Source organism: Lentibacillus populi (assembly GCA_014642895.1).
GTDB classification, from domain to species: Bacteria; Bacillota; Bacilli; order Bacillales; family Amphibacillaceae; genus Lentibacillus_C; species Lentibacillus_C populi.
Genome location: BMJD01000004.1, coordinates 1 through 195,766 on the forward strand (window position 1 = coordinate 1; position 195,766 = coordinate 195,766).

The 195,766-nt window shown below is 40.3% G+C and carries 207 protein-coding genes, 1 other RNA gene, 2 pseudogenes and 1 riboswitch; of the genes and pseudogenes, 36 read left to right on the plus strand and 174 right to left on the minus strand.

Translation table 11 applies throughout. The features are described from left to right. The first annotated feature begins 815 nt into the window (after nucleotides 1–815). Nucleotides 816–1,859, plus strand: coding sequence for a C40 family peptidase (locus IEX12_RS04060; RefSeq protein WP_088050410.1), 1,044 nt, complete (start codon nucleotides 816–818; stop codon nucleotides 1,857–1,859). A gap of 103 nt (nucleotides 1,860–1,962) precedes the next feature. Further along, the gene (locus IEX12_RS04065; protein WP_088050411.1) at nucleotides 1,963–2,325 is read left to right on the plus strand and encodes a DUF2512 family protein; all 363 of its coding nucleotides are present in this window, start codon (nucleotides 1,963–1,965) and stop codon (nucleotides 2,323–2,325) included. A gap of 120 nt (nucleotides 2,326–2,445) precedes the next feature. Here IEX12_RS04065 and IEX12_RS04070 read toward each other — a convergent pair whose 3' ends face one another. Next, on the minus strand, nucleotides 2,446–3,036 hold the full coding sequence (locus IEX12_RS04070) for an HD domain-containing protein (protein WP_088050412.1): 591 nt from the start codon (nucleotides 3,034–3,036) through the stop codon (nucleotides 2,446–2,448). Then, on the minus strand, nucleotides 3,036–4,706 hold the full coding sequence (locus IEX12_RS04075) for a formate--tetrahydrofolate ligase (protein WP_102415173.1): 1,671 nt from the start codon (nucleotides 4,704–4,706) through the stop codon (nucleotides 3,036–3,038). The genes IEX12_RS04070 and IEX12_RS04075 overlap by 1 nt, the downstream gene beginning before the upstream one ends. Before the next feature lie 522 nt (nucleotides 4,707–5,228). On the opposite strand from IEX12_RS04075, the gene IEX12_RS04080 reads away from it, so the two are divergent. Then, nucleotides 5,229–5,429, plus strand: coding sequence for a cold-shock protein (locus tag IEX12_RS04080; RefSeq protein ID WP_088050414.1), 201 nt, complete (start codon nucleotides 5,229–5,231; stop codon nucleotides 5,427–5,429). Between the two features lie 69 nt (nucleotides 5,430–5,498). On the opposite strand, the gene IEX12_RS04085 is transcribed toward IEX12_RS04080, so the two are convergent. Continuing rightward, nucleotides 5,499–6,008: an isoprenylcysteine carboxyl methyltransferase family protein gene (locus tag IEX12_RS04085; RefSeq protein WP_188724724.1), complete on the minus strand. Its 510-nt coding sequence runs from the start codon at nucleotides 6,006–6,008 to the stop codon at nucleotides 5,499–5,501. Continuing rightward, on the minus strand, nucleotides 6,005–7,093 hold the full coding sequence (locus IEX12_RS04090; RefSeq protein ID WP_102415171.1) for a type III polyketide synthase: 1,089 nt from the start codon (nucleotides 7,091–7,093) through the stop codon (nucleotides 6,005–6,007). Before IEX12_RS04090 ends, IEX12_RS04085 begins: the two co-directional genes overlap by 4 nt. 209 nt (nucleotides 7,094–7,302) lie before the next feature. On the opposite strand from IEX12_RS04090, the gene IEX12_RS04095 reads away from it, so the two are divergent. From IEX12_RS04095 to IEX12_RS04110, 4 genes are all read left to right on the plus strand, one after another. After that, a complete protein-coding gene (locus IEX12_RS04095; RefSeq protein WP_088050417.1) occupies nucleotides 7,303–7,449 on the plus strand; it encodes a cytochrome c oxidase subunit 2A in 147 nt (48 codons plus the stop codon). 33 nt (nucleotides 7,450–7,482) lie between these two features. Continuing rightward, nucleotides 7,483–7,986, plus strand: a complete 504-nt coding sequence (locus tag IEX12_RS04100; RefSeq protein ID WP_088050418.1) for a cupredoxin domain-containing protein — start codon at nucleotides 7,483–7,485, stop codon at nucleotides 7,984–7,986. Continuing rightward, complete coding sequence (locus IEX12_RS04105; RefSeq protein WP_102415170.1) at nucleotides 7,986–9,644, plus strand: b(o/a)3-type cytochrome-c oxidase subunit 1; 1,659 nt, start codon at nucleotides 7,986–7,988, stop codon at nucleotides 9,642–9,644. The genes IEX12_RS04100 and IEX12_RS04105 overlap by 1 nt, the downstream gene beginning before the upstream one ends. A 387-nt stretch (nucleotides 9,645–10,031) precedes the next feature. Continuing rightward, complete coding sequence (locus IEX12_RS04110) at nucleotides 10,032–11,069, plus strand: multicopper oxidase domain-containing protein (RefSeq protein ID WP_102415169.1); 1,038 nt, start codon at nucleotides 10,032–10,034, stop codon at nucleotides 11,067–11,069. 143 nt (nucleotides 11,070–11,212) lie between these two features. Here the strand turns inward: IEX12_RS04110 and IEX12_RS04115 are convergent, their stop codons facing one another. The 8 genes from IEX12_RS04115 to IEX12_RS04150 form a co-directional block, all read right to left on the minus strand. Then, nucleotides 11,213–12,715 (minus strand): carboxypeptidase M32, encoded by a 1,503-nt coding sequence (locus IEX12_RS04115; protein WP_188724725.1) that lies wholly within the window; start codon nucleotides 12,713–12,715, stop codon nucleotides 11,213–11,215. Then, nucleotides 12,716–13,858 (minus strand): THUMP domain-containing class I SAM-dependent RNA methyltransferase, encoded by a 1,143-nt coding sequence (locus IEX12_RS04120; protein ID WP_188724726.1) that lies wholly within the window; start codon nucleotides 13,856–13,858, stop codon nucleotides 12,716–12,718. A 161-nt stretch (nucleotides 13,859–14,019) separates the two neighbouring features. Then, an RNA gene (gene rnpB, locus IEX12_RS04125) (RNase P RNA component class B) lies at nucleotides 14,020–14,399 on the minus strand. A gap of 63 nt (nucleotides 14,400–14,462) precedes the next feature. Continuing rightward, complete coding sequence (gpsB, locus tag IEX12_RS04130; RefSeq protein WP_088050423.1) at nucleotides 14,463–14,765, minus strand: cell division regulator GpsB; 303 nt, start codon at nucleotides 14,763–14,765, stop codon at nucleotides 14,463–14,465. Between the two features lie 404 nt (nucleotides 14,766–15,169). Further along, nucleotides 15,170–15,574, minus strand: coding sequence for a cytidine deaminase (locus tag IEX12_RS04135; protein ID WP_088050424.1), 405 nt, complete (start codon nucleotides 15,572–15,574; stop codon nucleotides 15,170–15,172). A gap of 68 nt (nucleotides 15,575–15,642) precedes the next feature. Then, on the minus strand, nucleotides 15,643–15,996 hold the full coding sequence (locus tag IEX12_RS04140) for a DUF1798 family protein (protein ID WP_088050425.1): 354 nt from the start codon (nucleotides 15,994–15,996) through the stop codon (nucleotides 15,643–15,645). Nucleotides 15,997–16,105: 109 nt separating this feature from the next. Further along, nucleotides 16,106–16,312, minus strand: a complete 207-nt coding sequence (locus tag IEX12_RS04145; protein ID WP_188724727.1) for a hypothetical protein — start codon at nucleotides 16,310–16,312, stop codon at nucleotides 16,106–16,108. Between the two features lie 434 nt (nucleotides 16,313–16,746). Continuing rightward, the gene (locus IEX12_RS04150; protein WP_102415166.1) at nucleotides 16,747–17,706 is read right to left on the minus strand and encodes a DUF2515 family protein; all 960 of its coding nucleotides are present in this window, start codon (nucleotides 17,704–17,706) and stop codon (nucleotides 16,747–16,749) included. Nucleotides 17,707–17,839: 133 nt separating this feature from the next. Here IEX12_RS04150 and recU point away from each other — a divergent pair, with 133 nt between their 5' ends. Next, on the plus strand, nucleotides 17,840–18,430 hold the full coding sequence (gene recU, locus IEX12_RS04155; RefSeq protein WP_102415165.1) for a Holliday junction resolvase RecU: 591 nt from the start codon (nucleotides 17,840–17,842) through the stop codon (nucleotides 18,428–18,430). Nucleotides 18,431–18,447: 17 nt separating this feature from the next. Then, a complete protein-coding gene (locus tag IEX12_RS04160) occupies nucleotides 18,448–21,219 on the plus strand; it encodes a PBP1A family penicillin-binding protein (RefSeq protein ID WP_102415164.1) in 2,772 nt (923 codons plus the stop codon). 167 nt (nucleotides 21,220–21,386) lie between these two features. On the opposite strand, the gene nth is transcribed toward IEX12_RS04160, so the two are convergent. From nth to IEX12_RS04240, 16 genes are all read right to left on the minus strand, one after another. After that, nucleotides 21,387–22,037 (minus strand): endonuclease III, encoded by a 651-nt coding sequence (gene nth / locus IEX12_RS04165; RefSeq protein ID WP_088050430.1) that lies wholly within the window; start codon nucleotides 22,035–22,037, stop codon nucleotides 21,387–21,389. Nucleotides 22,038–22,039: 2 nt separating this feature from the next. Further along, nucleotides 22,040–22,720, minus strand: coding sequence for a DnaD domain-containing protein (locus IEX12_RS04170; protein ID WP_188724728.1), 681 nt, complete (start codon nucleotides 22,718–22,720; stop codon nucleotides 22,040–22,042). Nucleotides 22,721–22,980: 260 nt separating this feature from the next. Further along, nucleotides 22,981–24,273, minus strand: coding sequence for an asparagine--tRNA ligase (gene asnS / locus IEX12_RS04175; RefSeq protein ID WP_088050431.1), 1,293 nt, complete (start codon nucleotides 24,271–24,273; stop codon nucleotides 22,981–22,983). Nucleotides 24,274–24,369: 96 nt separating this feature from the next. Beyond that, the gene (locus tag IEX12_RS04180) at nucleotides 24,370–25,557 is read right to left on the minus strand and encodes a pyridoxal phosphate-dependent aminotransferase (protein WP_088050432.1); all 1,188 of its coding nucleotides are present in this window, start codon (nucleotides 25,555–25,557) and stop codon (nucleotides 24,370–24,372) included. 14 nt (nucleotides 25,558–25,571) lie between these two features. After that, entirely contained in the window at nucleotides 25,572–26,105 is a 534-nt protein-coding gene (locus IEX12_RS04185) for a cell wall elongation regulator TseB-like domain-containing protein (protein WP_140392718.1), read from the minus strand. Further along, nucleotides 26,068–26,271: a DUF4264 family protein gene (locus IEX12_RS04190; protein ID WP_250889563.1), complete on the minus strand. Its 204-nt coding sequence runs from the start codon at nucleotides 26,269–26,271 to the stop codon at nucleotides 26,068–26,070. Before IEX12_RS04190 ends, IEX12_RS04185 begins: the two co-directional genes overlap by 38 nt. A gap of 181 nt (nucleotides 26,272–26,452) precedes the next feature. After that, entirely contained in the window at nucleotides 26,453–29,254 is a 2,802-nt protein-coding gene (gene dinG / locus IEX12_RS04195) for an ATP-dependent DNA helicase DinG (protein WP_088050434.1), read from the minus strand. A gap of 342 nt (nucleotides 29,255–29,596) precedes the next feature. After that, a complete protein-coding gene (gene panD, locus IEX12_RS04200; RefSeq protein WP_088050435.1) occupies nucleotides 29,597–29,980 on the minus strand; it encodes an aspartate 1-decarboxylase in 384 nt (127 codons plus the stop codon). An 11-nt stretch (nucleotides 29,981–29,991) separates the two neighbouring features. After that, nucleotides 29,992–30,864 carry a pantoate--beta-alanine ligase gene (panC, locus tag IEX12_RS04205; RefSeq protein WP_088050436.1) on the minus strand — a complete coding sequence of 291 codons (873 nt, stop codon included), beginning with the start codon at nucleotides 30,862–30,864 and terminating at the stop codon, nucleotides 29,992–29,994. A gap of 16 nt (nucleotides 30,865–30,880) precedes the next feature. Further along, nucleotides 30,881–31,708: a 3-methyl-2-oxobutanoate hydroxymethyltransferase gene (gene panB, locus IEX12_RS04210; RefSeq protein WP_088050437.1), complete on the minus strand. Its 828-nt coding sequence runs from the start codon at nucleotides 31,706–31,708 to the stop codon at nucleotides 30,881–30,883. Beyond that, complete coding sequence (locus tag IEX12_RS04215; RefSeq protein ID WP_088050438.1) at nucleotides 31,692–32,702, minus strand: biotin--[acetyl-CoA-carboxylase] ligase; 1,011 nt, start codon at nucleotides 32,700–32,702, stop codon at nucleotides 31,692–31,694. The genes panB and IEX12_RS04215 overlap by 17 nt, the downstream gene beginning before the upstream one ends. After that, nucleotides 32,678–33,880: a CCA tRNA nucleotidyltransferase gene (locus IEX12_RS04220; RefSeq protein WP_088050439.1), complete on the minus strand. Its 1,203-nt coding sequence runs from the start codon at nucleotides 33,878–33,880 to the stop codon at nucleotides 32,678–32,680. Before IEX12_RS04220 ends, IEX12_RS04215 begins: the two co-directional genes overlap by 25 nt. Nucleotides 33,881–34,219: 339 nt before the next feature. Further along, nucleotides 34,220–35,338, minus strand: coding sequence for an N-acetyl-alpha-D-glucosaminyl L-malate synthase BshA (gene bshA, locus IEX12_RS04225; RefSeq protein ID WP_088050440.1), 1,119 nt, complete (start codon nucleotides 35,336–35,338; stop codon nucleotides 34,220–34,222). 530 nt (nucleotides 35,339–35,868) lie between these two features. Beyond that, nucleotides 35,869–36,276, minus strand: coding sequence for a methylglyoxal synthase (gene mgsA / locus IEX12_RS04230; RefSeq protein WP_088050441.1), 408 nt, complete (start codon nucleotides 36,274–36,276; stop codon nucleotides 35,869–35,871). Nucleotides 36,277–36,285: 9 nt separating this feature from the next. Then, the gene (gene dapB, locus IEX12_RS04235; protein ID WP_088050442.1) at nucleotides 36,286–37,083 is read right to left on the minus strand and encodes a 4-hydroxy-tetrahydrodipicolinate reductase; all 798 of its coding nucleotides are present in this window, start codon (nucleotides 37,081–37,083) and stop codon (nucleotides 36,286–36,288) included. A 31-nt stretch (nucleotides 37,084–37,114) separates the two neighbouring features. Then, a complete protein-coding gene (locus tag IEX12_RS04240; protein WP_088050443.1) occupies nucleotides 37,115–37,459 on the minus strand; it encodes a nucleotide pyrophosphohydrolase in 345 nt (114 codons plus the stop codon). 233 nt (nucleotides 37,460–37,692) lie between these two features. Here IEX12_RS04240 and IEX12_RS04245 point away from each other — a divergent pair, with 233 nt between their 5' ends. Beyond that, nucleotides 37,693–38,565 carry a YitT family protein gene (locus IEX12_RS04245; RefSeq protein WP_088050444.1) on the plus strand — a complete coding sequence of 291 codons (873 nt, stop codon included), beginning with the start codon at nucleotides 37,693–37,695 and terminating at the stop codon, nucleotides 38,563–38,565. A 59-nt stretch (nucleotides 38,566–38,624) separates the two neighbouring features. Here the strand turns inward: IEX12_RS04245 and IEX12_RS04250 are convergent, their stop codons facing one another. The 35 genes from IEX12_RS04250 to prsW form a co-directional block, all read right to left on the minus strand. Further along, nucleotides 38,625–39,311 (minus strand): zinc metallopeptidase, encoded by a 687-nt coding sequence (locus IEX12_RS04250; RefSeq protein WP_088050445.1) that lies wholly within the window; start codon nucleotides 39,309–39,311, stop codon nucleotides 38,625–38,627. Nucleotides 39,312–39,379: 68 nt separating this feature from the next. After that, nucleotides 39,380–39,643 carry a sporulation protein YpjB gene (locus IEX12_RS04255; protein ID WP_088050446.1) on the minus strand — a complete coding sequence of 88 codons (264 nt, stop codon included), beginning with the start codon at nucleotides 39,641–39,643 and terminating at the stop codon, nucleotides 39,380–39,382. Nucleotides 39,644–39,715: 72 nt separating this feature from the next. Further along, a complete protein-coding gene (gene lhaT, locus IEX12_RS04260; protein WP_088050447.1) occupies nucleotides 39,716–40,297 on the minus strand; it encodes a lipoprotein heptaprenylglyceryl N-acetyltransferase LhaT in 582 nt (193 codons plus the stop codon). Between the two features lie 91 nt (nucleotides 40,298–40,388). Continuing rightward, nucleotides 40,389–41,165, minus strand: a complete 777-nt coding sequence (locus tag IEX12_RS04265; protein ID WP_088050448.1) for a menaquinol-cytochrome c reductase cytochrome b/c subunit — start codon at nucleotides 41,163–41,165, stop codon at nucleotides 40,389–40,391. Nucleotides 41,166–41,185: 20 nt separating this feature from the next. Continuing rightward, nucleotides 41,186–41,860 carry a menaquinol-cytochrome c reductase cytochrome b subunit gene (gene qcrB, locus IEX12_RS04270; RefSeq protein ID WP_088050449.1) on the minus strand — a complete coding sequence of 225 codons (675 nt, stop codon included), beginning with the start codon at nucleotides 41,858–41,860 and terminating at the stop codon, nucleotides 41,186–41,188. 6 nt (nucleotides 41,861–41,866) lie between these two features. Beyond that, nucleotides 41,867–42,379, minus strand: a complete 513-nt coding sequence (locus tag IEX12_RS04275) for a QcrA and Rieske domain-containing protein (RefSeq protein WP_088050450.1) — start codon at nucleotides 42,377–42,379, stop codon at nucleotides 41,867–41,869. A 144-nt stretch (nucleotides 42,380–42,523) separates the two neighbouring features. Next, a complete protein-coding gene (locus IEX12_RS04280; protein WP_088050451.1) occupies nucleotides 42,524–42,985 on the minus strand; it encodes a YpiF family protein in 462 nt (153 codons plus the stop codon). Nucleotides 42,986–43,137: 152 nt separating this feature from the next. Next, nucleotides 43,138–43,713 (minus strand): ReoY family proteolytic degradation factor, encoded by a 576-nt coding sequence (locus IEX12_RS04285; protein ID WP_188724729.1) that lies wholly within the window; start codon nucleotides 43,711–43,713, stop codon nucleotides 43,138–43,140. Between the two features lie 23 nt (nucleotides 43,714–43,736). Continuing rightward, a complete protein-coding gene (locus tag IEX12_RS04290) occupies nucleotides 43,737–44,999 on the minus strand; it encodes a tetratricopeptide repeat protein (protein ID WP_102415162.1) in 1,263 nt (420 codons plus the stop codon). A gap of 443 nt (nucleotides 45,000–45,442) precedes the next feature. Beyond that, nucleotides 45,443–46,735 carry a 3-phosphoshikimate 1-carboxyvinyltransferase gene (aroA, locus tag IEX12_RS04295; RefSeq protein WP_155554711.1) on the minus strand — a complete coding sequence of 431 codons (1,293 nt, stop codon included), beginning with the start codon at nucleotides 46,733–46,735 and terminating at the stop codon, nucleotides 45,443–45,445. Between the two features lie 49 nt (nucleotides 46,736–46,784). Beyond that, the gene (locus tag IEX12_RS04300) at nucleotides 46,785–47,888 is read right to left on the minus strand and encodes a prephenate dehydrogenase (protein ID WP_088050456.1); all 1,104 of its coding nucleotides are present in this window, start codon (nucleotides 47,886–47,888) and stop codon (nucleotides 46,785–46,787) included. Between the two features lie 9 nt (nucleotides 47,889–47,897). Continuing rightward, nucleotides 47,898–48,980, minus strand: a complete 1,083-nt coding sequence (gene hisC, locus IEX12_RS04305) for a histidinol-phosphate transaminase (protein WP_155554710.1) — start codon at nucleotides 48,978–48,980, stop codon at nucleotides 47,898–47,900. A 260-nt stretch (nucleotides 48,981–49,240) separates the two neighbouring features. Next, entirely contained in the window at nucleotides 49,241–49,621 is a 381-nt protein-coding gene (gene aroH / locus IEX12_RS04310) for a chorismate mutase (protein ID WP_102415158.1), read from the minus strand. Further along, the gene (gene aroB / locus IEX12_RS04315) at nucleotides 49,618–50,694 is read right to left on the minus strand and encodes a 3-dehydroquinate synthase (protein ID WP_188724730.1); all 1,077 of its coding nucleotides are present in this window, start codon (nucleotides 50,692–50,694) and stop codon (nucleotides 49,618–49,620) included. The genes aroH and aroB overlap by 4 nt, the downstream gene beginning before the upstream one ends. Further along, nucleotides 50,694–51,860 carry a chorismate synthase gene (gene aroC / locus IEX12_RS04320; RefSeq protein WP_188724731.1) on the minus strand — a complete coding sequence of 389 codons (1,167 nt, stop codon included), beginning with the start codon at nucleotides 51,858–51,860 and terminating at the stop codon, nucleotides 50,694–50,696. The genes aroB and aroC overlap by 1 nt, the downstream gene beginning before the upstream one ends. A gap of 222 nt (nucleotides 51,861–52,082) precedes the next feature. Then, entirely contained in the window at nucleotides 52,083–52,856 is a 774-nt protein-coding gene (locus tag IEX12_RS04325; protein ID WP_102415157.1) for a CheR family methyltransferase, read from the minus strand. A 112-nt stretch (nucleotides 52,857–52,968) separates the two neighbouring features. Further along, nucleotides 52,969–53,415 carry a nucleoside-diphosphate kinase gene (ndk, locus tag IEX12_RS04330; RefSeq protein ID WP_088050462.1) on the minus strand — a complete coding sequence of 149 codons (447 nt, stop codon included), beginning with the start codon at nucleotides 53,413–53,415 and terminating at the stop codon, nucleotides 52,969–52,971. Nucleotides 53,416–53,567: 152 nt separating this feature from the next. Further along, nucleotides 53,568–54,539, minus strand: a complete 972-nt coding sequence (hepT, locus tag IEX12_RS04335) for a heptaprenyl diphosphate synthase component II (protein WP_102415156.1) — start codon at nucleotides 54,537–54,539, stop codon at nucleotides 53,568–53,570. Between the two features lie 24 nt (nucleotides 54,540–54,563). Next, complete coding sequence (locus IEX12_RS04340; protein ID WP_123057243.1) at nucleotides 54,564–55,283, minus strand: demethylmenaquinone methyltransferase; 720 nt, start codon at nucleotides 55,281–55,283, stop codon at nucleotides 54,564–54,566. A gap of 3 nt (nucleotides 55,284–55,286) precedes the next feature. Beyond that, the gene (locus IEX12_RS04345; protein ID WP_088050465.1) at nucleotides 55,287–56,084 is read right to left on the minus strand and encodes a heptaprenyl diphosphate synthase component 1; all 798 of its coding nucleotides are present in this window, start codon (nucleotides 56,082–56,084) and stop codon (nucleotides 55,287–55,289) included. 209 nt (nucleotides 56,085–56,293) lie between these two features. Further along, entirely contained in the window at nucleotides 56,294–56,512 is a 219-nt protein-coding gene (mtrB, locus tag IEX12_RS04350) for a trp RNA-binding attenuation protein MtrB (RefSeq protein ID WP_088050466.1), read from the minus strand. A 196-nt stretch (nucleotides 56,513–56,708) separates the two neighbouring features. Next, on the minus strand, nucleotides 56,709–56,981 hold the full coding sequence (hbs, locus tag IEX12_RS04355; RefSeq protein WP_088050467.1) for a non-specific DNA-binding protein Hbs: 273 nt from the start codon (nucleotides 56,979–56,981) through the stop codon (nucleotides 56,709–56,711). A 372-nt stretch (nucleotides 56,982–57,353) separates the two neighbouring features. Beyond that, entirely contained in the window at nucleotides 57,354–58,832 is a 1,479-nt protein-coding gene (gene spoIVA / locus IEX12_RS04360; protein WP_088050469.1) for a stage IV sporulation protein A, read from the minus strand. A gap of 274 nt (nucleotides 58,833–59,106) precedes the next feature. After that, entirely contained in the window at nucleotides 59,107–59,838 is a 732-nt protein-coding gene (locus IEX12_RS04365; protein ID WP_088050470.1) for a YphF family lipoprotein, read from the minus strand. 24 nt (nucleotides 59,839–59,862) lie between these two features. Then, the gene (locus IEX12_RS04370; protein WP_088050471.1) at nucleotides 59,863–60,057 is read right to left on the minus strand and encodes a DUF2768 domain-containing protein; all 195 of its coding nucleotides are present in this window, start codon (nucleotides 60,055–60,057) and stop codon (nucleotides 59,863–59,865) included. Nucleotides 60,058–60,332: 275 nt separating this feature from the next. Further along, a complete protein-coding gene (locus IEX12_RS04375; RefSeq protein WP_088050472.1) occupies nucleotides 60,333–60,593 on the minus strand; it encodes a stage VI sporulation protein F in 261 nt (86 codons plus the stop codon). Between the two features lie 111 nt (nucleotides 60,594–60,704). Further along, a complete protein-coding gene (locus IEX12_RS04380) occupies nucleotides 60,705–61,739 on the minus strand; it encodes an NAD(P)H-dependent glycerol-3-phosphate dehydrogenase (protein ID WP_102415155.1) in 1,035 nt (344 codons plus the stop codon). 13 nt (nucleotides 61,740–61,752) lie between these two features. Further along, nucleotides 61,753–63,063 (minus strand): ribosome biogenesis GTPase Der, encoded by a 1,311-nt coding sequence (der, locus tag IEX12_RS04385; protein WP_155554708.1) that lies wholly within the window; start codon nucleotides 63,061–63,063, stop codon nucleotides 61,753–61,755. 124 nt (nucleotides 63,064–63,187) lie between these two features. Then, nucleotides 63,188–63,814, minus strand: coding sequence for a YphA family membrane protein (locus IEX12_RS04390; RefSeq protein WP_155554707.1), 627 nt, complete (start codon nucleotides 63,812–63,814; stop codon nucleotides 63,188–63,190). Between the two features lie 83 nt (nucleotides 63,815–63,897). Continuing rightward, nucleotides 63,898–65,034 carry a 30S ribosomal protein S1 gene (gene rpsA / locus IEX12_RS04395; protein ID WP_155554706.1) on the minus strand — a complete coding sequence of 379 codons (1,137 nt, stop codon included), beginning with the start codon at nucleotides 65,032–65,034 and terminating at the stop codon, nucleotides 63,898–63,900. Between the two features lie 156 nt (nucleotides 65,035–65,190). Beyond that, the gene (cmk, locus tag IEX12_RS04400) at nucleotides 65,191–65,865 is read right to left on the minus strand and encodes a (d)CMP kinase (RefSeq protein WP_155554705.1); all 675 of its coding nucleotides are present in this window, start codon (nucleotides 65,863–65,865) and stop codon (nucleotides 65,191–65,193) included. 505 nt (nucleotides 65,866–66,370) lie between these two features. After that, complete coding sequence (locus tag IEX12_RS04405) at nucleotides 66,371–67,030, minus strand: flagellar brake protein (protein WP_188724732.1); 660 nt, start codon at nucleotides 67,028–67,030, stop codon at nucleotides 66,371–66,373. 91 nt (nucleotides 67,031–67,121) lie between these two features. After that, nucleotides 67,122–68,465 (minus strand): germination protein YpeB, encoded by a 1,344-nt coding sequence (ypeB, locus tag IEX12_RS04410; RefSeq protein WP_155554703.1) that lies wholly within the window; start codon nucleotides 68,463–68,465, stop codon nucleotides 67,122–67,124. A gap of 15 nt (nucleotides 68,466–68,480) precedes the next feature. Continuing rightward, nucleotides 68,481–69,302: a spore cortex-lytic enzyme gene (sleB, locus tag IEX12_RS04415; protein ID WP_088050481.1), complete on the minus strand. Its 822-nt coding sequence runs from the start codon at nucleotides 69,300–69,302 to the stop codon at nucleotides 68,481–68,483. Between the two features lie 151 nt (nucleotides 69,303–69,453). Continuing rightward, on the minus strand, nucleotides 69,454–70,128 hold the full coding sequence (gene prsW / locus IEX12_RS04420; protein WP_088050482.1) for a glutamic-type intramembrane protease PrsW: 675 nt from the start codon (nucleotides 70,126–70,128) through the stop codon (nucleotides 69,454–69,456). A gap of 159 nt (nucleotides 70,129–70,287) precedes the next feature. On the opposite strand from prsW, the gene IEX12_RS04425 reads away from it, so the two are divergent. After that, on the plus strand, nucleotides 70,288–71,259 hold the full coding sequence (locus tag IEX12_RS04425; RefSeq protein WP_088050483.1) for an asparaginase: 972 nt from the start codon (nucleotides 70,288–70,290) through the stop codon (nucleotides 71,257–71,259). Between the two features lie 66 nt (nucleotides 71,260–71,325). Here the strand turns inward: IEX12_RS04425 and IEX12_RS04430 are convergent, their stop codons facing one another. From IEX12_RS04430 to IEX12_RS04445, 4 genes are all read right to left on the minus strand, one after another. Next, nucleotides 71,326–72,318: a YpdA family putative bacillithiol disulfide reductase gene (locus tag IEX12_RS04430; protein WP_155554702.1), complete on the minus strand. Its 993-nt coding sequence runs from the start codon at nucleotides 72,316–72,318 to the stop codon at nucleotides 71,326–71,328. A gap of 127 nt (nucleotides 72,319–72,445) precedes the next feature. After that, nucleotides 72,446–73,729: a Glu/Leu/Phe/Val family dehydrogenase gene (locus IEX12_RS04435; protein WP_088050485.1), complete on the minus strand. Its 1,284-nt coding sequence runs from the start codon at nucleotides 73,727–73,729 to the stop codon at nucleotides 72,446–72,448. A 268-nt stretch (nucleotides 73,730–73,997) separates the two neighbouring features. Beyond that, the gene (locus IEX12_RS04440; protein ID WP_102415147.1) at nucleotides 73,998–74,576 is read right to left on the minus strand and encodes a genetic competence negative regulator; all 579 of its coding nucleotides are present in this window, start codon (nucleotides 74,574–74,576) and stop codon (nucleotides 73,998–74,000) included. Between the two features lie 217 nt (nucleotides 74,577–74,793). Beyond that, on the minus strand, nucleotides 74,794–75,429 hold the full coding sequence (locus tag IEX12_RS04445; protein ID WP_140392719.1) for a metallophosphoesterase: 636 nt from the start codon (nucleotides 75,427–75,429) through the stop codon (nucleotides 74,794–74,796). Between the two features lie 255 nt (nucleotides 75,430–75,684). Between IEX12_RS04445 and IEX12_RS04450 the strand changes: the two genes are divergently transcribed. The 3 genes from IEX12_RS04450 to IEX12_RS04460 are packed head-to-tail and all read left to right on the plus strand — an operon-like array spanning nucleotide 75,685 to nucleotide 76,781. Further along, the gene (locus IEX12_RS04450) at nucleotides 75,685–75,912 is read left to right on the plus strand and encodes a spore coat associated protein CotJA (protein WP_088050489.1); all 228 of its coding nucleotides are present in this window, start codon (nucleotides 75,685–75,687) and stop codon (nucleotides 75,910–75,912) included. Continuing rightward, a complete protein-coding gene (locus IEX12_RS04455) occupies nucleotides 75,905–76,168 on the plus strand; it encodes a spore coat protein CotJB (RefSeq protein WP_088050490.1) in 264 nt (87 codons plus the stop codon). Before IEX12_RS04450 ends, IEX12_RS04455 begins: the two co-directional genes overlap by 8 nt. A 43-nt stretch (nucleotides 76,169–76,211) precedes the next feature. Continuing rightward, nucleotides 76,212–76,781, plus strand: a complete 570-nt coding sequence (locus tag IEX12_RS04460) for a manganese catalase family protein (protein ID WP_088050491.1) — start codon at nucleotides 76,212–76,214, stop codon at nucleotides 76,779–76,781. A 44-nt stretch (nucleotides 76,782–76,825) separates the two neighbouring features. On the opposite strand, the gene IEX12_RS04465 is transcribed toward IEX12_RS04460, so the two are convergent. The 4 genes from IEX12_RS04465 to IEX12_RS04480 are packed head-to-tail and all read right to left on the minus strand — an operon-like array spanning nucleotide 76,826 to nucleotide 80,373. Further along, nucleotides 76,826–77,158, minus strand: coding sequence for a hypothetical protein (locus tag IEX12_RS04465; RefSeq protein ID WP_155554368.1), 333 nt, complete (start codon nucleotides 77,156–77,158; stop codon nucleotides 76,826–76,828). Nucleotides 77,159–77,160: 2 nt separating this feature from the next. Beyond that, nucleotides 77,161–77,739: a CPBP family intramembrane glutamic endopeptidase gene (locus IEX12_RS04470; protein ID WP_286170918.1), complete on the minus strand. Its 579-nt coding sequence runs from the start codon at nucleotides 77,737–77,739 to the stop codon at nucleotides 77,161–77,163. Next, nucleotides 77,723–79,276 carry a RecQ family ATP-dependent DNA helicase gene (locus IEX12_RS04475; RefSeq protein ID WP_088050494.1) on the minus strand — a complete coding sequence of 518 codons (1,554 nt, stop codon included), beginning with the start codon at nucleotides 79,274–79,276 and terminating at the stop codon, nucleotides 77,723–77,725. The genes IEX12_RS04470 and IEX12_RS04475 overlap by 17 nt, the downstream gene beginning before the upstream one ends. Further along, nucleotides 79,273–80,373, minus strand: coding sequence for a YpbB family protein (locus IEX12_RS04480; protein WP_188724733.1), 1,101 nt, complete (start codon nucleotides 80,371–80,373; stop codon nucleotides 79,273–79,275). Before IEX12_RS04480 ends, IEX12_RS04475 begins: the two co-directional genes overlap by 4 nt. Nucleotides 80,374–80,501: 128 nt before the next feature. Here IEX12_RS04480 and IEX12_RS04485 point away from each other — a divergent pair, with 128 nt between their 5' ends. Further along, on the plus strand, nucleotides 80,502–80,756 hold the full coding sequence (locus IEX12_RS04485) for a ferredoxin (protein WP_188724734.1): 255 nt from the start codon (nucleotides 80,502–80,504) through the stop codon (nucleotides 80,754–80,756). 357 nt (nucleotides 80,757–81,113) lie between these two features. Here the strand turns inward: IEX12_RS04485 and IEX12_RS04490 are convergent, their stop codons facing one another. The 16 genes and pseudogenes from IEX12_RS04490 to IEX12_RS04565 form a co-directional block, all read right to left on the minus strand. After that, nucleotides 81,114–82,091: a hypothetical protein gene (locus tag IEX12_RS04490; protein ID WP_188724735.1), complete on the minus strand. Its 978-nt coding sequence runs from the start codon at nucleotides 82,089–82,091 to the stop codon at nucleotides 81,114–81,116. Then, entirely contained in the window at nucleotides 82,088–82,621 is a 534-nt protein-coding gene (locus IEX12_RS04495; RefSeq protein WP_088050498.1) for an RNA polymerase sigma factor SigX, read from the minus strand. Before IEX12_RS04495 ends, IEX12_RS04490 begins: the two co-directional genes overlap by 4 nt. Nucleotides 82,622–82,837: 216 nt before the next feature. After that, nucleotides 82,838–83,335 carry an ECF transporter S component gene (locus IEX12_RS04500; RefSeq protein ID WP_088050499.1) on the minus strand — a complete coding sequence of 166 codons (498 nt, stop codon included), beginning with the start codon at nucleotides 83,333–83,335 and terminating at the stop codon, nucleotides 82,838–82,840. 5 nt (nucleotides 83,336–83,340) lie between these two features. Continuing rightward, nucleotides 83,341–83,787, minus strand: coding sequence for a DUF4430 domain-containing protein (locus tag IEX12_RS04505; protein WP_088050500.1), 447 nt, complete (start codon nucleotides 83,785–83,787; stop codon nucleotides 83,341–83,343). Between the two features lie 137 nt (nucleotides 83,788–83,924). Next, a riboswitch (cobalamin riboswitch) is annotated at nucleotides 83,925–84,103 on the minus strand. Nucleotides 84,104–84,159: 56 nt separating this feature from the next. Continuing rightward, entirely contained in the window at nucleotides 84,160–85,926 is a 1,767-nt protein-coding gene (locus tag IEX12_RS04510) for an ATP-binding protein (protein ID WP_088050501.1), read from the minus strand. Further along, entirely contained in the window at nucleotides 85,926–86,642 is a 717-nt protein-coding gene (locus IEX12_RS04515; RefSeq protein WP_088050502.1) for a response regulator transcription factor, read from the minus strand. The genes IEX12_RS04510 and IEX12_RS04515 overlap by 1 nt, the downstream gene beginning before the upstream one ends. 125 nt (nucleotides 86,643–86,767) lie before the next feature. Next, nucleotides 86,768–87,955, minus strand: coding sequence for a c-type cytochrome biogenesis protein CcsB (gene ccsB / locus IEX12_RS04520; protein WP_088050503.1), 1,188 nt, complete (start codon nucleotides 87,953–87,955; stop codon nucleotides 86,768–86,770). Between the two features lie 54 nt (nucleotides 87,956–88,009). After that, nucleotides 88,010–89,989, minus strand: a complete 1,980-nt coding sequence (resB, locus tag IEX12_RS04525; RefSeq protein ID WP_188724753.1) for a cytochrome c biogenesis protein ResB — start codon at nucleotides 89,987–89,989, stop codon at nucleotides 88,010–88,012. 29 nt (nucleotides 89,990–90,018) lie between these two features. Beyond that, a complete protein-coding gene (gene resA, locus IEX12_RS04530; protein WP_088050504.1) occupies nucleotides 90,019–90,591 on the minus strand; it encodes a thiol-disulfide oxidoreductase ResA in 573 nt (190 codons plus the stop codon). A gap of 54 nt (nucleotides 90,592–90,645) precedes the next feature. Next, the gene (locus IEX12_RS04535; protein WP_088050505.1) at nucleotides 90,646–91,386 is read right to left on the minus strand and encodes a pseudouridine synthase; all 741 of its coding nucleotides are present in this window, start codon (nucleotides 91,384–91,386) and stop codon (nucleotides 90,646–90,648) included. A 198-nt stretch (nucleotides 91,387–91,584) separates the two neighbouring features. Then, nucleotides 91,585–92,115 (minus strand): spore maturation protein, encoded by a 531-nt coding sequence (locus tag IEX12_RS04540; RefSeq protein WP_088050506.1) that lies wholly within the window; start codon nucleotides 92,113–92,115, stop codon nucleotides 91,585–91,587. Between the two features lies 1 nt (nucleotide 92,116). Beyond that, nucleotides 92,117–92,701 carry a nucleoside recognition domain-containing protein gene (locus IEX12_RS04545; RefSeq protein ID WP_088050507.1) on the minus strand — a complete coding sequence of 195 codons (585 nt, stop codon included), beginning with the start codon at nucleotides 92,699–92,701 and terminating at the stop codon, nucleotides 92,117–92,119. A 1-nt stretch (nucleotide 92,702) separates the two neighbouring features. Beyond that, nucleotides 92,703–93,809: a D-alanyl-D-alanine carboxypeptidase family protein gene (locus IEX12_RS04550; protein WP_188724736.1), complete on the minus strand. Its 1,107-nt coding sequence runs from the start codon at nucleotides 93,807–93,809 to the stop codon at nucleotides 92,703–92,705. A gap of 127 nt (nucleotides 93,810–93,936) precedes the next feature. Continuing rightward, nucleotides 93,937–94,814: pseudogene (locus tag IEX12_RS04555) on the minus strand (superoxide dismutase). Between the two features lie 91 nt (nucleotides 94,815–94,905). Continuing rightward, nucleotides 94,906–95,502, minus strand: coding sequence for an SMC-Scp complex subunit ScpB (gene scpB / locus IEX12_RS04560; RefSeq protein ID WP_088050509.1), 597 nt, complete (start codon nucleotides 95,500–95,502; stop codon nucleotides 94,906–94,908). Continuing rightward, nucleotides 95,499–96,239: a segregation/condensation protein A gene (locus tag IEX12_RS04565; RefSeq protein WP_188724737.1), complete on the minus strand. Its 741-nt coding sequence runs from the start codon at nucleotides 96,237–96,239 to the stop codon at nucleotides 95,499–95,501. Before IEX12_RS04565 ends, scpB begins: the two co-directional genes overlap by 4 nt. Before the next feature lie 282 nt (nucleotides 96,240–96,521). On the opposite strand from IEX12_RS04565, the gene IEX12_RS04570 reads away from it, so the two are divergent. Next, nucleotides 96,522–96,605 (plus strand): YjcZ family sporulation protein, encoded by an 84-nt coding sequence (locus tag IEX12_RS04570; RefSeq protein WP_064503397.1) that lies wholly within the window; start codon nucleotides 96,522–96,524, stop codon nucleotides 96,603–96,605. A 162-nt stretch (nucleotides 96,606–96,767) separates the two neighbouring features. On the opposite strand, the gene IEX12_RS04575 is transcribed toward IEX12_RS04570, so the two are convergent. The 22 genes from IEX12_RS04575 to IEX12_RS04680 form a co-directional block, all read right to left on the minus strand. Further along, entirely contained in the window at nucleotides 96,768–97,139 is a 372-nt protein-coding gene (locus tag IEX12_RS04575) for a GNAT family N-acetyltransferase (RefSeq protein WP_088050511.1), read from the minus strand. A gap of 311 nt (nucleotides 97,140–97,450) precedes the next feature. Further along, entirely contained in the window at nucleotides 97,451–97,912 is a 462-nt protein-coding gene (locus tag IEX12_RS04580; protein WP_088050512.1) for a M50 family metallopeptidase, read from the minus strand. A gap of 42 nt (nucleotides 97,913–97,954) precedes the next feature. Then, a complete protein-coding gene (locus tag IEX12_RS04585; protein WP_088050513.1) occupies nucleotides 97,955–98,392 on the minus strand; it encodes a peptidylprolyl isomerase in 438 nt (145 codons plus the stop codon). A 461-nt stretch (nucleotides 98,393–98,853) separates the two neighbouring features. Then, on the minus strand, nucleotides 98,854–100,158 hold the full coding sequence (lysA, locus tag IEX12_RS04590; RefSeq protein ID WP_102415136.1) for a diaminopimelate decarboxylase: 1,305 nt from the start codon (nucleotides 100,156–100,158) through the stop codon (nucleotides 98,854–98,856). 279 nt (nucleotides 100,159–100,437) lie between these two features. Continuing rightward, nucleotides 100,438–101,934 carry a spore germination protein gene (locus IEX12_RS04595; protein WP_088050515.1) on the minus strand — a complete coding sequence of 499 codons (1,497 nt, stop codon included), beginning with the start codon at nucleotides 101,932–101,934 and terminating at the stop codon, nucleotides 100,438–100,440. Between the two features lie 29 nt (nucleotides 101,935–101,963). Continuing rightward, complete coding sequence (locus tag IEX12_RS04600) at nucleotides 101,964–102,392, minus strand: stage V sporulation protein AB (RefSeq protein WP_088050516.1); 429 nt, start codon at nucleotides 102,390–102,392, stop codon at nucleotides 101,964–101,966. Then, nucleotides 102,379–102,987: a stage V sporulation protein AA gene (locus IEX12_RS04605; protein WP_088050517.1), complete on the minus strand. Its 609-nt coding sequence runs from the start codon at nucleotides 102,985–102,987 to the stop codon at nucleotides 102,379–102,381. Before IEX12_RS04605 ends, IEX12_RS04600 begins: the two co-directional genes overlap by 14 nt. 89 nt (nucleotides 102,988–103,076) lie before the next feature. After that, nucleotides 103,077–103,829 (minus strand): RNA polymerase sporulation sigma factor SigF, encoded by a 753-nt coding sequence (gene sigF, locus IEX12_RS04610; RefSeq protein WP_088050518.1) that lies wholly within the window; start codon nucleotides 103,827–103,829, stop codon nucleotides 103,077–103,079. Between the two features lie 12 nt (nucleotides 103,830–103,841). Further along, on the minus strand, nucleotides 103,842–104,282 hold the full coding sequence (spoIIAB, locus tag IEX12_RS04615) for an anti-sigma F factor (RefSeq protein WP_088050519.1): 441 nt from the start codon (nucleotides 104,280–104,282) through the stop codon (nucleotides 103,842–103,844). After that, nucleotides 104,279–104,632: an anti-sigma F factor antagonist gene (gene spoIIAA / locus IEX12_RS04620; RefSeq protein WP_088050520.1), complete on the minus strand. Its 354-nt coding sequence runs from the start codon at nucleotides 104,630–104,632 to the stop codon at nucleotides 104,279–104,281. The genes spoIIAB and spoIIAA overlap by 4 nt, the downstream gene beginning before the upstream one ends. A gap of 163 nt (nucleotides 104,633–104,795) precedes the next feature. Next, nucleotides 104,796–105,980, minus strand: a complete 1,185-nt coding sequence (locus IEX12_RS04625) for a D-alanyl-D-alanine carboxypeptidase family protein (protein WP_102415135.1) — start codon at nucleotides 105,978–105,980, stop codon at nucleotides 104,796–104,798. Between the two features lie 190 nt (nucleotides 105,981–106,170). Further along, nucleotides 106,171–107,481: a pyrimidine-nucleoside phosphorylase gene (locus tag IEX12_RS04630; protein ID WP_088050522.1), complete on the minus strand. Its 1,311-nt coding sequence runs from the start codon at nucleotides 107,479–107,481 to the stop codon at nucleotides 106,171–106,173. After that, on the minus strand, nucleotides 107,478–108,317 hold the full coding sequence (locus tag IEX12_RS04635) for a purine-nucleoside phosphorylase (RefSeq protein WP_088050523.1): 840 nt from the start codon (nucleotides 108,315–108,317) through the stop codon (nucleotides 107,478–107,480). Before IEX12_RS04635 ends, IEX12_RS04630 begins: the two co-directional genes overlap by 4 nt. Nucleotides 108,318–108,402: 85 nt before the next feature. Next, nucleotides 108,403–109,578 (minus strand): phosphopentomutase, encoded by a 1,176-nt coding sequence (gene deoB, locus IEX12_RS04640; RefSeq protein WP_102415133.1) that lies wholly within the window; start codon nucleotides 109,576–109,578, stop codon nucleotides 108,403–108,405. A 112-nt stretch (nucleotides 109,579–109,690) separates the two neighbouring features. Continuing rightward, nucleotides 109,691–109,885 (minus strand): hypothetical protein, encoded by a 195-nt coding sequence (locus IEX12_RS04645; RefSeq protein ID WP_088050525.1) that lies wholly within the window; start codon nucleotides 109,883–109,885, stop codon nucleotides 109,691–109,693. A 104-nt stretch (nucleotides 109,886–109,989) separates the two neighbouring features. Next, the gene (xerD, locus tag IEX12_RS04650) at nucleotides 109,990–110,880 is read right to left on the minus strand and encodes a site-specific tyrosine recombinase XerD (protein WP_088050526.1); all 891 of its coding nucleotides are present in this window, start codon (nucleotides 110,878–110,880) and stop codon (nucleotides 109,990–109,992) included. Nucleotides 110,881–110,885: 5 nt separating this feature from the next. Further along, complete coding sequence (locus IEX12_RS04655) at nucleotides 110,886–111,083, minus strand: DUF4227 family protein (RefSeq protein ID WP_088050998.1); 198 nt, start codon at nucleotides 111,081–111,083, stop codon at nucleotides 110,886–110,888. Nucleotides 111,084–111,449: 366 nt separating this feature from the next. Beyond that, the gene (locus tag IEX12_RS04660; RefSeq protein WP_088050527.1) at nucleotides 111,450–112,130 is read right to left on the minus strand and encodes a DUF421 domain-containing protein; all 681 of its coding nucleotides are present in this window, start codon (nucleotides 112,128–112,130) and stop codon (nucleotides 111,450–111,452) included. Between the two features lie 252 nt (nucleotides 112,131–112,382). Continuing rightward, complete coding sequence (fur, locus tag IEX12_RS04665) at nucleotides 112,383–112,838, minus strand: ferric iron uptake transcriptional regulator (protein WP_088050999.1); 456 nt, start codon at nucleotides 112,836–112,838, stop codon at nucleotides 112,383–112,385. Nucleotides 112,839–112,956: 118 nt separating this feature from the next. Further along, nucleotides 112,957–113,595, minus strand: coding sequence for a stage II sporulation protein M (spoIIM, locus tag IEX12_RS04670; RefSeq protein ID WP_088050528.1), 639 nt, complete (start codon nucleotides 113,593–113,595; stop codon nucleotides 112,957–112,959). A gap of 172 nt (nucleotides 113,596–113,767) precedes the next feature. After that, on the minus strand, nucleotides 113,768–114,940 hold the full coding sequence (locus IEX12_RS04675; RefSeq protein ID WP_088050529.1) for an endonuclease Q family protein: 1,173 nt from the start codon (nucleotides 114,938–114,940) through the stop codon (nucleotides 113,768–113,770). Nucleotides 114,941–114,943: 3 nt separating this feature from the next. Beyond that, the gene (locus IEX12_RS04680; protein ID WP_188724739.1) at nucleotides 114,944–115,489 is read right to left on the minus strand and encodes an NUDIX hydrolase; all 546 of its coding nucleotides are present in this window, start codon (nucleotides 115,487–115,489) and stop codon (nucleotides 114,944–114,946) included. Between the two features lie 112 nt (nucleotides 115,490–115,601). On the opposite strand from IEX12_RS04680, the gene IEX12_RS04685 reads away from it, so the two are divergent. Then, nucleotides 115,602–116,522 (plus strand): aldo/keto reductase, encoded by a 921-nt coding sequence (locus IEX12_RS04685; protein WP_188724740.1) that lies wholly within the window; start codon nucleotides 115,602–115,604, stop codon nucleotides 116,520–116,522. 136 nt (nucleotides 116,523–116,658) lie between these two features. Here the strand turns inward: IEX12_RS04685 and IEX12_RS04690 are convergent, their stop codons facing one another. The 10 genes from IEX12_RS04690 to IEX12_RS04730 all read right to left on the minus strand — a co-directional run bounded on the left by IEX12_RS04690 (nucleotide 116,659) and on the right by IEX12_RS04730 (nucleotide 122,502). After that, nucleotides 116,659–117,006 carry a DinB family protein gene (locus tag IEX12_RS04690; protein ID WP_308777368.1) on the minus strand — a complete coding sequence of 116 codons (348 nt, stop codon included), beginning with the start codon at nucleotides 117,004–117,006 and terminating at the stop codon, nucleotides 116,659–116,661. Between the two features lie 192 nt (nucleotides 117,007–117,198). Next, the gene (locus tag IEX12_RS04695) at nucleotides 117,199–117,696 is read right to left on the minus strand and encodes a GNAT family N-acetyltransferase (protein WP_188724741.1); all 498 of its coding nucleotides are present in this window, start codon (nucleotides 117,694–117,696) and stop codon (nucleotides 117,199–117,201) included. Nucleotides 117,697–117,765: 69 nt separating this feature from the next. Beyond that, on the minus strand, nucleotides 117,766–118,746 hold the full coding sequence (locus tag IEX12_RS04700; protein WP_102415132.1) for a CPBP family intramembrane glutamic endopeptidase: 981 nt from the start codon (nucleotides 118,744–118,746) through the stop codon (nucleotides 117,766–117,768). Nucleotides 118,747–118,857: 111 nt separating this feature from the next. After that, nucleotides 118,858–119,355: an alpha/beta fold hydrolase gene (locus tag IEX12_RS23300; RefSeq protein ID WP_230856026.1), complete on the minus strand. Its 498-nt coding sequence runs from the start codon at nucleotides 119,353–119,355 to the stop codon at nucleotides 118,858–118,860. Between the two features lie 200 nt (nucleotides 119,356–119,555). Then, nucleotides 119,556–119,828: an alpha/beta fold hydrolase gene (locus IEX12_RS23305; protein WP_230856027.1), complete on the minus strand. Its 273-nt coding sequence runs from the start codon at nucleotides 119,826–119,828 to the stop codon at nucleotides 119,556–119,558. 23 nt (nucleotides 119,829–119,851) lie between these two features. Next, complete coding sequence (locus tag IEX12_RS04710; protein ID WP_088050534.1) at nucleotides 119,852–120,043, minus strand: hypothetical protein; 192 nt, start codon at nucleotides 120,041–120,043, stop codon at nucleotides 119,852–119,854. Between the two features lie 39 nt (nucleotides 120,044–120,082). Then, nucleotides 120,083–120,631: a Rossmann-fold NAD(P)-binding domain-containing protein gene (locus IEX12_RS04715; RefSeq protein WP_088050535.1), complete on the minus strand. Its 549-nt coding sequence runs from the start codon at nucleotides 120,629–120,631 to the stop codon at nucleotides 120,083–120,085. Nucleotides 120,632–120,654: 23 nt separating this feature from the next. Continuing rightward, nucleotides 120,655–121,182, minus strand: coding sequence for a GrpB family protein (locus IEX12_RS04720; protein WP_088050536.1), 528 nt, complete (start codon nucleotides 121,180–121,182; stop codon nucleotides 120,655–120,657). Nucleotides 121,183–121,227: 45 nt separating this feature from the next. Continuing rightward, the gene (locus IEX12_RS04725) at nucleotides 121,228–122,043 is read right to left on the minus strand and encodes a GNAT family N-acetyltransferase (RefSeq protein ID WP_088050537.1); all 816 of its coding nucleotides are present in this window, start codon (nucleotides 122,041–122,043) and stop codon (nucleotides 121,228–121,230) included. 282 nt (nucleotides 122,044–122,325) lie between these two features. Next, entirely contained in the window at nucleotides 122,326–122,502 is a 177-nt protein-coding gene (locus IEX12_RS04730; protein WP_155554373.1) for a hypothetical protein, read from the minus strand. Between the two features lie 87 nt (nucleotides 122,503–122,589). On the opposite strand from IEX12_RS04730, the gene IEX12_RS04735 reads away from it, so the two are divergent. After that, nucleotides 122,590–122,949, plus strand: coding sequence for a CidA/LrgA family protein (locus tag IEX12_RS04735; protein WP_230856028.1), 360 nt, complete (start codon nucleotides 122,590–122,592; stop codon nucleotides 122,947–122,949). Next, nucleotides 122,946–123,641 carry an LrgB family protein gene (locus IEX12_RS04740; protein ID WP_088050538.1) on the plus strand — a complete coding sequence of 232 codons (696 nt, stop codon included), beginning with the start codon at nucleotides 122,946–122,948 and terminating at the stop codon, nucleotides 123,639–123,641. Before IEX12_RS04735 ends, IEX12_RS04740 begins: the two co-directional genes overlap by 4 nt. 325 nt (nucleotides 123,642–123,966) lie before the next feature. On the opposite strand, the gene IEX12_RS04745 is transcribed toward IEX12_RS04740, so the two are convergent. From IEX12_RS04745 to IEX12_RS04755, 3 genes are all read right to left on the minus strand, one after another. Further along, nucleotides 123,967–124,557: a histidine phosphatase family protein gene (locus tag IEX12_RS04745; RefSeq protein ID WP_088050539.1), complete on the minus strand. Its 591-nt coding sequence runs from the start codon at nucleotides 124,555–124,557 to the stop codon at nucleotides 123,967–123,969. A 213-nt stretch (nucleotides 124,558–124,770) separates the two neighbouring features. Next, complete coding sequence (locus IEX12_RS04750) at nucleotides 124,771–125,559, minus strand: LysM peptidoglycan-binding and 3D domain-containing protein (protein ID WP_102415131.1); 789 nt, start codon at nucleotides 125,557–125,559, stop codon at nucleotides 124,771–124,773. Between the two features lie 799 nt (nucleotides 125,560–126,358). Then, the gene (locus tag IEX12_RS04755; protein ID WP_088050541.1) at nucleotides 126,359–126,730 is read right to left on the minus strand and encodes a YxeA family protein; all 372 of its coding nucleotides are present in this window, start codon (nucleotides 126,728–126,730) and stop codon (nucleotides 126,359–126,361) included. A gap of 352 nt (nucleotides 126,731–127,082) precedes the next feature. On the opposite strand from IEX12_RS04755, the gene IEX12_RS04760 reads away from it, so the two are divergent. Beyond that, nucleotides 127,083–127,238, plus strand: a complete 156-nt coding sequence (locus tag IEX12_RS04760) for a hypothetical protein (protein WP_155554374.1) — start codon at nucleotides 127,083–127,085, stop codon at nucleotides 127,236–127,238. Nucleotides 127,239–127,351: 113 nt separating this feature from the next. Here the strand turns inward: IEX12_RS04760 and IEX12_RS04765 are convergent, their stop codons facing one another. Next, entirely contained in the window at nucleotides 127,352–127,816 is a 465-nt protein-coding gene (locus tag IEX12_RS04765; protein ID WP_088050542.1) for a hypothetical protein, read from the minus strand. Nucleotides 127,817–128,221: 405 nt separating this feature from the next. On the opposite strand from IEX12_RS04765, the gene IEX12_RS04770 reads away from it, so the two are divergent. The 3 genes from IEX12_RS04770 to IEX12_RS04780 all read left to right on the plus strand — a co-directional run bounded on the left by IEX12_RS04770 (nucleotide 128,222) and on the right by IEX12_RS04780 (nucleotide 130,505). Continuing rightward, nucleotides 128,222–128,950: an ABC transporter ATP-binding protein gene (locus IEX12_RS04770; RefSeq protein WP_088050543.1), complete on the plus strand. Its 729-nt coding sequence runs from the start codon at nucleotides 128,222–128,224 to the stop codon at nucleotides 128,948–128,950. Beyond that, the gene (locus tag IEX12_RS04775) at nucleotides 128,947–129,714 is read left to right on the plus strand and encodes an ABC transporter permease (protein ID WP_088050544.1); all 768 of its coding nucleotides are present in this window, start codon (nucleotides 128,947–128,949) and stop codon (nucleotides 129,712–129,714) included. Before IEX12_RS04770 ends, IEX12_RS04775 begins: the two co-directional genes overlap by 4 nt. A gap of 257 nt (nucleotides 129,715–129,971) precedes the next feature. Further along, nucleotides 129,972–130,505, plus strand: coding sequence for a hypothetical protein (locus IEX12_RS04780; RefSeq protein ID WP_188724742.1), 534 nt, complete (start codon nucleotides 129,972–129,974; stop codon nucleotides 130,503–130,505). Nucleotides 130,506–130,768: 263 nt separating this feature from the next. On the opposite strand, the gene IEX12_RS04785 is transcribed toward IEX12_RS04780, so the two are convergent. Then, nucleotides 130,769–132,913, minus strand: coding sequence for a heavy metal translocating P-type ATPase (locus IEX12_RS04785; protein ID WP_188724743.1), 2,145 nt, complete (start codon nucleotides 132,911–132,913; stop codon nucleotides 130,769–130,771). Nucleotides 132,914–133,120: 207 nt separating this feature from the next. Then, nucleotides 133,121–133,330: a copper chaperone CopZ gene (gene copZ, locus IEX12_RS04790; RefSeq protein ID WP_088050546.1), complete on the minus strand. Its 210-nt coding sequence runs from the start codon at nucleotides 133,328–133,330 to the stop codon at nucleotides 133,121–133,123. Between the two features lie 210 nt (nucleotides 133,331–133,540). Between copZ and spoIIP the strand changes: the two genes are divergently transcribed. From spoIIP to IEX12_RS04805, 3 genes are all read left to right on the plus strand, one after another. Further along, a complete protein-coding gene (spoIIP, locus tag IEX12_RS04795) occupies nucleotides 133,541–134,683 on the plus strand; it encodes a stage II sporulation protein P (protein ID WP_088050547.1) in 1,143 nt (380 codons plus the stop codon). A gap of 253 nt (nucleotides 134,684–134,936) precedes the next feature. Further along, nucleotides 134,937–135,083 (plus strand): hypothetical protein, encoded by a 147-nt coding sequence (locus IEX12_RS04800; RefSeq protein ID WP_155554376.1) that lies wholly within the window; start codon nucleotides 134,937–134,939, stop codon nucleotides 135,081–135,083. A gap of 42 nt (nucleotides 135,084–135,125) precedes the next feature. Beyond that, on the plus strand, nucleotides 135,126–135,659 hold the full coding sequence (locus IEX12_RS04805) for a hypothetical protein (protein ID WP_188724744.1): 534 nt from the start codon (nucleotides 135,126–135,128) through the stop codon (nucleotides 135,657–135,659). A gap of 39 nt (nucleotides 135,660–135,698) precedes the next feature. Here the strand turns inward: IEX12_RS04805 and IEX12_RS04810 are convergent, their stop codons facing one another. The 8 genes from IEX12_RS04810 to IEX12_RS04840 form a co-directional block, all read right to left on the minus strand. Continuing rightward, nucleotides 135,699–136,475, minus strand: coding sequence for a class I SAM-dependent methyltransferase (locus IEX12_RS04810; protein ID WP_088051002.1), 777 nt, complete (start codon nucleotides 136,473–136,475; stop codon nucleotides 135,699–135,701). A gap of 27 nt (nucleotides 136,476–136,502) precedes the next feature. Beyond that, the gene (locus IEX12_RS23760) at nucleotides 136,503–136,688 is read right to left on the minus strand and encodes a calcium-binding protein (protein ID WP_088050548.1); all 186 of its coding nucleotides are present in this window, start codon (nucleotides 136,686–136,688) and stop codon (nucleotides 136,503–136,505) included. Between the two features lie 27 nt (nucleotides 136,689–136,715). After that, nucleotides 136,716–137,477, minus strand: coding sequence for an RQC-minor-1 family DNA-binding protein (locus IEX12_RS04820; protein ID WP_088050549.1), 762 nt, complete (start codon nucleotides 137,475–137,477; stop codon nucleotides 136,716–136,718). Nucleotides 137,478–137,680: 203 nt separating this feature from the next. After that, nucleotides 137,681–138,874, minus strand: a complete 1,194-nt coding sequence (locus IEX12_RS04825) for a hydroxymethylglutaryl-CoA synthase (RefSeq protein ID WP_155554377.1) — start codon at nucleotides 138,872–138,874, stop codon at nucleotides 137,681–137,683. A 206-nt stretch (nucleotides 138,875–139,080) separates the two neighbouring features. Next, complete coding sequence (locus IEX12_RS04830; RefSeq protein WP_102415128.1) at nucleotides 139,081–139,821, minus strand: Fic family protein; 741 nt, start codon at nucleotides 139,819–139,821, stop codon at nucleotides 139,081–139,083. Nucleotides 139,822–140,493: 672 nt separating this feature from the next. Beyond that, nucleotides 140,494–140,985, minus strand: coding sequence for a hypothetical protein (locus IEX12_RS04835; RefSeq protein ID WP_088050552.1), 492 nt, complete (start codon nucleotides 140,983–140,985; stop codon nucleotides 140,494–140,496). Nucleotides 140,986–141,125: 140 nt separating this feature from the next. Further along, complete coding sequence (locus tag IEX12_RS23765; protein WP_371871272.1) at nucleotides 141,126–141,206, minus strand: putative holin-like toxin; 81 nt, start codon at nucleotides 141,204–141,206, stop codon at nucleotides 141,126–141,128. 290 nt (nucleotides 141,207–141,496) lie between these two features. After that, nucleotides 141,497–141,919, minus strand: coding sequence for a helix-turn-helix domain-containing protein (locus tag IEX12_RS04840; RefSeq protein WP_088050553.1), 423 nt, complete (start codon nucleotides 141,917–141,919; stop codon nucleotides 141,497–141,499). 492 nt (nucleotides 141,920–142,411) lie between these two features. Here IEX12_RS04840 and IEX12_RS23770 point away from each other — a divergent pair, with 492 nt between their 5' ends. Continuing rightward, nucleotides 142,412–142,495, plus strand: coding sequence for a putative holin-like toxin (locus tag IEX12_RS23770; RefSeq protein WP_371871273.1), 84 nt, complete (start codon nucleotides 142,412–142,414; stop codon nucleotides 142,493–142,495). A gap of 381 nt (nucleotides 142,496–142,876) precedes the next feature. On the opposite strand, the gene sspO is transcribed toward IEX12_RS23770, so the two are convergent. Both sspO and IEX12_RS04850 read right to left on the minus strand, forming a co-directional pair. Next, nucleotides 142,877–143,038 carry a small acid-soluble spore protein SspO gene (gene sspO, locus IEX12_RS04845; protein WP_088050554.1) on the minus strand — a complete coding sequence of 54 codons (162 nt, stop codon included), beginning with the start codon at nucleotides 143,036–143,038 and terminating at the stop codon, nucleotides 142,877–142,879. A gap of 271 nt (nucleotides 143,039–143,309) precedes the next feature. Further along, complete coding sequence (locus tag IEX12_RS04850; protein WP_230856031.1) at nucleotides 143,310–143,528, minus strand: hypothetical protein; 219 nt, start codon at nucleotides 143,526–143,528, stop codon at nucleotides 143,310–143,312. 119 nt (nucleotides 143,529–143,647) lie between these two features. Here IEX12_RS04850 and IEX12_RS04855 point away from each other — a divergent pair, with 119 nt between their 5' ends. Beyond that, the gene (locus IEX12_RS04855) at nucleotides 143,648–143,821 is read left to right on the plus strand and encodes a hypothetical protein (protein WP_155554380.1); all 174 of its coding nucleotides are present in this window, start codon (nucleotides 143,648–143,650) and stop codon (nucleotides 143,819–143,821) included. Nucleotides 143,822–143,914: 93 nt separating this feature from the next. Here IEX12_RS04855 and IEX12_RS04860 read toward each other — a convergent pair whose 3' ends face one another. From IEX12_RS04860 to IEX12_RS04880, 5 genes are all read right to left on the minus strand, one after another. Continuing rightward, nucleotides 143,915–144,490 (minus strand): DUF6036 family nucleotidyltransferase, encoded by a 576-nt coding sequence (locus IEX12_RS04860; RefSeq protein ID WP_088050555.1) that lies wholly within the window; start codon nucleotides 144,488–144,490, stop codon nucleotides 143,915–143,917. Nucleotides 144,491–144,497: 7 nt separating this feature from the next. Further along, on the minus strand, nucleotides 144,498–144,701 hold the full coding sequence (locus IEX12_RS04865) for a PDZ domain-containing protein (RefSeq protein ID WP_088050556.1): 204 nt from the start codon (nucleotides 144,699–144,701) through the stop codon (nucleotides 144,498–144,500). An 89-nt stretch (nucleotides 144,702–144,790) separates the two neighbouring features. After that, the gene (locus tag IEX12_RS04870) at nucleotides 144,791–145,594 is read right to left on the minus strand and encodes an SDR family NAD(P)-dependent oxidoreductase (protein WP_371871268.1); all 804 of its coding nucleotides are present in this window, start codon (nucleotides 145,592–145,594) and stop codon (nucleotides 144,791–144,793) included. A 3-nt stretch (nucleotides 145,595–145,597) separates the two neighbouring features. After that, on the minus strand, nucleotides 145,598–146,560 hold the full coding sequence (locus tag IEX12_RS04875; RefSeq protein ID WP_088050557.1) for an MBL fold metallo-hydrolase: 963 nt from the start codon (nucleotides 146,558–146,560) through the stop codon (nucleotides 145,598–145,600). A 79-nt stretch (nucleotides 146,561–146,639) separates the two neighbouring features. Next, the gene (locus IEX12_RS04880) at nucleotides 146,640–148,259 is read right to left on the minus strand and encodes a M20/M25/M40 family metallo-hydrolase (protein WP_088050558.1); all 1,620 of its coding nucleotides are present in this window, start codon (nucleotides 148,257–148,259) and stop codon (nucleotides 146,640–146,642) included. Nucleotides 148,260–148,327: 68 nt separating this feature from the next. On the opposite strand from IEX12_RS04880, the gene IEX12_RS04885 reads away from it, so the two are divergent. The 4 genes from IEX12_RS04885 to IEX12_RS04900 are packed head-to-tail and all read left to right on the plus strand — an operon-like array spanning nucleotide 148,328 to nucleotide 152,424. Further along, on the plus strand, nucleotides 148,328–149,068 hold the full coding sequence (locus tag IEX12_RS04885; protein WP_088050559.1) for a glycerophosphodiester phosphodiesterase: 741 nt from the start codon (nucleotides 148,328–148,330) through the stop codon (nucleotides 149,066–149,068). Between the two features lie 17 nt (nucleotides 149,069–149,085). Then, nucleotides 149,086–150,102: an NADPH dehydrogenase NamA gene (namA, locus tag IEX12_RS04890; RefSeq protein ID WP_088050560.1), complete on the plus strand. Its 1,017-nt coding sequence runs from the start codon at nucleotides 149,086–149,088 to the stop codon at nucleotides 150,100–150,102. A gap of 12 nt (nucleotides 150,103–150,114) precedes the next feature. Then, nucleotides 150,115–151,053 carry a ribonuclease Z gene (gene rnz / locus IEX12_RS04895; RefSeq protein WP_102415126.1) on the plus strand — a complete coding sequence of 313 codons (939 nt, stop codon included), beginning with the start codon at nucleotides 150,115–150,117 and terminating at the stop codon, nucleotides 151,051–151,053. Then, complete coding sequence (locus IEX12_RS04900; protein WP_188724745.1) at nucleotides 151,054–152,424, plus strand: aldehyde dehydrogenase; 1,371 nt, start codon at nucleotides 151,054–151,056, stop codon at nucleotides 152,422–152,424. Nucleotides 152,425–152,509: 85 nt separating this feature from the next. Here IEX12_RS04900 and IEX12_RS04905 read toward each other — a convergent pair whose 3' ends face one another. The 13 genes and pseudogenes from IEX12_RS04905 to mce form a co-directional block, all read right to left on the minus strand. Beyond that, on the minus strand, nucleotides 152,510–153,358 hold the full coding sequence (locus IEX12_RS04905; RefSeq protein ID WP_155554385.1) for a gluzincin family metallopeptidase: 849 nt from the start codon (nucleotides 153,356–153,358) through the stop codon (nucleotides 152,510–152,512). 114 nt (nucleotides 153,359–153,472) lie between these two features. Next, nucleotides 153,473–153,940 (minus strand): annotated as a pseudogene (locus IEX12_RS04910) (helix-hairpin-helix domain-containing protein). Nucleotides 153,941–154,083: 143 nt separating this feature from the next. Then, on the minus strand, nucleotides 154,084–155,457 hold the full coding sequence (gene argH / locus IEX12_RS04915; protein ID WP_155554386.1) for an argininosuccinate lyase: 1,374 nt from the start codon (nucleotides 155,455–155,457) through the stop codon (nucleotides 154,084–154,086). Between the two features lie 65 nt (nucleotides 155,458–155,522). Then, entirely contained in the window at nucleotides 155,523–156,734 is a 1,212-nt protein-coding gene (locus IEX12_RS04920; protein WP_155554387.1) for an argininosuccinate synthase, read from the minus strand. A gap of 158 nt (nucleotides 156,735–156,892) precedes the next feature. Beyond that, nucleotides 156,893–157,861 (minus strand): ornithine carbamoyltransferase, encoded by a 969-nt coding sequence (gene argF, locus IEX12_RS04925; RefSeq protein WP_088050567.1) that lies wholly within the window; start codon nucleotides 157,859–157,861, stop codon nucleotides 156,893–156,895. Between the two features lie 19 nt (nucleotides 157,862–157,880). After that, nucleotides 157,881–161,051 (minus strand): carbamoyl-phosphate synthase (glutamine-hydrolyzing) large subunit, encoded by a 3,171-nt coding sequence (gene carB / locus IEX12_RS04930; protein WP_102415120.1) that lies wholly within the window; start codon nucleotides 161,049–161,051, stop codon nucleotides 157,881–157,883. 18 nt (nucleotides 161,052–161,069) lie between these two features. After that, nucleotides 161,070–162,212 (minus strand): acetylornithine transaminase, encoded by a 1,143-nt coding sequence (gene argD, locus IEX12_RS04935; protein WP_102416321.1) that lies wholly within the window; start codon nucleotides 162,210–162,212, stop codon nucleotides 161,070–161,072. Nucleotides 162,213–162,246: 34 nt separating this feature from the next. Continuing rightward, on the minus strand, nucleotides 162,247–163,062 hold the full coding sequence (gene argB, locus IEX12_RS04940) for an acetylglutamate kinase (protein ID WP_088050569.1): 816 nt from the start codon (nucleotides 163,060–163,062) through the stop codon (nucleotides 162,247–162,249). 13 nt (nucleotides 163,063–163,075) lie between these two features. Further along, nucleotides 163,076–164,299, minus strand: a complete 1,224-nt coding sequence (gene argJ / locus IEX12_RS04945) for a bifunctional glutamate N-acetyltransferase/amino-acid acetyltransferase ArgJ (protein ID WP_188724746.1) — start codon at nucleotides 164,297–164,299, stop codon at nucleotides 163,076–163,078. A 12-nt stretch (nucleotides 164,300–164,311) separates the two neighbouring features. Next, on the minus strand, nucleotides 164,312–165,352 hold the full coding sequence (argC, locus tag IEX12_RS04950) for an N-acetyl-gamma-glutamyl-phosphate reductase (protein WP_188724747.1): 1,041 nt from the start codon (nucleotides 165,350–165,352) through the stop codon (nucleotides 164,312–164,314). Nucleotides 165,353–165,744: 392 nt separating this feature from the next. Further along, nucleotides 165,745–166,992, minus strand: a complete 1,248-nt coding sequence (locus tag IEX12_RS04955) for a DNA polymerase IV (protein WP_102415119.1) — start codon at nucleotides 166,990–166,992, stop codon at nucleotides 165,745–165,747. 220 nt (nucleotides 166,993–167,212) lie between these two features. After that, entirely contained in the window at nucleotides 167,213–168,337 is a 1,125-nt protein-coding gene (locus tag IEX12_RS04960; protein ID WP_088051006.1) for a M20/M25/M40 family metallo-hydrolase, read from the minus strand. A 113-nt stretch (nucleotides 168,338–168,450) separates the two neighbouring features. Beyond that, complete coding sequence (gene mce, locus IEX12_RS04965; RefSeq protein ID WP_088050573.1) at nucleotides 168,451–169,005, minus strand: methylmalonyl-CoA epimerase; 555 nt, start codon at nucleotides 169,003–169,005, stop codon at nucleotides 168,451–168,453. Between the two features lie 122 nt (nucleotides 169,006–169,127). Between mce and prli42 the strand changes: the two genes are divergently transcribed. Then, a complete protein-coding gene (gene prli42, locus IEX12_RS23310) occupies nucleotides 169,128–169,274 on the plus strand; it encodes a stressosome-associated protein Prli42 (protein WP_088050574.1) in 147 nt (48 codons plus the stop codon). A gap of 24 nt (nucleotides 169,275–169,298) precedes the next feature. Here prli42 and IEX12_RS04975 read toward each other — a convergent pair whose 3' ends face one another. From IEX12_RS04975 to IEX12_RS05020, 10 genes are all read right to left on the minus strand, one after another. After that, on the minus strand, nucleotides 169,299–170,288 hold the full coding sequence (locus tag IEX12_RS04975; protein ID WP_188724748.1) for an aromatic acid exporter family protein: 990 nt from the start codon (nucleotides 170,286–170,288) through the stop codon (nucleotides 169,299–169,301). A gap of 121 nt (nucleotides 170,289–170,409) precedes the next feature. After that, nucleotides 170,410–170,841: a BrxA/BrxB family bacilliredoxin gene (locus IEX12_RS04980; RefSeq protein WP_088050575.1), complete on the minus strand. Its 432-nt coding sequence runs from the start codon at nucleotides 170,839–170,841 to the stop codon at nucleotides 170,410–170,412. Between the two features lie 105 nt (nucleotides 170,842–170,946). Further along, entirely contained in the window at nucleotides 170,947–172,215 is a 1,269-nt protein-coding gene (locus tag IEX12_RS04985; protein WP_088050576.1) for a dihydrolipoamide acetyltransferase family protein, read from the minus strand. 102 nt (nucleotides 172,216–172,317) lie between these two features. Then, on the minus strand, nucleotides 172,318–173,301 hold the full coding sequence (locus IEX12_RS04990; RefSeq protein ID WP_088050577.1) for an alpha-ketoacid dehydrogenase subunit beta: 984 nt from the start codon (nucleotides 173,299–173,301) through the stop codon (nucleotides 172,318–172,320). A 17-nt stretch (nucleotides 173,302–173,318) separates the two neighbouring features. Continuing rightward, on the minus strand, nucleotides 173,319–174,314 hold the full coding sequence (locus IEX12_RS04995) for a thiamine pyrophosphate-dependent dehydrogenase E1 component subunit alpha (protein ID WP_088050578.1): 996 nt from the start codon (nucleotides 174,312–174,314) through the stop codon (nucleotides 173,319–173,321). A gap of 167 nt (nucleotides 174,315–174,481) precedes the next feature. After that, complete coding sequence (gene lpdA / locus IEX12_RS05000) at nucleotides 174,482–175,903, minus strand: dihydrolipoyl dehydrogenase (protein ID WP_088050579.1); 1,422 nt, start codon at nucleotides 175,901–175,903, stop codon at nucleotides 174,482–174,484. Between the two features lie 5 nt (nucleotides 175,904–175,908). Continuing rightward, nucleotides 175,909–177,009 carry a butyrate kinase gene (buk, locus tag IEX12_RS05005; RefSeq protein WP_088050580.1) on the minus strand — a complete coding sequence of 367 codons (1,101 nt, stop codon included), beginning with the start codon at nucleotides 177,007–177,009 and terminating at the stop codon, nucleotides 175,909–175,911. A gap of 15 nt (nucleotides 177,010–177,024) precedes the next feature. Continuing rightward, on the minus strand, nucleotides 177,025–178,119 hold the full coding sequence (bcd, locus tag IEX12_RS05010) for a branched-chain amino acid dehydrogenase (RefSeq protein WP_088050581.1): 1,095 nt from the start codon (nucleotides 178,117–178,119) through the stop codon (nucleotides 177,025–177,027). A 506-nt stretch (nucleotides 178,120–178,625) separates the two neighbouring features. Continuing rightward, nucleotides 178,626–179,528, minus strand: coding sequence for a phosphate butyryltransferase (gene yqiS / locus IEX12_RS05015; RefSeq protein ID WP_188724749.1), 903 nt, complete (start codon nucleotides 179,526–179,528; stop codon nucleotides 178,626–178,628). Between the two features lie 109 nt (nucleotides 179,529–179,637). Further along, complete coding sequence (locus IEX12_RS05020; protein WP_188724750.1) at nucleotides 179,638–181,713, minus strand: sigma-54 interaction domain-containing protein; 2,076 nt, start codon at nucleotides 181,711–181,713, stop codon at nucleotides 179,638–179,640. 145 nt (nucleotides 181,714–181,858) lie between these two features. Here IEX12_RS05020 and IEX12_RS05025 point away from each other — a divergent pair, with 145 nt between their 5' ends. Next, nucleotides 181,859–182,098, plus strand: coding sequence for a DUF2627 domain-containing protein (locus tag IEX12_RS05025; RefSeq protein WP_102415115.1), 240 nt, complete (start codon nucleotides 181,859–181,861; stop codon nucleotides 182,096–182,098). A 641-nt stretch (nucleotides 182,099–182,739) separates the two neighbouring features. Continuing rightward, the gene (locus IEX12_RS05030) at nucleotides 182,740–184,086 is read left to right on the plus strand and encodes an aspartate kinase (RefSeq protein ID WP_088050585.1); all 1,347 of its coding nucleotides are present in this window, start codon (nucleotides 182,740–182,742) and stop codon (nucleotides 184,084–184,086) included. Between the two features lie 84 nt (nucleotides 184,087–184,170). Here IEX12_RS05030 and spo0A read toward each other — a convergent pair whose 3' ends face one another. The 11 genes from spo0A to nusB form a co-directional block, all read right to left on the minus strand. Further along, nucleotides 184,171–184,950, minus strand: coding sequence for a sporulation transcription factor Spo0A (spo0A, locus tag IEX12_RS05035; protein ID WP_088050586.1), 780 nt, complete (start codon nucleotides 184,948–184,950; stop codon nucleotides 184,171–184,173). 384 nt (nucleotides 184,951–185,334) lie between these two features. Continuing rightward, nucleotides 185,335–186,615, minus strand: coding sequence for a SpoIVB peptidase (spoIVB, locus tag IEX12_RS05040; RefSeq protein WP_102415112.1), 1,281 nt, complete (start codon nucleotides 186,613–186,615; stop codon nucleotides 185,335–185,337). A 411-nt stretch (nucleotides 186,616–187,026) separates the two neighbouring features. Continuing rightward, nucleotides 187,027–188,760, minus strand: a complete 1,734-nt coding sequence (gene recN / locus IEX12_RS05045) for a DNA repair protein RecN (RefSeq protein ID WP_088050588.1) — start codon at nucleotides 188,758–188,760, stop codon at nucleotides 187,027–187,029. Nucleotides 188,761–188,808: 48 nt separating this feature from the next. Next, complete coding sequence (gene ahrC, locus IEX12_RS05050) at nucleotides 188,809–189,258, minus strand: transcriptional regulator AhrC/ArgR (protein WP_088050589.1); 450 nt, start codon at nucleotides 189,256–189,258, stop codon at nucleotides 188,809–188,811. A 69-nt stretch (nucleotides 189,259–189,327) separates the two neighbouring features. Beyond that, a complete protein-coding gene (locus IEX12_RS05055; RefSeq protein ID WP_088050590.1) occupies nucleotides 189,328–190,155 on the minus strand; it encodes a TlyA family RNA methyltransferase in 828 nt (275 codons plus the stop codon). Between the two features lie 11 nt (nucleotides 190,156–190,166). Beyond that, on the minus strand, nucleotides 190,167–190,763 hold the full coding sequence (locus tag IEX12_RS05060; RefSeq protein ID WP_088050591.1) for a hypothetical protein: 597 nt from the start codon (nucleotides 190,761–190,763) through the stop codon (nucleotides 190,167–190,169). A gap of 906 nt (nucleotides 190,764–191,669) precedes the next feature. Beyond that, complete coding sequence (locus IEX12_RS05065) at nucleotides 191,670–192,554, minus strand: polyprenyl synthetase family protein (RefSeq protein ID WP_230856033.1); 885 nt, start codon at nucleotides 192,552–192,554, stop codon at nucleotides 191,670–191,672. 2 nt (nucleotides 192,555–192,556) lie between these two features. Next, nucleotides 192,557–192,790 (minus strand): exodeoxyribonuclease VII small subunit, encoded by a 234-nt coding sequence (xseB, locus tag IEX12_RS05070; protein ID WP_088050592.1) that lies wholly within the window; start codon nucleotides 192,788–192,790, stop codon nucleotides 192,557–192,559. Next, a complete protein-coding gene (gene xseA / locus IEX12_RS05075; protein WP_188724751.1) occupies nucleotides 192,777–194,132 on the minus strand; it encodes an exodeoxyribonuclease VII large subunit in 1,356 nt (451 codons plus the stop codon). Before xseA ends, xseB begins: the two co-directional genes overlap by 14 nt. After that, nucleotides 194,129–194,983 carry a bifunctional methylenetetrahydrofolate dehydrogenase/methenyltetrahydrofolate cyclohydrolase FolD gene (gene folD / locus IEX12_RS05080; protein ID WP_088050594.1) on the minus strand — a complete coding sequence of 285 codons (855 nt, stop codon included), beginning with the start codon at nucleotides 194,981–194,983 and terminating at the stop codon, nucleotides 194,129–194,131. Before folD ends, xseA begins: the two co-directional genes overlap by 4 nt. 83 nt (nucleotides 194,984–195,066) lie before the next feature. After that, the gene (gene nusB / locus IEX12_RS05085; protein WP_088050595.1) at nucleotides 195,067–195,450 is read right to left on the minus strand and encodes a transcription antitermination factor NusB; all 384 of its coding nucleotides are present in this window, start codon (nucleotides 195,448–195,450) and stop codon (nucleotides 195,067–195,069) included. Between the two features lie 113 nt (nucleotides 195,451–195,563). Between nusB and IEX12_RS05090 the strand changes: the two genes are divergently transcribed. Further along, on the plus strand, nucleotides 195,564–195,740 hold the full coding sequence (locus IEX12_RS05090) for a hypothetical protein (protein WP_159457774.1): 177 nt from the start codon (nucleotides 195,564–195,566) through the stop codon (nucleotides 195,738–195,740). Nucleotides 195,741–195,766: the final 26 nt, after the last annotated feature.

Below are 195,766 nucleotides of genomic sequence, written 5' to 3' on the forward strand. Positions count from 1 at the left end.
AAAGCCCGTAGATAATTTAACCCCTTCAAAAAATTGAATGATGAAGGGTCTAGCTTTGTATTGGCTTTTCTCGATAAGTGTTTTCATACAAAAGTATATAAATTTAGGCTCTATTCTGCTCTCAGCAGAGTAAGCCACGTCCGGCTCCAGCGCCCAGCGGCTAGTGTGCAACACCCGCCTCCGTACGATAAGTCAACATCGGTTCGGGTAGGAAGGAAGGCCGACTAAGAACGGCCTTTGCGGCCAACGTCGGCATACCCTATGAAGGGGCATGTTTCCTTTATCTCCTGCGTAGGAATGTTCGGTTAAAACCGCTGCTTTGCGCAGCAACACCGAACCACCCTGCTTGGCAGGGCGCAGTCCATACGCCGCTAAACGGCGCTTGCGCCTTTGTTCTGGATAAAACCGAATCATTCTTTCATTCATTGTAACATAAACGTAATCTCCTGTAGATCATAAACCATTAATTTCGGCATAAAACTGTGTAGAGGATGTTCAAAATCCCGGTAAAAATGACGTTTCGAGATTTCTATTAGCATTTAAGGTTTTTTACTCAAATCGTCCACGTCAATAGACAACAGGTACGTCCTGTGCAAGCCCGATCCTTGCCGAATACCACTTCTTTTTTGCGTGCGATGCATACTTTGGAGTGCTTTCCCCTGGTGCTCTCATAAAGCCACCTCCAAGTTGGACGCACAAGACGTACTGGCAGCGGTGTTGCAACAGGATGCCTCCAGACGTTAACCGACCTCGTTCCTGTTTATCCTCCTTTTGAACACCATTAGAAGAACAAAAAAGGGAAAGGAGCTCGTTGCATGATAAATATACTGCCAGAGCAAGTTGTCAAACAATCCGTGCTATACAGCTTTGTATTAAGTCAGCCGCTCGCTGTTTATGTTGATGCATATCCTGTCCTGCAAAACAAACTTCTATTGGAAGCAGAAACTCTTTCCTACGGCGAACATGGAGAAACAGTTCGTGTATTACAGCAAAAACTGAATAAATTATCCTATTATGACGATCAAACGGATGGTGATTTTGGTATCCTGACAGAACATGCATTAAAAAAATTTCAACAGGATAATAATGTTGTCGTAACAGGCCAGGCAGACATTCAAACGATATATAGATTAATTGAAGCGGAAAAGGCAATGTATCTAGAGCAAATAAAGGACTTATCTGATTCTATTTATCCTGGATTGCATAGCAAAGATGTTAAAGTAGTTCAACAAGCATTGCATTATTTTGGATATTATGAAGGGGAAATTGACGGCATTTACGGACCGATGACAAACAGGGCACTTGAAACCGCTGAAGACGAACTTGGAATTGAGCTTACGAATGAAGTTACACAACAAAAGCTCTCAGCATTATACAAAAAGGCTGATGCAGAAGGAAGCAGCCGCCAGGAAAAAGTAGTCGAACAAGAGTCACAGCCAGAGGAACAAAACCAGGTAGCAGATAACCAGAAAAGTAAAGTTATGAATTTGGAAGTGACAGGAAACAATAACGCTGAAATCGCACAAGCCGCTACCCAATACGTTGGCACCCCCTATGTATGGGGAGGAGAATCGCCAGGTGGATTTGATTGCAGCGGATTCATTCAATATGTATATCAAACCCATGATATTACTACACCAAGAACGGTTAGTGATATCTGGAATTTTGCCTCACCTGTTGACAGCCCCTCAGTTGGTGATCTGGTCTTTTTTGAAACCTATAAACCAGGTCCGTCACACATGGGAATCTATTTGGGTGACGGAAAATTTATCCACGCCGGGGAATCACGTGGGGTCGAAATAAGCGAAATGAACAATTCCTATTGGGAAGCAAAATATTTGGGAGCAAAACGGATTTAAACACGTAATGTAACATGGTCTTTTGAACAAATCCACTCATTTTGTAATAATCTCGTCAATATGGTGAATACTAGGCGTAATCATATTTAAAGGTGGGATAAAAATGAGTGGATTTATCGTAAAATTAATTGTCTGTCCGGTAGGCATTATACTTGCTTCATGGATTTTTCCCAATGTTGATTTTGCTTATTGGTATCAGCCAATTATCATTGGTGTCGTTTTGGCAGTTATCGGCTATTTTATGGAAGTATGGATGTTACGTGAGAACACAAATTGGTTAAGCACGGCAATTGATTTTATTGTCGCGTCACTAGTAGTTTATTTCGGAGCGATGCTTTTTGTCGATACAAACGTTACCTTCTGGGGAGCGGTCCTAACTGGTCTTCTCATCGGAATAACGGAAATATTTCAGCATTATTGGCTGTTGCAAACCGGAAGAGCACAGAAAGAACCTGTTGGTGATTAAGATTAATACAAGATAAAAACAAGTCGGGCAGGGTGGTTCCTTGCCCGACTTGTTTTAAAAAGGCCGCCAAAAAGATTGATTTTCGATTAAGTGATTTTGAGTACCTAAACCGGCTATTTTTCACCACTCCTTGAAAAATCGGGCCAAATATTCCTCCATGAAGAGGTGTCGTTCAGCTGCGATCCGCTTTGCTGTTTTTGTATGCATCCCAGCTTTTAATTTCAACAATTTATCATAAAAATGCTGGATCGATGTCTTATCCCTATTCGTATCATGATAAATCAACTGCCCTCTGACCCCTCCATAGGCAAAGGTTCTGGCTATGCCAATCGCACCAATAGCATCAAGCCTGTCTGCATCCTGAACTATTTTTCCTTCGATTGTTTCCGGTATCTGCCCTTTGCTGAAAGAAACATCCTTCATTGCCGTTTTTATTTGTTTTAACCATTCATCTGTAATGTCAATTGATTGTAAAAATAAATCTGTCTCTTTTAATGCTTTTTCAGGATCGGCAAAAAGTTTATGATCGCCGACGTCATGGAGCCATGCTGCTGCCTCACAAATGAACGTATCCGCATTTTCTTCCTTTGCAATCAAGCGCGCCATTCGTGCAACACGTTTCATATGAAAAAAATCATGGCCAGTTGCATCGTCCTGGAAAAGCGGGAGACAATAATTTTGTATTTTTAGTAACTGTTCCCCTTTTTCCATTAAAATAATCCTGCAATCTTGCCATCAGCTGTAACATCCATATTTAATGCGGCTGGATGCTTGGGCAATCCAGGCATTGTCATCATCTCCCCCGTCAGAACAACGATAAATCCTGCACCAATGGAAGCACGCAATTCTCTGATTGTTATGGTGAATCCTGAAGGCCTTCCTAGTAATGCCGGGTTATCGGATAATGAATATTGTGTTTTGGCCATGCAGACAGGCAGATTACCCCAGCCTTGCTGCTGATAAAATTGCAGTTGTTTTTTTGCTTTCGCAGCAAATTCGATATCGACTGCACCGTAAACCTTTTGAGCTATTTTCCGTATTTTGGTTTCCAACGGCTCGTCTAATTCATACACTCGATTAAAATGACGTTCTTTTGTGTTCGCTTTTTGAACAACCTTTTCTGCTAATTCAATACCACCTTCTCCCCCGTGTGCCCATACATCGGTTAGGGCGACATCAATTCCTTTTTCCCTGCACCATGAATGAATAAAATTTGTTTCCTTTTCGGTATCTGTCGGAAACTTATTAATTGCCACAACATATGGCAAGCCAAAGTGTTCAATTGTTTCGATATGCTTTTCAAGATTAGCCATGCCTTGTTTCAAAGCTTCCACATTTTCCGTCGTCAACTGGTCTTTCTCAACACCGCCATGCATTTTTAATGCTCGGACGGTTGCAACAATGACAACTGCACTTGGTTCAAAGTTACCGGCCCGTGTTTTAATGTCCAAAAATTTCTCGGCACCCAAATCAGCGCCAAATCCCGCTTCGGTTATAACATAGTCGCCTAATTTCGCAGCTGTTTTTGTTGCTAAAATGCTATTACAGCCGTGAGCAATATTGGCAAATGGGCCACCGTGAATGATTGCCGGCGTGTTTTCCACCGTTTGCACCAAATTTGGTTTGATTGCCTCCTTCAGCAGTAACGCAAGCGCACCTTCTATTTTCAAATCCTTAACGGTTACTGGTTTTTCCTTAAACGTATAGCCGATAACAATCCGAGCCAACCGTTCTTTTAAGTCGTCCAGTCCAGTTGCAAGGCAGAGAATTGCCATTATTTCCGAGGCAACGGTAATGGTAAACCCATCTTCTCTTGGAACCCCTTGTTTAGGACCGCCCAATCCGACAACAATTTGCCTTAACACACGATCATTCATATCCAGCACTCGTTTCCATTCAATTCTTCGGGGGTCAATCTGCAACTTGTTTCCCCGTTGAATATGATTGTCAATCATAGCCGATAATGCATTATTCGCACTTGTTATGGCGTGCAAATCACCGGTAAAATGTAAGTTTATATCTTCCATCGGGAGTACCTGTGAATAACCGCCGCCAGCTGCTCCCCCTTTCATCCCCATTACGGGTCCCAGGGAAGGCTCACGTAACGCAATAATCGCTTTCTCCCCAATTTTATGCAGTGCTTGTCCCAGCCCAACTGTAACCGTTGATTTTCCTTCGCCAGCCGGGGTTGGATTAATCGATGTAACTAAAATAACCTTTCCGTCTGGTACGCTATTCAATTTCTTCAGCAGCCTATCGGACAATTTTGCTTTCGTATGTCCGTAAGGCTCCCAGTCATCTTCCGTTAAATCAAGACTTTCAGCTATTTCTCTGATTGGTTTCAGTTTCGCTTCCTGAGCAATTTCAATATCTGTTTTCATCCTGATTACTCCCTTCCCCATCCTTTATTTATGAAGACGCCTTCATTATAACGTGAATGGCGGTAAAAATATAGCTATAAGTAGGGGTTCAAAAATCATTGAATTGCGTCTTGAAAGTCAAGGCGGCGCGATTGAAAGCACCAAGGAAAACTTCTCATAATTCACATTGCAAGCGGGAAAGGTGCAATATTAGCCAAAAAAACGGAGAAGCAAGCAAGTGCCTGAGTTGGCCGCCTATCATTTTCTGAGCTTCCTGAACATCCCCTAAAAGATCTGAAAAAATAGTGAATTTTTAAGGCTAATTCTTGACGAGGCAATTAAAATAAGCTATTATTTACACAAGCAAAGAAGATGTATGGAATCATGAACGGCAGGCAGCTTCTATAGAAGTGGATGTAACTTATGATCCTACGCTTCTATATGGGTTGCCTTTTTTCTATCATCCTGCTTTGTATTATCACCACGTTTTAGAGGATGTGTATGCATGCTTTTGCGTGAAAGTTTTAGGGAGGATTTAATACAATGGAAAACGGAGTAGTAAAATGGTTCAACGCGGAAAAGGGTTATGGATTCATTCAAATCGAGGATGGAAACGATGTATTTGTACATTATTCCGCAATTCAAGAAGAAGGTTTCAAAACACTTGAAGAAGGACAAGAAGTGTCGTTTGAAATTGTTGAAGGTGAACGTGGCCCGCAAGCAGCTAATGTAGTAAAAAAATAATTTAACGAATATACTAAAGCGGTAATCACACTGGATTACCGCCTTTTGCGTTTTATTAAGGTTGTATTCTCACGTCGCTTTTGTCAATGCCCTCTCTTCGTTTGGTATCCGTAATTTTAACAGCCCAAGGTGCAGGAGCGGGAACAGGATTGCGGTAAAATAAGCACCGACTAAAAGCGGAATGACAAACAGTTCCACTAACACAATCAAGTAATTTGGATGCTTCATATATTTATAAGGCCCCTTCTTAATAAGTGATACACCAGGCAGTACAATTATTTTTGTATTCCAAAACCTGCCTAACGTATGGATGCACCAAAACCTGCCTAGCTGGGCAGCGATAAAGATCGTGACCAAAAAGTAATTTAATTGCCGCTCTGCAGTATCATTTGCTGAGGCCTCAAAAATGACAGCAAGAAAAAACAACACGTGGAGCATAATGAACCATTTGTAATGTTTTTTGCCTTTCTCAATTCCCCCTCGCGCCTTCATCCATTTCTCATTACTTTTTGCGATAAACAGCTCTGCCAACCGCTGACAGATTATTACACCAATTAATAAGCCCATCCATGTCGTCATTTGTTCCACTCCAATAATAATAGTTCTGAACTAAACCCCGGTCCCAATGCAGATACTATACTCTGCTCTTTTTCCTTGACCGTTTCTTTCATCCATTCAAGTAACACATAAATCACCGTGGCCGAGGACATATTTCCGTGGTTTCGTAACACTTGATACGAATGCTCCAGTTTTTCCGCAGTAATACGTAATGTCTCCTCCATCGCCTGTAACACTTTCTTTCCACCTGGGTGAACGATAAACGAGTGAATCGATTTTTCTGTTAAATTAACGTTTTGCAAAAATGTATTGATATGGTCTTTCCAAAGTGTCCGGACAAGATTGGGGATACTTTTGGAAAAGACAACTTCCAGCCCATTGTTGGTAATATCCCAGCCCATCACAGGGAGACTGTTTTTCTTTGTAAACGAACTTGTACGTTTTATTTTAGGTAAGACTTTTGTTCGGTAAAAACGATAGGAAGAATGATTGCCACACATCAATACAGCACCGGTTCCATCACCAAATAATGCACTGCCAACCAGATTGCTCTTTTTATGATCATCTTTTTGAAATGTTAAACTGCATAATTCCGCGCATACAACCAGTACTGTTTTGTCAGGGTGTCCCTCGAGAAAATCATATGCCCGGGATAACCCGATTGCTCCCCCCGCACAACCAAGACCCCACAATGGCATTCGCCTCACATCTTCCCGAAACGGGCGTTTATTGAACAAGTGCGCATCAATTGATGGTGTGGCAATACCAGTGCTTGAAACAAAGATAATCATGTCGATTGCTTCATATGGAACAGCTTTGTTCAAAAATTGCTGATTTAGAAGACAATGATCAATCGCCTCAAGTGCATATTGACAGGCGTACATTTGATATAAATTATTTTTTTCCTGAAATGTATGGCTTTCTTTAAACCAATCTTTCGCTACCGCAAATTGCCGTTTCGTTATTGCAGCATGATCAAAAACCGGCAGTAGTCTTGCTAACTGTTTTTCTGTGTATGGGAATAACTCACCTACCAGTCCCTTTATCTCCTGTTGGGTGATTTCGTAGTTGGGAATACCGACACCTGCTGAACAAATGTATGTCATATAATCACCTTTTTAAAGATAGTCTGTGTTATTTGATGATATTTATGACAAATCCGCTCCATGACCATAAGGAATTGAATTTTTTTCTAGCAAAGGATGTCAAAATTGTGACTTTTGGTTTATTTGTGAGGTTTGTCACAGTTTACCTATTCAGATTAAGTAGAATGAAAACAAAAGACAGCTATTATTGCTGAAAAGGAGGGAATGAGATGGCCGGTTTGCCAAAGAAAACAGATGAATCGAGTACACAAAAGAAAAATCCAGAGTTAAAAGGTACCTTTATATCTGTCATGTTGCTAGGTGTGTTTATTATTGTTAGTTGGGCAGGTGTGTATGCATTATTTATGTCCAGATAAGTTTTGAACACACATTTGAAAGGAGTATCAATTATGCATTTACACAAATATGAAAAGATCTGGTTATTATTTGGAATTGGTTCATTAATTGTCTTTTTAGTCGTAATTGGAGTCGGTGCTTTTTATAAAGGAACACATCCGCAAAGCCATATGATGACGATTGATCCCGAAAACATCGAAGCAAATGAAGCCTTCCAGCCGGATAACCTCGGACTGACAAAGGTTGATGATAAGCAATACATTGTGAATGTTGCTGCTTCCGCGTTTAATTATGATTTGGGAAAAAATGATGATGGGTCACTGGTTAAGAAGTTAAGTATCCCCAAAGGTTCTACTGTTTTATTTCAAGTAACCTCAAAAGATGTTGTTCACGGTTTCTCATTAGCTGGAACAAATGTCAATATGATGGTCGAACCTGGTTATATAAGCAGCTATGAAACGATCTTGGAGGAGCCCGGAGAATACACCTTATTATGCAATGAGTATTGTGGGACAGGGCACCATCTTATGGGAGCGATTGTGGAGGTGACAGAATAATGTTAAGTGAAACATTACAATTAACGAAAGCGAATAAAAAACTTTCGCTGGCTTTTATTGCTGTAGCATTTATTTCTTTATTAATCGGTGGTTTGATGGGACTTCTGCAAACACTAGTCAGATCCGGCACCTTGACCCTTCCGTGGGGAATCGATTACTATCAGATATTAACCGTTCACGGGGTTATTCTCGGTTTAGTCCTGACAACGTACTTTATTATTGGGTTTCAATATGCATTAATGGGTAAAACAGTTGGAATGACCGTAAAGGAACGGAAAATTGCCTGGCTTGGCTTTTGGGTGATGCTTGTCGGGACAATTATGACTGCAACAACTATTTTATTAGGAAAAGCGAATGTACTTTATACCTTTTATGCACCACTTAAGGCACATCCCGTTTTTTACATTGGTTTGGCGCTGGTCATTATCGGCAGCTGGTTCGCCTGCTTTGTTAATTTTCATCAGTTGTATCGATGGAAAAAAGCGCATAAAGGGGTAAAATCGCCACTATTAGCATTTATGGTTGTGGCAAACATGATACTATGGTTAATCGCAACGCTTGGTGTTGCTGCTACCGTACTTGTCCAATTCATTCCATGGTCATTAGGCTATGCAGAGACAATTAACGTACTAGTCAGCCGGACTTTATTCTGGTATTTTGGCCATCCATTAGTCTATTTTTGGCTGCTGCCGGCATACATGGCATGGTATGCGATTATCCCGAAAATTATCGGTGGTAAAATATTTAGTGATTCACTTGCCCGTTTAGCGTTTGTTTTATTTATCATGTTCTCGATTCCGGTTGGATTTCACCATCAGCTAACAGAACCGGGAATTGATCCAACATGGAAATTCATTCAAGTTGTACTAACATTTATGGTCATCATCCCATCATTATTAACGGCGTTTTCGTTGTTTGCCACATTTGAAATAACCGGAAGAAAAAAAGGGTTTGGCGGCTTGTTCGGCTGGTTTAAACACTTGCCATGGAAGGATGTACGCTTTTTCGCACCGATGATCGGTATGCTGGCCTTTATCCCGGCAGGAACTGGCGGGATCATTAATGCGTCCCACCAGCTAAACGCTGTTGTCCACAACACTATCTGGGTTACCGGACATTTTCACTTAACGGTAGCTACAACGGTTATCTTGACGTTTTTTGGTATCTCCTACTGGCTTATCCCGGTTTTGACCGGTCGTAAGCTGACGGCGAAGATAAACAGACTGGGGATTATCCAAACGATCATTTGGACTGTTGGAATGTTCTTTATGTCCGGATCCATGCACATTGCTGGACTGCTTGGCGCACCAAGGCGCTCTGCTTATTCCACATATAGTGGTACAGAGCAGGCATCGGACTGGATTGGTTATCAGATTGGTCAGGCAATTGGTGGTACTATTTTATTTATAGGTATCTTATTAATGGTATACATCTTTCTTAATCTCACCTTTTTCGCGCCAAAAGGTACAGAGGAATTTCCGATTGCTGAAGAGGAAAAAGATGCAGAGCCAACACCTAAATTCCTGGAGAACTGGAAGCTTTGGATTGGCTTAACAGTAGTACTCATTCTTTTCGCTTATACCATTCCATTTATGGATATTATCCAGCATTCGCCACCAGGGTCACCACCATTTGATTGGCCAATTGGAAATTCTTAAAATAGGAACTGCTTTAAACCCGAGACGCATTGGTTAGAACCAATGCGTCCTTTCATGTTTTATAGCTTGTTAACTCTCTCAATTTATTGTGAATTAAATCACAAATATAGCGAAAGATAACATATTTTATTCCCTTCAATCACCCCCACTATTATTACTATATCAAGGTTATTAACCATACTAATCACATTAATTATCAGTCAAATATTGTTCACATACGCACAATACATCTGTGATCTGGATCACGCTTGTCAACTGTCTTTATCAACTAAACTGAAAGTGAGGATAAGATAAACCATTCAGTCATTCGGTAGAACAACTTAAGTCTTTTATGACTGGATGGAAAAGCTCTACTTATCCATCAAAACATTTATGGGGTGAGTAATCATGTTTAAAAAGCTTGGGTTTCGTGCAATTGTCGGACTAAGTTCATTAGTACTACTGCTAGCTGCTTGTGCAAATGAAACAAATGAAACCAAACCAGAAGTATCTCCCGATCTTGAAAAAGCTACTGAAACCGTGAACGCAAAAACACCAAATGTTATCAAGCAACACGCGGATCTTAATGAAAAACCAATCCCTTTGGAAATGGAACGAGATGGATCAGATGTATACGTGAAGATGACAGCCCAAATTTCCGACATTGAAATTGACGAAGGAAACGTTTATAAAGCATGGACATTTAACGGTCAGGCGCCGGGTCCGCTAGTTGTAGTAAATGAGGGTGATACGATCCATTTTACATTGGAAAATCATGATCCGGCAATCCCACATAGCATGGATTTCCATGCGGTACACACAGCTCCAAGTAAAAATTTTACCGATGTTGCACCAAATGAAGAAGGAACATTCTCTTACCAGGCATCCAATCCTGGAGTATTTATGTATCACTGCGGGACAGACCCTGTTCTCTCTCACATCGCAAATGGAATGCACGGGGTGATTATTGTCAAGCCAGCTGATGGATACCCGACAGATCAGGAAGTGGATAAAGAATATGTTGTTATTCAAAACGAATGGTATAAATACAATGATCTGGATGATATGACAAATGGTGTACCATCTCACGTCGTATTTTCCACAAAGGCACTGCATCAAGGCCAGCCAAATACAAATGGTACAGTTGGAGCAGTTATCCATTCACCGCTTGAGGCCAAGGAAGGTGACAAAGTACGGATCTACGTAAATAATGTTGGACCAAATGAAGTAAGCAGTTTCCATGTGATCGGAACTATGTTTGATGATGTATACATCGATGGTAACCCGGCAAACCACTATAAAGGAATGCAAACGATCATGCTGCCAGCTAGTGGAGGAGCAGTCGTCGAGTTCACTTTAAAAGAAGCTGGCGACTATAAATTTGTTACACATCAATTCAATCATGCTACAAAAGGTGCTGCCGGATTAATCAAAGTAACAAAATAACCAATATACACCCTAAATAAAGCGAAACTTCCTTCAGTAGGAGTGATCCCCTTCCTGCCCTACCTTTACGTTTTTTGTTTTACTCACGCTTAGAGGTAGTGGGTATTCCTGTAAAAAACAGGAGAGCAGCGCTCCCCTGTTTTTTACAGGTTATAGATATCGGTATATTTATTGGTCAGGTAAGCAACCAAATAATCCGGATTTAACGATTCATTTGTTACTTCATTAATAATTTCTAATGGTTTTTTCATTTTTCCGTATTGATGGATGTTTTTTGTAAGCCATTGTCTAATTTGGGCAAAATCGCCATTTGCTATTACACTATCAAGATTCAGATCTTTTGCCATTGCATGCTGGAACTGTGCCGCATACATGTAACCGAGTGCATAGGATGGAAAATAGCCGAAATCGCCGCCGGCCCAGTGAATATCCTGTAATACACCTTCCCGATCAGTTGGCGGTTTTATCCCAAGATAATCCACCATCTTTTCATTCCACAGATGTGGCAAATCGGCAACCATAATATCACCATTAATCAATGCCTTTTCCAGTTCATAACGGATCATGATGTGGAGTGGATAGGTTAATTCATCTGCTTCGATCCGGATGAATGATGCTTTCACCTCATTAACTGCACGGTAGAAATCATCAAGTATTACGGTATCGAAATGGCTTGGTGCATACGATTTAAACAGCTGATAATGGGTTTGCCAGAAAGCTTTGCTGCGTCCGACAAAATTTTCCCAAAATAACGATTGTGATTCATGGATGCCCATTGAAGTTCCGGCTGCAAGTGGTGTTCCAGCAAGCTTCCCGCTGATATTCTGCTCGTAAAGGGCATGTCCCCCTTCATGGATGGTGCCAAACACAGCCATTCGGAAATCTTCCTCATCGTACCTCGTTGTAACCCGGACATCGTTCTGATTTATTCCAATTGCAAATGGATGAATCGTTTCATCAAGCCTGCCAGAAGCAAAATCATACCCCATCTGCTTTAAAACGTCTAATGTAAATGCCCGTTGATCCTGCTTCGGAAAGTGTCCGGTTAATACAGAAGGATCCGGTTTTGTACTGCTTTGATTGATTTGTTCAAGTAAGGACGTTAATGATTTTCTGAGCTTGGGAAATACATCATCCAAAGTCTTTGTCGTAACCCCTGGCTCATATTCATGTAAAAGGGCATCATAGATGTTATCTTCATATCCCCAATAGTTCGCAAATTTTTTATTGTAATCAACTAATTTTTCCAAATATGGCTGAAACATTAAGAAGTCAGCTTTCTCTCTTGCCTCCTGCCAAACAGCCTCTGATTTTGCTTGCAGCATGACATACGCTTTGAATTCGTCGTGCGGAATTTTTTTATTGCGTTCGTACGTTTCTTCACAATCCTCTACTGTTTTCGCGATTACCTCGTCCCCCGTTTTGTCTTTTAACATATCAATAAAATATTTCATTTTCTCCGAGGTTTCCAATTGATGCAGTTTTTCGGACAGGAAGCCAACAACCTCTGCCCGCTGTTCTATACCTTTTTTCGGGATTTTTGTCCGCATATCCCATTGCGTCAGTGCGATTGCTTCCCGATAAGCATTCTGTTCCTTCAATAATTCCCGAAAATCCTTTTCCAATAGCGTTGTATTATTTTCCATTTAAATCTCTCCCCTCTGTCTCTTTCCAAAGTACTGGTAATAATCAGTACGAATGAATCCATTAAAAAGTTTTCGCTTTTTCGTTGCTTTTTGTCCATAATGCTTTTCAAAATCTTGAAATGCAGTAAGAATGTACACACTCCAGCTTGGATGGTCTTTCATGATATTCCCCAGGTCTTTGTACATCGTTGCAATGGTCTTATGGTCCCCTATTCGCTCACCATATGGCGGATTACCAATGATATAACCATTTTGTTTGCGGATAAATAAATCTTTCACTTGCATTTGTTTCCACTGGATTAAATCGCCAAGTCCTGCCTCTGTTGCATTATCCATTGCGATTTTTACCATCTTATGGTCGATATCTGTGCCAATGATATCAAGCTGCTGATCATAATTTGCCAAATCCTCCGCCTCTTCAAACGCCTGCTCCCAAACGGAACCTTTTATGAATCCCCAATTTTCCGAGGCAAACTCCCGGTTAAATCCAGGTGCAATATTTTGCCCAATCAGTGCTGCCTCAATCGGGATCGTACCGGAACCGCAAAATGGGTCAATAAATGTATCATCTGGTTTCCAATTCGTTAGCAGGACAAGTGCTGCAGCCATTGTTTCTTTTAATGGTGCTTCCCCTTGACCAACCCGATATCCGCGTTTATGGAGCCCTGTCCCGGACGTATCAATGGTCAGTTGGGCAGTATCCTTATGTAGTGCAACCTCCACCTTGTAAAGTGCACCTGTTTCCGGCATTTTTGTCGCTAGTCCATATTTCAGTTTCAATCGTTCAGCAATTGCCTTTTTTACAATAGCTTGACAGTCTGGGACACTATGTAATATTGATTTTACCGATTTGCCAGATACGGGAAATTGCCCATCTTCACTTATAAAATCTTCCCAAGGCAGTGCTTTCGTCTGTTCAAATAGCTCATCAAATGTTTTCACGGTAAATTCGTCAACAAGCAAGCGAACCCGATCGGCTGAACGAAGCCATAAATTACAACGTGAGATTGCTGAAACTGGTGCTCGAAAGCGTACTTTACCGTTTTCAACCTCTGCATCATAACCAAGTTCTTTTACTTCATTTGCAACGACAGATTCCAATCCCATTGCCGCTGTCGCGATTATTTTTACATGGTGTACCATACCTTCACTCGTTTCCTTTATGTAGATTACTTTTAGTTTACCATTCTGTTACGAAAAGTAAAAAGAAAACCAGACAACAAATCTTAAAACACAAAAAACCTTTCTACTCGGCAAGTAATATGCCAATAGAAAGGTTTGGTTTCGTTTTCGACCATTGAATACTCGATAAGCCATGTTCTGTTCCATTGTACTCCATCGGTGGTCAGCCTTGTACTTTGGTCGTAATCATCTATCTACAAGCGAATAGCTTGTCCCTTTTTCGGTTCATTTCCCTACTAAAGGATGCCCCTACCATTATTTGGGTTGCTCACTCGCGGGGTTTACCTCGTTCCACTCCAGGCGTTTCCACCTGGACTACGTCACTGTGGCACCTTCAAGGAGCGTATTCCATATCATTTTAGACTATAGGAATTTCTCCTGCCGTTAACCAATGAAGGCTACCTTGACTTATGATTTCGTCAAGCACGAACACTACAAACGTCTCAGTTTGTGTGAGCATGGACTTTCCTCTGCATGTGACATGCAGCGATTACACAAGTATTCAATTCTCATCTGTAAACAGTATACCACATTTTTCGTGCTGTTTCACTGTTAAAAAAAGTACTTATTGAGAGTCGGCGACATTTTTGCCAAATACTGCTTTTTCCAGGTTCGATAAACGTTTTAAAATGTCATAATTAACCTGATGATTCGGTGCTTGTGTCCGTGTTCTGGTTTGATCAGAATGTTTTCTTAATCGCTCATTTTCTTGTTCAAGCCGTTCGATTTCCTGTTGAAATGCTTCATAGTCTTGTATGATTGTATCTAGGAATTCATCTACTTCTTCCTGGTTATAACCGCGCATAGCTGTTTTGAAATTCTTCTCGAGAATTTCTTTTCCACTGAGTTGAATGCGATTCACGTTCATTGTTATCATCACCTCATATTCTGCACAAAGTTCATCTATATTTTTTCAAATAAACAAGCTAATGTCAATTTTAATTGTATTAATCTTTTTTGTATATATGCCATTTTAAATAAGAAAAGCGGAAGCGCCCGTTTAGCAACGTACAAACTGGAGCACTCCGCAATGAGATAAAGGAAACATGCCCCTGCAACAGGGGTATGCCGACGTTGGCCGCAAAGGCCGTTCTTAGTCGGCCTTCCTTCCTACCCGAACCGATGTTGACTTATCGTAGTGTAGGAGCGTGAAGTTTGCTAGTTGCTGGGCGCTGGAGCTAGACATGGCCAACTCTGACGTAAGCAGAATAGAGCCTAAATTTTTATACTCTCTTTACTTTTAAAAAAGAAGCTGGATAACAACAGCTCCTTTTAATTTGACCTTGCCATATCATCTGACTGGAACGAAAAAGGTAATAGTTCTTCAACAGTGACTGTTTTTGTATTGTTGTCCAGGTTTGCCAAATGGACATGCATTGATTTGTCGAAAAACTCACTCATTACCTGACGACATGATCCGCATGGTGGGACTGGCCTTTCCGTATTCGCTGCAACAGCCATTTCTTTAAAGTCTGTTTCTCCATCTGAAATTGCTTTAAAGATAGCAACCCGTTCCGCACAGCAGGTAACCGGGAATGCTGCATTTTCAATATTGCATCCAGTATACACTTTCCCTGTACCGGTTAGCAAAGCTGCACCAACCGGAAAGTTTGAATAAGGAACATACGCTTTTTCTGTCATTTTTTTTGCCTCATTGATTAAACCCTCTTTGTTCATTCCGCTTTCCCCTTTCACTCCAAGTGGAAAGTAATTATACGAAACAATGCAGTGAATGTAAAGCGCTTTTAATCCGTTATTTCCCTTTGTAATTGATCGAGGACGTAATGGATGGAATGATTCAATTCCATATAGCGCTTCCGTTTTACATCGATATAAAAACTGTGCATTAAAAGCAGTTCCAAGTTTTCCCGTGTTGACTGTACTTGCTGTGGGTGGACATTTGCTTTCCTTTGTTTGATCGCTGTTAGTGCGTTCTCTTCCCAATCTTCCACAAGTTTATATATTGGTGAAGTAGTTTCTTTTACATATGAAAAGAATTCCTTATCTCTTTTATCTTTTGGAGGATCATTATGTTCATACTGTTCCTTCAATTGATCTAAATATTTTTTTAATGTTTCGGTTTGTTCCTTTAGTTCCATTATCGAAAAACCGCCCTTTTGATAAAGTCTCTTTTACTTTATCATGAATAGAGGGCGGTTTGCACGACTTTCACCTGCTTATTGGTCGGCCAATAGATCCGAAAAGAGTTCATTTTACATGGTTTATATTTGCTTGTATTTTGTTAATCTTTTTTTGCTGAGAATAGAATGCATCAACGATTTCATTATCCACTTGCATCGTTAATTTTTGATCAACCCATCTTAACTGATCTGATATTTGCTGCAATGAATTTGCGAATGTTTGCCTATCCATTCCATTATTCGAATATGATAGCCTTCGAGCCGCGATTGTCACCTTCCTCACCCCTTCGCTCGTTATTATGTTTACATATTTAATTCGGTAAAAATGAAATAGTCCCTTCCCATTCGACAAAACTAGAAAAAAACAGTTAAAACTAGTGCCAAGACTTATTTTTTCTCTAAAATTAGACAAGCTAATAACAAAGGCGTAAGCGAACCGATGTTGACTTATCGTACGAAGGCGGGTGTGTCCACTAGCCGCTGGGCGCTGAAGCCGGACGCGGCCTATTCTGATTCAAGCTGAATAGAGCTGGAATTTTACGCTTTTTATCCTAAGAAAAAGGAGGCATGCAGAATGAAGAAACAGGAAAATAAACGCAAGACCGATGAAAAGCAACAAAAAGATCAACGTGGGTATGGAAACAAAAAATTAGACGGCCCTAATCGGCCATCGACTTAACTACAAAATCGGCTTCAAGGCCGATTTTTTTAATTTGATTTCCCCATGATGGCATTTTTAATACGGCAGTAGGCAAATAACATTTTTCTCTTATGATAGAAGGACGAACCGACGTCGTTAAGCTCCAGATCACCTGGCAATTCTTCCAGCCATTTATTCTTCATGCCCCCCAATACATACCAATCATTACGAATAGTATCTTGATGGGAGATTATTGGATAAGCAACACGCAGCAATGGGCTTTTAGGTACGCGTATATTCAGAAAACGCTCATAATCGCGACGGGAACCAGTATGTTCAATGTTGCGGGCAAAATCCAGCAGCTTCCCATAGACGTCCGGATGGAAAATCATCGTGGCAAGTCGTTTTCCTAAATTGACCCGCTTCGTCAGGTTCGTAAAATCGTGCACAAACGAACCATATAATACAGTCGATCTTGTCGGTAACAGGACGGCATTCATGAATAAAAAATCCTGCAAGAGGTATGGAAGTCTTAAAAATACTCGATACTTGAAATAAGTCTGTTTAATGACGGGAAGCTGAATGACGTTTTGCTCATTAATGATCAAAGCAATCATTAACCTATCATCATCGTGATTTTGCCAAAAATGGTACCATTCATTGGCCATAAACCTGGAAACACGTAATTCCGGCAACAAATGAAACAATGGGGTTTTCTGTTGTTTGGAAAGTTGATAAAGCAATAATTGCGGATAGGCGTCAGAAAAAATTAACCAGTTTGCCCGTTCATAGGTCATGAACAAGCGCTCCCGTTTCTCCTTGCCAAGAAGTGTTTGGAAAGCCGGCAGGCGAAGATCCGTCATATTCCACCCAGCGTTTCGGGAAACGATACTGGCAATAAATGACCATTTTATTTCTGGAAACCGGAGATAAAAGTTTTGGTATGCTTTTGTTCGGGTAATGTTATCAAGATTATGCTCTTTTGTCGTCTTTATTATATAATAAAGATAATCGTGTTTTGTCTGCATGATGCTCCCACTCCTAAGCAGGTTCCATTATTCTATTGCTTAGGTTCCGTTTTTGCGGATTGGATTATGCATTAACAGTTATCAAGCGCCAGTTTTTCTGTTATGATACTGTAATATGCAAGGGGGAATGGGTATGAATTATCCGAATGGAAAAAAACATCATAGCCTGCAAAGGAAAGGTGAAGCCGAAACAAAAGACAGCTTTAGTAATCGGGGGATGACACTGGAAGAAGATATTAATATAACAAATGTATATTATTTAGAGAGTGATATAGCCGTTATTCATAAAAAACCAACTCCTGTACAAATCGTTAACGTTCATTATCCAAGGCGGAGTGCAGCGGTTATTACGGAAGGGTATTTTAAGCAAGCATCAACAACAGATTATAATGGTCTGTATCGGGGAAAATATGTCGATTTTGAGGCAAAGGAAACAAAGCATACATCACGATTTCCACTTGCAAATATTCACGATCACCAGATCAGACATATGCAATCGATTGTAAACCATGGTGGCATTTGTTTTATACTGATCCGGTTTGCTGTTTTGGATGAAACTTATTATGTGCCTGCTGAGAAGCTTTTTCCGTATTGGCATGATAAATTAACCGGTGGACGCAAATCAGTCCCCTATCAAACCATCAAACAAAACGGATACTCTATCCCCTTTCACTTTCAAAAAAGAGTGGATTACTTGCGGGTGATTGATAAGCTTTATTTTTAGAGACGGAGGAATGAGCTATGGCAGAAAATAGCCAATCTCGTGTAGCAAGAAGAAAACAAAAGAAAGCAAAGAAAAAACCATTATGGAAACGAATATTACTTTATACCGGGATCGCTATTTTAGCGATGGTAATTGGAGTAGGCGCAATGTTCACCTATTTTATTGCCACGGCACCAAAATTGGATGCAGCCAAATTACAGGATCCATTTTCTTCAAAGATTTATGACATGGACGGCGAGTTATTTGCCGATCTAGGTGCGGAGCAGCGGACAAAAGTGAATTATGATGATTTGCCGAAAGTTCTGATTGATGCGGTTACTGCAACGGAGGATTCCCGCTTCTTTCAGCATCATGGGGTTGATCCCGTACGTGTCGGCGGCGCTATCGTCGCAAATATAAAACACGGATTTGGTTCTGAAGGAGCAAGCACCATTACCCAGCAGGTTGTCGAACAAGCCTTTTTGTCACATGAGAAAAAAATCAGTCTGAAAGTACAGGAAATGTGGCTTGCCCTGCAATTGGAGCGGGATTATTCCAAGGAAGAGATACTGGAAATGTATTTGAATAAAGTGTATTACGGCAGTGGTGCATATGGTGTAGCAAAAGCAGCACAGATTTATTTCGGAAAAACTGATTTAAAAGAATTAACACTGCCGGAAGCGGCGATTTTAGCTGGATTACCACAGCGTCCGTCTGCTTATAACCCGTATCAAAGCCCGGATTTAACGAAGGGACGGATGGATACAGTTCTAAAACTGATGGTCAAGCATGGAAAAATAACGCAAAAACAGGCGGATGAAGCGCGAAAAGTTGACATTCCGTCATTATTAACTGATTCCCATCCAGACTCTACTCCATACGAAGCCTTTTTGCAAAAAGTGCGAAAAGAAGTGGAAAAGAAAATTGATGGTGCAGATATATACACGGATGGATTAAAAATATACACAACAATCGATAAGGACATACAAGAACATGTAGAATTTTTATTATCCGATGAAGAAGATAATCCAATCCAATACCCGGAGAAGGTAGAAGATCCGAAAACGAAGAAAATGGTCGATATGCAGGCCGGCATGGTTGTATTGGACTCGAAAAACGGGGCAATACGAGCAATTGGCGGTGCGCGCGGCGGACTTGAAAATGATGGATTCAATTATGCGATTGGTACAAACAGACAAGCAGGTTCAACCATGAAACCAATCCTAGCTTATGGCCCAGCTATCGAATATGAAAAATGGTCTACTTACCATCAAATGAATGATGACAAACCGTATCAAATTCCGGGATCAGATAAAAAAGTTGGAAACTGGAATGGCCAATATCAGGGCTGGATGTCAATACGAAAAGCATTAGAAGAGTCGTTAAACGTTCCAGCAATGAAAACTGTTGAGGAAGTCGGACAGGGCAATGCACAGAAATTTGCCGAGGGATTAGGCATTAAATTTGATAAAGATATGATCGGTACCGATACAATAGGCGGTGGCGAATTAGGCGTTTCTCCACTTGAGCTAGCAGGAGCCTATCGTGCCTTTGCTAATGAAGGTATCTCAAGTGAACCGTATTCCGTGACAAAGGTAGAATACCCTGATGGACGGACAGTAGATTTAAAACCAAAACAAAAACCAGTAATGTCGGATTATACAGCCTATATGATGTCAGATATGCTGAAAACAGCAATTACAAGTGGTACCGGTAAATTGGCTGATGTCCCAGGGCTACCGGTTGTCGGTAAAACTGGAACAACAAACCGACCAGGAGTAGAAGGAAGCCCGGATTCATGGTTTAGTGGTTATACCACCAATTACACCATATCCGTATGGACGGGTTACAACAATAATGATATTGGTTTATCCGGTGACAACACCAAGATACCGCATGCGTTGTTTAAAAACACGATGTCACATATCTCTGACGGTATCGAAACGGCAGATTTCAAGAAACCAGATTCAGTTGTTGAAGTTGGGGTTGAAAAAGGATCAAATCCGGCCAAATTGCCTAGTGCATACACTCCGGATTCGAATATTGTAACCGAGTTATTCGTAAAAGGAACCGAGCCCACAAAAACTTCGGAGAAATACGATAAGCTTGATCCAGTTAGTGGTTTGACGGCAGAATATGATAAAGATAAAAACAAAATTAATGTAAAATGGGACTATGACAAGGATCAAGATGTTTCCTTCCAGGTAAGTGCCAGTGTTGACGGCGGCCAGATGCAGGAGCTCTCGACTACAGGTGATACATCAATGGAAATCTCAAGTGTTGAACCAGGTAGTGAGTATACGATTCAAGTTGTTGCAATCAGTAATGAAAACGAAGAAACGAGTGAAGCCAAATCAACAACAGTGACGGTTCCTGGAGAAGGTGAAGATGATGAAGATAACGAGGAAAATCAAGGGGAAATGGAGCCTGTCAGTGGATTGAAAGCGACCTATAAGAATAACACGATTGATGTATCGTGGAAGTATAATGGGCCTGCAGCTGTATTTGAAGTAACCGTAAGTGGCGACGGGTCACAGCAGCAAACAGTGAATTCGAATGGCATTAAAATTGACAATGCCCAGCCGGGTAGGACGTATACTATTTCGGTTACACCAGTCGGAAAAAATGGCGATACACAAGGTGCCCGAGGTGAACCGCAAAGTACAACCATTACCATTCCTGGTGAAGAAGCACCACCAGGAGATGATGGCGACGGAAACGAAGACGGTAATAATGGTGAGCAAGGTGGTGGTCAAGACGGTAGTGAAAACGAGCAAGGTGAGGAAGAAGGTGGTGAACCAGAAGGATGAGCAGATTTTTTATCAAGGAAAGAGGCAGCCTCGTTAGAGAGCTGCCTCTTTCCTATTTGGTGGTTATTCAAAAAGTTTTCACGGCGCGAAACTGCCCCGACTCGACTGCCTGCCTGTTTCTATGCCAACTAGTTGAAAACACTATTTTATACACCTGTAACATCACATTATAACCGTTTTCTCATCCGCTTCTGTCCTTCTCTGCATATATTCAATAACGGACATTCCGGACAATTTGGATTCTTCGCCTTACAATGATACCGGCCAAAAAATATCAAGAGGTGATGGGTTTCACTCCACTCTTCCTTTGGAACCTTTTTCATCAACGTTTCTTCTACTTCCAGCACCGAATCCTTCCAACGACATATGGCCAGACGCTTTGAGACCCTTTCTACATGTGTGTCTACAGCAATAGCTGGTTCGTGAAATGCCACCGAAGCAACAACATTTGCCGTTTTTCGGCCAACTCCAGCCAGTTTCATCAGTTCTTCCTTCGATTTTGGTACTTCTCCACCATAGTCATCAATCAACATTTGACATAATTTGCGGATATTTTTTGCCTTATTTCGGTATAGGCCAATGGAGCGGATGTCCTGCTGTAATTCCTCCAACGAAACAGCTAAATAATCTTCAGGCGTTTTATATTTTTTAAACAGGTCTTCTGTGACTTTATTAACCAATACGTCGGTGCACTGTGCAGATAATAATACGGCAATTACTAACTCAAACGGATTAGCATGGTTTAACTCGCATTTTGCCTCAGGAAACATTGCACGCATTACATCCAAACAATGCTGAACCTGTTTTTTAGTCAGCATCTTTACTCGTCCCCCTCTAACCAATTATAGTAAAATGATGTGTCTCGTTTTTGTGTTGGAACTGGTTGTTTCGATGTCTGTTTTTGATGGAATGATTTGGTTGCTTCCCTTGCCTGTTCTACCGTATGAATCCCTTTCTTTTTCCAGTCTCGTAAAATTCGATCAATGTATTTAAAGTTAAGTTTCCCCATTAGAACGGATTCCCGTAGTGCAGCTTTAATCAAGGACGGATATAATTTATCCTCATCCAGCCAGACATTTATCGTTTCTATTTCGAATGGCGAAAGCGGCCTGCCAAATTCCTGTTCAAACAAAATAAAAATCGTCCCCTCTTCCTGCCCATTTTCCGGTTTATTTGTTGAAAATATTTTCTCCCAAAGCGGATCTAATGAATAGACTTCACTCCAAATACCTTGTTCATTTTTTGTTTGTTCGATTGCCAAAAACCCTTTTTGCATAAGTTTACGCAACACATTTGAGCATTCCTGTTCATTGATGGTCAAGAAAGAAGCAAGCTCAGCTGGTGTGGGAAATTCATTCTCATCGAAAATAAATCGATAAATTTGTAATAGCAGCATGACCTCTGTTTCGTTAAGGCCAAGTGCTTTATAATTCGTTAATAGCCTTGTCGGAATCTGCAGCTGATTTAATAAAATTTGTTGAATTTGAATTGATTTGCTCATGATAATGCACCTCATCAATAAGTATAGCATGAAAAATATAAAATCCCTCGCTTTAGACAAGGGATTTTAAAAGAAAAGCGGAGATGCCCGATTAAGGAAGACTAACTAATACCGGGACGACAATTGCCAATGTTGGCATGATCTGCATCATGCTGCTCCGAGTATATGCTGGACATAGCCTTTCCAGATAAATAATTAATATGGTTGGCATTAAATATCTACTTTACAAGAGTTTACATAATAAAATTATTGGTACCTAATTAAGGGTATAACCTGTTAAGCAAACGTGGAAATGGAATCGTTTCGCGTACATGCTCTACTCCGGATAACCACGCAACTGTCCGCTCCAGTCCAAGGCCAAATCCGGAATGTGGGACACTTCCATATTTACGAAGCTCTAAATACCACTGGTACGCTTCTCCTGTAAGATTGTGTTCCTTGTATCGCTGTTCCATAAGCGCTAAATCATCAATTCGTTGTGAACCACCGATGATCTCACCATATCCTTCTGGAGCAATCAAGTCCGCACATAAGACGACATCCTCCCGATTCGGATCCGGCTTCATGTAAAATGCTTTAATGTCTTTCGGATAGTTTGTGATGAACACAGGTTTAGTAAAACTTTCGGCAATTGCTGTTTCATGTGGTGCACCGAAGTCCTCCCCCCATTCAATATCGGTAAATCCCTTCTTCTTTAAAAGTTCGATAGCATCATCGTAGGAAATCCTTGGGAATGGTGCCTTAATTGCTTTCAATTTTGTTGTATCACGTTCCAACACGGCTAGTTCGAGCTGGCAATTGGCAAGAACCGCTTGGACAACAAAGCTTACATATTGTTCCTGAATTTCCAGACTTTCATCATGATCAACAAATGCCATTTCCGGTTCAATCATCCAAAATTCAATCAAATGCCGTCTTGTTTTCGATTTCTCCGCACGAAACGTTGGTCCGAATGAAAATACTTTGCCAAAAGCCATTGCAGCTGCTTCTAGATATAACTGGCCACTTTGCGATAAATATGCTTCCTCATCGAAGTATTTTGTATGGAACAATTCGGTTGTTCCTTCGGCAGATGAACCGGTTAAAATCGGCGGATCAATTTTTACATAGCCATTTTGGTTAAAAAATTGATAAGTTGCCCGAATTATTTCATTGCGGATTTTCATAACTGCATGCTGTCGTTTGGAACGAAGCCACAGGTGCCGGTGATCCATTAAAAATTCGGTTCCGTGTTCTTTCGGTGTGATCGGATAGTCAACCGCTTCATGAATGACCTCGATTTGCTTCACCTGCATTTCATACCCAAATGGTGATCGCTTATCTTCCACAATCGTCCCGGTTATGTACATCGATGTTTCCTGTGTCATGTTTTTGGCAAGCCCGAAATCATCTTCACTAACATCGTTCTTCACAACGACCCCTTGCATGAACCCTGTTCCATCACGAAGCTGTAAAAAGGCAATTTTCCCGCTGGAACGTTTATTTGCAAGCCATGCGCCAATTGTTACCGTTTGTCCTTCATACTTTGGTACTTGTGCTATCGTTGTTTTCAAAAAAATTCCCTCCATGACCTTTGATTGGTAGTTGCCCAAAAGCTCCACTAACCGGATGCCGCGCTTTTGTGCTTGTAAACAAAATAAAGCCTGTAATCATATATTTTTTCTACTGCGGACAAAACGGTCGATCCGCTTTGCAGCTTCTGTTAATAATCCAATTGATGTTGCATAAGATAAGCGTACATTTTCAGCTGCTCCAAAGCCAGATCCGGGAACAAGGGCAACCTTTTCTTCTTCCAGTATTGCCGTTACCCACTCATCGACATTCGTAAATCCATTCATTTTAACAGCCTGTTGTACATTGGGGAACAAATAAAAAGCTCCTTTTGGCTTTATACAGGTGATTCCAGGTATAGCAATTAACAAATTGTATAATGTATCAAGTCGCTTTTTAAAAGCTTGTTTCATTTCATTCGTTGCATCATTATTTGCTTTATAGGCAGCCAGTGCTGCGAATTGTGCAATTGACGTCGGGTTTGATGTAGAATGGGATGCCAGGTTTGTCATCGCTTTAATAATTTTTTCATTTCCCGCAGCATAGCCAATTCGCCAGCCTGTCATCGCATGTGATTTTGACACACCATTAATGACAATGGTTTGCGCTTTTAATGTATCCGAAAGTTGTGCGATCGAAATATGTTCGTCGTTCGTATAAATCAGTTTTTCATAAATTTCATCTGAAACGATGGTGATATTGTGTTTTAAACAAACTTCACCGAGCGCAGCCAGTTCTGCTTCATTGTACATCATACCTGTTGGATTGCTTGGCGAATTAATGATTACTGCCTTTGTTTTTACCGTTATTGCCGATTCCAATTGCTCCGCGGTCAATTTAAACTGATTGTCCTCCATTGTTTTCGCAACAACAGGGTTTCCGCCAGCCAATTTAATTTGTTCCGGGTAACTTACCCAATATGGCGCAGGAACAATCACTTCATCCCCTGGGTTTAAAAGCACTTGAAATAACGTATACAACGCATGTTTGGCTCCGGTTGTCACGATAATTTCTTCGCTTTTATAAGATAGCTGATTATCATTTTTAAATTTCCCTGCAATCGCTTCTTTAAGCGCCGGTATTCCTCCAGATGGGGTATATTTGGTCAAACCATCACGCATCGCCTTTTCGGCAGCATCGATAATATAGGAAGGAGTATTAAAATCTGGTTCCCCCGCCCCCAAACCAATTACATCATAGCCTTGTTCCTTCAATTCTTTTGCTTTTGCTGTAATCGCAAGTGTTGATGATGGTGTTAATGTTTTTACTCTGTTCGCTAAATCCAAAGCCACTCACCTTCCTAATTAAACATACTTTTTAAACGGAACTGTTGATATCGTTTCCCATCATAAATGGATAAATAATCAATAATTTGGTAACCTGAACTATTTCTGTAAGTAACTTCCCATAACGGGTTTTGATCGACCATTGCCGTTGTAACTTTAATTAATTCGCATTTATGACATTGGTTTTTCCATTCATCAATAATTGACTGTTTACTTATTATTTTCTTTGCGTCCACAATCGTTATTTTTTCTGTATCATTTTTAACCGGCATGAAAGCTATTTTTTTCTTTTGCTCCTTTGTATTGCCAATTAAAATAAAATAAGCTTCTTCACCTTGAAATCTCGATATTTCTTTAACTTCGGTCAGTTCGGTATTTTTCAGTACTGTTTCTTTTGCTTCATTGAAACCGTTCGTTTTACTTTCCTGAATAGCATGATATAAAAACGCCATATAGATAAAACAAGCAAGGAGGACAAGACATAAACCTGCCAAAACCCACTTTAGCCAACTAGGCACAATAGATGGTGAATACTGCCTGATTCTCATCTGATTCATCCCATGCCATTCCGTACATTGGATATTCCTTTTTTAGTGTTCGATTTAACAAATCGACAATTTTGTACAAGTCTTTGAAATACTCGACTTTTACAATTGATAACGTCTCGATATTATTCACTATTTTCCCCTCCAAAAAAGCTTCTTGTTTTATCATTTTTTGCTACACATAGTACACTGCGCTTCGTTAAAACTAATGGTACAGTTGAAGATAAATATTAAGGATTACCTTATATAGTATAACAAGCCTTTCGTTTGTTTTGTATTTATTTCAACAAAAAATTTCCCGGCCCATACCAAATTTTTGCTGATGTATCATTCGGTGCATCAGCATCTTTTTAAAACCACTGTTCAGCCTTTTCGATTAATTTTTGTGTCGAGTCGAATGTTATTGGTACATCCGGAATTGATTCAGTAAAATATTTGCCGTAGCGTGCCTTTATTATACGGGCGTCGCAAACAAACACAACTCCTCTGTCACTTGCTGAGCGAATCAGACGACCAAACCCTTGTTTAAACCGAATAACCGCATTTGGTAAGGAAAGCTCCATAAACGCATTTTTACCTTCATGTTTTAAAAAATTTGCTTTCGCCTCATATATCGGATGATCTGGTGGTTCAAATGGCAAACGAACAATAACCAGACAGGATAAATCTTCTCCTGGAATATCGACACCCTCCCAAAATGAACTTGTTCCTAAAAGAATTGATTGTTCATAATGAATAAAGTTTTTCTTTAATCTAGACCGGCTTCCGCTTGATATTCCCTGGGCGATTAGCATATACCTTGATAAATCCATGGTTTCCTTCAGCACCCCATACGATTTATGCAACATGTCATAGGAAGTAAAAAGGACAAGCATCCTTCCCTTGGTAATTTCCGCCAATGATAAAATTGCCTCACATGTGGCGTAAATAAAATCAGTTATATTCCCATATTTAACGTCCGGAAAATCATTTGGAACCATTAGCTGAACCTGGTTTTGATAGGTAAAAGGTGAATTTATTTTTTTCGTTATCAACCGGTCAGCAGATAGTCCTAATCTGTTTTGAATAAATGAAAAGGAGCGTTTCATTGTTAAAGTGGCACTTGTTAAGATAACACTTTGCTTTTCTTCAAAAAAGTCACTTGCTAATAGGTTTGCCATATTGATTGGTTCACTGTATAAATAAACAGCATTTTTTGCCCCACTTGCTTCGATTTCAATCCATTTTACATGATTTTCCTCATCCTCCAATAAGAATAATTGCTCAAGATGGTCAATGAATCGCTGCAGTTTTTCAATCGTAACCTCGATTTCATCTTTGTCATTTTTTTCAAGCTGTTCCTGTTTTACTAAATATTGTTCCAACTGAGCCAACATATGGATTAAATCGCGAAAATAAAATATCAGTCTTGTTGCCATTTCTTTAATCGTATTCCACTTTTTTGGATGTTCCTGTCCGCTTTTAATCCGATACTGCGTTCTACCGATATCACTAAATGATTTTTCATTTTTTTGTTGGTCTGTAACATACTGAAAAAGATAACGGAACAAATCATCGACTTCATACTTTACCCGCTCAAAAATGTCATTCCAGTTATCTATGAGTGTTTCATTTGGATTAAATGAGTAAGATGAAATCAATTTACCCAACCAGTTCGTTTCGTCGATTGTACCAATATGGTTCAAACTGTAATGAATGCTTGCATAATCCAGCCTTAACCCATAATGTTTTGAGGCGGTCTCTTCCAGGTGATGTGCCTCATCGATAATCGCCTTTTCATACGATGGAAGAAACTGATAGTCGTTGAATATATCCGTGCACAGTAATGCATGATTCGTAATCACAATGTCTGCCTTTTGGGCTTGTCGTTTGGCATGCTGATAAAACGATTTCTGGAACCATGGTGAAGCTGGATCGGGATACCCTTCTGTATCAACAGAGACTCGTTTAAAAAATAAGTAGCCACTTGATGGCAGCTGAATTTCATCAATATCTCCGGTTTCTGTTTCGGTTAGCCAAACGAGGATCATGGCCTTTGTCAGTGTAAAATCATAGTTTTCGGTTTGTCCGGATGAAAGCTCGTGTTCAAACTTTTCCAGACTTATGTAATGTTGTTTCCCTTTTAATAATGCAGCTTTGAAGGGAAATGGGATCAGATGATGAACGAATGGGATTTCTTCATCAAGTAACTGTGATTGCAATGGAGTTGTGTAGGTGCTAATCACGATCCGCTGCTTTTCTTTAACAGCTTGATAAATTGCGGGAATCAAGTACGCTAATGACTTTCCGGTTCCCGTTTCGGCTTCAATTAATGCATGCTGTCCCGATTGGAATGCGTCATATATATGTTCTGACATTTCCCTCTGTCCAGTTCTTTTTTCATAATGACTCATTTGCTGCTGCATGGAACCGTTTGTTTCATAAATATGGTCCAAATAATCCCCATAGGAAAAATCAACTTTGGGTTTATTTCGTTTATATTCCCGTATTTCTTTAAATGCTAACCCGCGATACGAGGCAATATCATCGTTATTTTCTATTGTGAATGCCAGTTCCTTCAGTCGGTCATCTAATAACTGATATAAATCTGACTTAAGCATTTTTTCCAGTTTTAATAGCTGTTCGATCGTTTCATATGGTAATGATTCAAGCTTTTGTTTTAATTTCAAAAATAATTTTGCCGTTACGTATGCATCTGATAATGCACGGTGCGGGTCGTCATGATGGATGTTTACGTAATCAGCAATTTGCGCCAGCTTAAAACTTGGTGCCTGCGGATAAAGAATTCGCGAAAGTTCGACTGTATCAAGTACTGGATTTGTTAGTTTCCTCTTGTTTTGCTTCGCGAGTTCTTGATTTAAAAATCCCAAATCAAACGGAACATTGTGAGCAATCAAATAACTATCATGAAACAGCGCAGTAATTTCGTCCGCTTTTTCCCTGAAGGTTGGGGCATCAGCAACATCCTGATCAGCTATACCTGTTAGATTCGTAATAAAAGGCGAAATTTCCTTCTCAGGATTTAATAACGTCGAAAATTCATTGCTTATTTCATTACGTTCAATTGTTACAATCCCGACTTCAATGATTTTATCGTTATTTGCCGGTGAATGTCCTGTCGTTTCCAGGTCGATAACGACAAATTTATCCATACTGCCACACCTTCTATCCCTGTACTGCCTATAAAATGTTTGTTAAAGTGCGTGTTCAAAAAGTCGCCGAATGAGAAGCAAGAAGGTCGAGGCGGCGTAACTTTGAGCACCGGAATGTACACAAAAAGGTACATGAGGAGCGGAAAAGCAAGCGGGCGACACGATTCGCAGCTTATCATTTGGTGACTTTTTGAACATCCTCTTAAAAAATTAAATTTGACAAATGAGTACTAAGCAACTATAGAGTTACTACTTAACATATTAGCTGATAACTTTAGACATCCTCTAAAGTAAAACTCTTATCAACGTATTCTGATAAGAGTCAGCAAGGATCACGGTTTCCTAATTTTCGGATAACGGGGGTTCTTGGTCAATCAGTCTGATAATTTCATTATTTTCATTCATAATTGCAACTTTCGGTTTAAATGAAGGTAACTCTTCATCCGACAAAATTGCATACGAAACAATTATTACTGTATCACCCGGTTGAACGAGACGGGCAGCCGCGCCGTTTAAACAAATAACCCCAGTACCGTGCTCACCTGGTATAACATAGGTTTCCATTCGAGCACCGTTGTTATTATTTACAATTTGGACCTTTTCGTGTGGTAAAATACCAACGTTATCTAGAATCTGCTGATCAATTGTAATGCTTCCAACATAATTAAGATTTGCTTCAGTAACCCGAGCACGATGAATTTTTGCTTTCATCATAGTACGAAACATAATTCTTCCCCCTACCTAATTTGACTACCTATACAGCCTCTTTCATCAAATACTAGGTTATCGATTAAACGAGCCTTCTCAAATTGAACAGCTATAGCTAAAATAACTTGCCGATCAATTACAGAAACAGGCTCTAATGCCGGATAACTCCATAATTCGACATAGTCCATTTTCCCATTCAATTGGGAAGCAATTTGCTCTTTAACCTCTTTTACAATGATAGCAGGATTTTTTTCACCGTCAACAACTAATTGTCTGCCATGTTGCAATGCCTTATACAGGGATACTGCTTCCTTGCGTTCTTTCTCATCAAGGTTAACATTCCGGCTGCTTTTCGCCAGTCCATCACTTTCCCTGACCGTTGGTACAGCAATTAATTGAACCGGAAAATTCAAATTATCGACAAGTGCTGAGACAACCGAAAATTGCTGGGCGTCCTTCATGCCGAAATATGCTTTTGTCGGCTGAATTAGATGAAATAATTTCGCTAATACAGTAAGAACACCTTCGAAATGCCCCGGGCGTGTTCGTCCGCACAATACATTCGCCCGTTCTTCAATCGTCAGGGAAATAAGCATTTTTGCCGGATACATTTCCGCTGCACTGGGAATAAAAACGAGATCCACACCAGCATCAGCGGCAAGCGCTAAATCATTGGCTTCATTCCTTGGATACCGCTCATAATCCTCGTTTGGGCCAAATTGTAATGGATTAACAAATATACTCGTAATAACGAGATCGTTTTCCCGTCTTGCTTGTTCCATTAACGCAACGTGCCCCTCATGAAAAAACCCCATAGTCGGCACGAAGCCAATTGTTTTACTTTCGCGGATAAATGCAAATGATTTTTTCTGCATTTCCGCTGCCGAACGAATGACTTCCATTTCTATTCCACCTGCTTTATCCCTTAGGTAAAAATTCTTTATTTTTTATTTTGAAGCTATACTGTTCAGTAGGAAACTGCTGTTGTTTCACATCCTCACGATATGCTCGAATAGCCTGTTTTATAGTTTTATTACTATCGGCGTACGATTTGACGAATTTAGGCAACCGGTCAACACCATATTGAATTATATCATGATAAACCAATACCTGACCATCACAATGTGGACCTGCACCAATTCCAATCGTTGGGATGCCAAGCTTTCCGGTAACGATTTCCGCAAGCTCCATTGGAACACATTCAAGCACAACCGCAATCGCCCCATGCTCCTCTAAATTTCTGGCGTCCTCTAATAATTTAACCCCTGTTTCTTGATCTTTACCTTGAACTTTAAATCCCCCTAAAACATTTACCGATTGTGGTGTCAATCCAATGTGGGCAACAACCGGAATCCCTGCATCCGTAAGCCGTTTTGTCAGCAGTAAAATTTCCGGGGAGGCACCTTCAATTTTAATTGCCTGGGCATTTGTTTCCTGGAAAATATTCTGTGCATTTCGTAATGAATCCTCTAGTGAAATATGATAGGACATGAATGGCATATCAACAACAACAAATGTTTTATCAGCACCGCGTTTTACGGCTTTGGCGTGATGAATCATGTCCGCTACTGTTACTTGGACCGTTGAATCATAGCCAAGCATCACCATTCCGAGCGAATCCCCGACTAGTATCATGTCAATACCTGCTTCTTGTGCTAGTTTTGCTCCAGGATAATCGTAGGCTGTTATCATTGACATTTTTTCGTTCGCTTGTTTCATCTTTTGTAAATCAATTCGTGTCAGCATTGTTCTCTCCCCCTTGTTTAAACCAATCAATTTCAGCCGAATAGATTTTTTTCATTTCTCCGTCACTTGCTTTTGTCAGTAATGCACCATCCTCGGCAATTCCCATAAATCTTGCCCGCCAGGTTTCCCTCATCGTTTTAATCCGGATTGTTTCACCAATTTTAAACCCGTAGCTTTCCCATTTATGTTTAACTTCAAGAAAGCCATTTTTTAGATAATGATCATATGCCTGTTCAAATGTCAAAAGAATTCGTTGAATAAGCTTCTGTGTATCCCATGTTCTGCCTGTTTCAATAGCTAGCGATGTTGCTTTATGGCGTATATCTGCCGGTAGTTCTTGTTCAGACTGATTAACATTGATACCAATACCAATTACGACATATTGAATTGTGTCCTGTTCCGCTTGCATCTCAGTAAGAATCCCAGCTATTTTTTTGCCGTTTAATAAAATATCGTTTGGCCATTTAATTTTTGGCGCAGTATGAGTCTCTTCTGTCAAAACGTCAGCCAATACCGTAGCTGTTAAAAGCGTGAACTGTGGCGCAAGATACGGTAAGGTTGCCGGTCTTAGTATCAGACTCATCCAAATCCCCTTATTTTTGGGTGAGTTCCACGTATGATCCATTCTGCCTTTTCCAGCTGTCTGCTCATCGGCAACAACGATTGTCCCGTGATCTGCATTGTCTCTGGCCAATTGATGGGCGATATGCTGTGTTGATGTAGTTACTTGTTTATGTACAATGGTTTTGCCTAGCCATTCGGTGTTTAAGCCCCATTGAATGGTGTTTTCACTAAGCTTGTTCGGGAATTTCAATATCCTGTACCCTTTCTTGGACTTCCCCTCAATTTGATAACCGTCTTTTTCTAATTCCTTCATATGCTTCCAAATTGCCGCTCTTGATATCGACAGTTTTTCTGACAATAATTGCCCCGAAATATAACATTCCCCGCTGTCTGCCAATAATTTAATTAATTTGTTTCGGGTGGATTCCATTTTATCCACTCCTTTAATTCAGTTTTATTATTTTTTAACTTTCCATTCACCACTGCTTTTTCCAGCCTGGACAAATAATTTTTTATCCATGGACCTTTTTTCAATTCCGGAAAAAGCTGAATTAAATCATTTCCATCAATGTCCAATTCCCTTATGGAGTGAATTGCCAAATCCTCCGTCATTTGCTGAAGATCGTCAAGCGTTACCAAAAACCTAGCAAACAGATTTTCCCCTAAGCGAATAAATCCTGGAAAAATTGACGTATTAAGACGATAGACTAACCACCGATCCAACCCAAATTGTTGATAATGAAAGAGGGCATTTGCTAACTGCTCTGCTTCCTGCTTTATTTTGTTGGAGCACTTCCAGCTTTTCGCCCACCTGTCAACCTTTACGTCTGGTTCGGTAAAATGAAACAGTGCGATAACCTCACCAAACGATTGCAATGGTTTAATGGGATTTGGCAAGTTTTTTATCATATATGGATATTCTATCATAACCGGGAGTTGTTTATATATTTCCGTGCTTTTCAGATAATCCAATCCCTTGTTGACGAACGCGCCGCTGAACAGTTTCGTAACCTCTGTTGTTATCCGCTCCACTGCCAATCCATTGATTTGTGGCCTTTGCCTGATCATGTTGGACAATGTTTCTTGTTCAATCGTGAAGCCCAATTGACTGGCAAACCGTAACGCTCGAATAATCCGCAGTGGATCCTCGCTAAAACGTTCATTGCCATTTCCAACCGTACGAATGAGTCTTCGTTCCAAATCCTTTTTACCGGCAAATCGATCAATGACGTGTCCATGCAGATCCATTGCAAGCGCATTAATCGTAAAATCACGGCGCTTTAAGTCCTGATCAATCGTTTGAATAAATTCGACATCATCTGGATGCCGGCTATCACTGTATTCCCCGTCCAAACGGAATGTCGTTACCTCATAAGATTCATGTTGATGGCGGACAATAACGGTTCCGTGTTTGATCCCAACAGGAATGACTTTTTCAAAAAGCTCCTGCACTTCATGCGGCTGTGCAGACGTAGCAATATCAACATCACCAATCGGACGGTCAAGCAGCATATCACGTACACAGCCGCCAACAAAAAACGCCTGGTAACCATGATCCACCAATTTCTTCAATATTGGTTTTGCTAGCTCAAACGGATTCTTTTCCATAACATCACCATTTTTCATCGTCTAGGAAATTATAAAATTTTGCGGCTGTGGATAACTTAATAACCGGATAAGCCACGTCCGGCTCCAGCGCCCAGCGGCTAGTGTGCAACACCCGCCTCCGTACGATAAGTCAACATCGGTTCGGGTAAGAAGGAAGGCCGACTAAAAACGGACTTTGCGTCCAACGTCGGCCTACCCCTTTTTTAGTGGCATGTTTCCTTTATCTCCTACGGTAGGAATGTTCGGTTAAAACCGCCGCTTTGCGCGGCAACACCGAACCACCCTGCTTGGCAGGGCGCAGCACATACGCCGCTAAACGGGCGCTTGCGCCTTTGTTCTTTATAAAACACGATTATATAACGCCGTATATGCTGCAACAATTTTGTCGGAATGAAACTCGGTTCTCGCACGTTTTAGTGCATTAAGGGAAAATTTCTCAAGCATTTCCTCATCCTGCAATAACCGGATCGCATATGATGCTGCTTGTTCCACATCGCCCAGTTCAACAATATAACCTGTTTCATTATGTTTGATTACTTCAGGAACACCACCGACGTTTGTCCCAATTCCAGGTACTTCACACGACATCGCCTCAAGCAGCACGAGTCCAAAGCTTTCCTTTTCGGATAATAACAATTTTAAGTCAGATATGGACAATAATTCGCTAACATTCTTTTGTTTTCCCAAAAATAAAACGTGATCATCCAAATGTAACTTGACCACTAATTGACGTGCCTCTGAATATTCAGGACCATCCCCAACCAAGAGTAATTTTGCCTTTACATGTTTCGTTACGATAGCAAACGTTTGAATGACATCCTGGACCCGTTTCACTTTGCGAAAATTGGAGATATGAATGATTACTTTTTCATCCGGCTTTATCCCATATTGCCGTTTAACTGTTGTGCGTTCGCGTTTATGGTATTCTTTTTCATTGACAAAATTATAAATGACTGAAATGTCTTTGTTGATACCAAGCATATCAGCAGTTTGCTTAACCAGACTATGGGAAACGGCGGTAACAGCGTCCGATTGTTCGATTCCATGCTTAATCATTTTTTTGAATGTTCGATCAATCCCTAAAACGGTGATATCTGTCCCATGCAATGTTGTGACAATCTTCACATCACGATTGGCAATTTGCTTCGCCAGTATCGCGCAAATGGCATGCGGCATGGCGTAATGGACATGTAATATATCCAGCTCCTCCTGATCAATAACCTCTGCCATTTTACTTGCCAGGGCAAGATCATACGGTGGATATTGAAATACAGGGTAATGATTAAGTTCAACTTCATGATAAAATAGCTTCGGGTGGATGTGATCAAGCCGAAAAGGCAGACTTGATGTAATAAAATGAATCTCATTCCCTTGCTCTGCAAGAAGGATACCCAATTCCGTTGCAATGACACCGGAGCCACCGACTGTTGGATAACACGTAATTCCTATTTTCTTCATGATTCCCGATCCTTTTTCTCAGTATAATTTTGAATATAAATGAGGCCTATTCTACTCACCGCAGTGCAGACCACGTCCGGCTCCAGCGCTAAAGCTGTAGTGGACTTCCCTCACCTCCGTACGATAAGTCAACATCGGTTCGGGTAGGAAGGGAGGCCGACTAAAAGCGGGCTTTGCGCCCAACTCACGTCTACCCCTTTTTTAGTGGCATGTTTCCTTTATCTCCTACGGCAGGAATGTTCGGTTAAGACCGCTGCTCCCGGCAGCAACACCGAACCACCCTGCTTGGCAGGGCGCGAGTCCTCTAGTCGCTAACCGGGCGCTTACGCCTTTGTTCTTGTCTAGGAAATTATAAAATTTGGTGGCTGTGGATAACTTAATAACCGGATAAGCCACGTCCGGCTCCAGCGCCCAGCGGCTAGTATGCTTCCTTCACCTTCGTACGATAAGTCAACATCGACTCCCTTTGGTCGTCGTGTTTCCTTTATCTCCTACGGCTCAGTCCAGCATATACGCCGCTAACCGGGCGCTTACGCCTTTGTTCTTTTAACGATTTCCCGCCACTGAAAATCGCCGCGTTCCAGTGCCCGAACAGTGATTTCAGCTGCTGCCAGATTGGTTGCTAATGGGATTAAATGAACATCACATAAACGCATCAAAGCACTGACATCTGGTTCATGCGGCTGTGCAGTTAACGGATCCCGGAAAAAAATCACCATATCCATTTCGTTGTTGGCAATCATCGCACCAATCTGTTGATCACCACCGAGCGGGCCCGATTGAAACCGGTGAATTCGCAAATCGGTTGCTTCATTGATTAATTTGCCAGTCGTACCAGTTGCATATAAGTTGTGCTTTTGTAAAACATGTTTGTATGCAATGCTAAAACTAATAATATCTTGTTTCTTTTTGTCATGGGCAATTAATGCGATATTCATCCCTTTCACCTACTCTAATATGTTTTCCAGTCCATATACTAATTCATCCAGGTTCATGACTTGATTAACCGCAAATTTGATACCGGCCATAAATGAACCGCGGTTATAGGAATCATGTTTAATTGTCAAGGTTTGTCCAGAACCGCCAAACATAACTTCCTGGTGTGCGACAAGTCCTGGTAACCGGACACTGTGGATACGCATTCCATCCATTTCCGCACCTCTTGCACCAGAAATTGTTTCCGTTTCCTCAGGATGTCCTTGCTGTTTAGCTCTGCGGGTTTCCGCAATCAGCTGTGCTGTTTTAATTGCCGAACCGGATGGCGCATCCAGTTTCTGATCATGATGCTTTTCGATAATTTCTACATCAGGGAAATGTTTTGCCGCCATTTTGGCAAATTGCATCATTAATACTGCACCAACAGCAAAATTTGGCGCGATGAGACATCCTGTTTTCACTTCCTGAGCGATTTGGGTTAATACTTCAATTTGCTCATTCGAAAGGCCCGATGTACCGACGACCGGCCGGATGTTATGATTCAATGCTTGCTTCGTATGTTCAAATGCAGCACCAGGAACAGTCAAATCAATGAATACATCTGCTTGTACCTGACCGAAGCATGCTACTGCATCTTCAAAAATTGGTACATCCAAATTGGGTAATCCTTCGACATCCTTCATCTGACTGCCGCCATTTATCCGATCAACACACGCAACCAGATTAAACGAAGCTTCATTTTCCACCATGTGGATTGCTTCTGATCCCATTTTGCCTCTTGGTCCTGCTATGATTATTTTTATGGTCATGTATTCAACCTCCTGTAAATTTTCTAGAACGTCACTGCCTGTCCTTTCTCGTCCACCGATCCTTATCCCGTGTTTCGATTTTGCTGATCGACCTTTCGAAAGCTTCTGAAAGGTCGATGTCAAGTGAGTTTGCAAAACAAGATAAGACAAACAAAATATCGCCAAGCTCTTCTTCTACTGTATTTTCCTGTTCACTAAGCTTCTTCGGCTTCTCCCCATAATAATGATTTACTTCCCGTGCCATCTCTCCCACTTCCTCGGTCAGACGAGCCATTAAACTTAATGGAGAAAAATAGCCTTCTTTAAATTGTGATATGTAAGAGTCGACACGTTTTTGTATTTCTTTCGTGCTATATATTGGTCCTTCATTAGCCATCGTTATTCTCCTCTTATTTATTAATCTTCTTTCATGTTAGCGGAAAACGTACTGGTTTGACAAATTATTTATTTCCCCTTTAGGAATTTTAAGGCTTTAAACACCATTTCGATGGTGTTATTGACTATAAGTTCGCGTTCACAAGGCACCGCTTATCATTTGGTGACTTGTTGAACATCCTCTATAATAGAAAAAGTGTATTGATTGGTTTTTTAAGATAGGAGGTTTTCATGATGGTCTTCGGTTTAAAAATAAAAAATATCTTTTTTATTCTAATTGGTTCCGCTATTTTCTCGTTTGGAATTGTCCACTTTAATATGCAGAATAACCTTAGTGAAGGCGGATTTACTGGGATAACATTACTTTTCTATTTTTTATGGAACTGGGATCCGGCCATAACGAATTTAGTTCTTAACGTACCAGTGTTTTTCGTCGGATGGAAATTTCTTGGGAGGACTACCTTTTTATACACGATTATCGGAACGGTTGCAGTATCATTATTCCTAAGTATTTTTCAAATTCACCCGTTCTCCATTAAATTACAATCCGATATGACATTAGCTGCATTGTTTGCCGGGGTTTTCATCGGGATTGGTCTGGGAATTATTTTCCGGTATGGTGGGACGACTGGCGGAGTTGATATTATTGCCAGGATTGTTCACCGGTATGCTGGATGGAGTATGGGGAAGACAATGTTCATGTTTGACTTCACGGTGATTACAACGTCCGTCCTTGTCTATTTGGATCTTGTCGAAGGGATGTATACACTTGTTGCCGTATATATTGGTGCAAGGGTAATTGACTTTATCCAGGAAGGTGCTTATGCAGCACGGGGAGCAACAATCATATCTGGCCACAGCGAAGAAATTGCGAAAAAAATTATTACCGATATGGATCGAGGCGTTACCGCTTTGGCAGGTAGAGGCAGTTTCACCGGGGAATCACGGGACGTGCTCTATTGCGTTGTTGGACGAAATGAGATTGTCCGGTTAAAAGGGATCATTGAGAGCGTTGATCCGCATGCATTTGTAGCAGTCAGTTCGGTGCATGATGTTGTTGGCGAGGGATTCACACTGGACGAGAATAAAAATCCGATTAATAATTAAATTTACTAAGATATGTTTGTTGAACATAAAAATGGATGACAGATACCTGTCATCCATTTTTAATCTTGACTTGCTGTATACATCAGAATAAACCGGATTAATTCCGCAACTGCAGTTAATGCAGCAGCCACATAGGTTAATGCAGCAGCACTTAAAACTTTTTTCGTTTCACGCTCTTCAGTATTTCGGATTATCCCTGTTGATACTAACTGCTCCATCGCCCTGCTTGATGCATTATATTCGACCGGCAATGTAATGACTTGAAACAGCACAGCAGCTGAGAAAAAGATAATTCCGAATAGAAATAAGTTTGACATGCTAAAAATAATCCCGGCAATAATTAAAAAGAACGATGCATTTGAACCGAAACTAGCTATAGGTGCCAGTGCACTTCTAAATCGTAAAAATGCATATTCTTCTGCGTCCTGGATGGCATGCCCCACTTCATGTGCAGCAATTGCTGACGAAGCCATTGATTGGCCATGAAAATTGCCACTGGAAAGTCTTACTACCTTTTTCCTTGGGTCATAGTGGTCGGAAAGAAATCCTCTTGTTTCCTGTACTTGTACATCGTAAATACCGTTATCATGCAAAATCTTTTGGGCCACCTGAGCACCCGTCATCTGTGAGGATGTTGGTTTTTTTGCATATTTTTTATATGTGCCTTTTACTCTTGATTGCGCCCACAACGGGATGATCATTAACAACGCAATATAAATAATATATCCACCAAATCCAGCGAACATTTGCATTCCTCCATCTAATTATAAAAAATCTATCTTAAGGTCAATTTTAGTCAAAAACAGCCCAAAAGTCAACTGTCAGGTCCTTTTTTTGTCCGCTTTTTTTCTTCCCCCTTATACTTGCGAAAACTGACATAGGATAAGGTTATCGCAATTAAACCGCCGACAATGGCAATGATCCAATAAAATAATGTCATATCATTGGTTGTCTTTACATCCGTTATATTCGTGCTGATGGTTGCTTGCATTGCAGCAGTGATGTTCGGTAAAAAAGCCAAAACCCCTATGATCAAGCCAATAAAAAGCGCTGTATAAACAACTCTCAGATGCTTCATAGAGATCCCCCCGCATACATCTTCTAACAATAATGTATGTGGCTGATTACGGATTTATAACGGACAAATTCATTATCTTGTTGTACTATTCTTCCCTTTAACCGTAAGTAAATACGCAATCATAATCGATAAAACACTAAGCCAAAATGTAAAGTAACCGATTTCTTTCATGTAAATTGTTAATGAACCATACATTGGCATCATTCCAAAAACGTAATCAATGATATCATTATGCAGGGTCCAAACAGCGGCAACTGCAATATGCCGTAATCTGATTTTATAAAATGGGGCATAAAGCAAACCCTGTATTGCCATAGCACCATGTGAGGCGATCAGCATATACCCCTGCCAGCTTAAACTTCCATCGATATATAATGTTAACAGGTTCATCACGACAGCCCATATTCCGTATTTAAATAGTGTGATGATTGCCAGTGCTTCGATATAAGGTGCGTTTTTCCTGATTAAGAAGAAAAAAAGGACGATTGTAAAAAATAAACTTGCTGTTGGACTATCCGGAACGAAAATCAGAAATATTGGTGGCGTTATGGCTAGCTGCTGCTTATACCAGATATATCCGTAAATTGTACCAAGAAAATTGATAATAAATAAAAAAAGAATAAACTTTCTGTCCTGTAATATGTATTTTACCATTATTTGCGATCCTTTCTATCCATACAAGAATGGAAAAAGACACCTTCACCATTCGATATGGCAAAGGTGTCTAGGACAATGTCTTGATTATTTACTTTGCTTGCTCGTTAACTGAAACGATAAAATCTGCTAATTGTTGCAATTCTTCATCGGATCCCTTGAATATACCTGGAGGCATATCGCCAGTACCTTCTTGCGCAATTTTCTTGATTTCATCAGCAGAATGATCAATCCCCACTAAGGAAGGTGCAGAAGCGCCACCTTGCAAATCATCCCCATGGCAAGACGTACAGTTGTCTTGGAACACTGCATAGCCTGGGTCATCTTTATCAATATCTACTTGAACGGTTGGTTCCGGTTTATTTGCTTCGGCACGGGCTTCCCAGTCAACATGTGAAGATGATTCATATGTCAACCAAACGACAGATGCTACGCCAAGCAGCATCATACCGACAGCAATCGGACGCTGATGTGGTCTTCTCCCAGGTCCACGATCCAAAAATGGTGCCAATAGTAAGCCGCCGAACGCAAGACCCGGAATGACAATAATACCAAATAGAACATATGGTCCGCTCGCGAAATCATATTTTAACAATTCATACAAGAATAAGAAATACCAATCTGGTAATGGTATATAACCCGCATTTGTCGGATCTGCCATTCCTTCCAGTGGTGAAGGATGTGCAACTGTTAAACAGAGAAATCCAACCAGGAATACAGCACCAACCAGCCATTCTTTTAATAAAAAGTTGGGCCAAAAAGCTTCTGTTCTTCCAGGATATTCTGAATAATCTTTCGGAATATTTGGTTTCGTGTCAGCCGAAATTCGCGAATCGCCAACAAATTTCATTCCTTTACCCTTATGCACAGCTTTCCCCTCCTTTTATTTTATAGTGGTCCGGAAATTCCTTGTTTACGTATTAATAAAAAGTGAACAGCCATTAAGGCAAATAGCGCCCCTGGTAAGAAAAATACGTGAATGGCAAAGAATCGCGTTAGCGTCTGAGCACCTACAATACTTACATCACCGGCTAATAGCGTTTTTATCCAATCACCAATAAATGGCACTTGTCCGGCAATATCAAGTCCAACCTGTGTTGCAAAATATGCTTTATTATCCCATGGGAGTAAATATCCCGTGAATCCAAGGCCGAGCATACAGAAGAATAATAATACCCCAACCATCCAGTTAAGTTCACGTGGTTTTTTATACGCGCCTTGGAAGAACACGCGCAATGTATGTAAAAAAAGCATTACAATTACAACACTTGCGCCCCAGTGATGCATACCTCTTACTATCTGCCCATGAGCCACTTCTGTTTGTAAGTAATAAACAGATTTCCATGCATTTTCAATATCCGGAACATAATACATGGTTAGAAACATTCCGGAAAGTATTTGTATTACTGTAACGAAAAATGTTAAGCCCCCAAAACAATATACAAAAGCTGAAAAATGGTGTGCAGGGTTAACGTGTTCCGGTACTTCGTGATCCGCAATATCGCGCCATAAAGGCGTAATATCTACGCGTTCATCAATCCAATCATACATTTTCTGCAGCATATTCTATTACGCCTCCCCTTGTGGTTTTGCTTCGCCAAGGAACAACATTCCATCTTTTATTTTCGTTTCATAAACGTCAAGTGGAGCATTTGGTGGTGTGTGTGGAACATTTACCCCATCCTTCGTATAACGCCCTCCGTGGCATGGGCAATAAAACTGATCCGGAAATTCTTCACTGCCTTCCCACGAAACAAAACAGCCAAGGTGCTTACATATTGGGGAAAGTGCGACAACATCACCATTATCATCTTTATATACCCAAGCCGCTTTGTCGACTTTAGATTCATACCATGCATCAACCTGATCAATTTTCCAGTCGACACGCTGTGGTTCATTAGTAAGATCATCGACAGCTATTTTAACATTTACTAACTCACCTGCTGCTGATGGCTGCAAAACTGGATCAACTGCCATCCGTAACATTGGCACAAGCATACCAGCTGCCATAAATCCACCCACACCTGTTAACGTATAATTAAGAAATTGCCGACGGGATACTTGTTGCTTCTTTTCACTCATGATTTTCCCCCCTCTATTCATTTTACTCGGGACTTTATTAATCAGATTACTAGGACATTACCATGATAGCGCAAACTGTTTGTCCGGTCAATATATATTCCCTATTGTAACAAAAGTTTCGCAATATGCTCTCCAAACGATTTTCTATGACCAATAGGATTTGATTAATTCACTAATCTGATTCACCTGATCGTTAACAAAAGTACGCATTTCTTGTGAATGGATATCACCCGTTTTGATGCCAGGCAGCCAGATTAGCGTTCCATCCAGCAGTTGTTCATGCTTCTTCCATTTAGCGTCAAAGGTGACAAAGAATACATGCTTGAATGGCTGTGCTGTAATTTCCTTAACCCACAAATTCAGCCGTTTTACTTCAGCATCTTTTATTTCCGATGGTAAGTAATAATAATTCGGAACTAATAACACTCTCCCGGTTAACTCCTTTTCTATTTCTTTCGTAAAAATAGTTAATACTTCTCCTTGAAATGCACCAATATCAATACTTGCATCCTGTGACAGCTGAAATGGAATCAGTGGAATAATAACGGTATCAACATATTCCTTTGCCTGTATGTATTGCTGTAAATCCTGTTTGACCCACTGCATAGTAAAATCAGCCTTTCTCTTTATTCTTTTACAAAAGGATAAAAAATATAAGTGCGTGTTCAAAAAGTCGCCGCTTATCATTTGGTGACTTTTTAAACATCCTAAAATGTTGTTCTTCTAAATCTTATCCTAAACAGGTAAAAAAAATCAACCTATTGCTTCAACAGCTTAGGTTGATTCTTATTAGCGGACTCCAAATTATGTAACTTTTGCACCAGTTCTGCGAATTTTTGCTGATCTTTCTCATCCAGAGCCTGGTCAATTTCCTTTTGGAGCATGCTTCGCCGGTAATCATAAACCGTTTTATCCAGCAGCTGTTTCGCTAGCTCCTGATCCTTTTTCGTAATAAAGTAGTCTTCCGGTACAAAAGGATTATCTTCTAAAACGGCAACATAAAGCGCATTTTGGTTGGAATTGCGAAAATTCAACTGAATAAATAAAGGTTCCTGTTGATTTAAGCGAATATCATGAAATGATTTTTCCGCGTCGGTTGTGACTAATTGACTTTTGTAAAACCGGAATGGCACCTCGTTGGAGCAGTGGCTGCTCATAATGATTGCCCGCGGACAAAACCTGGCACCCCTTATAAAGTGAACATTTGTCAATATGTCGTCATGATTGATTAAATAATTAAGAATCCAAACACTTTCACGCTTTTTTAATTGATAATGATTTAAAAACCACTTAATAAAACTCTTTTTATCGTTTACGGAAACAGGAGTTTGCATTGTCTACCTCCTTTAATAGCCATTTATGAATCTGTTGCTTCGCTTAGGCGATTGTAAAATTCTTCAACCTCATAATCTTCTGGTTGCTGATGCAAATATGTTTGAAAAATTGGCAGTGCTTCTGCTACCCTCCCTTCTTCCGTTAAAAAGTAAGCAAACTCTTTTAAAAATTCACTGTCTTTATTAAGGCTATTATATGCTTCCCGGTAATGATTTAATGCATCTTTATACGATTCTGTTTGATTGTATGCTCTTGCCAATTCCCACTCGTATAATGGGTCTTCAGCACCAGTTTTTTTAATCTCTTCCAGCAGTTCAATAATTTTCGCATCATCATTTTTTGTTTTGAACATTTCAATGAGAAAAAGAACCGCTTCCTTGTAGTCCGGATCTAGCGCAATTGCTTGTTGAACCCATTTTTCACTTTCTTTGTCATCATTTAACTGATGGGCCAATGATCCTGCATAAAAGAACAGTTCCTTATTAAATTCGTTAGCCTGCAAGCCCTTTTTGGCCGTTTTATAAGCACTTTCGGGCATCCCCTCTTCTTCATAAACCTTGGCCAGCTGATAATATACAGTGTGGTAATATGGGTCAATCTCAATTACTTGCTCCCATGCTTTAATCGAAATGTCTTTTCTTCCAGCCTGGTATGCAGTAAGCCCATATTTAAATAATGTATCCGAATCCTCATTATCGACATCCTGATAAATGGCCAGGGCTTCCTCATATTCTCCAATTCCGGCATAACATTCAGCTAAACGTTCAGGAATCGACACATTCGCCATTTCATTTGTTAGACCGATTACTTTTTCATAATACGTCATTGCTTTTTTATAATCTCCTGTTGAAAACAGTAATTCACCTAATGCGAAATTGATAATAGGCTCTGTCGGATTCAATTGCTTTGCGGATAGCAATTTCTGTTCCGCTACTTCAAATAAACCTTGGGCCTGATACAAATCTGCCAGTTGAATTAATGCTTCCAGGTAAGATTCGTCATCCTCCTGTATATCATTCAGCAGGTTAATGGCTGCTTCATCATTTTCAAGCTCGGTATAAATATCGGCAAGCATGACTTTAATTTCACTTTCCTTTGGGTATTGCTGTAATAACTCCTGCAAGATATTGCTCGCTTCCTGGAGAAACCCCCATTGGATAAAGAGTTCCGCAATAGTAAAACGTTCTTCCTCATCAGCCACTGGCAAATAATCTTCCAATAGGGCAATTGCTTCATTGCTTTTTTTATTTTCCATTAAATGAACGGCTTTCATTATCGTTTCCAAACTGGTACATCCTTTCCGGCAACAAACTGATTACAGTAAAAGAGGATGGTCAAAAAGTTGCCAAACGGTAAGTGGTGCATTCCGAAGTTGACTCACTTCCAAATTTAGCAGTTGTTTGAACACGCCTGTCACATAAATTTTATCATAGATTGAAAAAGAATCCACATAAGCGGATTCTTTCTTATAAGATAAGAAAAGTATATAAATTTAGGCTTTATTCTGCTCTCAGCAGAGTAGGCTACGTCCGGCTCCAGCGCCCAGCGACTAGTGGACTTCCCTCGCCTCCGTACGATAAGTCAACATCGGTTCGCATAAGGAGGAAGGCCGACTAAGTACGGGCTTTGCGCCCAACATCGGCATACCCCTTTTGCAGGGGCATGTTTCCTTTATCTCCTACGGCTCAGTCCAGTCCATACATCCCTAAACGGGCGCTTGCGCCTTTGTTAACGATGTAAAGCTTTTTCCAAATCGGTAAAAAAACCGGGGTAGGAAACCGCAATACTGGAGTCATCGTCCAAAATTACATGGTCTGTTGCGATCAGTGAGGCGATCGCCGCCATCATGGCAATTCGATGGTCATGAAACGAGCGTACATTTCCCCCATGTAATGTTGTTTTACCATGAATGACCATACCATCCTTCGTTGCTTCGATATCAGCCCCGAGGAGGCTTAACACTTCCATAACAGCCGCAATCCGGTCTGTCTCCTTATACCGTAATTCCTCGGCATCACGGATAATAGTCGTTCCCTCAGCCTGTGTTGCCAATAAAGCAATAATCGGAATCTCGTCAATTAACCGCGGAATAAGGTCCCCTTCAATAATGATGCTATTTAATTTACTATAGGCAATGGTAACATCACCAATTGTTTCCCCACCAGTAATTTGTTCGTTACGAATTTCTACCGCTCCACCCATTCGCTGCAAAACATCCAATATGCCTGTCCGTGTTTCATTAAGCCCAACATTTTTTATTGTCAATTCACTTCCTGGTACAATCGAGGCTGCAGCAAAAAAGAAGGAAGCAGAAGATATATCGCCAGGTACGTAAATATCGGTTGCTTGCAATTTCTGGTTGCCAGTGATGGAAATGACACCACCATGCTGCTTAACATCTGCCCCGAAAGCTTGCAGCATATTCTCCGTATGGTCTCTTGTCCTCGTTTGTTCGATAACTTCCGTTGTTCCTTCAGCTAACAGTCCTGCTAACAATACTGCTGATTTTACCTGCGCACTTTTAACAGGAAGTGTATAGCTTATTCCTTTCAGTCTTCCTCCTCTAATTGCTAACGGCAGGTAATTACCGTTTTCACGTCCGTCAAATACAGTCCCCATCTGTTTTGCCGGTATTAGTACCCGATCCATTGGCCTTTTTGTCAGTGAAGGATCCCCATAGACAGTTGTAAAAAATGGTAATCCGGATAGGAGTCCAATCATGAGCCGGGCGGTTGTACCAGAGTTACCAAAATATAACGGCTCAACCGGCTCGCTTAAGGAATCCATCCCTCTTCCACGGATGATAAGCGTTGTATTGGTTTTTTCGATTGTCACACCAAGCGCTTGAAATATCGCAACGGTCCTGAGACAGTCTTCACCATCGAGGAAATTACGGACGGTCGTCACTCCGCTTGAGATTGCTCCGAAAATTACTGAACGATGTGAAATCGATTTATCACCAGGCACTTCCACTACACCTGATAAAGGTTTGTGACTTGGTTCTAGTTCTTTGACACCCATTCATCCAACACTTCCTTCTTTTATCAATCGTAAATGTTCTGTCTTCCGTTTATTCATCAATGATGACATCATATCCCTTTTTCTGTAAAATGCGGCAACCATCCAGACGGCCTGTTTCGGTTGGAAAACTAAGCCGTAAGACACCGGTCATACTATCTCTTATTTCTAATATCTCAATATTCTTGATACTGATACTTTTTGCCGCAAGGGTTTGGACAACAGATGCAATGGCGCCAGACTGATCTGGAATATCAACATACAGATCATGAAAGGATGGAATGGCCCCTTTATCTTCCTTCCCAAGGCCATCCCGATATTCCTTTGCCTGCTGCAAATAGCTGACCATTTGCTTCGTTTCATTTTGTTCGAGCAGCAGTTTCAGTTCCGTCATTTCTGTTATCCATTCACCTAATAACTTGGACATTTTATTACGGTTATGATAAAAAATATCCTGCCACATTTCCGGATTACTGGATGCTATTCTAGTAATATCACGAAATCCTCCGGCAGCAAGCTTTGGAATAAACGTATGCGTGTGTTCCCATTTTTTCGCCTGGTGAACGAGTGATGACGCAATCAAATGCGGAAAATGGGATATTACTCCAGTCATTTCATCATGTTCATTTGGATTCAACATAATAAAATTACTTTTTGTCGCTTTTAATAGATTTTTAAGCTTTTCGACATGGGTATTGGTACTATTAACCAGCGGGGTTAATACATATATGGCATTTTCAAACAAATGAACCTTGGCAGCCATAATCCCTTTTTTATGTGACCCTGCCATCGGGTGCCCGCCGATAAAAATGATCTTGTCATTCGTTAATTGCCTTGCAGCCATCATGATTGAGCTTTTCACTGAACAAACATCCGTCATGATAATTGGATGATCAAGCGAAACAGCGTCTATTTGCTGCATAATCGTTATTGTCTCAGAAATAGGTGTCCCCAGGATGACAACATCAACTTGTTTTACCGCATCGGTAATAGATGTACAAGCTTCATCGATTATTCCATTCATACAGGCAAATTCAATCGTTTTGTCATCTGTATCATAGCCAATGATATGACAATTATTCGATTGTGCAATTACTTTCGCCAGGGAACCGCCGATTAGTCCAAGCCCAATAACTAGTACTCTTTGTTTTGCCATTAAATCCCCTCAATGTAAAAATTCTTTTAGTATTGCTTGCAGCTCTTTCATATCCTGTTGATTACCAATCGTTATCCGGGCGGCATTCGGGCAGCCTATCGCTTCACCAGGTCTGACGATAAACCCGCGTGTAAGCAAGTAATCAAACAGTTCATTTCCTGATACGGGAAGCTTGACTAACAAAAAATTTGTCTGCGAATCGTCATATGACAGACCTTGCTCATCTAAAAATTGTTGAAATTCCTTTTTTATTATCCGGTTCTTTTCAGCCGTTTCCCTTATAAACTCCTGATCCCGAACGGCGAGCGTGGCAGCCTTTTGAGCAAGGGATGATGTATTAAATGGTCCCCTGACAATATTCAGCTTGGCTGTCAGACTTTCGTTTCCGATTCCATAGCCAACACGCAATCCCGCTAGTCCGTATGCTTTTGAAAATGTCCGCAGCACGAATAGATTCGGGTATTCATTTATACCGTCAATTGCATTATATTTAAGTTCAGGATCGACATATTCATAATAGGCTTCATCAAGAATAACAAGAACATCCCGCGGACAACGATCCATAAACATGTAAAAATCGTTTTTTGGAATTAAACTGCCGGTCGGATTGTTCGGCGAGCATAGCCATACGATCCTTGTTTGTTCATTGATTGCCTCAAGCATCTTAGCAAGATCATGATACCCATTTACGGTTGGAACTTCCTTCACATCTGCTCCTTCGACCAGTGAATGATGTTTATATTGCGGGAAGGTTGGTGTTGCCATCACGGTGTTTACACCAGGATACAAAAATGTCCGGCAGATAATCTGGATAAGTTCGTCTGATCCACTTCCGAAAACAAGCTGATCCTCATAGACAGCTAATGTTGCTGCCAATTTTTTTCGCAGCTCCGTGGCATGCCCATCCGGATAAAGTTCCAATTGACCGAGCATGTGGGGTAATTCCTTGTTTAGTTTATCGGAAAAACCGAATGGATTTTCATTCGAAGCTAATTTTACAATTTTTGTTAGTCCAAATTCAGCTTTGACCTCTTCCATTTGCTTTCCTTGTTTATACGGTGCCATTTCATTTAATATATGTTTACCGTTCATCCGTATCGTTACCTGCCTTTCGTATTAAGTAAAGAATGTATAAACTTATAGGCATTATTTCAGCTTGGGTCAAAGTAGGCCGCGTCCGGCTCCAGCGCCCAGCGACTAGTGAACAACACCCGCCTCCGTACGATAAGTCAACATCGGTTCGGGTAAGAAGGATGGCCGACTAAGTACGGGCTTTGCGCCCAACGTCGGCATACCCCTATGAAGGGGCATGTTTCCTTTATCTCCTACGGCTCAGTCCAGTTCATACGCCGCTAAAACGGGCGCTTACGCCTTTGTTCTAAGTCAGGCCTTAATTGTTTAGCCTCGTGATGAAAAACATGTTGGACGTTTTGCTGGTGAATGGTTGTGTTTGTCACCATCATCACTCTGATGCATCGGGCGAGACTGCCGGGAACATCAATTTCCTTCATACACATAACAGGCACATAAACAAAGCCTGGTATTTGCCTGAGTGATTTAGCTGGAAAGGCGGCATTTAAATCATTTGTTACGGATATAAAAACGTGTGAGATCGACTCAGCATCAATGTTGTTTCGATTGATCATTTCTTCGATCAGCTCTTTTGTATTTTCCAAAATTTCAAGTTCATCATTCTCTTGAACCGTTGTGGCTCCTCTTACTCCACGTATCATTCAATCACCAGCTCCCTTAAAAAAGTATCCAGCAATAATGCAAGATCCTGATCAGGGACCTCGACATCCTGTATCTGGCCGATTTGTTTTACCAATACCATATGAACCTTGTTATGGACTGATTTTTTATCCGATTTCATTTTTCTTAGCAATAGATCCGGATTCAGGCGCTTCAGTGTTAAGGGATAATGGTTTTGTTCGAGCCAATTATATAATTCATCATATGGCAGATTAATAGAAAATAACTTCTCGCTTACCCTTAATGCAAATAACATGCCAATTGCCACTGCTTCCCCGTGTGTCAGTTTGCCATACCCTAATTCGGCTTCTAGCGCATGGCCCAATGTATGACCGAGGTTTAGGTGTTTTCTTATACCTGATTCTCTTTCATCTGCTTCGACAATTTCCGCTTTAATTGCCATTCCACTTTGCAAATGGCTGACAAGCTGATCGTTCGTTAATGCAGCAAGGCTTGTTCCTAACAAATCATGAAAAAAGGATTCATCTCTAATTAATGCCTCTTTCATTAATTCGGCATAGCCTGAACGTACTTCACGGGCTGCCAGCGTCGTTAATGTTGCAGTATCATAAATAACTGCTTTTGGCGGATAAAAACTGCCAATCAAATTTTTCCCTAATTCATGATTGATTGCTACCTTCCCGCCAACACTACTATCATGGGCAAGAATCGTTGTCGGCATCTGGATATAATCCACCCCGCGCATAAAAGTAGCTGCAACAAAACCAGCAATATCACCAACAACGCCACCACCCAATGCAATAATCAAGGATTGTCTATCCAGTCCGTATGATAAGGCATCGGTAAGTAATTGGTAGTACGTATCTACACTTTTCGTTTGTTCCCCATGCGGAATAATCGAATGAGCAACTTGCTGATCTTGTGAGAAATTTTGCAAGCAATCATCCAAATATAACTTGGCAACCACATCATCGGTAATGATGAAATATGATGAATAATTTTTCGGTAGTAATTCGGTAATAGAAAAGCGAATATCTTCTTCTGTATAGATAAAATAAGGATGTGTACTTGTTTGCACAAACAGTTTTTCCACTAGAAACACCTTATTTCTTCACGATAATCCGCCACAGCCTTTTGCAGTTTGGAAAATTGATCGTTTGGAAATTGCTCTAAAAGGGTTCGGGCCAACTCAAAGGCTACAACATGCTCCATTACGACCGATGCAGCTGGTACGGCACAGGAATCCGACCGCTCAATACTTGCATGAAACGGTTCTTTTGTCTCAATATCAACGCTTTGTAACGGCTTATACAATGTCGGAATTGGCTTCATTACTCCTCTGACGACAATCGGCATTCCTGTCGTCATACCGCCTTCAAAACCACCAAGACGATTCGTTTTACGATAATAGCCACCTAGTTCATTCCAGGCAATTTCATCATGTACCTCGCTCCCGTTTTTTCGGGCAGCTTCAAACCCGATCCCAAACTCGACCCCTTTAAAGGCGTTTATACTTGCCACACTTCCAGCAATTCTACCATCAAGCTTACGATCATAATGAACATATGATCCGACACCGGCAGGCATTCCCTCCACGTAGACCTCACAAACCCCGCCAATAGAATCGCCATCCTTTTTGGCCTGGTCAATTGCCTCCATCATTTGCTTCTCCACCGTTTTGTCAAGTGTACGTACAGGTGAAGCTTCCTGCATGTCAAATCGTTCTTTCATAGTTAGGGAAGGATTATCCTTGGCTCTGATCCCAGCTATTTCCTTCACATAGCCAACGACCTCAATCCCGAGCTGTTTTAATAGTGTTTTGGCAACGGCTCCTGCAGCAACACGTGCAGCCGTTTCTCTGGCTGACGAGCGCTCCAGGACATTGCGCATATCCCTGTGTCCATATTTCAATGCCCCATTCAGATCAGCATGGCCTGGTCGTGGCCTTGATACAGCACGTCTGATTTTTTGATCATCTGCAATCGGGTCATCCCCCATTATGTCTGTCCAGTGTTTAAAATCATCATTATGTATTACTAAAGCTATCGGCGAACCTAACGTATACCCATGACGGACACCACTCGTAATGTCTGCCAGATCCTTTTCAATTTGCATACGTTTACCACGGCCATGTCCTTTTTGTCTGCGCAGCAAGGAAGCATTAATATCCTCTTTTACTAATGGCATGTTGGAAGGAATACCTTCGATGATTGTCGTTAATTGTTTTCCATGTGATTCTCCTGCAGTTAAGTAGCGCACGTAACATCCTCCATCCAAGCAATTTTGTATTACTATACCATATCACATCCCTAATGTGACATTATTTTAATGAAAAATTTTTAAAGTGAAGTAAATAATAATTTCTAATTATAAGACTAATTTTTTATTTATGCAACGTTTTTCGTATTAAATATAACTTCAACATTAAGCCTCGTAAATCTCATAAAAAATACTCTTGATATGACTGCAAGAGTATTCGTATTATACCTTTTGATAAAAAAATGTCTCCATTAACGTTAAACCGTATTTCTGCGGGCTAAAAATTTGTTCCGTACTGCCAACGAACAGCACCCCTTTTTCAACTAACGCATCACTGAATTTACGATAGATGATCTCCTTTGCCTGATCAGTAAAATAAATTAAAACGTTTCGACAGACGATCAGATCCATATTTTGCGGGTAACGATCCGCTAGCAAATTATGTTTTTTAAATGTCACATATCGTTTCAATTGTTTATCAATAGAATATAATCCATGACTCTCTTTAAAATATTTTTTCTTTAAATTGCCTGGCAAATCCTTTAATGCCTGCTCTGTGTATACGCCTTGTTCCGCCTTTTCCAGTACCAATTCATCGATATCTGTTGCAAAGATTTGCACATGCAGATCCGGGAAATGTTCGCTAGCCATTAAAGCAATACTATATGGTTCTTCGCCTGTTGAACAAGCTGCACTCCAGATGGATAATGTTTGCTTTTCTTTTCGAAACACCGGAATAATCTTTTTCTGAAGAATATCCCACCGCTTCGGATTTCGATAAAATTCGGAAACATTAATCGTTAATCGGTCAACAAATTCCTGCAATAACTGTTCATCCTTATTAAGTGCTTGTAAATACTGTTTAAAGTCTTGATAACCGCGTTTGTTTCGGAGTGATGTAAGGCGTCGTTTCATTTGTGTTTCCTTGTATAGTGCTATATCAATCCCAAGCTTTTGCTTCATCTGCGAAACAAAGTACAGGTATTCCTCATCCATTTATACTTTACTCCTTTTATAGTGCGTGTTCAAAAAGTCGCCGCTTATCATTTGGTGACTTTTTGAACATCCTCTTATAGGAAAACCCCCGTCCATGACGGAGGTTTTTGACTTAGTATACCCAAGCGCTATCCTGTTTTGAATAGGATAAAACATCACTTTCGTTAAAAAACAGGCCAATTTCCCGTTCAGCACTTTCTGGTGAATCTGATCCGTGGATAACATTTTTGCCAACCGTAACACCAAAGTCACCGCGAATGGTTCCTGGTGCAGCTTCTGAAGGATTTGTTTTACCCATCATTTCGCGTGCTGTCGCAATAACATTTTCTCCTTCCCAAACCATTGCAAAAACAGGACCGGAAGTTATAAAACTTACCAATTCACCAAAGAAAGGGCGTTCCTTGTGTTCGCCATAATGATTTTCAGCTAAATCATTTGAAATGTTCATTAACTTGGCACCAGCCAGCTGAAATCCCTTTTGTTCAAATCGTTTCACAATCTCCCCGATTAGATTACGTTGAACACCATCCGGTTTTACCATTAAAAATGTTTTCTCCATTTTTCCACCTCTTCAAGTATGTATAGTTAATTCAGCCCGTAAATAATGCGTGGGCAAAAAGCTGCCAACTATAGCGTCAGATGCTTGGCATTTGGTAACTTTTTGGACAGCCTCTAAAATAGTAACAAATTCCGGCAAAAATGACAACGTTATCAGGAACGCCTTTTCCCGATATATTTTGCAATATCCTTTAACATATGCTTTGCTTTATTGTTCGGCAGCTGTTCAACAATTTTTAATGCCTTTTCCAAATAATGATCACTTAGCTCATAGGAACACTGAATGGCGTCCGTTTCCTTCAATTTAGCCAATAAGTCATGCATATGTGTTTCTGAAAGTATATCCGGATTGCTAAAGGCATTTTTCAATAATCTGCAGAATTCCCTGTCTTTCATGGCAAGCAGTACGGGCAAGGTAATGTTACCCTGTAATAAATCATTCCCGACTGGCTTGCCAAGTTCTGAAGCTGATGCCGTAAAGTCAAATATATCGTCAATTATTTGATAAGACATGCCAATGTAATAGCCGTACTTATACAATTTATCCGCAAGTGCTTCTGGTACATCCGCAGCGATTGCTCCTAATTTGCAGCTTGTTGCGATCAATAATGCTGTTTTTCGTTTAATTCTGCGCAAGTAATCCCGCAGGTGCTGATTCCAATCATATTTGTCCTTAATTTGTTCAATTTCCCCGATGCACACTTCGACAATTGTCTTTGATAAAACATGATGTGCTTTTGGTTTTCTTAACATCGTAATACTTTCTAATGACCTTGCCAATATGTAATCACCGGCATACATGGCAACACGATTATCGTACAGTTGTCTGATTGTTGGCTTGCCTCTCCGTAATTCTGCATCATCGATAACATCATCATGGACAAGTGTTGCCATATGAATTAATTCCAGTGAAACAGCAACTGTCTTCATCCGCTCGAGATCATAGTTACCAAACTGACCGGATAGCAGGACAAATACAGGGCGAATTCTTTTACCGCCAGCCTTGAGCAATTGTGTAGCTGCATTTCTTAAAACGGGATGTTCAGCCTGAATAACGTTGCTCAACGCTACTTCAATACAATCCAAATCTTTTTTTAAATATCCGTAAGTTTTAGCTATTTTCATGCATGTCACCTTTAATGTTTCGTACTATTGTTTTGTCGCCTGTTTATACCCCATATGCATAGCTGCTACACCGCCAGTATAGCTTTTTACCTGGACATGGGAAAACCCTGCATGTTCAAACATCTGCTTCAGCTGTTTTTTTCCGGGAAAGCCTTTAGCGGATTCGTGAAGCCATGCGTATTCCTTATAGCTCCTCGCAAAAAGCCTGCCAAAGAATGGCATGATAAAACGGAAATAAAAATAATAGGCCTGTCTGAAGCCAAACATCGTTGGCTGGGATGTTTCCAGGCATACGACTTTACCATGCGGCTTAACCACACGGTACATTTCCTTTAAAACAGTCATATAATCAGGAACGTTACGTAATCCAAACCCAATTGTTACATAATCAAAGGAATTATCTTCAAAAGGTAAATCCATTGCATTTCCGTGCACAAAGCTAAGCTGTTTCATCGGGAATGTATGCTTCTGCTTTTCCCTAGCAACTGTGAGCATGTTTTCACTAAAGTCAAGCCCGATAACACTACCCTCCTGTCCAACCTTTTTCGCAAGCGAAATTGACCAGTCACCAGTTCCACAGCAAACATCAAGTGCATGCGCTCCCCTGTTAACTTCCATTTGATTCATGACATCCTTTCGCCACGCCTTATGCCTTTGAAAGGAAATGATAGAATTCATGGTATCGTAATTGTTAGATATTTTTTCAAAAACGTGATGAACGCGTGCTTCTTTCGACTGTTGCATCATTTACCCTTCTTCCACATGTATTGTGTCCATAGTGGGATCCCCATTAATCCTGTTTATGATATGCATTTTTAAATCACGATAATAATCCGGAAGCTCCATGGCAGATTTTTCTATTGTTCCTAATAATTTATTTATTATTGAATCAACGTTTTTTATAAGTGCTGCATAACCTTCTGAATCGTTTTGATGAGACCAGATATCCAATAACGGGGAATAGCCCTTAACATAAAATTGCTGTTTTTCATGGATTAACCTGTTTACTAACAGCCATTCCTCTATCAAATTTTTTACAGCAACCTCCTTTACGAACTTCGCTGTATGTACAAATAATAATGATTCTACTTTCCGGACTATTTGCAGAAAAACTTCCAGGGATTCTGCTTCCAGGTAATATAGTTTCATTTTATATTCATTAATTTCTTTGATTGCGGATGCAAGTACATGAATCATGTCAAAGTCACCAGCCTCCGCAAGCAGTGCATAATAGAGACCGCTATAGTAGTCACCGGCCAAAACGGTTAATTGTTTTTCTTGTTTTTGTTGTTTTCCCTCATCAGAGTTCGATGTTTTTACTACTAAATCATGGGTATCCAGTGCAATCTGAACGAGCATGGTGGTAATAATATAATCCCTTTTTTTGGATTCGGTTAGTGTGGTATGGTTCATGACCGATAATAGAACAAATAGCTTCTCTTCATCAATAATGGGCTTTTTAATGTATTTGTCTAGATATGTATGTTGAATTTTATCCTTAATCAATTCTTTTATATGTGCAAATTCCATACCTGTTGTGTTCAAATGTCATCACCTAAGCCCTTTCTCCATGATTCCCCGAGTCTATCTCCTGCATCTATTGAACTTTCCATCAGACATTATAGCATAATTCCCAGGCAATTCATAAGGTGAAACTTCATCAGTAAAAGTTTTCCTTCCTTTTTTCGAATATTAGGCTGATGGCGGGATCGTTATCGACTACAATTGGTGAAAAGTTGCGGAACAACGAATTGCTACTTGTTGTCAAGTTGACCATGACTTGTTTGGATGATAGCCTTGCCGCGAATCTTGACAGCCGATGTATGCTCCGTAAATTGTGCAATCATAACCTCATCTTTGTCAAGCTTTTCTGCATGATGAAACCGTGTGTCCGACCCTCTTGTCAATCCGATTACGTTAACGCCATCTTCCAATGCCTTTATAACAAAAAAATCAGTTTTTGCATTATCCATACAAACCCTCCCTATTCCTTCTACATCATACAATACTATACTGGAAGAATACAAAGAAGTAAAACCGCAGGAAGGCGCTCCGAGGCTAACCAGGATGATGTATGCTCCGTTATCATTTTATACATTATTATAATTCACGCGAAAATAGAAAAAGAGTGCGCTTGAACGCACTCTTTTTCCGCCCTATGTAGTTCGATTATTTTACTGTATCTTTTAGGGCTTTTCCCGGTTTAAATGCAGGAACTTTACTTGCTGGAATTTCGATTTCCTCACCAGTTTGCGGATTACGGCCTTTACGGGCTGAACGCTCCCGTACTTCAAAGTTCCCGAATCCAATCAACTGTACTTTTTCACCTTTTTTAAGTGAATCCATGACAGATTCAAAAACTGCGTCAACAGCTTTTGTAGCATCCTTCTTCGATAGTTCGCTTTTTTCAGCAACCGCATTGACTAAGTCTGTTTTATTCATGACATTCACCTCCTCCCAAAGTTTCAATCGACATTGGTACAAATAAATAATTCTTGTTTCATTTGTTAACCAATTTGCCTTCTTTTATACTCTAATGTCATCTTTTTCATGATGACAAAGCTTATAATAACTGAGTTTGCAACAAAATTCAACATTAAAACCGCATTTTTTGGCCAATACCAGGATTTTGTCGCAATTATTTCAGCTTTTTACCAATTTATAGTGATCCCTCCTTATCCAACTGGATTTCGTTCTATTATATCTATACGACGTAAATTCAGTATTTCCTGCTGTTTTATAAAAAAAGATTTTAAAAATGTGGTTCTTAAGTACGTGTTTAAAAACCAAAAAAAAATAGCAGCTCTATTGCTGCTATAAAATGATTGCGATTAATCCTCCTGAACCTTCATTAATAATCCGTTCCAGTGTGTCTTTTAATTTATATCGGGCATTTTCCGGCATCATGGCGATTTTGGCCTGGATGCCTTCTCGTACAATTGAACTGAGCGAGCGGCCGAAGATGTCCGATTCCCAGATGGATAACGGATCCTCTTCAAAGTCCTGCATCAAATATCTTACAAGTTCCTCACTTTGTTTTTCGGTTCCAATGATCGGGGAGAACTCTGATTCTACCTCGACCTTAATCATGTGTATGGAAGGCGCAACTGCCTTTAGCCGAACACCAAACCTGGATCCTTGACGAATAATTTCGGGTTCATCCAGCACCATATCTTCCAGGCTCGGTGCGGCAATCCCGTATCCGGTCTGCTTCACCATTTGCAGTGCTCCCGAGACTTGATCATATTCACGTTTTGCATGTGCGAAGTCCTGCATTAATTCGAGCAAGTGATCCTTCCCGCGGATTTCCTCGCCAACAATTTCTTTTAAGATCTGATCATATAAATGGTCAGGCGCATGCAAGTCTATTTCGGCAACGCCATCGCCCATTTCCATTCCAGCAATATTTGCCCGGTCAATATAGTCGTAATCTGTAAAGTGTCCTACTATGTTATCAACGTCTCTTAATCGTTTAATGTCCTTGACTGTTGTTTGGATTGCATCCTGGTAATTCTCTCTGAGCCAATGATTTTCTCTTAATACCATAACCCAGCTAGGAAGATTTACATTGACCTCCAATACCGGGAATTCATATAAGGCTTCACGTAATACGTTATGAACATCATGCTCCGTCATCGATTCAATACTCATTGCCAGTACTGGAATATCATACTTCTCCGCCAGTTCCTGACGCAGCAGCTCCGTCTCCTGACTGGATGGCCTGACCGAGTTCACAACCATGATGAACGGTTTTCCTACTTCTTTTAATTCATCTACTACCTTTGCCTCAGCGTTCACATAATCACTGCGAGGGATTTCACCAATTGTTCCATCTGTGGTAACGACAACGCCTATCGTAGAATGTTCCTGAATTACTTTTCTTGTTCCTATTTCGGCAGCATCATGGAATGGGATTGGCTCCTCATACCATGGAGTGTGAATCATTCGCGGCCCATTTTCATCTTCAAACCCTTTCGCCCCTTCGACTGCATATCCTACACAATCTACCAGTCTAACGTTTACGTCCAGTCCTTCGTCAACATGAACAGACACAGCCTTATTTGGTACAAATTTGGGCTCAGTCGTCATGATGGTTTTCCCGGCAGCACTTTGCGGCAATTCATCGAGCGCCCGGCTGCGGTCACTTTCATCTTCAATATCCGGCAAAACAACCAGTTCCATAAACTTTTTAATAAAGGTTGATTTGCCTGTTCGAACTGCTCCAACGATGCCTAAGTAAATATCTCCATTCGTCCGTTTCGAAATATCTTTAAAAATATCAACTCTTTCCAAACGATCCCCTCCCGATCTCCATTACCATTTACTAATGAACAAACTACGAATAATTGACATTACAAGTCTATGATGTTGTCCTATCAAAATATGACTTAAAAGTGTGTAAAAGCGTAAAATAATATTACGTCCACACGCTTGGATTGTTTTGTAATAAGAAAGGACCGAGATCATGGAGTTTTGAAACACACCTCATCGTGATTCATTCAGCAATAATAAACGGTAACAAATAAATTCCCTTGCAACAATATATGTTACAAGGGAATATATATGCTTATTTATTAACATGTAAAAAAACAGGCTCTCCGTCATGTACTGTATATGGAAGGGAGTATACAGGTACGAACGGCGTGTTTTCCGCCAATAGATACCGGATATCGTCTCCTTCCTTATAATCATGTTTACCCTCGGTTAAGGCTTCATATAAATCCATCCGGTAATCAACATATATTTTTCCTTCTGTATCCATGATAATCGGCAGGTTTTTTTGCGAGTACGGGCTTTCAACAACTGGCTCACTGTCAAAACCTAACTTTTTATAGTTCAATTTATATATCCCATTCGCAATTTGATCCCCGTATGGAGGATATAAATGTTCATTACGGTAAATGTCCAATTGTACACTTACCTTCCGGATGGTTTCAGTTATGCGTAAATCGATCAATTTGACCCGGGGATTATCCTCTGGTGTTATTAGTGTGTATTGGTAAACACCGCCATTTTCATATGCATTCCCAGGTATTTCGGTTAAAAGATGCTTTTCCTTCAAAGCAGTGAAATCAACCAGATATTTTTGAAAAATCGGTGTGTCCTGCTCTTTTGTTTTGATTGGAACTAAACCGTTTGTTTTTTCACGATATTCATTTACAGATTTTTGGACTAATTCCAACTGATCTTCATTTGGCACCTGGTTTTTTGCAAGCTCGTTATCCGGGTATAAACAGCCACTTAAAAAAAGGCTTACCGCGAACAAAACACCAAATGCACGTATATATGTATACTTCATTGACATATCCTCCTAAGCCCTCTATCAGGTCGGCCCGCTAAAGACAATATAAAATATAATAATACTACCTAAAATGAAACAAAGATAGGCTAATACCGATACGACTCCAGCAAAAAAGCCTCTTAGCTTGTACCTGCTTAAAAGGATCAGACCGATTGCCATGAAAAGCAGGATGATACCAGCAAAGGATATCCACATTTTTATCAAGCCTACTGACATGTACTCACTCCTAAAATGCAAAACGCTTTTTATATCCTGACAACGTATTATACCATAGAGTCACTATCCATAGCACGAAAAGACCTTTAATACAATTAACGCATTAAAGGTTCTCCACAAATATGGATTGATTTTAAAAGATTCCTGAGATGAAGGGGGCTGACTTCATCTCAGATTGACTAAATAATACCCACAACACCTCTATCCATGAATGCTTGTGCGATTTATTTTATGCAAGTTTTTCTGTCTTTGTATCCTCACTTGCCCAGTTCACGTTATTTTTTGAATAATTGATTTAACGATTGCATATCTGCTGGCATTTTATTCTTTGTAATGGATTGTACAATTTTATTTTCTTTTTCTTTTGACAATGGTTTATTCGCCATTTTCGCCAACCTTCGCACCAGATTTCTGACTGTTTTTTCATCCGAAAAATCTGCATTTTTTACCGAATCAGCTACCTTATATACTTCGTTTGGATCAATATTTGCTTTTTGGTTTATTTTATCGAATAGATTCTTTTGAAAATTGCTCACTTGCTCGCCTCCTTGCAATGTTAATTCATCATATTATATGCAAAGAGGCGGTGAAAGTGAGTGTGCAAAAGACCCGTAAACATTACAAAGAGGATGTTCAAAAACGGATTATTAAGCATATCGATTACTCAGCAATACGGCGAGATCATCCATTTCCTCCCGTTTAGTCCGGTTCATTAATTGGTCAACAACATCTTTTGGTTTTGCTTCTTCAAACAATATTTTATAAATACCATTCGTTATCGGCATTTCAATCTCCTGTTTGGCGGCAAATTGGTGTGCTGCCCTTGTCGTTCTGACACCTTCAACAACCATACCCATTTGATCCAGCACTTGATCAAGCTTATTTCCCTTGCCTAACAGATTCCCGGCACGCCAATTTCTGCTGTGGACACTTGTACAGGTTACGATCAAGTCACCTACGCCCGGTAATCCCAAGAAGGTAAGTGGGTTAGCCCCGAGTGATGTCCCAAGCCGGGCAATTTCCGCCAAACCTCTGGTTATCAGCGCTGCCTTGGCGTTATCGCCATATCCTAGCCCATCAGAAATTCCCGCACCAAGCGCGATGATATTTTTTAGTGCGCCGCCAAGTTCAACGCCGATAACATCTGGACTGGTATATACGCGGAAGAACTCGTTAATAAATAAATCCTGGGTAATTTTGGCATTTTTCTCATTTAATGATGAAACGGTCACCGTTGTGGGCTGCCGTTTACCGACCTCTTCCGCATGACTTGGACCGGATAGTACAACGATATCTTCATACGCATATTTTTCCATTTCTTCAGCAATCATTTCCGATACCCGCTTTAACGATTCAGGCTCAATCCCTTTAGACGCATGAATCAGTGTTATTTTCTCCTCAAGAATTGTGTCCAGCCTAGCACATACGTCACGTATTGCTTTTGTTGGAACAACCAGGACAATTGCTGAAACACCCTGAATTGCCCTTGCTAAATCATCATATGCGTTAATCTTTTCCGGGATCATAATTTCCAGATATTTTTCATTTTTATGGGTACTATTGATTGCCTCAGCCTGTTCTTTGCGGTGGGTCCACAATCGCACATCGTGCCCGTTATCCGCCAGTACAATACTTAATGCAGTTCCCCAGCTGCCAGCACCTAATACTGCGACTTTTGCCAAAATAACTCTCCTCCTATTGCCTTTTCCTAGCAAAAATTTTTATCGGTGTACCAACAAAGCCAAATGCATCTCTAATTTTATTTTCCAAAAAACGTTTGTACGAAAAATGCATTAATTCCGGATCATTAACAAAAACGACAAAACTGGGTGGTTTAGCTGCTACCTGAGTTGTGTAAAGGATCTTCAGCCGCCGTCCTTTAATGGTTGGCGTCGGGTTCATTGCCAGTGCGTCCATGATCACATCATTTAACACATTTGTTGGTACTCGTTTCGCATGATTTTCGCTTGCCAAATCAATTGCAGGCAGCAATGTGTGTAAACGCTTTTTCGTTTTTGCCGAGAGAAATACGATGGGAGCATAATCCAGAAATTGAAAATGGGCTCTAATCTTCGTTTCAAATTCCTTCATTGCTTTTTCGTTTGCCACCACAGTATCCCATTTGTTAACAACGATTACAATAGCTCGACCTGCATCATGGGCATAGCCGGCAATTTTTTTGTCCTGCTCACGAATACCTGTTTCTGCATCAATTAGTACCAAAACAACATCAGACCGTTCGATAGCTTTTAACGCCCTTAGTACACTATATTTCTCAGTCGTTTCATAGACCTTTCCACGTTTCCGCATCCCTGCAGTATCAATAATGACATAATCCTGCTTGTCTTTACGTAATTTTGTATCGATTGCATCTCGTGTCGTTCCTTCGATTTCACTTACTATGACACGTTCTTCGTTCAAAATGGCGTTAACTAATGAGGATTTTCCGACGTTTGGCCTGCCGATTAAGCTGAAATAAATCGTGTCTTCTTCCGCTTCAGCTGATTCTTGTTCCGGAAATAGATCGACAACCGCATCCAATAAGTCGCCCAGTCCAAGTCCATGTGTACCAGAAATAGGGTATGGCTCCCCAAACCCCAGGGAATAAAACTCGTAAATCTTCTCCCGCATTTCCGGATTGTCAATTTTGTTTACAGCAAGTACGACCGGTTTATTGGATTTAAATAATAGCTTGGCTACCTCTTCATCGGCAGCAGTTATCCCTTCCCGCCCATTAACTAAAAAAATGATCACGTCTGCCTCATCAATGGCAACCTCAGCCTGCTGACGCATTTTTAACAGCAGCGGTTCATCACCAATCTCAATTCCGCCAGTGTCAATGATATTAAATGTTGATGTCAACCATTCTCCTTCAGCATAGATTCGATCCCTTGTAATACCTGGGATATCTTCTACTATCGATATTCTTTCACCAACTAAACGGTTGAAAATAGTTGATTTTCCAACATTTGGCCTTCCTACAATTGCAACTACAGATTTCCTCATGAAAGGAACATCCTTTCTACACTTTCTTCTGCGGCAGGTAATTTCCGGTTAGCTGCTGCAGCTTTTTTAATTCTAGCAAAAGAAGCTGATTATAACAATATTTTTCCGTATCTGTACAATCACGTTACCCATTCATTGTTTTGCGTGTTTTGTTTTTAACAGGCTGTAATGGTTGCCCAATGTTTTGGGAAAACGTATATATTGCCAGTTTTCCCTTATGCAGTATTTCGAGAATCGTTTGCAGCATAATGAATGTTAAAATCATATCGAAAAACGCCTTATCCCCGATGACCTCCTGTATCGTATAGCTTGTCAAAATAAAGCTATGGTATATCTCTCCGCATGTGATACCAATTAACCCAATTGCCAATCTTTTTTCAAATTGTTTTGTCAAGATCGTAATGATGATAGTAAGGGTAAGCGGAATTAGGATAACCCGGGGCAAAAACATCCATATTGGCGTAATTTGCTCCCAAAATAAAATAGCTGTATAGCCTAAACAGATCGTAAACGAAGAAAACAGCAAATAAAACGATTGAGCAACCGAATGAAAAAATAATAATCCAGCCAAAAGGACGATAAACGAGAGCAAAACATGATAGTCGCCGATTTTCAACGTAGTATTGGAACAGTTGATTAATAACAGGATGATACAAGCAAAATAGGTTCTTTTTGTTCCCTTTTTCATAAAAAATGTAACGATTATCCACAACATCCAAGCAAACCATAAAAACAACAACCCATTAGTCAATAAACTCACCACCATTAGCATTATAGCTAATGGAAAGCTATCCTAAACAAAGAAGTTCCTCCATTATTGGAGGAACTTCTTCCTTAATTATCTTTATACTTATCAAGTTTATGACCAATAACATCACCGAGCTGGAAGCTGGATTGTTCGTCATCTTTTTCATATTGTTTATAATTGTCTGCAGCTTGCTCATGCTCCAATTCCTTAATGCTAAGTGATATGCGTTCTTCGTCTTCGTTCACACCCAGGACCTTTACTTTAACTGTTTGACCCTCTTCCAGTACTTCCTGCGGTGTTCCAATGTGCCGAGTAGCAATTTGTGAAATATGAACCAATCCTTCGACACCCGGTAATACCTCAACAAAAGCACCAAAGGTTACAAGCCGTTTTACCGTTCCTTCAAGGACATCACCTTTCGAGACACGCTCATTAATATTTTCCCAAGGTCCGGGCAGTGTTTTTTTACGTGACAGGGAAATTCGCTCATTATCACGATCAACTGCCAATACTTCCACTTTAATTGTTTCACCCTCTGAAACAACATCTGATGCTTTATTGACATGTTCATGGGCCAGCTGGGAAATATGGACAAGCCCATCAATTCCGCCAAGGTCAACGAAAACGCCAAAATTGGTTATACGTTGAACCGTACCTTCCAGTATTTGACCTTCTTCCAAAGACTGTAATAATTGCTGCTTTCGTGAAGCTGTTTCCTCCTCGATGACGGCACGATGGGATAAGATAACCCGATTTTGTTCTTTGTCCAGATCCACGATTTTGACAGTTAATTGCTTATGAAGATAATCTGAAAAGTCTTCCACGTAATAGGTTTCCACTAGTGATGCCGGGATAAACCCTCTTACCCCTACATCAACAACTAGTCCACCTTTTACAACTTCTTTAACCTCTGTTTCTAAAATATCACCGTTCTGGAAGCTTGCTTCAAGGTGGTCCCACGCAACATCAGCATCAACAGCTCGTTTAGATAAAATAACTTCATCATCTTCTAACTTTTTAACCTTTAGTGTAATTTCATCGCCTTCTTTTACAACATCACCTGTTGTTTCAACATGCAGGTTTGATAATTCACTAATTGGTACGATTCCTTCTGTTTTATATCCGATGTCAACCAAAACCTGTTTATCTTCTACCTTTACAACGGTCCCGGTTACCACATCACCAATCGCAACCTCAGTTCGTTCCTGATTCATTTCAGTCATCACAATGCCTCCTTAAGATACACAACCATACAAAAATATTCTTCTTTCTAACTTCCAACAGTTACAATTATTTGTCAAGTAAAGCAGACTGATGGTATTCCTTCAATGTCCTGATTTCGGACATAAATATAAAGGCTCATGTTCCCTCACCCTTTATCAATTTTTCGCCTTGGCAACTTCACGCAAAATAAGATCGGCAACTTCACTAATGGATAATGCTGTTGTATCTATTTCAACAGCGTCAGCGGCTTTAATTAACGGGGAGGCCTCCCGTTTTGAGTCAATTAGGTCCCGTTGTTCAATTTCTTTTTTTAAATCGTCCAAACTGGTTGTAAAGCCTTTTTTTATGTTTTCTTCATATCGGCGTTTTGCTCGTTCTTCTACAGTTGCCAGGAGAAATATCTTCACTTCCGCATTTGGAAGTACGTGCGTACCAATATCCCTTCCATCCATAACAACACCCCGTTTTGCAGCCAGATTTTGCTGTCTTTTCACCAACTCTTTCCGAATGCCTGGATGTTTTGCAATATGTGAAACATGATTGGTAACCTCCAATGAGCGAATTTCTCGTGTGACATCATCCCCGTTAACCAAAACCTTTTGCCCTTCTTCTCCTTGGATGAGATCTATTTCAGTATGTACTAATAAATTGGCAAGACGCCTTTCATCATCCAATTGTATGTTTTCTTCCAGTGCTTTAAGTGTTAAAGCACGATACATCGCACCTGTATCAATATAAATGTAAGAAAGCTCACGGGCAACGATCTTCGCTACAGTACTCTTCCCTGCTGCAGCTGGTCCGTCAATTGCTACTTTGATTTGCTTCTCCATTGGTGTCATTCCCCTCATTTTCCCGGTAATACTAATTAAAGAGCGTGTTCAAAAAGGAGGATAAAAAGGACCGAGGTCGGCTAATGTCGCAACGTCCTGTTGCAACGCCGACACTAGCACGTCCTGTGCGTCGAAGTTCGAGGCGGCGTAGCTCCCGGCACCGGGCTTGTACAGGAGGTACTGACTTCTGCTGTTGGCGATTGTCGTGGGCGGTTTTAGCAGAAGATCCTTATCCCAGAGTACATGAGGAGCGGAAAAGCAAGCCAACGAGCTTCCACAGGATGTGGTGACTTCGACGTTTGACACAGGACGTGTCGGTACTTAGTCGAAGATCACCTATCTCGAAGTGTCATTTTTACCGGACTTTTTGAACATCCTCTTAAAAAACCTGGCAACAGCCAAATTTTATTGTAAAACACTATAAAAATAATAACATAATGTGAGCAAAAGCGGAAGTGCCCGGGTAGCGGCAATATCAGTTAGTCAACATATATGAAATTTCTGTTTACAGTAATTCCTTTTTCCTTAATTCCCGTTGTCTTTCGAAGCAGAAACGGATGATCTGCTGACAGCTCTGTTTAGTTATGCCCGTAAATTTTAACGAAGCAGTTTGCACCGTATTTTCTAAAAATAGCATCCGGACTACTTCGGATTGAGCATTTATGTATTGATAATCTCCGGATTCCATGGGTAAAACAAACCATAAGTCAAGACCTTCCCCTTCTGTTAATGTGACACCTTTAGGCAAAACGATTGATAATCCTCCACCACTAATGTCGTTTGTAACAGTCGTAAATGGTGTGGATGAAGTTTCCAAACTGTGAACAGACACATCAATTGCAGCTACAATCCTCACAAACTCCCTGCGTTGGATTCGATTAATGTGCTGTTTTTCCGGCATAGGAATGGCAAGTGCCGGAACGTTTAGTTTTACCTGTGCAACAATTTCAGAAGGGAATGAATAGACGGATTGATCACTGCCAACATACGTTACAGTAAATGGTTTATGTTTCGGGATAAGAGCTGACTTATTTGTCTTATTATCAATAGGATAATCAATAAATAGGTAATGTTCATTTTTTTCGATAACTTTACATCTGAACTCCCAGTTTGTTTCCTCATCCGGGTCTTTTGTCTCTAAAACAAGCAATGTTCCAATTTTCATACAGTAATAACCCCCGTGCAAACGATTTAAAATCATACTATATACCTATTATTACAGAAAAATCAAAAAAGGGAAAGGCATTTGCCGTTCCCTAAAAATTTCCTGCATATTTTAATTCGGTTCCACCTAGTTTTTCCACCTTTTCTTCTTTGCCATCCATTGCGTTAATAAAGATACGATAGGTTTCATTACCAAGAACACCGAGGAATTCATACGTTAAAACCTCTTCACCAACATCATTATCAATTACCGCCAAATGTTTTTCGTTAATTTTTACATCCGGATTTACTTTTTTCGTTGCTTCATTCTCCGTTATTTCTGGTTCGGGTATATCTCTTTCCATGTGGTTCATATAATATTCTCTTGCCGTAAACCCTAATATATCCCCATTGTCCAGTCCTACCTTTACCTGAACAGTGTCCGAATAAACCCGGACGCCATCATCATTGTAAAGAAAAGAATAGACACCAATATTATCGTATTGACTGCTTTGGAAGAGCTTCATATTGTCAAAGTTATATTTTTTCAAGTGTTCCTGTGCCTTTTTCATTCCTTCATTCAAGCTTATTTTTTGTTCTCCTACCGGCCGGTCCACCATTAGTGAAATTGGTTTCCCACCTTGTTTGGCCATATCCATATAGGCGTTTTTATCCCCATTACGATAAGAAATACTGTATATAGGTATATCTGCCCCTTTACCACTTTCGGTTATTTTTAAATTGTCCTGATTTGTTACGTTGAATAAATTTTTACTTCGTTTTAATGCATCTTGTTTGGAAATTTTATCCCCTGTTAAAAATTTGTATTTATGTTCTTCGGAGGATTTACCGGTTGGAGCGGCATTCAGGTTGCTTTCCGGAAATCCCTCCACTTTTTTCTCAACCGTTTTTAACCCGTCAATTATCGTATTGTCAGACTGTGCTTCATCAGATGCCAGTGCAAGCTGGACATCCATCCAGCGTAAATTGTTGTCTAATACAACGTGTTGTACCTGCCTTAATTCCTTCGTTATATCACCCGATTGTTTATAAAGTGTTTCCAATGTTTTTGTCTCTTTATCTGATAAAGGCTCTTTCTCCAAATCCCGGACTGCCGCTTTGTACGTGAAATCACCAATATCAGAAAGAAATTCTTCCGTTTTGTTAAACGGGAGCAAGGATAGTGGCAACTGTCCGACATCAGATAAAGCATCAGAGGTAATTCGCCATATCTCGACTAGTTGTGGTGATAACGTTTGTCTGGAGTTCATCGCCAATGCTGTACCAATCTTGTCATTTAACAAATCCATATGATAGGAAAGTTCATGAAATGATCGTTGATACGTGTTTTCCGCCTGAATAAGGATTGCATTTTTTTCACGATGCTCCTGATATCCCCATATTCCAACGCCTATAAGTCCGATTGTCAATACGGTAATTAAAATCCATCGTATCATTTCTATCACACCTTTCTATTTGCAAAATATATGTTTACCTATTTGTTTAATTTGTGGTCTTGACCAAATCCAGGCAGATGTAGCTGTATTTGGATTAAAATAATATAGCGCATTACCAGTCGGATCCCATCCATTTATTGCATCAAGAACAGCTTTTTTGGACGTTTCATTTGGTGTTAGCCATATTTGCCCATCAGCTACAGCGGTGAACGCTCTAGGCTCAAAAATGACACCGGAAACCGTATTTGGGAATGTTGGGCTTTCAACCCGGTTTAAAATAACAGCAGCAACCGCGACCTGCCCAATATATGGTTCCCCCCGTGATTCTCCGTGTACCGCATTCGCCATTAAATCAATATCATTTTGTGAAAAACCTTGGGGTACATTTACTGCCGTCGGTGTTGGATTATTATTAGCAGTGTTCGTTTGATTTGTATTTGGTTTGGTCTGCTTGTTTTGACCGCCCTTGCCGTAATGCGTAAAATCTTTTCCTTGCCGGATTTGTTGATGTACGTATTGCTTATCATACTTGCTTGCTTTAACAAGTTTTTGCTTCGTTGTCTGTCCGGCAATCCCGTCAACCTTCATTCCAAACTCATATTGGAAATTTCGTAGTGCCCAATATGTCCCCCAGCCGAAAACACCGTCAATTTTTCCGTTATAGAAGCCTAGATATTGCAGCCTCGCCTGAAGTTCAATAACATCATCACCAGATGCACCTTGCTGAATTACCTGATTACTAAAAGCATGTACTGTTTCAGGATTTTGTGATGATTGAAGTCCGATTGAGAAAAAACATATAATAATAAATAAAAGGGACATCTTTTTACAGGTCATACCTTTTCCTCCTACTCTTGCATGATTGATACCTATTTTTTGATTAAATGTCCTTTTTATTCATTTATCTTGAAGAGGTTATTTTAGGAGATTGCAGGAGACTTTAAGCAGTTTAAAAAAAGCCCTCTGCGGAGAATCATCGAGAGAGAGCTCAAGCACGTTGTTTTTCCTGCTGTAAGGGGGTCTTGATTGCCCGGTTAGCTAATTTCACTTTACGTAAACTATAAATCCACAATACAATCATAAATGGAACAAGTAAAAATAGCCAATCCGTCGTAATAGCTTTTAAAATATAATTGTACGTTCCATGTATAAGAAATGGAACACAAAACGCCAAGCTGATATTTCGTTTCCTGTGATGCTGATTCATTTTGGCTTTCCCAAAATAATAGCCCATACTAACGCCAAATAAGGCATGGGAAGAAACAGGAAACAATGCCCTGGAAAAAGCATAACTAATGCCGTTTGTAAGCAAATAGAATAAATTTTCTACTGTTGCAAAACCAAGACTAATCGCAACAGCGTATACAATTCCATCATAATGGGCATCAAATTCGGTGTGATGATAAATCGTATAAATAAAGATAAACCATTTAAAAAATTCTTCGATTAGTCCACTCAAAATAAAGGAATGAACAACATTGCTTGTGCCGATCCCCTCGGCTTGGAACGCATATTGAATAAACATAATTGGGAAAACAAGCAATGCGCCATAAAGAAAAACTTTAAGAATCAAACTTAGTGGCTCTGTAAACCGATCTTTTAAATAAAAAAAAGCCATTAATGCAAATGCTGGTGCAATCCCCGCCGAAAGTATGGCAAACATGACGAAATACCTCTTTCCAATGATGGTACTGTTATCGTATCATTAAGTAGCGGGATTGAAAACAGGAAAAATATTTCGGGGGGTACAAATAAGAAGCTACTTGGATAAGGCCTCGAAAACTGTCAGTTATATCAATATGAAAATTGGTTGGTGATTTTCTTGAAAAAAATATTAATCATTCATACAGGTGGTACCATCTCCATGCTGGAAAATAAAGAAACCGGTGAAGTTATTACGACTAACGATCATCCCTTAACAGATTTAGCCGATCATTATAAGACTTTGGCCAATGTGGATGAAATCATTGCATTTAAACTACCCTCGCCGCAAATTACACCGAAGCATATGCTGGAGCTGGCACGGTTAATTGACCGAAACAGTTCGACTTATGATGGTATTGTTGTGACACATGGGACAGACACGTTAGAAGAAACAGCCTATTTTCTTGATCTTGTTGTCCAAACAGAAAAACCCATTATTCTAACCGGAGCGATGCGGTCCAGTAATGAAATTGGTTCAGACGGACTTTATAATTTGATCAGCTCTATCCGGGTGGCGATTGAAGGTAATGCGGCAGGAAAAGGTGTGTTAGTCGTCATGAATGATGAAATCCATACCGCAAACAATGTTACCAAAACATCAACAAGCAATGTAGCGACATTTCAAAGCCCGCAATATGGACCGATTGGAATTATTACCAAGGATTCGATCATTTTTCATCATACGATTATAGCAAGGGAAACTTACCCTGTCAGCAAGATAACGAAGAATGTCTTTTTATTAAAAGCCTATGCAGGTATGGATGGCCAATTAATCGAGGCTGTTCGAAAGACAAAACCGGATGGAGTTGTACTGGAAGGACTCGGCCAGGGAAATTTACCAAAAAACACCATTCCATCGATTAAAACAATGATTGCTAAGCAAATCCCCGTAATCCTTGTTTCGAGATGTTATCAAGGTATAGTTCAGCCGACTTACGGATATGAGGGTGGTGGGAAGCAATTAAAAGAAATGGGCGTTATTTTGGCAAATGGTCTAAATGGTCCAAAAGCACGAATTAAATTACTAATTGCATTGGAACAAGCCCATCATGATTATGATTCCTTAAAAGAATATTTTGTGAGGGTTTGAAAAATGGGATGGTTGTATGCTGCAGCCATCCCGATTCTTCTTGGCAGAGTGCAGCCCATACATGGCTTAACGGGCGCTCCCGCCTTTGTTCTTTGCGATTGAATTAGCAATTAATTTCCCGTGATCACGGCCATTTTCGATAAAAATGATATTATTATTATAGCCTGAAGCGATAACGCCAGCGACATAAATTCCCGGGATATTCGTTTCCATAGTCTCCTCATTGAAATAAGGCCGGCCATCTTCTTCATCAACCAGTATGCCCGTATCGTTCAGAAATTGGTGATCGGGCCGATAGCCGGTCATCGCAAATACAAAATCATTCTTAATCTGTTTTTCTTCACCATTTACCGAATAATAAACCGCATCATCTGTAATCTCGGTAACGTCCGCATTAAACTCCATCGTTACAATATTTTTACGAATCAATGAGTCAAATTCCGGTAATATCCATGGTTTGATACTTTTCGAATAAGTACTGCCCCGGTACAATACGGTAATACGAGCACCCGCTTTGTGAAGTTCCAAAGTAGCGTCAACGGCTGAGTTTTTCCCGCCGATGATAACAACATCTTTATTGAAGTATGGGTGACCTTCTTTAAAATAATGCATTACCTTCGCCTTTTCTTCCCCAGGTACATGCAGCCAATTCGGATGATCATAATAACCGGTAGCAATAATAACATTTTCCACTTGATAATCCAGTGATTCCCCATCTGTTTTTTCCGATTTCAAGAAAAATGTGTCCTGCCGTTTTTCAATTTTTACTATTTTTTCATATGGATTGATCCGCAGACTTTCCCGCTGTGCAACCGTCCGATAATAAGTTAAAGCTTCCAATCTTACCGGTTTTTGCTTTTCTGTGATAAATAGCCTATCCCCTATTTCCAATCGTTCACTTGTACTAAAAAATGTTTGGTGGGTAGGGAAATTGTAAATCGTATTGACAATATTTTCTTTTTCGATGATAAGCGGTGTAATGCCTTGCCTTTGTAATTCAATTGCGGCTGACAGCCCGCATGGGCCTCCACCGATAATAATCGTATGTTCTGTTTGCATCGTTCGCACTTCCTTTTCAAACCTTATAAAAAAGAAAAACTCTTACCATACAACTATACATGATAAGAGTTTTCCCGTCATTCAATTTGGTTGTTCCAATCTGACCTCTGGCCTCCGACTTCAGCTATCACACCCAGCCACGGAATCTTGCTGCTTCTGCCATTTTTCTAACACCAATCATATATGCTGCAAGGCGCATATCAACGCGTCTTGTCTGGGCAGTATTGTATATGGCATTAAACGACTTGACCATAATCGTTTCCAGCTTCTCTTCAATTTCTTCTTCAGCCCAGTAGTATCCTTGATTATTTTGTACCCATTCAAAATAGGAAACGGTCACACCACCGGCGGATGATAACACATCTGGGACAAGCAAAATACCACGTTCCGTCAGAATTTTTGTCGCCTCTAATGTAGTAGGTCCATTTGCTGCTTCTACTACAATACTCGCCTTAATATTATGGGCGTTTTCTTCTGTTATTTGATTCTCAACCGCAGCTGGTACGAGAATATCACAATCCAATTCAAGCAATTCTTTATTGGAAATCGTATTATTGAAAAGTTTGGTAACGGTACCGAAACTATCCCTTCGATCCAATAAATAGTCGATATCAAGTCCATCAGGATCATGAAGCGCACCATAGGCATCGGAAATACCTACTACTTTGGCACCTGCATCATGTAAAAATTTAGATAAAAAGCTTCCAGCGTTACCAAAACCTTGAACAACTACCCTTGCCCCTTTTACATTGATTCCCTTTTTCTTCGCGGCCTCATTAATGACAATTGTAACACCTTTAGCAGTTGCAGATTCTCTCCCGTGCGAGCCACCAAGCACGATCGGTTTACCCGTAATAAAACCTGGATTATTAAATTCATCAATACGACTGTATTCATCCATCATCCACGCCATAATTTGTGAATTTGTAAACACATCTGGTGCTGGAATGTCTTTATTCGGTCCAACAATTTGACTGATGGCCCGAACGTATCCACGGCTTAATCCTTCAAGCTCTCGGAACGACATTTCACGTGGATCACAAATGATTCCACCTTTACCCCCACCATATGGCAAATCAACAATACCTGCTTTTAAACTCATCCAAATCGACAGCGCTTTAACTTCTGTTTCTGTAACATCAGGATGAAAGCGAACGCCACCTTTAGTCGGGCCTACTGCATCATTATGTTGAGCGCGATAACCAGTGAAGATTTTGATTGAACCATCATCCATTCTGACCGGAATTCTAACCGTCAGCATGCGCATCGGCTCTTTTAGTAATTCAAATACTTCATCAGGGTAACCCAACTTATCCAACGCATTTTTTACAACAGTTCGTGTTGAACTTAATACATCCAGTTTTTGACTATCTTTTTCCTCGGTAGAATCTGCTGCTTTATCGGCTACCATGAATTTACCTCCTAGAATATCCATAAATATTTTATATAATAGCTGTACTCAGAGATTAGTATACACTTTCATAATAAATATGCAATAAAATACCTTCATTTTCTTCAAAAGAAAATGGAAGCGGTTTCCCCGTCCTGATCCGCGTTAAATTTTTAATGGTCAAACGCTTATTTTAAACTTTTTTCATTCGATAAACCAAAAGCAGGCTACACCTTTTTCCGATTATCTAACCGGATGGAGCACTTGAACAATAACAAAACTAACGGGATCAATAGAATATGTTAATAATTCGTTTTACTGCATCCGTATCCATAATAACCTTTCCATATTCCTTTAGTCGTGTTGACGTAATGATACTTGGTGATGAAAATTCAAGAATAATAGCGATGACTTGTTCTTTATTATTACCATTTAAATCGGCGTCTTCCAGCAGCATATAATACCGGTCATCCATGTGATAAACTTTGCCTCCATCAATCGAAATTGTCCGTAAGTAAGATGCCACCTGTATAATATCCTCGAACTCATCAAAAGAAAATATTAATTCTTTGCTTTCATCCAAGGTAACTTTCATTTCGACAAAATCCTCATCCCAATTTATAGTTTCATTTTTTTGTGTTACGATTACATGCATGCCCTGTGCCTGCATCAAATGAACTTGTACAAGCAGTACTCCTCCTAATTCAAAACCTAATTCGGAGCTAGCTTCATACATCATATCACTGAATAAATTTCTGACACCAGTTGCATCTTTCCATAGATCTTCTCTTGTGAAACCTCGTTCAATCAAATCATCAAATGTTAAAAAGATAGTAAATTGACTATCGGATACTCGTTCTATTCGCATTTCGTATCCTCCTTTACTAAAAGCGTATAGCCTAATTTGGATCTCAACTTTCATTCATTTTTATCTGCTTACTACAGCATATGCACATTATGCAATTGGTTGAACTATTTGAAAAGAACCCATTATTTCCTGCTGTCCGGGAACTGGATAACTATACAACCAGGTCAGCTGCGTCCAGCAGCTGGTGTCCAACACTCCGCCTCCATCCCGGTTCAGCTTAGCACTTCAATGTTATAACATGACATTCCGCCTTTGTCCCGAGGCGAAATGGTAATCCGGTATAACCATAGCCTTCACTCACGAGTACATTTGTTTTATCATATCTTTCAAGCCCACCTTTTTGATATAATCCAAACCCGAAAATACGAATTTGCCCACCGTGGGTATGTCCTGCCAGAACAAGGTTTATATTTTTCTGATCTTCTGTTGTTAATTCATAAAACGCCTTTGGTGCGTGGGTTATTAATATGTAGTATTCCCCTGCGCTATTTTCCATGGCTAAATCAAGACGCGCCTCCTTGTAATAACAGCAATCAAGACCTAACACACTGATTGATCCGTTATTTTCAGTCGTAATATTATGATGTGCATTAGCTAGAACTTCACACAGTAATTTATATATCGCCTCTGGGTCCGCTTCATAATCATTATTCCCCCATACAAAATAAATCGGGGCATGAAGAAACTTTAACCTTTTTATATTTTCTTTTGTCCGGTTTAATGGGACCCCTTTTTCCGTAAGTGTCCCCTCCGATAACAACCATATCCATTTTATCCGTAATTGATTGTAACGTGGTCTTCCGAACGACCCGCCGGTGAATATCGGAAATGAAAAATATCCGAAAGCCGTCAAAACCGCGTGGTAACTCCGGATCATTTATTGTTTCATATTCTACCGTATCATGGTGTGCCTGATAAACCATATAAAAAAGGAAAAGCAATAACAAAACGGTACCTATAATAAAATAAGCCATGAACATGCTCCCTTTCCATTTTGTATAGTGATCATACCATATTTTTATATTTATGTTTATCATGGAATAGGACAAAGTATGATAATCATACATATGGAAGAGTAAACAATTGCCTATTTGAAAGGAGGATTTTGATGTTTACACAGTATAAATACTGGAAGCCCTATATAAGCCCACTTGATCCATGTCCACCGATGCGAGTAAAAAGTTATAACACCCCTCCACAAGTCTATATTACCTTCCAGCCAAAAGGGTTGGACCAGTATGGTACAGCAAGAGAAGCTTTATATTGCGGTACGTTATGGCCTGCCTTGTTCAGTCCTTATCCAGATCCGCATAAAAGGGGTGATCAGGATGAGTAAACAGCTTCCACCTGAATATTATCAGTTACTCGAAGAAATTCAAGCCGTTGATTTCGTTTTGGTTGAGTTGAATCATTACCTGAATACCCATCCGGACGATTATGATGCAATCGAACAATTCAATAACAATGTAAAGCGTAGTAAAGAATTAAAGGTTCAGTTTGAGAAAAAGTTTGGTCCATTAATGGGCTTTGGAAGAAGTTATTCAAATTACCCGTGGGACTGGGACGACACCCCATGGCCATGGCAGGTATAAGTTAACGTTTTTGTATTTTCTAACTGATAGGAGGAAATCATTTGTGTGGTATTACGAAAAAAAGCTGCAATATCCGGTAAAAGTAAGTGAATGTAATCCCCGGCTAGCAAAATTTTTAATCGAACAATATGGCGGTGCCGATGGCGAGCTTGCTGCAGCATTGCGTTATCTGAACCAACGATACTCTATTCCTGATAAAGTGATTGCCGTCTTAAATGATATTGGTACGGAAGAATTAGCACACTTGGAAATGATTGCAACAATGGTATATAAATTAACCAAAGACGCATCAGCCGAACAAATGAAGGAGGCCGGTTTAGGCGCACATTACGCAGACCATGACAAAGCATTGTTTTTCCATAATGCAGCAGGAGCGCCATTTACAGCAACCTATTTTCAAGCAAAAGGGGATCCAATTACGGATTTATATGAAGATATAGCAGCGGAAGAAAAAGCGCGGGCAACCTATCAATGGATTATCAACATGTCAGATGACCCGGATTTAAATGACGGACTAAAATTTTTACGGGAACGGGAAATTGTGCATTCTATGCGATTCCGGGAGGCAGTTGAAATACTGAAAGAGGAACGTGATAAGAAGGTTTATTTTTAAATAAATGTGCCACATGGCTTGTGGCACATTTTTCACGGGAAAATTCAGTTTCCGAACAGGTTGAATAGCTCCTCTCCCCACACAAAGTAAAGACCAGTTAAGACTGCCAGAATAAGAAGCAATACAACCAATAGCCTAACAAACGGGCCACTGATTTTAATATGTGCAGCCTGGTTATTTTTACTGTGTACTTCTTTTCGCGGCGGCAAATTTAAAACATCAATTTCCCGGTCTTCTGTTTTACCTATTTGCTCCATATCCGCTTGTCTATTCAGATCGGTTTCTTCTGCGGGTAATTCCTCATCCTGAATCTGGTCAACTAATTTTCTTAATTCTGCAGCCTGATCTTCATTTTTTTCATTCATTTGGTTTACCATTTTTAACACCTCTTTTTCGAGAGCCGGATGATAAGTCCCGATAAAAAATCAACGATAAAATGTGCCGTCATTGTCGTCAGTAAATTCCCGGTACGTTCAAATAAAAACCCCAGATAAAAACTTACGAAAAGAACAGAAAGTAATAAAACCGGTTTTTTTAAATAGCGGATATGAACAAGTGCAAAAATCGTACTAGCTGTTACATACCCAAAGGCTGTTTGTAATACACCTCTAAACAGCAATTCCTCTGCAAAAGCAATGACCAGTACCACGATAAAAATGCTGCCAACCGATCTATTTTTGAAAATTTTATCATTTATCCCGCCATCATCATAATAATGCTCCGGCAAAACAGCCATTAAAATAACATCAACCGTAACAATGATCAATCCCGGGATAACGCCGTACACTAATAGCTCATGTCCATCCAGACGAAAATACTGAAACCACTGTGCCATGTTGTTAAATAGAATAAAGCTTAAAACCAAACTGAGGATAAATAAGAATAACTGGGATAGCATCAATTGTTTGGTTAATTCACGATCAGACATTCGCTTGATCAATTCACGTTGGCTTACCATTGTCATCTCCTGCAATTAATAAATTCCGTAATTTCTCCTGCCATGATAAATTGATTCGTTTAACATGCGGTACATGTGCCGGTTCCAATATTGAAAGGGAAAATCCGCAATTACTGCAGCATTTATCTGCCGGCCTTTTAAACGAGTCCTGAAAATGTTGATACAGATATTCTCGTAAGCAGTTCTCTTCCTCGGCCCAGCCAATCATTTCGGCTAGTTTTCGATCCTTAAATAAAACACGTTCCTCAATATAGTCACGAATTGCAGCAAATCCTTGCCGCCAGCGTTCACGATGGTAAACAATCTGATTTTTTACTATCATACCATGTTTTTCGAGCTGATTGTGCAAAAATCGCCATTGAATTTCACTAAGCTGAAACATTTCCGCAAGTTCCAATGAATTGCCGTTGAGAGCTTGTCCATTTTCATAAAGTTGTTTTAATTGCTGAAAAACAAAGGACAATTGATTGATCGAAGGAAGCTCCTTCTTAATTAAACCTTTAGGTAGGAATGCATCCGTTTCCGTATAAAGAAGCAGGGCTAAACTTGGATTACCATCCCTTCCTGCCCTGCCTACCTCCTGAATATAGGATTCCAGCTGTGACGGTAGATGAAAATGGACGATGAGCCGGATATTGCTTTTATTAATTCCCATGCCAAATGCACTGGTACAGCAAATAATATCTAATTGGCCATTCATAAATTGCTGCTGGACAGCGATTCGATCCATTTGGTCCATTCCACCATGGTAAAAGGCAATACGCTGGTCCGGGAGTTTTCCTTGCAGAAGATTGGCTGTTACCTCCGCTGACTGCCGGCTGGAAAAGTAAATGAGTGCCGGGAAAGTATACCGGCTAAACAATTTTACCAGCAGCTTTATTTTTTCCTGATCATCGTTGATTTGCTTGACAGAAAAAATAATATTTTCCCGATCAATTGGAAATATATGTTTCACCATATTTGGCCGTTCCAGATAATGCACAATATCATTCTGGACATCTTTTGTCGCGGTAGCACTTAACGCCATGATCGCCGGATTGTTGAATTTCCGGATAATCGTACTCAGCTTTAAATAATCTGGGCGAAATTCATGTCCCCATTGTGAAATACAGTGTGCCTCATCAATAACAAACAGACAAACATTGATATTCTCTAAAAGCATGATGAGCTCTTCTTGCTGTAATAGCTCCGGTGAAACATAAATCAGATCATAGTCATAGAGCTTGCGATAAACTTGCCTTCGCTCGTTCGGATCCATAAAACTGTTTAATGCAACAACCGATTTAAACTGATTTGCCCTTAGCTGGTTAACCTGGTCAATCATTAAAGATATTAGTGGTGACACGACAATCGTTGTTCCGGTTAAAAGTTTAGCGGGCAGCTGATAGCATAATGATTTGCCCGATCCTGTCGGCAAAACACCTAAGACGTCATTCCCTTTCATCACTTCTTCGATAATTTCCTTTTGACCGATCCGAAATTCCGAATAACCAAAATGCTGTTGCAAACTTTTTTCCAATGTATACTGTTCTATCATGATTTCACCTTTTTTGTTTTTATCGTTGCTAACACGAGGCGGATTTGAAAATAGCTGATTTCATCGGCCACTGCATCTTTTAATTGCTTCAGCGAGTAAGTTTTTGTCCGTTCAATAGCTTCTATTATTTCATTGTACTGTTCATCCGTAACAAACGATGATACGGGAAATGTCGAATCAACTAAGGCAATTTCAACGATATGATCATATATCGTATTACGCTTAAGCTTGCGCATTGCAGCTATCGTCTCGACCGAATAATGACGCTGCAGCAGATGATGCGTATGCTTGGCTGATTCAGTTATAAAAGATCGCTGTTCTGCATCTTGAATGATAGCATGTAAGAGCTGGTAATCAGTTGGTTTAGATTGGATAACGCTTAACATACGATGAATAATACACGTCCATACGAGCTTGATGTCCATCGACGGGATTTGATAGCGATAAGCCAACTGCTGCATGCTTTTTCCATAGGACCTGTATCCTGTAAGCCGATCAACAAATATACTTGCTTCCTTATCCGGTAGCATGCTTAATAATGTATGTAATTCATCATGCAAATAATGCAAATAAGTAGTTTCATTCCATTTTAACGTTTTGTAAAAGCTTTTCACCCAGACTTGTACAGTTTTTTTATCGACAATTGGAATAAAAGAATAGTTTTGCATGCTGCTGTTCGTTAAGATCTGAACCAATAGTAATAACCGTTCGGAAAAGACAGGTGCCAGTGCATGATAGCTTAACCCGTTGAAATGGTTCAAAGCTAATCTGGATTCGTGTTCCAGGAGCCATCGATCCCCTTGACTCGTCAGTTGAAAACAGGATGATTCATCAACCGAAATCAAGGCCTTTTGTTCGAGGTGGCGGATCAATTCATGAAATGTATTTTTTCGTAATGATTTATCAATCCCATAAAATAGCGCTAAATCGTAAAGATGTGTGTCCTGAACGGTTTGAATCGACTTTTTTCCTGTTAAAATATGAAATATCGCTGCAGTTGTTCGTCTCGCTTTAATCTGCTCACAGCATTTTAGAATAAGCCCTTCAATAAGCAATTTCCAGTCCCCTTTATAAATAGAAATGTTATCTCGCTTCAACAGGGCGCACCCTCCCACTGAATGAAGTTTCACTTTATGTGAAGATCGGTTCCCTTTATTGAAATGAAGGGAAAACCGGTTTACAATAAATGAGAATGGTCTGCCGCTAAGATCTAGGAGGAAGATGGATGCCGAAATATACAATTGTCGATAAAGAAACTTGCATTGCGTGTGGTGCTTGCGGTGTTTCAGCGCCTGATATATATGACTACGATGATGAAGGGTTAGCCTTCGTTGTAATAGACGATAATGAAGGTACCACCGAAGTCCCCGAAGTGTTGGAGGAAGATATGTACGATGCCTATGAAGGATGCCCGACCGATTCCATTAAAATTGCTGACAAACCATTTTTAGGCGATCCGTTAAAATATGAAGAACCATAATCCAACCAGGCTGTCTCCTGGTTTATTCAGATGAGAACAGCCTGGTTATATGCGACTGCATTTACCGCGACCAACGCGTTTCTCCCCAAGGTGTTACGGATAATCTGACGAGCAAAATCTTGATGAGCGTTCCCTAATGATAATGCCAAGCAGCTCTAAGCGTAGTCATTCTCACCCTTATTTATTATATTTCTGCGAAAGTGACTATAGATGAGGTTCCTGATCCATTAAAATCCTATTCCCGATCAGATTTCATCCCATTTACAACTATCATAATTTGCTTTGGAGAGAAAGTCAAAAAATAGTATTCTGTCATTTTGTTCATTTCTGTACATATTTTTAACACGAGATGACCTTTTAACGATCTATCGTAATCGGATTGACAGCTTTTGGAACCTTTATCGGCTTGGAAAGATCATAATCGCCTATTTGGTTTACCTTCGTATTGTGAAATGTTACGGATGCATATCCGAAACTTTTCGCTGTCATCAATATAGCGTCAATCATCGTTATACCTTCCTGTGTATTGGGCAGTGCTGCATTATTGGACAACGTAATTTCCAGCTGGTTTTCAGTTGATACGGAAAACTGAATTTCTGTTGGGATGGTGCGGTAAACATGTGATGCTTCCCGATTTTGTTTCATTTCATTTAACGCAGCAGCAATCGATGTCTGGGTGTCCAGAACGATGGGAATCAAAAAACCTCTATCTGCACCAGGAGCACGGAATAAGTAATAGCTTGCTTTATCCGTTACAGGTTGTGCTGCAGTTTGAAACGTTTCAGCATCAATCCCCCATTTTTGCTCCTGTAAATAATCCTTGACCACATCCAGGCCAATACCTTCCTGTGTTTCAGGCAAAACTAGAGCTAATGGGATCACATTATTGCCAATCGTTGCTTGAATGGTACCATACATGATCGACTTTTCACCTTTATTCTGGAGCACATGACTTTCAAGAGGCTTATCGCTTAGTGTCTTTGGACTGCCTTGTTCTGTTGCAAACTCCTCCGCAACCATGCCTGATTCATCCCCATGTTGTCCGCTCTCTACGGAAGTTGCTTGATCAGATGCCTCATTGTATGAACTTTTTTCTTCTGTAGGCGAACTGCTGTAAAGGGCAAACGGAACGATCACAAGGATAATAATAGTGGTTAGCAGTGAAACGAAAACAGGAATATGGCGTGTATTCCTTTTACGCTTCGGTGAATCCTTTTCAGCTGGCTTCTGGGAGATGCGTGCCAACAATTCGTCTTTATCCGTTGTATCGCTTATGTATGGCAGCTGTTTGAGTAAATCCTGCAAATGCTGGTCGTCCTTTTTGGATGATTTCATGATGCATCTCCCCCTTTCTGATCTTCTGTCAGATATTTTCGTAAAACATTCAACCCTCTATGTTGGGTTGTTCTCACTTTGCTGATACTGAATCCTAATATATCTGCGGTATCTTGAATAGAAAACTGATTTATGTACCGTAATAATAAAACACTCCTTTGATCAATCGTACATTTATCGAGACACCGATAGATCGCTTGCATTTCATCGTTAAGCACGACTAATTCATCGGGCAATGGCTCCTCATCCTCAAGTAAATGCCCCTGTCCATACCAGTCAAAAAACTCAGAGATACGGTTTCGCTTCCGTTTTTGTGAGCGAAAATAATCAATCGTTGTATGGCGGGCAATGGCGAATATCCAGGTTTTTTCACTGCTGTCCCCCTTGAATGTACCGAGGGATTTTAAAATTTTAAGATAAACCTCCTGAATCAGATCCTCTGCTGTTTCTTTGTTTTTCACCATATAAAATATAAATTGATACAAATCCTGATGATACCTATCATACAGTTCGTCAAAAACGACCTTCATCGAGATCCCCCGTTCACCCATATAGTCGTCTGCGCTCGTTAAAATGTTACGTTTTTCTAAAGTATAATAAAAAAAATATTAGAAAACTAGGCATTCGCCAAGCTTTTGGGCGAATGCCTTAGTTGCACTTATGCAGGATAAGAAAGTTTTTTCTTATCTGCCAAAATACCAACCCAAATCTTGTGTCAGGTTAGCTATTTTGTATTATAGATCATCTTATAATCGTTTTGTAATATAGCCTTTAAAAAAGTGAGCTAGTATCGGATAAAGCATGATCATAAACACGGCATTGCCAATCGCGTGATAGGTGTCGAATGGCAATCCTGCCAAGTAATACGGAATGAACTTTCCAGTAATAGGATAGTTTGTCAATGAAATAACAAACCCATAAAAATAACCACAAAATATAGAAAAGACCACGATTACTAATAATGGAATTTTATATGGAAGCTTCCCTAAAATCCCACTGAGCAACCCGATAATTGCCCACGACACAACCTGCCAAATCGTCCAAATACCCATACCAAGCATCATATTGGACAGAAACGTGGTCAACACTGCTAAAAAAATTGCAGCAACAGGACCAAGAAATAAACCGCAGATAATAACAAGCGATGTCACAGGTTGAACATTGGGGAGAAACGCAAACGCGTATCTTCCTGCGACTGCAAGTGCTGCAAGTAATGCGAGCAACGTTAATTTATACGTATTCACTTATCTCATTCCCATGCTTGCAAGTCAAAGGATACGTTATCGCCAGGCGATAATTTAATATCTTTCACACCTTTTGAAGCCATTTCACCGTTAACAAAAACCATCCATGCCTTTTGTTCATCCTTCTTCGGTGCAACCCCTTCGATTGACGTAATAAATCCCCCATCGTAATCGGTCTCAATCGCAAAGTTGTCCTCCATTACATCAATCAATACCGCCCCATCTTCAATTGGTATCTTTTTTTCATCGATGTATTCTGTTTCTTTATCCTTTGAAATCGTAATGGTAACCATTTCTTCATTTTTTTCGGTTGCTGCTTGATCCCCGCTTTGCTGTTCTGTTTGCTTATCATTAGTTGCAGCTTTTTCACTGCTTTCTTCCCCCGTACCGCATCCACCTAATACACTACCAATTACAACGAATGATACTAGATATAAAAGCCATTTCTTCATAGTCTCCAACCTCCTGTGTATTCTTTAATCAATGTAAAAAGCTAACCCTGATAAGAGTTAGCTGATAAGACAATCGAAACACGAAAAAATATAGTACATGGAATCGGTCGTCTCAATCACTTATACCCCCGAAGCATTGAAACAAATCAAAATTGGCAGGTCTACTGACTTGTGATGATAACCTACTTTAAGGCCTTCCCATATACTTGATACAGTGGATATCCTTATTTCGTACATCACTTACAGTTGCGAGGACAGTTCCGGTTCTTCACCGGATTCCCTTTTAAGCTTGTGCACCAATTTCGATAAAATGTATTCAGTTGTCTTTCCCTGTAAAATGATAGCATAAAATGGTTATGTTGAACATCTTTACTAATCATTAAAATCTGCTGGAACCTTAAAAATAAACGTGGTTCCCTGATTTAATTTACTTTGGACAGAAATCGTACCATGATGAGCGTCAATAATATTCTTGGCAATTGCCAACCCTAATCCGGTTCCTTTTTTCTTGGCATTCCTTTCCCTTGATTTATCTGCTTTATAAAAACGTTCAAAAATAAATGGCAGATCATCTTCTGGTATACCACTTCCGCTATCTTCAATCATTACATGCAGTTCCGCAGTCGTTGACTCCACCGTTACATTTACATAGCCATTAAGACCCGTATGGCGAATTGCATTATCAATCAAATTGGTAAATACCTGTTCAATTCGATCCGGATCACAATTGACAACCGGTTTTGTTATTTTCTTCGTCAAGTTTAATGTAATATCATTATCATCCGCGATACCTTTAAATTTTTTCAGGATCCGATCAATAAACGGTTCCACTTCAACAGTTTCTAGATTCAGTTGAATATGGCCTGCCTCCATTCGGGCAAGATCCAGCAATTCATTGACAAGCCTGCCCATTCGGAGTGTTTCTTCATGAATAATTTGCGCGAGATCATTCTTTTCTTCAGGGCTCTCGGCAACATTGTCCACTATTGCTTCACTATACCCTTGTAACAAGGAAATCGGTGTACGTAATTCGTGTGATACGTTGGCAATAAAATCCTTCCGTAATTTATCCAGCCGGCGCTCTTCCGTCATATCACGGATGACTGCAACAGCTCCACGTACATATGTCTGATCGTACAAAGGGGTCATGATCATTACCCAATTTCGCCCCTGTAGGCTGATTTCCTTCAAGGCCTCTTTTTCACCATGAATAACTTCTTGAAGGATCTGATTCAATTCATTCGGCAGCTTTCGATTTTCTTCATTTACCGGGAGACTATTTTCAAAATACCAATCCTGGATAAATCGTTCTGCAGGTGGATTGGTGACAATCATATCGCCATTCCGGTTCATTGTGATAACGCCATCCGCCATCGAAGTTACAATTCCGGATAGCTGCTCTTTCTCTTGTCGTAATGCATTAATATGAAACTTTAACTGCCTTCCCATTCGGTTAAAGGCCATCGCCAGCTCCCCAATTTCGTCGTGGGTTAAGATTGGTACTTTTGTATTGAACTCACCCCTTGTCAAGTCAAAAGCGGCTTCCCGCATTTTTATCAATGGGGAGGTGATTCTTGTCGATAGGAAAAAGGCAAAAATGGTTGTTAAAATAATTGCAATGCCTGCCGCCAGAAAGATGATTTTTGTTGTCTCTGCTTTTGTTTGGTCAACAACATCCAATGATTGATAAACAAAGACGGCTTCATCATTTGACACAGGTATACCGACAATCATAATTTCTACATCTGTTCCAGGGATGATGGTTTGTTTCCTTATTTTTTCCTGGTTTGTTAGGACACCGGATAAATCCTTGTCATTATTAATCCATTTTTCGGTCAGCTTGGATAAATTGTCATTGTTACTAGGGGAAACCCATAGTCCATCATCCTGATAAACAATAGCCACCCTGCTTGATGGGTCTTTGATTCGGTCTGTTGTTTCATAAAGTAAATCATCGTTATTGTATTGCTCAATCATATAGGAAACTTTGGTTGCTGTTTGCATTAAATCCTTTTCCGCTTCATGGATATGAAAGTTTTCAAAAAACTCCAGCAGTAAAATCGTCAGAATAAACAATACAAAGGAAACTAGCAATAATATTGTTACTGCTAGTTTCCCTACAACGCTACGCCAAAACATTATGCATCATCTACCTCAAATTTATAGCCAACGCCCCAAACCGTTACAATCATTTTCGCAGCTTCTTTTGATACATTATTCAGTTTCTCACGTAATCGTTTTACATGTGTGTCAACAGTACGTAAATCACCAAAGAATTCATACTGCCATACTTCTTTCAGCAAATGTTCCCGGTTAAATACTTTATCAGGTTTATTGGCCAGGAAGCATAACAGCTCATATTCTTTCGGTGTTAAACTGACATCTTTCCCATCGGCGGTGACACGATGTGCGTCTTTATCAATCGTTAGATGTGGGAATACGAGCAAATTTTTCGGAACGGAGTCATCCTCTTTCACCACTGCAGCGGAAACGCGGCGCAGCAGCGCTTTTACCCGTAAAACTACTTCCCTTGGACTAAATGGTTTAACAATATAATCGTCTGTTCCGACCTCAAACCCCTGCACACGGTTTGCTTCTTCCCCTTTTGCTGTCAACATAATGACAGGTGTCGTTTTTTCCTTGCGAAGTTCCTGGCAAACCTCGATCCCATCCATCTCAGGCATCATAATATCAAGCAAAATAACATCATAATTATTATTTAAGGCTAGCTGTAAGGCAGCCTTTCCGTTGTCTGCTTCTTCTACAACAAAATCTTCACGTTCCAGATACATGCGAATCAATCGTCTGATCCGATCCTCATCATCTACAACTAAAATTTTTGCATTTGTTTCCATGAAATTCACTCCCCACCTATACCTATTTAAAGTATAAATGAACGAGCGCAAAAAGTATAAGAAAACGCTGAACCATTTTTACAACTCATTCAGAAACATTACGTTATTTCCCGTAATTTGTAAACCTACGCATACGAATGCAGACCGGCTAAAATCAGGTTTACGGCAATCAGATTAAACATAATGATCGCAAAGCCGCCCACTGCCAGCCAAGCCGATTTTTCCCCATGCCAGCCTCGGGAAAGGCGCAAATGTAAGAACGCTGCATAGAAGAACCATGTTACAAGCGCCCATACTTCTTTTGGATCCCATCCCCAAAAGCGCCCCCAGGCTTCTTGCGCCCAAATAGAAGCAAAAATCAAGCCACCCAAGGTAAAGAGCGGAAAGCCAATTGCGACGGCTCGATAAGACACTTCATCCAGTAAATCTGGGCTAACTTTTTTGAGTAATGGCTGTATGGTAGCACCGACTCTTTTTCTGCTAATCAAACGGAAAATGAGATAGATAATCAGTCCTGTAAACACAGACCAGATAACCGAATTAAATTTACGTCCCGCATCTGCCCCATGCATCCAGGAAGGTGCTGCAAACCATGGCTTCATAACATCCTGTGTTAATAATTTACTATCATGAGGTCCCACGATTGCAGGCATTTGATAATCGGTTGTTGTTTCATTTCCTTGTTCAATATATTGGAACTCAGCATGATAATCCATGGCCTTGAATATACCACCTGATACACTAAATCCAATAAAAATGAACAGCCCGAATAAAATAACTTCGAGCCAAAATGTACGTTTACTTGCCGTTGATTGATCAATTTGGCGAATCAGATAGATCAAACCGGCTACAAAACTGATCGACAAGATGGCCTGTGCTATTGATACAGTGGTTACATGAATGTATAACCAATGGCTTTGCAACGATGATATCAATGGCGAAATCTCCGTCGGAAACATACTTGCATAGGCAATGAGAATCAATGCAATCGGCAAAGCGAATAATCCCAAAATGCTTAACCGATAAATAAAGTAAATGATAATAAACGCCAAGACAACTCCCATACCAAAAAATGTTACAAACTCAAACATATTACTGACGGGAGCGTGTCCACTGGCGAGCCATCTTGTCACAAAATAAACAAGCTGTGCCGCAAATCCGACCAAGGTCAGGGTGATTCCGATTATCCCTGACACCCCTTGATTCCGCTTTTTCTTGTCGTCCTTAATCGTTGCTCCGAAGAAAATGGTAGCAATCAAATATAGGAAAAATGCGGTATATAACGCTGAGCTGCTAATCTTTAAATAATCCATAAAAATCCTCCTTTATACCTGAAATGCGCTGACCCGCTGCACTTTTCTAATCCATCAATCTTCCAATTCCTGTTGATCAACCACCATATTAATATTGGTTCCTTCAATGGCTTTTTCAATATCTTTCTTGATCCCAAACCAGTTCTTGTTTGTGTGGGCAGCCACAAGCAATCCGTTATCTTTCGGATGAATCCAAATTCTTCTATGATGCCAATACATACCTTGAACTACACCAATCATAAAGATGATTGCTCCAAGAATAAAAAATGGAAGGGTGTAATCTTTTTTCACCTGAATTCCACTAACATCATGAAGTTCATAGCCGGCCAGTCCAAGCCTGTATTGATTCCCTTTTGTCATCGGGTCATTTTTACCTATACCAACAAAGCTCTTCTCTGCTTTGTCACTGTCGGGTGGATAAACCGACAATTCGAAAGCCGGATTTCTCGGATATTTGGATTTTGAAATTGCTTGCCCATCTTCCTCAGCATAATCAGGATAATACTCATCAATGACTACCCTTGTTCCGTTATTAAGTTCATATTCTGATTTTGGTTCGTTTAAATCAATTTTAAACGTGCCAAGCTCACCCTTAAGCTTGTAATCCTCAATATCCAGCTGATATTGAGAATCCTCTCCAGCTGCTGAAATGCTGCCGTCCAATCCGACAAAACTTGTTTCAGACTTATCGCTATCTGGTGGAGAAACGAAAAACACAAATGCTGGATTTCGCGGTTTATCACTATGCGATTCCGGTTTGCCGCCTTCTAAATAATAATCGGGATAGTATTCTTCAACTTGCACACGAAAACCATTATCAAGCTTGTACACTTCTTTTTGATCGTTCAAATCAATCGTAAAAGTCCCAAGCGTTTTATCATTTTCCTCATCAGTTGTATGCAGCTTAAACGTCAAATTTTTATATTCTTCATCTTTAGCATCGGATCTTAAAATGTTAAAAGCCATACTGGTAAATTCATTCTGCTGATAACCCGATTGATATAAGGTATATTTGTCAAATTTTAGTGGCTGATTCAGCCGGATTTCGCCCTCTGTTACTTTTTCCAGATCCGGTTCTTCGCCTGGAATCGAATCACCCTTCTTTTTATAAATAACTGCATTTGTTTGATAGTTTTTTGCGACCGCCCCTTGTTTTTCGAGGGCATCCTTAAATTTTCCACCAGCTTCTTCCGGGTCCCATGTTTCAAGAATGAAATCTTTGTTTTCGATATAGTACTCCCCATCTGTGGAAGGAATAACAATACGCTGTCCTTCTCGAACCCATACATAATCATCCGAAAAAAGAAGTGGTGTCATCCGTAATATAGCGGCTAATAGGATAATGATTAGACCAATATGATTCACATAAGGTCCCCACCGTGAAAATCTTCCTTTTTCTGCTAAAATATGTCCATTTTCATCACGAACTTTATAGCGTTGTTTTTTCAGTCTAGCGATAACTTTTTCCTTTTCTTCCTGTGTTACATTTTCTGTTTTACTATAAAGCCGCTGCCTATTTAAAAATGTTTCGTGACGTTTGGCCTTTTGTCGTTTTAATGCCTTATAAAGTGGTACGAAGCGGTCAAGACTGCAAATAACTAACGAAATACCAATAAGTGCGATCAAAAGCATGTACCACCAAGAGCTGTATAAATGGTGAAAGCCAAGCTGATAGTAGATCTTTCCGAATATACCATATGTTCCTTCATAATAGACGGCAGGGTCACGCGAAACAGCATCGGGCGGTATGTATTGTTCTTGTGGAAAAATAGTTCCGATAGCTGAGGCAACAAGAGCCAGCACAATCAGCCATACGCCTACCTTGACAGAAGAGAAAAAGCTCCATATTTTATCAATAATAGACTTGTTATATGTCTGTGATCTGCGGGCACTTCCGTCATAACGCATATTTAATAATTTCTGTTTATCATTACCGTCAATATGCTGATTTCCTTCAATCGGCTTGCCGCATGCTTCACAAAGAACTGTGCCTTCCGGGTTGACGTGGCCACACTCACATTTTACTTTATCAATACTCATCCATATCCCTCACATTAAAACGATTATTTGGGTGCAATTTGCTGCAGGTAACCTTCCAGCTTATCCAAAGTCAATGCCCCTTCAACAATTTCCACAACCTCACCGTCCGGATTGATGAAAAATGTACTCGGAATCGGGCCAACACCATATTGATCCATAACTTGACTTTTTGTGTCATGGAGTACCGGGAATGTTAAATCATATTTGTCAATAAATCTGTCGATAACAAGCTGTGTAGCATCTAAGCTGACAGCAACAATTTCAATCCCTTTATCCTTATACGCTGGATACAACTTTTCCATGTAAGGCATTTCCGCTTCACAAGGTTTGCAATAGGTTGCCCAAAAATTCAGCATGACACCTTTTCCTTTAAGATCACTAAGTTTGATCGATTCCAGCTCATTGTTGGCATTTACTTGTTCCAATGTAAAGTCCGGGGCTTGATCACCTGTATCAATTTTTGTCTCGTCCTTCGATAAATTCGATACCAATGCATAAACGACGGCAACTAATAATATCGCTAATATGATCGATCTGAATATTAAACGGTTTCTCTTCTTCTTTTTTTTATTCGGCCCGATCTTCCTCTCGGTCATCTCGCTCACTCCCTACGCCATTATATCATGTAAGCAGATTGGTAAATTTGACTATTATTCAACAATTTTGCTTGCCTGTTGACGCATCATCTTTACCTCATGCGGGGTTAAAGGCCTTGATTCACCAGGTTTAAGCCCTTTTAATGTCAATACCCCGTAGCGTTCCCGTTTTAATTTCGTAACCGGATAGCCCAGTTGCTCCATCATACGCCGGATATGACGGTTTTTCCCTTCTTGTAATGTGATCTCGATAATGGCTGTATTCGTATCTTTATCGGTAGATAAAAATTTGTATCCTACTGCTTTTAATATGTCCCTGTCCACTTTTATCCCTTTTCGCAACTTATTTAACTCCGGTTTGCTTGGGATACCTTTTACCTTCGCAACATAAACCTTCTCAATACCATAACGCGGATGCATTAAATGATTGGCAAATTCCCCGTCATTTGTCAGTAAAATAATACCCGACGAATCATAGTCGAGCCTGCCAATTGGGAAAATCCGTTCTTGGATCCCCGGGAAAAAGTCGGTCACTACCTTCCTATTCTTGTCATCTTTCACACTTGATATAACGCCTCGTGGTTTATAAAGCATATAATATACAAGTGCCTCCTGTTGTAATGGCACCCCGTTTACTTCAATTTCATCAGCTGTGGATACTTTTGTTCCCAGTTCAGTCGTAATGCTGCCATTTACTTTTACCTTGCCGTCTGTAATTAACTGTTCTGCTTTTCGTCTGGATGTTACCCCACTTTTCGCAATCACTTTTTGCAGTCGTTCGAATTTGTTTGTCATGTATATCACCATGTTTCCCTTATATTTTAATTGTAAATACGGATGAATTTCCGGTCGTTTGGCGCTTTTACGGCGTCCAGCCCCAGCGATTAGCTGGCAACACTTACCCTACGATAAGTCAACTGGCGCGTTTCTGCTTTTGTTTTTTCCAACAACATAATAATAGCGTTAACTCTAAGTTAACGCTACTGTAAAAGCTTATCCAAATACAATGGTAACGATTATGATGGAGGCAATTATACCAATTAAATCGGCAATAAGTCCAACCTTTAAGGCGTATCTCATTTTTTTAATACCAACAGCACCGAAGTAGATGGTTAATATATATAATGTTGTATCTGTACTGCCTTGCATGGTCGAGGCCAGTCGTCCAATGAAGGAATCGGGTCCGTGGGTATCAATCAGTTCCGTTGTTACGCCCAATGCAGCGGTCCCTGAAATTGGCCTTACGAGAGCGAGCGGCACAATATCCGGCGGGACACCAAAAAAGCCTAAAACCGGCGATATAAGTCCGATAAAGGCATCTAACGCACCCGATGCCCGTAAAATAGCAATCGAAACAATCATCCCTACTAAAAAAGGAAGCAAAGAAAATGCCATCTTAACACCTTCCTTTCCTCCTTCAACAAACAGTTCATATGCAGGAACACGCTTCCATGTCGCTACGATAAGTACAAGCATAATAAAACATGGAATGAGCCATGTACTAATTAGTGTAATGACAGCCAAGCTATCCCCTCCTAATACTTCGGTAGTAAAAAATTCGATCAACCACTACGGCAGCTAGCGTTGAAATGATTGTTGCAATTATCGTAGTTCCAACAATTTCCGTTGGTGATGCGGAGTCATAATGCATTCGTATCGCGATCACGGTCGTCGGGATTAGAGTCAAACTTGAAGTATTCAATGCCAAGAAAGTAATCATCGACCGTGATGCGGTATCTGTTCCACTTAACTCTTTCATCTGTTCCATTGCTTTGATACCCATTGGTGTGGCAGCATTCCCCAAGCCAAATACATTTGCTGTAAAATTGGACAAAATATACCCCATTGCCGGATGATCTTTTGGTATTTCGGGGAATAGTCTGACAACAACCGGTCGAAACAGTTTTGCAAGTATTTGTAAAATGCCTGCTTTCTCGGCAATCTTCATAATTCCAAGCCAAAATACCAATATACTGATTAACCCGATCGATATCGTCACAGCTTCATCCGCACTTTCAAACAGTGCCTTATTCACGTCTTCCATCGTCCCGTTAAACATGGCATAAAGGATACCGACGATTGCCATAGCTGCCCAAATTATATTTACCATATTAATACAACCCTACCATTCGCTGTAATATTGATGCTGTTTCGGTAAACAAATTATCCTTTGTTCTATGCTGAGTCCCGCTAAAAATGGGTACTTCGCTTATTGGTGTCTCATCAAGGTAAAAAATTGTCTTGCCGATGATAGCTTGATCTCTCTGGCTGCCCTGTTCTAAAAGAAACGTTTTTTTGCTGATTTTTTCCAGCTCCTGGTCGTCTAAAGGATATGTCACATTACGATTAATAAAACCGCTAGTGATTTTTTCGTCTCCATTTATCTGATACGTTTTTTCCCCTTTTTTCAATATGGACGTCATGTTAAATGTATCAAAGGCCCATTCATACATACCGATATGATCCTGCCAGTCATCGGGAGCATTCAAGGTAACGGCAATCAGATCCATGTCCTTTTTATGTGCAGTAGACACCAGTGTTCTTCCAGCTTTTTTTGTAAAACCGGTTTTTCCCCCAGTACAATAATCATAATACGAGGTTAATAGTTTATTTTTATTTCTCCAGGCATATTCCCGTGTACTGGCTTTATAGGTAGTGGTTCCGGTTATCTTCTTAAACAGATCATTTGTCATCGCATAGCGCATTAACAGTGCCATATCATAGGCAGTGGAATAGTGGCTTTCTGAATCCAGCCCATGCGGATTATCGAACTCTGTATTGGTCATTCCCAGCCATCGTGCTTTCTCGTTCATTAAATAACTAAAGCCCTCCACACTGCCGCCAACATGTTCTGCAATCGCAACTGCCGCATCGTTACCGGAACGAAGCATTAATCCATAAACCAGATCTTTCAGTTTCATCTTTTCTCCCTGTTCAAGGTAGATGGAGGAACCACCTGCATAGACTGCCCGCTTTGATACTGTTGCCATCTCATCCATCTTGCCGGATTCAATTGCTATAATAGCAGTCATAATTTTGGTAATACTTGCTATCGACCGCTTGTCATGGGCATTTTTTTCATAAAGGACACGGCCTGTCGATTGTTCTATTAAAACAGCATTATTGGCTGATGTGTCAGGTTTAGCTTGTCCGATTGCCGGATATAGAAAAACACTGAACAACAGACAAAAAATAATCGTAACGAATACAAAACGCATGATGGAGTCCTCCTCCAGAGTTTATGTCTGTATATTTTATGCCGGACAGCTTTCGATATGAATAAAATGTTGGTGCTTTTTGGTTAATCAAAATACAGCAGAACCCCATCACGCTTCATTTATAATGTCAAAACAGTGGCCATTTAACTTTTTTCCCTTCCATGTATCTTTTATTAACATCATCCCAATTAACAACGTTCCACCAATTGTCGATATATTCATTTTTATTTGTTTTATATTGTAAATAGTAGGCATGTTCCCACATATCTAATACTAGTAAAGGAATAATATCCGCAATTTGAAAAAGCTGATGCTTTTCAAATGTTTGTAAAACGAGCCTCCCGCTTCTTGGATTCCATGCCAGTATTGCCCAGCCGACCCCCTCAACGGATGCAGCTGCCTTTGTAAATATGTCTTTAAAAGCTCCCCACGATCCAAAATCTTTCGTTATACGCTTTGCGATTTCACCAACAGGCTTTTTACCCGATTCCGGAGTCATGTTAAACCAGAAAATCGTATGCAGGTTATGCCCGGAGCCATGGAATGCCTGTTCCCTTAACCAATGTTTGATCAGATTATCCTCCTTCTTTGTTTTGCTTTATACAATTCTTTCTCTGCTTTATTTAATCCATCAACATAGGATTGGTGATGCTCATCATGGTGAAGACGCATAATTTCTTGATTAATATATGGTTCCAGCGCATCATATGCATAAGGAAGCGGCGGAAGTCTATGCTTTCCGTATGGAACAGCTCTTTCCAGCCCATGATTTGTTTCTGCTCTCATTTCGGAAAGCATTCGTTCCCCCTCATCTCGTAGTGAAATCAACTCCTGCTCCCCAAGATCTGCCATAGAGGAAAGACCTTTTTTCACCTTGTCTTGCCATGCCTCCAGTTCCTTGATCCGATAACTGGAAATTCCCTCTTGTGAAGCAGATAACGCCCTTTTTGTATCTTCTCCCCATTGCCAAAGACTTTTCAAATAAGACTGTTTACGATTATTCATAAAATCACCTCCATGTATCGTATGCCTATCTGAATCAGAAGTGTGTAAAAAAATTAACAAAACCCTTGCAGTAAAATAGTATGCAAGGGTTCTAGTCAGCCATGTTGTTATCCATTTGTGTATGAAACTTTTCAAAAAATAAATCGGCTTCGTGCTCGATATCTTCCTGATCAACATTTTCAGGTAATGGTGGTAATTCCTCTAACGATGTAAGGCCAAAATAGATTAAAAAATCTTTACTTGTCCCGAACAGGATCGGCCTGCCAACACCATCCCGCCTTCCTACCTCTTCAATCAGCGATCTGGAAAGCAATGTCTGTACTGGTCGATCACTCTTTACCCCGCGGATTTCCTCAATTTCTGTTCTGGTTATTGGCTGCCGGTAAGCAATAATTGCCAACGTTTCCAAAGCCGCCTGTGACATTCGTGACGTTTGCGGAGTTTCCAGCAGCCTTTTGAAATAGGCGCTATGCTCCGGTTTTGTTGTTAAATGGAACACTTGATGCGATTGCATAATCATCATCCCGCGTTCGACATGCTCATAATCGTATTTTAATTCCTCAAGCAGATGTTCAACCGTCGCTGCATTTACTTCGAGTATTCGTGACAATTGCTTGACAGTGATTCCATCATCACCACTGGCAAACAGCAATCCTTCAAGAATTGCTTTTAGCTCTGTCATCTTCATTCATTTTCCCCCATATAAAACACGTATAATGTCTCAAGCTGTTTCTCCTGTTCACAATACACTGCTTTATTTTTCATTAATTCCAATAGTGCCATAAACGTTACCACAATATGAGAACGTGATCGATAGCTGAACAGATGATCAAACGAAACACCAGCCTGCGCATTTTTGACAACTTGTATGACTTCCTCCATCCGTTCCTCAATCGAAATTTCAATACGTTTTATGGTCGTTTCCATTGGCTCTTTCCACTTTTTCCGTTCTAGCATTTTGCCAAGGGCTCCTAACATTTCATATATCGAAATGTCACCTTGAACAACCGGCTGCTGCAAATCAATATCATCAAACACGACTGGTGATCGTGTAAAAATTTGATTCGCATCCATTTCTTTTTCTTTTAAATTTTCAGCAGCTTGTTTATATTTTCGGTACTCAATCAACCTGCCCATCAACTCATCACGAGGATCTTCTGCATAGTCATCCTCTTCCGTATCCATTTCCTGTTTGGGCAGCAGCATCTGGCTTTTTAACGCGAGCAACGTTGCCGCCATAACCAAATATTCACTGGCAATATTTAGTTCCAATTGCTGCATGGTATGGATATATTCCATATATTGCTCCGTAATTTGGGCAACAGGAATATCATATATATCAATCTCATAACTGTTAATTAAGTGTAATAACAAATCAAGCGGACCCTCAAATGAATCTATTTTTACCTGATATGCTTGATTCATCCTGCTTCTTCCTTTCACTTTGTTATGGACGGATTCACCTGAAAAAAATAAAGAACCGTCATAATCGCCTATACAATCTGCTGATTACCTACATACGTTATTAACGTAAGATAAATGTTTTTAAAGAGGAAGTTCAAAAAGTCCGGTAAAAAGGATACTTCGATGTTTTCAGCTGGCCAGTTTCTAGTGTCGCGTCGAAGTTTATGGTCCTTATTATCCCTCCTTTTTGAACTCACTCGAATAAGACATTTATTCTTTAAGACGAAAAGGAGGAATTTCATTATGGGTGCAGGTTATGGCGGTGGATTTGCGTTAATCGTCGTATTGTTCATTTTACTCATCATCGTTGGTGCTGCATGGCTATAAAAAGGTAAGATTGAATTGCATATGCAATACCAGGTTGATTGACCAATCATTCTTTTGTTAACAATGAACGGTTACAAAGAGCCAACCCGATCATAAAGGGTTGGCTCTTTGACCATCCATAAACCATTTAAACGTAATATGAAGGACTTTCATAAAGAAGTTTTAGTCGTCTTCCTTCTCTTTGTCATCCTGACCACATTTATTATAAAATGTCTGGATATTTTCTTCTGCACAGACAGCATATTTATCCTGGTACATATTGTTTATCGCATGGACCATTTTTCGGCCGATTCCTGAATTCCGATGTGACGGGTTAACTGATATATGCTGAATAACCGCGTTAATATCATCTTCTATTCTTAATCCAATTGCACCTAGAACGTCATCTTCTTTCCAAAGAAAAAGATGCCAATCCGGATTTTCTTCGTATTCTTTTATGGTTTGCTGCAATTTTTTTACATCTTTTTCTTCTGGCATAAAAGATAGTAAACCCATTGCAATTTTTTCCAAATTCCTTTTATAACGAATTAACATAGATACCCCTCATTATGAAAATAACTTTCCAACCACGGAGAGTAGAAAAACATCCTGCAGCGTCTGCCCCAAAATAGTTAAACTTATTTCGAATCAGCAGTTGTATATTATCTATTAATGCCCTAACAAATTGCAATTGTCAAATTCAACTAATTAAAAAACAAACGCAACCCAATAAATAATGCCCCATATCATGCCAATTACAAGTAGTATTGAAAACAAAATCCAATTTTTTTTACGTTGATTCAACCTTCATTCATCCCTTTACAGCATTGACAGCTTTCCATTAAGTCATACTACTATTTATTCGGTTATTTGAAATTTGTGTACGTTTGTGAAACTGTTTTTACGATTGTATAGCCATCCGATTGTTTTCCGTTTAGTTTAAATGGAATAATATTGATAACGGCAAGCCAGATATTAAATAAAATCAATACTTGCACAAAGACATTGGAGGAACCGAACAAAACGCAAACGATAGCTGCTGCAAGCCCATTGCTGACAGGGCCCGCCAGACTAATACAAATTTTCTCCATTGGTTTATACGGAATGTTTCGTTCACTATAGGCAGAACCACCCAAAAAGAATAGCGTAAATACATCTATTTGTATTTGTTTAAATGAAAAAGTAATAAGCTTTTTTCCAGCCCCCACGGAAAGCGTTATAGAATCGGCTTTTGCCCATTTTGCACCAAGTACATGTCCAAGTTCATGTAACATTGTACTTACCGGAGCTGTAAAAAGCACGAGCCATAATAATAAATAAATATCCATACATCACTTCCTAAAGCTAAACGGGAAATGTCACATGCAAAGCTACACTTCAAACACCTTTATTTCCTTCATTACATCACCATTTTGCATTTCTTTCGCATGTTCAATTCCGGATGTTACTTGTCCAAAAACAGTGTGTACACCATCTAAATGCGGCTGGGCTTCATGAACGATGAAGAACTGGCAGCTTCCGGTATCCTTACCGGCATGTGCCATTGATAATGAACCTTCGACATGTTTATGCGGGTTCCCTTCCGTTTCGCACTTAATGGTGTAGCCCGCAGAGCCGGTACCATTCCCGTTTGGGCAACCACCCTGGCTGACAAATCCGGGAATAACACGGTGGAACGTTAATCCATCATAAAAATTTTCATTTGCCAATTTTTCAAAGTTCGCCACCGTACCTGGGGCTTCCCCCGGATACAAATCAAATTCAATTTTGTTCCCGTTTTCCATCAAAATATATCCTTTTTTAGTCATTGCTGCATCTCCTTTTTCAATTGATAAGAAAGTATAAAAATCCAGACTCTATTCTGCTCATGCCAGAGTAGGCCACGTCCGGCTCCAGCGCCCAGCGGCTAGTATGCAACACCCGCCTCCGTAAAATAAGTCAACATCGGTTCGAGTAAGAAGGAAGGCCGACTAAAAGCGGACTTTGCGTCCAACTCACGTTTACCCCTTTTTTTGTGGCATGTTTCCTTTATCTCCTACGGTTGTTTGTTCGGTTAAGATCGCTGCTCCCGGCAGCAACACCGAACCACCTGCGTTGCGCGGGCGCAGCATATACGCCGCTAATCAGGCGCTTCCGCCTTTGTTCTGTGTGTTCATGTTTTTATGTAATGTAAATCAATGTTCATCTTATCATTAATTTGGATATTTTAAAAGAATAATTAAACGCGCCCCACTAATAGACCTAGTTACTGGGCGCGTTACTAGCGAATTTATTCATAGGACAGGTCGTGCTTTACCACATCCTGATACGTTTCTCTGGCAACAACAAGCTTGTCTATGCCGTCTTCTGCAAAGATAACAGCCGGGTTGGGAAACCGGTTGTAATGATTGGCCATGGAATATCCATAGGCACCGGTTGAAAAGACAGCAAGAATATCACCATCATCAACATCTGGTACCGGTAAATCCCAAATTAACATATCACCGGATTCACAGCATTTCCCGGCAATCGACACTGTCTGTGTAGGCGGAAAATCTGCTTTATTTGCAATGACACCATCATATTTTGCTTGGTATAACGCAGGACGCAAATTATCAGTCAAACCGCCATCAACCGATAGATACTGCCGGACTCCCGGAATTTGTTTCATGGCTCCAACCGTATATAATGTTATTCCCGCGTTCCCGGCGATGGAACGGCCTGGTTCAATCCAGATCTCCGGTAAAGGAATGGATAACTTCGCAGCGTGCTGCTTGACAGCTTCCGCAAGTGCCTCAGCATATCTGCTTAATTGGATTGGATTATCTTCCTCTGTATAACGAATCCCAAAACCGCCGCCAAGGTTTAACACTTCCGGTATATAGCCATACAGTTCGCGCCATTTTGCAATTTCGGCAAAAAGATGATCTGCTGCCATCAAAAAACGATCCGTCTCAAATATTTGTGACCCAATATGGCAATGCAGCCCCTTCAACCGGATAAATGGATGATTATGCAGCAGTTGAAACGCCTTATAAGCTTGTCCGTTCCGTAAATTAAAACCAAATTTGGAATCCTCATTTCCCGTCATAATGTACTGATGTGTTTTCGATTCAATACCGGGCGTAACCCGCATTAAAACGTCCATTTGTTTGTCATGCTTTTTCAACAACGTATCCACAAGCGCTATATCATGAAAATTGTCAATTACAATACAGCCAATGTCATGTTCAATAGCCATGTTGACTTCATTCATACTTTTATTATTTCCATGCAAGTGAATGCGTTCTACCGGAAAATCGGCCTGTAATGCTGTATATAATTCCCCTTCAGAAACAACATCCAGGCTTAAATTTTCCTGCTTCACTACCTGAAGCATCGCAATCGATGAAAAGGCTTTGCTAGCATAAGCAACCTGTGCTTTTATATCCAGCCGTTCAAATGTATTAACGAATGCCCGGCAATTTTTTCGAATCAATGAAACATCATAAACATATAAAGGTGTACCATATTTTTTTGCTAAATCTATTGTATTTAATCCGCCGATCATTAAATGTCCCTGATCGACTGAAAATGGATGGTTATCGATTATCATGTACTTCCCCTGCCCTACTGCTATATATTATTAAAAAGTATAAAAATTTAGGTCCGATATTGTTCGTGGCAAGGTGAGCCACGTCCAGCTCCAGCGCCCAGCGGCTAGTGGACTTCCTTCACCTCCGTACGATAAGTCAACATCGGTTCGCTTCCAGCTCACCGTGTTTCCTTTATCTCCTTCGGCTCAGTCCACTCCATACGCCGCTAACCGGGCGCTTCCGCTTTTGTTCTTAAAAAACTTTATCACAATAAAGCAAAAATGAAAAGGGGGAGATGTTTATTCCCCTTTTTTTACAGGATACAGGGGCTGCCGGTAAGTATTTCTTGGATGGACAATACTTGGACGGCTGTTATCGTATGGTACTGGAACACGGATCATTAGATTCTTTAATGCTTTTGCGTTAAATGGGATAAATGGCCAAAAGTAAGGTGTCCGCAGTGATTTTAAATTGACGATAAAGAGAATAAATACGGTAACCCCTATCGCCAAACCAATTAATCCGAAAATCGCCGTAAGCAATACTAAAAACAAACTAACCATTTTATTTGCAACACTAAGCTCATAACTAGGTGTGACATAAGCACCAATTGCACTGACGGAAACGTACAATATTACTTCCGGGCTGAGCATTCCTACGTCAATTGCAATTTGCCCAATCAGTACCGCAGCAATTAAACCCATTGCTGTCGATAAGGGCGTCGGTGTATGGATCGCAGCCATTCGTAAAAATTCAACACCAACAATACCGAGAATGATTTGCACGTAAATAGGAATATTCCCCTTTTCATTTGGCCCAATGTACGACAATGGATCTGGCAGTAAAGTTGGTTCCATGGCAAATAACAGCCATAACGGCAAGAGAAAAATGGACAACAATACGGCAAGAAAGCGTATCAGTCGGATAAAGGTACCGACGGCAGGTCTTTGGCGATATTCTTCTGCATGTTGAAGATGGTGAAAAACAGTCGTCGGCAAGATAATCACACTTGGTGACGTATCGACAATAATTATTACATGACCTTCCAGTATATGATGGGCAGCAACATCTGGCCGTTCCGTATAGCGAACCATTGGATATGGATTCCATTTGCTTTTAATGATAAATTCTTCCAGTGTTTTATCAGCCATGGACATGCCGTCAATTTCTACTTCCCTAATTTTTTCCTTGATTAACTTTACTAATCCATCATCGACGACATCCTGTAAATAACTGATACAAATATCCATTTTTGAACGCTCGCCGACCTTCAGCATTTCATTGCGCAACCGTTCATCACGAATTCTTCGCCTCGTAAGGGAGGTATTTTCGATAACATTCTCTGTATAGCCATCCCTGGAACCCCGCACAACATGCTCTGTATCCGGTTCTTCCGGAGTTCGTCCGGGGTAATGGCGTACATCGATGATAAAAGCCTCTTTTTCACCATCAACAAAAATGACAATTAAACCGGAAAGCATTTGATCGACTACTTCATCCATTGATTTTGTGTGTGCAACCTGCTGATGTACCAATCTGTTTTCAACAATTTCCCGAACCTTTTTGCGATTTCCCTCATTATCATTAATTTGAACCAGGACTTTCATAATTTGAATGACGTTGGAGGAATCAACCAAACCGTTCACATAATAAAGCTGGATTTTGGTTTTCAATACTGTTATTTCCCGAAACCCAGCATCAAACGAGACACCAATTCCAATGTGTTTCTTCATGTAAGCTTCTGTATCCTTGATGTCAGGTGAAATCGGACTTTTGTTTTCTTTCGTTTCCGCCATTGTCTATTAACACTCCATTCGATTGTTCCTTACTTGACAAAAATCAGCCATTGAAACAGGGAACCGGCAATTTTCCCGAACACGATAGCCATAAGCAATCCAAATAAGTATCGTTCCATCCCTATCCGCTTGGAGATAATTGGAAAAACATTCAGTACTTCCGTTAAGGCTGCTGCTAACATACCATTGAAAATACCATGGAATCCGCCCCAGATAATGAACAAAACATGGGGTTGATTCCATGTTACATTTGTAAAAGAAATATACGTTCCAAATAAAAGTCCTGCTATCACACATACACCATAAACCCGAGTCAGGCCATCTGTTTTACTCAACTGAATCAGCCTGGGAATAATACCCAAAACAGTTAAAAACGCAACAAATCCACCTCCAACAGCAAGACCACCCGCAAATCCAATAATTATTTCGACGATAATATGGAAACTATGATTTATCATTTAATTCATTTTCATAATGAATGACATATTGGTTAAGATCCTGCTGATAATTAAAAATTTCAATTTCAAGTGGACTTGGCTCTTCGTTAAACCGTTTTTTAAACCAATGATTGAAAAACAGCAGCATGCCGATTCCCAAACCAAATGAATATGGTATTTGAATCCATAGCGGGTACTTATTATGCTCACCAGTTAAGATATAATGCAATTTTTGCTGTACCTCCTGCATACTCACATCATAATGAAAGTTCATGATGGTCATCGCTGCTCCAATGAATAATAACACCCACACAAATGCTGCAAGCAAAATCGATGGTGATTTTTTTCTTTCCACAATCCGGATAATCGTCTGGGCCGGACCAACAAGCTGAAATTCTAACCCCGGAAATAATTTTCGTAAGTGATCAATGATAATAAAGCTATCAATAATAACGATATTCCGGTCTTTTTTAGTAATGCGGTACAGGACAGTCTCTTCCATTTCCTGTTTATGTTCTGAAGATGTTGATAAATAGGCAATATCTTGCAGATGAATTGTTTGGAGTTCGGTTATCTCAATACTTTTCTTCATTCGGATATAAACGATGTCAGTCATACATATCACCCCATGCATGTAGTATTCGTTAAAAATGTTATTTTATAAGCAAAAAAGCAAAACACCTCATGCTGGTGTTTTGCTTTTGGCTATCCCATTATATCTTTCATGTCATGTAATATTTTTTTCTCTAACCGCGATACCTGGACTTGTGAGATTCCTAATCTTTCTGCGACCTCGGACTGGGTTTTGTCCTTATAATACCGCAAATAAACAATTAGCCGCTCCCGTTCATTTAACCCCCTAATGGCTTCCTGCAATGAAATTTTATCAAACCATCTTGTATCCGGATCAGCAATCTGGTCCAATAAGGTGATGGGATCCCCATCATTTTCAAACACCGTTTCATGAATGGAATGCGGTGATTTCGCAGCTTCTTCGGCATGTACCACATCCTCAGGTGAAATGTTTAGTTCATCCGCTATTTCGTGAATCGTTGGCGACCTTCCCAGCCTTTTCGTTAATTCATCTTTTTTCCGGCGAATTTTATTTCCTATTTCCTTTAATGAACGGCTTACCTTAATACTTCCATCATCCCTGATAAACCGTTGTATTTCCCCAATAATCATGGGAACTGCATAAGTGGAAAACCGGACATCGTAGGCCAGATCAAACTTGTCGATTGACTTAATCAAGCCGATACAGCCAATTTGAAATAAATCATCTGGATCATAGCCACGGTTGATAAAGCGCTGAACTACGGACCAGACAAGTCGTATATTTTTCTCAACGAGTAAATCTCTAGCATCTTTATCGCCTTGCTGACTTTTATAAATATACTCTTTTACTTGTTCATCGGTTAAAGGATCTTTACGATTTAAATGCTTTACATTTACATCCATGGGCAAGTCTCCCTACTTGCTTACCGTTCTGTTTTTCGTTAACTGTTTTGTCATCTGTACGGTTGTTCCTGCACCTGGTTCCGAGATAACTTTAACCGAATCCATAAAATTCTCAATAATCGTAAAACCCATTCCAGATCGTTCCAATTCCGGTTTTGATGTAAACAATGGCTGTCTTGCCTCTTCGACATCGCCGATTCCGATACCATCATCTTTAATGGTTAGTTCAAGCTCATCATCCCTTAATGCACATGTAATAGAAACTTTATGATCCGGTTCATTGTTGTACCCATGAATGATGGCGTTCGTTACCGCTTCCGATACAACTGTTTTAATTTCCGTCAATTCATCCATCGTCGGATCCATTTGCGTGACAAATGCTGCCACGGTGACACGGGCAAACGACTCATTTTCACTGACACTGGAAAATTCTACAACCATTTCATTATTCATGAAGCCACCCCTAACGTAACTAACGCATATTGTTCGTTCTCCTCCAGCCGGACAATTTTGAAAATGCCGGACATTTCAAATAAACGATTAACTGCTGGCGAAACGGAACATATGACCATTTCTCCACCTAGCTGCAGCACTTCTTTATATCGTCCTAATATCACCCCAAGTCCCGAGCTATCCATAAATGAAACAGATTCCAAATTAAGAACAACATGCTTTACAGCGTTTTTATACATCATGTCCTTCCATTCGTTACGCAGGTTCTCCGTTTCGTGGTGATCGAGTTCACCGGACAAACGAACAATTAAAACATCTTCTTTCACATCAAACATTGTCTCAAGCCCCATTTTATGTCTCCTCCTCACAATACGTTGTACCTTTTCATTTCCATATAAAGCGGGTCAATTCCTGCACGTTGACAAAAGAAGAAGAAATTCGACCAAAATAGTGCAAAAGCGTAAGGAGTCTTTCCCTTGATCTTCAGTTTTTGCCCTCATTTCTCCCCGAACGTTAACGGCTTTTTGCCATTTCACCAATGGAACGTTTAAATAACGTTAAAAACGATGCAGGCTCCACATCTTTTCCAATCGTTAATGGCGTTTCGGACAACACTTTATTCCCGTTTTTGACAACTAATGTCCCCACATGATCCCCTTTTTTCAATGGCAAAGTAAAATTACTTTTCAGTTTAACAACAGTTTTAATATCTTTTGGTTCTTGGCCTTTTTTGTGAAGGGTACTAATTGATTCCGACGCAACAACGTCTATCTTCTCATCCTCAGCTTTTAATAAATTTAATGTTGTAATTGGCTGCCCTTTTTCAAATAATTTCTTTGTTCCAAACTGATTAAAGGCATAATCTAGCATCTGGGTAACGGTTGCATTACGTTCTTTTGTTGTTTTTGCCCCCATAACGACAGCAATGACGCGCATATTTTCTTTCTCGGCAGTCGCTGTCAAGCAATATTTCGCCTCATTTGTATAACCAGTTTTGAGTCCATCAACACCAGGGTAAAACTTCACCAGTTTATTGGTATTGACTAACCAGAACTCATCCTCTGTTCCTTTTCGTAAATAATCCTCATAGATTGATGTGTAATCCGTGATCTTTTCGTATTTTAATAGTTCTTTTGCCATTACCGCCATATCATAGGCAGTACTGTAATGATCCTCTGCCGGAAGTCCGGTGCAATTTTGAAAATGTGTATTTTTTAAACCTAATTCTTTTACTTTTTTATTCATCTTTTTGACAAATGCTTCTTCACTGCCGGCTAATCGCTCAGCCATTGCCACACTCGCATCGTTTCCCGACGCAATGGAAATACCCTTTAATAGATCATTGACGGTCATTTCCTCACCAGCTTCCAAGAATAATTGAGATCCTCCCATGGATGCTGCTCGTTCACTTATTTGAATTTTTTCATCGAGCTTTACGTTTCCTTTGTCCAGCTCCTCCATAATTAATAATAGGGTCATAATTTTTGTCATACTTGCAGGCGGAAGCTTTTCGTTTGCATTTTTATCGAATAGCATTTTTCCCGTGTCACGTTCCATTAGTATTGCTGACTTTGCATCAGGTGCAAGGTTTGGAGTTTGATCCGCTTCAGCAGCATCCTTCTCCTCGGCAAATACAGGTACCGTCGTGGCGCATAGTAATGAAAGAACCATACTAACTAGTAAAACATATTTTTTCATAACCTTACCTCCAAGAGTCAATATAACTCTAGGATTGCCATGAATATAATTTTTTATAACTTAAAAAAGCACACATAATTAATGTGTGCTTTTATCTGCTAGGAAATTCAATTTTTAATGAATTGCGAATAACAGTGCTAATTGGCTATGTCCAAATCTGGTTCAACCGCAGGTGTGCTTCCGCCTGTGTTTATCGTTGTTTTGTAACAACATCATGAATTAAAGATGGTGCAGAAACATGCTCATCGGAAATAGCGATACTAGCATATAATTTTTCTTTAACATCCTCAATTGAATCCTGATTCGTATGGATGGTTAACAGCGATTCCCCTTCTTTGACAGGATCACCAACCTTTTTATTTAAAACAATTCCGACAGCTAAATCAATAACTGATTCTTTTGTCGCACGGCCAGCCCCAAGCATCATGGCAGCCGTACCGACATCATCGGCGACAATGTGTTGAATGGTTCCGGATTTTTTGGCCGACAATTCGATTTTGTTGGTGGCTTGCGGAAGCAAATCTGGATTATCGGCAACCGATGCATCACCACCCTGTGACGCTAGAAAAATTTTAAATTGCTCCAATGCTTTGCCGTTTTCGATATTTGCTTTCAATTTTGCTTTTGCCTCGTCCAGACTGCCTGCTTTGTTAGCTAAAACAACCATCTGGCTGCCTAAGGTTAAGCACAGCTCGGTTAAGTCCTCCGGCCCGTTCCCTTTTAATGTATCGATTGCTTCTTTTACCTCAAGTGCATTGCCAATTGCCTTACCAAGCGGCTGGCTCATATCCGAAATCACCGCCATTGTTTTTCTGCCGACGTGATTACCGATGGAAACCATTGCATGTGCCAGCTCCCGAGCATCATCGAGATTTTTCATGAATGCACCTGCTCCAGTCTTGACATCAAGCACAATCGCATCAGCTCCGGAGGCAATCTTTTTACTCATAATCGAACTTGCGATTAGTGGAATTGAATTTACGGTAGCTGTAACGTCCCGCAGACTATAAAGTTTTTTATCAGCAGGTGTTAAATTGCCTGTCTGACCAATAACCGCAACTTTATTTTTATTTACCAAATTAATAAATTCATCGCCCGTTATTTCAACGTGAAATCCGGGAACAGCTTCCAATTTATCAATTGTGCCCCCGGTGTGGCCTAAACCTCTGCCACTCATTTTTGCGACAGGCACGCCTAGTGACGCTACAAGAGGTGCCAAAATTAATGTTGTCGTATCCCCAACACCACCTGTCGAATGTTTATCAACCTTTATACCGGAAATGGCTGACAGATCTATTTTGTCACCGGAATCGACCATTGCTGAGGTTAAAATAGCCCGTTCTGCTTTCGTCATATCCTGAAAATAAATGGCCATCAATAATGCACTAACTTGATAATCAGGGATTTCCCCATTCGTATATCCATTAACGAAAAAATGTATTTCCTGTTCGGTCAGTTCTCCTCCATCCCGTTTTTTCTCTATAATGTCAAACATTCTCATTTCATATCACCTTTTTCTGTTGGTAATGTACGGACAATTTCCTGTACAAATTGTAAAAAGTTTTCCCGAACCTTTTCCGTTGTTTCGATTACTTCTTGATGGGTTAATGGCTGATCCAAGATCCCTGCTGCCATGTTGGAAATACAAGAAATTCCCAACACACGTAAATCTGCATGACCGGCAACAATTACCTCTGGAACGGTTGACATACCGACAGCGTCACCACCCCATCTCCGTAGCATCTTAATTTCTGCCGGTGTTTCATACGCAGGACCGGTATTACCAACGTATACCCCTTTTTGAATACCGACAGCTAATTTTTTCGCACAAGCTTCCGCGTGCTTGATGTATGCCTTATCATACACTTGCGACATATCGGGGAACCGTGCTCCAATAGCCTCATCGTTTGGACCGATGAGCGGATTTGTCCCCATATTATTGATATGATCGGTTATTAACATCAGATCGCCAGGAGCAAAGCTTTCATTTATCCCTCCAGCCGCGTTTGTCACCACAAGTGAGGTAATACCGATTTCTTTCATAACCCGTACTGGAAACGTTACCTGTTTCATGGAATAACCTTCATAAAAATGAAACCGTCCTTGCATGGCAATAACTTGTTTACCTTCCAAAACTCCCGCCACAAGCTGTCCTTTATGGCCTGAAACCGTTGATACAGGAAAATGCGGGATTTCGCTATACGGAATAACAACCTGATTTTCTATTTTATCTGCTAGTACGCCTAAACCAGAGCCTAAAATCAAACCGATCGATGGTTCAGCTGTTAATTTTTCCAGGATAAACGTGCTTGCTTCGTTGATTTCTACCTGATTCATGTAGATACTTCCTCTCCTAAAAATTGTCGTTATGTATGGTTCGGAAACCGCCATTTCATACACTGGTTTCCGAGGTGTACCTGCTTTAAATCTCCGTTAAAAAACTTTTGCCGTACGCAGGCATTTTCACATCAAAGTTATCGGCAATAGTTGCCCCAATGTCGGCGAAGGTTTCCCGTAATGGCAATTGTTTTCCCTCGCTACTATTTGGATGATAAACAAGTAATGGGACATATTCGCGTGTATGGTCTGTTCCGTGGTGGATTGGGTCATTTCCGTGATCAGCAGTAATAATCAGCAAATCGTTATCAGTAAGTTTTTCCAATACTTCCGGAAGTCTTGCATCGTATGCTTCCAATGCTTTTCCATACCCGATTGGATCACGCCTGTGACCATATTTTGCATCAAAGTCCACCAAGTTTAAAAAGCTGATACCGTTAAAATCTTTTTTCATCGATTCAACCAGTTTTGTCATCCCATCCTCGTTGTCTCTTGTCCGAATTGTCTCGGTAACCCCTTCACCATCATAAATATCAGAAATTTTCCCAAGCGCAATCACGTCATAGCCGCTATCCTTTAATTCGTTCATCACGGTACGGCCAAATGGTTTCAATGCGTAATCATGCCGATTGGAGGTCCGTTCAAATGCACCTGGTTTGCCAACAAATGGCCGGGCAATGACCCGCCCTACCATGTACCGTTCATCAAGGGTTAATTCGCGGGCGATTTCACAGATTTGATACAGTTCATCAAGTGGAACTACTTCTTCATGGGCGGCAATTTGTAATACGGAATCAGCTGACGTATAGACGATTAATGCACCGGTTTTCATATGCTCCTCACCAAGCTCATCAAGGATCGCGGTTCCTGATGCAGGTTTATTTCCAATAATTTTTCGTCCTGTTTTCGTTTCCAATTCGTTGATTAATTCAGGCGGAAATCCGTCGGGAAAAGTTCGAAAAGGCTGCTGAATGTTTAACCCCATGATTTCCCAGTGACCGGTCATCGTGTCTTTACCATTCGATGCTTCCTGCATTTTGGTGTATGAGGCCATTGGCGATGCAGCTTTTTCTATCCCGTCAATCTGTCTGATATTGCTAAGTCCTAATTTGCCCATATTCGGCATATCCAGCCCATTCATTTTCTCAGCAATATGACCTAATGTGTCGGCACCTGCATCACCAAATTTTTCTGCGTCTGGTGCTTCTCCGATTCCAACTGAGTCCATTACAATCAAAAATACGCGTTTAAATTTATCCATTATAAAACCTCCCATAGTTATCTTTCCTATTTATGTCTATTCTACTACTTTAGAGTACCATTTAACTGTCCTATACGAGTTAAATTAAATTCCGAAATAGCCACGTCCAGCTCTAGCGCCCAGCGGCTAGTGGACTTCCTTCACCTCCGTACGATAAGTCAACATCGGTGAAAGAGGAAGTTCGGTTAAAATCGCAACGTCCTGTTGCAACACCGAACTGACCTGCATCCTGCAGCCCCCAGCTCACCGTGTTTCCTTTATCTCCTGCGTAGGAATGTTCGGTTAAAATCGCCGCTTTGCGCGGCAACACCGAACCACCCTGCATGGCAGGGCGCAGTCCATACGCCGCTAACCGGGCGCTTCCGCTTTTGCGTTTATGTTGTAGGATGTCAGACAACTGCTCGTAAAAATTTATGCCCGTGGATGATAGGTTTTGTACACATCTTTCAATCTAGCTTTTGTTACATGTGTATAGATTTGTGTCGTGGAAATGTCCGCGTGCCCAAGCATTTCCTGTACTGAACGTAAATCAGCCCCATTTTCCAATAAATGTGTGGCGAATGAATGCCGTAATGTATGGGGAGTTATTGTTTTCGTGATACCCGCATCCCTTGCTTCGGCCTTAAGGATTTTCCAAAACCCCTGCCGTGTCAGTGGTCTGCCATGCTGATTGACGAACAACGCATCCGTCCCATTCCGTTTTACCAACCTGCTGCGTGCGCGCTGTAAATAATCATCCACAGCTTCTTTCGCAATATTGCCAAGCGGTACAATTCTTTCCTTCGATCCTTTACCAAGGCATCTAAGAAAGCCCATTGTCAAATGAAGATCAGTAACTTTAAGCGAAACTAATTCCGTTACCCTCAGTCCTGTTGCATACAATAATTCCAGCATTGCCTTATTCCGTATTTTCAATGGTGAATTCCCGCTGACGGAAAGCAAAGCTTCTACATCCTTTGGAGAAAGGATATCCGGAAGTTTTCTTTCCAGCTTCGGTGTTTCAATATGTAAACTGGCATCATGAGAAACTAGCTGTTCACCAATTAAAAAGCGATGCAATAATCGAATCGATGACAGGGTTCTGGCGATTGTCGCAGCGGATTTTCCGTTATCTTTTAACATATACAAAAATCCTGTAATATCGCTTCTTTGAACCATTTCCCACTTTGACCTTTGTGCGACTTTTTCAACGTAGTGAAGATAATGTTTCAAGTCCCGTCGATATGATTTTAATGTATTGTCAGATAACCCGCGTTCAATTTGCAGATAATGAAAAAAATCTTCTAATTGAGACACCAGCATAGCTATTACTCTCCTAATCGGAAAAATAAGTTCAAACGATCAACGAAACTTTGATCTGCCTTAAAGACTTTCACGGATGGACCTTCAGGCGAATCGTAACGATGCATTTGTTCATATTCGGTGTTCATAATCCGCAAACCGAAATAGAACAAAAACGTACAGGCAATGAAAATAACAAAAATTTTTATTGTATCCCATATCATCTGCTTCACGTGGCATATCCCCTTTTAAAATAGCTGCTTTATTTAAAAGATATGCCAAAAAAGAGGAACAATATACATACAAGCCTAAGAAAAACGTACATCTGCCTCATTATTTAATGGGTCAGAAACCGGATTCGCAGAAAACAGTACGTAATCGATTTCAATTACAACATTACCTACTTTCAAAATACCCTATTTTCTTCGGTTTGTAAATCAGGAAGACTGACTGCAGTTCTGCACTTCAGAGTCAGCGGAATACTCTCCAGAATAATGAAACACTATTAAGCATTTCATTAGAAAAACCTGGCGACGACAGAGAATTGTATATAACGAGCTAGTTTACCTAACGAAATAGATAAAGCAAAATTAGTAAGAGCTTCCCATTCCCAAATCGATCGTCACCAAATGGTGGTCTTTGTCACGTACGGCTGCATAGAAAATAGTTTCCTGATCTGGATAACCGGCTAATTGTAATTCTTTTTTCAGCCATTGTTCGTCTTTATTAAGATATTTTAAATTTCGATACTGAATCTTTCCTTCGACGATTACAGCTATCGGAATGCCTTGATAGTCGGTTTTCATCCCTAACTGGCCTGGTGTTACCGGCGCAGTCTCCCGTTTTGGGATAATACTAATCTCCCCACTCGTTTCAATAATGGCAAACTCAACAAGCGTTAAGTCTGGATAACCTTTTTCCCGGAGACTTGACAACACTCCAGCCAATGTAAAATGGGTCCGTTTTAAATTTTCCTTTATCAATTTTCCATGTTTAATTATCAAAGTAGGCTGACCGATGAAAATCTTATTCAGTGCATTGATAAGCGTAAGTTTCGATAAAACAATATGCAGGACACCGATAACCATTACCCCGACAATTGCATAGCTGAATTTTTCGGTAACTAATGGTCCCATTGCCAGCGTAATGACAAAGAAAATACCTGTCAAATCGTGAGCAGTTAATTGGGCGAAAGCAGATTTTCCCATTAGCCGGATAACACCAATAGCTATGATGTATAAAATAATCGCCTTTCCGATAAATAAAAACACAAACTAACCCCTGCCTTCAAAACAGTCTCCAAAATTAGTATGTGTTAATTTTGCAGAAATATTGTTACAGAAAAATCCATTTATTTCCTAATAATATGAGGTCTTTTTGCCCCTGTAAACACAAAAAACCGCCCAATTATGGACAGTTTTCCTTTCATTCCCTTTAACATCTCCACATACATCTTTTATATGTATGTAGCGAATTTCCTGTAGTCATTTTTACCTACAGGAAAAAACCTTCAGGGTATCAAATCATGTCGTTTTAACCGCAACTTTCTGACATTGCTTGCAAATACCATGAAATGTCAGGCGGTGGTCTTTTACTTGAAATCCCCAATCGTTCTCAACAATTTTCTCAACGTCTCCTAATAGATCATCGACAATCTCTTCAACCGATCCACATTCGATACAGACAAGATGATGATGAAAATGCTCTGCTCCTTCTTTACGCAGATCATAACGGGAAACCCCATCACCGAAGTTTATTTTATCAACAATTTTCAATTCCGATAACAATTCTAATGTACGGTAAACAGTAGCTAGTCCGATTTCCGGCGCTTTTTCTTTTACAAGTAAATAAATATCCTCGGCGCTAAGGTGGTCTTCCTCGCGTTCCAATAATACTCTAACCGTCGCTTCCCGTTGTGGAGTCAGCTTATAGCTTTGTGCATGGAGCTGCTTTTTAATCCGTTCAATACGGTGTTCCATGGCCATGCGGATCCCCTCCCTCTTATCCCCATCTTCATTATATGCATTGTGGAAACCAGTGTCAAAGTATAATTATTTTAAATTACTTCCAACAATTAATATTATATAATAATAATTATTATTTATAAAGTGACTTGATTAGAGCTTCCATCGCTTCGTTACTAACAAAGGCTTCCATACCCGCTGCAACAATGGAGAGACCCAATAAAAGGGAAAAGATGGTAACATATTTGCCAAACGGCTGCAAAATCGGTCTGGACAATTTATTGGTAAAAAGTTTGTTTAACAAGGTTAAAGAAAAAATCATCGACAAACTTCCGGCTGCAATGTAGATCGGGATAATGAGAAAGTTTTGCGGAGCAATCGCGAGTGATGCAAGTGCCAATCCCTTTATCCCAAGCTGATTTACAATAAAACCTACCGAAAAGCCAACGACTAATCCTTTTAAAAATAATAAAATCCAAACAATTGGCAGTCCGATAACGGATAAACCTAATACAAACAAAAGCAATAAATATTTCGTATGGTAAAAAAAGCTTTCTTTTAAAATTTCCACATTTTCAATCTGTTCCTTATCCGTAATTTGTCCAAAAAAACGTTCTAAATAAAAAAACAAATCCTGTTTCTGAACAAAATGCATGCTGTTCACGATAATCGCACCAAAAATAACGCCGGTTAAAAACAAAATAATCATAAACAGGTATATTGCCGCATGTTCCTTTACGTGATTTACTGCCAGAGTTCTCTTTTGGTACATCGGAATCCTCCATTCAAATTCAAAGCTAAATAACATTTTGACACAGATCGTCTAAATCGCTTTTAAAAGATTATGTGTATAGTTAAAATCTATGAAGAATTCCTGTTAAAAATACCAAATTTACTTTTTCCATACGTATTTTTTATAGTTTTATTGTGGCAACTTGTTACGTTTATTCCGATTGGGCGATACTGCCATATCTTCCGCCACCGCCAGCATTGATCATCTGCCTCCCTTCTCGCATTTCGATAATAGCATTTGCTAGTTTATCCGGGACTATCTCTCGTAACTCTTCTAGTGTGGCATGGTGAATCACATTCATTTCCGTTTGAAATCGATCTAACAGCTTTTGGAATGTTTTTGGACCGAGTTTCGGCAAATACTCTAACGGAACCTGATACAAATAAAGCGGCCGTTCCCTCGTAACATTATCTGCGTCCGTTAATTCCTGTATACGGTCAAAAACACCATTGATAATTTTTTTCGAACCACAGCTTGGACATTGCTCCGTTTTATACGGTACTTTTGTCATACAATTGCTGCACACCGTTGTATGGTATTTACCCAATTGTGGATTCATCCCGAAATTTTTCGTTATTTTACGTCCATTCACTTCATGAAGTGCCCAATAAAATTCTGTAAACGAAGGCTCTTCCATCTGAATTTCCTGATACTCTCTCGCTATTTTTGCTAACGAGTGGGCATCCGAATTAGAAACAAACGTATAATCATGTAATTCACTGATCTGATCGGCCATATCGGTATCTGAGCTTAAACCAAGTTCGATTCCATCGATAAGGTCTGGATCAAATACTTCTTTTAGTGATTTGTGCACACCCTTCCCATACATGCTTTTAAACGGAGTAAATACATGAGCAGGGATAAAAATTCCTTCTAGTTCTTTCACTTTATATTGCAGCTCTTTGGCGGTTCCATAGTAGCGCTGGGAACTCAATGTAATATTTTTCATTTTCGTAGTCAGCCATTCGGAAAACAATTCCATTTTCTGGAGCGTCGGAAAAAAACAGAGCACGTGAATCGGGCCTTTACAATTCTCATCATAGACCTCTATTTCCGATCCCAATAGCAATGTCACCTTTTCAAACCGTACTCCTCCGTTATCCAGTTCAAAGGCAGCACCATTTTCGATTAGCTGCTTGATTTCCTGCTGCACAGCCGGGGCATGACTATCAATGACGCCAACCATTTGAATTCCTTTATTTCTGCTCGCTTCTTTTAAGATATTCGTTAATGTTAATGTTTTAGCGCCAGTTATTTTTACTGGCTTATCATACATATCTCTGCCAATATGTATGTGCATATCAGCGAAATAGGATTGTAACATGGTTTACATCATCTCCAACATTTCTAGGTAAAGAATCGCATAATTTGTTTTCGCATCGTGAATCCGCTGTTCTTTTACATATTGTTTTGCTTCTTCTAATGTTAATTCTATTAATTCAACAAATTCATCCTCATCACCAGCCACCTTTTTTGTTAAGGGCTGCAGCTGATCGGTTAAGTACATATGCATTAGTTCATCGGCAAATCCCGGTGACGTATAGAAGGATGTAACAAACTTAAGCTGATTTGTTGTATAGCCTGTTTCCTCTTCCAGTTCCCGTACTGCAGTAACTTCCGGCTTTTCCCCTTGTTCCAGTTTACCAGCAGGGATTTCAATGAGAGATTTCTCAAGTGGTTTCCGATATTGTTCAACAAAAATGATTTTCTTATCCTTCGTAATCGGAATAATGGCTACTGCACCCGGGTGTTTGATCAGCTCGCGTTTCGCCGTTTTCCCGTCCGGCAATGTCACCTCATCTACTTGCAATTTGACAACTTTACCATCGTATATCTTCTCGGTCCGAATTGTTTTTTCTTCAAATTTTTTCATGATATCAACCTCATTTTTTATACTACTGTCCATTTTACCATAATTGAAAAGCTTGAGTTTACCGCAAGCTATTTTTACAATAGGAATATATATTGGAAACGGAGGCAATGAAATGCAGAAAAATCAACTTGGAAAATCGGATTTATTTATTTCACAGTTAACACTCGGATGTATGTCACTGGGAACGGATAAAAAACAAGCGCAGACGATTATTGATCAAGCACTGAATGCTGGGATCAACCACCTGGATACTGCTGATCTGTATGATTTTGGCTTGAATGAGGAAATCGTTGGTCAGGCGATAAAAGATAAACGTGAGCAGGTCATTATCACGTCGAAGGTTGGCAATCATTTTAATCGTGACACAAAAGATTGGTTCTGGGATCCGTCCAAAGCACATATTATAGAAGGTTTGAAGGATAGTTTACAACGGTTAAAAACAGATTATATTGATTTTTACATGCTGCACGGCGGTACCATTGACGATCCGATTAATGAATCGATTGAGGCTTTTGAGGAGTTGAAAAAAGACGGGCTGATTCGTGCGTACGGAATTTCTTCTATTCGTCCTAATGTAATTCGGGAATATGTCAAACGTTCAAGCATTGATGCCGTAATGATGCAATATAGTATGCTCGATCGGCGACCGGAAGAGGAAATTTTGGATCTGCTCCAGCAAAATACTATCAGCGTTCTTGCCCGTGGGCCTTTGGCAAAAGGCATACTAAGCGACAATGGCGAAAAACAAATCGAGCGGAAATCACGCGAAGGCTATTTGGATTATACGTATGAGGAATTGGTCAAAGTTTATGATGAAATAAAAGATGTGATCGGCGATAGTGCCTCCTTCAACACTGCAGCACTGCAATACGTGCTTCATCATCCAGCAGTTGCCAGTGCTGTGTTCGGGGCAAGCTCAGTAGAACAGCTTCGTGAAAATACCGCAATTAGTCAGGCTGCTCCATTACCAGAAGAAAAATATCAAGCATTACAAGCAGTTACGAAACCCATGCAGTATACGAATCACCGGTAATAAATCAGGATCGCCATGGTATGGCGATCCTGGAATTTCACCGGTCTTGATTTCAAAGTGCCATGGTACGACTCTTAAAATGTCGTCCATTTTCATCATAAAGCTTTGGACAACTTAAGGATCAATAGCTTTTATACTATTTTCCTGGCTCAATCAAATCCGTATCGGCCGGTGTATAACCTAACTGCCGACTCATGGAGACAATTTGCCCTTTGTGGTGAAACTCGTGGGTAATGACGTGTGTGTAAAGCCAGAGAGGTGTTAAATCATCAGCTTCCTCTTGCCACGGAACAGGACCAGTAATCGCAATTTCCCACCGGCCTTCAAACTCCCTAAGAAACTCTTCAACAAGATTGTCTACCTCGTTAAAAACCTTGCGCATCTCCTGCACGTTACTTACTCGATCAGGAGTTGCCAGAGAAATTCCTTTCTTAAGTCCGAAATTCCCAAGCCAAGACTGATAACATTCGGCACACGTGCACATGAAGGTTTCGGATGGAACCCCAGCCAAATTTGTCAAGTTCGAAAATATAATCTTCTATTGCTAATGATTCACAATAATGAAATAAGTTCTCTCTGGTCAAACGTATCCAGTCATACTGTTTCTTTAATACATTCATAGGTTTTTCACACTCCTGAATGAAGGCTGATTTCTTCAGTTCAACTAACCGTAACTTTAAAAATAAAGTACCATAAGTTCCTCATCATAGTATCTATCATCAATCTTCAATGCTCTTTTATCTATTCCATACGTTTCAAATCCCAAAAAGCGATAGAGGTTTTTGGCAGATTCATTATTTGAAACAACAGACAAATGGACTTGTTCAATCCCGTTTAATTTCTCTGCCTGTTTAATTGCCTCTGCTAACAATTTTTTACCTATTCCATTGCCACGCCGTTCGGGTACTACATACATAGCGTAAATAGTTGCCCTATGTTTTATTTTTATTTTTTGTTCTTTTACTAAGCTAACTACCCCAAAAAGTTTTTCATTTTCAAATGCCCCAAAGGTGTATGAATGATCATCTTTTAACCTGTTTTGAAATACTTCCAGGGGATATTGTTTCTCCTCTTGATAACTTGAAGCGAATGCTTCTGGATTTGTTTGTAATGCTTGAAGCCTTATTTCTAGATATTTTTCAGCGTCCTTGTCATTTAGTTGCCTAATAAACACAGTATTTGATCCCCCTTTCATAGTGTAACTTCTTGTTGAATCTGGCAAAAGTTAGAAGGTTAAAAATTCTTACAAATAAAGTTCTTTTTTATGCCAATTGTGTTTTGGGTAAATGAAATCTAGCGCAATGGCACTTAATACACTTGGAAGCAAAATAAAAGCTAAAAATTGAAGGGTAAAAATTCCACTAACATCAAAATGATCATGGAGCCGACTTAAAATTTGTGTAGCTGTCATAATAGCAACGTGGAATCCAATCGCTGTCCAAACATTGCCTGAGACCGCCCTAAAATAACCTAAGATAAAAGCAAAGCCAGGAATAAACAAAAGCTGTTCCAAGGAATATATAGCCCCTATAAAATAACCAAATAACGAAAACAAAAGTGTTTGTAAGATAAGTGTCATCCAATGGGGAAACCATATATTTAAGTAACGATAAATATATCCTCTAAATATAATTTCTTCTGGTAATGCTTCTATCAAAAAAACAGTAATGAATAAGATCAATAAACTTAACACGAGGTGATTAAAATCTGTTTTCACTGTTATTTCAACCCATCCAACCATCAAACAAATTACCAAACCAATTAGTGCAGGAATAGCCCAGAGAATTAAGCCCACTAAAAATGAAAGGATATTTGTTCGTATAGGGCTTAGGTTGAGTTGTTTCCAAGAAATTTTGTCAATTCTACGTGCAAAATCTATTAAAATAACACTTAATATGGTAGTAATAACCGCAATAAAGAAGTGATTTATGCGGCTATATTCTCCCCCTGAACTTATATCACTAAGGTAGCTTATAAGGTTCCAAATGATAATAGATAATGTAACCACAACAAAAATTCTCATTAGTGTATTTTTCATTGTCAATTGATTTTTTTTAACCAAATAAACCACCTTTTTCTTTCTGACTATTTTTGACACAAACTTGAATTGTTGTTTCAAAATCATTATTTCGTTATGCCATGTCTCCCTTCGAACTTGTTTAAAGTCCTTAACTGCTCTTCCGTAATTCCTTTTTGCTTCCTGACTAATTGCCTGCAAATCCATCGAATGCAACCAATGTACTTTTCTTCTCTACTTTTTTTCTATCTTCCTCACTCCATTTTTACAGTTATTTGCACTATCATGTGTTTATTCAAGTGTCGTACTCTTCAGTATCTAACATCTTAAAATATCCTTTTCAATAATCTCGTAAAATCGCTCCTGTTCCTCAATATACGGTGAATGGGCGGAGTGCGAAAAGGTATACATTTTTTTCATTGGTGCTTCGATAGCCTCAAAATACCGTTTTGCTTGTGTATGTGTCGTTTGATAGTCATGTATCCCATGGATGATATAGACTGGAATTTCAAATTTTGGTGCCAACTCAACTAAATCACTTGTGGCCATCTCACGTGCTAACGAAAGATATGAATATGTACTGCCTAAAAGAATATTGATTCGCTCCTGCAATTTATAAGACCCGCAGCTTAATGTCTGAGCCATTGTACGTATGTTTGAATACTGTTTATGCGTCATGCCACCACCATATTTGTTTAAATACTTGCCCCGAATTCGGTTATATCCCCTATTTTCAAAATAGAATGGTAACTGCCTGAATTTCTTTTTGAGCCCTTTTGTCATTTTGTTCGATGGCTGTTTTAAGAAAAAATTCATATGCTTCCTTTTCCGATTTGTTTTGTGCACCTATTTGCCCTGTTCCTATATATGCCTCGTACGTCTTAGGAAACTTTGTCGCTACCAGACTGCCTAAAAGGGTACCCTATGAATGACCAAGCAAATAGATTTTTCTTTACCAAATTTCTTACACAAATATTCCGTTATTTCATTGGTATCCTCAATAAGCTGCTCTACCGTCAACGGGCTTTTGCTATTTCGTTGTTATAGGACATACCCGTTCCTCGTTGGTCCCAGTAGCAGACCGTAAAATAACGTTCCAATTTCAGCCCGGCTTTTTTAATCATCGGATATGCAGGAAATCCAGGGCCACCGTGCAAAAATAACAACACTGGACTGTTCGTATCATCCCCTTTAATCATCATCCCTTGTCTGTGACCATTAATCTCCACATACTCCTTCACAGTAATGCCGTTTTCAACGTCCTTGCCAGAAATATCTTCTGAAACCATTACTTCTCCCTCCCTTATTAAGGTTATTTCTCCATTTTTCTTATTTCGACGATGCCACCTATAAAACCGATAAAGCCGCCTGCTGCTAGAATAATAGGGATAAACGACAAATTCGATATGGAGTCTTTCGTTACTAATCCATACACACCGTAAATGCAGATGATAAGGCTGGAAATCAACCCGATTCGTGCTCTTGTTTTTTTGTTAAACTTCAACACCTCCCAAAAAGTAATAAGAAAATATCCTGGATTGTATTACGGTCTCTTCTCCCACGGTTCCAGTTGCCCAATTACCATCCTTTTCTTACTGTTTTTTATCGCCGTAATTACCCCTTCAGCAATTTCCTTATGATTCAACCACCTGGATGTATTCCCTTCTGCAACAAAACCAAGCTGTATGTCACGGTATTGACAGTTTTCTGGCGTTGAAACCTGCGATTGGATCGATTTTAAGTGATAGCTGCTGCCTTTAATATGAAAAAAATTATAAACTGCTTTTTGCCGGCTGCTGATTTCATCGAGGATTGCCGGAATTGCCTGCGGAGCATCTCCGTGCACCCACGCCACCACCGTATCAATAGCCCCATAATTGGCTATCGCGTTTTGTATAATCTCTCTTAATGCTTCCGTGTTTTTATAATCTTGGGAAACGAGATCTACATTAGCTGTTGAACCAGCAGATTGGAGACGATTCAGTTTTTCTCTGTTTCGTGCTATTACCGAAGTATAGGCGGATTGCTGAATAAGCCATTTTGAAACATCCATTAACATACCGGTTCCACCAATAATTAGTGCATGCTTCATATAATCACTTCCTTTTTATCCCATTATTGTGAAGCGTTTAAAGCTTGATACCATGCCATCGCCTTTCTTTCTATTTCCAAAACAAGCTGTTCCTTTCCTTTTATGTAATCCGTAATATTATGAGGAAAACGTTTGGCCAATTCCTCTTTTAAACTTCCATATTTTTCGGTCACATTTGGGTGTGTCCGCATGTAGTCCCGGAATGCGATGTGTCGTTCTATTTCAGAATCGCCGAATTCGTAAATATGAACATGATGTGTGCGATTATCCCCTCCTTTTTGGAAATAACGCCGCCCAGGTATACCATTCTCTCCCTTTGCCTCATATCCGATGTCCTTCATTGCTGCGTTAAATGCAGCAACCCGGTTGATATTTTTTACTACCGGCATGATATCAATAATCGGCTTTGCTTTCAGCCCTACTACGGATTTACTGCCAATATGGTGAATTTGAACAATTTCAGGACCAAAAACCTCTCGTAATTTATTAGCTTCTTTTGCAAACATCAACGGCCATTTTTCATTATAGGCTGTTACCTTAACCCTTCTCATTCTATTCCCCATTTCAGGAAATGCACCTGGTTTGAACTATAAGGCCTAAAGCTTCGCCCAAATGCTTTTCGTATAAGCAATCCGCATTCCTGCTCTTTCCATATTTTTTTGACTGACACTTCCATACGTTGCCTGCCCAACAATCAAATTGCAATTATGTTGCTTTGCTTGTTGTAATCGTTTCAAGATCAGGGCACTGTGCACACCCCGATTTCGTAATTCCGGAATAGTAGCAGAAGCCGCGAGTGTCCCTATACCATCATATTCAAATAAGACTCCTATTCCAGCAGGTTCTCCTTCATAACTTGCCAAATAAAAAGTCCAATTGTCGTGATTATATAATACTTTATTGTTTTGCGCGACATGTTCTTTTAAAAAAGAAGGCATATGAAAACCTTTTGTATAAATGTCTCCGAAAGTCTCAAATTCATGTTCCCTGATTTTGCGGATAGAAATGGATGCATCTGTTTCTTCGTTCGTAATAACATCGTGAGATAATGAACCTGCGAGTGCAGTATGAAACCCAGATTGAAAGTATCCTTTCTCATGAAGAGCCTTAAATAACTCCAAAGATGCATGTGCCGGAGTTATTTCAAATCTGGCCGGAACTCCCCTTTCCTTGTAAAATTCCAATATAGCGTCCAAATACTTCTCTTCGCTGCCACTAATTCCTTTAACCGTATTAAAGGAAGGACCAGGAATATTCTTTACGGAAAACGCTGTGGCATTGCCAAATTCTTTTATTTCAACGTTCATTGGGTTACCATCCATTTCTTTTATAGCTGTTAGTCTGGACTTCAGAGCCTCTATCTCTGATTGTTCTATTCTCCGGGCAAGATTTCCACTTAAAAAAAGAGACATTGCTTCACCTCACTATTGATTTTTTCATGAAGACCCAATTATTCTATTATTTATCTTAAAACCCTGCTCTTAGTTGTCAGCCCCCGGGCTAGCCAAATTGTCCGTCAATTTTTTTCTATATTGGATCATCTTATATCGTTTGGTTTATATGGTCAGCGAATAGCGATCCCTTTGATCTGATAACTCATAGGGAATTGACCATCCATTTCGTGATTTGATATCACCGAAACAACTATTTTTCGTTACCGTCCAGTAACTGGAGATGAACTACACCATCCTTATCTAAACTTGCAGGGCATCTCCTCCCTTATTTTCAAGTTCCCCTCCATAACACATTCCATTCGCAAGACTAAATATCCTTTTTTTATTCCAAGGTGTACATAAATGAGTTAAAAAATCGTGGTCAACGTCGCTAAGCGGATGGTTTGTAAGGTTTTCTTCCATCATATCAAAAAACATGTTAGGTTTCCTGACAGATTCAATGACAATGACTTTAAGGTGCTTTAAGCTAGGATTAACCAATTAACTTAGAAGGAGGTAGATAAAGTGAACCTGGATATGGTTCTGCAACTTATAATCATCATAGGGTTTCTGCTCCTTGGTAACGGTATCGTCGCTGTATTTCCTATTCCGCTGCCAGGTAGTGTAGTTGGAATGCTACTGCTTTTTGTAGTTCTCATCACCGGAATTTTGAATGTGGAATGGATAGAAAAAGTTTCTTCCTTTCAATTGAAACACCTGACGTTACTGTTTATTCCACCAATTGTCAGTCTGTTTTTATCTTCAGGTTTTCTTGAAATCCTCCAGTGGAATATCTTGATTATTTTAATTGTAAGCAGTATTTGCTGTTTATTAGGGACAGCATTGGCTGTGGAGTGGCTTGAAAAAAGGAGAGGTATGAAATGACAAATTTTATCGTAAATATTTTTTTCTGTATGTCGATTACTTTCGTCTGTTATCTTATTTCCCTAAAACTCTATCGCAAGTATAAAAAGAGCTGGCTTAACCCTTTATACACTGCATCCATCCTGCTTATTCTTCTGCTGCTTGTTTTACCAATTCAAGGGGAAAGCTACCGGGAAGGAAGCTTTATCTTTAACCAACTGTTGCAGCTTGCTGTCGTTTCTTTAGCCGTTCCACTTTACAAACAATGGTCATTCTTAAAGAAAAATTTCAAAAAAATTTGTACTGGAGTTATTTGTGGTACCGCATTAGGGTTGATAGCTGTGCTAGGAATGTCCCAGATTTTTCATTTACCGGAACAGACGAGAGCGTCACTGATTCCAAGATCAGTAACCCTCCCTATTGCTTTGACTGTATCCCGCGACCTTGGCGGACTTACTTCAACGACAGTAATTTTTGTAATTATTTCTGCCCTTATTTCTTTAACGATTGGACCGAAATTATTAAAAAGATTTGGGGTTAGAAGCAAATCTGCGATGGGATTGGCAATGGGTACTTCAGCACAAATGCTTGGGGCAAATCGTTCGCTTGTATGGGGCGAAGAGGAAGGGGCGATGGGAAGTATTGCTATGACTACATCTGCATTATTTCTGTCTGTTTTCGTTCCCATTCTCGCCTACATTTCCCATTTATAAAAAACATGTAAAGCGTCATTTCAAGATCATTATGAGCTTATGGAGGTGTATGATGAAACAAAACCAGCTTCGTAAGGGTATAGATGAGTTGAAACAATTTTACATTCGAAAACTTCGAGATGCTAATGTATTGAATGATTCAGACAAGGATCCTTCCTCCCTTACCTTAAGTGAACTTGCAAATATGTATAAGTTCTATCAACTTTAGGGTTGAGGAACCAGTTCCTCTCTCCTTATTAAGAACTGGTAATATGGCTGCACATAGGCTCTCTGTTCAGGGAGCCTTTCCATATTGGAAAAGGCATTTACGACTTCCAATATAAACTTAATGCAACGAATGTTCACTAAAATGTCTCGTACAATTATGCAGCTCCAGCTTCCAGGTATCCTTATTATTTTGCAGTGTCGTCAACGAACAATTGCCAAGAGATTCTTCTACATCCTCATCTGGCAGCAATTCTTTAAGAAGATGTTTGATAAAAGATCCGTGACTGACAATCAATATGTTCTTCCCATTCTGTTTTTTCAGGATCTCATCCATGATGGATCGACCTCTGGCCAATATACTGTCGTTGCTTTCCCTCTCTAAATCCAGTTCCCGCCAATTATCTCCCCACTTGGCTATTCTTTCCTTTTCTGTTGTCCCTTCAATCAGCCCACCACCAACTTCACGTAGTCTGGGATCGAAATAAACAGACACATCCTTCAGTTTACTTCCAATCGTTTCAGCGGTTTGTTTCGCCCTTGCTAGATCACTGGAATAGATCACATCCCAGTCTTCCGTACCTAAACGATCAGCAAGTGTTTCCGCTTGTAAAAGCCCTTCCTCATTAAGAGCTACATCGGAACTTCCCTGTGCTCTCCTCTCTTTGTTCCAATCGGTCACTCCATGGCGCACAAATCCAAGCTTTGTCATCTTTCCACATCCTATCTTATTTTTTCAACTAATCCAGCCTCGTTGTTAAACATTCTATATTTTCATTGTAACATACTAACCAATTACCAGGATTGGAGAAATTAGCATTATTTATTTTTTCAGATTAGATTGTCTTCAGTATGTCAGCTTAACTCAGACACTGTTGTCCTTACTATCCTGCTATAAAATCATATTCATAAAGCCAGCTATTTTCTAATCCACGATGGTAACGTCTACTGTTCTTCTGCCCCAGCTGTATGCTTGTTCCTTCGTCGGGAGATGGACATCTATTGTATTCCCAATAATTTCACCACCGGTATCAGCTGCTACAGCATACCCGTAGCCTTCTACATAAACTTTGGAGCCTAGCGGGATAACGTCCGGATCAACAGCGATTATTTTTGCATTAGGATTTTCCCGTAAATTCACACCGGTTGCAGAGATTCCTGAACATCCTGTACAGTAAGCTGTGTATGCAGTCGCTTCGACAGATAATGTTCTGCCTTCTGCTTTTGTTTGCGGCTCCTCGGTCTTCTCTTCTACATCCGGTTTACTCACTTCCTTGCTTTCGGCAACTGACTCAGATTTTTGGGTGCGAGCATCTGTATTAGCTGTTTTTTCCACTCGTTTTGATTCAGGCTGAGTTTCTGACCCATTTACGATCAGCTGTTGTCCAACAATAATTAAATCAGAAGGAAGATCATTCCAGCTTTTCAGGTCCGAAACAGTTACTTTATCTCCATATGCTTGACTGATCTCACTCAGTGTATCTCCCTTTTGTACAGTGTAATACGCTTTATTAAGTTTCAACACTTGTTTTGGAAAAATCAAAGAAGACTTTAATCCATTTATATCCATCAATTCGTCCACGGTTGTATCGTGGCTGCTTGCTATATCCCAAAGCGTGTCTCCCTTATGTACTTCATACTCGGCTGCAGAGACTGACATTGCAGAAATTCCTAAAGTAATTAGAACGATACATAAAGATACCAACTTTTTCATTGTGTTGTCCCCCTTTTAAATTACTGACAAGCTCATCCTACCATGATATCCTCCTGTCTGCGTTTACAGCCTGTTTAAAAAAGGGTGACATGCTTTACAAATGAAATAAGTTAACATTAATTGGTTCTATTTGCTTTTTTTCTTACATAGAATTCCCCAGGGCACCTTTCTATTAAAAAACCGTTTGCTCTAATAATTTCCATTTTATAAAGAACGTGCATTCGTATATAATGAATAGACGAACGTTAGTTTTCATGAAGGGGTTTTATGGATGAAACGAGCCATTCTTTTGGTTGATATGCAAACATTCTATGCTTCCGTGGAAAAGGCGGCAAAACCAAATCTCCAGGATAAATCTATCAATATATTCCAATAATGCATCATTGCTTTCACGAATTTGAAAGTACCCCTCTACCGAAACTTCTCTATTTTGATAAAGTCCCATTACGAACTCTTTTGCACAGATTTGTTATCTTTATATTAGCATTTTTTGCTTTTTTATCATATTACTTGTTAATAGCCGTGTAAAAGGTTAAATTCTTTGCTGAAATCTATCTGATCAAGTTAAAAACGTTTGTCTTTTTTTATTGTTTAGATGGTTTACCTGACGTTTGGACAACTGAATGACTAACGATTCTATAATAAAGGAGCCGTTAGTCCAGTTAAGCCTACACCCATCTTTCTTCTTATCGATATGATCAAGTTTGTTTTTTTGCTTGAATGCTTAAAAGAAATGATAAATACCATCAACTCAAGCATTTTGGGGAATAGTCTGCTCCCTCGTAGTACAATCCAACTATCACTTAAATTTTCCTTGTACGGCTAAGGGCATCTCTTCATATTGAACTTCTTCCCACGTTTCTACGTAAATTCTTTTAGTAACTATTCGCAAGTAGGCATCTTCTTGAAGTTTTTTCTGGGCAGTGAACGTTACTTCCCTTTGTTTTCCTGATTCATCGTAGCCAGTTAACGTATATTCATAATCGCCTATTTTTCTTTTTTTGCCAGTCTCGTTAATTTGTACGTACACATCCGTTTTTGGTAGAAATGGATTTAACTTGTCTGCTATCTCATTTTGCACAAGTACAGTAAATGTAAATATAGCGGTTGCAAGAATTGCGATGATCAGTAGTGGAATGAGTAAAAATTTACGCTTACCTTTTCTTTTCATGTGAATCTTTCCTTTCCTATAATTTACAGGCTAACTAATTTCAATATAATTAATCCATTTATTGAAAACCATAGATAATTCTTTCATCATCCTTACATAATTGTAAGGGAGAAAACGAATCGATAGTCATTGCGTTTAATACTTCCATAACGAATGCAAAATGGGCACATACCCTTATTTCGGATATGTGCCCTTCTAAAGGAATCTTCCTCATCTATCTATATTATTGCCACAAGCAAAATACTTGCAGAAGTTCAATATGTTTAGTCATTATTTCAGGAACAATACCCCATCATAATTTTTAATAATATGGGGAAGATAACGATCATAAATGACAAAAGGATGTGTTTAAATGGATAAAAATAAAGGAAACAAAAAACATTCAAAAGAACAGCTGGGCAAAGTAAAACCTTATCAGGAGATTAATAACGAAATAACAAGTAAAAATGAGTTAAAACAAATGCAGCCAACACCACAACCGCAGGATTTTGAAGAAATTGATTATTAAGGAGCAGGTCTAAAAGGGTCTTTGACGTTGGTGCCTTAGTAAACTCCATAACCTGACCACACTATGCATTAACTGTTTTCTTGAGATTAACTTATATCGAAAGCTTCACTCAGCTAGAAAGATTTTATACCAGGCAAAATAATCTCGAGTTGCTGATTATTCGCTTCCTTTTTCTCTTTGTATTCGTCGTAGGGTAAATAAAAATCTTTCGGGGGAGTACCAGCGAGTGTCGTAAATATCCCATTCTCGAAAGTAACAAAATAACTTTCCTTTAAATCCACGTCTTCATCGAGGAAAGCCTTCAGACATTCAGATGTTTCCTCACTTGTTAACGTACGATGTAATATTTTACGGAATCCTTTCTTATCACGTTTGTGTACAAGGCACATCCCGTGACCTTTGTATTCCCTTTCCGAATAAACAGGCTCATTAGCGTTTTTCCAGTAATCAATTGTTTTTTCATAACTGTAGCCGCAACGATAACACCAAATGAATTTTTCCCATGTTTTGTAATAATAATCCTCTGTAGCACAGCAGCCGCAATGAGGGCACGCAATTGCAGAATAAGTAGATGCCATTGAAACACGCTCCTTATTAAAAAATAGTTCAATAATGGTAAAAAAGCAACGCAGAAAAGTGGAAATTCAAGCTTAAATAAATCGTTTAAGAAGAATTCAATGAAGGTATTTTCATAGGAGGTTATGGAGTTATACAAATTATACAATAATTACAAAAGTTAAACAAGCATTATTTAAATAATATCGATTATCATTATCATTTATATCTTTTTATTATCAATTAAATTGTATAAAAACGATAATATGTTATATTAATTTATAATAGTTATAATGAATGGTGGAAATATATATTTATTTCCTACCCATGGATAAAGAAACTGCAAAATGCGAAAAGTAAAATGAAGCTATTAATAAGCTATCATACTCCCCTTTTGCACTGTTTCGACCGAAAAGGAAGTGTTCTAAATGACAACGAACCTAGAAGCAATCCGTTTTGAACAGGTCCATTATACGGTAGACAGTTTACATATACTCAAAAATATTACCGGATCGTTCCCCAAAGGTGAAATCACAACATTAGTAGGTCCTTCCGGTGCAGGAAAGACAACGTTGTTCCGGTTATGTAACGGATTGAAATCACCAAGTTCAGGAGAGATTTACATTCACGGAAAAACGATCAACAGCTACGACCCAGCGGAACTGCGACAGAATGTTGGAATTGCACTGCAAAATGCAACGATGATAAACGGCAGTGTAAGAAAAAATCTGGAACTCCCATTAACACTGCAAGGAAAAGCGTTACCACAAAAAGATGCGGAAGAATTAATGCATGTAGTGGGCCTGGATAAAGATTTTCTGAAACGGAACAGCAAAGATTTATCAGGTGGCCAGCGCCAAAAACTATCAATTGCCCGCACCCTTGTGAATCGGCCAAAAATTTTGCTGCTGGATGAAATCACCTCTTCCCTGGACCGCGTCTCTCAGCAGGATATTGAGAAGCTGATTGGGCAAATCAACCAGGAATACGGAACGACCATCATTTGGATTACACACAACTTGGAACAAGCTTTGACTATTGGTAAATATACCTGGGTGATGATGAACGGAGAACTCATCGAAACCGGAACTAGCGATTTGCTAAGAAATCCAGAAAATGACAAAGTGAAACGTTTTGTAAAGGGGGAAGTGGAATGAGTTTTCTAACATTATCCATTACCCTAATTTTCGTTATCATTCCACTTGTTTTATCCAAAACGCTTAACTTAGGTCTGGAAAAAGATACGCTCATTGCAACAGTACGTTCTATCATTCAATTGCTAGCCGTTGGATATATCCTGCAATTTGTATTCGATTCGGAAAACATGATTTATATTTTATTGATGATTACACTCATGGTTGGGGCAGCCGCGCAGAATGCCCGAAAAAAAGGGGCATCCATAAAAGGGATCACATGGAAATTGGTGCTGACCTTTATATTTGTAGAAGTTTTGACGCAAAGTATTCTGCTTGGGTTAACCATTACCCCTCCCACTGCACAATATATCATCCCAATCAGTGGAATGGTCATTGGCAACTCCATGGTGCTCGGAATTTTGTTCCTCAACCGTTTTACAGCTGAAATGGCATCACACCGGGAAGAAACCGAACTTATCCTGTCGCTTGGCGGTACTCCGAAGCAAGCCATTCACAGGCAGTTGATTACCTCCATTCAGGCAAGTACCATTCCGACCATCGAAAGCCAAAAAACGATCGGACTTGTCCAGCTCCCCGGAATGATGAGCGGGCAAATTATCGCAGGTGCGGACCCAGTTCAGGCTGTCATGTTCCAATTGCTCATCTTGTTTCTGCTTCTGACGACGGCGGTTGTCACAAGCATCATGCTTGGTTATTTGTCATACCCAACACTGTTCAATGACCGCATGCAACTGTTGGAGGAACGTCTGGAGAATTTAGATTAGATGCTTCGCTTCCTGTGCTAGTTTAGTTAACATTTTTGAATTTAAAAACATCAAGAAGAAACCCTTTCAAAAGACGTGACTGCTACTGTTACGTCCTTTTCTTTCTTTTTTACTACAAATAGTCCTAATGGAAAATGGCTATGCAAACACGAAACATTGGCCCCTCCTTCCATATATTAGCCTGATTCAACAATCCAAACACCCTTTCATACAGTATAATGAATCAACCCATTTTTTCGAATAAAGAAGGTGACCAAATGACTAGTTTACCTGCAGCAGACCTTGGAATTATGGTCGAACATTTGACGGCACATAAGGGTGTCATAAATAAATTGGAGTTGTATCAGGAAAAAGTAACTATTATCGAACTAGAAGACATGATTCGGCTACAAGTGAATATGATGCGCGTACATGTAAACATAATGTTAACGTTAATAAATCCATATCATCACGGTTATGTTGAACTCCCACCATTAAACGCAATTTATCCAGGAAGTTCCCATCTTCCTCACCATATGGGGTATCGTTATCGTGCAGAAACCGATAATAAGTGGATCACATTGGAATCGCACACGACAGCTAAGTCAATGGCTGATGAGAATTACTCCTCTGCTTTAATGATGCAAGATCAAAATGTTAGGCATGTCCATGCTGACATGGCCTTACAGCAATTTCAGGTAATGGAAATGTACGCAGAATTTATGAAACGAATGGGATGGGATTTTACCCCTCGCGTTCCAACACAGAAGCTAATAAATACGTACCAGCATTTTCAGAAAATGTTTGCTTAACAAAAAACATGATGATTTATTAGAAATAACAGGATACATTCTGAATCTTGAGAATACCCTGTTTCTGTGATGTACGGTTTTCGCTTTTAAGTAATAAAAATAGACTCCCCCCTTCTTTGCAAATGAATTATATGAAAAAAAGTATATCTTGGAATACTAACCACTAATGCTGATAGTATTATACAAAAAAATCTGCTATTTAACTATTAACTAACATATACCCCCAGGAAAATCATTGTCTGGGGGTACTAAGTTTTCCTGAATTATGCCTTCAACAACTTCGCATTAATCGCAACAATTACCGTACTCAGGCTCATTAATACAGCCCCAACTGCCGGACTTAACACGATGCCAACCGGCGCTAAAACACCTGCTGCAAGTGGTATTGCCAAAATATTATACCCGGTCGCCCACCACAGATTCTGGATCATTTTCCGGTACGTTTTTCTCGATAGATCGATCAACGAAACAACATCCTTCGGGTTACTTTTGACCAGGACGATATCCGCTGTTTCCATAGCTACATCAGTACCTGCTCCGATTGCGATACCTAAATCAGCAGTTGCCAATGCGGGTGCATCATTGACACCATCCCCAGTCATTGCTACCTTCCATCCTTTTTCTTTAATCTTCCTCACCTGATCTGCCTTTTTATCAGGTAAAACTTCTGCGTATACTTCATCAATATCCAATTGTTTGGCAACCCAATTAGCAACCTTCTTATTATCCCCAGTTAGCATGATTGAATGGATGCCATTTTCCTTAAGAGCAGCAATTGCCTCTTTCGCTGTTTCCCGAACGATATCAGCTAGCGCAATCATACCAGCCAATTTATCATCCAGTAAAACAAATACAACTGTCTTTCCTTCTTCCGACATTTCATTAAATAGCTGTTCATCATACCCCATATTTTGACTAGTAACATAACCAGGGCTAACAACATTCACTTTTTTTCCATCGATTATTCCCTGAATTCCCTTACCAATAATTGATTCAAAATCGGTTATCTTTTTAAACTTTATCTTTTTGTCTTTTGCTGATTTTACGATACCAGTTGCGATTGGATGCTCAGAGTTTTGTTCCAAACTGGCTGCCCAGTTCAGGACTTCTTCTTCTTTATAGCCTTCATTTGGTACAATATTTGTAACTTCGAATTCACCTTTCGTCAGTGTTCCTGTTTTATCAAAAACAACTGCATTCAGGTTTCTTGCCCCTTCAAAACTGGCACGATTGCGGATGAGCAGTCCATGTTTGGCAGAAATCGATGTTGAAACTGCTATGACAAGTGGCGCTGCTAAACCAAGTGCGTGGGGACAAGTAATAACCATCACGGTAACCATTCGCTCAAGGGCAACATCAAAAGAATACCCCAGGATTAGCCAGATGAACAACGTGATAAAACCTGCTGCCAGGGCAACATAAAATAACCATTTTGCTGCTCGGTTTGTAATATCTTGTGTTCTGGACTTTGATTCTTGTGCTTCTTTTACCAGTGTTATAACCTGGGATAGATATGAATCTTCGCCCGTTTTTTCAACCTGTATTGTTAGCGATCCTTCCTTATTTACCGAACCGCCGATTACTTCATCACCCTTATTTTTTTCAACGGGCACAGATTCTCCGGTCAGCATTGATTCATCAATAGCCGATTTGCCATCAGTAATCGTTCCATCAACAGGAATTTTCTCACCAGGTTTTACAAGAACCCTATCCTTATTTTTTAAATCAGATACCGGCACATCTCGTACCTCATCATTTTCATCCAGTTTATGGGCTTCATTAGGCATAAGTTTGACGAGTTCTTCCAGTGCGTTGGATGCGCCTATTACCGAACGCATTTCAATCCAGTGCCCTAATAACATAATATCGATTAGTGTAGCTAGTTCCCAGAAAAAGTCTTTTCCCGCCAGGCCAAATACAGTGAGCGAACTATAGACATATGCAACCAAGATGGCAAGACCTATAAGCGTCATCATTCCAGGGTTTTTGTCTTTTAATTCACTAATCCCGCCACTAATAAATGGCCAGCCACCATAGAAAAAGATAAATGTAGCAAGCCCAAACAAAATATATTGGGTATACGGAAATTGCCAATCCACACCAATAAAACTTTGGATCATTGGCGACAAAATTAGAATTGGAATCGTAACAATCAGGGAAACATAAAATCGTTTCTTGAAATCGTTCACCATATCTCCATGACCATGATGGCCGTGATGACCATGCCCCTCATGATTGCTATTCTCATGATAATTGTGTTGCTCATGGCCGTTATGGCTGTACGGTCCATATTCTTCGTGAGCGTGATGTTCGTGCTCACTATGTTTGCGTGTTTTATTATCATGGTTTGCCAAGCTTATCTCTCCTTGATAATTATTATAGCTTTTCTTTTTTAACTGATATTTCATTCAAAGTGTACTAATCATCTTCTGGACTTTTAAATAATTTACCCCTGTACCGTATATAACAAACAATTTTAATCAGTAAATGCAAATTATAAAAATCCAGTAAACTGCAATTTGATCATTTATGCTTTTACATGATTGCTGTTTTCTGTTCGACTATTGACAACTTGAACAGGCTGATCTCCGGAAAGGAATCAGCCATTATTTAAGTTATGCTACAACATCGTAACCTTGATCTTCTACTGCTTCACGCATGTCTTGAACGGTAACCTTTGTATCGTCATACGTACCGTCTACCTTACCAGTGGCTAAATTTATCTCAACATTCGTTACGCCGTTTAGCTCACCTAGTGCACCTTCAACAGATGATTTGCAATGGCCACATGTCATTCCTTTTACATCAAGCGTCAACTTTTCCATTCCATTTCACCCCCCTTCAAAGGATTGTTTCTTATATTTTTACCCTTTTTTACGCCAAGGGAGTTGGAAACGACACTTACTGAATGAATGCCATTGCTGCCCCAGCGATCCATGGAGCTAATAAACCAATCACTGGGGATACACTGAAAAATTACGAATACCCCTTCTATTAGTATTTCCATTTTCATAGATTTAAACGTGAGGTGAAAAATGATGAAGACTAATTATAATAAAAAAAGCAAACTCCATTTGCTAACAAAAATAGTTGGTTTTATTGTACTGACATTTGCTGCAATCGTAATCATCAGCTCGTTGCAAGTTAAAGTCTTTCAATCGCAAAGCCTCGAACAGTTAACAAAATCAGGGACATTTACCAATATATTTCTCCATATGCTAGGTGATCAAATTCCCCAATTCGAGGATACATTTAGCGATGAGTTAAGCACACCTTCCCTATCAAATGTAGCTATCGAATCTCTGACAGGGATTAAAATCGATAATCTGGCAACCTCTTTTTTGCAGGAGATACCCGGAGTTCATCTCGCGAAATCCGGAAGGTATATTGCTGGTGAAAAAGTAAACGATGGCGATATGCCACAAGAGTCACCACCACCAAATTTTGATGAATTGCTAGCCGGTGAGGATCCAAATGAAGATGAGGAGTCAGCTCCTGACAACAAAAATAAGAAAAATCCAGCCAATCCTTCTGTATATATTTACCATTCACACAGCTGGGAAGGGTTTCTGCCGCTGATAGAGGAAGATGTGAAGCCTAGTGTTTCATCAAGTGTTGATAACGATGAAAATGTTGTTCTTGTTGGTTCTATGTTAACGGAACAATTGGAACATTATGGGATAAGCACATTCCATAATAAAGTAAACATGGGACAGGCTTTGCACGATAAGGGATGGGACTCGGATAATTCCTATGATCTAACACGAGAATTTGTACAAACAGCTGTCGCCCAGCATAAAAGCATGGAATACTTTATTGATATTCACCGGGACGCGGCTAGAAAAGATAAAACAACGGCAACAATTAACGGAAAAAAATATGCTAAATTATATTTTGTGGTCGGCGTTGAGCATGAAAACTATGAAAATAATTTGGCATTTGCAAAGAAAATCAATGAAAAATTGGAAGCAAAATATCCTGGCATAAGCAGAGGAATATATCCAAAGTCAAAATTTGAGGGTAATGGTGTATATAATCAGGATATTTCCAATCATTCGCTCCTAATCGAAATGGGGGGTGTTGATAATACGAAGGAAGAGCTAAAGAACACGGTTGATGCATTTGCGAAGGTCTTTAATGAAATTTATGACGGCGCGATAGAGGTTAATGCGCAGTAAATTGAACTACATTCATTGGGGACCTTCCCTGTCCCCAAATGCGCGTTAATCGAATGTATTATTGGAACATGAATTTGTCTCGCCTCTCAATCAAAACTTCTACCACTAAACTAACCCCTTTATAATGAATACATTTACCTTAAAAATCATTTTTCTTTTTAAGGTACAAACGAAAATGATATCTCGGATAACATTCATTAAACAATTATGCTAGTATAGGTTTAAATGCTATTAACAGACATGGGGAATATTAATGGCGAATTCAACTAAATCAAGAGTGGTCATTTCCCATGCGATTAATGATTTTCAAGTATTTTACATGATCCTTGATATAATCATTGGGCAGCACAGCTTGTTCTACATTTTTAGTCTTTTAAGGAAAAAACAGTACAGTTCATAAACGTTGATACAAAAATTACTAGTGGATTGGAGTGTTGCAATCGTGTCCTCAATCTTGCTTATCGGCCTTATTATTATGTTAATCATTATTTTTTTCAAAGCACTAATAATAGATATGTTTGGAAATAAAAACAAGTTTGTAAAGAAGCTTAAAAACGCAAAATGGTTTCAAAAAACGTGGACTGCAGGAATGTTTCTGTTCGCATTAAATGCGGTACTATTCTTTTTCACATGTCTTCTGCTTTATGTTCTTACTTTCTTGCCGATCCCTTACATCCATTGGGTTATCATGCTGTTTGCCGTTATTTCCAGTGTGTTCTCTTGGATTGTGGTGAACAAGGCTTGGCAAGGAACAAAAAAGAACCGCCTCAAGCTAGGATTTATCGGCAGCAGCTTTTATCTTATTTTGACAATTGTTTTTATTTATGGCTTCATGAGCCTGAAACCTGCCTATCCAGGTGAAGATACGTTCATGAGTGCAATTGGATTAGTTTTTGCCATTATTGTTACAGCGATTGCGTTTATTGCATGTCTTGTCTATACGGGGTTTTCCGGGAAAGCAATGGACAGAAAATAACCAGGTGGCACGGGCATTACCTGCTCCTGTGTTTCCGTATCATTCCCTTATTCCCATGACCCTAATTCGATGATAATCGGCAATCCAATGCTGATCATGAAAAATAGCTTTTGCCAAATCATTCTCAACGTTGGTAACTATTTTAGTGACAGTTCCATTGTCCAATCCTGCAAACATCGTTTTTCCAAACATATCAATCCAGTTTTTCAAACCGTTCATTCCTTCAAGTGGTGTTGGCCTTTCGAATTGTCTGGCAAAAATTACTTTAAACCCCGCCTGCTCCATTAAAGTTGTATATTCACCAATGCTAGGGAAATACCAGGGAAAACGTTCCTCACAATAGGTCAATTCTAAAATTTGAAATTGCTTTCTAATAGCACTGGTTATTGTCTGGACATTTCCCTTTCCGCCAAACTCAGCCACGAAACGGCCACCTTTTTTTAAACTATCAAATATACAACATAGCGCCTCATTTGCAGCTTTTATCCAGTGCAGTGTGGCGTTTGAAAATACAGCATCAAACGTTTCACGAAATTTTAATTCTGTTGCATCTCCAACCTGGAATGTTATATTGGGATATTTGCGCTGAGCCTGCAAGATCATATTTTTCGATTTATCAATCCCAGTAACATGAACACCAAAATCATACAGTCTCTTTGCTATATCTCCGGTTCCACAGCCGAGATCAAGGACAGCTTCGCCTTTTTTCGGCTCCAATACGTTAATTAAGTCATTTCCATACGTTGAAACGAATGCATGTTTTCCATCATAAAGTTCCGCATCCCACATATCGTTCTTTTTTCCCGGATTAACCATCAACTCTCCCGCACTCCTCTTGATAGATTATAGGTTTCTTGGAATATAAAATTCTTCATATTTCATCTCTTGATCCAAACGAAGACAATTTACATCGTATTTGGAAACAGATAATGGACCAGCTTCTTCTTTATATGAGGCTCGAAAAGGAAATACCAAATGATTCTGTAAATAGTGATAGTACTTTTCCAAGTTACCATCCGTCCCATCCATTCTCGCCCATTATTTAATAACAACAATCTAAAAAAATCCCCCAAGCAATTTCCGTTCGAGCCGGCACTCTTCACATCTTTTAGGGTCTGAGAAGCCTTTTTGTTTATAAAACTTCTGTTCACCGACAGTAAAGGTAAACCGTTTGCCGCAATCCCAGCACTTCAAAATCAAATCATGCGGAGTATAACCTTTCATTGCTTCATTGATTTCTGCTTGTCTTTGTTGGGCATTGTTCAAGTCAATTGGTTGGCCAGACTCCAAAGTATCGATTGTTCTCCGAATTTCAGCCCGTACTTTTTTATAATCTACTTTCTCCCAGGCTTCCAAATAAGAAATGTATCTTTTATTACCTGACTCCCTGGCTTTTTCCAGCAGCAATAAAATCATTTTACGATTGCGGTCTTTTAAATAAGTCATGTCTGGTGCAGGTTTGTTCTCTTCCAGCCACCTGTCCCATTCTGCCAAAAATTCATCTGCCCGTCGATCACGTTCAATGTGCCAGCCTCGATCGGTAAATATAATCATCGGTAGTTTTCCGGAGTATTGAATATCCAGAAAATCATGAACAATCATCCAATCTATTTTCTCCATCACGTTATCCGTTTTTTCAGGTTTGAAATAACCATAGACTGGACATTTGTCCAATTCCAATGCAAGTACTTTTTTCTCCCGTGACCCTCTTAAAATTTTCGCAAGCAGCGTTCTACCCCCCTCTGCAATAATTTCATCAGCTGCCCGCAAAATGGCTAAAATTTCGTTTTCTGGTAGAGATTCGATCGTTAAATCCATTTTACAGTTACTCCTTTCTTATTACCCTCCGGACAAAAGAACATAAACTTTTTTATATTATATCAATTTCATTAAAATGTGTCAGTTCAAAAAGAGAGCCAGCGGTTTGCACGTCGAGATTCCGTTAATTTACGTTGATTTCACGCTTAAATTACATTGATAAATAGTGCTGATAGAAAAAACCATAGCAAATTTGCTATGGTTTATTTCATCACAGGAACCTTCCCAAAAACCTTATTCACATATTGGCGTTTATTGTCCGTTATCCCTGCCAAGCAAATTGTTGCGGGATCTTTCTCCAGGTCCAATTCCATTGTTGAACTGTCAACTGGCAATGTTTCCTGAAAAATTTCCTCATATTCTGCAACGGTTATCTCTATTCTTGAGGAAAATAACTGCTCATGCTCTACTACATGCAAATGCTCACGGTAATTTTCCTCCAACTTACCACTGAAAAATTCTCCTACCGCTCCGGATCCGTAACTGAACAGTCCGATTCTTGAACCGGCTTGCAAGTTTTCGTTCAGTTCAAGAAGGGAAAGCAGGCTTAAGTACAATGAACCGGTGTAAATATTCCCGACATTTCGATTATATTGCGTGCTGATTTTGTAGTTTGCAAGTAACCGCTCTCTGTCTTCGTCCGTACCTTCATCCAAAACTGTCTTCAATGCCTTGAATCCCATCTTCGTATATGGCAAGTGATAACAGATCGCTTCAAAATCGCTTAACTCAAGACCTGACTTCGCCTTATACTGGTTCCAGACTTTGTTAAAAAATGCAATATACTGTTCATTAGAAAATTTGCCGTCTACAAATGCTTTGTCAGCGTGTATTGGGCGCCAAAAATCCATAATATCCTCAGTTAAAAAGGCACTATTTTCTTCAAGCGTCATGATTTTTGGATCTGCGCTGATTAGCATGGCAACCGCACCCGCTCCTTGGGTTGCTTCTCCCGATGTATTCAGCCCATATCTCGCAATGTCTGAACCTAATACCAATACCTTGCTCTTCGGATTCAGCGCAATATGACCTTTTGCCATTTGGATGCCGGCAGTCGCCCCGTAGCAGGCCTGTTTCACTTCAATCGATCGGGCATATGGGTTAAGCCCCAATAAATCATGGACATAAACTCCGGCAGACTTGGAATTATCAATACCTGACTCCGTCCCAAAAATAACAAAGTCGATTGCTTTCTTATCCTCTTCGTCCAAAATTTTCAGTGCCGCATTTGCCGCCATTGTAACGGAATCCTGCGTAATTGGAGCAAGCGCCATTTTCTCCTGTCCAATTCCGATCGTATACTTTTCCGGTTCCACGTTTCTGCTGACCGCCAATTTGTTCATATCTACATAAAGATGTGGTGCATAAAAACCTATTTTGTCTATTCCTATTTTCAATGTTAATCTCTCCTGCTAACCAGTTTAAATTTGAATTGCGCTATGGAAACGGTACTCCCAAATCGCAATTTATCAAGTGATTCATTTCACAAATAAACACAATCTTTAACTAAACACTATAAATGATAATACAAACGAACGCGAAAGACAATGAAAAGGTTGGTGTGGACTATTAATCTCCTATCTTTTATCAAGTGAGATGTATGTTATCTAAGTGTATCCAAATAATTCTTTAAACTATTAGCAGCGCACTCAGAAATCAACCTGATAAATGGTTCTACATGCTGTTGCAAACTTGCCATCTCTAACGATTGATAATAGTGAAGTCGTTGTTCACTTTCCGCCTTCACAATTGCGGGCGGATACCCATTTTTCATTAAAATTAAATTCATGATTAATCTTGCAGTTCGCCCATTCCCATCGGAAAAAGGATGAATATAGACAAATTTAAAATGAAATAATGCAGCCAGTTCCACGGGATGCAGCTTATTTTTATTTTCTTCATACCAATTAAATAATGCATCCATTTCATCCTGGATTTGCAGAAAATGTGGAGGAGTATGTCTACTACCAGAAATCCTGACATTAACCTGTCGATACCTTCCAGCATTTTTATCATCGATCGTTTTCAGTATGAGATAATGAATCTTCTTAAGGACATTTTCATTGATAGTCCGGTTCACATTTACATATTGTTCAACAAAATCAATGGCTTCGGCATGATTGATCACTTCCAAATGTTCCTGAAGCCTTTTTCCACCAATGGTTAGTCCTTCTTCCAGTACAATCTTTGTTTCATTTAGTGTTAAAGTATTTCCTTCTATGGCGTTTGAATTATACGTCCATTCTACCCGATAAACTTCAGTGAGGTTTTGTACAACCTCCGGCGGAAGCGGTCTGTATTGATCCAGCTCATTTTTTAATTTTGTTATCGCATCAAAATTCATTCCAGATCCCTCTTTTTCACAATATGTCATGTACTGCATAGCCTTTATATATCTTTTCTACACATTAATCAGAATATCCTCTTTATTTTGGGGCTATTCTAAACTGTAAATATCACTGTATCAATTGGAAAAACATGACACCGCTAATTGAATGTCATGTCCTTATTTAATGGCCAATTATTTTTAAAATTTTAACTTTATACATCATGAATAAGCTATAATTATTTGGCTAAGCAATAATTCTACTTCTCAAGGGAGGTGGCTCACTTCTGTTGCTCGTCGGAAGCCATTGGATAATCAATGTCACGACGGGAGGAGGTGATGCCATGGACGAACAGACCTACCAGGCTTTGTCCCTGATGATTTTGTTTGGGACGCTGGTAGCAATGATTATGTCCAATAAGAAATAAGACCTCCCCTCTGAGTTAGCCGCTCTAGTCGGGAGATCTTTTCTTCGGACAATGAGCCGCCCCTTTTGACGGGTTAAGTCATTGCACCGTTCCATGTTTGGTGCATGGAACGGTTTTTATATTCTATGCTATGTTATTCTTTCTATGTATAGTATACCACGGAATTGGCGTTCGTACACGTATTTAAATACTATTTAAAATTTCTTTAATAAAATAATAACAGAATTAGGCGCTGCTTACAAATTACACAGTGTTACATCCTTCAGAATGGTAAGTCGTCATCATTAATATCAAATTTATTTTTTGTATTTCTATCCCCATATAATGAATCAACATCAGGTTCCGGAAGTTTATCCATGTCATCCGTAGTGTTCTCTAATTCTTCCCATGTTGTACCAAAAGGGACACCACCTGATGTATAGCCGGCAATAAATGCAAATGTTTCATTACTAAAACCATCCCATTCTTCTTCCGTTTCCATTTGTTTACGTGCCTTTCGTTTTTTAGCGGTCCGTTGCTTTTGTAATTCATTCTCTTTCAATTGTTGTTTGTATGCAGAACTATACGTGTAACCTAGCATTTCTAACTCTTTGACAGCACAAAGTTTATTTACCCCAAAATGCTTGCTGTAACCTTTTACAAGATTTTTGCCGTCATACTTTGGGATCCAGTGTCTGGCAGCTTGTAATCGTTGTGGTCGTTTCATCCGCTTATGTCTGGGCGTGTTGGATTTCTTTTTCTTACGCTTCCCCATTGTTGCATTCACCTCGTCAACCATACTAAACCTTATAATTAGCTTGCCACTACTAAAGCGCTTATTGTTTAAAAATAATAAAACCGAATAGTGCTGCAAATCACTAATCGGTTTTATTAATGATTATGCTGCTTATGGGGTTATTTCTTTTGCTCCGACAATACCGCGACCATCAATGTTGCAAACGATATCATCAGTACAAGCGTCTCGAATACAGACATTTTGCATCTCCCTTTCCCTTTTAACTTAAAGGAGTTGTGCTGTTTTATCCGATTCCTGTATCGTAAGCGTGGTAAAGTCGCTTCATATGTTTATTAACTCATTTCATCATCAATGAATAGCTGCAAATTTTTAGCATCACCCTCCTTCTATTTCCGTTTTATCCAGCAACCAAATTATTTCATAATGTTTTTGATAACTTTTCCAAAAAATAATTATATTTAATGGTATGGGCGAACTAGCTTGTCCTATTCCACTTTTTTAAAAATTATGCAAAAAAAAGACGAAGCATCTAAAGCGATTCTTCATCAACGTAAATACATTTATGTAACGGCGGACATCCTAGAACCATCCAAATTTTAATAAACAGTTCCAAACGCGGCTGGGATATATTGTTAAAAATTTTGCTTATATTTGGCGGCTTCATTTTCAATTGATCGGCAATATCCTTTATATAGATATTTTTATTTTTAGCTATCTCCTTAAATCGGTTTTTAATGACAGGTTGACGATCGCCCTCCGAGAACGGGTTAACCATGTCAAACTGTTTGATTTGTTCGATTTTCTCCTTGATACAACCAACAATAAATTCTTCCAGTTTATAATCATCGTTTCGATTCTTGTCCCGATGTCGATTAATCAGGTTTTCCAACTCCGTTATTTCCTTCAGTTGATCATAAGTCTCATCTTTCAGTTGAATTGTCACTGTTTTCACGTATAAATCACCTCACAGTTGGAAAAATGAATAATGGAAAGGATGATAGAAAATGATAAAACATAATGATAAAGAAGATGTGATTGACGTTATTCATGAAACATTTGATAAAGGGAGAAAAGGCTAAAAATCTGGACAAGCCTTACATGCATGACTTGCTTGGAAACCTGATGAAACTCCAATTGTGAATGAATCAAATGAAGTCAAAGGACAAGTCTTGACTTCATTTGATTATATTCCGTTTTTTGATCTTCCCTTTCAGAGAAGGTATCTCTCCTTATTACATATTCTGTTTATATCTAAAAAATACATGTTTTGAAGCGATCATTATTTTTTAAAAATAACAAATTGCATTATATTTTTCACTGGATTTATCATTACTATGTTAAATTGGCTAAGCAATGATTGACTTCTCAAGGGAGGGTGGCTCATCTCTGTAACCCGTCGTTAGCCATTGGTTTGTTCAATGTCAGGACGGAAGGAGGTGACGCCATGGACGAATCAACCTATCAGGCTTTGTCCCTGATGATTTTGTTTGGGACACTGGTAGCAATGATTATGTCCAACAAGAAATAAGACCTCCCCTCTGAGTTAACCGCTCTGTTCGGGAGATCTTTTTTTCTGGACAATGAGCCGCCCTCAATTGATAAGGGTTCTGTCATTGCTACCGTTCCATGTACCAGCATGGAACGGTTTTTTATATATTATGCTGTATGATACTTTCTATGTACAGTATACCACGGATTTATGGAATGTAAACATTCAAAAACTCATTCTTTTGGCTTCGATGGAAAAAAGTATAAGACCAAACGAAATCGATAATGAAAATTAGCCCCCTTAGCATCCTGATAGGAAAGATGGTTTCGTTTCAAAATTCCTGCTTAAGACATGACGAGGATCGCCACAACATAAAATATTCCCGTATGCTGTGGCTACTGCTTTTTATCTTACTGCTTATCACTGCCGTTTCTTCGTTTTTTTATTATTAAATTTTTCAGCCTCTGTTAGCGGTTCATTCGCAAATTCATGATCAAATTGCCTTGACAGTTTTCCCCTTACAGCTTGCTCGTCACTTATCCCGCCATTTACATTTAAATCCTTCTTCATCTTCTTATCCATTTTGCATACACCTCCATCGTGTTATTTTGTACGGATATCACACTGTTATCCTAAATCCAAAACAGTGGAATCCGAATTTACCATCTTAAAATCGGTAGGTTATAATCAACAATCAATACCAAACTTCGTTAAAGATAAAATTTACAAAAATAAAATTATTATTATCAACGATAATGAAGAGATTTTAAGGTATCTGGATTACTAAAAAACCCTTCACAATACAGCCACACTCCTTAACTGGAATGCGGCTGTATTTCATTTCAAGGTAAAACTAATCCCGTTGATGCTTCCCTTTTAACGAGGCTGTTGCGCCCCGATGACCTTCCTCTTTTTGGAAACCTTTATCCAATCTGCCAGCATTTTCAATATCACCAGATGCCTTGTAGCCGGCAATTTCCATATTGGATGTCGTTCCATACAGACCCATACCACCTAATTCAACATTAATGTTTTCTTGCATTTCTTCGTTATTATCTTTTTTATTCGCCAATCCTTCCACCTCCTACCGATAGGTTAACCAAAGCAGAAAGGAATATGATAAGGGGACTGTTTTACACGAGAACGTATGAAATTGTCCTTATTCCGCAAATTAAAAAAGAGAATTGACAAATGATAATGGAAAATAATAAAAAGCAAGAACGAAACCCGAGTAGCGGAAATGACGATCTGAACGGCGGGTTAGTTGAAGATCATTTGAATAGCGATAATGCTTTTAGCGACAAAGGCTTAAATAACCATCGCTTAACCAGGGAATCGATGAAGAAGTCGAATACAAATACTTGATTGTCTTTTATTTGTTTTAAGAAATTCTAACAAAGAAGCCCTACCATAAAGGGAGGGCTTACCTATACATCCGTTCAAAGTTTCAAGTTGAGCTTATTCATTAAAATCTCTTTCCAGTTGCTCCATCCATTCATTCAGTAACTCAGTTTCTTTAGGCGATTCTGTTTGACTGAACAAATAACCTTTATCTATTGAGGTAAAATTACTTGCAAGCATTTTTGCCGCCCAGAAGTGATCTTCCACGGATTTCCAATGAACAGCGGCACGTAAGCGATCCATTATAATATCTTCAACAGAAATCACATATACGTAATTTTCATCGTCTATTTCTAATTTTGTAACTCTACTATAATCCCCAGCTAAATCACTTGCAGGAATTTCTATAGCTATTTCCAAACCTTCGTGATAAAAATATCTACCTTCTTTTTGAAATCCTAACGTAAAAAGAATATTTGATATTTGTTGATAACCATCCGAAACAAAATCAATATCCCTGGTTGTATATTCATTTTGTGTGTAGATCTCAACGGACAGCCCACCCACAATGATTGGTTTTATATTTTGCTTATCTAACAGTTGCGTGATAACGGATGCAGTTAACAACATCGCCTCAAATTTTGGTATATTCTTAATACCTCTTAATTTCTCAATTGCTATTTTTTCATCCATAAATCAACTACCTTCTTGAAAAACCATCTAGGATTTTAGCTTCAGTTGGATTTTTTGGGCGAACTCGACCTTTTCTTAGGTTCTTATTGTAAATACCTAATGTAATCTGTTCCATTGCCCGTTGGCTTCTATAGGAATTTTGCCTTATTCGATTTTGTATTTCCTTTAATGTTAAAGTGGACATATTTTCATCATTTATTATATCTGTCATACAGATACTCCTTTTCGAATAATAGATGTATAGTTTAAACATATTATAGCATGTCTATTCAAAATAATAAATTTTTGCGAAAGATTCATTTACTTCCGATTAAACTGCTTCCGCAACAAAACCTCCATCACACCTGGAAATAATTGATAGAACTTGCTTCCGGCTTCCATCCAGTGTGGTAAATTAATCTCCCGCTTTTTTCTAAACAGGTTTTTTACCACTTTCCTTGCCGTCTTATCCGGATCAAGCATGTAACGGGAAACGCTTTTCTGATAACTGCCGCTTGGATCTGCCGTTTTAAAAAAGTTTGTTTTTACTGGGCCTAGATTAACAGCTGTTACATAAATTCCCTTTCCGGCGACCTCCATCCGCAATGCGTTAGTAAAACCGAGCACGGCATGTTTTGTCGCAGCGTAAACGGCTGATTTCGGTGTTGCAATTTTCCCTGCTTGCGAGGCAATATTGACAATATGACATTTGCGCCGGTTCGCCGAAAAATGCGGAAGTAACAATTGTGTCCCCTGGATTAACGCATAGACATTTAATTGAAACATTCGCTCTATATCTTCCATTTTGATATCTTCCACATAGTCAAATACTCCTGCCCCAGCATTGTTTATTAGCCCATGGATGTTTTTATGTTCCAGCAAAATTTGCTGTATCACATTCGAAAACGCATCTCTATCTGTTATATCAGCCTGATATACATGTGCGGTTATATCAAATGACCGTTGCAGCTTTTCTTTCAGGTTCTCCAGTTTATCAATCGACCGAGCGATCATAATCGGTGTCCCGCCATTTTCAGCAATATGCCACGCGATACGCTCACCGATTCCGCTTGATGCACCCGTTATAATAATTGATTTGTTACGTACGTTTGTCTCCACAGACATCACCTATTTCACTTGATAAAAAAGTTGACCGTCATCCATTCTTACTGTTACCTTACCCTCTTCTTCCAAAAAATCAAGCTGCCCAATCGTTTCGGAAATCGTTAAATCAAGCTGCTCTTCAAATTTTTTCGGAAATAGCTGCTGACAAATGGCAAAAGGTGTCTGTTCTTTTTCCTGGAGGATGTCAAACACTTTTTTTGCTCTTTGCTCCTGTTTTTTCATGCGCATTGGAATCAACTCATCCACATTCGAAAAAATTTCTCCGTGTCCAGGATAAACAGTGTTAACCCCCAATTTCAGACACTTCCGTAAATTGGCCCGGTATTGCAGCAGTGGCTTTGGACGCTCCTTTTCCCCATCATGCGGCGGCTCTAAAATCGGATTCGGCGAAATAGATCTGAGCAAATGGTCACCACCGATAAACGATCCGTCCGCTTCACGGTAAAAAGATAAATGGCTTTGCGCATGGCCCTTTGTCTCTATCACCTGCCATTCTTCATGGCCAGGTAAACGATCCCCCTCATTAAGCTCCACCGTTAACTCTCCCTCACCGATCAGTGCCAGTGGTGCTTTTAATTTATCCAACTTCTCTAAATACTTGTTGGGAACCCCGGATAATGCAAAGTAATCTTTATAAAATTGCTCATACTTTTTCAGAAATGCTTTATCTCTGGTTAGCCAAGGTTCGTTATACTGATGGCCAACAATTGAGTAAGCCCTTGGAAATTCGCCTACTAGCCCGATATGATCCGGGTGATGGTGGGTCAAAATATGTTGTTCAATATCATTTGGTGCATAGCCAAGCTGCTTTAATTGGGCTACTAGTGCCTCCCACGCTGCTTTTGTTTTCACACCTGCATCAACAAGTGACAATGTATCACCTTTTAAAAGATAAACATGTACATCCCCTACTGCATATGGTGTTGGGATTGTTATTTTGGTAATCGTATCATGTAAAACTTTCATCAATATGCCCCCAAAGTGAATGGTCATTCATTTATCTCTATCTTACCCTTTTTCCCCGTTTTTGTCACTTATGTTCAACCTAATTAAGCAACCGTTTAATCGCACTTGTTAAAATATCCGGCAAATACTCAAAGCTGTATGTTAGTTCCAGGCGCTCGGTCCATTGGTGCGGATCCCTGCCAAGCGGGCCAATGTTTAATACCGGCATGGTCAGTTCCTCTATCACCTCTTCCGGAAAAATAAATCCATTATTTTTTAGCGGCATATTTGTTGTCAATTGACTGAGCTTACTGCTTTTAGCTGATGGCGGACCAACATAGCTCAAATCGGATAACCCGGTAAAAAATTCGGCGACCGTTAAATGTATATTGTATGAACTACGGGTTTGTTCTATTGTATGATCAATGACATTTTTTATATACGGATCACCATAGGATGATACAGCAGGATAAAATGGCGGACTATAAAACAAAACAATCATTGGGCCTAAATCTTTACACAATGACGCCAAATCCTGTACAAGCAGTGTAGAAAAATCACGGTCCCCATGTTCCCGCTTGCTGACCAATAGATTTTGCCGTCTCGTAATTTCCTTTTGACCATAGCGTTTAACAGCTTCGCCATATAATTCCTCATACATCAAAACGGTTACTTGAAAATCGGGCAACGAAAAGTCATTCGCCACATCGGAAAAATAGCTGGCTTTTTCTTTCACATAAGCTTCAATGTCTTGGCCCGCTTCCTTAGCAGCCATTAATAGTTTTGTATTTATTTCATGGAAAGGCTGTTTTAAATACAACACATTGTACATCGCAATCGCCGCATTTGGCATCTGTACCGAATATGCCTCTTTTAAATCGCGCTGCATCAGACTTGTTGGCGGTGGTGTTACCTCATCACCGATTTTCTCAATAAAAGCTTCATTCAATTCCAAATGCTGAGAAAGAAAACTGATCATCAGGTTCGGGTTGATACCAGAAAACGGCTCCCCAACATGAGCCTCTTTCCCATAACAGTAAAAGCCGGGAAGCACTTTTCCGATCGATCCTGTATATACATAATAATGATCATCTCCTGGATATTTGCTAAACATTGGTTCGCTGTTTAAACAAGCATTATACGTTACGTTTTCTTGTGCTTTTAATTGCTTCAATACGGGAAGGGCGGTCAGCATCCCTTGTGAATTAACTTCTTCATCCGGGACCGTCAACAACAGAATATTGCCGTCAAATTCATTGTTCATTGCTTTTTCAAGCATGGCTAAATGGAGTGCAAGGCCTGCTTTCATGTCCATTGTTCCCCTGCCAAACAGCCATTCACCCGATGCTAGATCCTGCTGCACCTGTTCCGGGAGTTCTCCCTTAATATGTTCCATCTCTTTTGTTAGTTCCTTTGGACGGAAGGCAAGATTCTTAAGCGAACCATAATCCTCAACTTCCACGACATCAAAATGGCTTAATAATATTACTGTCTTTCTTGCATTTCCCTTTTTAACGAGCGCCGTTAACAATCTTCTGCCATCGTCTAATGGATGTAACGTTAGAAGTTCAGGATGCTGCTGGAAGTATTCTGTTTGCATGAGCAAATGATGCAGATACTCTGGAAGGGCAATTTCTGCGGGACTTCCAGTAATACTTTGATGGGAAACGAGTGAACATAATAGATCCGTTAGCGCCTCTTTCGTTTGCCAGTTTTTCATCTAGATTTCCTCCCTGAAAATTGACTTTTCGTTAAAATTGCAACACAATCGAACGTGAGGTGAAACTTTTGACTACAAACATTATCGCGCATCGTGGTGCATCACGACTTGCGCCGGAAAATACGATGCCCGCTTTTAAACTAGCGTATAAGCTTGGTGCAGATGGAATTGAAACCGATGTCCAGCTAACAAAAGACAATATTCCTGTCCTAATTCATGATGAACATGTAAAGCGAACAGCCAACGGAAGAGGGTTTGTTAAAGATTTTACGTTTGCTGAGCTGAGAAAATTGGATGCTGGTTCCTGGTTTTCCAAAAAATATACTGGAACGAAGATCGTTTCTTTAGATGAATTCCTGCAATGGATCAAACCCAGGCCGTTATATTTAAATATTGAGTTAAAAAATACTAAAATAGATTATAAGAACTTGGAAACAATTGTATACGATATGCTAAAGTCTTATCAATTATTAGATCGTACAACGCTCTCAACATTTAACCCCGTCAGCGTACAACGAATGCAAGACCTATTCAGTGATGTCGAGATTGCCTTATTAACATCAAGGAGAAATCGAAATCTTGTTCATGATGCAAAAAGGATCGGAGCGAATGCGCTTCATATCAAATATCGGCTGCTTACCCCATCACTCGTTGATGCATGTCGGCGTAAAAAAATAAAGGTTCGTGTTTATACCGTTAACCGGCCAATTAAGATGGCAAAGTGCTTTGCTTTAAAAACTGATGGTATTTTTACCGATGTACCTGATCTGGGGTTAGAACAACGAAAACAATTCCATCAAACAAATTAAATTAGGAGGATGTATTAATGGCAAAATTATTTTCACCAATAACCTTTCAAGATGTTGAACTAAAAAATCGGATTGTGATGTCGCCGATGTGTATGTATTCGGTCTTCAAACAAGACGGGATTATTACACCATTTCATTTCACCCATTTGGTTAGCCGGGCAGTTGGTCAGGTAGGATTAGTAATTACTGAGGCGACTGCCGTTCAGCCTGAAGGACGAATTTCTGCAGAGGATTTAGGAATTTGGGGAGATGAACATGTTGCCGGATTAACGGAATTAAACGAACATCTTCACGCCTATGGTGCAAAAACTGGCATTCAGCTTGCCCATGCTGGTCGGAAGGCAGAGCTGGAATCGGATATTTTTGCCCCATCTGCGATTAAGTTCAATGACGCTTATAAAGTACCAAAAGAGATGAGCCAGGAAGATATTAAGCAAACCATTGATGCGTTTAAACAAGCAGCAAGGCGCTCTAAATTGGCGGGATTTGATATTGTAGAAATTCATGGTGCCCATGGCTATTTAGTAAATCAGTTTCTATCTCCTTTAACGAATCAGCGGACAGATAACTATGGCGGTTCCCGGGAAAATCGTTACCGTTTTTTATCAGAAATAATTGAGGCGGTAAAAACAGAGTGGAACGGTCCTATTTTCGTCCGTATTTCAACAGATGAATACAATGAGGCTGGCAATACAATGGAGGATATACTTTATTTTTCAAGTGAAATGAAAAAGCAAGGAATCGATTTAATTGATTGCAGTTCCGGCGGTGTTGTTCCAGCTAAAATCAACTCCTACCCTGGTTATCAAGTACCACGCTGTGAAGCGATCAAAAAAGAAACAGCTATTGCGACCGGTGCAGTTGGCCTGATCACAAGCGGACTGCAAGCAGAAGAAATTGTGCAAAATGACCGGGCAGATCTTGTCATTATTGGACGTGCATTACTTAGAAATCCATATTGGGCAAAGGCAGCAGCCGATGAACTAGGCTATGCATTGGAAGCACCTACCCAGTACGAACGCGGTTGGCAATAGGAGGAGGTCATCATGGAATTAATTTTCCTTGGTACTGGTGCAGGAGTTCCTTCAAATGAACGTAATGTATCGGCGATTGCGCTAACAATGCTGCAGGAGGCGAACAGCATCTGGCTATTTGACTGTGGGGAAGCAACCCAGCACCAAATCATGAAGACATCGCTCAAGCCGCGGAAGATCAACAAAATTTTTATCACCCATATGCATGGTGATCATATCTTTGGCCTTCCTGGTTTCCTGAGCAGCCGCTCCTTCCAGGGTGGAGATGATTTATTGACTGTTTACGGTCCTAAAGGGATCAAGGAGTTTATTGAAACAAGTCTCACAACAAGTGAGACCCATCTTAAATATCCGCTCGAAATTGTTGAGATATCGGAAGGTAAGGTGTTTGACGATGTTCAGTTTACCGTCTACTGTAAAAAATTACAGCATGGAATTCCCTGTTATGGGTATCGAATCGTGGAAAAGGATAAACCAGGTGTGCTATTAGCGGACAATTTAAAGGAAGCTGGCATCCAGCCCGGACCAATTTATCAGCAAATTAAAGATAATGCGGTCGTCACAACTGCCGATGGAAAAACGATTCATCGGAAGGATTTTCTCGGACCCGACAAGCCCGGACGAATCATTTCGATTCTTGGGGATACAAGAAATACCGAACAAAACAAAACATTTGTGGAAAACGCTGATTGCTTAATCCATGAAGCAACGTTTGATCAGGAAAAAGCAGATCTTGCCCATGAATATTTTCACTCAACGACAGCCCAGGCAGCAATGCTCGCCCGTGATGCTGGCGTCAAACGACTCATATTAACACATATCTCGTCACGCTACCAAAAAGCGGACAACGTATTGTTACGAAAAGAAGCTTGCAGCATTTTTCCAAACACAGAAATTGCCAATGATTTTTTCCGTACGACTATTAAGACGAAAAATTCAAGGAGTGATTAAATGGAACGAGTGCAAGGATTGATTAAAGAGCAACGGGATTTCTTTTTGAGCGGGGAAACATTAACGTACGCTTTTCGCAAGCAGCAGTTGAAAAAGCTGAAGGCCATGTTGAAAAACTATGAATCACAAATTTATCAAGCATTGAAAACGGATCTAAACAAATCTAAACATGAAACACTTACGACAGAACTCGGCTTTTTATATACCGAGATTGACTTCGCACTTAAAAATTTAAAAAGCTGGATGGAAGATGAAAAAGTGGATGCTCCCCTGACGCATAAGGGGACAAAAAACTACATCATGTCGGAGCCATACGGTGTTACGTTAATTATTTCGCCATGGAACTATCCGCTTCAGCTAGCGCTTGCACCAGCAATTGGGGCAATCGCCGCCGGAAACACCGTAATTCTGAAGCCTTCTGAATTTACCGAAACAATGTCCGGGTTGTTTACGGAAATGATCATTGCAACATTTGACCATCGTTATTTTGCTGTGGTCGAGGGTGACAAAGCGATAAGTGAACAATTAGTTAAACAGCCTGTTGATTATATCTTTTTCACTGGAAGTTCGAACGTTGGAAAAATAATCATGCGTCAGGCAAGTGAGCACCTAACTCCTGTCACACTGGAATTGGGCGGCAAAAGCCCGGCAATTATTAACCAGGATGCCGAAATTGATCTGGCAGCAAAACGAATTGTCTGGGGTAAATTCACCAATGCCGGACAAACCTGTGTTGCGCCGGATTACTTGTATGTTCATGAAAAGGCGAAGCCAAAATTATTCAAAGCCATGAAAAAATACATTAAATCGCTTTACGGCAAGAAACCGTTAAAAAATGAAGACTATGTTCATATTGTCAATGAAAACCATTTTAACAGATTACAAGCTTTTCTAACCAATGGAATAATCGTTCATGGCGGAAGTGTTAACACAGATAAAAACAGCATAGAGCCAACGATTTTGGATAAGGTGACGTGGGAAGATCCCATTATGCAGGAGGAAATCTTCGGTCCGCTATTACCGGTACTGACATTTTCTAAGCTTGATGATGTCATATCCACTTTAAAACAAATGGATAAACCACTCGCACTCTATTATTTTGGCGAGAATGAGCGTGATCAGGAAACGGTTCTGCAGCAGCTGTCATTCGGTGGCGGATGCATCAATGATACACTCTATCATCTGGCAAATCCAAATTTACCTTTTGGTGGTGTTGGCAATAGCGGAATGGGCGGATATCACGGCAAATACGGTTTTGATACATTTTCACATAAGAAGAGTATCATGAAGCAAACGACTAAATTCGATATCCCACTACGCTACCCGAGAAGTAAAATAGCTCATTCACTGGTAAAGCGGATAATGAAATAACGGTAAAACGCTTGGAAATGAAGTTTTTCCAAGCGTTTTTGTATAATACACCTATATATACCGTTAGCATCATTTTTATACCCTTTTACCCTTTATTCAAAAGTTGAGCTTTAAACCAATTGTCGACAGAGTTTGTGATGTCCCCATTGGCTAATAGTGTTAATGCTTCGCTCGCAGTTAACCTTTTGCATAGATCCCGAACAAATGAAGTTCCTAAATAATAACCAAGTCGGCTATATCCGAATTGCTTCCCGCCTGACAACCTAAACCATTCTTGTTCCATGTTTACTGATCCATTTTCAAGTTCATCCTTAAAAGCTTCCACCAGCTTCATATAATTTTCCTGACAAAACGAAAACCAATCCTCTCCCTTTTCATCATAAGAAAAATAAACGCTTTTAGGATTACCTGGTACCAGTTTTTCAGAGAAATACGTAGCTATCCCTTCTAAATACATAGAGATACGGACGTCCAGCCAATTAATAGCATTCCAGTCAATACCCGCACGCCCTAATATATGATAATGATAACTATGGACAAATTCATGAGCCACGATTACTTCTAATAACTTTGGATCCTGATGCAGCTTTTCAACAGCGAAATAGATTTCAGTTTTATGATCGACAAACGCATTCGAGGCATATAACCCAACAAAGATATGTACTGGAACGTCAAGTGAAAAACCGAAGTAATCCTTTCCTTTACCTGCCACATTTTTTATAACGCCGGGTAGTAACTTGGCAATTTCCTGTAGTCTGGAATAATCCTCAGAATAGCGATATATTGCAGCTTTCATTTTTTCAGTTGTTTTTTTGCAATAACCATTGAAGTATGTGTTAAAAATTTTTGGATGTGCTAGATGATATTTCCTAATAGAAGAAAGATCGGGTTTATTTGAACTTAAGAATTTTTCCACGGTATTCTCAATTTCCAACTATGACATCTCCGTATAAAAATTATTCTAGATCAAGTACTACTGCTTATAAAAAATTTGTTTTATCACGAAGGAACGATAATTCAGATTATGGATTATGATAATTTGTCTTCATTACTCTTTCTCATACCAAGCTTTTTGAGGTCTGTCTTTTGGATACCCAAACAGTTCACGATACCTTTTTCTTTCATTTGTGAAATCAAACCATTGTTTACCGCTACTTGGTTCGTTAGCAAAGTTAATGACACAGCGAATTTGGTCTTCTACACAACTATCCGTCCATACACCTAATTTCTTTTTTTATGAATCAAAAAGAATAGCACCATTCTTATCTTTAATTTCTTGTAATGAATAAATCTTTAAAACGTTTACCAATTTTTCAGCTAATTTATGGCCAATTGATGGAACGGTTTGAAATTCTGCTAATGCTTTAACTACTAGAGATCTGTCTTCGGAGATATTCAGTATTTGTGCTAATTGATTCGTGCTAAGCGAGTGTATTTCGCTTATTTTTATTTTAGCTTTTTGAAGTCTTGCTTTTTCATCACGTGTTAGTGGTAATTTTGGATTTGTACTCAACATTCAATCTCCTTTTAACGATTATCAAAAAACCCAGTTTTATTTCACAAAAGTTGCAGCATAATTATAGTTTCAACCTCCACTTCACAATTTCCTGCTTATCCACAAAAATAACCCAGTTTGACTGAGTTATTTTTAAATTGATTCTATTCCACTAAAGCCTTTGCTTGCTCCAACTGTTCACGTACTTGCTTTTCTGCAGTGCCGCCAGTACTATTGCGCGCCTCCACCACATGTTTTGGCTGAAGCACTTCAAAAATATCTTCCGCAAACAGTTCACTAAATGATCGATATTCGTCAAGTGATAGTCCCAACAAATACTTTTTCTGCTGGATCGCATACAAAACAATCTTACCAATGATTTCATGTGCCAGACGAAATGGAAGACCTTTTGTAACAAGGTAGTCGGCAATATCGGTTGCATTGGAGTAATCCTGGTCAACAGCCTTGTACATTTTTTCTTTCTTTACTTTCATCGTTTCGATCATTGGTGCAAGCAACCGTAATGAACCATCCAGTGTTTTTACAGTATCAAGCAGTCCTTCTTTGTCCTCCTGCATGTCTTTGTTATAGGCTAGCGGGAGTCCCTTTAAAACCGTAAGCAATCCGAATAAATTTCCATGAACGCGTCCTGTTTTCCCACGCAAAAGCTCGGGCACATCTGGATTCTTTTTTTGAGGCATGATACTTGAACCAGTGCAGAAAGAGTCGTCCAGTTCGATAAAATCAAATTCCTGACTTGACCACGTGACAAGCTCCTCTGAAAGTCGTGATATATGTGTCATTATGATTGAGGCAATCGCTAAGAATTCCAGAATAAAATCACGGTCACTAACCGCATCCAAACTGTTCGGATAGACGTTTTCAAATCCGAGCAACGCTGCAGTACGCTCACGATTGATTGGAAAAGTCGTCCCGGCAAGGGCACCGGTACCAAGCGGAGACCAGTTTACCCGCTTCAAACTATCAACCAGACGCTGTTTATCCCGCTCAAGCATCCAGAAATAGGCAAGCATATGGTGGGAAAATAACACTGGTTGTGCCCGTTGAAGATGTGTATACCCTGGCATAATGACATCGATATTTGCTTCCGCTTGTTTCACAAATGCCGTTTGCACAGTTGTCACCAGTTTGATGATTTCTTTTGTTTTTTTATTTACATATAAATGGATATCAGTTGCGACTTGGTCATTTCGGCTTCGTCCGGTATGGAGTTTCCCACCGACAGGCCCGATTTCGTCAATGAGCATTTTTTCGATGTTCATATGAATGTCCTCATGTTCCACCGAATATTCAATCAATCCAGCATTGATTTTTTCTTCAATAGTTCTGAGGCCATTGATAATCTTTGATGCTTCATCATTGGTAATGATCTCACACTCAGCGAGCATCGTAACGTGGGCGATACTTCCCTCAATATCTTCCATTGCAAATTGTTGATCAAAATCAATGGAAGCGGTAAATGATTCAACAAGCTCATTCGTTGATTTTGTAAACCGTCCACCCCAAAGCTTAGACATGAATTATTCGCTCCTTTATGTAACGAATTTACGGAAGCCCAGATGATGAACCTCCGCAAATCACTTTATTTATATACCTTTTCTTTCTGATGAATTTCCGCATGAACTTTCGTTGGCAGTCCCCACAGCTTGATAAAGCCGACCGCAGCATCATGATCAAACATGTCACCTTTTTCATAAGTCGCTAATTTTTCATTATACAAGCTAAAATCAGACTTCCGAGCGATAACGGTATGATTACCTTTAAATAACTTCACGCGCACTTTTCCGGAAACCGTTTTTTGGGTTTCGGCAACAAACGCGTCAACAGCATTACGCAATGGAGAATACCACAGCCCATCATAGATCATTTTGGCGAATTGCTGATCAATCGTTTTCTTGAATTGACTGACCTCCCGCGTATGAGTTAAAAATTCCATCTCCTGATGGGCATTGATTAAGATTAATGCGGCGGGATTTTCATAGACTTCCCGGGATTTAATGCCGACTAAACGATTTTCAATATGATCAATCCGCCCGATTCCATGCTCACCGCCTGTAGCATTTAATGTCTCAATGATCGAAACCAGCCCCATCGGCTCGTCATTCAATGCTACTGGAACGCCATTTTCAAAGGAAATATCGACTAATTCAGGCTTGTGAGGTGTTGTTTCAATCGGATTCGTCCAGGCAAAAGCTGCTTCTGGTGCCTCATTCCACGGATTTTCGAGGACCCCTGCTTCACAGGCACGTCCCCAAATATTCGCATCAATCGAAAATGGATTATCCAGATCAACGGGGATCGGGATTCCTTTGTCTTTTGCATAAGCGATTTCCTCATCACGTGTCATCCCCCATTCTCTGACAGGGGCAACTACTTGTAAATCAGGGTTCAGGGCCTGTATGGAAACCTCAAAACGCACCTGATCGTTCCCCTTTCCGGTACAGCCGTGGGCCACTGCAATCGCACCTTCCTGCTCAGCTACATCAACGAGCAGTTTAGCGATTAAAGGACGACTCAATGCGGAAGATAGCGGGTATTTCCCTTCATATAATGCATTTGCTTGCAATGCCGGCATGAGATAATCGTTCGCCAGCATTTCTTTTGCATCAATAACAATTGCTTTAATAGCTCCGACGTTTAATGCTTTTTGCCGGACAGCCTCCAAATCCTTTTCTTCCCCAAGATCAATCGCCAATGCAATCACATCATAATTATATTTCTCCTGCAGCCATTTAATTGAAACAGATGTATCCAATCCACCTGAATAAGCTAGCACAATTTTCCCTTCACTCATATCTCCATACCCCCAATTTATTTATTTATTCGTTCGTGTTCAAAAGCCGCCAAATTGGATCTTGAAGGTCGAGGCGTCATGGGTCCCGAGCATCGGCTGTTCCTCTACAACTCTTAAAGGTCGTTGCTTAGCTTTGCTGACTTTTTGAACAACCTCTATTACCCCAGCAACAGTTTCAACAATGCTTTTTGCGCATGCAGCCGATTTTCCGCTTCGTCAAACACAACCGAATGAGAACCATCCATAATTGCAGCGGAAACTTCCTCTCCTCGATGTGCAGGCAAACAATGTAAAAATGTAAAATCTGCTTTGGCATGCTTGCACAAGTTCTCATTGACCTGATACGGCGCGAAAATATTCTTCCGCTCTTCATTTTCCTGTTCTTTTCCCATACTTGCCCATACGTCTGTCACCACAATATCCGCGTCCACCATCGCCTCTGCTGGGCTTTCGCTGACACTTAGCTTCGTTCCATTTGCTGTTGCCTCTTGTTTGAGTTCTCCGAGAATTTCCGGATTCGGCCGATAATTCGTCGGGCAGGCAATTGCCACATCCATTCCAACCTTCACTGCTCCCTCCATTAAAGAGTGGCACATGTTGTTATTTCCATCACCAAAATAGGCGAGTTTTAGGCCAGCCAGTTTTCCTTTATGCTCGTAAATGGTTAATAAATCTGCAAGTACTTGTGTCGGATGATGCAGATCCGTCAACCCATTGATAACTGGAACGGTAGCATATTGTGCATAGGTTTCGATAATCTTATGACTGAATGTTCGGATCATTAAGCCGTCCACATAACGTGACAGTACTTTTGCCGTATCTGCGTTTGATTCTCCCCGGCCAAGCTGGATATCACCCGCGCTAAGAAAAATTGCCTCGCCGCCAAGCTGCAACATTCCGACTTCAAATGACACCCTTGTTCTGGTAGATGCTTTTTCAAAAATCATTCCGAGAACTTTTCCCCGTAAGCAGGGGTTAAAAATCCCCGCTTTCGTTTGCTTTTTAAGCTTGACCGCTTCAGCTAACAGCATGGTTATTTCAGTTTTGTTAAAATGACCGAGGGTTAAAAAATCCTTATGCTGCAAAATGGGTCGAGCCTTATCCTCTGTTGAAAGTACATTCGTCATAAAAATCAATCCCCTTCCACTAAACAGTTGAATACGTATGAAGATAGTCCTGTAATGATGTAACAGAATTAGTCTGTATGTTACTTTCGATTACTGCCTGTAATGTCGAAAGCGATGTAAACAATGGAACCTGATACGTTACGGCAAGTGCCCGGATCTGCCTTCCGCTTTTCTTATTTTGCAAACCGGTCGGAGTGACAACTGTCCCAGCTATGATTTGCTGCTGAAAAACCCTTTCCAATTCTGCTGAACTACTTTCGATGGTCTGATTGACAATCTCGTGTTTGCTTAAATAGGCACTCGTTCCCGGTGTGGCAAGTAATGAAAAATCTTTCCTCAGTTCTTTGCTAATTGACAACAGTGCCGGCTTCTCTCTATCCGTTATTGAGCAAAGCACATATCGTTTTTCCGAATCTTTTTCGATCGTATACGCCTTCATATCAGTTGCTTTAGCAAGTGCGTCCTTATACGTTGCTGCAAGACCAAGCGCTTCACCGGTCGATTTCATTTCCGGACCGAGCTTGTGATCAACGCCCGCTAATTGTGCTGCCGAAAATACTGGTGCCTTCACTGCATAATAACCAAGTGATTCCGGTACACGATTCCTTTCAAGCCGCTCCCCAAGCTGGGTACGAATGGCCAATTCAACCATTGGCACCCCCGTTATTTTGCTAATCATCGGGATGGTTCGTGACGCTCTCGGGTTCACTTCCAGCACATATATCTGCTCATCTGTAATAACAAACTGGATATTAACCAAGCCAACTATATTTGCCGCTTTGCAAATGGATTGCGCATAATAAAGCAATATTTCCTGTTGGATGGAAGATAAACGAACAGGTGGCATGACGGCAATGCTGTCGCCAGAATGAACACCAGCCTGTTCCACATGCTCCACAATCCCCGGCACAAAGCAATGTTCCCCATCGGTAATAACATCCACTTCCGCCTCTAGCCCCGGTGTATATTTGTCAACCAAGATCGGCCAAATTCGCTGATCAGAATAACGGATTGTGTCCAAATAGGCGACCAATGCTGCCTCCTGATGAATAATAAACATGGATTGCCCGCCAATCACATACGATGGGCGAACCAGAACCGGGTACCCGATTTTTTCAGCGCAGGCTTTGATTTCATTTAGACTGTAGGCCATTTCCCCTTGAATATGCGGAATGTTTATCTCCTTAAGCAGCTGATAAAAATGTTTCCGATCCTCCAGCTGGTCAATTTTTTCTGGTGAAGTACCGTAAATCCGGACTCCCGCATCCGCCAAATCTTTAGCGAGGTTAATTGCGGTTTGCCCGCCAAATTGAATAAATACACCTTCCACCTTTTCCCGACGGGTTACAGCTAAAATATCCTCCGTCGTTAATGGCTCAAAATAAAGATGATCGGCTACTGAACTGTCCGTACTAACAGTTTCCGGATTGTTATTTACGATTACAGTTGTGTAACCCATTTTTTTCAAGGCATAAACCGCATGGACGGAGCTATAATCAAATTCCATCCCTTGCCCGATACGAATCGGTCCAGAGCCAAGAATCAGTACTTTATTCCCTTGCACAGATCCCGCATCGGGCATTTCTTTGTTATACCAGGTCGAATAATAATATGGGAAATGATTTTCGGAAGCAACTACCTGATAACTTGGCATTAACTGAAACTCCTTGATTTTTTCCTGTACCTCCTGTTCCGTTGCCTGGAAAAATTCAGCCAATGCCTTGTTGCTGATTTGCAAATGTTTTGCTTGTAATAATTGCTCGGCAGTGACTTTATCTAATGATGCAGTCTTTAGGGTTTGTTCCATCCCTACAATTTGTTTGATTTTCTTTAAAAACAGCCGGCTGATCGCGGTCAAATGATAAATTTCCTGCACACCTTTTCCCATCCGCAGTGCTTCTGCCACAGCAAACAACCGTAAATCAGTAGGTTGCTGCATGTGTTCAAGCAAAACCGGATAGTCTTTACCGGTAATTAACGGATGCTGTAAGGATGTTAAACCGTTATCCAACGAGCGAACTGCTTTATTCAATGCGGCTTCAAAGGTTAGATCGATCGCCATTGTTTCCCCGGTAGCCTTCATTTGTGTCCCTAACTCTCTATCTGCCTCCGGAAACTTATCAAAGGAAAATCGCGGAATTTTTACAACCGTATAATCGATAAATAGTTGATGAACGGTATCAGTCTTGGATGGGAAATAGTCATCCAATGATTGACCAAGCGCCAATTTTGTTGCGATTTTAGCAATCGGACAGCCGGTTGCTTTCGATGCTAATGCTGACGAACGACTCACCCGTGGATTAACTTCAATAACATAATATTCGTTTGTATCATGGGCAAGGGCAAATTGAATATTACACGCGCCAATAACCCCGAGTTCGCGAATAATGGTAACCGCTGCATTACAAAGCATTGTATTTTGCTGTTCTGTTAATGTCTGTGCTGGTGCAACGACAATCGAATCGCCTGTATGGACACCAACCGGATCGACGTTTTCCATGCTGCAGACAATAACACAATCATCATGGACATCGCGAATCACTTCAAATTCAATTTCTTTAAAGCCTTTGATACTTTTCTCTAACAGTACCTGATGAATCGGGCTTATCTGCAGTCCATTCGTGACAATTGATTGTAATTGCAAGCTGTTTTCCGCAAAACCGCCACCGGTGCCACCTAGTGTATAGGCTGGACGAATAATTACCGGATAGCCGATTTCCTCTGCACGGCTGACAGCTTGCTCCACCGTCGTAATAATATGGGAATCAGGTACTGGTTCGTTTAGTTCTTGCATAAGCGCACGAAATTTTTCCCGGTCTTCCCCATTTTGCATTGAATTTACTGATGTTCCCAACAATTGAACATCGTATTTTTCCAATAAACCAGAATTGTGCACTTCCAATGTCAAATTTAATCCTGTTTGGCCGCCAAGTGTCCCAATAAGCCCATCGGGACGTTCTTTTTCAAAAATGTTTTCAATGGAGTTGACGGTCATCGGCTCAAGGTAAATACGATCAGCAACTGTTTCATCGGTCATAATTGTTGCTGGATTGTTGTTCAGTAAAACGACTTCGATTCCTTCTTCTTTCAATGCCAAGCATGCCTCTGTACCGGCATAATCAAATTCTGCGGCCTGCCCGATGACAATTGGACCTGAACCAATAACCAGTACCTTTTTTACCTGATTGATAAGCCATAACCTCCTGTTTTACGAAAATACGTGTGTCAGTACGCTTCGGAATTTTTTTATAAACAACAGAATGTCGTCTTCTGTTATCGTCAGTGGTGGCAAGAGCCGAATGACGGAGGGGCCAGCTGTCAGAATCAGTAATTTTTCCTGAATAGCTGCTTGCACGATTTCTCCCGCCGGTACATCCGCCACTTCCATTCCAATCAAGAGCCCCCGCCCGCGAATCGTCTTAATTTGCGGGAATTCCTGTTTCAGCTGTTTTAAATAGGTGATCAATAACATACTTTTCTCGGCACCATTTTGGATAACCGGTGAATGAACTAATTCCGTTACCGTTGCGAGACCAGCTGTTGCTGCCAGTGGGTTGCCGCCGAATGTACTACCATGGCTCCCTGGCTGAAAAGCCTGTGCTATCCTTTTTTTTGCAAGCATGGCACCAATCGGAAATCCGGAACCTAAACCTTTAGCAAGGGTGATGATGTCCGGTTCCAATCCATATTGTTGGTAGGCAAACAACGAACCTGTACGTCCCATGCCAGTTTGCACTTCGTCAATAACAAGCAATATTTGCAGGTCTGTACAAATCTGAACAAGCTCATCAATCCAATCCTGTTCTGCCGGGATGACACCACCTTCCCCTTGCACAAGCTCAAGCATAACCGCAGCAGGCTGTTCCACTTTCAGCCTTGCCAGACTAACCCGATCATTGTAGGGAAAATAGGTAAATCCTTTTAATAAAGGAGCAAAACCGGTCTGAATTTTCCCCTGTCCTGTTGCACTCAGGGTAGCCATTGTACGGCCGTGAAATGACTGGCGGAACGTTACAATATTGGAGCGCTCTGTACTAAACAAGCGGACAAGCTTGATCGCTGCTTCATTCGCTTCTGCACCGCTATTACAGAAAAAGACTTGATCCAGACAACTGTATTCGGTTAGTAATGCTGCCAATTTTTCCTGAGCATCAATGTGATATAAATTGGAACAGTGCCACAGTTCCTCTAGTTGACTGGACACCGCTTCTTTCACTGCCTGCGGAACATGGCCAAGGTTGCAAGTCGCAATCCCTGCAGTAAAATCCAAAAACCTGCAGCCATCCGTATCCCAAACATAACTGCCCTTTCCCTTGGCAACCGTTATGGGAAAACGATTGTACGTCTGCATTAATGATGATTGAATCGTTTTTGCTTCCACCAATTCACACCCTTCCTGCCTCTAAATTAGCTGGTGTTTCTACTGCTTCATCCAATGCAAAAAGTGTCCCTGCGTTTTTCCCGGATACCTGCTTGATCAGACTCTTTTCTTCCTGTCCATTAATGATCGCCACCTTTTGCACCCCTTCTCGTAAACAGTCGATTGCCGCCTGTACTTTCGGAATCATTCCCCCGTAGATTTGACCGGCAGCAATCATTTTTTCTGCTTCGTTAGCGGTTAATTCAGAAATGACGCTGCCGTCTTTGAGTACACCTGGTACGTTTGTAACCATGTATAACGGTGCTTTCAACGCTTTGGCAACTGCTGCCGCTGCCAGGTCAGCATTGATGTTCCAGCGCTGTCCGGTTTCATCAATGGCAACGGGTGATATAACAGGGATTTTTCCTTGTTCCAGAACCATCTTTAGTGGCGTTGTATTAACGGAAACAACCTCCCCAACATAGCCCAGTTGCTGTTTGCTTTGTATAGCGCGTGCCAGAAGCAGCTTTCCATCGACACCACTTAAGCCAAACGCTTCGCCGCCATTTTCTACAATGGCACGAACAAGTTTTTTATTTATGGTGCCGGATAGAACCATCTCTACTACATCAAGAACTTCTTCGGTTGTTATACGCATTCCGTTTACAAATTTCGTTTCGATATTGAGATCCGTGAGCAATGAGGACACCATTGGACCCCCGCCGTGTACGATTACTGGTTGGGCTTGATAGTCCTCGATTAAGGTAATGACTTCCTGGTAAAATGATTCCGGAAGCTGGTCAAGAACACTGCCACCACATTTAATAATCTGATAAGCCACCGTCACCCTCCCCTCAAGTTCGATAGGAAGCATTAATTTTTACATAGTCATAAGATAGGTCACAGCCCCATGCGAACGCTTCCTCACTACCACTGTGCAAATCCACTGTGATCTTGATTTCATCATTCCATTTTAAATAATTGTTCACCAGCTCTTCGTGAAAATGAGTTGGCATACCATGCTGAACAATAGGTATATCCCCAATCGAAACAGCAAGTTTACTTGTCTCAAGCTCTATTCCGCTGTAACCAATCGAACAAATGATTCGGCCCCAGTTAGCATCAGCTCCAAATACCGCTGTTTTCACAAGACTTGAGCCAACAATCGTTTTCCCAATCGCCTTAGCGTCTTCCATACGAGCGGCTCCGGTTACCTGCACCTCGATTAATTTAGTGGCACCTTCCCCGTCTCTAGCAATTTGTTTTGCCAGCGATTGACAGACTTTCGTTAGAGCATCGGTAAACAGCTGAAAATTTCCCTTATCTGCCAATGTTATCGATTGATTGTTGGCTTCCCCGTTGGCCATGATCATAACCGTATCATTCGTACTTGTATCGCCATCAACCGTAATGCAATTAAACGTCTGGTTTACAGCCGACCTTAATGCCACATCCAAGGCAACCGGTTCAATGCTCGCATCTGTCGTTAAAAATGCAAGCATTGTTGCCATATTCGGGTTGATCATGCCAGAACCTTTAGCCGTTCCACCAATTGTTACAAGCTCCCCGTTTAATTCCAGTTGAATACAAACATGTTTCGTATACGTATCGGTTGTCAAAATAGCCTTCGCAAAGCTTTCTTGCTCAGATTCATTCAGATTAATTTGCGCAATTCCCTGTTTGATTTTTTCCATGGACAGCTGCTCTCCGATAACACCAGTTGAGTTAACAGCAACGAGGTGGTCGCTAGTCCCAAGCTTTTGTGCGAATAAATGGCGCATTTGGTATGCATTCGCGACTCCCTGCTCACCAGTACACGCATTCGCAACCCCGGAATTAACGATTAGCCCCTGGATTTTCTGTTCTACTGCAATACTTTCCTTTGTTACCAAAAGTGGGGCGGCCTGAAACAGATTCGTCGTATAAACAGCAGCGGTATGTGCCGGCACCTCCGAATAAAGCCAGCCCAGGTCATGCCGCTTCCGCTTGATACCGCAGTGAACTCCTCCAGCATGGAAACCTTTGGCCGTTAAAATACCACCTTCAGTTACTTCTTGCAATTCCGTTTGTGTCTCCATTACGCCCTCCTTCTATGGATAAACAGGGATGGTGTCAAGTCCTGTCCTTTCATCCCAATGATTTAGTAGATTCATATTTTGAATTGCCTGACCTGCTGCACCTTTTACAAGATTGTCAATGACAGAAACAACAATGACCATATTTGTCCGTTCATCAACCTTAACACCAATATCGCAATAATTTGTTCCGTATACCTCTTTTGTTCCTGGCCATGTTTTTTCCGGTCTGATGCGAACGAAATATTCATCCTGATATGCTTCCTTATACAATTGAACAAGATCAGCATCTGCTAATCGTTCTTTAAGCGGTGCGTATATCGTGCACAAAATCCCCCTTGTCATCGGCACTAGATGGGCATTAAAGCTGACCTTGATATCCTTGCCATGCAAATCGGTCAACACTTGTTCTATTTCCGGTGTATGCTGGTGACTTCCGAGATTATATGCTTTTGTATTTTCATTGATTTCGGAAAACAGTGATCCCTGCACTAGTTTCCTCCCGGCTCCGGACACCCCCGTTTTGCCGTCGATGATAATTTGCCCTGTTGTTTCCGCAATACCCTCCTTGATCAAAGGGATTATTCCGAGTAATGCTGCCGTTGGATAACAGCCTGGATTGGCAACGAATGTTTTATCTTTGATGCGCTCACGGAATATCTCTGGTAATCCGTAAACCGCCTGATCCAAAAATTCCGGTTCGGCTGGTGATTTTTTATACCATTGTTCGTATGAGTGCCCTTCTTTTAACCGAAAGTCTCCAGATAGATCGATACAGGGAAGTCCCGCCTTAACGAACGGCGGTGCGATTTCTTTCGTTACTCCTGAAGGTGTTGCGAAAAATAACACATCTACCCGATCGGTAATTTCATTCAAACTTAGCTTCTCTAAAGGCAATTCTAAGATGTTATGTAAGTGTGGATACTGGTCAGTAATCTTATGTCCCTGAGTCGAATGTGATACGAGTAAATCGAGCGTTACCATTGGATGGTGATGCAACAGTCGAACCAGCTCAACACCCCCATACCCATTCGCTCCAACTATTCCTGCCTTCACCCTGTATTCAGCCCCTTTAAAATGATTGTGTATTATTATAAATAATATAGTATAAATATGCAATAGGTATTTTAAAATAACTTATTTTTTTCAGATAGGGGATAGAAAAAACAGCCCACACGTTTCCATAAGTGTGAGCTGTACGCTTGGATAAATGGATTTATAAATAGGTTTTCAGAATACGAGCGTGGGAATGTATAGGACGTGCTCGCTCTTTTCAATTGGTGATTGTCGTGGGTGTTTTATCCGAACTTCAACTGAAACTTATTGTACCGATGCGGGTGTTGTCGCCTGACGTGGCCATCTTGAACAGTCAGTTACCACAGCGTATAAACTTTATAATTTCCATGATAATTATAAAAAACCCCCATCTAATGTAACAATGTGAGCTTTCATCTTTTATAATCATCCAAAAAATCCTTTTGAAAACTGGTACGCGGCTGATCGTTCTGCCCCTGATTTTCCATTTGTTTAAAAGGGTTTTTGCCGTATTTATTCGTTAATTCTTCAATTGCTGTATAGAGTTTTTCTTTCCTTGCCTCTTCTTCATACGTAAATAAATCCAATTGGTGTGCGATATTTTGCTTTTCTTCTACATCTTGAACTGTAATCCCTAGTAAACGAATCGGTTCAAGGTTCCAATGCTTTTGAAATAGTTCATTGGCGACACGAAGAATATCTTCCTTCTTTTCAATGTAGGATTGCAGCTTTTTGCTTCTTGTAATCGTTTTACGGTCATGATAACGAATCATAAGTTGTACACCAAGTCCTGCTGCCTGTTTTCGGTTCATTCTTCGCTCTACATTACTGGCAAGCTGCTCCATTAGTTTTTGAATATCAACCTCGTCCGTCGTATCCTCGGGCAATGTTTGCGAACTGCCAATACTTTTAAATTCGTTCACCGCCTCCGGATCGACTGGTCTTGGATCAATGCCATTTGCCCGATTACGCAGTCGTTCACCATTTATCCCTAACACTTGTTTTAGGTGATAGACATCACGGGAGGCAAGATCACCAATTGTCTTTACATCAATCGCATTCAATTTGCGAGCTGTTTTTTCACCCACACCATACATGTCGCCAACAGGAAGCGGCCATAGCTTTTGTGGCAAATCACGTTTACGGAGAATGGTTATTCCCATCGGTTTTTTCATATCGGACGCCATTTTTGCCAAAAATTTATTTGGCGCGATTCCAATACTGCATGGCAAATCCAATTCATCTTTAATCCGTTTTTGCAGGTTTTCAGCTATTCTGATTGGATTACCAAGCTGTTCGCATTCGGTTATGTCCATATAACCCTCATCGATCGATACCGGCTGCACGAAGGGGGTTATTTCGGCAAGCATTTTAAACATTTCTTGAGAAGCCATTCGATAACGGTCAAAATTCGGGCGCATGATAATTAAAGTTGGGCAAAGTTTCCTTGCCTGCCACAATGTCATGGTCGTTTTGACTCCCCTAGCTCTGGCTTCGTAGCTGCTTGTCACAATAATTCCTTTACGCTCTTCCGGGTTACCGGCAATCGCCAGCGGTTTCCCTTTCAACTTGGGATTATATGCCATTTCAACGGAGGCATAAAAGCAGTTCATATCAATATGAAAAATGACGCGACCTTTTTTCGGATACCAGTGAGACATGTTTAACACCCTTCACGAACGGTTGTTTCTATATTTTATTATAACATAAAAAAGAAAGACCGGATACCAACCAACCCAGTCTCTTTCATTTTTATATAGTTGTTCACCGGTGAACTCGTGTTATTTACTGTCCATTTTTGTTTACTGGCCAAATAAAAGCATTTACTGGCCAACCATTGTCATTCACAAGCCAAAATCCACTGTTTACTGTCCTAGACTATTATTTTGCTGCTTCCTCCACAATTGCGGTGATCAGCTCCGTCACTTTCACAAGCTCATCTACCGGAATCCGTTCATTTGTTGTATGAATCTCTTCATACCCGACAGCCAAGTTTACAGTCGGAATGCCGAACCCAGCTATCACATTGGCATCACTGCCGCCACCGCTTTTTAGCAGCTTGCTTTCGCGGCCAATCACTTTTGCTGCGTTACGGGCAACTTCCACAACTTGATCACCTGCTTTTTGGTTAAAACCAGGGTACATAATCTTCACATCAACCTCAGCACTGCCGCCAAGTCCTTCTGCAGTTGTTTCGAAGGCATCTTTCATTTTAGCTACCTGTGCTTCCATTTTTTCCGGAACAAGCGAGCGTGCTTCTGCTAAAATTTCTACATAATCACAGACAATATTCGTTTGCTGGCCACCTGCGAACCTGCCGATATTCGCGGTTGTTTCCGCATCAATCCGGCCAAGTGGCATCTTAGCTATAGCCTTGGCCGCAAGTGTAATTGCGGAAACACCTTTTTCGGGAGCAACCCCGGCATGTGCCGTTTTTCCCTTGATAACGGTAAAAATTTTCGCTTGTGTCGGCGCAGCAACAATGATATCACCCACAGCCCCGTTACTATCAATCGCATACCCGTATTTTGCTTTAAGCAAGGAAGAATCTAATGCTTTTGCCCCGACCAGGCCTGATTCTTCACCAACTGTGATCACAAATTGAATATCGCCATGCTCGATTTTGTTTTCCTGCAATGTGCGAATTGCCTCCAGAATTGCTGCAAGTCCAGCTTTATCATCTGCACCGAGTATAGTTGTGCCATCCGATACAATATAGCCGTCTTTAATCGATGGTTTAATTCCGTTCCCTGGAACAACCGTATCCATATGTGATGTGAAATAAATGGTATCTGCATCAGCTTTCGTTCCTGCTAAATTACAAATTAAATTACCTGCTCCATGACCGGTTTCTGCTTTACTGTTATCCTCTATAACATCAAGCCCCAAGTCAGTAAATTTTTGCTTTAAAACACCGGCAATTTTCGCCTCCTGTTTTGTCTCTGAGTCAATTTGTACCAATTCCATAAATTCATTGATTAAGCGCTCTTGATTTATTTGAACCATTTGTACTGTAGCTCCTTTTGCTTGAATTTTAATTCCACCATGCCCCGGTGCAAATCCAGTACCATTACTCACGAGGTTGACCTATCGCATCATTTGTTATATCAAAACATCCATTATCCTTCACTTCCGCCTTCCTCTTGGCACAGCTCAAATAGAACGCCGTTCGCTTGCTTCGGATGGAGAAATGCGATTCTGCTGTTATCTGCACCTCGTTTTGCTTCCTCGTTGATTAAGTTGATACCACCATTTTTATATTGTACTAGCCGCTCCTTGATATTATCCACGGCAAGAGCAATATGATGAACTCCTTCCCCTTTTTTATCGATAAACTTTTGGATTATTGATGTGTCATGAAGCGGTTCCAGCAGTTCAAACCGGGTTTCACCAATCGAAAGAAACGCAATCTTTACCCCTTCTGACGCTACCGTCTCAACCGCTTCAAGCTCAAGGCCCAATACATCGGTGTAAAAGGAAATCGTATCATCGATTGACTGTACGGCAATCCCGATATGGGAAATTTTCTTTGGCTTCTTATCCTTGTCACCAAAATATAGCCGGTTAACTGCTATTTCCGATGACGATGTGCAAACAGTCCTCTGTTCTGGAAAACTTTCAACCGTCTTATCCACGGCTTTTTTCTGATCAGGTTGAATCTTGTCTTCAGACATTGTTTGCCACCTCAAATCAAATCTCTTTTTCTGATTACCATATTCATTATTTTTTACACTTGTCCAATCCCGATTTTAACGATAAAATACAAGTAGCATGTTGGAATGAAGGAGGAATTCCGGTGGCTCAGAAACAAATCAACAAGCAAGCGAAACAAGCAGCAAGGAAACGGTCAAAACGTGAAAAACGATTTAAAGCAGTTGTCTACATCATGATACTCGCTATGGTTTTGACATTGTTTACAACAGGATTAGCAATGTTTTTATAATCGGCAAAAGAACCGAAGACTGGATTAGGTAGCAGATTGTTCAGCTCCAGTCTTTTTATTTTTCTTTACATCACTTGTTTTGAACTTCTTTTTTAAAATTAAATAGTCCTCAATTTCATGCAGCAGACGAAAAAGGTTTGCCCTTGTTTCAAATTCCTCTTTCGTAACAGGTAGCGGTTCCTGGTCAAAGGCCTTATGCAGTTCATCCAATTCATCGAGAAACAGAATAGCTGTATTGCCAGGGTGAACAGCATCTGCCAACTTTTCAAAAAAACAAGCAATCTTCTCGGAAATGGTAACTGTATTGGGCAGCCTGGTTACGAGTGGCAGCATTCGTTGAAGCAATGCAAATTGCTTTGTCCGCATCACAAAATAATCAGCGTATGGATGTTTATTTCGTAACAGGTGATTTTCCCTGTCCCGCGCCACTAAATCATTTGCCTCCTGCAGAATTTGTTCTGCCTCCGTCAATTCCTTGCCATCCCACGCTTGATTTTTGTCTCGTATGTATAATGCAATTTCCTGCAAAATTGTTCGGAAATTCTCCTCCAGTTTCTGCTGCTTTATCGTTAATTCATTATCCAAGCTTGGCATATATAAATTTAACAAAAGTCCAGTTCCTACACCAACCAAAATCAACAAAAATTCCTCTATTACAAAAGCAGTGGAAATATGGCCAGCACCATACAATTGTAAGATAATAACGGAACTAGTCGCAATCCCCGGTGAAATTTTTAAAAATACGGTAGTTGGAATGAAAAATGCCAGCATGATTCCAACTGATATTGGATTGTAGCCTATCGTTTCAAAGAACACAAAGGAGAAGACAATGGCCAATGTACAGGCTAAAAAACGGTGCCAAGCACTCAAAACTGACCGTTTTCGTGACGGCTGTATACACAAAATCGTTAAAATTCCAGCAGAAACATAATTTGTTACCCCTAGCAATTGAGCGAGTGTAATAGCAATCGGCGTGCCTATTGCTGTCTTAATTGTCCTATAGCCAATTTTCACTATAAAATCTCCCCTAACAACGATCTGGAACCCAATACGAGAACTGTAAATCAATTGGTCTGATTAAAATGAGGCTGACCCGTTAACCCAGAGACAGCCCCCTTTAAATACGTGGAAAACATTATATTTCTTCGCAATGTTCATCAAAAACATGCTGGAGCTTGCCAATCACGTCCATCGCTGTAAAACCCTCAATATCATGACGTTCCAGCATTGTTACGATCTTGCCATCCTTGAGAAAGGCAAATGATGGTGATGAAGGTGGGTACCCTTCAAAATACTCTCTTGCCTTTTCCGTAGCTTCCCGGTCCTGGCCAGCAAAAACGGTTACTAAGTGATCCGGCCGTTTATCGTAATGAATGGCATTAGCAGCAGCTGGACGAGCAACACCGCCGGCACACCCACAAGTAGAGTTAATCATAACCAAGGTCGTGCCTTTACGGTCAAGCGCTTCTTCTACTTGTTCCGGGCTTTTCAACTCTTCGTAACCAGCTTCGATGATATCTTTGCGTGCTGCATCGACAACATCATTCATGAATAGATTGAAATCCATCTGAACATCCATCCCCTTAATGTAATTTAAGTATAGGTAAATCCTTTTTTAAGCTTATCAATTTTAGTAACAGTTTTCAATTTAAATTGCTTGTGGACAAAGCAATTAATAGATGTTGACTGTTTCTTTGTTGAGATGTTCCAAAATTTCTTTTACCCTCGCAAGAAATTTTCCGCAGATAAGCCCATCGAGAATACGGTGATCCAACGATAACGACAAATTAACCATGTCTCTTGCGGCAAACATATCGTTGATAATCACCGGGCGTTTTACAATTGATTCGATTTGCAGGATTGCAGCTTGCGGATAGTTGATTACCCCCATCGAATGAATCGATCCAAATGACCCGGTATTGTTCACCGTAAACGTGCCACCATGCATGTCATCAGACGTTAGTTTACCAGAGCGAGCTTTTGCTGCAAGCTCATAAATGTCTTTCGCAATTCCTTTGATGCTTTTTTCATCAGCATGTTTAATCACAGGTACAAACAATTCCTGATCGTTTGCTACCGCAATGGATAAATGAATATCCTTTTTTTGGATAATTTTATCACCGGCCCAGACACTATTCAATTGCGGGTATTCTTTTAATGCTTGCGCGACTGCTTTCACAAAAAAAGCAAAGAATGTAAGATTATAGCCTTCTTTTTGTTTAAAGTCATTTTTTACTTCGTTACGATAGGAAACAAGGTCTGTCACATCCACCTCGACGGTCATCCAGGCATGAGGGATTTCCTGTTTGGCGCGCACCATGTTTTGGGCAATCACTTTACGAACACCAGTAACCGGAATCTCGATGTCACCAGCTTGTGTCGTTTGCTGGACTGCTTTCATTGGTGCTGTTGTCTGCGGAATCGAATCTTGTCGTTGGTTATCCCGGCCAGGTTCCTCGCTTGCTGCAGGTATTTGCCCGGATGACAGGATTTTTTCAATATCTTTTCTAGTAATGCGCCCGCCTTTACCACTGCCATTTACCTGTGTTAAGTCAATATCATTTTCCTGCGCCATCCGTAATACTGCAGGAGAATAACGCTTTTTCATGGATTGATCGGCATTTGCGCTGCTTTCTTCCTCAGGTTTTTGCGCTTTTTCGTTATTATTTTCACCAGGAGCTTTATCATCAGAAGAACTGTCCTCTGCGTCGATATAACACATCAGTTCACCAACTTCAATCGTGTCCCCTTCCTGGGCAATGAGTTCTTTTATCACACCGGTAAAGGAAGATGGTACTTCTGCATTTACTTTATCGGTCATGACTTCGGCAATTGGATCGTATTTGTTCACTTTATCGCCAATACCTACCAGCCAGGAACTGATCGTACCTTCTGTAACACTTTCACCTAGCTGGGGCATGTTAATCTTCTCCATAGCCATGTGGATCCCTCCTTTATGAATATTAACTGTAGCTAAATGCGGTTGTAATTAATGGCGAAACAAGCCAAATCCAGTCTAGCGTCTAGTGAAATGCTTCTTTAGTTAAAATTCCGCTAACTCCCGCATTGCTTTTTCAACTTTATCCGGATTAACCATGAAAAATTTCTCCATAGTTGGTGCATATGGCATTGCAGGTATCTCCGGTCCTGCCAAGCGCTTTATTGGAGCATCCAGATCAAATAAGCAATTTTCAGCTATGATGGCAGCAACCTCGCCGATCACACTGCCTTCCTTATTATCCTCCGTAACTAGCAATACTTTCCCTGTTCTTTGAGCCGCTTCAATGATTGCCTCTTTATCGAGTGGGTAAATTGTCCGCAGATCCAAAATATGTGCATCAATTCCTTCTTCTGCTAATTTTTCTGCTGCTTGCAGGGCAAAATGAACACATAACCCGTACGTAATAATCGTGATATCTGAACCTTCCCGTTTCACGTCAGCCTTACCGATCGGCAGCACATAATCATCTTCGGGAACTTCCCCTTTTAACAGACGATAGGCACGCTTATGTTCAAAAAACAGCACAGGATCATTAGCACGTACAGATGCCTTAAGTAATCCCTTCACATCATATGGAGTTGAAGGCATAACAATTTTTAAACCTGGCTGGTTGGCAAATACAGCTTCTACCGATTGTGAATGATAAAGTGCTCCATGAACACCACCGCCGTACGGGGCGCGAATGGTAATCGGGCAGTCCCAATCATTATTGGAACGATAGCGGATACGCGATGCCTCGGAAATAATCTGGTTTACAGCAGGCATAATAAAATCGGCAAACTGCATTTCCGCAACCGGACGTTTTCCGTACATGGCAGCACCAATCCCAACCCCAGCTATTGCCGATTCAGCTAGCGGTGTATCCAGTACCCTCATATCACCAAACTCATCATATAACCCCTTTGTAGCGCCAAACACACCACCTTTTTTGCCAACATCTTCCCCAAGCACAAATACGTTCTCATCACGGTGCATTTCTTCTTTTAAGGCTGTCGTTACAGCCTGAATATAGGACATTACTGGCAAGATAACTCCCTCCTTCTCTATGCTTCTTCATACACAAATTTCAAGGCCTCTTCCGGCTCTGCATAAGCTGCATTCTCCGCATAATCTGTCGCTTCATTTACAACTTCACTTATATCGTCCTGAATCTCTTTTTCCAATTCCGCAGTTACAATTCCGGCTTCTTTTAAGTAGGCTGCAAACGTTATAATAGAATCCTTTTTCCTTGCTTCCTCTACTTCTTCACTTTCCCGGTATTGACGATCATCGTCATCACTTGAGTGGGCGGTCAGGCGGTATGAAATGGTTTCAATTAATGTTGGGCCATCCCCTTTAATTGCCCGTTCCCGAGCTGTTTTTACCGCCTCGTATACGGCAAGCGGATCGTTTCCATCAACCGTTACGCCTGGCATGCCATACCCCTGGGCGCGATCCGATACTTTTTCACATGCCAATTGACGTTCGATCGGAACAGAAATAGCATATTTATTGTTTTCCACCATGGTAATGACTGGTAATTTGTGGACACCAGCAAAATTTAACCCTTCGTGAAAATCTCCCTGATTGGAGGAACCTTCCCCCAGGGTCACCAATGAGACAATGTTGTTGTTATCCATTTTTGCTGCCAACGCAACACCGACCGCATGTGGCACCTGAGTAGTAACTGGTGATGACCCGGTCAATATTCTGTTTTTCTTTTGGCCGAAGTGACCAGGCATTTGCCGGCCACCTGAATTCGGATCTTGTTTTTTAGCAAAACCGGATAACATTAAATCTTGTGCGGTCATCCCAAAGGAAAGAACAACACCCATATCACGATAATATGGTGCCACATAGTCTTTCTCACGATCAAGTGCAAAAGCTGCACCCACTTGTGCCGCCTCCTGACCTTGGCAGGAAATGACAAATGGGATCTTGCCTGAACGGTTTAACAGCCACATTCTTTCATCAATTTTTCGAGCTAATAACATGGTTTTAAACATGTCTAATACCTGGTTATCTGATAAACCTAATGCTTCATGACGATTAGTTGACATAAAAGGTGCCTCCTTTTTAGTTTCTGCTGTACCATACTCGCTGAAGCCAAACATATCGTATACAATCCAATTTAGGCAAAATACTGTCCTAAATCGAGTATTACCGCAAATACTTCGCCAAATCCAAATTACTGTACAAACTGCTGTGAACAGCCTGCATTCCGAATTTACCCGTGAATTTGCTTCCCATCTACCGCTAGAGCAGCCTCCCCCATCACTTCCGATAATGTCGGATGCGGATGAATGCTTGAGGCAATCTCCCATGGTGTTGCATCAAGCACTTTGGCAATGCCTGCCTCAGTGATCATGTCCGTTACGTGCGGTCCAATCATATGAACTCCCAATAGGTCGTCATTCGTTTTATCGGCAATTATTTTGACAAAGCCTTCTGATTCACCGTAAACTAGCGCCTTGCCAATTGCTTTAAACGGAAATTTACCTATCTTTATTTCCTTGCCTTGTTCTTTCGCCTGCTTTTCAGTTAAACCAACACTGGCAACTTCGGGATTCGAATAAATGCAGGTTGGAATGCTTTCATAATCAATCGGCAGCGGGTTTTGATCAGCCATATGTTCGACTGCGGTAATTCCTTCATGTGAGGCGACATGCGCCAGCTGCATCCCGCCGATACAATCACCAATGGCGTAGATATGGGATTCCTTTGTTTGATAAAATTGATTTGTACGGATTACCCCTTTATCAACCACAATATCGGTATTTTCCAGGCCAATATTCGTCGTATTTGCCTGTCTCCCCACCGAAACCAGCATTTTTTCTGCTGTGAAGTTTTCCTTTTTGCCGGCAATTTCAGCTTCGATACGGATTCCATTATTGATCTTTAACGTATTGTCTAAAACCTTTGCGCTTTTAACAAAGGTGATTCCTTTTTTCCGCAAAAGCTTTTCAACCTCTTTGGCGATTGCTTCATCCTCAGTTGGCAATATTTGTTCCAAGGATTCGACAACCGTAACTGCTACGCCGAAATCGGCAAGCATGGATGCCCATTCGATTCCGATGACGCCACCACCGACAATGATAATCGTTTTCGGCAATGCCTCCATTTGCAATGCCTCATCAGAAGTCATGACGTATGTTCCGTCGATTTCCAGACCGGGTAATGTTCGGGGACTGGAGCCAGTTGCAATCAAAACATTCTTGGGGACGATCATCGTGTTTTCATCGCCGTTTTCGTATTCAACAGAAATGGTTCCAGGCATTGGCGAGAAAATACTTGGTCCTAAAATCCGGCCAAACCCTCGATAAACATCAATTTTCCCCTTTTTCATCAAGCCTTTTACTCCCTGGTGCAGCGAATGGACAATGTTTGTTTTTCTGTCCTGAACTTTGGTAAAATTTAGTGTTGTGTTTTTTGTTTCGACCCCATACAAGTCTGCTTCTTTTGTCTGTTTGAAAACTTCTGCACTACGGAGTAAAGCTTTAGAGGGGATACATCCCCGATGCAAACACGTCCCCCCAAGTAAATCCTTTTCTACTACTGCAACCTTCATCCCAAGCTGTGATGCACGGATGGCCGCAACATAGCCGCCTGTTCCTCCACCGAGAACGGCAAGATCATATTCTTCTGCCATCGATTCTATTCTCCTTTTATCTCGAAATTTTCCGGGTATTGCTTTGCAGTCTCGTTATTGCGTAAAACGCGTAATGTTCCCTCCATTAGCGCCTGCAATTCATTCTCCCCGGGATATACAAGGGTATCAGCAATCCAATTTACCCGAGACGAAATCATTTCAACAAATGTTTTACCATATGCAAGACCACCTGTCAGGACAATCGCATCGACTGAACCCGCTAAGACTGTACTCATCGATCCGATTTCCTTCGCGATCTGATATGCCATTGCGTCATATATTTCCCTTGCTTCTGCATCTCCGTTTTGGATTCGCATTTCTACTTCAACGGCATCATTTGTCTGTAAATAAGCCATTAGACCGCCATGGCCAACAAGCTTTTTCATGATCTCATCAAGATAATACTGTCCGGAGAAACATAATGAAACCAAATCACCTGCTGGAACTCCTCCGGCACGCTCGGGTGAAAAAGGGCCATCCCCGTGCAGTCCATTATTTACATCAATCACCTTTCCATGGTGATGTGCACCAACGGTAATCCCGCCGCCCATATGGGTAATGATCAGATTCATTTGTTCATAGCTCTTCCCCAAATCAGAGGCGCAGCGTCTTGCTACAGCCTTTTGATTCAAAGCATGAAAAATACTCTTTCTCGGTATTTCCGGGATTCCGGAAATTCTGGCAATTTCAGCTAGCTCATCTACGACAACGGGATCAACAATATACGCTGGAATGTTTAGAGATTTAGCTATTTCATGAGCGATGATACCACCAAGGTTTGAGGCATGTTCGCCATAATAGCCTTTTTCCAGGTCGTCGAGCATCGTCTCATTCACCCTGTAAGTACCACCTTCAATTGGCCGGAGCAAACCGCCCCTGCCACAGACCGCACTTAACTTTGATATGTTAATGCCTTCATAATCCAATTGCTCCAGAATAATTTTTTTTCGATACGCATATTGATCAATGATTCGCTTGTATGATGCCAGTTCTTCGGTTCGGTGACGAATTGTTTTTTCAAAAATACATGTTTCATTATCAAATACACCGATTTTAGTTGATGTTGATCCTGGATTTAACACTAATATGCGAAATAACTGCTGCAAGGCTATTGACCTCCGTTATCTACGGCTCAACGTATGATGTCCATTTAATAAAAATTGATTGCGTGACTTGCTGACGGAGGCAATTCTTTCTTCAGCCATCCGATCCGCGGCAACATAGGTTGGGATATTATCACGTTTGGAAATTTCGAATACCTTCAGCAAACTATCGTAAATAGTTTCGACCTTCTTCATTGCCCGGCTTTGGTTGTAACCGTTCAATTCGTCCGCGACATTAATAACCCCACCTGAATTAATGACGTAATCCGGCGCATAAACGATTCCTTTTTCATGAATAATATCGCCATGTTCCGTTGTTTTTAATTGGTTATTCGCAGAACCTGCAATAACTTTCGCTTTCAACTGTGGAATCGTATCATCGTTAATTGTTGCCCCAAGTGCACATGGAGCATAAATGTCACAATCTACACCATAGATATCATCCGGATCGACTGCTTTAGCACCAAACGTCTCAACAGCACGGTTTACAGCTTCTTTATTAATGTCTGTAACGATTAAATTTGCACCTTCTTTATGCAGGTGTTCGCAGACTGCATACGCAACATTTCCTACACCTTGAATAGCGACTGTTTTTCCTGCCAAAGCGTCTGTTCCATATGCGGCCTTTGCCGCTGCCTTCATGCCTTTATAAACCCCATACGCCGTAACAGGTGACGGGTTTCCGGATGAGCCAAACTCGGGAGAAATCCCGGTTACAAAGTCTGTTTCCATGTGAATTAAATCCATATCCTGAACCGTTGTTCCAACATCTTCAGCAGTAATATACCGGCCATTCAGACTTTGAATATAACGGCCAAACGCACGGAACATTTCCGGACTTTTGTCCTTTTTTGGGTCACCGATAATAACTGTTTTTCCGCCCCCAAGATTTAAACCTGCTGCAGCGTTTTTATAAGTCATTCCTCTGGCTAAACGTAATGCATCTTCAATTGCCTCTTCTTCAGAATTGTATGTCCACATCCTCGTGCCGCCAAGTGCAGGCCCTAATGTTGTATCATGAATTGCGATAATCGCCTTCAGTCCTGAATTTTTATCTTGGCAAAAAACCAATTGTTCGTAATCATATTCTTCCATATAAGTAAATATTTCCATGTCTGTTTCCTCCTTTAAAATCCATACAAAAGGCAGCCAAATTGGAAGGTCGCCTATAAACGACACGTCAATAGCCAACGTTCCCCGCCAGCACGTTCTGTGCGTCGCAAGAAAGGCGAGACGACGCAGTAAGAAAAGCGCAAGCGCCCGTTTAGCAACGTACAAACTGGAGCACTCCGCAATGAGATAAAGGAAACATGCCCCTGCAAAAGGGGTATGCCGACGTTGGACGCAAAGTCCGCTTTTAGTCGGCCTTCCTCCTTACCCGAACCGATGTTGACTTATCGTAGTGAAGGAGTGTGAAGTTTGCTAGTTGCTGGGCGCTGGAGCTGGACATGGCCAACTCTGACGCAATCAGAATAGAGCCTAAATTTTTATACTTTCTTTACCTATGAGAAATCGGGGGAAAGCTTCCCCGATTTCATATCGTACGCCGGAAAAGATCCGGCATTCGCCCAGGTGCACAGAAACAAGTAAGGTCCGAGTTTCGCCGCTTGGACAACCTCCTAAAATGTAGTGGAGGCTAATAATGCAAGGGTCAGTGAATATACTTTATTTTCCGCTGTATCTGTCCGGGAAGTTAAGACAATTGGTGCCGATGCACCGCTAATCACTGCTGCTACTTTTGCGCCTGCAAAATACATGAACGATTTATATAAAGCATTACCTGTTTCAATCCCCGGCACAAGTAAAATATCGGCATTTCCTGCAACCTCTGAATGAATTTGTTTATGGTCTGCCGCTATTCTTGATACCGCATTGTCAAATGCTAAAGGACCATCTATAATACACCCTTTAATTTGGCCACGTCGCTGCATCTGTGTTAAGGAAGCCGCATCAATCGTTGCCTGCATTGCCGGATTAACTACTTCCACGGCTGCAAGTGGCGCAACCTTTGGATTAGCTATTCCGATACAATGAGCGACATGAACGCAATTTTGGATAATCTGAACCTTTTCAGGTAACGCTGGGGCGATATTCATTGCTGCGTCGGTTAGGAACAGCAGCTTGTCACGTTCCGGAAATTCAAATAACGCAACATGTGACAATACATTTCCGGAACGCAATCCACACTCTTTGTTTAATACCGCCGTTAATAAATCCTTCGTCGAAATATTTCCTTTCATTAAAATGGACGCTTTTTGCTGGTGTACTGCTCTTACCGCAGCAGCACCCGGATTTTCTGTCTCATCAACGATCGATAGTTGTGGTGACGTTACATTGAGGTCAATGGAGTCTGCCAATGATCTTGTTTTTAGTTCGTCACCAAACAATAAAAAAGAACATAAATCCTCCTCAATTACCTGCTTAATAGCCTTAAGCACATCCACATCCGTTGCATTTGCGACAGCAACTGTCTGCATGCTTTTTCTTTTTGCTTGTTCTTTTAATTCTGCCAGCGTATGCATTATTTCCTCCCTGATGGCTTCCCTTGTTAAAGTTGCAAGTTCTATGCCAAATGTTATTATATTGAAAGCGCTTCATTTGCAGTAATATGCATAATGCAATTTTTTGCAATCAGGAAAAATCTTGCGTGCTATTTCTTTCAATTTGATATTTCTTCATTTTATAGTAAAGGTTCCGAATCGACACATTCAGTTCTTTCGCTGTTTTCGTTTTATTGTAGTTATTTTGTTTATATACATGCGCTATATATTGTTTCTCATAGTCTTCTACAGCGGTTTGCAGTGATTTGGTCATTAGATTGTCAGTCGTAACGTGATGGTCCGATTTTGCCGGCGTAACGACTAGATCAGGAATATGCTCCTGTTTAATTTGTTCCTCGTTCATATCCATATAGATCATGGCTCGTCCAATGACATTTTCCAATTCCCGAACATTTCCTGGCCAGTGATATTTTTCCAATATTTTTAGTGCATTGTTTGAAATTGACTTGACATTCCGGCCATAGTCCTGGTTTATTTTCTCAATAATACGGGCAACCAGTGGAGGTAAATCCGTCATTCTCTCCCGCAATGACGGAATATGGATTGGTAATCGGTTTAACCGGTAATACAAATCCTCCCTAAAGGTTTTTTTCATAATTGCCTTTTCCAGATTTATATTGGTAGCTGTTATAATCCGGACATTAATCGCGATCGGATCGGTACCACCAACCCGAACAATTTCGTTTTCCTGCAGTACACGAAGTAATTTTGCCTGCATATGTAAAGAGAGCTCGCCAATTTCGTCGAGAAAAATACTTCCCATATTTGCCTCTTCAAATATTCCTTTTTTTCCGCCCCGTTTCGCCCCGGAAAATGCTCCTTCTTCATAACCAAATAGTTCACTTTCCAAGATTGATTCCGCAATTGCAGCACAATTGACACGGATAAATTTATTATGCTTTCGGTCACTCTCATTGTGAATGGCATGGGCAAAAAGCTCTTTACCTGTACCAGATTCCCCTCGCAGAAGCACGGTTGCGGGAGTACGTGCGCCTACTTTAGCCTGTTCAAGTGCTAATTTCATTTCTGGTGAAGTGCCGACAATATCATCAAACGTATATTTTGCTTCCAGATTGCGGATAATCTGTCTGGCTCGTTTAAGTTCACTTGTTAAAGCTTTAATCTCTGATACGTCGTGTAATACGCCGACACTCCCTTTTATTTTACCATCAACGATTACAGGAGCGACATTGACTAATACATCCCGTTTGGCTGATCCCACTTTCATCCGCACACCCCGGACTGGACGGCGCGTTTTTAACACCTTCATGTGCATGCTTTCCCCTTCAGATATATCCACAGTCGCTGGTTTGCCGACAACATCGGTTTCCTTTAATCCGGTTATTCTCGTATACGCAGGATTGATCATAATTCCCTTTCCGTTCTCATCGACAACACTAATTGCCTCATCCGAAGAGTAAATGATCGCTTCAAGCATTGTTTTAATTTCTGTTAAATCGGTATTCGCCTCCGCCAAATCCATCACTTCGGTAATATCCTTAAACACCGCAAAAGCGCCAATTATTTGATCCTCGGCATTAATCATCGGTATTCTCGTTGTAATCAGGCGCTTGCCGTTCTCCAACACCAATTTTTGGTTGACTTCCCTTCGACGACTTTGCAGCACGTGGGGCAATCTGCTTTGTGCAATGACCTTGGTAATCGGCTTACCGATAAGCTCCATTTTTGGTACTTCCATAATACGTTCCGTGCTTTTGTTGACAAATTGAATCATTTCCCGATTGTCAATTACAATCATGCCATCCCGAATATTGTTCAGGATAAGTTTCTGGTTATTCATTTGCAATTTTATTTGACGTAATAATGTTTCTTTTTCTTCCATTAACTCAGCTATTATGTATGCTATAGAACCGGGAATAACAATCGTTTTTTCGCTGGACGACGTAATCAATTCCTCAAGCACCTGTTCATCGCCAGTGGCCTCAATTACAATATCAATATCCTGATTGATCCATTCCCGCCAATAAGCTCCGATTGGTATTCCAAAGCTTTCGGCACGTGCCAATCCTTTCGCTTCCTGATTTTTATCAATTACCGCAACAACTTCCAGACGATCGGTAGCAGATAAAATCTCCAGTAAAGCTGTTCCACCCTTTCCCGCCCCAACAATCAGCACCCGTTTCATAATACCCCACCTTGCAATTTTTTGCACACTTTTATCATAAGCTATTCTGCATTATTTAGCAAATCCTATAATTATTTCTATTTTTTATTGCTTTTGCTATACTAAATGAAGTTAATATAATGTGTTTTTAAAAAGGGGAAAAGGTATGATTCGAATTATTGCCGTATTAATGTTGGTAATTCCAGGAATAATCGCGGCATATGGAATTAAACTTATGCGTGATTCATTGTTTAATGAACTGACTGGTATCTTCCTTCATACTGGATTGCAATTTTTTATCGGTTTTATTTTTTTTGCTGCAGGATTGGCCTTTATTGGCGGATTTATTGTACATCGTGATCGCAAACGTCAGGCAGAAAGGAAAAATAATAGAAGCAGAAGATAACTAATACAAATTAGTTGTCTTTTTTTACATCATCCAGCTCCAGTCAGTGTCCAGCAACTTGTTTCTCCTCCTTTTCGGTTGATGTCCTCGTTTTCGGGTTGATCTTCACACTCTCGGGTTGATATTCTCGTTCTCGGATCGATGTGTTGATGACCCCGCTCTCGGGTTGATGACCCCTCTCTTGCACTGACTTTAGGTCGGTTAAAGAACAAAGGCGCAAGCGCCCATTTAGCGGCGTATGTGCTGCGCCCTGCCAAGCAGGGTGGTTCGGTGTTGCTGCGCAAAGCAGCGGTTTTAACCGAACATTCCTACCGTAGGAGATAAAGGAAACATGCCACTAAAAAAGGGGTATGCCGACGTTGGACGCAAAGTCCGCTTTTAGTCGGCCTTCCTTCTTACCCGAGTCGATGTTGACTTATCGTACGGAGGTGAAGGAAGCACACTAGCCGCTGGGCGCTGGAGCCGGACGTGGCTTATCCGGTTATTAAGTTATCCACAGCCGCAAAATTTTATAATTTCCTAGACGAGGACATAGTCGCATAAGTCGCCACCCTCAACTCCCAATTTTGGTTCACAAATCACCTGGAATGTGTTACTATTTGTAACATTATTATAAAACTTGAATTATTGGGGCGATGTTTATGAAGGTGGCAAAATTTGGCGGAAGTTCCGTAGCAAGTGCCGAACAAATTAAAAAAGTAGCAGCAATTATTACCGATGATCCAGCGAAAAAATTTATTGTCGTGTCTGCACCAGGAAAACGAAATAAAGACGATTTTAAAATCACTGACAAGCTAATTGAGATAGCAAATCGCCATTGTCAAGGTGAACCATATGGACACTTGACCGAAACGATCATGATGCGCTTTTCCGAAATTCTTGATCAGCTAAATCTTTCTTCAGCTATTGCCGAAGAACTTCATCAGACGTTGGAAGAAGCGTTGGGAAGTAATGAATATGATTCTCCAAAGGTTGATATAGTAAAGTCATTGGGAGAAGTCTTTTCAGCGAAAGTGCTGAGTGCATACTTAACATCAATCGGACTCAATGCCACATATACGAATCCAGAAACAGCTGGCATTATTGTGAGCGACGAGCCTGGGAATGCGCGGGTTTTGGAGGAGAGCTTTGCCAATCTGTATGCATTGCGGAAAAACAGTGGAATCCAGATTATCCCAGGTTTTTTTGGTTACACCAAAGCAGGAAAATTAGTTACCTTTTCCCGCGGTGGCTCTGATATTACCGGTTCAATTGTCGCAGCAGGAGTAAAGGCAGAGCTATACGAAAATTTTACAGATGTTGACTCCGTATTTACGGTAAATCCATCAATTGTTTATCGGCCAAAACAGATTTCAACGATCACATACAAGGAAATGCGTGAATTATCGTATGCAGGATTTTCTGTTTTTCACGACGAAGCATTAATTCCCGCTTTTAATGTAGGAATACCAGTTTGCATTAAAAATACGAACAATCCTGAGGCTCCCGGGACAATGATTGTTGCCGAAAAAGAGCCAACAGAACAATGTGTTGTCGGAATTGCTGGGGATGGCGGTTTTTGCAGCCTTTATGTAAGTAAATATTTAATGAACAGAGAATTGGGTTTTGGCAGGAAATTACTGCAAATCTTTGAAGATGAACATATTTCGTTTGAACATGCACCATCAGGAATCGATGATATGTCCGTCGTTATTCGGCAAAATCAGTTTACTGCAGAAAAGGAAAGAATTATTTTGCAGCGAATTCAAGATGAATTAAATGTGGACACGATTAAAATTCATCGAGATTTGGCAATGATAATGGTTGTTGGTGAAGGAATGATAAGCACAATTGGTGTTGCCCAAAAAGCAACAAAGGCAATTACTGATGCAAACGTTAATATGGTGATGATCAACCAGGGGTCTTCAGAAGTATCAATGATGTTCGGAATCCAGGAAGTGGATCTAAATCGTGCTGTTCAATCGTTATATAAAGCTTTTTTCGAATAATGAAATCAAAAATAGTACTGGAAACATGTTTTAGTAAATAAGTTTCCAGTACTATTTTTAATTCATCAGCCATCACTAACACAGTTAACTCGCCTTATGTTCCAGTCGCAATCGGTCAGCGACCATGGCAATAAACTCTGAATTCGTCGGTTTTGCCTTCGAAATACTGACTGTATACCCAAATAATGCTGAAATTGATTCAATGTTGCCTCTGCTCCATGCTACTTCAATGGCATGCCGAATCGCCCGCTCGACCCTTGAAGCTGTCGTATTAAATTTTTTAGCGATATCAGGATACAACACCTTTGTAATGGAACCAAGCAATTCAATATCATTATAAACCATTGTAATGGCTTCCCTTAAATACATATAACCTTTAATATGTGCCGGAACACCTATCTCATGAATTATATTCGTAATACTTGCTTCCAAATCTTTTTTCAGCTGGTCCTTTTTATTAACCTTTTTCTTTTTCGAATGAGGAATTCCACTTCCCTGAACTTGACGAATTTGGTCAGCCAAATTATCCAAATCAAATGGTTTCAGGATAAAATAAGCAGCACCTAAATCCACCGCTTTCTTCATAACTTCTTCCTGCCCAAAAGCTGTCAGCATAATAACACTTGGATCATGATTCCTCTCCATACTTCTTAGTTGATTAAGCACTGCCAGTCCATCGACATGAGGCATGATTATATCCAATATAAGAACATCAGGCTCAATATCCTCCAGCAACTCCAGGCAATCACGGCCATTATATGCTGTACCAATCACCTCGATATCCTGCTGCCCATCAAAATATTCCTCCATCAATTGAATAAGTTCTCTGTTATCATCTACTAAACAAACCGATATTTTTTCCACCAATCCGTTCCTCCCTTTATGTATTTCGATCCTTCACGTAATGTATTCGACATAAGAACTAAATATCCTTTTTTTATTTAAAAAACTTTAATTTTTTTTGTAAAAACTTCAATTAGCTCGATTTTACTCTTGTTTACGATTTAATTTGATAAAAAATGATAAATTACGACAAATATACAGTAATTTTGTCGAAAAATATTACAAGAAAAACCCAAAAGCAATTTATTTTTGCTTTTTGGTTTTGAAAGTATGGATAAAGTGAATCTTCATTCAGTTGGGAAGGAGTCCCTCCCTCACTGAATGCTGAATGCCCCCACCTTCCTGTATTTGGTTTACTCACCCTTGGAGGTGGGGGGATTACATCGTTAATACGTGATAAATTAACTAACTTGCTTTTTCTTGTTCTTCATAAATATTTATTCCCGCTTCCTGCAGCATCCATTCTATATGAACACCATACCCTGATGTTGGATCATTGACAAAAACATGGGTAACCGCTCCAACTACTTTTCCATCCTGAATGATCGGACTACCGCTCATTCCCTGTACAATACCACCTGTTTTCTTCAACAATTTTGGATCCGTTATTTGAATAATCATCCCTTTTGTAGCCGGATACTTTTGTGGAACGCTACTAACAATTTCCACATCGAACTCTTCCACCTTTTCCCCGTCAACAACAGTTAGAATTTTGGCTGGCCCTTCTTTTACCTGATGGGATAACGCAATTGGCATTGGTTTATCGTAGGCATCATTCTTAATCGGTTTTGTCAGTTCACCGAAAATGCCAAACGGGCTGTTCTTCGTAATGGTTCCGAGTTTATCGTCTTTTACCGAGAATTCGGCTTGCTTTTCTCCTGGCGTTCCACTATTCCCTTTTTCAATGGACGTAACGTTTGATTGTAAGATTTTTCCATTGTGAATTTGGATTGGTTTTTGTGTATCCATATCCGAAATCACATGACCCAATGCGCCATATTTTTTTGATTTAGGCTCGTAAAATGTCATAGTCCCAATTCCGGCCGCTGAATCCCGAATATATAGTCCAATTCGATATTCATTTGTCTTTTCGTCCATTACCGGGTTTAGAGTAGTTTCGATTGTTTCCTTCCCCCTTTTAAGGGTGACCTCTAATGGTTGATGGTTTTTACCGGCTTTCTCAACATATGGTTTTACCTCCGCCATTTCTTTGATTGGTTTGCCATTAATTTTTAAAATGACATCACCAACCTTTATATCTGCGCTCTCGCCCGGTGACTTGGACCCATTTTCACCCTTGACAAGATGATGGCCAACAACAAGGACACCTAAAGTATGAAGCTGAACACCAATGGATTGCCCACCTGGAATGACTTTGATATCGTCTAAAACATTCAGGTTTACTTTCTTAATGGGAAACCCTGCTGCTTCGTACACTAGTTGGCTGTTGCCAGGCTCTTTTGCATAAAATTCAGAGGGATCTATCGCTTGAACAGTTTCATCAGCTGCATTAACTGTAACATCATCACCTAATGCCGGGACTTTAATCGGAGCTTGATTCATAAAGGTAACAATTTCATCGGGAATGGAAAGGTATTGCTTTACTGGTGTAAAAAAAGGAACTGCTGTTATGATGAACAGGAGCAGAATTCCTGTCAATATCCGTATTTTATTCGTGTGCTTCAATCCATTCACTCTCCTCGTTCCTTGCCCATACCATTATTATATCTGTACTTCTAATTTGACCGAACACAATCGATTTTAAACTGGTGAAAGATAAGAAAAGCTGTGTATCATTTCCTTTTCAATAAAGTGAAACTTCATTTAGTGAGGGTTTCCGTCGCACAGGATGTGCTAGTGCCGTCGTTGTCCCAGACGTGGCGTATTTAGTCTTTGTTCCTAAAATCGGACATTTACGGGCTGTTTATCCCCGATCTCCAGTTTTTGCTTTACTCACGAATAAAGGTGAAAAAATCGGTTGAAAACGAATAAGTCCTAAAGAGGAACACGTTCATAATTGGGGAAAAATAAAAAGCCGGACAGTTTATTTTCCGGCTTTTTCGGTAAAATTATCCTCATTTTTTTCATTTTACAGAGCTAAACATTCATTTCCATTTTACTTTTATAGCTTGCAGCGAGATCCAATAATTCTTTCGCATGTTCTTTTGCGGTATCTGTCAGCTTTGTACCCGTTATCATACGGCCTAATTCGTCGATCTTTTGCTCGATTGTTAATTCTGACACGATAGTGGACGTGTGGTTATTTTTCGCCTTTTTCTCAATTAATTTATGCGTATCGGCCATTGCAGCAACTTGTGGTAAGTGTGTGATACACAAAACCTGCGATTCATTGGAAATATGGAATATCTTCTCGGCTATTGCTTGGGCAACACGACCACTTACCCCTGTGTCAACCTCGTCAAAAATAACACTAGTAACACCTTGATGTTTGGCAAAAATTTTCTTAAGCGCCAGCATGATTCGTGATAACTCCCCGCCAGAGGCTACTTTATTTAGGTCTTTTAAAGGTTCACCCGGATTTGTCGAAATCAGAAAACGGACATAATCATACCCGTTTTTATGTAATTTCACACCAGTTCCTTCAGTACTTTGAGCCGTTTCCGTTTTGGATTCAATATCTGCTGCAAATGTCGCTTTTTCTAAATACAACCCTTTTAATTCATGGTGAATATCTTTTGTGAGCATATTTGCGGCCTTTTGGCGTATATCATGCAATTGTTTTGCCTCCAGATAAGCATCGTGCTCCGTCTCGTTTATTTGTTCGGATAAATTTGCTAAATGGGAATCTTTATTAGTGATTTGCTCCAGTTCCTCTTCAATTTTTGCCATATACTCAATTATTTCATTAACAGTTGTCCCATATTTTTTCTTTAATCGGTTTATTTCATTCAACCTTGCTTCAATTTCATTTAACCTTCTTGGGTCATATTGCAATGTTTCAGCATAATTGCGTAATTCAAAGGTCAATTCTTCAATGATATAATAATGATTGGACAATTCCTCCGCTTTTTCCGCAATAAAGCTATCATAAGCACGGTTTTCCTGTAATGCCTGACTTGCTTTGTTTAACCATTCAACGCCTTTTTGTTCTCCATATAAGGCATTATACGCATCTTGCACACCTTGATAAATGCGTTCGAAATTTGCTAATTTGTCCCGTTCCTCTTCCAGAACTTCATCCTCATGCGGAGATAAATCAGCCTGTTCCAGCTCATTCATCTGAAATTCAAGTAAATCAAGGCGGTGGGCCATCTCAATTTCATTTTCACTTAAGTGTTGATAGCGCTTTTTTAGCGTGTCAAGCTTTTCAAATAAGTGTAGGTATTCTTCTTTCGCCCGTAGCGTTGCCTCTCGATCATATAAATCGAGTAAGTCAATATGGTTCTCCGGATCCATTAAGCTTTGCGTTTCATGTTGACTGTGAACATCAATCAGTCTCCTGCCAAATTCTTTCAGGATGGCTAATGTCACCAATTTTCCATTTACCCGGCAAATGCTTTTTCCATTGGCAGTAATTGTCCGGTGTAAAACAACCATCTCATCCTGAATTTCGATGCCATATTGTTTACCGACATTATAAATGGGATGGTAGTTATCATCGATACTGAACAGACCTTCAATTTCAGCCTTTTTGGCATCATGACGGACAAATTCAACGGAACCACGTCCACCAGCAAGTAATTGGACAGCATCAATAATAATCGATTTTCCGGCCCCGGTTTCCCCGGTTAATACCGTTAGACCTTCGTTAAAGGTAATCGATATTTTATCTATAATAGCAAAATCCTGAATCGATAATTCCGTAAGCACGATTCGTCACCCCACTTAAAATTGTTCTGTAAACGGTCGTCCAAAACTCTAAAGCATGCTCAAAAACCGGTTTTTTATTGTCTCAGATTCTGTTTCCGTCCGGCATATAATTAAACACGTATCATCCCCGCATATCGTTCCCATAATTTCCTGCCAGTCCAAATTATCAATTAAAACACCTACTGCATGAGCATTTCCCGGTAGTGTCTTGAGTACAATAAAATTACTTGCATGGTCAATCTTAACAAACGCATCCATTATTAAACGCTTTAATTTATCTAGCGGATTGAATCGCTGATCTGCCGGCAAACTGTATTTATACGAGCCAGTACCAGTTGGAACTTTGACAAGATGAAGTTCCTTTATATCACGGGAAACGGTTGCCTGAGTCACATTAAATCCCAGGTTTTTCAATCGATCAACTAATTCATCCTGTGTCTCTATTTCCTTTTCCGTTATTAATTCACGAATTTTTATGTGACGCTGTATCTTACTCATCTTATTCCCCCGTCAAATGAAAATTAATCCAGGAACAACAAATGGAGGCTCCCTGCATATCTTGCATCTCTACGATTTGCTGCGTTCTGCAAAATTGCGATGTGCATCTTCTACTAACTGGTTTAATTCAATATCTGTTATAGCTTTCCCTGCTTTTTTATTTTGCCAGCCAAAATGAGCTAAAAATTCAATATTACCGTCACCGCCGGTAATCGGTGAATAAGTGATATCGTATAATTGATATCCCTCTTTCAAAGCAAATGCAATGATCGCCTGTAAAACACTTTGGTGCACTTTTTTCTCCCGGACAATTCCCTTTTTTCCGACCTGTTCACGGCCTGCTTCAAATTGCGGTTTAATTAGTGCAATAATATCACTGTTTTGTGCTAATAACTGCTTTAGAACTGGTAAAATAAGCTTTAGCGAGATAAACGAGACATCAATCGTTGCGAAATCTGGTGTACCACACTCAAGCATGTCCGGTGTTACATAGCGGAAGTTGGTCCGTTCCATTACAACTACCCGGTCATCATTACGTAATTTCCAGTCAAGCTGATTATACCCTACATCGATCGCATAACTTAGTGCAGCACCATTTTGCAGTGCACAATCTGTAAAGCCGCCGGTAGAAGAGCCAACATCTACCATAATTTTATTGTAAACAGAAACAGAGAAATGCGTTAGTGCCTTTTCCAGCTTCAACCCACCTCGTCCAACATATGGAATAAGCTTCCCCTTTACGGTCAACGGAATCGTTTCGTCAACTTTTATCCCCGGTTTATCCATGCGCTCTTGTCCAGAAAATACCAAACCAGCCATAATAACCCGTTTCGCTTTTTCCCTTGTTTCCATTAAGTTTCTTTCCACTAATAATACATCCAATCTCTTTTTAGCCATAAGAGTATCCTTTACTTAGACGTTTTTGTTTTCGTTCCTTTCGGCAGGACACGAATTTTCAGCTTATTTTGCAAAATCGCAATTACTTTTCCCACATAAAAAATGATATTGGTTGATGCATGGATGGCAAAATATTTTCCCAGTGCCTTACCACCAACGGTAAGTGCGGCCACAAGGCTTGTTACGATGACATTCAAGGTAATATGCACAGGTGATCCATCCCCGTTTCCCAGCAAATTGGCAATTTGCAAGACGACGATTGCCGAAGCCGTACCACTGACAATTCCGGAAATATCACCAATCACATCATTACAGAAGCTGGCAAATTTATCAGCATTACGGATAATCATAACAGCCTCTTTTGCACCATTTACTTTCTCCGCTGCCATAGCATGAAACGGTGCCTCATCGGCTGCAGTTGATGCAATCCCGAGCATATCGAAAACAACACCAATTAATACGATCAATAAGACAATTACCAATCCAGCCATCCATACAACATCACTCAATACGGATTGCGATACGATTGAAAAAATAGCCGCTAACACAAACGTGATAACGGCAATTGTTAAACTAAATTTAATCGATCTTTTTATTTGCGATTTCATTCTAAACCTCATTTTGATTATTATAGGTAGTTCAAAAAGTCCGGTGAAAATGACACTTCGAATAGGGAATCTTCGACTAAGTACCGACACGTCCTGTGTCGAACGTCGAAGTCACCACATCCTGTGGAAGCTCGTTGGCTTGTTTCTCCGCTGCTCATGTATTTAATTGCATACATTCCGCTGCTCGAAACTACGCCGCCTCGAACTTCTCGGTCCTTTTTATCCTCCTTTTTGAACACTCTTTTTTATGTAAGATGCGGAATGGTCGTATAAAAGATTAAAACTGCGGCTTAGGTCCAGTAGGTTTTCCCAGATGGTTACCCTATGTTGCCATAAAGGTGGTTCCCCATTAAAACCATCTTAGCCCTGTCGCCAGAAGCTAGACTGGATTACCACTTAGTCCACACTATAATCCCTTTTATACGTCCCTCAGAACAGTCTAGGAGATTTCCTCGACAGCCTTTAACCGTTCCCTAGCCTCTTTTGCAGTCCCGATTTCATGGAGAAAATAATAGCACATCCGGTGGCCACCCAGCTTGCTATTTTAAAATCCAATCCTCTCGAGCACCACTCAAGGCAGGCTACGCTGCATGTAAGGTGTCCCTTTCCTTACGTAAGCAGGTTCATACCCCATTCCATAATGATCCCTAGGCTTAGTTATCACGACAGAGATGGGCCTCCGCGGTAATAGGGTCATCGCCCACATGCCTTTGTGGATCGCCCTAAAACCTTAACTCCCAGCACTGACCCAAGGCTGGGCGCCTCAAGCCAACACAAGGAACTTCATCGATGTGCCCTTTGGCAGATTTTTAGGCCTGCCTTCAGGAGCGGAGGGCTGACTAGAATACTGCACCATTCCGTACTAGATATAGTATAACATATTATACGAAAAAATTCGAGTGTGGTTTACCTGTCCCGGCTGCTGAAAAGATCGGTTAATCCCATCAAATAAGAATCAGCGGCTCCCGCTTTCCATAGCGCCGCTTTGGCCCGTTTAACATATTGCTGTTTTTGCTCAATTGCACCTTCTGTTCCCAGCAATTTAGGATATGTGCTTTTATTATTGCCTTCATCGCTTCCAACTGGTTTACCAATTTTGTCCTGATCGCCTATTACATCTAGTATATCATCCTGAACCTGGAAGATAAGCCCAAGGTTATAAGCAAATTGATCAAGAAATTCCAACTGCTTGTTTGTTGCCCCACCAATAAACGCTCCGGCGATGATGGCAAATTTAATTAATTCCCCTGTCTTCAATGCATGAATTTCCTCTAAGCGTTCGAGTGAAACAGCATTGTTCTCTGCTTCGATATCCATCATTTGCCCTGCTACCATTCCATTTGGCCCGCTGGCCTGTGACAACAGCTTAATGAGAAATATTTTCTGTCTATCCGTTAGTAAGGGATCATCTGAAATAATTTGAAAACTGTACGTAAGTAAAGCATCTCCAGCCAGAATAGCAGTCGCTTCATCAAAAACACGATGATTTGTTGGTTTACCTCTACGGAAATCATCATCATCCATGGCAGGCAAATCATCATGGATTAATGAATACGTATGTATCATTTCAAGTGCCGCCGCTGTTGAAATTATTTTTTGTTTATCCTGATCATATGCTTCAAAGCTTGCTGTCAAAAGAATCGGCCGCAGTCTTTTTCCACCCGCTTCTATCGAATAGAGCATGGATTCCTTTAATCGGCCAGGGATCTGCAATTGTAAAAGATGCTGTCGCAGTTCTTTTACGATGGCTTTTTTATTTAATTCGATGTAATTCTCGAGTGATTGCGGCACGTTTACTCTTCCTCCTGGATCATAAATGGTTCTGTTTCTCCCTGATCGTTGATAATTTGCGTCATTTTGTCTTGTACCTGTTTCAACTTATCATTACATAATTTTGCGAGTTTCATGCCCTCCTGATAGTACGAAATTGCTTTTTCCAGAGGGACATCACCCTCTTCCAGTCTATCTACAATTTTCTCCAGTTCCAGCATAGCTTCTTCAAAAGACGTTTCTTCAAGCTTTTCCATTATTATCCTCCTCCACCTCTAACACATTGCAGGCTAATGACCCATCAGCCAATTTTACAGTAATTTTATCATTTATTTCTACCTTCCCAGCTGAGTGGATAATTTCTCCATTATGTGCGAATGGGATAGCATAACCGCGTTTCATTGTCTCGAGCGGATTTAGCAGTGTCAATTTTTCAATTATGTTTGTAAATTGGGCCGATTTTTTTTCAACAATCTGCTTCATTAAAAATGTATGTTGTTTTTCCAATTGTTTTAATTCTTTTTTCATCTGCGCAACCTGACTCTTTGGATGCTGTGTCACTAACCGTTGTTCGATGTTTTGTAACGACCCGCGTTTTGTTGTTAAAACTTGTCTAAACGCTTTGGACAATCGTTCAACTTGCTTATCCAGTTCTTGTTCTTTCTGGACAACAAGCTGTTTTGGGTACCGGAATGCATAAGCTTCTTGCATTTGATTTAACTGTTGTTCGGAAGTATGGGCTTTTTGTTTCATTGCCCTGGTTAAAGAGCGTTTTAGCCCAATAATTTTTTCCTGTAGCTCCGTTTGTGACGGTACGGCCATTTCCGCAGCCCCTGTTGGCGTAGGTGCTCGTAAATCGGCAATATAATCACTAATCGTAATATCTGTTTCATGACCAACGGCAGAAATAATCGGGATCTTTGAATGAAAAATTGCATGGGCAACAGCCTCTTCATTGAAGCTCCACAATTCTTCAATTGATCCTCCACCTCGTCCGACAATTAAGAGATCAAACATTGCTTTTTCGTTGGCAAGTTCTATTGCCCGTTTAATTGATGCCGCCGCGTTTCTTCCTTGCACAAGCACGGGGATAACCGTAGTAGCGACAATTGGATAGCGCCGCTTGATGGTTGTAATAATATCGCGGACTGCTGCACCGGTCGGCGATGTAATGACACCGATATGTTTCGGATACATTGGCAGCTGTTTCTTAACACTTTGATCGAAATAGCCCTGTTTATTTAATTTTTCCTTTAATTGCTCAAACGCTAAATACAATGCTCCAATACCATCTGGCTCCATTTGCTGGATGTATAACTGGTACTGCCCGTGTGGTTCAAAAACACCAATTTCTCCTTTAATCAGCACATTCATGCCATTTTCCGGCTGAAATTTTAACCTTCTGTTGTTTCCGGCGAACATGACAGCCTGGATTCTTGTCTGTTCATCTTTTATTGTCAAATACATATGACCACGGCTATGATGCTTAAAATTGGAAATTTCCCCTTTTAGCCAAATATTTTTCAGGTGTGGATCAGAATCAAATTTTCGCTTTATATATTTTGTCAGTGCAGTGACGGTTAAATATTTGTCGTTCACTTATCAGCCAGTCCGATCGCTGCTTTAATCGTATTTTTTAAAAGCATCGTAATGGTCATTGGTCCGACACCTTTTGGAACCGGGGTAATATAAGAAGCTCTTTCCTTGGCACTTGCAAAATCAACGTCACCGGTAAGGGTGCCATCCGCTAATCGGTTTATTCCTACATCAATCACCACTGCACCATCCTGTAAATAATCGGCGTCAATTTTATTCGCCTTTCCAACCGCAACGATCAATATATCCGCATTTTTCGTGTATGTTTTTAAATCGGGTGTTTTCGAGTGGCAATATGTAACGGTTGCATTTTCATTAAGCAATAGTTGCCCAACCGGTTTTCCAACAATATTGCTTCTGCCAATAATGACCGCATGCTTGCCCTCCATTTGAATATTCCGGGATTTTAGCATTGTTATTATGCCATATGGGGTGCATGATAGAAACGTATCCTTCCCTGTCATCATTCTGCCAATATTAACCGGATGAAATCCATCTACATCTTTTGCTGGATCAATCGCTTCAATGATCGATTGTTCTTTAATATGTTCCGGTAATGGCAGCTGAACCAATATACCGTGCACGTCCCGATCCAGATTGAGTTTATTAATCAGCTTAAGCAGTTCCTTTTCGGTTGTGAAGGTCGGCAACTCGATTATTTGTGAAGAAATCCCTACCTCTTTTGATGCCTTTTTCTTTCCATTTACATAGGATTTCGATGCCGGATCATCGCCGACCAATACTACTGTTAAATGTGGAACGATCCCTTGCTTCCTTACCCGTTCAACTTCTTCTTTCATTTCGCTTTTTAATTCAGCCGCTAGTTCTTTTCCATTAATAATTTCTGCTGTCAAGCCCTCATCCCCTTTAAGCTTTGCCGTTTCGTTTTATCAAGTGAATTTGCATCATTAAGAAAGCACAAACCAAATAAACCTGATTATTTTCTGGTAATGCGTGACAAAACGCCATTAACAAATTTGCCGGACTTATGATCCCCGTAAGTGTTTGCTAATTCTACCGCCTCATTGATGGAAACATTTACAGGAATATCATCTAAATAGGTTATCTCATAGGTTGCTATTCGCAATATTGTCCTCTCAACAGTTGCGATCCGTGCTAACGACCATTTCTCCATATGACCGGAAATGGTGCTGTCAATTTCTGCTTTATGGTCCCGGACACCTTGTACAAGCATACGTAAAAATTCATCAGTATCTTCCGAATCTACATATTCCTCTGTTGTTTTTGCGGGATCAAATTCATTCATGTCCAGCTGAAATAAAATCTGAAAGGCCTTTTCTCTTGCTGCATGACGTTTCATCAAACACTACTCCTTTTACTATATCTCTACAAATAATAACATGAATACCGTACCATTGCTAGGATCATACCGCATCTAGGCCTGTATAAAAAAACGCTATCGTGTCTTTTTAGATGCCAGAAGCCAGAGGTCGGATTGAAATCGGCGAGACAGCCGATTTCAATGCCGATTTTTTAAAAGATAAGAAACCAACATGGCTCCGCATTCGCGCAGCCACCATCTATGATGAAAAAGAATTTCTAGCCTGGATAGGAGGTATATCACATTCATTTATTGCCAATACAGTTTAATAACAATACAACAAGGCCGAAAATAC

Excerpts from the sequence above, each read along its gene's own strand:
- IEX12_RS04060 (WP_088050410.1), top strand. The coding sequence starts at position 816 with ATGATAAATATACTGCCAGAGCAAGTTGTCAAACAATCCGTGCTATAC.
- IEX12_RS04065 (WP_088050411.1), top strand. The coding sequence starts at position 1,963 with ATGAGTGGATTTATCGTAAAATTAATTGTCTGTCCGGTAGGCATTATA.
- IEX12_RS04070 (WP_088050412.1), bottom strand. The coding sequence starts at position 3,036 with ATGGAAAAAGGGGAACAGTTACTAAAAATACAAAATTATTGTCTCCCG.
- IEX12_RS04075 (WP_102415173.1), bottom strand. The coding sequence starts at position 4,706 with ATGAAAACAGATATTGAAATTGCTCAGGAAGCGAAACTGAAACCAATC.
- IEX12_RS04080 (WP_088050414.1), top strand. The coding sequence starts at position 5,229 with ATGGAAAACGGAGTAGTAAAATGGTTCAACGCGGAAAAGGGTTATGGA.
- IEX12_RS04085 (WP_188724724.1), bottom strand. The coding sequence starts at position 6,008 with ATGACGACATGGATGGGCTTATTAATTGGTGTAATAATCTGTCAGCGG.
- IEX12_RS04090 (WP_102415171.1), bottom strand. The coding sequence starts at position 7,093 with ATGACATACATTTGTTCAGCAGGTGTCGGTATTCCCAACTACGAAATC.
- IEX12_RS04095 (WP_088050417.1), top strand. The coding sequence starts at position 7,303 with ATGGCCGGTTTGCCAAAGAAAACAGATGAATCGAGTACACAAAAGAAA.
- IEX12_RS04100 (WP_088050418.1), top strand. The coding sequence starts at position 7,483 with ATGCATTTACACAAATATGAAAAGATCTGGTTATTATTTGGAATTGGT.
- IEX12_RS04105 (WP_102415170.1), top strand. The coding sequence starts at position 7,986 with ATGTTAAGTGAAACATTACAATTAACGAAAGCGAATAAAAAACTTTCG.
- IEX12_RS04110 (WP_102415169.1), top strand. The coding sequence starts at position 10,032 with ATGTTTAAAAAGCTTGGGTTTCGTGCAATTGTCGGACTAAGTTCATTA.
- IEX12_RS04115 (WP_188724725.1), bottom strand. The coding sequence starts at position 12,715 with ATGGAAAATAATACAACGCTATTGGAAAAGGATTTTCGGGAATTATTG.
- IEX12_RS04120 (WP_188724726.1), bottom strand. The coding sequence starts at position 13,858 with ATGGTACACCATGTAAAAATAATCGCGACAGCGGCAATGGGATTGGAA.
- gpsB (WP_088050423.1), bottom strand. The coding sequence starts at position 14,765 with ATGAACGTGAATCGCATTCAACTCAGTGGAAAAGAAATTCTCGAGAAG.
- IEX12_RS04135 (WP_088050424.1), bottom strand. The coding sequence starts at position 15,574 with ATGAACAAAGAGGGTTTAATCAATGAGGCAAAAAAAATGACAGAAAAA.
- IEX12_RS04140 (WP_088050425.1), bottom strand. The coding sequence starts at position 15,996 with ATGGAACTAAAGGAACAAACCGAAACATTAAAAAAATATTTAGATCAA.
- IEX12_RS04150 (WP_102415166.1), bottom strand. The coding sequence starts at position 17,706 with ATGCAGACAAAACACGATTATCTTTATTATATAATAAAGACGACAAAA.
- recU (WP_102415165.1), top strand. The coding sequence starts at position 17,840 with ATGAATTATCCGAATGGAAAAAAACATCATAGCCTGCAAAGGAAAGGT.
- IEX12_RS04160 (WP_102415164.1), top strand. The coding sequence starts at position 18,448 with ATGGCAGAAAATAGCCAATCTCGTGTAGCAAGAAGAAAACAAAAGAAA.
- nth (WP_088050430.1), bottom strand. The coding sequence starts at position 22,037 with ATGCTGACTAAAAAACAGGTTCAGCATTGTTTGGATGTAATGCGTGCA.
- IEX12_RS04170 (WP_188724728.1), bottom strand. The coding sequence starts at position 22,720 with ATGAGCAAATCAATTCAAATTCAACAAATTTTATTAAATCAGCTGCAG.
- IEX12_RS04185 (WP_140392718.1), bottom strand. The coding sequence starts at position 26,105 with ATGAGAATCAGGCAGTATTCACCATCTATTGTGCCTAGTTGGCTAAAG.
- IEX12_RS04190 (WP_250889563.1), bottom strand. The coding sequence starts at position 26,271 with ATGATAAAACAAGAAGCTTTTTTGGAGGGGAAAATAGTGAATAATATC.
- dinG (WP_088050434.1), bottom strand. The coding sequence starts at position 29,254 with ATGGATAAATTTGTCGTTATCGACCTGGAAACGACAGGACATTCACCG.
- panD (WP_088050435.1), bottom strand. The coding sequence starts at position 29,980 with ATGTTTCGTACTATGATGAAAGCAAAAATTCATCGTGCTCGGGTTACT.
- panC (WP_088050436.1), bottom strand. The coding sequence starts at position 30,864 with ATGGAAGTCATTCGTTCGGCAGCGGAAATGCAGAAAAAATCATTTGCA.
- panB (WP_088050437.1), bottom strand. The coding sequence starts at position 31,708 with ATGCTGACACGAATTGATTTACAAAAGATGAAACAAGCGAACGAAAAA.
- IEX12_RS04215 (WP_088050438.1), bottom strand. The coding sequence starts at position 32,702 with ATGGAATCCACCCGAAACAAATTAATTAAATTATTGGCAGACAGCGGG.
- IEX12_RS04220 (WP_088050439.1), bottom strand. The coding sequence starts at position 33,880 with ATGGAAAAGAATCCGTTTGAGCTAGCAAAACCAATATTGAAGAAATTG.
- bshA (WP_088050440.1), bottom strand. The coding sequence starts at position 35,338 with ATGAAGAAAATAGGAATTACGTGTTATCCAACAGTCGGTGGCTCCGGT.
- mgsA (WP_088050441.1), bottom strand. The coding sequence starts at position 36,276 with ATGAATATCGCATTAATTGCCCATGACAAAAAGAAACAAGATATTATT.
- dapB (WP_088050442.1), bottom strand. The coding sequence starts at position 37,083 with ATGACCATAAAAATAATCATAGCAGGACCAAGAGGCAAAATGGGATCA.
- IEX12_RS04240 (WP_088050443.1), bottom strand. The coding sequence starts at position 37,459 with ATGGCTAATGAAGGACCAATATATAGCACGAAAGAAATACAAAAACGT.
- IEX12_RS04245 (WP_088050444.1), top strand. The coding sequence starts at position 37,693 with ATGGTCTTCGGTTTAAAAATAAAAAATATCTTTTTTATTCTAATTGGT.
- IEX12_RS04250 (WP_088050445.1), bottom strand. The coding sequence starts at position 39,311 with ATGTTCGCTGGATTTGGTGGATATATTATTTATATTGCGTTGTTAATG.
- IEX12_RS04255 (WP_088050446.1), bottom strand. The coding sequence starts at position 39,643 with ATGAAGCATCTGAGAGTTGTTTATACAGCGCTTTTTATTGGCTTGATC.
- lhaT (WP_088050447.1), bottom strand. The coding sequence starts at position 40,297 with ATGGTAAAATACATATTACAGGACAGAAAGTTTATTCTTTTTTTATTT.
- qcrB (WP_088050449.1), bottom strand. The coding sequence starts at position 41,860 with ATGCTGCAGAAAATGTATGATTGGATTGATGAACGCGTAGATATTACG.
- IEX12_RS04275 (WP_088050450.1), bottom strand. The coding sequence starts at position 42,379 with ATGAGTGAAAAGAAGCAACAAGTATCCCGTCGGCAATTTCTTAATTAT.
- IEX12_RS04280 (WP_088050451.1), bottom strand. The coding sequence starts at position 42,985 with ATGCAGTGGGTCAAACAGGATTTACAGCAATACATACAGGCAAAGGAA.
- IEX12_RS04285 (WP_188724729.1), bottom strand. The coding sequence starts at position 43,713 with ATGCAAACTCCTGTTTCCGTAAACGATAAAAAGAGTTTTATTAAGTGG.
- aroA (WP_155554711.1), bottom strand. The coding sequence starts at position 46,735 with ATGGGTGTCAAAGAACTAGAACCAAGTCACAAACCTTTATCAGGTGTA.
- IEX12_RS04300 (WP_088050456.1), bottom strand. The coding sequence starts at position 47,888 with ATGGCAAAACAAAGAGTACTAGTTATTGGGCTTGGACTAATCGGCGGT.
- hisC (WP_155554710.1), bottom strand. The coding sequence starts at position 48,980 with ATGAACGGTAAACATATATTAAATGAAATGGCACCGTATAAACAAGGA.
- aroH (WP_102415158.1), bottom strand. The coding sequence starts at position 49,621 with ATGATACGTGGAGTAAGAGGAGCCACAACGGTTCAAGAGAATGATGAA.
- IEX12_RS04325 (WP_102415157.1), bottom strand. The coding sequence starts at position 52,856 with ATGGATGAGGAATACCTGTACTTTGTTTCGCAGATGAAGCAAAAGCTT.
- ndk (WP_088050462.1), bottom strand. The coding sequence starts at position 53,415 with ATGGAGAAAACATTTTTAATGGTAAAACCGGATGGTGTTCAACGTAAT.
- hepT (WP_102415156.1), bottom strand. The coding sequence starts at position 54,539 with ATGAAAATAGCTAAAACTTACGGATATTTAAAAAAAGATTTGGATTGT.
- IEX12_RS04340 (WP_123057243.1), bottom strand. The coding sequence starts at position 55,283 with ATGCAACAGTCGAAAGAAGCACGCGTTCATCACGTTTTTGAAAAAATA.
- mtrB (WP_088050466.1), bottom strand. The coding sequence starts at position 56,512 with ATGGATAATGCAAAAACTGATTTTTTTGTTATAAAGGCATTGGAAGAT.
- hbs (WP_088050467.1), bottom strand. The coding sequence starts at position 56,981 with ATGAATAAAACAGACTTAGTCAATGCGGTTGCTGAAAAAAGCGAACTA.
- IEX12_RS04365 (WP_088050470.1), bottom strand. The coding sequence starts at position 59,838 with ATGAAGTATACATATATACGTGCATTTGGTGTTTTGTTCGCGGTAAGC.
- IEX12_RS04370 (WP_088050471.1), bottom strand. The coding sequence starts at position 60,057 with ATGTCAGTAGGCTTGATAAAAATGTGGATATCCTTTGCTGGTATCATC.
- der (WP_155554708.1), bottom strand. The coding sequence starts at position 63,063 with ATGAGGAAATCTGTAGTTGCAATTGTAGGAAGGCCAAATGTTGGAAAA.
- rpsA (WP_155554706.1), bottom strand. The coding sequence starts at position 65,034 with ATGACTGAAATGAATCAGGAACGAACTGAGGTTGCGATTGGTGATGTG.
- cmk (WP_155554705.1), bottom strand. The coding sequence starts at position 65,865 with ATGGAGAAGCAAATCAAAGTAGCAATTGACGGACCAGCTGCAGCAGGG.
- IEX12_RS04405 (WP_188724732.1), bottom strand. The coding sequence starts at position 67,030 with ATGAAAATTGGAACATTGCTTGTTTTAGAGACAAAAGACCCGGATGAG.
- ypeB (WP_155554703.1), bottom strand. The coding sequence starts at position 68,465 with ATGATACGATGGATTTTAATTACCGTATTGACAATCGGACTTATAGGC.
- sleB (WP_088050481.1), bottom strand. The coding sequence starts at position 69,302 with ATGACCTGTAAAAAGATGTCCCTTTTATTTATTATTATATGTTTTTTC.
- prsW (WP_088050482.1), bottom strand. The coding sequence starts at position 70,128 with ATGTTTGCCATACTTTCGGCGGGGATTGCACCAGCATTTGCATTAATG.
- IEX12_RS04430 (WP_155554702.1), bottom strand. The coding sequence starts at position 72,318 with ATGCAAACAGAACATACGATTATTATCGGTGGAGGCCCATGCGGGCTG.
- IEX12_RS04435 (WP_088050485.1), bottom strand. The coding sequence starts at position 73,729 with ATGGTAGCCGATAAAGCAGCAGATTCTACCGAGGAAAAAGATAGTCAA.
- IEX12_RS04440 (WP_102415147.1), bottom strand. The coding sequence starts at position 74,576 with ATGCGAATAGAACGAGTATCCGATAGTCAATTTACTATCTTTTTAACA.
- IEX12_RS04450 (WP_088050489.1), top strand. The coding sequence starts at position 75,685 with ATGTTTACACAGTATAAATACTGGAAGCCCTATATAAGCCCACTTGAT.
- IEX12_RS04455 (WP_088050490.1), top strand. The coding sequence starts at position 75,905 with ATGAGTAAACAGCTTCCACCTGAATATTATCAGTTACTCGAAGAAATT.
- IEX12_RS04465 (WP_155554368.1), bottom strand. The coding sequence starts at position 77,158 with ATGGTAAACCAAATGAATGAAAAAAATGAAGATCAGGCTGCAGAATTA.
- IEX12_RS04470 (WP_286170918.1), bottom strand. The coding sequence starts at position 77,739 with ATGGTAAGCCAACGTGAATTGATCAAGCGAATGTCTGATCGTGAATTA.
- IEX12_RS04475 (WP_088050494.1), bottom strand. The coding sequence starts at position 79,276 with ATGATAGAACAGTATACATTGGAAAAAAGTTTGCAACAGCATTTTGGT.
- IEX12_RS04485 (WP_188724734.1), top strand. The coding sequence starts at position 80,502 with ATGCCGAAATATACAATTGTCGATAAAGAAACTTGCATTGCGTGTGGT.
- IEX12_RS04490 (WP_188724735.1), bottom strand. The coding sequence starts at position 82,091 with ATGAAATCATCCAAAAAGGACGACCAGCATTTGCAGGATTTACTCAAA.
- IEX12_RS04495 (WP_088050498.1), bottom strand. The coding sequence starts at position 82,621 with ATGAAGGTCGTTTTTGACGAACTGTATGATAGGTATCATCAGGATTTG.
- IEX12_RS04505 (WP_088050500.1), bottom strand. The coding sequence starts at position 83,787 with ATGAAGAAATGGCTTTTATATCTAGTATCATTCGTTGTAATTGGTAGT.
- IEX12_RS04510 (WP_088050501.1), bottom strand. The coding sequence starts at position 85,926 with ATGTTTTGGCGTAGCGTTGTAGGGAAACTAGCAGTAACAATATTATTG.
- IEX12_RS04515 (WP_088050502.1), bottom strand. The coding sequence starts at position 86,642 with ATGGAAACAAATGCAAAAATTTTAGTTGTAGATGATGAGGATCGGATC.
- ccsB (WP_088050503.1), bottom strand. The coding sequence starts at position 87,955 with ATGGATTATTTAAAGATTAGCAGCTCAGCGTTATATACCGCATTTTTC.
- resA (WP_088050504.1), bottom strand. The coding sequence starts at position 90,591 with ATGACCGAGAGGAAGATCGGGCCGAATAAAAAAAAGAAGAAGAGAAAC.
- IEX12_RS04535 (WP_088050505.1), bottom strand. The coding sequence starts at position 91,386 with ATGACAAACAAATTCGAACGACTGCAAAAAGTGATTGCGAAAAGTGGG.
- IEX12_RS04545 (WP_088050507.1), bottom strand. The coding sequence starts at position 92,701 with ATGGTAAATATAATTTGGGCAGCTATGGCAATCGTCGGTATCCTTTAT.
- IEX12_RS04550 (WP_188724736.1), bottom strand. The coding sequence starts at position 93,809 with ATGCGTTTTGTATTCGTTACGATTATTTTTTGTCTGTTGTTCAGTGTT.
- scpB (WP_088050509.1), bottom strand. The coding sequence starts at position 95,502 with ATGAAGATGACAGAGCTAAAAGCAATTCTTGAAGGATTGCTGTTTGCC.
- IEX12_RS04565 (WP_188724737.1), bottom strand. The coding sequence starts at position 96,239 with ATGAATCAAGCATATCAGGTAAAAATAGATTCATTTGAGGGTCCGCTT.
- IEX12_RS04570 (WP_064503397.1), top strand. The coding sequence starts at position 96,522 with ATGGGTGCAGGTTATGGCGGTGGATTTGCGTTAATCGTCGTATTGTTC.
- IEX12_RS04575 (WP_088050511.1), bottom strand. The coding sequence starts at position 97,139 with ATGTTAATTCGTTATAAAAGGAATTTGGAAAAAATTGCAATGGGTTTA.
- IEX12_RS04580 (WP_088050512.1), bottom strand. The coding sequence starts at position 97,912 with ATGGATATTTATTTATTATTATGGCTCGTGCTTTTTACAGCTCCGGTA.
- IEX12_RS04585 (WP_088050513.1), bottom strand. The coding sequence starts at position 98,392 with ATGACTAAAAAAGGATATATTTTGATGGAAAACGGGAACAAAATTGAA.
- lysA (WP_102415136.1), bottom strand. The coding sequence starts at position 100,158 with ATGATAATCGATAACCATCCATTTTCAGTCGATCAGGGACATTTAATG.
- IEX12_RS04595 (WP_088050515.1), bottom strand. The coding sequence starts at position 101,934 with ATGGCGGAAACGAAAGAAAACAAAAGTCCGATTTCACCTGACATCAAG.
- IEX12_RS04600 (WP_088050516.1), bottom strand. The coding sequence starts at position 102,392 with ATGATAAATCATAGTTTCCATATTATCGTCGAAATAATTATTGGATTT.
- IEX12_RS04605 (WP_088050517.1), bottom strand. The coding sequence starts at position 102,987 with ATGACTGACATCGTTTATATCCGAATGAAGAAAAGTATTGAGATAACC.
- sigF (WP_088050518.1), bottom strand. The coding sequence starts at position 103,829 with ATGGATGTAAATGTAAAGCATTTAAATCGTAAAGATCCTTTAACCGAT.
- spoIIAB (WP_088050519.1), bottom strand. The coding sequence starts at position 104,282 with ATGAATAATGAAATGGTTGTAGAATTTTCCAGTGTCAGTGAAAATGAG.
- spoIIAA (WP_088050520.1), bottom strand. The coding sequence starts at position 104,632 with ATGGGGCTTGAGACAATGTTTGATGTGAAAGAAGATGTTTTAATTGTT.
- IEX12_RS04625 (WP_102415135.1), bottom strand. The coding sequence starts at position 105,980 with ATGAAAAAATATGTTTTACTAGTTAGTATGGTTCTTTCATTACTATGC.
- IEX12_RS04630 (WP_088050522.1), bottom strand. The coding sequence starts at position 107,481 with ATGAGAATGTTTGACATTATAGAGAAAAAACGGGATGGAGGAGAACTG.
- IEX12_RS04635 (WP_088050523.1), bottom strand. The coding sequence starts at position 108,317 with ATGAATCAGGTAGAAATCAACGAAGCAAGCACGTTTATCCTGGAAAAA.
- deoB (WP_102415133.1), bottom strand. The coding sequence starts at position 109,578 with ATGGATAAATTTAAACGCGTATTTTTGATTGTAATGGACTCAGTTGGA.
- xerD (WP_088050526.1), bottom strand. The coding sequence starts at position 110,880 with ATGCTGGTGTCTCAATTAGAAGATTTTTTTCATTATCTGCAAATTGAA.
- IEX12_RS04655 (WP_088050998.1), bottom strand. The coding sequence starts at position 111,083 with ATGATATGGGATACAATAAAAATTTTTGTTATTTTCATTGCCTGTACG.
- fur (WP_088050999.1), bottom strand. The coding sequence starts at position 112,838 with ATGGAACACCGTATTGAACGGATTAAAAAGCAGCTCCATGCACAAAGC.
- spoIIM (WP_088050528.1), bottom strand. The coding sequence starts at position 113,595 with ATGTACCAAAAGAGAACTCTGGCAGTAAATCACGTAAAGGAACATGCG.
- IEX12_RS04675 (WP_088050529.1), bottom strand. The coding sequence starts at position 114,940 with ATGTTACAATCCTATTTCGCTGATATGCACATACATATTGGCAGAGAT.
- IEX12_RS04680 (WP_188724739.1), bottom strand. The coding sequence starts at position 115,489 with ATGAAAAAATTTGAAGAAAAAACAATTCGGACCGAGAAGATATACGAT.
- IEX12_RS04685 (WP_188724740.1), top strand. The coding sequence starts at position 115,602 with ATGCAGAAAAATCAACTTGGAAAATCGGATTTATTTATTTCACAGTTA.
- IEX12_RS04690 (WP_308777368.1), bottom strand. The coding sequence starts at position 117,006 with ATGTGCACGTGTGCCGAATGTTATCAGTCTTGGCTTGGGAATTTCGGA.
- IEX12_RS04700 (WP_102415132.1), bottom strand. The coding sequence starts at position 118,746 with ATGGATTTGCAGGCAATTAGTCAGGAAGCAAAAAGGAATTACGGAAGA.
- IEX12_RS23300 (WP_230856026.1), bottom strand. The coding sequence starts at position 119,355 with ATGAATTTTTTCTTAAAACAGCCATCGAACAAAATGACAAAAGGGCTC.
- IEX12_RS23305 (WP_230856027.1), bottom strand. The coding sequence starts at position 119,828 with ATGGTTTCAGAAGATATTTCTGGCAAGGACGTTGAAAACGGCATTACT.
- IEX12_RS04715 (WP_088050535.1), bottom strand. The coding sequence starts at position 120,631 with ATGAAGCATGCACTAATTATTGGTGGAACCGGTATGTTAATGGATGTT.
- IEX12_RS04720 (WP_088050536.1), bottom strand. The coding sequence starts at position 121,182 with ATGAGAAGGGTTAAGGTAACAGCCTATAATGAAAAATGGCCGTTGATG.
- IEX12_RS04725 (WP_088050537.1), bottom strand. The coding sequence starts at position 122,043 with ATGTCTCTTTTTTTAAGTGGAAATCTTGCCCGGAGAATAGAACAATCA.
- IEX12_RS04730 (WP_155554373.1), bottom strand. The coding sequence starts at position 122,502 with ATGTTTTTTGATATGATGGAAGAAAACCTTACAAACCATCCGCTTAGC.
- IEX12_RS04740 (WP_088050538.1), top strand. The coding sequence starts at position 122,946 with ATGACAAATTTTATCGTAAATATTTTTTTCTGTATGTCGATTACTTTC.
- IEX12_RS04745 (WP_088050539.1), bottom strand. The coding sequence starts at position 124,557 with ATGACAAAGCTTGGATTTGTGCGCCATGGAGTGACCGATTGGAACAAA.
- IEX12_RS04750 (WP_102415131.1), bottom strand. The coding sequence starts at position 125,559 with ATGAAAAAGTTGGTATCTTTATGTATCGTTCTAATTACTTTAGGAATT.
- IEX12_RS04755 (WP_088050541.1), bottom strand. The coding sequence starts at position 126,730 with ATGAAAAGAAAAGGTAAGCGTAAATTTTTACTCATTCCACTACTGATC.
- IEX12_RS04760 (WP_155554374.1), top strand. The coding sequence starts at position 127,083 with ATGGATAAAAATAAAGGAAACAAAAAACATTCAAAAGAACAGCTGGGC.
- IEX12_RS04765 (WP_088050542.1), bottom strand. The coding sequence starts at position 127,816 with ATGGCATCTACTTATTCTGCAATTGCGTGCCCTCATTGCGGCTGCTGT.
- IEX12_RS04770 (WP_088050543.1), top strand. The coding sequence starts at position 128,222 with ATGACAACGAACCTAGAAGCAATCCGTTTTGAACAGGTCCATTATACG.
- IEX12_RS04775 (WP_088050544.1), top strand. The coding sequence starts at position 128,947 with ATGAGTTTTCTAACATTATCCATTACCCTAATTTTCGTTATCATTCCA.
- IEX12_RS04780 (WP_188724742.1), top strand. The coding sequence starts at position 129,972 with ATGACTAGTTTACCTGCAGCAGACCTTGGAATTATGGTCGAACATTTG.
- IEX12_RS04785 (WP_188724743.1), bottom strand. The coding sequence starts at position 132,913 with ATGAAATATCAGTTAAAAAAGAAAAGCTATAATAATTATCAAGGAGAG.
- copZ (WP_088050546.1), bottom strand. The coding sequence starts at position 133,330 with ATGGAAAAGTTGACGCTTGATGTAAAAGGAATGACATGTGGCCATTGC.
- spoIIP (WP_088050547.1), top strand. The coding sequence starts at position 133,541 with ATGATGAAGACTAATTATAATAAAAAAAGCAAACTCCATTTGCTAACA.
- IEX12_RS04800 (WP_155554376.1), top strand. The coding sequence starts at position 134,937 with ATGGCGAATTCAACTAAATCAAGAGTGGTCATTTCCCATGCGATTAAT.
- IEX12_RS04810 (WP_088051002.1), bottom strand. The coding sequence starts at position 136,475 with ATGGTTAATCCGGGAAAAAAGAACGATATGTGGGATGCGGAACTTTAT.
- IEX12_RS23760 (WP_088050548.1), bottom strand. The coding sequence starts at position 136,688 with ATGGATGGGACGGATGGTAACTTGGAAAAGTACTATCACTATTTACAG.
- IEX12_RS04820 (WP_088050549.1), bottom strand. The coding sequence starts at position 137,477 with ATGGATTTAACGATCGAATCTCTACCAGAAAACGAAATTTTAGCCATT.
- IEX12_RS04830 (WP_102415128.1), bottom strand. The coding sequence starts at position 139,821 with ATGAATTTTGATGCGATAACAAAATTAAAAAATGAGCTGGATCAATAC.
- IEX12_RS04835 (WP_088050552.1), bottom strand. The coding sequence starts at position 140,985 with ATGGGGAAGCGTAAGAAAAAGAAATCCAACACGCCCAGACATAAGCGG.
- IEX12_RS23765 (WP_371871272.1), bottom strand. The coding sequence starts at position 141,206 with ATGTCTGTATTCGAGACGCTTGTACTGATGATATCGTTTGCAACATTG.
- IEX12_RS23770 (WP_371871273.1), top strand. The coding sequence starts at position 142,412 with ATGGACGAATCAACCTATCAGGCTTTGTCCCTGATGATTTTGTTTGGG.
- sspO (WP_088050554.1), bottom strand. The coding sequence starts at position 143,038 with ATGGATAAGAAGATGAAGAAGGATTTAAATGTAAATGGCGGGATAAGT.
- IEX12_RS04855 (WP_155554380.1), top strand. The coding sequence starts at position 143,648 with ATGATAATGGAAAATAATAAAAAGCAAGAACGAAACCCGAGTAGCGGA.
- IEX12_RS04860 (WP_088050555.1), bottom strand. The coding sequence starts at position 144,490 with ATGGATGAAAAAATAGCAATTGAGAAATTAAGAGGTATTAAGAATATA.
- IEX12_RS04865 (WP_088050556.1), bottom strand. The coding sequence starts at position 144,701 with ATGACAGATATAATAAATGATGAAAATATGTCCACTTTAACATTAAAG.
- IEX12_RS04870 (WP_371871268.1), bottom strand. The coding sequence starts at position 145,594 with ATGTCTGTGGAGACAAACGTACGTAACAAATCAATTATTATAACGGGT.
- IEX12_RS04875 (WP_088050557.1), bottom strand. The coding sequence starts at position 146,560 with ATGAAAGTTTTACATGATACGATTACCAAAATAACAATCCCAACACCA.
- IEX12_RS04880 (WP_088050558.1), bottom strand. The coding sequence starts at position 148,259 with ATGAAAAACTGGCAAACGAAAGAGGCGCTAACGGATCTATTATGTTCA.
- namA (WP_088050560.1), top strand. The coding sequence starts at position 149,086 with ATGGCAAAATTATTTTCACCAATAACCTTTCAAGATGTTGAACTAAAA.
- rnz (WP_102415126.1), top strand. The coding sequence starts at position 150,115 with ATGGAATTAATTTTCCTTGGTACTGGTGCAGGAGTTCCTTCAAATGAA.
- IEX12_RS04900 (WP_188724745.1), top strand. The coding sequence starts at position 151,054 with ATGGAACGAGTGCAAGGATTGATTAAAGAGCAACGGGATTTCTTTTTG.
- argH (WP_155554386.1), bottom strand. The coding sequence starts at position 155,457 with ATGTCTAAGCTTTGGGGTGGACGGTTTACAAAATCAACGAATGAGCTT.
- IEX12_RS04920 (WP_155554387.1), bottom strand. The coding sequence starts at position 156,734 with ATGAGTGAAGGGAAAATTGTGCTAGCTTATTCAGGTGGATTGGATACA.
- argF (WP_088050567.1), bottom strand. The coding sequence starts at position 157,861 with ATGACGAATGTACTTTCAACAGAGGATAAGGCTCGACCCATTTTGCAG.
- argD (WP_102416321.1), bottom strand. The coding sequence starts at position 162,212 with ATGCAGACGTACAATCGTTTTCCCATAACGGTTGCCAAGGGAAAGGGC.
- argJ (WP_188724746.1), bottom strand. The coding sequence starts at position 164,299 with ATGGAGACACAAACGGAATTGCAAGAAGTAACTGAAGGTGGTATTTTA.
- IEX12_RS04955 (WP_102415119.1), bottom strand. The coding sequence starts at position 166,992 with ATGTCTCACTGGTATCCGAAAAAAGGTCGCGTCATTTTTCATATTGAT.
- IEX12_RS04960 (WP_088051006.1), bottom strand. The coding sequence starts at position 168,337 with ATGGTTCAAATAAATCAAGAGCGCTTAATCAATGAATTTATGGAATTG.
- mce (WP_088050573.1), bottom strand. The coding sequence starts at position 169,005 with ATGTCTGAAGACAAGATTCAACCTGATCAGAAAAAAGCCGTGGATAAG.
- IEX12_RS04980 (WP_088050575.1), bottom strand. The coding sequence starts at position 170,841 with ATGGATTTCAATCTATTCATGAATGATGTTGTCGATGCAGCACGCAAA.
- IEX12_RS04985 (WP_088050576.1), bottom strand. The coding sequence starts at position 172,215 with ATGGCTATGGAGAAGATTAACATGCCCCAGCTAGGTGAAAGTGTTACA.
- IEX12_RS04995 (WP_088050578.1), bottom strand. The coding sequence starts at position 174,314 with ATGTCAACTAATCGTCATGAAGCATTAGGTTTATCAGATAACCAGGTA.
- lpdA (WP_088050579.1), bottom strand. The coding sequence starts at position 175,903 with ATGGCAGAAGAATATGATCTTGCCGTTCTCGGTGGAGGAACAGGCGGC.
- bcd (WP_088050581.1), bottom strand. The coding sequence starts at position 178,119 with ATGGAAATATTTACTTATATGGAAGAATATGATTACGAACAATTGGTT.
- yqiS (WP_188724749.1), bottom strand. The coding sequence starts at position 179,528 with ATGCATACGCTGGCAGAATTAAAAGAACAAGCAAAAAGAAAAAGCATG.
- IEX12_RS05020 (WP_188724750.1), bottom strand. The coding sequence starts at position 181,713 with ATGAAACGGGTGCTGATTGTTGGGGCGGGAAAGGGTGGAACAGCTTTA.
- IEX12_RS05025 (WP_102415115.1), top strand. The coding sequence starts at position 181,859 with ATGATTCGAATTATTGCCGTATTAATGTTGGTAATTCCAGGAATAATC.
- IEX12_RS05030 (WP_088050585.1), top strand. The coding sequence starts at position 182,740 with ATGAAGGTGGCAAAATTTGGCGGAAGTTCCGTAGCAAGTGCCGAACAA.
- ahrC (WP_088050589.1), bottom strand. The coding sequence starts at position 189,258 with ATGAGTAAGATACAGCGTCACATAAAAATTCGTGAATTAATAACGGAA.
- IEX12_RS05055 (WP_088050590.1), bottom strand. The coding sequence starts at position 190,155 with ATGGCTAAAAAGAGATTGGATGTATTATTAGTGGAAAGAAACTTAATG.
- IEX12_RS05060 (WP_088050591.1), bottom strand. The coding sequence starts at position 190,763 with ATGAAATCGCAAATAAAAAGATCGATTAAATTTAGTTTAACAATTGCC.
- xseB (WP_088050592.1), bottom strand. The coding sequence starts at position 192,790 with ATGGAAAAGCTTGAAGAAACGTCTTTTGAAGAAGCTATGCTGGAACTG.
- nusB (WP_088050595.1), bottom strand. The coding sequence starts at position 195,450 with ATGAAACGTCATGCAGCAAGAGAAAAGGCCTTTCAGATTTTATTTCAG.
- IEX12_RS05090 (WP_159457774.1), top strand. The coding sequence starts at position 195,564 with ATGCCAGAAGCCAGAGGTCGGATTGAAATCGGCGAGACAGCCGATTTC.